Source organism: Streptomyces sp. NPDC039424 (assembly GCF_055639495.1).
Genome location: NZ_JBVKAI010000001.1, coordinates 757,201 through 984,395, shown reverse-complemented (window position 1 = coordinate 984,395; position 227,195 = coordinate 757,201). Strand labels below are relative to the sequence as shown.

198 protein-coding genes, 2 pseudogenes and 1 riboswitch (2 of these 201 only partly in view) are annotated in these 227,195 nt (G+C 71.8%); of the genes and pseudogenes, 120 read left to right on the top strand and 80 right to left on the bottom strand.

Features of this window, described 5'->3' with window-relative positions; translation table 11 throughout:
* Window positions 1–335 carry the 5' portion of a TerD family protein gene (locus tag ACZ7L0_RS04485; RefSeq protein ID WP_471240901.1) on the bottom strand. Its footprint begins 199 nt before the window's first position, so only the first 335 of its 534 coding nucleotides appear in the window; its start codon is at window positions 333–335; its stop codon lies off the left edge, out of view.
* Window positions 332–469: a hypothetical protein gene (locus ACZ7L0_RS04480; RefSeq protein ID WP_471240900.1), complete on the bottom strand. Its 138-nt coding sequence runs from the start codon at window positions 467–469 to the stop codon at window positions 332–334. The genes ACZ7L0_RS04485 and ACZ7L0_RS04480 overlap by 4 nt, the downstream gene beginning before the upstream one ends.
* A 17-nt stretch (window positions 470–486) precedes the next feature.
* Here ACZ7L0_RS04480 and ACZ7L0_RS04475 point away from each other — a divergent pair, with 17 nt between their 5' ends.
* From ACZ7L0_RS04475 to ACZ7L0_RS04465, 3 genes are all read left to right on the top strand, one after another.
* Window positions 487–1,092, top strand: coding sequence for a YdbC family protein (locus ACZ7L0_RS04475; protein ID WP_471240899.1), 606 nt, complete (start codon window positions 487–489; stop codon window positions 1,090–1,092).
* A 119-nt stretch (window positions 1,093–1,211) separates the two neighbouring features.
* Window positions 1,212–1,871, top strand: a complete 660-nt coding sequence (locus ACZ7L0_RS04470; RefSeq protein WP_471240898.1) for a histidine phosphatase family protein — start codon at window positions 1,212–1,214, stop codon at window positions 1,869–1,871.
* 12 nt (window positions 1,872–1,883) lie between these two features.
* Entirely contained in the window at window positions 1,884–2,789 is a 906-nt protein-coding gene (locus ACZ7L0_RS04465; protein WP_471240897.1) for an ADP-ribosylglycohydrolase family protein, read from the top strand.
* 316 nt (window positions 2,790–3,105) lie between these two features.
* On the opposite strand, the gene ACZ7L0_RS04460 is transcribed toward ACZ7L0_RS04465, so the two are convergent.
* The gene (locus tag ACZ7L0_RS04460; protein WP_471240896.1) at window positions 3,106–4,653 is read right to left on the bottom strand and encodes an MFS transporter; all 1,548 of its coding nucleotides are present in this window, start codon (window positions 4,651–4,653) and stop codon (window positions 3,106–3,108) included.
* Window positions 4,654–4,841: 188 nt separating this feature from the next.
* On the opposite strand from ACZ7L0_RS04460, the gene ACZ7L0_RS04455 reads away from it, so the two are divergent.
* From ACZ7L0_RS04455 to ACZ7L0_RS04445, 3 genes are all read left to right on the top strand, one after another.
* A complete protein-coding gene (locus ACZ7L0_RS04455) occupies window positions 4,842–5,465 on the top strand; it encodes a TetR/AcrR family transcriptional regulator (RefSeq protein ID WP_471240895.1) in 624 nt (207 codons plus the stop codon).
* Window positions 5,466–5,546: 81 nt separating this feature from the next.
* Window positions 5,547–6,248, top strand: coding sequence for a ribonuclease HII (locus tag ACZ7L0_RS04450; RefSeq protein WP_471240894.1), 702 nt, complete (start codon window positions 5,547–5,549; stop codon window positions 6,246–6,248).
* Between the two features lie 68 nt (window positions 6,249–6,316).
* Window positions 6,317–6,949 (top strand): hypothetical protein, encoded by a 633-nt coding sequence (locus ACZ7L0_RS04445; RefSeq protein WP_471240893.1) that lies wholly within the window; start codon window positions 6,317–6,319, stop codon window positions 6,947–6,949.
* A gap of 263 nt (window positions 6,950–7,212) precedes the next feature.
* Here the strand turns inward: ACZ7L0_RS04445 and ACZ7L0_RS04440 are convergent, their stop codons facing one another.
* Both ACZ7L0_RS04440 and ACZ7L0_RS04435 read right to left on the bottom strand, forming a co-directional pair.
* Window positions 7,213–7,833 carry a hypothetical protein gene (locus ACZ7L0_RS04440; protein WP_471240892.1) on the bottom strand — a complete coding sequence of 207 codons (621 nt, stop codon included), beginning with the start codon at window positions 7,831–7,833 and terminating at the stop codon, window positions 7,213–7,215.
* Window positions 7,834–8,067: 234 nt separating this feature from the next.
* Window positions 8,068–10,233 (bottom strand): RecQ family ATP-dependent DNA helicase, encoded by a 2,166-nt coding sequence (locus ACZ7L0_RS04435; protein ID WP_471240891.1) that lies wholly within the window; start codon window positions 10,231–10,233, stop codon window positions 8,068–8,070.
* 153 nt (window positions 10,234–10,386) lie between these two features.
* Here ACZ7L0_RS04435 and ACZ7L0_RS04430 point away from each other — a divergent pair, with 153 nt between their 5' ends.
* From ACZ7L0_RS04430 to ACZ7L0_RS04405, 6 genes are all read left to right on the top strand, one after another.
* The gene (locus ACZ7L0_RS04430; RefSeq protein ID WP_471240890.1) at window positions 10,387–11,880 is read left to right on the top strand and encodes a DUF4192 domain-containing protein; all 1,494 of its coding nucleotides are present in this window, start codon (window positions 10,387–10,389) and stop codon (window positions 11,878–11,880) included.
* A 275-nt stretch (window positions 11,881–12,155) separates the two neighbouring features.
* Window positions 12,156–12,914, top strand: coding sequence for an NUDIX hydrolase (locus ACZ7L0_RS04425; protein ID WP_471240889.1), 759 nt, complete (start codon window positions 12,156–12,158; stop codon window positions 12,912–12,914).
* 71 nt (window positions 12,915–12,985) lie between these two features.
* A complete protein-coding gene (locus ACZ7L0_RS04420; RefSeq protein WP_471240888.1) occupies window positions 12,986–15,241 on the top strand; it encodes an ABC transporter ATP-binding protein in 2,256 nt (751 codons plus the stop codon).
* Between the two features lie 162 nt (window positions 15,242–15,403).
* Window positions 15,404–16,291 carry a FadR/GntR family transcriptional regulator gene (locus ACZ7L0_RS04415; RefSeq protein WP_471240887.1) on the top strand — a complete coding sequence of 296 codons (888 nt, stop codon included), beginning with the start codon at window positions 15,404–15,406 and terminating at the stop codon, window positions 16,289–16,291.
* A gap of 389 nt (window positions 16,292–16,680) precedes the next feature.
* Window positions 16,681–18,222: an RNA polymerase sigma factor gene (locus tag ACZ7L0_RS04410; RefSeq protein WP_471240886.1), complete on the top strand. Its 1,542-nt coding sequence runs from the start codon at window positions 16,681–16,683 to the stop codon at window positions 18,220–18,222.
* A 139-nt stretch (window positions 18,223–18,361) separates the two neighbouring features.
* On the top strand, window positions 18,362–19,222 hold the full coding sequence (locus tag ACZ7L0_RS04405; protein WP_471240885.1) for a S1 family peptidase: 861 nt from the start codon (window positions 18,362–18,364) through the stop codon (window positions 19,220–19,222).
* Between the two features lie 134 nt (window positions 19,223–19,356).
* Here ACZ7L0_RS04405 and ACZ7L0_RS04400 read toward each other — a convergent pair whose 3' ends face one another.
* The gene (locus tag ACZ7L0_RS04400; protein WP_471240884.1) at window positions 19,357–19,587 is read right to left on the bottom strand and encodes a DUF7455 domain-containing protein; all 231 of its coding nucleotides are present in this window, start codon (window positions 19,585–19,587) and stop codon (window positions 19,357–19,359) included.
* A gap of 449 nt (window positions 19,588–20,036) precedes the next feature.
* On the opposite strand from ACZ7L0_RS04400, the gene ACZ7L0_RS04395 reads away from it, so the two are divergent.
* The 6 genes from ACZ7L0_RS04395 to ACZ7L0_RS04370 all read left to right on the top strand — a co-directional run bounded on the left by ACZ7L0_RS04395 (window position 20,037) and on the right by ACZ7L0_RS04370 (window position 27,154).
* Window positions 20,037–22,160, top strand: coding sequence for a DNA gyrase/topoisomerase IV subunit B (locus tag ACZ7L0_RS04395; RefSeq protein WP_471240883.1), 2,124 nt, complete (start codon window positions 20,037–20,039; stop codon window positions 22,158–22,160).
* A gap of 428 nt (window positions 22,161–22,588) precedes the next feature.
* Complete coding sequence (locus tag ACZ7L0_RS04390) at window positions 22,589–23,116, top strand: DUF1453 domain-containing protein (protein ID WP_471240882.1); 528 nt, start codon at window positions 22,589–22,591, stop codon at window positions 23,114–23,116.
* Window positions 23,113–24,264 carry a sensor histidine kinase gene (locus ACZ7L0_RS04385; RefSeq protein ID WP_471240881.1) on the top strand — a complete coding sequence of 384 codons (1,152 nt, stop codon included), beginning with the start codon at window positions 23,113–23,115 and terminating at the stop codon, window positions 24,262–24,264. Before ACZ7L0_RS04390 ends, ACZ7L0_RS04385 begins: the two co-directional genes overlap by 4 nt.
* A complete protein-coding gene (locus tag ACZ7L0_RS04380) occupies window positions 24,261–24,941 on the top strand; it encodes a response regulator transcription factor (RefSeq protein ID WP_471240880.1) in 681 nt (226 codons plus the stop codon). The genes ACZ7L0_RS04385 and ACZ7L0_RS04380 overlap by 4 nt, the downstream gene beginning before the upstream one ends.
* Window positions 24,942–25,010: 69 nt before the next feature.
* Window positions 25,011–25,565 carry a DUF485 domain-containing protein gene (locus ACZ7L0_RS04375; protein WP_471240879.1) on the top strand — a complete coding sequence of 185 codons (555 nt, stop codon included), beginning with the start codon at window positions 25,011–25,013 and terminating at the stop codon, window positions 25,563–25,565.
* Window positions 25,562–27,154, top strand: a complete 1,593-nt coding sequence (locus ACZ7L0_RS04370) for a solute symporter family protein (RefSeq protein WP_471240878.1) — start codon at window positions 25,562–25,564, stop codon at window positions 27,152–27,154. The genes ACZ7L0_RS04375 and ACZ7L0_RS04370 overlap by 4 nt, the downstream gene beginning before the upstream one ends.
* A gap of 42 nt (window positions 27,155–27,196) precedes the next feature.
* On the opposite strand, the gene ACZ7L0_RS04365 is transcribed toward ACZ7L0_RS04370, so the two are convergent.
* Window positions 27,197–27,889 (bottom strand): response regulator, encoded by a 693-nt coding sequence (locus ACZ7L0_RS04365; protein WP_471240877.1) that lies wholly within the window; start codon window positions 27,887–27,889, stop codon window positions 27,197–27,199.
* A gap of 158 nt (window positions 27,890–28,047) precedes the next feature.
* On the opposite strand from ACZ7L0_RS04365, the gene ACZ7L0_RS04360 reads away from it, so the two are divergent.
* From ACZ7L0_RS04360 to ACZ7L0_RS04350, 3 genes are all read left to right on the top strand, one after another.
* Window positions 28,048–28,863 carry an ABC transporter ATP-binding protein gene (locus ACZ7L0_RS04360; protein ID WP_471240876.1) on the top strand — a complete coding sequence of 272 codons (816 nt, stop codon included), beginning with the start codon at window positions 28,048–28,050 and terminating at the stop codon, window positions 28,861–28,863.
* Window positions 28,853–29,716, top strand: coding sequence for an ABC transporter permease (locus ACZ7L0_RS04355; RefSeq protein ID WP_471240875.1), 864 nt, complete (start codon window positions 28,853–28,855; stop codon window positions 29,714–29,716). Before ACZ7L0_RS04360 ends, ACZ7L0_RS04355 begins: the two co-directional genes overlap by 11 nt.
* Window positions 29,717–29,805: 89 nt before the next feature.
* Window positions 29,806–30,876 (top strand): ABC transporter substrate-binding protein, encoded by a 1,071-nt coding sequence (locus tag ACZ7L0_RS04350; protein ID WP_471240874.1) that lies wholly within the window; start codon window positions 29,806–29,808, stop codon window positions 30,874–30,876.
* An 18-nt stretch (window positions 30,877–30,894) separates the two neighbouring features.
* On the opposite strand, the gene ACZ7L0_RS04345 is transcribed toward ACZ7L0_RS04350, so the two are convergent.
* The 4 genes from ACZ7L0_RS04345 to ACZ7L0_RS04330 form a co-directional block, all read right to left on the bottom strand.
* Window positions 30,895–31,575: a response regulator gene (locus ACZ7L0_RS04345; RefSeq protein WP_471240873.1), complete on the bottom strand. Its 681-nt coding sequence runs from the start codon at window positions 31,573–31,575 to the stop codon at window positions 30,895–30,897.
* Entirely contained in the window at window positions 31,572–33,254 is a 1,683-nt protein-coding gene (locus ACZ7L0_RS04340; protein ID WP_471240872.1) for a sensor histidine kinase, read from the bottom strand. Before ACZ7L0_RS04340 ends, ACZ7L0_RS04345 begins: the two co-directional genes overlap by 4 nt.
* A gap of 109 nt (window positions 33,255–33,363) precedes the next feature.
* Window positions 33,364–34,305 (bottom strand): sucrase ferredoxin, encoded by a 942-nt coding sequence (locus ACZ7L0_RS04335; protein WP_471240871.1) that lies wholly within the window; start codon window positions 34,303–34,305, stop codon window positions 33,364–33,366.
* A gap of 54 nt (window positions 34,306–34,359) precedes the next feature.
* Window positions 34,360–35,607, bottom strand: coding sequence for a citrate synthase (locus ACZ7L0_RS04330; RefSeq protein ID WP_471240870.1), 1,248 nt, complete (start codon window positions 35,605–35,607; stop codon window positions 34,360–34,362).
* Between the two features lie 100 nt (window positions 35,608–35,707).
* Between ACZ7L0_RS04330 and ACZ7L0_RS04325 the strand changes: the two genes are divergently transcribed.
* Window positions 35,708–36,874 (top strand): citrate synthase/methylcitrate synthase, encoded by a 1,167-nt coding sequence (locus tag ACZ7L0_RS04325; RefSeq protein ID WP_471240869.1) that lies wholly within the window; start codon window positions 35,708–35,710, stop codon window positions 36,872–36,874.
* A gap of 42 nt (window positions 36,875–36,916) precedes the next feature.
* On the opposite strand, the gene ACZ7L0_RS04320 is transcribed toward ACZ7L0_RS04325, so the two are convergent.
* Window positions 36,917–37,153, bottom strand: a complete 237-nt coding sequence (locus ACZ7L0_RS04320) for a hypothetical protein (RefSeq protein ID WP_471240868.1) — start codon at window positions 37,151–37,153, stop codon at window positions 36,917–36,919.
* Between the two features lie 129 nt (window positions 37,154–37,282).
* The gene (locus tag ACZ7L0_RS04315; protein WP_471240867.1) at window positions 37,283–37,819 is read right to left on the bottom strand and encodes a DUF6082 family protein; all 537 of its coding nucleotides are present in this window, start codon (window positions 37,817–37,819) and stop codon (window positions 37,283–37,285) included.
* A gap of 321 nt (window positions 37,820–38,140) precedes the next feature.
* Between ACZ7L0_RS04315 and ACZ7L0_RS04310 the strand changes: the two genes are divergently transcribed.
* Complete coding sequence (locus ACZ7L0_RS04310; protein WP_471240866.1) at window positions 38,141–39,202, top strand: CobW family GTP-binding protein; 1,062 nt, start codon at window positions 38,141–38,143, stop codon at window positions 39,200–39,202.
* On the opposite strand, the gene ACZ7L0_RS04305 is transcribed toward ACZ7L0_RS04310, so the two are convergent.
* Complete coding sequence (locus ACZ7L0_RS04305) at window positions 39,199–41,658, bottom strand: DNA gyrase/topoisomerase IV subunit A (protein WP_471240865.1); 2,460 nt, start codon at window positions 41,656–41,658, stop codon at window positions 39,199–39,201. The genes ACZ7L0_RS04310 and ACZ7L0_RS04305 overlap by 4 nt on opposite strands.
* Window positions 41,659–42,061: 403 nt before the next feature.
* On the opposite strand from ACZ7L0_RS04305, the gene ACZ7L0_RS04300 reads away from it, so the two are divergent.
* The 4 genes from ACZ7L0_RS04300 (at window position 42,062) to ACZ7L0_RS04285 (ending at window position 46,891) form a co-directional block, all read left to right on the top strand.
* The gene (locus tag ACZ7L0_RS04300; protein WP_471240864.1) at window positions 42,062–43,465 is read left to right on the top strand and encodes a M16 family metallopeptidase; all 1,404 of its coding nucleotides are present in this window, start codon (window positions 42,062–42,064) and stop codon (window positions 43,463–43,465) included.
* A complete protein-coding gene (locus tag ACZ7L0_RS04295; RefSeq protein WP_471240863.1) occupies window positions 43,462–44,850 on the top strand; it encodes a M16 family metallopeptidase in 1,389 nt (462 codons plus the stop codon). The genes ACZ7L0_RS04300 and ACZ7L0_RS04295 overlap by 4 nt, the downstream gene beginning before the upstream one ends.
* Before the next feature lie 214 nt (window positions 44,851–45,064).
* A riboswitch (cyclic di-AMP (ydaO/yuaA leader) is annotated at window positions 45,065–45,225 on the top strand.
* A gap of 13 nt (window positions 45,226–45,238) precedes the next feature.
* Window positions 45,239–46,009: a M23 family metallopeptidase gene (locus ACZ7L0_RS04290; protein ID WP_471240862.1), complete on the top strand. Its 771-nt coding sequence runs from the start codon at window positions 45,239–45,241 to the stop codon at window positions 46,007–46,009.
* A gap of 186 nt (window positions 46,010–46,195) precedes the next feature.
* A complete protein-coding gene (locus ACZ7L0_RS04285; protein ID WP_471240861.1) occupies window positions 46,196–46,891 on the top strand; it encodes a GntR family transcriptional regulator in 696 nt (231 codons plus the stop codon).
* A gap of 146 nt (window positions 46,892–47,037) precedes the next feature.
* On the opposite strand, the gene ACZ7L0_RS04280 is transcribed toward ACZ7L0_RS04285, so the two are convergent.
* On the bottom strand, window positions 47,038–47,319 hold the full coding sequence (locus ACZ7L0_RS04280; RefSeq protein ID WP_030235221.1) for an HPr family phosphocarrier protein: 282 nt from the start codon (window positions 47,317–47,319) through the stop codon (window positions 47,038–47,040).
* A gap of 175 nt (window positions 47,320–47,494) precedes the next feature.
* Between ACZ7L0_RS04280 and ACZ7L0_RS04275 the strand changes: the two genes are divergently transcribed.
* The 4 genes from ACZ7L0_RS04275 (at window position 47,495) to ACZ7L0_RS04260 (ending at window position 53,144) form a co-directional block, all read left to right on the top strand.
* Window positions 47,495–50,317, top strand: coding sequence for a bifunctional acetate--CoA ligase family protein/GNAT family N-acetyltransferase (locus tag ACZ7L0_RS04275; protein ID WP_471240860.1), 2,823 nt, complete (start codon window positions 47,495–47,497; stop codon window positions 50,315–50,317).
* 337 nt (window positions 50,318–50,654) lie between these two features.
* Window positions 50,655–51,242: a DUF5998 family protein gene (locus ACZ7L0_RS04270; RefSeq protein ID WP_471240859.1), complete on the top strand. Its 588-nt coding sequence runs from the start codon at window positions 50,655–50,657 to the stop codon at window positions 51,240–51,242.
* Window positions 51,242–52,435 (top strand): alkaline phosphatase family protein, encoded by a 1,194-nt coding sequence (locus tag ACZ7L0_RS04265; RefSeq protein WP_471240858.1) that lies wholly within the window; start codon window positions 51,242–51,244, stop codon window positions 52,433–52,435. The genes ACZ7L0_RS04270 and ACZ7L0_RS04265 overlap by 1 nt, the downstream gene beginning before the upstream one ends.
* A 58-nt stretch (window positions 52,436–52,493) precedes the next feature.
* Window positions 52,494–53,144 carry a thymidine kinase gene (locus tag ACZ7L0_RS04260; protein ID WP_471240857.1) on the top strand — a complete coding sequence of 217 codons (651 nt, stop codon included), beginning with the start codon at window positions 52,494–52,496 and terminating at the stop codon, window positions 53,142–53,144.
* 17 nt (window positions 53,145–53,161) lie between these two features.
* Here ACZ7L0_RS04260 and ACZ7L0_RS04255 read toward each other — a convergent pair whose 3' ends face one another.
* Window positions 53,162–53,965 carry a VOC family protein gene (locus tag ACZ7L0_RS04255; protein ID WP_471240856.1) on the bottom strand — a complete coding sequence of 268 codons (804 nt, stop codon included), beginning with the start codon at window positions 53,963–53,965 and terminating at the stop codon, window positions 53,162–53,164.
* A gap of 257 nt (window positions 53,966–54,222) precedes the next feature.
* On the opposite strand from ACZ7L0_RS04255, the gene ACZ7L0_RS04250 reads away from it, so the two are divergent.
* Window positions 54,223–55,074 (top strand): sulfurtransferase, encoded by an 852-nt coding sequence (locus ACZ7L0_RS04250; protein WP_471240855.1) that lies wholly within the window; start codon window positions 54,223–54,225, stop codon window positions 55,072–55,074.
* 63 nt (window positions 55,075–55,137) lie between these two features.
* On the opposite strand, the gene sepH is transcribed toward ACZ7L0_RS04250, so the two are convergent.
* The 3 genes from sepH to ACZ7L0_RS04235 form a co-directional block, all read right to left on the bottom strand.
* Complete coding sequence (gene sepH, locus ACZ7L0_RS04245) at window positions 55,138–56,172, bottom strand: septation protein SepH (RefSeq protein WP_471240854.1); 1,035 nt, start codon at window positions 56,170–56,172, stop codon at window positions 55,138–55,140.
* A gap of 414 nt (window positions 56,173–56,586) precedes the next feature.
* A complete protein-coding gene (locus ACZ7L0_RS04240; RefSeq protein WP_471240853.1) occupies window positions 56,587–57,906 on the bottom strand; it encodes a D-arabinono-1,4-lactone oxidase in 1,320 nt (439 codons plus the stop codon).
* Window positions 57,866–59,104 carry an MFS transporter gene (locus ACZ7L0_RS04235; protein ID WP_471240852.1) on the bottom strand — a complete coding sequence of 413 codons (1,239 nt, stop codon included), beginning with the start codon at window positions 59,102–59,104 and terminating at the stop codon, window positions 57,866–57,868. Before ACZ7L0_RS04235 ends, ACZ7L0_RS04240 begins: the two co-directional genes overlap by 41 nt.
* Before the next feature lie 184 nt (window positions 59,105–59,288).
* On the opposite strand from ACZ7L0_RS04235, the gene ACZ7L0_RS04230 reads away from it, so the two are divergent.
* Both ACZ7L0_RS04230 and ACZ7L0_RS04225 read left to right on the top strand, forming a co-directional pair.
* Window positions 59,289–60,416, top strand: coding sequence for a ferrochelatase (locus ACZ7L0_RS04230; protein WP_471240851.1), 1,128 nt, complete (start codon window positions 59,289–59,291; stop codon window positions 60,414–60,416).
* An 8-nt stretch (window positions 60,417–60,424) separates the two neighbouring features.
* Window positions 60,425–61,240: an inositol monophosphatase family protein gene (locus tag ACZ7L0_RS04225; protein WP_471240850.1), complete on the top strand. Its 816-nt coding sequence runs from the start codon at window positions 60,425–60,427 to the stop codon at window positions 61,238–61,240.
* Between the two features lie 77 nt (window positions 61,241–61,317).
* On the opposite strand, the gene ACZ7L0_RS04220 is transcribed toward ACZ7L0_RS04225, so the two are convergent.
* Window positions 61,318–61,491: a hypothetical protein gene (locus tag ACZ7L0_RS04220; RefSeq protein ID WP_471240849.1), complete on the bottom strand. Its 174-nt coding sequence runs from the start codon at window positions 61,489–61,491 to the stop codon at window positions 61,318–61,320.
* Between the two features lie 415 nt (window positions 61,492–61,906).
* Between ACZ7L0_RS04220 and ACZ7L0_RS04215 the strand changes: the two genes are divergently transcribed.
* The 4 genes from ACZ7L0_RS04215 to ACZ7L0_RS04200 all read left to right on the top strand — a co-directional run bounded on the left by ACZ7L0_RS04215 (window position 61,907) and on the right by ACZ7L0_RS04200 (window position 65,427).
* Complete coding sequence (locus ACZ7L0_RS04215) at window positions 61,907–62,560, top strand: response regulator transcription factor (RefSeq protein WP_016432179.1); 654 nt, start codon at window positions 61,907–61,909, stop codon at window positions 62,558–62,560.
* Window positions 62,561–62,565: 5 nt separating this feature from the next.
* The gene (locus ACZ7L0_RS04210; protein ID WP_471240848.1) at window positions 62,566–63,813 is read left to right on the top strand and encodes a sensor histidine kinase; all 1,248 of its coding nucleotides are present in this window, start codon (window positions 62,566–62,568) and stop codon (window positions 63,811–63,813) included.
* Between the two features lie 392 nt (window positions 63,814–64,205).
* Window positions 64,206–64,502, top strand: a complete 297-nt coding sequence (locus ACZ7L0_RS04205; protein ID WP_003993510.1) for a DUF4193 domain-containing protein — start codon at window positions 64,206–64,208, stop codon at window positions 64,500–64,502.
* A 13-nt stretch (window positions 64,503–64,515) separates the two neighbouring features.
* Entirely contained in the window at window positions 64,516–65,427 is a 912-nt protein-coding gene (locus ACZ7L0_RS04200; protein WP_471240847.1) for a hypothetical protein, read from the top strand.
* Window positions 65,428–65,464: 37 nt separating this feature from the next.
* On the opposite strand, the gene ACZ7L0_RS04195 is transcribed toward ACZ7L0_RS04200, so the two are convergent.
* Complete coding sequence (locus ACZ7L0_RS04195; protein ID WP_471240846.1) at window positions 65,465–65,944, bottom strand: DUF3093 domain-containing protein; 480 nt, start codon at window positions 65,942–65,944, stop codon at window positions 65,465–65,467.
* Between the two features lie 58 nt (window positions 65,945–66,002).
* Here ACZ7L0_RS04195 and ACZ7L0_RS04190 point away from each other — a divergent pair, with 58 nt between their 5' ends.
* The 8 genes from ACZ7L0_RS04190 (at window position 66,003) to ACZ7L0_RS04155 (ending at window position 73,977) form a co-directional block, all read left to right on the top strand.
* Window positions 66,003–66,587 carry a PaaI family thioesterase gene (locus ACZ7L0_RS04190; RefSeq protein WP_471240845.1) on the top strand — a complete coding sequence of 195 codons (585 nt, stop codon included), beginning with the start codon at window positions 66,003–66,005 and terminating at the stop codon, window positions 66,585–66,587.
* Window positions 66,584–67,144, top strand: a complete 561-nt coding sequence (dut, locus tag ACZ7L0_RS04185; protein WP_471240844.1) for a dUTP diphosphatase — start codon at window positions 66,584–66,586, stop codon at window positions 67,142–67,144. Before ACZ7L0_RS04190 ends, dut begins: the two co-directional genes overlap by 4 nt.
* Before the next feature lies 1 nt (window position 67,145).
* Window positions 67,146–67,913, top strand: a complete 768-nt coding sequence (locus tag ACZ7L0_RS04180; RefSeq protein WP_471240843.1) for a DUF3710 domain-containing protein — start codon at window positions 67,146–67,148, stop codon at window positions 67,911–67,913.
* Window positions 67,914–68,040: 127 nt separating this feature from the next.
* Complete coding sequence (locus ACZ7L0_RS04175; protein ID WP_471240842.1) at window positions 68,041–68,733, top strand: ABC transporter ATP-binding protein; 693 nt, start codon at window positions 68,041–68,043, stop codon at window positions 68,731–68,733.
* Between the two features lie 783 nt (window positions 68,734–69,516).
* Window positions 69,517–72,072 carry an ATP-binding protein gene (locus ACZ7L0_RS04170; RefSeq protein ID WP_471240841.1) on the top strand — a complete coding sequence of 852 codons (2,556 nt, stop codon included), beginning with the start codon at window positions 69,517–69,519 and terminating at the stop codon, window positions 72,070–72,072.
* On the top strand, window positions 72,069–72,755 hold the full coding sequence (locus tag ACZ7L0_RS04165) for a response regulator (RefSeq protein ID WP_471240840.1): 687 nt from the start codon (window positions 72,069–72,071) through the stop codon (window positions 72,753–72,755). The genes ACZ7L0_RS04170 and ACZ7L0_RS04165 overlap by 4 nt, the downstream gene beginning before the upstream one ends.
* 46 nt (window positions 72,756–72,801) lie before the next feature.
* Complete coding sequence (locus ACZ7L0_RS04160) at window positions 72,802–73,200, top strand: OB-fold nucleic acid binding domain-containing protein (protein WP_471240839.1); 399 nt, start codon at window positions 72,802–72,804, stop codon at window positions 73,198–73,200.
* Between the two features lie 3 nt (window positions 73,201–73,203).
* Window positions 73,204–73,977, top strand: a complete 774-nt coding sequence (locus ACZ7L0_RS04155; protein ID WP_471240838.1) for a DUF3159 domain-containing protein — start codon at window positions 73,204–73,206, stop codon at window positions 73,975–73,977.
* A gap of 69 nt (window positions 73,978–74,046) precedes the next feature.
* Here ACZ7L0_RS04155 and ACZ7L0_RS04150 read toward each other — a convergent pair whose 3' ends face one another.
* Both ACZ7L0_RS04150 and ACZ7L0_RS04145 read right to left on the bottom strand, forming a co-directional pair.
* Window positions 74,047–74,718, bottom strand: a complete 672-nt coding sequence (locus ACZ7L0_RS04150; RefSeq protein WP_471240837.1) for a potassium channel family protein — start codon at window positions 74,716–74,718, stop codon at window positions 74,047–74,049.
* Complete coding sequence (locus ACZ7L0_RS04145; RefSeq protein ID WP_471240836.1) at window positions 74,718–75,389, bottom strand: potassium channel family protein; 672 nt, start codon at window positions 75,387–75,389, stop codon at window positions 74,718–74,720. Before ACZ7L0_RS04145 ends, ACZ7L0_RS04150 begins: the two co-directional genes overlap by 1 nt.
* Before the next feature lie 510 nt (window positions 75,390–75,899).
* Here ACZ7L0_RS04145 and ACZ7L0_RS04140 point away from each other — a divergent pair.
* The 3 genes from ACZ7L0_RS04140 to ACZ7L0_RS04130 all read left to right on the top strand — a co-directional run bounded on the left by ACZ7L0_RS04140 (window position 75,900) and on the right by ACZ7L0_RS04130 (window position 80,621).
* The gene (locus tag ACZ7L0_RS04140) at window positions 75,900–77,948 is read left to right on the top strand and encodes an APC family permease (RefSeq protein WP_471240835.1); all 2,049 of its coding nucleotides are present in this window, start codon (window positions 75,900–75,902) and stop codon (window positions 77,946–77,948) included.
* A gap of 123 nt (window positions 77,949–78,071) precedes the next feature.
* A complete protein-coding gene (locus ACZ7L0_RS04135) occupies window positions 78,072–79,400 on the top strand; it encodes a class I SAM-dependent RNA methyltransferase (protein WP_471240834.1) in 1,329 nt (442 codons plus the stop codon).
* A gap of 261 nt (window positions 79,401–79,661) precedes the next feature.
* Window positions 79,662–80,621: a toll/interleukin-1 receptor domain-containing protein gene (locus ACZ7L0_RS04130; RefSeq protein ID WP_471240833.1), complete on the top strand. Its 960-nt coding sequence runs from the start codon at window positions 79,662–79,664 to the stop codon at window positions 80,619–80,621.
* Here ACZ7L0_RS04130 and ACZ7L0_RS04125 read toward each other — a convergent pair.
* The 7 genes and pseudogenes from ACZ7L0_RS04125 to ACZ7L0_RS04095 form a co-directional block, all read right to left on the bottom strand.
* Window positions 80,540–81,127: pseudogene (locus ACZ7L0_RS04125) on the bottom strand (GAF domain-containing protein); the annotation flags it as partial. The gene ACZ7L0_RS04130 and the pseudogene ACZ7L0_RS04125 overlap by 82 nt on opposite strands.
* 123 nt (window positions 81,128–81,250) lie before the next feature.
* Entirely contained in the window at window positions 81,251–82,246 is a 996-nt protein-coding gene (gene meaB / locus ACZ7L0_RS04120; RefSeq protein ID WP_471240832.1) for a methylmalonyl Co-A mutase-associated GTPase MeaB, read from the bottom strand.
* Window positions 82,247–82,252: 6 nt separating this feature from the next.
* Window positions 82,253–84,427 carry a methylmalonyl-CoA mutase gene (scpA, locus tag ACZ7L0_RS04115; RefSeq protein ID WP_471240831.1) on the bottom strand — a complete coding sequence of 725 codons (2,175 nt, stop codon included), beginning with the start codon at window positions 84,425–84,427 and terminating at the stop codon, window positions 82,253–82,255.
* Complete coding sequence (locus tag ACZ7L0_RS04110) at window positions 84,427–86,235, bottom strand: methylmalonyl-CoA mutase family protein (protein WP_471240830.1); 1,809 nt, start codon at window positions 86,233–86,235, stop codon at window positions 84,427–84,429. Before ACZ7L0_RS04110 ends, scpA begins: the two co-directional genes overlap by 1 nt.
* A 103-nt stretch (window positions 86,236–86,338) precedes the next feature.
* Window positions 86,339–89,092 (bottom strand): hypothetical protein, encoded by a 2,754-nt coding sequence (locus ACZ7L0_RS04105; RefSeq protein ID WP_471240829.1) that lies wholly within the window; start codon window positions 89,090–89,092, stop codon window positions 86,339–86,341.
* A 32-nt stretch (window positions 89,093–89,124) separates the two neighbouring features.
* Window positions 89,125–90,648 carry a hypothetical protein gene (locus ACZ7L0_RS04100; RefSeq protein ID WP_471240828.1) on the bottom strand — a complete coding sequence of 508 codons (1,524 nt, stop codon included), beginning with the start codon at window positions 90,646–90,648 and terminating at the stop codon, window positions 89,125–89,127.
* 90 nt (window positions 90,649–90,738) lie between these two features.
* Window positions 90,739–91,227, bottom strand: coding sequence for a MarR family winged helix-turn-helix transcriptional regulator (locus ACZ7L0_RS04095; RefSeq protein ID WP_471240827.1), 489 nt, complete (start codon window positions 91,225–91,227; stop codon window positions 90,739–90,741).
* A gap of 120 nt (window positions 91,228–91,347) precedes the next feature.
* Between ACZ7L0_RS04095 and ACZ7L0_RS04090 the strand changes: the two genes are divergently transcribed.
* Complete coding sequence (locus tag ACZ7L0_RS04090; RefSeq protein WP_471240826.1) at window positions 91,348–91,863, top strand: YceI family protein; 516 nt, start codon at window positions 91,348–91,350, stop codon at window positions 91,861–91,863.
* Here the strand turns inward: ACZ7L0_RS04090 and ACZ7L0_RS04085 are convergent.
* Complete coding sequence (locus ACZ7L0_RS04085; RefSeq protein ID WP_471240825.1) at window positions 91,844–93,622, bottom strand: hypothetical protein; 1,779 nt, start codon at window positions 93,620–93,622, stop codon at window positions 91,844–91,846. The genes ACZ7L0_RS04090 and ACZ7L0_RS04085 overlap by 20 nt on opposite strands.
* A 211-nt stretch (window positions 93,623–93,833) precedes the next feature.
* Between ACZ7L0_RS04085 and ACZ7L0_RS04080 the strand changes: the two genes are divergently transcribed.
* The 9 genes from ACZ7L0_RS04080 to ACZ7L0_RS04040 all read left to right on the top strand — a co-directional run bounded on the left by ACZ7L0_RS04080 (window position 93,834) and on the right by ACZ7L0_RS04040 (window position 104,377).
* Entirely contained in the window at window positions 93,834–94,223 is a 390-nt protein-coding gene (locus tag ACZ7L0_RS04080; protein WP_471240824.1) for a cell division protein SepF, read from the top strand.
* A gap of 75 nt (window positions 94,224–94,298) precedes the next feature.
* Window positions 94,299–95,690 (top strand): AAA family ATPase, encoded by a 1,392-nt coding sequence (locus ACZ7L0_RS04075; RefSeq protein ID WP_471240823.1) that lies wholly within the window; start codon window positions 94,299–94,301, stop codon window positions 95,688–95,690.
* Window positions 95,687–96,028, top strand: coding sequence for a nucleotide pyrophosphohydrolase (locus tag ACZ7L0_RS04070; RefSeq protein WP_471240822.1), 342 nt, complete (start codon window positions 95,687–95,689; stop codon window positions 96,026–96,028). The genes ACZ7L0_RS04075 and ACZ7L0_RS04070 overlap by 4 nt, the downstream gene beginning before the upstream one ends.
* 207 nt (window positions 96,029–96,235) lie before the next feature.
* Window positions 96,236–96,709: a DUF6099 family protein gene (locus ACZ7L0_RS04065; protein ID WP_471240821.1), complete on the top strand. Its 474-nt coding sequence runs from the start codon at window positions 96,236–96,238 to the stop codon at window positions 96,707–96,709.
* Between the two features lie 59 nt (window positions 96,710–96,768).
* The gene (locus tag ACZ7L0_RS04060; protein ID WP_471240820.1) at window positions 96,769–97,692 is read left to right on the top strand and encodes an LLM class F420-dependent oxidoreductase; all 924 of its coding nucleotides are present in this window, start codon (window positions 96,769–96,771) and stop codon (window positions 97,690–97,692) included.
* A gap of 71 nt (window positions 97,693–97,763) precedes the next feature.
* On the top strand, window positions 97,764–99,236 hold the full coding sequence (locus ACZ7L0_RS04055; RefSeq protein WP_471240819.1) for a 3' terminal RNA ribose 2'-O-methyltransferase Hen1: 1,473 nt from the start codon (window positions 97,764–97,766) through the stop codon (window positions 99,234–99,236).
* Window positions 99,233–101,779 (top strand): polynucleotide kinase-phosphatase, encoded by a 2,547-nt coding sequence (locus tag ACZ7L0_RS04050; RefSeq protein WP_471240818.1) that lies wholly within the window; start codon window positions 99,233–99,235, stop codon window positions 101,777–101,779. Before ACZ7L0_RS04055 ends, ACZ7L0_RS04050 begins: the two co-directional genes overlap by 4 nt.
* Window positions 101,780–101,981: 202 nt before the next feature.
* Window positions 101,982–103,838, top strand: a complete 1,857-nt coding sequence (locus ACZ7L0_RS04045; RefSeq protein ID WP_471240817.1) for a RiPP maturation radical SAM C-methyltransferase — start codon at window positions 101,982–101,984, stop codon at window positions 103,836–103,838.
* Window positions 103,835–104,377 (top strand): DUF5825 family protein, encoded by a 543-nt coding sequence (locus ACZ7L0_RS04040; protein ID WP_471240816.1) that lies wholly within the window; start codon window positions 103,835–103,837, stop codon window positions 104,375–104,377. The genes ACZ7L0_RS04045 and ACZ7L0_RS04040 overlap by 4 nt, the downstream gene beginning before the upstream one ends.
* Before the next feature lie 9 nt (window positions 104,378–104,386).
* Here ACZ7L0_RS04040 and ACZ7L0_RS04035 read toward each other — a convergent pair whose 3' ends face one another.
* Both ACZ7L0_RS04035 and ACZ7L0_RS04030 read right to left on the bottom strand, forming a co-directional pair.
* The gene (locus ACZ7L0_RS04035) at window positions 104,387–105,286 is read right to left on the bottom strand and encodes a hypothetical protein (protein ID WP_471240815.1); all 900 of its coding nucleotides are present in this window, start codon (window positions 105,284–105,286) and stop codon (window positions 104,387–104,389) included.
* A complete protein-coding gene (locus ACZ7L0_RS04030) occupies window positions 105,283–106,320 on the bottom strand; it encodes an SPFH domain-containing protein (RefSeq protein ID WP_471240814.1) in 1,038 nt (345 codons plus the stop codon). The genes ACZ7L0_RS04035 and ACZ7L0_RS04030 overlap by 4 nt, the downstream gene beginning before the upstream one ends.
* A 134-nt stretch (window positions 106,321–106,454) precedes the next feature.
* Between ACZ7L0_RS04030 and ACZ7L0_RS04025 the strand changes: the two genes are divergently transcribed.
* From ACZ7L0_RS04025 to ACZ7L0_RS04015, 3 genes are all read left to right on the top strand, one after another.
* Entirely contained in the window at window positions 106,455–107,678 is a 1,224-nt protein-coding gene (locus tag ACZ7L0_RS04025) for an arginine deiminase (RefSeq protein ID WP_471240813.1), read from the top strand.
* A 116-nt stretch (window positions 107,679–107,794) separates the two neighbouring features.
* Window positions 107,795–108,802 carry an ornithine carbamoyltransferase gene (argF, locus tag ACZ7L0_RS04020; RefSeq protein WP_471240812.1) on the top strand — a complete coding sequence of 336 codons (1,008 nt, stop codon included), beginning with the start codon at window positions 107,795–107,797 and terminating at the stop codon, window positions 108,800–108,802.
* Between the two features lie 99 nt (window positions 108,803–108,901).
* On the top strand, window positions 108,902–110,356 hold the full coding sequence (locus ACZ7L0_RS04015) for an amino acid permease (RefSeq protein ID WP_471240811.1): 1,455 nt from the start codon (window positions 108,902–108,904) through the stop codon (window positions 110,354–110,356).
* Here the strand turns inward: ACZ7L0_RS04015 and ACZ7L0_RS04010 are convergent.
* Window positions 110,316–110,768: an ATP-binding protein gene (locus ACZ7L0_RS04010; RefSeq protein WP_471240810.1), complete on the bottom strand. Its 453-nt coding sequence runs from the start codon at window positions 110,766–110,768 to the stop codon at window positions 110,316–110,318. The two genes, ACZ7L0_RS04015 and ACZ7L0_RS04010, sit on opposite strands and share 41 nt — an antisense overlap.
* A 319-nt stretch (window positions 110,769–111,087) precedes the next feature.
* Here ACZ7L0_RS04010 and ACZ7L0_RS04005 point away from each other — a divergent pair, with 319 nt between their 5' ends.
* Together ACZ7L0_RS04005 and ACZ7L0_RS04000 are read left to right on the top strand one after the other, a co-directional pair.
* Window positions 111,088–111,915, top strand: a complete 828-nt coding sequence (locus ACZ7L0_RS04005) for an enoyl-CoA hydratase family protein (RefSeq protein WP_471240809.1) — start codon at window positions 111,088–111,090, stop codon at window positions 111,913–111,915.
* 7 nt (window positions 111,916–111,922) lie between these two features.
* Window positions 111,923–114,190, top strand: a complete 2,268-nt coding sequence (locus ACZ7L0_RS04000) for a bifunctional salicylyl-CoA 5-hydroxylase/oxidoreductase (protein WP_471240808.1) — start codon at window positions 111,923–111,925, stop codon at window positions 114,188–114,190.
* Window positions 114,191–114,203: 13 nt separating this feature from the next.
* Here ACZ7L0_RS04000 and ACZ7L0_RS03995 read toward each other — a convergent pair whose 3' ends face one another.
* Window positions 114,204–115,016: a PaaX family transcriptional regulator gene (locus ACZ7L0_RS03995; protein ID WP_471240807.1), complete on the bottom strand. Its 813-nt coding sequence runs from the start codon at window positions 115,014–115,016 to the stop codon at window positions 114,204–114,206.
* A gap of 15 nt (window positions 115,017–115,031) precedes the next feature.
* On the bottom strand, window positions 115,032–116,624 hold the full coding sequence (locus ACZ7L0_RS03990; protein ID WP_471240806.1) for an AMP-binding protein: 1,593 nt from the start codon (window positions 116,622–116,624) through the stop codon (window positions 115,032–115,034).
* Window positions 116,625–116,747: 123 nt separating this feature from the next.
* On the opposite strand from ACZ7L0_RS03990, the gene ACZ7L0_RS03985 reads away from it, so the two are divergent.
* Together ACZ7L0_RS03985 and ACZ7L0_RS03980 are read left to right on the top strand one after the other, a co-directional pair.
* Complete coding sequence (locus ACZ7L0_RS03985) at window positions 116,748–117,875, top strand: acyl-CoA dehydrogenase family protein (RefSeq protein ID WP_471240805.1); 1,128 nt, start codon at window positions 116,748–116,750, stop codon at window positions 117,873–117,875.
* A complete protein-coding gene (locus ACZ7L0_RS03980; RefSeq protein ID WP_471240804.1) occupies window positions 117,872–118,270 on the top strand; it encodes a RidA family protein in 399 nt (132 codons plus the stop codon). Before ACZ7L0_RS03985 ends, ACZ7L0_RS03980 begins: the two co-directional genes overlap by 4 nt.
* Window positions 118,271–118,277: 7 nt before the next feature.
* Here ACZ7L0_RS03980 and ACZ7L0_RS03975 read toward each other — a convergent pair whose 3' ends face one another.
* Window positions 118,278–118,475, bottom strand: a complete 198-nt coding sequence (locus tag ACZ7L0_RS03975) for a hypothetical protein (protein ID WP_471240803.1) — start codon at window positions 118,473–118,475, stop codon at window positions 118,278–118,280.
* Window positions 118,476–118,698: 223 nt separating this feature from the next.
* Between ACZ7L0_RS03975 and ACZ7L0_RS03970 the strand changes: the two genes are divergently transcribed.
* Together ACZ7L0_RS03970 and ACZ7L0_RS03965 are read left to right on the top strand one after the other, a co-directional pair.
* Window positions 118,699–119,838, top strand: coding sequence for a glutathione-independent formaldehyde dehydrogenase (locus ACZ7L0_RS03970; RefSeq protein ID WP_471240802.1), 1,140 nt, complete (start codon window positions 118,699–118,701; stop codon window positions 119,836–119,838).
* 106 nt (window positions 119,839–119,944) lie between these two features.
* On the top strand, window positions 119,945–121,285 hold the full coding sequence (locus ACZ7L0_RS03965; protein ID WP_471240801.1) for a diacylglycerol/lipid kinase family protein: 1,341 nt from the start codon (window positions 119,945–119,947) through the stop codon (window positions 121,283–121,285).
* A 43-nt stretch (window positions 121,286–121,328) separates the two neighbouring features.
* Here the strand turns inward: ACZ7L0_RS03965 and ACZ7L0_RS03960 are convergent, their stop codons facing one another.
* From ACZ7L0_RS03960 to ACZ7L0_RS03950, 3 genes are all read right to left on the bottom strand, one after another.
* Window positions 121,329–122,321 carry a polyphosphate kinase 2 family protein gene (locus ACZ7L0_RS03960; RefSeq protein WP_471240800.1) on the bottom strand — a complete coding sequence of 331 codons (993 nt, stop codon included), beginning with the start codon at window positions 122,319–122,321 and terminating at the stop codon, window positions 121,329–121,331.
* 214 nt (window positions 122,322–122,535) lie between these two features.
* Window positions 122,536–124,065 carry a helix-turn-helix domain-containing protein gene (locus ACZ7L0_RS03955; protein ID WP_471240799.1) on the bottom strand — a complete coding sequence of 510 codons (1,530 nt, stop codon included), beginning with the start codon at window positions 124,063–124,065 and terminating at the stop codon, window positions 122,536–122,538.
* Between the two features lie 64 nt (window positions 124,066–124,129).
* Window positions 124,130–124,327 (bottom strand): DUF4236 domain-containing protein, encoded by a 198-nt coding sequence (locus ACZ7L0_RS03950; RefSeq protein ID WP_471240798.1) that lies wholly within the window; start codon window positions 124,325–124,327, stop codon window positions 124,130–124,132.
* A 308-nt stretch (window positions 124,328–124,635) separates the two neighbouring features.
* Between ACZ7L0_RS03950 and acnA the strand changes: the two genes are divergently transcribed.
* Complete coding sequence (gene acnA, locus ACZ7L0_RS03945; RefSeq protein WP_471240797.1) at window positions 124,636–127,353, top strand: aconitate hydratase AcnA; 2,718 nt, start codon at window positions 124,636–124,638, stop codon at window positions 127,351–127,353.
* A 143-nt stretch (window positions 127,354–127,496) separates the two neighbouring features.
* Window positions 127,497–129,006 (top strand): annotated as a pseudogene (locus ACZ7L0_RS03940) (sensor histidine kinase).
* A gap of 47 nt (window positions 129,007–129,053) precedes the next feature.
* On the opposite strand, the gene ACZ7L0_RS03935 reads toward ACZ7L0_RS03940, so the two are convergent.
* The 5 genes from ACZ7L0_RS03935 to ACZ7L0_RS03915 form a co-directional block, all read right to left on the bottom strand.
* Window positions 129,054–129,497, bottom strand: coding sequence for a PIN domain-containing protein (locus ACZ7L0_RS03935; RefSeq protein ID WP_471240796.1), 444 nt, complete (start codon window positions 129,495–129,497; stop codon window positions 129,054–129,056).
* Window positions 129,494–129,760 carry a ribbon-helix-helix domain-containing protein gene (locus tag ACZ7L0_RS03930; protein WP_471240795.1) on the bottom strand — a complete coding sequence of 89 codons (267 nt, stop codon included), beginning with the start codon at window positions 129,758–129,760 and terminating at the stop codon, window positions 129,494–129,496. Before ACZ7L0_RS03930 ends, ACZ7L0_RS03935 begins: the two co-directional genes overlap by 4 nt.
* Before the next feature lie 83 nt (window positions 129,761–129,843).
* Window positions 129,844–130,227 carry a hypothetical protein gene (locus tag ACZ7L0_RS03925; protein ID WP_471240794.1) on the bottom strand — a complete coding sequence of 128 codons (384 nt, stop codon included), beginning with the start codon at window positions 130,225–130,227 and terminating at the stop codon, window positions 129,844–129,846.
* The gene (locus ACZ7L0_RS03920; protein WP_471240793.1) at window positions 130,227–130,859 is read right to left on the bottom strand and encodes a hypothetical protein; all 633 of its coding nucleotides are present in this window, start codon (window positions 130,857–130,859) and stop codon (window positions 130,227–130,229) included. Before ACZ7L0_RS03920 ends, ACZ7L0_RS03925 begins: the two co-directional genes overlap by 1 nt.
* On the bottom strand, window positions 130,850–131,425 hold the full coding sequence (locus ACZ7L0_RS03915; protein WP_471240792.1) for an RNA polymerase sigma factor: 576 nt from the start codon (window positions 131,423–131,425) through the stop codon (window positions 130,850–130,852). Before ACZ7L0_RS03915 ends, ACZ7L0_RS03920 begins: the two co-directional genes overlap by 10 nt.
* A 167-nt stretch (window positions 131,426–131,592) precedes the next feature.
* Here ACZ7L0_RS03915 and ACZ7L0_RS03910 point away from each other — a divergent pair, with 167 nt between their 5' ends.
* The 6 genes from ACZ7L0_RS03910 (at window position 131,593) to ACZ7L0_RS03885 (ending at window position 134,359) form a co-directional block, all read left to right on the top strand.
* Window positions 131,593–132,075 (top strand): Asp23/Gls24 family envelope stress response protein, encoded by a 483-nt coding sequence (locus tag ACZ7L0_RS03910; protein WP_471240791.1) that lies wholly within the window; start codon window positions 131,593–131,595, stop codon window positions 132,073–132,075.
* 73 nt (window positions 132,076–132,148) lie between these two features.
* The gene (locus ACZ7L0_RS03905; RefSeq protein WP_471240790.1) at window positions 132,149–132,316 is read left to right on the top strand and encodes a hypothetical protein; all 168 of its coding nucleotides are present in this window, start codon (window positions 132,149–132,151) and stop codon (window positions 132,314–132,316) included.
* The gene (locus ACZ7L0_RS03900; RefSeq protein ID WP_471240789.1) at window positions 132,313–132,729 is read left to right on the top strand and encodes an Asp23/Gls24 family envelope stress response protein; all 417 of its coding nucleotides are present in this window, start codon (window positions 132,313–132,315) and stop codon (window positions 132,727–132,729) included. Before ACZ7L0_RS03905 ends, ACZ7L0_RS03900 begins: the two co-directional genes overlap by 4 nt.
* A 52-nt stretch (window positions 132,730–132,781) precedes the next feature.
* The gene (locus tag ACZ7L0_RS03895) at window positions 132,782–133,486 is read left to right on the top strand and encodes a DUF6286 domain-containing protein (RefSeq protein ID WP_471240788.1); all 705 of its coding nucleotides are present in this window, start codon (window positions 132,782–132,784) and stop codon (window positions 133,484–133,486) included.
* A 27-nt stretch (window positions 133,487–133,513) separates the two neighbouring features.
* Window positions 133,514–134,122 (top strand): alkaline shock response membrane anchor protein AmaP, encoded by a 609-nt coding sequence (locus tag ACZ7L0_RS03890; protein WP_471240787.1) that lies wholly within the window; start codon window positions 133,514–133,516, stop codon window positions 134,120–134,122.
* 81 nt (window positions 134,123–134,203) lie between these two features.
* Window positions 134,204–134,359: a DUF6131 family protein gene (locus ACZ7L0_RS03885; protein ID WP_471240786.1), complete on the top strand. Its 156-nt coding sequence runs from the start codon at window positions 134,204–134,206 to the stop codon at window positions 134,357–134,359.
* 25 nt (window positions 134,360–134,384) lie between these two features.
* On the opposite strand, the gene ACZ7L0_RS03880 is transcribed toward ACZ7L0_RS03885, so the two are convergent.
* Window positions 134,385–134,870 carry a DUF5994 family protein gene (locus ACZ7L0_RS03880; RefSeq protein ID WP_471240785.1) on the bottom strand — a complete coding sequence of 162 codons (486 nt, stop codon included), beginning with the start codon at window positions 134,868–134,870 and terminating at the stop codon, window positions 134,385–134,387.
* Between the two features lie 245 nt (window positions 134,871–135,115).
* Here ACZ7L0_RS03880 and ACZ7L0_RS03875 point away from each other — a divergent pair, with 245 nt between their 5' ends.
* Entirely contained in the window at window positions 135,116–135,376 is a 261-nt protein-coding gene (locus tag ACZ7L0_RS03875; protein ID WP_471240784.1) for a hypothetical protein, read from the top strand.
* A 49-nt stretch (window positions 135,377–135,425) separates the two neighbouring features.
* On the top strand, window positions 135,426–135,716 hold the full coding sequence (locus ACZ7L0_RS03870; RefSeq protein ID WP_471240783.1) for a hypothetical protein: 291 nt from the start codon (window positions 135,426–135,428) through the stop codon (window positions 135,714–135,716).
* A 50-nt stretch (window positions 135,717–135,766) separates the two neighbouring features.
* Here ACZ7L0_RS03870 and ACZ7L0_RS03865 read toward each other — a convergent pair whose 3' ends face one another.
* On the bottom strand, window positions 135,767–136,246 hold the full coding sequence (locus ACZ7L0_RS03865) for a hypothetical protein (RefSeq protein WP_471240782.1): 480 nt from the start codon (window positions 136,244–136,246) through the stop codon (window positions 135,767–135,769).
* 214 nt (window positions 136,247–136,460) lie between these two features.
* On the opposite strand from ACZ7L0_RS03865, the gene ACZ7L0_RS03860 reads away from it, so the two are divergent.
* The 4 genes from ACZ7L0_RS03860 (at window position 136,461) to ACZ7L0_RS03845 (ending at window position 144,303) form a co-directional block, all read left to right on the top strand.
* A complete protein-coding gene (locus tag ACZ7L0_RS03860) occupies window positions 136,461–137,549 on the top strand; it encodes a lytic polysaccharide monooxygenase auxiliary activity family 9 protein (RefSeq protein ID WP_471240781.1) in 1,089 nt (362 codons plus the stop codon).
* A gap of 298 nt (window positions 137,550–137,847) precedes the next feature.
* A complete protein-coding gene (locus tag ACZ7L0_RS03855) occupies window positions 137,848–141,129 on the top strand; it encodes a GH92 family glycosyl hydrolase (protein WP_471240780.1) in 3,282 nt (1,093 codons plus the stop codon).
* Window positions 141,130–141,293: 164 nt separating this feature from the next.
* On the top strand, window positions 141,294–141,596 hold the full coding sequence (locus tag ACZ7L0_RS03850; protein ID WP_471240779.1) for a trypco2 family protein: 303 nt from the start codon (window positions 141,294–141,296) through the stop codon (window positions 141,594–141,596).
* A gap of 25 nt (window positions 141,597–141,621) precedes the next feature.
* A complete protein-coding gene (locus ACZ7L0_RS03845) occupies window positions 141,622–144,303 on the top strand; it encodes a trypsin-like peptidase domain-containing protein (RefSeq protein ID WP_471240778.1) in 2,682 nt (893 codons plus the stop codon).
* A gap of 12 nt (window positions 144,304–144,315) precedes the next feature.
* Here ACZ7L0_RS03845 and ACZ7L0_RS03840 read toward each other — a convergent pair whose 3' ends face one another.
* On the bottom strand, window positions 144,316–148,119 hold the full coding sequence (locus ACZ7L0_RS03840; RefSeq protein WP_471240777.1) for a GH92 family glycosyl hydrolase: 3,804 nt from the start codon (window positions 148,117–148,119) through the stop codon (window positions 144,316–144,318).
* 367 nt (window positions 148,120–148,486) lie between these two features.
* Between ACZ7L0_RS03840 and ngcE the strand changes: the two genes are divergently transcribed.
* From ngcE to ACZ7L0_RS03790, 10 genes are all read left to right on the top strand, one after another.
* Entirely contained in the window at window positions 148,487–149,935 is a 1,449-nt protein-coding gene (gene ngcE / locus ACZ7L0_RS03835; RefSeq protein WP_471240776.1) for an N-acetylglucosamine/diacetylchitobiose ABC transporter substrate-binding protein, read from the top strand.
* Window positions 149,936–149,964: 29 nt separating this feature from the next.
* Window positions 149,965–150,891 carry a carbohydrate ABC transporter permease gene (locus tag ACZ7L0_RS03830; protein ID WP_471240775.1) on the top strand — a complete coding sequence of 309 codons (927 nt, stop codon included), beginning with the start codon at window positions 149,965–149,967 and terminating at the stop codon, window positions 150,889–150,891.
* Window positions 150,892–150,895: 4 nt separating this feature from the next.
* Entirely contained in the window at window positions 150,896–151,819 is a 924-nt protein-coding gene (locus ACZ7L0_RS03825) for a carbohydrate ABC transporter permease (protein ID WP_471240774.1), read from the top strand.
* 555 nt (window positions 151,820–152,374) lie between these two features.
* Entirely contained in the window at window positions 152,375–153,574 is a 1,200-nt protein-coding gene (locus tag ACZ7L0_RS03820) for an ROK family transcriptional regulator (RefSeq protein WP_471240773.1), read from the top strand.
* 122 nt (window positions 153,575–153,696) lie between these two features.
* Window positions 153,697–154,800 (top strand): sugar ABC transporter substrate-binding protein, encoded by a 1,104-nt coding sequence (locus tag ACZ7L0_RS03815; protein ID WP_471240772.1) that lies wholly within the window; start codon window positions 153,697–153,699, stop codon window positions 154,798–154,800.
* Window positions 154,801–155,054: 254 nt separating this feature from the next.
* The gene (locus tag ACZ7L0_RS03810) at window positions 155,055–155,846 is read left to right on the top strand and encodes an ATP-binding cassette domain-containing protein (protein ID WP_471240771.1); all 792 of its coding nucleotides are present in this window, start codon (window positions 155,055–155,057) and stop codon (window positions 155,844–155,846) included.
* On the top strand, window positions 155,843–157,171 hold the full coding sequence (locus tag ACZ7L0_RS03805; protein WP_471240770.1) for a sugar ABC transporter permease: 1,329 nt from the start codon (window positions 155,843–155,845) through the stop codon (window positions 157,169–157,171). The genes ACZ7L0_RS03810 and ACZ7L0_RS03805 overlap by 4 nt, the downstream gene beginning before the upstream one ends.
* A 186-nt stretch (window positions 157,172–157,357) precedes the next feature.
* Window positions 157,358–159,277, top strand: coding sequence for a 1-deoxy-D-xylulose-5-phosphate synthase (dxs, locus tag ACZ7L0_RS03800; protein ID WP_471240977.1), 1,920 nt, complete (start codon window positions 157,358–157,360; stop codon window positions 159,275–159,277).
* A gap of 150 nt (window positions 159,278–159,427) precedes the next feature.
* On the top strand, window positions 159,428–160,954 hold the full coding sequence (locus tag ACZ7L0_RS03795; RefSeq protein WP_471240769.1) for an amino acid permease: 1,527 nt from the start codon (window positions 159,428–159,430) through the stop codon (window positions 160,952–160,954).
* An 84-nt stretch (window positions 160,955–161,038) separates the two neighbouring features.
* Window positions 161,039–162,487, top strand: coding sequence for an ArnT family glycosyltransferase (locus ACZ7L0_RS03790; RefSeq protein ID WP_471240768.1), 1,449 nt, complete (start codon window positions 161,039–161,041; stop codon window positions 162,485–162,487).
* A 13-nt stretch (window positions 162,488–162,500) separates the two neighbouring features.
* Here ACZ7L0_RS03790 and ACZ7L0_RS03785 read toward each other — a convergent pair whose 3' ends face one another.
* The gene (locus tag ACZ7L0_RS03785) at window positions 162,501–162,872 is read right to left on the bottom strand and encodes a PIN domain-containing protein (RefSeq protein ID WP_471240767.1); all 372 of its coding nucleotides are present in this window, start codon (window positions 162,870–162,872) and stop codon (window positions 162,501–162,503) included.
* A gap of 77 nt (window positions 162,873–162,949) precedes the next feature.
* On the opposite strand from ACZ7L0_RS03785, the gene ACZ7L0_RS03780 reads away from it, so the two are divergent.
* Window positions 162,950–163,966 (top strand): DUF8189 domain-containing protein, encoded by a 1,017-nt coding sequence (locus ACZ7L0_RS03780; RefSeq protein ID WP_471240766.1) that lies wholly within the window; start codon window positions 162,950–162,952, stop codon window positions 163,964–163,966.
* Between the two features lie 134 nt (window positions 163,967–164,100).
* Here the strand turns inward: ACZ7L0_RS03780 and ACZ7L0_RS03775 are convergent, their stop codons facing one another.
* The 4 genes from ACZ7L0_RS03775 to ACZ7L0_RS03760 form a co-directional block, all read right to left on the bottom strand.
* Window positions 164,101–166,230 carry a 3-hydroxyacyl-CoA dehydrogenase NAD-binding domain-containing protein gene (locus ACZ7L0_RS03775; RefSeq protein WP_471240765.1) on the bottom strand — a complete coding sequence of 710 codons (2,130 nt, stop codon included), beginning with the start codon at window positions 166,228–166,230 and terminating at the stop codon, window positions 164,101–164,103.
* A complete protein-coding gene (locus tag ACZ7L0_RS03770; RefSeq protein ID WP_471240764.1) occupies window positions 166,227–167,444 on the bottom strand; it encodes a thiolase family protein in 1,218 nt (405 codons plus the stop codon). Before ACZ7L0_RS03770 ends, ACZ7L0_RS03775 begins: the two co-directional genes overlap by 4 nt.
* Before the next feature lie 117 nt (window positions 167,445–167,561).
* Window positions 167,562–168,599: a LacI family DNA-binding transcriptional regulator gene (locus tag ACZ7L0_RS03765; protein WP_471240763.1), complete on the bottom strand. Its 1,038-nt coding sequence runs from the start codon at window positions 168,597–168,599 to the stop codon at window positions 167,562–167,564.
* Window positions 168,596–170,965, bottom strand: coding sequence for a glycoside hydrolase family 2 protein (locus ACZ7L0_RS03760; RefSeq protein WP_471240762.1), 2,370 nt, complete (start codon window positions 170,963–170,965; stop codon window positions 168,596–168,598). The genes ACZ7L0_RS03765 and ACZ7L0_RS03760 overlap by 4 nt, the downstream gene beginning before the upstream one ends.
* A 156-nt stretch (window positions 170,966–171,121) precedes the next feature.
* Here ACZ7L0_RS03760 and ACZ7L0_RS03755 point away from each other — a divergent pair, with 156 nt between their 5' ends.
* From ACZ7L0_RS03755 to ACZ7L0_RS03745, 3 genes are read left to right on the top strand one after another with little or no spacing between them, the layout of a single operon-like run.
* Complete coding sequence (locus ACZ7L0_RS03755; protein WP_471240761.1) at window positions 171,122–172,444, top strand: ABC transporter substrate-binding protein; 1,323 nt, start codon at window positions 171,122–171,124, stop codon at window positions 172,442–172,444.
* The gene (locus tag ACZ7L0_RS03750) at window positions 172,444–173,340 is read left to right on the top strand and encodes a carbohydrate ABC transporter permease (protein WP_471240760.1); all 897 of its coding nucleotides are present in this window, start codon (window positions 172,444–172,446) and stop codon (window positions 173,338–173,340) included. The genes ACZ7L0_RS03755 and ACZ7L0_RS03750 overlap by 1 nt, the downstream gene beginning before the upstream one ends.
* Window positions 173,337–174,167, top strand: coding sequence for a carbohydrate ABC transporter permease (locus ACZ7L0_RS03745; protein WP_471240759.1), 831 nt, complete (start codon window positions 173,337–173,339; stop codon window positions 174,165–174,167). Before ACZ7L0_RS03750 ends, ACZ7L0_RS03745 begins: the two co-directional genes overlap by 4 nt.
* Before the next feature lie 12 nt (window positions 174,168–174,179).
* On the opposite strand, the gene ACZ7L0_RS03740 is transcribed toward ACZ7L0_RS03745, so the two are convergent.
* The 3 genes from ACZ7L0_RS03740 to ACZ7L0_RS03730 form a co-directional block, all read right to left on the bottom strand.
* On the bottom strand, window positions 174,180–175,469 hold the full coding sequence (locus tag ACZ7L0_RS03740) for an HRDC domain-containing protein (protein WP_471240758.1): 1,290 nt from the start codon (window positions 175,467–175,469) through the stop codon (window positions 174,180–174,182).
* A gap of 136 nt (window positions 175,470–175,605) precedes the next feature.
* On the bottom strand, window positions 175,606–176,268 hold the full coding sequence (locus ACZ7L0_RS03735) for a LuxR C-terminal-related transcriptional regulator (RefSeq protein ID WP_471240757.1): 663 nt from the start codon (window positions 176,266–176,268) through the stop codon (window positions 175,606–175,608).
* Window positions 176,269–176,518: 250 nt separating this feature from the next.
* Window positions 176,519–177,196, bottom strand: a complete 678-nt coding sequence (locus tag ACZ7L0_RS03730; RefSeq protein WP_471240756.1) for a DUF3000 domain-containing protein — start codon at window positions 177,194–177,196, stop codon at window positions 176,519–176,521.
* 106 nt (window positions 177,197–177,302) lie between these two features.
* Here ACZ7L0_RS03730 and hemE point away from each other — a divergent pair, with 106 nt between their 5' ends.
* The gene (hemE, locus tag ACZ7L0_RS03725; protein WP_471240755.1) at window positions 177,303–178,379 is read left to right on the top strand and encodes a uroporphyrinogen decarboxylase; all 1,077 of its coding nucleotides are present in this window, start codon (window positions 177,303–177,305) and stop codon (window positions 178,377–178,379) included.
* Between the two features lies 1 nt (window position 178,380).
* Here hemE and ACZ7L0_RS03720 read toward each other — a convergent pair whose 3' ends face one another.
* Entirely contained in the window at window positions 178,381–179,205 is an 825-nt protein-coding gene (locus tag ACZ7L0_RS03720) for a rhomboid family intramembrane serine protease (RefSeq protein WP_471240754.1), read from the bottom strand.
* A 92-nt stretch (window positions 179,206–179,297) separates the two neighbouring features.
* On the opposite strand from ACZ7L0_RS03720, the gene ACZ7L0_RS03715 reads away from it, so the two are divergent.
* Window positions 179,298–179,600, top strand: a complete 303-nt coding sequence (locus ACZ7L0_RS03715) for a hypothetical protein (RefSeq protein WP_471240753.1) — start codon at window positions 179,298–179,300, stop codon at window positions 179,598–179,600.
* Here the strand turns inward: ACZ7L0_RS03715 and ACZ7L0_RS03710 are convergent.
* Both ACZ7L0_RS03710 and ACZ7L0_RS03705 read right to left on the bottom strand, forming a co-directional pair.
* Window positions 179,597–180,997 (bottom strand): FAD-dependent oxidoreductase, encoded by a 1,401-nt coding sequence (locus tag ACZ7L0_RS03710; RefSeq protein ID WP_471240752.1) that lies wholly within the window; start codon window positions 180,995–180,997, stop codon window positions 179,597–179,599. The two genes, ACZ7L0_RS03715 and ACZ7L0_RS03710, sit on opposite strands and share 4 nt — an antisense overlap.
* Window positions 180,998–181,034: 37 nt before the next feature.
* Window positions 181,035–182,021, bottom strand: coding sequence for a DUF4349 domain-containing protein (locus tag ACZ7L0_RS03705; RefSeq protein WP_471240751.1), 987 nt, complete (start codon window positions 182,019–182,021; stop codon window positions 181,035–181,037).
* 160 nt (window positions 182,022–182,181) lie between these two features.
* Between ACZ7L0_RS03705 and hemG the strand changes: the two genes are divergently transcribed.
* Together hemG and hemQ are read left to right on the top strand one after the other, a co-directional pair.
* Entirely contained in the window at window positions 182,182–183,639 is a 1,458-nt protein-coding gene (hemG, locus tag ACZ7L0_RS03700; RefSeq protein WP_471240750.1) for a protoporphyrinogen oxidase, read from the top strand.
* A gap of 5 nt (window positions 183,640–183,644) precedes the next feature.
* The gene (hemQ, locus tag ACZ7L0_RS03695; protein WP_471240749.1) at window positions 183,645–184,376 is read left to right on the top strand and encodes a hydrogen peroxide-dependent heme synthase; all 732 of its coding nucleotides are present in this window, start codon (window positions 183,645–183,647) and stop codon (window positions 184,374–184,376) included.
* Here hemQ and ACZ7L0_RS03690 read toward each other — a convergent pair whose 3' ends face one another.
* The 5 genes from ACZ7L0_RS03690 to ACZ7L0_RS03670 all read right to left on the bottom strand — a co-directional run bounded on the left by ACZ7L0_RS03690 (window position 184,377) and on the right by ACZ7L0_RS03670 (window position 190,113).
* Window positions 184,377–186,032, bottom strand: coding sequence for an alpha/beta hydrolase (locus tag ACZ7L0_RS03690; protein ID WP_471240748.1), 1,656 nt, complete (start codon window positions 186,030–186,032; stop codon window positions 184,377–184,379). It abuts the gene before it with no gap.
* 132 nt (window positions 186,033–186,164) lie between these two features.
* The gene (locus ACZ7L0_RS03685) at window positions 186,165–186,950 is read right to left on the bottom strand and encodes a TIGR04222 domain-containing membrane protein (protein ID WP_471240747.1); all 786 of its coding nucleotides are present in this window, start codon (window positions 186,948–186,950) and stop codon (window positions 186,165–186,167) included.
* A 96-nt stretch (window positions 186,951–187,046) separates the two neighbouring features.
* A complete protein-coding gene (locus tag ACZ7L0_RS03680) occupies window positions 187,047–187,817 on the bottom strand; it encodes a DUF4142 domain-containing protein (protein ID WP_471240746.1) in 771 nt (256 codons plus the stop codon).
* Between the two features lie 137 nt (window positions 187,818–187,954).
* Window positions 187,955–189,265 (bottom strand): MbnB/TglH/ChrH family RiPP precursor modification enzyme, encoded by a 1,311-nt coding sequence (locus tag ACZ7L0_RS03675; RefSeq protein ID WP_471240745.1) that lies wholly within the window; start codon window positions 189,263–189,265, stop codon window positions 187,955–187,957.
* A gap of 131 nt (window positions 189,266–189,396) precedes the next feature.
* Window positions 189,397–190,113 carry an aminoacyl-tRNA hydrolase gene (locus ACZ7L0_RS03670; protein WP_471240744.1) on the bottom strand — a complete coding sequence of 239 codons (717 nt, stop codon included), beginning with the start codon at window positions 190,111–190,113 and terminating at the stop codon, window positions 189,397–189,399.
* Between the two features lie 71 nt (window positions 190,114–190,184).
* Between ACZ7L0_RS03670 and ACZ7L0_RS03665 the strand changes: the two genes are divergently transcribed.
* Window positions 190,185–191,057 carry an ABC transporter ATP-binding protein gene (locus tag ACZ7L0_RS03665; RefSeq protein WP_471240743.1) on the top strand — a complete coding sequence of 291 codons (873 nt, stop codon included), beginning with the start codon at window positions 190,185–190,187 and terminating at the stop codon, window positions 191,055–191,057.
* Complete coding sequence (locus ACZ7L0_RS03660) at window positions 191,054–191,725, top strand: ABC transporter (protein ID WP_471240742.1); 672 nt, start codon at window positions 191,054–191,056, stop codon at window positions 191,723–191,725. The genes ACZ7L0_RS03665 and ACZ7L0_RS03660 overlap by 4 nt, the downstream gene beginning before the upstream one ends.
* Before the next feature lie 43 nt (window positions 191,726–191,768).
* On the opposite strand, the gene ACZ7L0_RS03655 is transcribed toward ACZ7L0_RS03660, so the two are convergent.
* From ACZ7L0_RS03655 to zapE, 6 genes are all read right to left on the bottom strand, one after another.
* Entirely contained in the window at window positions 191,769–192,611 is an 843-nt protein-coding gene (locus ACZ7L0_RS03655; protein WP_471240741.1) for a polysaccharide deacetylase family protein, read from the bottom strand.
* Between the two features lie 86 nt (window positions 192,612–192,697).
* The gene (locus tag ACZ7L0_RS03650; protein WP_471240740.1) at window positions 192,698–194,218 is read right to left on the bottom strand and encodes an FAD-dependent oxidoreductase; all 1,521 of its coding nucleotides are present in this window, start codon (window positions 194,216–194,218) and stop codon (window positions 192,698–192,700) included.
* Window positions 194,219–194,273: 55 nt separating this feature from the next.
* A complete protein-coding gene (locus ACZ7L0_RS03645) occupies window positions 194,274–195,071 on the bottom strand; it encodes a slipin family protein (RefSeq protein ID WP_471240739.1) in 798 nt (265 codons plus the stop codon).
* Between the two features lie 101 nt (window positions 195,072–195,172).
* Complete coding sequence (locus ACZ7L0_RS03640; protein ID WP_471240738.1) at window positions 195,173–196,654, bottom strand: SulP family inorganic anion transporter; 1,482 nt, start codon at window positions 196,652–196,654, stop codon at window positions 195,173–195,175.
* 17 nt (window positions 196,655–196,671) lie between these two features.
* On the bottom strand, window positions 196,672–197,250 hold the full coding sequence (locus ACZ7L0_RS03635; RefSeq protein ID WP_471240737.1) for a carbonic anhydrase: 579 nt from the start codon (window positions 197,248–197,250) through the stop codon (window positions 196,672–196,674).
* 669 nt (window positions 197,251–197,919) lie between these two features.
* A complete protein-coding gene (zapE, locus tag ACZ7L0_RS03630) occupies window positions 197,920–199,032 on the bottom strand; it encodes a cell division protein ZapE (protein ID WP_471240736.1) in 1,113 nt (370 codons plus the stop codon).
* Between the two features lie 36 nt (window positions 199,033–199,068).
* Between zapE and ACZ7L0_RS03625 the strand changes: the two genes are divergently transcribed.
* From ACZ7L0_RS03625 to ACZ7L0_RS03605, 5 genes are all read left to right on the top strand, one after another.
* Window positions 199,069–199,893 (top strand): pyrimidine reductase family protein, encoded by an 825-nt coding sequence (locus tag ACZ7L0_RS03625; protein ID WP_471240735.1) that lies wholly within the window; start codon window positions 199,069–199,071, stop codon window positions 199,891–199,893.
* 110 nt (window positions 199,894–200,003) lie between these two features.
* Entirely contained in the window at window positions 200,004–200,477 is a 474-nt protein-coding gene (locus ACZ7L0_RS03620) for an indole-3-glycerol phosphate synthase (RefSeq protein WP_471240734.1), read from the top strand.
* 66 nt (window positions 200,478–200,543) lie between these two features.
* The gene (murC, locus tag ACZ7L0_RS03615) at window positions 200,544–201,932 is read left to right on the top strand and encodes a UDP-N-acetylmuramate--L-alanine ligase (protein ID WP_471240733.1); all 1,389 of its coding nucleotides are present in this window, start codon (window positions 200,544–200,546) and stop codon (window positions 201,930–201,932) included.
* Window positions 201,933–201,945: 13 nt separating this feature from the next.
* A complete protein-coding gene (msrB, locus tag ACZ7L0_RS03610; protein WP_471240732.1) occupies window positions 201,946–202,353 on the top strand; it encodes a peptide-methionine (R)-S-oxide reductase MsrB in 408 nt (135 codons plus the stop codon).
* 13 nt (window positions 202,354–202,366) lie between these two features.
* The gene (locus ACZ7L0_RS03605; RefSeq protein WP_471240731.1) at window positions 202,367–202,807 is read left to right on the top strand and encodes a DUF6210 family protein; all 441 of its coding nucleotides are present in this window, start codon (window positions 202,367–202,369) and stop codon (window positions 202,805–202,807) included.
* A 21-nt stretch (window positions 202,808–202,828) separates the two neighbouring features.
* Here ACZ7L0_RS03605 and ACZ7L0_RS03600 read toward each other — a convergent pair whose 3' ends face one another.
* Both ACZ7L0_RS03600 and ACZ7L0_RS03595 read right to left on the bottom strand, forming a co-directional pair.
* Window positions 202,829–204,265, bottom strand: coding sequence for a sensor histidine kinase (locus ACZ7L0_RS03600; RefSeq protein WP_471240730.1), 1,437 nt, complete (start codon window positions 204,263–204,265; stop codon window positions 202,829–202,831).
* Window positions 204,262–205,014 (bottom strand): response regulator transcription factor, encoded by a 753-nt coding sequence (locus ACZ7L0_RS03595; RefSeq protein ID WP_471240729.1) that lies wholly within the window; start codon window positions 205,012–205,014, stop codon window positions 204,262–204,264. Before ACZ7L0_RS03595 ends, ACZ7L0_RS03600 begins: the two co-directional genes overlap by 4 nt.
* A gap of 90 nt (window positions 205,015–205,104) precedes the next feature.
* Here ACZ7L0_RS03595 and ACZ7L0_RS03590 point away from each other — a divergent pair, with 90 nt between their 5' ends.
* The 3 genes from ACZ7L0_RS03590 to ACZ7L0_RS03580 are packed head-to-tail and all read left to right on the top strand — an operon-like array spanning window position 205,105 to window position 207,597.
* Window positions 205,105–206,442, top strand: a complete 1,338-nt coding sequence (locus ACZ7L0_RS03590) for a ferredoxin reductase family protein (RefSeq protein ID WP_471240728.1) — start codon at window positions 205,105–205,107, stop codon at window positions 206,440–206,442.
* A 21-nt stretch (window positions 206,443–206,463) separates the two neighbouring features.
* The gene (locus ACZ7L0_RS03585) at window positions 206,464–206,874 is read left to right on the top strand and encodes an FMN-binding protein (protein ID WP_471240727.1); all 411 of its coding nucleotides are present in this window, start codon (window positions 206,464–206,466) and stop codon (window positions 206,872–206,874) included.
* Window positions 206,875–207,597, top strand: a complete 723-nt coding sequence (locus ACZ7L0_RS03580; RefSeq protein WP_471240726.1) for an FAD:protein FMN transferase — start codon at window positions 206,875–206,877, stop codon at window positions 207,595–207,597.
* 12 nt (window positions 207,598–207,609) lie between these two features.
* On the opposite strand, the gene ACZ7L0_RS03575 is transcribed toward ACZ7L0_RS03580, so the two are convergent.
* Window positions 207,610–209,667, bottom strand: coding sequence for an ArnT family glycosyltransferase (locus ACZ7L0_RS03575; RefSeq protein ID WP_471240725.1), 2,058 nt, complete (start codon window positions 209,665–209,667; stop codon window positions 207,610–207,612).
* Between the two features lie 231 nt (window positions 209,668–209,898).
* On the opposite strand from ACZ7L0_RS03575, the gene ACZ7L0_RS03570 reads away from it, so the two are divergent.
* From ACZ7L0_RS03570 to ACZ7L0_RS03560, 3 genes are read left to right on the top strand one after another with little or no spacing between them, the layout of a single operon-like run.
* Window positions 209,899–211,038: an ABC transporter ATP-binding protein gene (locus tag ACZ7L0_RS03570; RefSeq protein ID WP_471240724.1), complete on the top strand. Its 1,140-nt coding sequence runs from the start codon at window positions 209,899–209,901 to the stop codon at window positions 211,036–211,038.
* Window positions 211,035–211,754: an ABC transporter permease gene (locus tag ACZ7L0_RS03565; RefSeq protein WP_471240723.1), complete on the top strand. Its 720-nt coding sequence runs from the start codon at window positions 211,035–211,037 to the stop codon at window positions 211,752–211,754. Before ACZ7L0_RS03570 ends, ACZ7L0_RS03565 begins: the two co-directional genes overlap by 4 nt.
* Window positions 211,751–212,419: an ABC transporter permease gene (locus ACZ7L0_RS03560; protein ID WP_471240722.1), complete on the top strand. Its 669-nt coding sequence runs from the start codon at window positions 211,751–211,753 to the stop codon at window positions 212,417–212,419. Before ACZ7L0_RS03565 ends, ACZ7L0_RS03560 begins: the two co-directional genes overlap by 4 nt.
* Before the next feature lie 2 nt (window positions 212,420–212,421).
* Here the strand turns inward: ACZ7L0_RS03560 and ACZ7L0_RS03555 are convergent, their stop codons facing one another.
* The 4 genes from ACZ7L0_RS03555 to ACZ7L0_RS03540 are packed head-to-tail and all read right to left on the bottom strand — an operon-like array spanning window position 212,422 to window position 216,584.
* Window positions 212,422–213,024 (bottom strand): GTP-binding protein, encoded by a 603-nt coding sequence (locus ACZ7L0_RS03555; protein WP_471240721.1) that lies wholly within the window; start codon window positions 213,022–213,024, stop codon window positions 212,422–212,424.
* The gene (locus ACZ7L0_RS03550) at window positions 213,011–213,427 is read right to left on the bottom strand and encodes a DUF742 domain-containing protein (RefSeq protein ID WP_471240720.1); all 417 of its coding nucleotides are present in this window, start codon (window positions 213,425–213,427) and stop codon (window positions 213,011–213,013) included. The genes ACZ7L0_RS03555 and ACZ7L0_RS03550 overlap by 14 nt, the downstream gene beginning before the upstream one ends.
* Before the next feature lie 47 nt (window positions 213,428–213,474).
* Entirely contained in the window at window positions 213,475–213,951 is a 477-nt protein-coding gene (locus tag ACZ7L0_RS03545; RefSeq protein ID WP_471240719.1) for a roadblock/LC7 domain-containing protein, read from the bottom strand.
* On the bottom strand, window positions 213,948–216,584 hold the full coding sequence (locus ACZ7L0_RS03540; protein WP_471240718.1) for a sensor histidine kinase: 2,637 nt from the start codon (window positions 216,582–216,584) through the stop codon (window positions 213,948–213,950). The genes ACZ7L0_RS03545 and ACZ7L0_RS03540 overlap by 4 nt, the downstream gene beginning before the upstream one ends.
* A gap of 310 nt (window positions 216,585–216,894) precedes the next feature.
* Here ACZ7L0_RS03540 and ACZ7L0_RS03535 point away from each other — a divergent pair, with 310 nt between their 5' ends.
* From ACZ7L0_RS03535 to ACZ7L0_RS03525, 3 genes are read left to right on the top strand one after another with little or no spacing between them, the layout of a single operon-like run.
* Window positions 216,895–217,854, top strand: coding sequence for an ABC transporter substrate-binding protein (locus ACZ7L0_RS03535; protein ID WP_471240717.1), 960 nt, complete (start codon window positions 216,895–216,897; stop codon window positions 217,852–217,854).
* 10 nt (window positions 217,855–217,864) lie between these two features.
* Complete coding sequence (locus ACZ7L0_RS03530; RefSeq protein ID WP_471240716.1) at window positions 217,865–219,736, top strand: aromatic amino acid ammonia-lyase; 1,872 nt, start codon at window positions 217,865–217,867, stop codon at window positions 219,734–219,736.
* A 27-nt stretch (window positions 219,737–219,763) separates the two neighbouring features.
* Window positions 219,764–220,498, top strand: a complete 735-nt coding sequence (locus tag ACZ7L0_RS03525; RefSeq protein ID WP_471240715.1) for a Type 1 glutamine amidotransferase-like domain-containing protein — start codon at window positions 219,764–219,766, stop codon at window positions 220,496–220,498.
* 24 nt (window positions 220,499–220,522) lie between these two features.
* Here the strand turns inward: ACZ7L0_RS03525 and ACZ7L0_RS03520 are convergent, their stop codons facing one another.
* Both ACZ7L0_RS03520 and ACZ7L0_RS03515 read right to left on the bottom strand, forming a co-directional pair.
* Window positions 220,523–220,924, bottom strand: coding sequence for a DUF6114 domain-containing protein (locus ACZ7L0_RS03520; RefSeq protein WP_471240714.1), 402 nt, complete (start codon window positions 220,922–220,924; stop codon window positions 220,523–220,525).
* On the bottom strand, window positions 220,921–221,607 hold the full coding sequence (locus ACZ7L0_RS03515) for a DUF6230 family protein (RefSeq protein ID WP_471240713.1): 687 nt from the start codon (window positions 221,605–221,607) through the stop codon (window positions 220,921–220,923). The genes ACZ7L0_RS03520 and ACZ7L0_RS03515 overlap by 4 nt, the downstream gene beginning before the upstream one ends.
* A gap of 602 nt (window positions 221,608–222,209) precedes the next feature.
* On the opposite strand from ACZ7L0_RS03515, the gene ACZ7L0_RS03510 reads away from it, so the two are divergent.
* A complete protein-coding gene (locus ACZ7L0_RS03510) occupies window positions 222,210–222,866 on the top strand; it encodes a Tat pathway signal sequence domain protein (RefSeq protein WP_471240712.1) in 657 nt (218 codons plus the stop codon).
* An 18-nt stretch (window positions 222,867–222,884) separates the two neighbouring features.
* Here the strand turns inward: ACZ7L0_RS03510 and ACZ7L0_RS03505 are convergent, their stop codons facing one another.
* Window positions 222,885–223,829 (bottom strand): lytic polysaccharide monooxygenase, encoded by a 945-nt coding sequence (locus tag ACZ7L0_RS03505; RefSeq protein WP_471240711.1) that lies wholly within the window; start codon window positions 223,827–223,829, stop codon window positions 222,885–222,887.
* 457 nt (window positions 223,830–224,286) lie between these two features.
* Here ACZ7L0_RS03505 and ACZ7L0_RS03500 point away from each other — a divergent pair, with 457 nt between their 5' ends.
* From ACZ7L0_RS03500 to cyc2, 3 genes are all read left to right on the top strand, one after another.
* Complete coding sequence (locus ACZ7L0_RS03500; RefSeq protein WP_471240710.1) at window positions 224,287–224,934, top strand: ScbR family autoregulator-binding transcription factor; 648 nt, start codon at window positions 224,287–224,289, stop codon at window positions 224,932–224,934.
* A 22-nt stretch (window positions 224,935–224,956) separates the two neighbouring features.
* On the top strand, window positions 224,957–226,135 hold the full coding sequence (locus ACZ7L0_RS03495; protein WP_471240709.1) for a damage-control phosphatase ARMT1 family protein: 1,179 nt from the start codon (window positions 224,957–224,959) through the stop codon (window positions 226,133–226,135).
* Window positions 226,136–226,289: 154 nt separating this feature from the next.
* Window positions 226,290–227,195: the beginning of a germacradienol/geosmin synthase Cyc2 gene (cyc2, locus tag ACZ7L0_RS03490; protein WP_471240708.1), read on the top strand. It continues 1,269 nt past the right edge of the window; 906 of the gene's 2,175 nt are visible here — the first part of the coding sequence; the start codon lies at window positions 226,290–226,292; its stop codon lies beyond the right edge, outside the window.

The following is a 227,195-nucleotide window of genomic DNA, read 5'->3' as shown; positions in this document are numbered from 1 at the left end:
TTCAGGACGCCGACGAAGGTCCGGTCCACCGGGTGCTGCTGGATGACCACGCCGACCACCACGCGCGCGTACCGGCTGTCGAGCCGGTCGAGTTCGAGGGTCATCACCTCGTCCCAGCCGAAGCCCTTGCCGTCCTTGCTGTCCCGGTTGAGGAAGATGGTGCCGTCGGGAGACCGGCTGTCGAAGTGCACCACATAGGCCGGAGCACCGTACGGGTCACCGGCGACGAACGGCGCGGCGACGATGTCGAGATCGGTGGGCGGCTGTCCCGCCGGACTCGGGTCCCACTTCAGCGCGACCTCGACCTTGCGGATCCCCTTGCTGATGCCGTTCACCAGGCGTCCCCTTCCCCCTTGATGCCGTCCGCGACCCAACTACCGCGCAGTGACGGTTCGTTCCATCGTGCCATGCGCGCGGGGGCGCGTGCGCGGGCGATCTCCGCCGGAGCGTGACCGACGCCACGTCCCATGGCCTTACGATGGCGCGGTGCTGGTCAAGTGGATTCGCTGCACCGTGGTGGACCGCCGCGGCTTCGAGCGGGGGCAGCGAAAGTGGGCGGGGCTTCTGGGGGAGCCGGGGTTTCGGGGACAGGGCGGAGGATGGAGCCGGCACCGGCCGGGAGTGGCGCACATCTTCGCCTTCTGGGAGAGCCGTGCCTTCTACGACTCCTTCATGGCCCGCTCGCACGACCGGCTGGCGGCGTCCCAGTCCGGCACGTTCAAGGACGCCCAGGTCAAGCTGTTCGAGTACCGCTTCGACGTGAAGACCGGCTTCGAGCCGCGGTTCACGGACACCGACCTGATCCGCGTGGCCCTCTGCCGTGTCCACGAGGAGCGCGTCGAGCACTTCACGCTGATGCAGGAGAAGGTCTGGAACCCCGCGATGGCCGGCTCGCCCGGCATGATCCGCGGCATGTTCGGCGAGGCCCCGGGGCATGAGTTCCTGGTGTTGTCCATGTGGCGGTCGGCCGCCGAGCACGGCAAGTACCGCACCGAGCGGGTGGAGCGTCTCGCCCTGCGCGCGCAGACCGAGGCGGATGTCGCCGCCCTCACCGGCGACATCGTGGAGCTGGAGCCGAGCTGGACGGTTTGACCTTCAGGCCCGCGATTCCCGTGTCCTTGTGTGGCGCATGGTGCAGGATTCGTGTGACCTACGCCGTATGGAGCCCGTTCCGGTGCTCGACCGGCCCTCACAAGATCTAGGGTTTCGGCATGGCACGACCACGGCGCATCGTCCTTGTCCGGCACGGCGAGTCAAGGGGCAATGTTGATGACTCCGTGTACGAGCGGGAGCCCGACCATGCTCTCGCGCTGACCGAGCGGGGCAGGCTGCAGGCGGAGGAGACCGGCGAGAAGCTCCGCGAGCTGTTCGGACGCGAACGCGTGAGCGTGTACGTGTCCCCCTATCGGCGTACGCACGAGACGCTCCGCGCCTTCCAACTCGACCCCGACCTCATACGCGTGCGCGAGGAGCCCCGGCTGCGCGAGCAGGACTGGGGAAACTGGCAGGACCGTGATGACGTACGCCTCCAGAAGGCGTACCGGGACGCCTACGGGCACTTCTTCTTCCGTTTCCCCCAGGGGGAGTCCGGTGCCGATGTGTACGACCGGGTCGGCGGCTTCCTGGAGAGCCTCTTCCGCAGCTTCGAGGCCCCCGACCACCCGCCGAACGTGCTCCTGGTGACCCATGGCCTCGCCATGCGGCTGTTCTGCATGCGCTGGTTCCACTGGACGGTCGCGGAGTTCGAGTCGCTGTCCAACCCGGGGAACGCCGAGATGCGGATGCTCGTTCTCGGGGACGACGGCAGGTACACCCTCGACCGGCCCTTCGAACGCTGGCGGGAACCGGTGCCGCACTGGATCACCGGATAGAGTGGCAGGGCGATGACCGCTGACTCCTCTCCTCTCGGGCGCTTGGACCGCGCCCTGACCAGCCTGCGCGGACTCGCGGTGGGGGACGCGCTGGGTTCGCAGTTCTTCGTCCCGGCGAACTACCCGTTGCTGAAGCGCCGCGAGCTTCCCGCCGGTCCGTGGCAGTGGACCGACGACACGGAGATGGCCTGCTCGGTGGTCGCCGTGCTCGCCGCCCACCACCGCATCGACCAGGACGCACTGGCCCACTCCTTCGCCCACCACCACGACTTCGACCGGGGCTACGGCCCGGCGGTCAACCGTTTGCTGCGTCTCGTCCGGGAGGGTGAGGACTGGCGCGAGCTGGCCGCCGGGCTCTTCAAGGGGCAGGGCTCCTGGGGCAACGGGGCGGCGATGCGGATCGCGCCGCTGGGCGCCTGGTACGCGGACGACCCGGAGCAGGCCACGCATCAGGCCGAGGTCTCGGCGTACCCCACACACCAGCATCGCGAGGCCGTCGTCGGCGCCATGGCCGTGGCCGCGGCCGCCGCACTGGCCGCGGCTCCCGGCGGCGCGCCGACCCCCGAGGCACTCCTCGACGGGGTCGTCGCCCTCGTCCCGAAGAGCGCCGTCGGCGCGGGCCTGCGGCGCGCCCGGGACATGCTGGACTACGACGACGCGTCCACCGTCGCCGCCGTCCTGGGCTGCGGACGGCGCACGAGCGCCCATGACACCGTCCCCTTCGCCCTCTGGTCCGCCGCGCGGGCCCTGGGCGACTACACGACGGCGTTCTGGACCACCGCCCAGGTCGGCGGTGACGTGGACACGACCTGCGCTATCGTCGGCGGTGTGCTCGCGGCCGGAAAGGCGGGGGCTCCGCCCGCCGAGTGGCTGGAGCGGACGGAGACGCTGCCGGAATGGGTGCCCGCGAGCGCGTGACGGCCGCGGGTGCCGTGCGCCCGCTTGACCGGTGACGCTCGGGAACTCTGTGTGCCCGACGGGAACTCTGCGTGACCGCTGCGCGTTGTCCGGACAGTCGCCGTGCGGCGAAGGTGTGCGCACGGCAGTCGGGTCCAGTCCGGTCGCGGGGGGTGTCGGCATGTCGTACGTACGTGGCCTGGCCCTGCTCATGGTCCTTCTGCGGACCCTTCTTCCGGCCTTGGTGACCGGTGTGCGGATGGCCGGCCCGGCGCCCTTGCCGTTGGTGCCCCGGGCTCGGTCCGGCCCTCCGCGGCCTTGCGTGGACCCCTTCGGGTCAGCCGATACCCGGCCCTGCCGTACCGGCCAGGGCTTCGAGGTCGGTCTTGCGGACCTTGATCACCAGTGTGGCGGTGGCCAGGGCGAGCAGGGCCATCGCGGCAGCGGGGACGAAGGCGGTCGAGATGCCGTGGGCCAGCACCTCGTGCCCCCAAGGCGCGGGCAGCTGGTGCGTCTTGGCGAACTCCGCCTTCTGCTCGGGCGTGCCGTCGGCGAGGAACTTCGGCAGCTGCTTGTTCGCCTCGTCCTTGCCGGCCGAACCGAACACCGTGGTCAGGATCGACAGCCCCAGCGAACCACCCACCTGCTGCGTGGCGTTGAGCAGACCGGACGCCGCGCCCGCCTCGTGCGGGGCGACACCGGAGACCGCCGTGACCGTCACCGTCACGAAGTTCAGACCCATGCCGAAGCCGAACACCAGCATCGGGCCCAGTACTCCGCCGAGGTAGGAGCTGTCGGGGCTGATGAAGGTCTGCCAGACGAGCCCGGTCACCACGAGCGCCGAGCCCGCCGTCATGAACGGCTTGGGGCCGAGGGAGGGCAGGAACCGCTGCGACAGCCCCGCGCCCACGGCGATCGCGGCCGTCACGGGGAGGAAGGCCAGACCGGCCTTGATCGGGCTGTAGCCGAGGACGTTCTGTACGAACAGGACGATGTAGAAGAACATGCCGAACATCGCCGCGGCCAGACTCAGCATGATCACGTAGGTGCCCGAGCGGTTGCGGTCGGCGAACATCTTCAGCGGGGTGATCGGCTCTTTGGCCCGCATCTCGGTGAAGACGAACGCCAGCAGCAGGACCACCGCGGCGCCGAAGGAACCGAGGGTCAGCCTGTCGCGCCACCCCTCCTCCGCGGCCCGGATGAAGCCGTACACGAGCGATGCCATACCGGCCGTGGAGGTCAGTGCGCCGGCGATGTCGAAGCGCCCCGGATGCCGCTCGGACTCGTTGATGTAGAGCGGTGCGAGCGTGGCGATCAGCACGCCGATCGGCACGTTGACGAAGAGCACCCAGCGCCAGTCGAGCCACTCGGTGAGCATGCCGCCCGTGAGCAGGCCGATGGCGCCGCCCCCCGCGGACACCGCGGCGAAGACACCGAACGCCCGGTTCCGCTCGGGTCCTTCGGGGAACGTGGTGGTGATCAGCGCCAGCGAGGTGGGCGACGCGATGGCGCCGCCCATGCCCTGCAAGGCCCGCGCGGCCAGCAGTTGCCAGGGTTCCTGTGCGAGGCCGCCGAGCAGCGACGCGAAGGTGAACAGCAGGATGCCGGTCATGAACACCCGGCGCCTGCCGAGGATGTCACCGGCTCGCGCGCCGAGCAGCAGCAGGCCGCCGAAGGTGAGCGTGTAGGCACTGACCACCCAGGTGAGGTCCGTGGTGCTGAACTTGAGCGCGTCTTGAATGTGCGGAAGAGCGATGTTCACAATCGTCGCGTCGAGTACCACCATGAGTTGGCAGGCCGCGATGACGGTGAGCGCGATGCCGGGATGCCCCTCCCGGCGGGCCGCTTTGGGTTTGTCGTCCTGAATCAGTTGAGAGGTTGTCACCTTGGGTCCCCCACAGAGCTGTTAGTGAACGGTCGCGTTCACTGTCGCTTCAACCGTAGTGAGTCCCCAATAGAGAACGCAAGCGTTCACTTAAGTTCGTCGCCGTGCGTCACGTCCCCCGTTGCCGCCGTACGGCGAGTGGCTCTTCGTTCGCATCCCCGCTCCCCTTGCCCGCTGGAGAAACTCAGATGGTTACCTCGCGCTGGACGGCCGCTTCCGATCGGGCGGCCTCCCCCCGCCGGCGCGGCGCCGTGCTCGAACGCGCGATCCTGAACGCCGCGCTGGAGCAGCTCAGTACGGTCGGCTGGAACGGCCTCACGATGGAGGGCGTCGCCGCCGGCGCGCAGACCGGCAAGGCGGCGGTCTACCGCCGCTGGCCGTCCAAGGAGGACCTCGTCATGGACGCGCTGCGAGCCGGACTGCCGTGCCTCGAAGGGGTCCCGGACCTGGGGAGCGTGCGCGAGGACCTGCTCGCGCTGTGCCTTCAGGCCCGCCGGGCGATGTTCTCCCGCCCCGGTTTCGCACTGCGTGCGGTGATTCACGAATGCGATCCCATGCAAGCTGAGCGCTTTCATGGCGTGATCTTCGACGGTGTCGTGGAGCCGACCGTCAGGTTGCTGCGTGAGGTCATCACTCGCGGAATAGGGCGAGGTGAGGTGCGATCCGACGCGGCGAACGGCTATGTCTTCGACGCCATTCCGGCGATGATGATGTATCGCTCGAAGGTTGGCGGTAGCGAATGGAGCGACAAAGATCTGGAGGAGATGATCGACCAGCTGATGCTGCCGCTGCTGCGGCCGAGCGGCAGCTGATCCCGTACCGCGGCGGCCTCTTGGCCGCTTGGGAGACCGGGGTGTCGCGCGGGGATCCGGGCGGCGTACGCTAAGGGCGCCATGCCGTACGAACCACCTACTCACACCGTCGAGCGCTCCCTCCGAGCCACGACCGGAGCGAAGGTCATTGCCGGTGTCGACGAGGTGGGGCGCGGCGCGTGGGCCGGGCCCGTCACCGTCTGCGCGGCGATCACCGGTCTTCGCCGCCCACCCCTGGGCCTCACCGACTCCAAGCTGCTCAGCGTGAAGCGGCGCACGGAGCTGGCCGAGGCGCTGCGGACGTGGGTGACGGCCTACTCCCTGGGGCATGCCTCACCGGAGGAGATCGACGATCTGGGGATGACGGCCGCGTTGCGGCTCGCCGCGGTCCGCGCCCTGGATGCCCTGCCCGTCCGTCCCGAGGCCGTCATCCTCGACGGGAAGCACGACTATCTCGGCGCTCCCTGGCGGGTGCGCACGGTGATCAAGGGTGACCGGTCGTGCGTGGCCGTCGCGGCGGCGTCGGTGATCGCCAAGGTTCAGCGCGACAAAATGATGGCCGAACTGGGTATCGACCATGCAGACTTCGGTTTTGCGGACAACGCCGGGTATCCGTCACCCGTGCACAAGGCCGCACTGGAGGAGCGGGGCCCCACCCCGTACCACCGGTTGTCGTGGGCGTATCTTGATGCGCTGCCCCAGTGGCGGCACCTCAAGAAGGTCCGCAGCTGGGCGGACGGAAGCGTTCCGGCGATCGAAGGTCAGCTCGGCTTCGATTTCTGACCGTTCCGCTCGCACTGATGTGCCACCCGGTCGTGCGAGCCGTACCAACGTTTGATAAATAACAGCTCATGCCTCTCATTCCCGAGGAGCCTCAGATTCACGAGAGTGCCCAGGGTCCCCGCGCCACTCCGGCCAATGGCCGCATCGCGCCGACCCCCCGCCCCGTACCCGGCCCCCGCCCCGCGGCTCCGTCGCGTCCCGGTCGTCCCGGTCCTCTCCGGCCCGCACCACCGGTGCAACGCACGCCGCGTGACACGGCCAACGTGAAGCCGGGCCCGTCGGGCCCGGCCGCTCCCGCCGCCACCGCGGCGGCGACCCCGCAGATCCAGATGATCCCGGCCTCCGCCGAGGGCGCGCTCGACGCAGCAGAGGAAGCAGTGGACCTGCTCCTGGAGTCGGGTCGTGCCCCCGGTGACGTGCTGGTGATCACCACCGGCGAACAGCACCCGTGGGCCGCCCATGAGTTGTCCTTCGGTGAAGCCTCCTACTGGGCACAGCACGACGCGGGCGACGACGTCTTCTACGCCGACGCCGCCGTGGCCTCCCGCGCCGCGTCCCGCCCCGTGGTCGTCGTCGCCGTCAACGGTGGTTCCGCCGCTGCCGCCACCGCCCTTCCGGCGGCCCACGCCCGGGCCGGCGCCCTGCTGATCGTCTGCGGCGACCCGCAGCAGATCAACTCGGTGCTGGGCGCGGGCGTCTGATCCGCGTCCGGCCCGTCCGGAGGCACCGGAGGTGACGGTGGTGCCGCTGCGGCGGCACCTGCACGGTGCGGCATTCGGCGTGCCCGTGTGACCGGCGGGATGTGCGTCGCGAGAGCGGCGTCGCCTGCCGGCCCGTGGGCTGTGCGACCTCACCGTGGCCGTCACGTCACCCCCTGGCGCCGTACGAGAGACGGCCCGTCACCAGGCGCTCTCTTGCGTCACGCGGGGGTGCCGCAAAGGCTTGCCGTGCCCGTGCGGCCCTCTCAGCGGGCCGCCGCGCGGCGCAGGACCTCCGAGACCGCGCCGCCGGTGCGCGGCGGCGGGGGCGGGGCGTCGGAGGTGGCGAAGGGTTCCGGTGCCGAGTCCGTGCTCGGACGGCGTCCGCCGCGGCCTTCGCCGAGGACCTGCCAGCCGTCCCGGGTCAGAGTGATGTACGCCCCGCACCGCAGCCCGTGCAGGGTGCAGGCGTCCCGCAGCCCCCACATCCACGCGCCGTCCTCCTCCGTCCAACGCGCGTCCCCCTCACGGCAGTAGAGCAGCACGGCGGTGCGCACCGGGGTGCGGCGCCGCAGGTCGTGCGGAATGACCCGGCGGAGCTGTGCCAGCAGCGCGTTGCGGAACATCCAGCCGTCGGCCGGGGCCGGGCGGCGGATGAACGACGCGCTGGCGCACAGCCGTTCGTCCGGATCCAGGACGGCCACGATCGCGGTGGCCGGCTTGGGCCGGTGCCGGGCGTGCAGTCCGCTGACGACGTCACGGGGGTTGCGCAGCAGCGGGATTCCGGCGGCAGCCCATTCCGCGGGTTCGAGCAGGCGGCTGGCGGAGGCGGCGGACGCGGAGGTGGACAGCGAGTCCGCCGAGGACGGAGCGAATCCGAAGGTCACGTTCCTCCCTTCGGCTACGCGCCCACACTGCGGGCGGGGGTCGGACTTCGGGGGAGTGCGCACCGCAGCAAAACGCAGCCGGATCACCGACAAGCCGTGCGGGGAGCGGACTTCAATTCTTCCTGTCGAACTTGGATGCGGCAACGAGCAATTGGGTTCACCGACTGTTATCTGGCGGTGCGTGGCTTATATCCCTACCCTGTGGGCCCTCCGGTGACGCCGGGGGGCGGCCGGTCAGCCCTGGACGGCCAGGACCAGCGGCAACACCCCCTGCGCTCCGGACTTTCTGAGCAGACGGGCCGCGACCGCCAGGGTCCAGCCGGTCTCGGTGTAGTCGTCCACGAGGAGCACGGGACCCGAGGCCTCGGCGAGGGCCGCGGCGAGCTCCGGCGGCACGGTCAGCGCGCCGTCCAGGGCCTTCAGACGTTGTGCGCTGTTGCTGCGGGAGGCGCGCGGCACCTCACCCGCGTACTCGACGCTGCCCAGCAAGGGCAGCCGGCCGATCTCCGCGATGCGGGCGCCCAGGGAGTGGATCAGCCGCGGCCTGGTCCGCGAGGCCACGGTGACGACACCCGACGGCCGGGGCTGCGCGTCGGGCGCGCCGGTGGCCCAGCCGCTTGGCCCCTTCGCCCAGTCGGCCAGCACACCGACCACGGCTCGTGCCACGTCGTCCGGCACGGGTGCGTCGGCCTCCCCGGGCGCGAGCATCGGCCGCAGACGGTTGCCCCAGCCGATGTCCGACAGCCGCCCCAGCGCCCGGCCCGGCGAGGCCTGCTCGCCGGCGGGGATACGTCCCTTGAGACCGATACCGATCGCGGGAAGTCCCGTCGGCCACATGCGGCGCGGCTCCACCTCGACGCCCGCACGGCCCAGATCGACCCGCGCGGCGTCCAGCGCGGCGGTGGAGGTGTCCACGGTGAAACGCGCGCCCGCGCAGTTGTCGCAGCGGCCGCAGGGCTTCGCGCCCTCGTCGTCCAGCTGGCGCTGCAGGAACTCCATGCGGCAGCCCGTGGTGGACGCGTACTCGCGCATCGCCTGCTGCTCGGCCTTCCGCTGGCGGGCCACCCAGTCGTACCGCTCGGAGTCGTACGTCCACGGCCGGCCGGTGGCGATCCAGCCGCCTTTGACGCGCTTGACCGCGCCGTCCACGTCGAGGACCTTCAGCATCGTCTCCAGCCGGGAGCGGCGCAGTTCCACCCGGGGTTCCAGCGCGGGCAGCGACAGCGGGCCGTCCGCGCGGGCGAGCACGTCGAGGGTGCGGCGCACCAGGTCCTCGGAAGGGAAGGCGAGCGACGCGAAGTACTCCCAGATCGCCTCGTCCTCCTTGCCCGGCAGGAGGAGCACCTCGGCATGCTCGACGCCGCGTCCGGCGCGGCCGACCTGCTGGTAGTAGGCGATGGGGGAGGAGGGCGAGCCCAGATGGACGACGAACCCGAGGTCGGGCTTGTCGAAGCCCATGCCGAGCGCCGAGGTCGCGACGAGTGCCTTGACCCGGTTGGCGAGCAGGTCGTCCTCGGCCTGCTGCCGGTCGGCGTTCTCCGTCCTGCCGGTGTACGAGGCGACGGCGTGTCCGCGCTGCCGCAGGAAGGCGGCGACCTCCTCGGCGGCGGCCACGGTGAGCGTGTAGATGATCCCGGAGCCCGGCAGATCGTCGAGATGTTCGGCGAGCCAGGCCATGCGGTGCGCGGCGTCCGGCAGTCGGAGCACGCCCAGGGTCAGGCTCTCCCGGTCCAGCGGTCCGCGCAGCACCAGCGCGTCCGACGTGCCCCCGGTGCCGAGCTGCTCCGCGACGTCCGCGGTCACACGCGCGTTGGCCGTGGCGGTGGTGGCCAGGACGGGCACGCCCGGCGGGAGGTCGGCGAGCATGGTGCGCAGCCGGCGGTAGTCCGGGCGGAAATCGTGGCCCCAGTCGGAGATGCAGTGGGCCTCGTCGACGACGAGGAGCCCGGTCGCTGCGGCGAGCTTGGGCAGGACCTGATCGCGGAAGTCGGGGTTGTTGAGCCGCTCCGGGCTGACCAGCAGGACGTCGACCTCGCCTGCGGCGATCTCGGCCTGGACGGCGTCCCAGTCCTCGGTGTTCGCGGAGTTGATCGTGCGGGCGTGGATGCCGGCACGGGCCGCGGCCTCGACCTGGTTGCGCATCAGCGCCAGCAGCGGGGAGACGATCACGGTGGGACCGCTGCCGCGGGCCCGCAGCAGCGAGGTCGCCACGAAATAGACCGCGGACTTGCCCCAGCCCGTGCGCTGGACGACGAGGGCCCGGCGGCGGTCGGCGACCAGCGCCTCGATCGCCCGCCACTGGTCCTCGCGCAGCCGGACCGCGCCGGTGGCGTCTGCGACGAGGCGGGCGAGGACGGTGTCTGCCTGCGCCCTGAGGTCCGCGGTGCTCGTGTGCTCCATGCGTTCCATACAACAGGACGGCTCTGACAATCGGGCGGCCCCCGGGGCGGGAAGCGGAATTCCTGGCAGGTTCGCCGCCGCGTTTGTTGTGTCCCTGCTCGGACTTATCCACAGGCCCAAGCGGAATCCCATGATTCGCGAGATCGTCTGCGCATGACGAATCACAGCGAAACGAGCGGACCCTCCGAAAACGGTGACATCACCGCAAGCGGGGCAATGAACGGGCGTGCGACACACGACGGCCAGGTCACCCTGCGCACCCCGGCCGAATTGGCCGACGCCCTGCCGTATCTGCTCGGGTACCGCCCGGAGGACAGCCTCGTCCTGGTCGCCCTCCACGACCGCGACGGCCGCGGCCGGTTCGGCGGCCGGGCCCGGCTCGGCATCCCCGCGAGCGAGGACGACTGGGCCGCGGCTGCCCGGCAGCTGGCCCACGGCCTGGTGACCGGCAGCGAGCGCAGGGGCGTCCGCCCGGAGCAGATGGTGGCCTACGTCTGCCAGGAACCCGCGAAGGGCGAGAGGGGAAGCGATGTCATGCGGCGCCTGCGTCCGCTGGCCCAGATGCTGCGCACCGAGTGCGGCCGCCTCGACGTACCGGTGATCGAGGCGCTGTGCCTCTCCGACGGCCGCTTCTGGTCGTACTGCTGCCCGAACGAGGGGTGCTGCCCGGCCGAGGGGACGCCGATGGGCCTGCCCGGCACCTCCGTGCTGGCGGCCGCCGCCACCTACGCCGGGATCCAGGTCCGCGGCACACTGCGCGAGCTGCATGCCAGGCTGCAGCCCTGGGAGAACTCCGACGCGCTGGAGCAGGAGATCGTCCTGGACGCCGCGGGCATGGACCTGGTGCCCCGGATCCTCGACGACGCGAACCGCGCGGACGTGGCGGAGGAAACCCTCGCCCTCGCCGAGCGGATCATGGGCCGGTTCGCCGCGGCACCCTCAGTCTCCGGCACGCTCCAAGCGGACCGCCGCGACGACGAACTGCTCGGGCACGACGAAGCCGCGGCGCTCATCCTCGGCCTGCAGGACCGCACGACCCGCGACCGGGCCGCCGCGTGGATGGAAGGGGAGGAGGCCGGTCCGGCGCTGCGCCTCTGGCGCGCCCTGGCCCGCCGCTGCGTCGGACCCTACGGTGAACACGCCGCCGCACCTCTCACCCTGGCCGGCTGGGTCGCCTGGTCCAGCGGCGACGATCTCGAGGCCCGTGAGGCCCTCGCCATGGCCCTGGGCGCGGATCCCGACTACCTCTTCGCCCGCCTCCTGCACCAGGCGTGCAATGAGGGCCTGGACCCGGAGTCGATCCGCCGCTGCCTGCGCGCGGACCGCACGGGAAGCGCACGCCCGGACGGCGAAGCGGGGGACGCGACGGAGGTGAACGCCGCCACGCCCGATCAGGACCCGCCGGAGACCGGCGGCCACCGACGGCGCCGTACCCGCTCCGGTGAGGGCCCCGACCCCCGCCCGCGCCCGGCGCGAGCCGCGGAGAGCAGGCGGCCCCGCCCCTCGGCCCCGGGCCGCTCCCGGTCCGCCGCGTCGAAGCCGGGGAGCACGCGCACGCGTACGCCGGGGAAAAGCGGAACCCGGCGCGGTGGCACCGCACCGGAAAGCACCCGATCCCTGGGCAACGGCACCGAGAGGGACGGGTGAGCAACGCCCGGCCCACTGAGGTCCGCCTGACGCCGGCGCCGCCCGGGGCTGCCGGGCGCGCCCGCACTCTCACGGTGCGGCTCGGAACAGACTCGGCCGTGCCGTGGTCGAGAAGGCGGCGGATGGTCTGCGACCGGGCCTGTGACCTCGTACGACGCGAAGGACAGGACCAGTGGGAGCCGAGGGGATGCCGCACAAGGGGCCGAAGTGGATCAGCCGTCGATGCAACCGGTGAAGGACGTGTTTATCGTCAGGAAGACGACTATGATCGCCGCATGCCCTACGACCCGTCAGCGTTCCCGCCCTTCGCCGTCACCGTGGACCTGGTCGTGCTGACCGTGCGCCGCCACGCCCTGTGCGCGCTGGCGGTGCGCAGGGGTGAGCCGCCGTTCCAGGGACGCTGGGCGCTGCCCGGCGGCTTCGTACGGGCCGACGAGGATCTGGCGCAGGCCGCGGCGCGCGAACTCGCCGAGGAGACCGGGCTGCACGCTCACGACGCCGCCGTGCCCGCTCCGGACCACGGTGCCCACCTGGAACAGCTGGCGACCTACGGTGACCCCAAGCGCGACCCGCGCATGCGTGTGGTCAGCGTCGCGCACCTCGCGCTCGCCCCCGACCTGCCCGCTCCCCGGGCGGGCGGCGACGCCAGCAACGCCCGCTGGGCGCCCGTCGAGGAGCTGCTGCAGCAGGGCGGGTACGGCCGCGACGGCGAGCCGGTGGCACCGCTGGCCTTCGACCACGCCCAGATCCTGGCCGACGGAGTGGAACGGGCCAGATCCAAGATCGAGTACTCTTCGCTGGCCACCGCGTTCTGCCCGCCCGAGTTCACCGTCGGGGAATTGCGCCGGGTCTACGAGGCGGTGTGGGGTGTGGCCCTTGACCCCCGCAACTTCCATCGCAAAGTGACCGGCACCCCCGGTTTCCTCGTCCCCACCGGCGGTACCACCACCCGCCAGGGCGGCCGCCCGGCCCAGCTCTTCCGCGCCGGCGGCGCCACCCTGCTCAACCCCCCGATGCTGCGCCCCGAGGTCTGATATTCCGGCACCGAACGGCGGAACCGTAGCGATACCTAAAAATCTGGACATATCGCGCTATCTTGCTGCGGGTGATCCAGGCCTTCGGACTGACCAGCATCGCCCGCAAGGGATACCCGCCCGCCGTCGACGACGTCTCCTTCGAAGCGCCGTCGGGTCATGTCACCGCGCTCCTGGGGGCGCCGGGCGCGGGGAAGACGACGGCGCTCAGACTCATGCTCGAACTGCAACAGGGGCGCGGGATCACCTACTTCAGAGGACGCCCCCTGCACCGCATCGCCCACCCGGCGCGTGAGGTCGGCGTGCTCCTGGGCGACGTACCGGGACACCCGGCACGCTCGGTCCGCGGCCACCTGCGCATGCTGTGCGCGGCCTCGGGCGTGCCCGTCCGGCGTGCCGACGAGGTGCTCGAAGCGGTCGGTCTCGTCAGCCTGCGCGAGGAGCGCCTGGGCACGCTCTCGCGCGGCATGGACCGCCGACTGGGCCTGGCGTGCGCCCTGCTGCCCGACCCCCACACGCTCGTGCTGGACCAGCCCGCGGACGGCCTGTCCACCCGGGAAGGCCGCTGGCTGCACGGCATGCTGCGCGCGCACGCGGCGCAGGGCGGCACGGTCCTGTTCACCACGGCCGACACCAAGGAGGCCGCTCGCGCCGCCGACCGGGTCGTCACCCTGGAGCGGGGCCGGCTCGTCGCCGACCAGGAGGCCGCCGCGTTCGCCCGCACCCGGCTGCGCCCCCGCGTCGCCGTGCGCAGCCCGCACGCCGCCCGCCTCGCCGCCCTGCTCACCAGGGAGGCCCGCACCACCCGGCGCTCCGTCGAGGTCGTGCCGGAGGGCGGCAACCGCCTCTCCGTGTACGGCAGTACGACCGCCGAGGTCGGCGAGACCGCGTTCCGCCACGGAATTCTCGTCCACCAACTCGCGGACGAGGTGGGCGACATGGGGTCCGACGTCGGAGGGCCTTCGTCGGACGGGCAGGAGAACGCCGCCGACCGGCCGTCGGCACAGGACGTTTCCCGTGAGGCGGATGAGCCGCCGGCGGCGAGCCGACGGCAGTCCGCCGACGGGCAGCCCGTGGTCGGGCAGCCGCGCAAGGGCCGGGACCCCGATGGGGAAGAGGCGTCCGGCGCCGGGCGAGCGCAGGTCGCTCATGAGGTGTCGGCAGCGGATCGAGCACAGTCCGACCACGAACTGCCGACGGTGGACCGGCCGCGGAGCACGGGCGGACTGCGGGTGCGAAGCAGGCCACAGCCCGACGGGGACGCGTCCGCCGCCGACGTGTCGCCCTCCATCCCCGCGCCGTCGACCGCGTCGGCTCCCTCGACAGCCGCCACGCCCGCCTCCCAGGCCTCGGAGGCACCGCCGGTCACCGAGGCACCGACCAGCCCCGCAGGCGCGGCGTCGTCCCTTCGCGTGCACCTCGCCGACGTGGACGCCTCCGCCGAGCGGCAGGCCCCGGCCGGGGAGCGGTCCGTCCCGATGAGCACCGCGGCCTCCTCCGCGCCCCGCGCCCTGAACGCCGTCTCCTCCCTCCCGCCCCCCATCTCCGTCCGCTCCGCGCCCAGCCCCCTGCGTCCCCTCCGTTACGAGCTCCGCCGTGCCGCCGGTATCGGCACGGGTTTCCTCACGTGCGGTGCCGTCCTCGCGGTGTCGGCGCTCACGGCCGTACTGCTCGCCCGGCTCGGGCACACCCCGCAGGCACGCCTGTTCGCGGCGTGGCCCCTGGAGCTTCCGCTGCCGCCCGCGGCGCTCGGCGCGGGGCTGCTCGGCGCCCTGTCCTTCGGCGACGAGTTCCGCCACCCCGCCCTGGCGGCGGACCGCGGCACCGTGCCCCGCAGGCTGGGGCTGCTCACCGCGAAACTTCTCGTCTCCGGGGCCACCGCTCTGTTGCTGGCCTTCCTCACCATGGGCTGCGACGCCGAAGCGCTCTATGTCGTCTACGGAGGGGAGCTCGTGCAGGTTCCCTCCGACTGGCTCTCGCTCGGCGCGAGTTGGTTCGGCCTCGTGGTCGGATGCGCCTGGGCCGGTGTGCTCGCCGCGGGGGTCTTCCGGTCCACCACGGCCGGGCTCGCCGCGGTGGTCGCCGTGCCCGTCGTGGTCGTACCCCTCGTGCAGAAGGCGCTGGGAGGGCCGGCCGTGCGGATGGCGACCGGTTTTCCGGCCCGGATGCGTGAGGTCTTCCTGCTGCAGTGGCCCTTCGGGGGCGAGGCCTACCTGGCCGGCGCCGCCCGGCTGATCGCCCAACCCGTGGGCGGCGCACTGATGTTGTCGCTGACCGTGCTGCTCTGCGCGTACCTGTGCACGACCCTGCGGAGCGGGCTCCGGTGACTACTGTCCGTACGCTTCCGAACCGGCCGTGCGCACAACTCCCCGCAGAAAGCCCATTTCTTTCCGATAAGGCGTCAATTGCGATGGGGTGAGCGATCACCCTTTCGTGTGCTTTTCACCAAAGACCTCAAGGGAGTTGGAGACGGCGCCGACAAAGGATCCGTGAGTACCCTTGCGCACACCATGATGACCGCCGCCCGCTCCGCCGACTCCGGTCTGGCCGGCCCGGGCGAATTCGACCGCTACCCCTACGCCGAGGCCCCCGCCGCCGACCGCGTGGGAGCGCCCGTCTGGGAGGGCGCGGACCCCGAGCTGGGCCGTGTGGGCCGACGTGCCGCGGGCAGCCGCGGCCGCGGACTGCACGGCCAGCTCGTCCAGCAGCTGGGTCAGATGATCGTCTCGGGCGACCTGGGCGCGGACCGCCCGCTGGTGCCCGAGGAGATCGGCCAGCGCTTCGAGGTCTCCCGCACCGTCGTCCGCGAGTCCCTCCGTGTCCTGGAGGCCAAGGGCCTGGTCAGCGCCCGCCCGAACGTCGGCACGCGGGTGCGTCCCGTCAGCGACTGGAATCTCCTCGACCCGGACATCATCGAGTGGCGCGCCTTCGGGCCGCAGCGGGACGACCAGCGGCGCGAGCTGAGCGAGCTGCGCTGGACGATCGAGCCGCTCGCCGCCCGCCTCGCCGCCGGACACGGTCGCGAGGACGTCCAGCAGCGCCTCTCCGACATGGTGGAGATCATGAGCCGCGCCCTGACGCAGGGCGACGCGCTCACCTTCTCCCGCGCCGACGCCGAGTTCCACACGCTGCTCATCCAGATCGCGGGCAACCGCATGCTGGAGCACCTCTCGGGCATCGTCTCGGCGGCCCTCCAGGTCTCCGGCGGCCCGGTCACGGGCTGTGAGCGGCCGAACGACGCGGCCCTGGCCCAGCACGCGCGGATCGTCGACGCGCTCGGCACCGGGGACGGCGCGGCGGCCGAGGCGGCCATGCGCCAGCTGCTCACCGTCCATCCCGAGGTCGAGCGCGTGGTGCCCGCCCCGCGCGAGCACTGACCCGCCTCTCGGGCGATGGGGTCGGAGTGTGCCGCGTTCTCGTGGCGTCGCCGGGTCCGTGTGCCGTCTGCCGTCGGACCGTGCCGGGTCCTCCGCGAACCCGGCGCGGTCCGACGGTGTGACCACTAGTGACCTTGTCTGTCGGCATCTGACCGGTTTAGAACGCTTACGGGGTGTGACTCGGGCCACGCGAATTGGGCGTAACGCTCTTGGGAGCAACGCGATGACCTAAGAGGTGACAGCCGCGGAGGGAATACGGACGCCATGCCAGGCGCTGTGCATCTTCCCGGCCCCCGCCCGCGCCGTCGGCCCATTCCAAGCCGGCGGTCGGCTCCTGTCCGTCGTGGATGGGGCCGGAAGCCGTTTTCCAACGTTCCGAGAGGTTGTTCGTGTCGGCCAGCACATCCCGTACGCTCCCGCCGGAGATCGCCGAGTCCGTCTCTGTCATGGCTCTCATTGAGCGGGGAAAGGCTGAGGGGCAGATCGCCGGCGACGATGTGCGTCGGGCCTTCGAAGCTGACCAGATCCCGGCCACTCAGTGGAAGAACGTACTGCGCAGCCTCAACCAGATCCTCGAGGAAGAGGGTGTGACGCTGATGGTCAGTGCCGCGGAACCCAAGCGGACCCGGAAGAGCGTCGCAGCGAAGAGTCCGGCCAAGCGCACCGCCACCAAGACGGTCGCGGCGAAGACGGTGACCACGAGGAAGGCCACCGCCACCACGGCCGCTCCGGCCTCGCCCGCCGACCCCGCCGTCGTCGATCCCGCCGAGGAAGCCACCCCCGCCAGGAAGGCCGCAGCCAAGAAGACGGCCGCCAAGAAGGCGGTCGCGAAGAAGACCGTCGCCAAGAAGACGGCGGCCAAGAAGACCACCGCCAAGAAGGACGACGCCGAGATCCTCGAGGAAGAGGTTCTCGAGGACACCAAGGTCGCCGAGGAGCCCGAGGGCACCGAGAGCGCGGGCTTCGTACTGTCCGACGAGGACGAGGACGACGCCCCCGCGCAGCAGGTCGCCGCGGCCGGCGCCACCGCCGACCCCGTCAAGGACTACCTCAAGCAGATCGGCAAGGTCCCCCTGCTCAACGCCGAGCAGGAGGTCGAGCTGGCCAAGCGCATCGAGGCGGGCCTGTTCGCCGAGGACAAGCTGGCCAACTCCGACAAGCTGGCGCCGAAGCTGAAGCGCGAGCTGGAGATCATCGCCGAGGACGGCCGCCGCGCCAAGAACCACCTCCTGGAGGCCAACCTCCGTCTGGTGGTCTCCCTGGCCAAGCGCTACACGGGCCGCGGCATGCTCTTCCTGGACCTCATCCAGGAGGGCAACCTCGGTCTGATCCGCGCGGTCGAGAAGTTCGACTACACCAAGGGCTACAAGTTCTCCACGTACGCCACCTGGTGGATCCGTCAGGCGATCACCCGCGCGATGGCCGACCAGGCCCGCACCATCCGTATCCCGGTGCACATGGTCGAGGTCATCAACAAGCTCGCGCGCGTGCAGCGCCAGATGCTCCAGGACCTGGGCCGCGAGCCCACCCCGGAGGAGCTGGCCAAGGAGCTCGACATGACCCCGGAGAAGGTCATCGAGGTCCAGAAGTACGGCCGCGAGCCCATCTCGCTGCACACCCCGCTGGGCGAGGACGGCGACAGCGAGTTCGGTGACCTCATCGAGGACTCCGAGGCCGTCGTCCCGGCCGACGCGGTCAGCTTCACGCTTCTGCAGGAGCAGCTGCACTCGGTCCTCGACACCCTGTCCGAGCGCGAGGCCGGCGTCGTGTCCATGCGCTTCGGTCTCACCGACGGTCAGCCGAAGACCCTCGACGAGATCGGCAAGGTCTACGGCGTGACGCGTGAGCGCATCCGTCAGATCGAGTCCAAGACCATGTCGAAGCTGCGTCACCCGTCGCGTTCGCAGGTGCTGCGCGACTACCTCGACTAGTCCACCGCTTCGACCGGAGCACGGTCGTACGACGTCGAAGGCCCGGTCTCCCCGCGCGGGAGCCGGGCCTTCGTGCTGCGGGCGGTGGCGCTCTGGATGACCCTGGGTGTCCCAACACCACTCAGAGTGAGGAGCGTGCATGCGACGACCCTGTGTGCGGTCGGTGATCCGGCCGCTGTTCCTGGCGACCGTCACGGCCGCCATACCGTTGGCCGGCGCGGTGCCCGTGGCCGCTGACAGCGTTGTCGTAGGGGGCTTTCCCGTCGATGTGTCCAAGAGCCCGTGGACCGTGGCCCTGGCGAGCCGTGACCGGTTCGGGGGTACGCGGGCGGGCCAGTTCTGCGGAGGGGTGGCGGTCGGCCGGACGACGGTGCTGACCGCGGCCCACTGCATGGCCGAGGAGGTGCTGGGCGTAGCGCCCGACAAGATGCGCGACCTCAAGGTCATCGCCGGTCGTACGGATCTGCTGTCGAGCGGCGGCGAGGAGATCGCCGTACGCGACACATGGGTCAACCCCGGCTATGACGGCGTCAGCAACGCCGGCGACTTCGCCGTGCTGACCCTCGCCAAGCCGCTGTCCCGCAGTGTGCTCGTCACCATGGCGGCCAAGGGCGACCCGGCGTACGCGCCGGGAACGGACGCCGTGGTCTCCGGGTGGGGTGACACGACGGGCGCCGGCGACTACAGCCGGCGGCTGTACGCCGCGCATGTGCGGGTGCTGCCCGACATCCTCTGCACGCGGGCGTATCCCGGAGGGCCGGACGGTGCGTACCGGCCGGACTCCATGCTGTGCGCCGGAGAGGTCGTGGGCGGCCCGGACGCCTGTCAGGGGGACAGTGGAGGCCCGCTGGTCGCCAAGGGGCGGCTGATCGGGCTGGTGTCCTGGGGGAGCGGCTGCGGGCGGGCGGGCAGCCCCGGCGTCTACACGCGGGTGTCCGACATCGTACGGACACTGGGCTGGGGCGGCAGCGCCCCGCGGAGGCCGCGCGACGGCGCCTGAAGGGCCCTGTGGGGCCGCGCCGGTGCGGACGGCGGGTTCCGGGGTGAACCAGTACGGGCGGCCGTTCCTGGGAGCAGGAGCGGCCGCCCGTTCACCGGCCTGTGCCGGGGCTGGCTCGTCGTGTGTGCGAGATGTCAGCGCTCATCTTCGGACGTAGATGCGGGAACGGCCGTCAGCCGCTCCGTCTCGTCCTGTATCTCAGCGGCGATCTTCTTGAGTTCCGGCTCGAACTTGCGGCCGTGGTGGGCGCAGAAGAGCAGTTCTCCGCCGCTGAGCAGCACGACGCGCAGGTATGCCTGGGCGCCGCAGCGGTCGCAGCGATCGGCGGCCGTCAGGTGGCTCGCGGGGGTCAGAACAGTAGTCACGTCGCCTCTTCTCTAGCTCGACGAGCTGTCGTACCAGGGTCAACATCCAACCAGCCCGAAAACGTTCCCGCTCGTGGCTTTTCCTGGAAAAAATCTTTCCCGGGGCGGCTGTCTGCTGCCGGTTGGCGGCGAATGTGCCGTAGTGCGTGTCTAGTGTGTCGTACGGGTTCGCGCGGTCAGTGTCAGGGGGGTTTTCGTCCGCCGGCTGGCTTGCCGGTTGTTCATGAGGACGTGCCCGGAGCCTAAATGGTTCATGCCTCGAAGGGAACGTGATATGTACTTCACTCCAACGAGGGATCGAACAGGCATACGAGTCTGGACTAGTGTGAGTTGATGCCGAGGGTGGCGTTACAACGGCTCTACCAGGCCTCGGTACCCTCAGTGCGGCGACCGAAGCCGGCCCCTTACCCAAATGGGGTCCACCTGAAATTCAGCGAGGAGCGAACCGCGTGACCGCCGAGACGTCCGTGCCGTCCACAGCTCTGCTGGCAGGAGCAGACCGGGACGGTTCCAACTACACCGCGCGGCACCTGCTCGTCCTCGAGGGCCTCGAAGCCGTGCGCAAGCGCCCTGGCATGTACATCGGCTCGACCGACAGCCGCGGCCTGATGCACTGCCTGTGGGAGATCATCGACAACTCCGTCGACGAGGCCCTCGGTGGCTACTGCGACCACATCGAGGTGATCCTGCACGACGACGGATCGGTGGAGGTCCGGGACAACGGCCGCGGCATCCCCGTGGACGTCGAGCCCAAGACCGGCCTCTCCGGTGTCGAGGTCGTCATGACCAAGCTGCACGCCGGCGGCAAGTTCGGCGGCGGCTCCTACGCGGCCTCCGGCGGTCTGCACGGCGTCGGCGCCTCCGTGGTGAACGCGCTGTCCGCCCGCCTGGACGTCGAGGTCGACCGCGGCGGCCACACCCACGCCATCAGTTTCCGGCGCGGTGTTCCGGGGGCCTTCGCGGTGAACGGCCCGGACGCCAAGTTCGAGGCCAAGGGCGGCCTGCGCAAGGCCAAGAAGATTCCCCGGACCCGTACCGGCACGCGCGTGCGGTACTGGGCCGACCGGCAGATCTTCCTCAAGGACGCGAAGCTCTCCCTGGAGAACTTGCACCAGCGTGCCCGCCAGACCGCGTTCCTGGTGCCCGGCCTCACCATCGTCGTCCGCGACGAGTACGGCCTGGGCGAGGGCGGCAGCAAGGGCGAGGAGTCCTTCCGCTTCGACGGCGGCATCAGTGAGTTCTGCGAGTACCTGGCCACCGACAAGCCGGTCTGCGACGTCCTCCGCCTCACCGGTCAGGGCACCTTCAAGGAGACCGTCCCGGTCCTCGACGACCACGGCCAGATGACCCCCACCGAGGTCACCCGCGAACTCGGCGTCGACGTCGCGCTGCGCTGGGGCACCGGTTACGACACGACCCTCAGGTCGTTCGTCAACATCATCGCCACCCCCAAGGGCGGCACCCATGTCGCCGGCTTCGAGCAGGCCGTCACCAAGACGATGAACGAGGTGCTGCGCGCCAAGAAGCTGCTGCGCGTCGCCGAGGACGACATCGTCAAGGACGACGCCCTGGAGGGCCTCACCGCGGTCGTCACCGTGCGCCTGGCCGAGCCGCAGTTCGAGGGCCAGACCAAGGAGGTCCTCGGCACCTCGGCGGCCCGCCGCATCGTGTACAACGTCATCTCCAAGGAACTCAAGGCGTTCCTGACCTCCACCAAGCGCGACGCGGCCGCCCAGGCCCGGGTGGTCATGGAGAAGGCGGTCGCCGCCGCCCGTACGCGTATCGCGGCGCGCCAGCACAAGGACGCGCAGCGCCGGAAGACGGCCCTGGAATCCTCCTCGCTGCCCGCCAAACTCGCCGACTGCCGCAGCGACGACGTGGACCGCAGCGAGCTGTTCATCGTCGAGGGCGACTCCGCGCTCGGTACGGCGAAGCTCGCCCGGAACTCCGAGTTCCAGGCGCTGCTGCCGATCCGCGGCAAGATCCTCAACGTCCAGAAGTCGTCCGTGACCGACATGCTGAAGAACGCCGAGTGCGGCGCGATCATCCAGGTCATAGGGGCGGGATCCGGCCGGACCTTCGACATCGACGCGGCTCGCTACGGCAAGATCATCATGATGACCGACGCCGACGTGGACGGCTCCCACATCCGCTGTCTGCTGCTGACGCTGTTCCAGCGCTACATGCGGCCCATGGTCGAGGCCGGCCGGGTCTTCGCCGCGGTGCCGCCGCTGCACCGCATCGAGCTGGTGCAGCCGAAGAAGGGCCAGGACAAGTACGTCTACACGTACTCGGACCGCGAGCTGCGCGACACCCTCATGGAGTTCCAGAGCAAGGGCGTCCGGTACAAGGACTCCATCCAGCGCTACAAGGGTCTGGGTGAGATGGACGCCGACCAGCTGGCCGAGACGACGATGGACCCGCGCCACCGCACCCTGCGCCGGATCAACCTCTCCGACCTCGAAGCCGCCGAACAGGTCTTCGACCTGCTGATGGGCAACGAGGTGGCACCCCGCAAGGAGTTCATCTCGAGCTCGGCGGCGACGCTGGACCGGTCGCGGATCGACGCGTAGACGCCGCGCCCGGGCCTCGGCCGGGTGGGGTGGCGAACGGGCGTCGGTGTGGGGGCTGCGGGCGACTGAGCTGACGGTGGGCTGGGCCGCGCCACTCGGCGGCTCGGGCGCGGGCCGCCGGTTGCCCGGGCCGGAGGCTGGGGTGCCGGGGTCGGTTCGGGTCCGGCTGCGGGCCGGGCGGCGGTACCCGGGCGGTACTCGGGACGGAGTGGGGTGCGGTCGGCCGGGATGTGCCCGCGGCCGGGTCCTTCTCGCGGCCCTGGTCTGCGCCGCGCGGCGGGTTCTCCACCCGCGGGTGGAGAACGAGGCGGTAGCGGGATCCACCCAGGATCCACCCCGGCTCCGATCTGCTGACCTGCGAATCTCCGTAGCTTCGAAGGCGTCGGCAGCGCTCGCTGTCGGCGCTCCTTCCGCTCACGGAGGCTTCGATGTCCGGGCTCGTCAACGCGTTGGTGATCGTGGCCGTTGTCGTGCTGGTGATCGTGCGCCAGTTCCGCGCCCAGGCGATCAGCACCGACCGGCGGTGGTGGCTGGCGCCAGTCGTCCTGGCCGTCGTCGCGCTGCGCGAACCCGGTACGGTCGACGCCCACCACCCCGTCGAATCCGTCCTGCTGCTCTCCACCGAGCTGCTCATAGGCCTGGCCACCGGAGCCGGCTGGGCGTGGACCACCCGTATGTGGCGGGAGCCTGACGGCGCCGTGTGGAGCAAGAGCAGCAAGGCGAGCGGCGCCGTCTGGATCGTCGGCATCGCCCTGCGCGCCGGACTCTTCGGCCTCGGTGTGCTGCTCGGCGTCCACCAGGACAGCTCCGCCCTGCTCCTCGCCCTCGCCGGTACCCTGCTGGTCCGCTCCGGGATCCTGGTCTGGCGCGCTCAGTCCCTCTCGGCGGCGGAGGCCGGCCCGGCCGCGGCCTACGGTGACGCCATGCCCCGGTCCGCGTGGAAGGAGCGCGTGTGACGGACAACGCCTGGACACGCTGGCCCTCCCGGGAGGCGCTCGGCCGGGAGGGCGTCTCCCGACCGAGACGCGTGATCGCCTGGAGCGTGCGCCTGTTCGCCCTAGGGCTGCTGCTGTGGGGTGCCTTCGAGGACCATCACGTGCACGGATGGGGCACGGTCGCGGCGGTGGGCGGCATCCTCCTGGCCGGAGCGCTCTCCTGGGCCTTCTTCCGGACCACCTACCAGCACCGGTTGTGGACGACGCTGGCGGTCGTCACGCTGCTGCTGGGCCTGGCGGTCGTGGCTCAGTCGACCGGGTTCCGCGGGCCGGCCCTCGTCATCTGGTGCGGCTGTGCCATCTCCGCGCTGGAGCGGATGCCGCTCGGGGCGGCCCTCCCCGTCGCCTGCCTCGCCTTCACCGCCTTCTCCGTGGTCAACAACGACGTCTGGCTGACCACCGCCGTCACCGTCACGGGCATGGCCCTCGCCGGTTACGTCCTCCGGCTCGACGCCGAGGCCCGGGGCAGCGCCCAGCGGCTGCTCGCCCAGGAACGGGCCGCACGGTCCGCCGAGGCCGAGTCCGCGGCGCTGGCCGAGCGGGCCAGGATCGCGCGGGAGATCCACGACGTCCTGGCCCACAGCCTCTCGGCCCAGCTCGTGCACCTGGAGGCGGCCCGGCTGCTGATCGAGCGCGGCGCGGACCGGGAGCAGATCCTCGACAGGGTGGTGGCGGCGCGGGGAATGGCTCGCGACGGTCTCGCCGAGACCCGGCAGGCACTCTCCGCGCTGCGCGGTGAACTCACCCCGCTGGAGGACTTCCTGGCCGAGCTGGTTGACGCGGCCGACGGCGCCGAGGTCACCGTCACGGGTGAGCGCAGACCGTTGCCCGCCGAGGCGTCGCAGGCCGTGCGCAGGGTCGCCCAGGAGGCGCTGACGAACGTGCGCAAGCACGCCCACGGCGCCAAGGTGCGGGTACGGCTGGACTACAGCGAGCACGAAGTGACGCTGAACGTCAGGGACTCGGGCGGAACAGCGGGCGAACTGACCGGAGCGGGGGCGGGGTACGGTCTGCTGGGCATGCGGGAGCGTGCCGAGTTGCTGGGCGGATCGCTCGAGGCCGGGCCGGAGGAAAAGGGGTTCGTGGTGACGCTGAAGGTGCCCGCATGACGGAGGAGGCCGGGAAGCGGCCCGCGCGGGTGATCGTCGTCGACGACCAGACCGTGGTCCGGGAGGGCATCGTGATGCTGCTCGGACTGCTGCCCGGCGTCGAGGTCGTCGGGGCCGCGGGCGACGGGGAGGAGGCGGTGCGGCTGGTCGCCGAACTCGCCCCGGACGTGGCCCTGATGGATCTGCGGATGCCCCGCTGCGACGGGGTGGAGGCGACCCGGCGGATCCGGGCGGAGTACCCGGGGACCCAGGTCGTGGTGCTCACGACCTTCGCGGACGACGATTCGCTGTTCCCGGCGCTGAGGGCGGGCGCGCGCGGCTACCTCACCAAGGACGCGGGCGGCGACGAGATCGTGCGGGCCGTGGAGAGTGTGCTGTCCGGGGATGCGGGGCTGTCGCCGAGCGTCCAACGGCGTTTGCTGGAGCGACTGTCGGAACCCGACCCGCAGCCGGCGACGGCGGAGACACCGGACGGACTGACCACTCGGGAGACCGAGGTGCTGGTGCTGATCGCCGAGGGGCTCAGCAACCAGGAGATCGCCCGGAAGCTGCATGTCTCCACCGCGACCGTGAAGACCCACATCAACAACCTCTTCGCGAAGACGGGACTCAAGGACCGCGCCCAAGCCGTGCGTTACGCGTACGGGAAGGGACTGGCCCGGCCACCAGCGAATTGAGTCACCTGATGGGGTGAAGAGCCCGGGGAAGAAGAGCCGCGGATCCTCTCGATCTGTCCATCCTTGGGCATGCAGTCAAGCAACGGTCGTTATCGCCCAGATGAGGGCGGTACGGACAGTGTGGCCGAGAACCACGACGGCCACGGTCCGGCTCTCCACGACGTGAGGTACGAGGACCCCTGGTACGACGCGCTGGCTTCCGGCTGGGGCGAGCTGGACGGCACGGGCGTGCCCGCTCCGGCCGCCGTGCCGGCCGCCCGCGCCGCCGAGCAGGAGGACGGGGGAGTTCGCGCTCGTGACGTCTATCTCGAGGTGCAGCGCAGTGCCGCCTTCCAGGATGTGCGGAGCCGGTACCGGAGGTTCGTGGTCCCCGGGGTCGTCGTCTTCTTCAGCTGGTACGTGGGTTACGTGGTGACTGCGACGACCGCGCCCGGCTTCATGGCCAGGCCCGTGGCGGGCGCGGTGAACGTGGCGATGCTCGCGGGACTCGGCCAGTTCCTCACCACCTTCCTTCTCACCTGGGCCTACTCCCGGCACGCACGTCTGCGCAGGGACCGTGCCGCGCTCGACCTGCGTTGGGACACCCAGGAGCTGACACGCGGAACCAGGAGCAGTGCACTGTGACGGGTCATCATCAGACGCTTGCCTTCGGGCTGTTCAGCCTGTTCGTGGCCGCCACCCTGGCGATCACGGCGCGGGTGAGCCGGCACCGGCGCGGCTCATCGGAGGAGTTCTACGCGGGCGGGCGGCTCTTCTCCCCGATGGAGAATGGTTTTGCCATCGCGGGTGACTACATGTCGGCCGCCTCCTTCCTCGGCGTGAGCGGGCTCATCGCACTCTTCGGTTACGACGGCCTGCTGTATGCGGTGGGCTTCCTCGTCGCCTGGCTGGTGGTGCTGTTCCTGGTCGCCGAACTGGTGCGCAACTGCGGACGGTTCACCCTCGCCGACGTGATCGCCGCGCGGATGAACGAGCGGCCGGTGCGGATCGCCGCGGGAACTTCCTCGGTCACCGTGTCCGTTCTGTATTTGGTGGCGCAAATGGTGGGCGCGGGCAGCCTGGTGGCGCTGCTGCTCGGGCGGACCAGCGAGGCCGCGCAGGCGTGGACCGTCATCGGTGTCGGTGCGCTCATGGTGATCTATGTGTCGTTGGGAGGGATGCGGGCCACCACGTGGATCCAGATCGTGAAAGCCGTCCTGCTGCTCATCGGCACCATCGTGCTGACCGTGCTCGTCCTGGTGCGCTTCCACGGTGACATCGACCGGCTGCTGCTCACGGCCGCCGAGCGCAGTGGCCACGGGCTCGCCTTCCTGGCACCGGGGCTCAAGTACGGCGGGGACTGGACCGCGCGCCTGGACTTCATCAGTCTGGGGCTGGCGCTGGTGCTGGGCACGGCGGGCCTGCCCCACATCCTGTCCCGCTTCTACACGGTGCCGACCGCGCGGGCCGCGCGTCGTTCGACGGTCTGGGCGATCGGGCTGATCGGCAGCTTCTACCTGATGACGATCGTGCTCGGCTTCGGAGCCGCGGCGATCGTCGGGACGGAGGAGGTACGCAGCTCGAACGCGGCGGGGAACACGGCGGTTCCGCTGCTCGCGCTCGACCTGGGAGGCGGCGCGGAATCCACCGGGGGCACGGTCCTCTTCGCGGTCGTGGCGGCCGTGGCCTTCGCCACGATCCTCGCGGTGGTCGCCGGGATCACGCTCGCCTCGTCGGCGTCCGTGGCACACGATCTGTACGCGACGCTGCGGCGCGGGCGTGGCGAACCGCGCAGCGAGGTGGCCGTGGCGCGGGTCGCGGCGGTCGGCATCGGCGTGGTCGCCATCGCGCTCGGCCTGCTGGCCCGCGATCTCAACGTCGCCTTCCTGGTGGGACTCGCCTTCGCGGTGGCCGCGTCGGCGAACCTGCCGGTGCTGCTCTACTCGCTGTTCTGGCGCGGCTTCACGACACGCGGCGCGGTGTGGTCCGTATACGGCGGGCTGGTTCCGGCGCTGGTGCTCGTGGTGTTGTCCCCGGTGGTGTCGGGCAGCCCGGGCTCGCTGTTCCCGGACGTCGACTTCCAGTACTTCCCGCTGCAGAACCCGGGCCTCGTCTCCATTCCGCTGGGCTTCCTGGCGGGCTGGCTCGGCACGGTCACCTCGGCCGACGCCCCGGACGAGGGCGGGTACGCGGAGACGGAGGTGCGGTCGCTGACCGGAGCGGGTGCCGTGTAGCGGGACGTAGGAGGCTTGAGCACGGGTGCGGGCGGTGCGCCGTTACGGTGCCACCCACGCGTACCGGTGCTCCGGCCGCCCCGTGTCGCCGTACTTCAGTGAGAGGCGGAGCCGGCCGGCCTGTTCCAGGTGGCGCAGATAGCGCTGCGCGGTGGAGCGGCTCAGGCCGGTCTCCTCGGCGACCTCGTGGGCCGACAGCGGATGGTCGGCGCGGTGCAGGACCCCGCAGATGAGGTCCGTGGTGGGCTCCGAGTGGCCGCTGGGCAGCCCCGGGGCGGACGGCGCGGGCGCGGTCCGCAGGGCGCCGAAGATCCGGTCCACCTGTTCCTGGCCCGTCAAACCCCGGCCGCCGACCCGGTCGACCGTGCGGCGCAGCGCGGCGTAGGAGTCCAGACGGCTGCGCAGCGCGGCGAAGGTGAACGGCTTGACCAGGTAGTGCAGGGCGCCCAGACGCATCGCCCGCTGCACCGTCGTCACATCGCTGGCCGCCGTGATCATGATGACGTCGGTGCCGTGACCCTGTTCCCGCATGCGGTGCACCAGTTCGAGGCCCGTCCGGTCCGGCAGGTAGTGGTCGAGCAGGACCAGGTCGATGCCTCCGCGTTCCACCGCGGCCAGAGCCTGGGCGGCGCTGTGCGCGCGGGCGGCCACCCGGAAGCCGGGAACCTTTCCCACGTACTTGGCGTTGATCTCGGCGACACGGAAGTCGTCGTCCACGACCAGGACGTCAATCATCAGGCCTCTCCTTCAAGGCCGACGAGCGTTAAGCCCGTGTTTCGGCTCCGCAGTTGTAACGCGAGCAAAACGAGCACAACAGGCTCTTGCGAGCAAAAGAATGGCTTGCGCTCAGAAGACTGATGCTGTGGCCCGGGCCACACCTACCGTCCCGGGCCATGAGCGCAGACACCAGCCCCGCCATCGAGCTAAGGGGCGCGAGCAAGACCTTCAGAACCCCGTCAGGGGGTCTGCACACGGCCGTCCGGGACCTGGACCTGACCGTCGGCCGCGGTGAGTTCGTGGCCGTCGTCGGCCCCACCGGCTGCGGCAAGTCCACCACACTGACCCTGGTCAGCGGCCTGGAGGAGCCCACCGAAGGCGATGTGCGGGTTGCCGGCGAGCCGGTGTCCGGCGTCGGCGACAAGGTCGGCTTCGTCTTCCAGCAGGACGCCACCTTCCCCTGGCGGACGGTGCTGTCCAACGTCATGGCGGGCCCGCGCTTCCGCGGCGTACCGAAGGCCGAGGCCAAGCAGAAGGCCCGCGAGTGGCTGGCCCGGGTCGGCCTCGCCGCCTTCGAGGACCGCTACCCCCACCAGCTCTCCGGCGGTCAGCGCAAGCGCGTCGCCCTCGCCGCCACCTTCGTCAACGACCCCGAGATCCTGCTGATGGACGAGCCCTTCTCGGCCCTGGACGTGCAGACCCGGGCGCTGATGTCGGACGAACTCCTGGAGCTGTGGGAGGGCACCGGCGCCTCCGTCGTCTTCGTCACCCACGACCTGGAGGAGTCCATCGCGCTGGCCGACAAGGTCGTCGTGATGACCGCCGGGCCCGCGACCGTCAAGCAGGTGTTCGACATCGACCTGCCCCGGCCGCGCAAGGTCGAGCAGGTCCGCCTGGAGCCGCGGTTCATCGAGATCTACCGCGAGATCTGGGAGTCCCTCGGCGAAGAGGTCCGCATCACCCGTCAGAGGGGTGCCGCTCATGTCGCCTGAGGTCCTCAGCACGCCGGTCGTCGACACGGCCAAGATCCCGGGCCGCGCGCAGTCGCGGGCCCAGGCCGCCCGCAGACGCAAGGTGGTCGTCAACGCCGCGCGGGTGCTGGTCCTGGTGGCCGTGCTCGGCCTGTGGGAAGGGCTGTCCCGGACCAAGGTCATCGATCCGTTCAACTTCTCGATGCCCTCGAAGATCTGGGACCAGATCTACACCTGGGTGATGCACGGAACGGCCCAGGGCTCGCTGGGCGAGCAGATCTGGGCCACGCTGCACGAGGCGCTGCTCGGCTGGGTCATCGGTGTCGTCGCCGGTGTGGTCTTCGGCATCGCCCTGGGGCGGATCGCGTTCCTCGCCGATGTCCTCGGTCCCTACATCAAGGTGCTCAACTCCATCCCCAGGATCGTCCTGGCCCCGATCTTCGTGATCTGGTTCGGCCTGGGCCCCGCCTCCAAGGTCGCCTCGGCCGTGGTGCTGGTGTTCTTCCCGGTGTTCTTCAACGCCTTCCAGGGCGCCCGGGAGGTCGACCGCAACCTGGTCGCCAACGCCCGGATCCTCGGCGCGAACGACCGCAGGGTGACGCTTCAGGTGGTCATTCCGTCGGCGACCTCCTGGATCTTCACCAGCCTCCACGTCAGCTTCGGCTTCGCCCTCATCGGCGCCATCGTCGGCGAGTACATCGGCGCGACCAAGGGCATCGGCCTGCTCGTCGCCCAGTCGCAGGGCACCTTCAACGCCGCCGGCGTCTATGCCGCGATGGTCATCCTCGCGGTGGTCGCACTCGTCGCCGAGGGTCTGCTGACCTTCGCCGAGAGCCGCATCTTCCGGTGGAAGCCTGCGAACTCCGACCACTGAGTCCGGCCCACCGCGCGCCGCCCCGGGGCCGAGCGCGCCAAGACACCCCCCTTCTCCCGCACCGCCCTCTCACAAGGACGTGAACCGCCATGCGCAAGACCGCCAGATACGCCTCGCTCGCCGTCTCCGGCCTGCTCGCCCTCTCCTCGCTCACCGCCTGCGCCAATGACGCGGCGAGCAGCACCTCCGCCGACGCCGGAAGCAAGGGCGACGGCAAGGGCACGAAGGTCAAGATCATGGTCGGTGGCCTGGACAAGGTCATCTATCTGCCGGCGATGCTCACCCAGCGGCTCGGCTACTTCGACTCCGAGGGCCTCGACGTGGAGATGCTCAGCGAGCCCGCCGGCGTCCAGGCGGAGACCGCGCTCGTCTCCGGCCAGGTCCAGGGCGCCGTCGGCTTCTACGACCACACCCTCGACCTCCAGGTGAAGGGCAAGGCCGTGGAGTCCGTCGTGCAGTTCTCGCACGCCCCCGGCGAGGTGGAGGTCGTCTCGGCGAAGAAGGCGGGGGACATCAGCTCGCCGAAGGACTTCAAGGGCAAGAAGCTCGGCGTCACCGGCCTGGGCGCCTCGACCGACTTCCTCACGAAGTACCTCGCGGTCAAGAACGGCGTGAAGGTCAGCGACTTCACCCCGGTCGCCGTGGGCGCGGGCCCGACGTTCATCTCGGCGCTGCAGCAGGGCTCGATCGACGCCGGTATGACGACCGACCCGACCGTCGCCACGATCCTGGACAAGAAGGCCGGGAAGGTCCTCCTCGACATGCGGACGCCCGAGGGCTCGCAGGAGGCGCTGGGCGGCCCGTACCCGTCGTCCAGCCTGTACATGCAGACGGACTGGGTGAACAGCCACAAGGACACCGTCCAGAAGCTGGCCAACGCGTTCGTCAAGACGCTCAAGTGGATGTCGACGCACGACGCGGCCGAGATCGCGGCCAAGATGCCCGCCGACTACTCCCAGGGCGACAAGACGCTGTACGCCGAGGCCATCAAGAGCACCCTGCCGATGTTCACCGACGACGGGGTGATGCCCACGAACGGCCCCGAGACCGTGGAGAAGGTCCTCAAGGCGTTCAACCCCAACATCAAGAACGCCAAGGTGGACCTGAGCAAGACGTACACGACCGAGTTCGTCGAGCAGGCCGCCAAGTCGGCGGGGTGACGCCCCTGCCGAACGCGCTCAGGCGCGGGTCGCCCACACGTAACGGTGTTCGGGGCGGCCCGCGTCGCCGTACTTCAGGGTCAGCCGAGCCCGTCCGGTGCGCTCCAGGAGCTTCAGATAGCGCTGCGCGGTCTGCCGGCTCACCCCGGTCCGCTCGGCGATCTCCTGGGCCGACAGCGGCCCCTCGGCGCTCATCAGGGCCTGCCGCACCAGCTCCGCAGTGGTGGGGGAGTGCCCCTTGGGCAGCCCGGGCTCCGAGGGCGCGGACAGCGCGCCGAAGATCCGGTCCACCTCCGCCTGCTCGGCCTCGCCGCCGCCGTCGAGAGTGCGGCGCAGGTGCGCGTACGCCTCCAGCTTGGCCCGCAGGCCGGCGAAGGCGAACGGCTTCACCAGGTACTGCAGCGCGCCCTGCCGCATCGCCGCCTGTACGGTCGACACGTCCCGCGCGGCCGTCACCATGATCACGTCGGTCTGGTGGCCGCGGCGGCGCATCTCCCGCACGACCGCCAGGCCCGTCTCGTCGGGCAGATAGTGGTCCATCAGGACCAGGTCGAGCCGCGGCAGCGTCTCCAGCCGGTGCAGCGCCTCCGCCGCGCTGTGCGCCTCGCCGGCCACGTGGAAGCCCGGCACCTTCTCGACGTAGGCGGCGTTGACCCGGGCGACCCGCACATCGTCGTCCACGACCAGGACCTCGATCATCGCGCCTCCTCCTCGGCAGCGGTCGGGGCGGACGCGGTGAGGGCAGGCTCCACGCCGGGTTCCAGGGCCGCCTCGGTCAGTGCCTCCGGCAGCACGACCGTGAACTGGGCACCGCCGCCCTCCGCCTCGCTCGCCGTCGCGCTCCCGCCCTGCCGCTCGGCGAACCGGCGCACCAGGGACAGCCCCAGGCCGCGCTTGCCGTGCGCCGGCGGCTTCTTGGTGGACCACCCCTCGGTGAAGATCAACTCCCGTTGTTCCGCCGGGATCCCGGGCCCCGTGTCGCGCACCTTGAGGACGGCCGTACGCCCTTCGGTGCGCAACTCGACCTCCACGCGCGCGTGCGGGGTGCCCGCGACCGCGTCCACCGCGTTGTCCACCAGGTTGCCCACGACCGTGACCAGCCCCCTGGGGTCGATCAGCCGGTCGGGCAGCCGGGTCCGGTCGGAGACCCACAGGGCCACCCCGCGCTCGGCCGCGACGGTCGCCTTGCCGACCAGCAGGGCGGCCAGCAGCGGGTCCTGGACCTTCTCGGTGACCTGCTCCGCGGTGACCCGGTGGTCGCCGACCACCTCTCCGACGAACTCCACGGCGTCGTCGTACATCTCCAGCTCGAGCAGGCCCAGCAGCGTGTGCATCCGGTTGGCGTGCTCGTGGTCCTGGGCGCGCAGGGCGTCGATCAGGCCGCGCGTGGAGTCCAGTTCGCGGCCCAGCTGCTCGAGCTCCGTGCGGTCGCGCAGGGTGGCCACGGCTCCGCCGTCGTCGGTGGGCATGCGGTTGGTGACCAGCACCCGCTGGCCGCGCACGGTGAGCAGGTCGGTGCCGGTCACCCGGCCGGCCAGGACGTCGGTCGTGCGGCCCGCGCCGAGCGCCTCGTCCAGGGACCGGCCGACGGCCTCGTCGCCGAGGCCCAGCAGGCGCCGCGCCTCGTCGTTGAGCAGGCGGACGCGGCCCGCGCGGTCGAGGGCGACGACGCCCTCCCGGATGCCGTGGAGCATCGCCTCGCGCTCCGCGAGCAGCGCCGATATGTCGGAGAAGGCCAGGTCCCGGGTCTGCCGCTGCACCCTGCGGGAGATCAGCCAGGCGGCCAGCGCGCCGACCGCGAGGGCGCCGCCCGCATAGGCGAACAGCCCCGGGATCGCGCTGATCAGCCGCGCCCGCACGCTGTCGTACGCGATGCCGACCGAGACCGCGCCGACGATCCGGTGGCCGGAGTCGTACAGCGGCACCTTGCCGCGGGCGGAGCGGCCGAGTGTTCCGCTGTCGATCTCCATGACCTCCTCGCCGGCCAGCGCCTTGCTGGGTGAGGTCGAGACGTGTCCGCCTATCTGCTTCGGGTCGGTGTGCGACCAGCGCACCCCCCGCCGGTCCATCACCACGACGTACTCGGCGTGGGTGGCCAGGCGGATCCGCTCCGCCTCCTGCTGCACGGGGCCGTCGACGCTGGGCGGAGTGGTCCGGATCTGCTCGGCGATCTCCGGGTTCTGCGCGGTGGTCTGCGCGATCGCGAGCGCGCGGCGCATCGCCTCCTCGTCGAGCTGCTTGCTGAGCGGCGCCAGGAACAGGCCGGTGGCGAGCACCGCGACCCCCGCGGCGATCGCCACCTGCATCAGCAGCACCTGCGAGAACACTCGCCGAGGCATACCGAGGCGCCGACGGCGTGCGGGGGGAGTGGGGCTCATACCCACGAAGGTACGTGGGCGGGCGGGCACTGCCGAAGGGGTGTGGCGTGGATCTCTCGGCCGGTTCCTGGAGGGATTCGGAGGGACGGCGATCCCGCGCGCGGTGCGCTCAGCTCGCCAGCCTCGCCGCCGTCAGCTCACGCAGCGCCACCACGTCCATCCGGGCCGGTGAGCCGAGCACCGAGGCCCCGCAGCTCTCCGGGCGCGGCGGCAGCGAGGCGCCCTGGGCCACGACCACCCGCCAGTGGCGGCCGTCGGCATGGGCGACGGTCACCTCCCAGCGCGGCGCCGCGCCGTCCGTCCGTACGACGCTGAGCGCCTCGGCCGCGTACTCGTCCGCCGCCGCGCGCACGGCCAGCTCGGCCGCCTGGCCGGGCCGCTCCCAGGCGGACCGCCCACGGCACCCCTCGACGGCGATCCGGCCCTCCCGGACGCCGTGCAGGGCCTCCCTGACGGTATGCGCGTCGGCCCGGCCGTACGCGTATCCGTACGGCAGCACGAGCACCGTCGGCGAGAAGCGGTGTCCACCCAGATGAGTGACCTCCCACGCGCCCCGCACACCGGACATGGCGAGCTCGGCCGCGAGGGGACGGCCCAGGAGGGCGCAGCAGCGATCGCGCTTGCCGTTGGTGCAGACGAGCGCGAGCGGACCGCCCGTGTACGGCCGGCCCCCGAGCGCCGAGCCGAAGCTCCGGTGGTCACCGGCGCCCAGGGCGGCGAAGTCCAGGCCGAGCAGCCGGCGCGGGTCATGGGTGGTGGTGTGGTGCAGCCATGCGTTGCCGGGGACGGTGTGGGCCACGTACACCTGGCGCTCGGCGGGTGTACGGGGGTCGGCGTGCCGGCCGGGGCGCCGGATGAGCGCGATCCGGACGCCCGTGCCCTCGGCCGCGGCCTCCAGGGCACGGCCCAGCGCGGGGTCCAGATGGCTGGAAGTGAGCGCTTTGGCACCCCACGGGCCGGACTGTTCCAGCAGCAGCCACGTCGTCGCGGTGGCCGCGGTGCCGGAAACGGGCTCGTCGAGGCTCCGGGAGACGGTCGCACACCTACTCACAGAGGTGAGCCTAACCTGACTTTCCTCGGGGTGACTTCCAGCCCGGCTCGTGTCCTACTCAGGCAGGGGTCGAGGCGGCTGCGGACCGACGTAGTGGCCGCTGGGGCGCATGCGCAGCGGGCGTTCCCCGTACTCCTCCAGGGCGTGGGCGATCCAGCCCGCGGTCCGGGCGACCGCGAAGATCGTCTCGCCCGCGCTGGCGGGCATGCCGGTGGCGACGGTGAGGACGGCGAGAGCCAGGTCCACGTTGGCGTGCAGCGGGGTGTGACGGGCGGTGGTGGCGACGATGTCCCGGGCCGCCAGGAGGGCGGGTTCGGCGTGCGGGACCTGCTCCAGGAGGCCGAACAGGACCCGCGCGCGCGGGTCCTCGCCCGTGTAGAGCCGGTGGCCGAGTCCGGGGATGCGGCGGCCGGCGCGGAGCTCGTCCGCGATCACCGGCACGGCGGTGCCCTGGTCCAGTACGTCGAGCAGCAGCCGGTGGGCGAGGCCGCTGGCCGCGCCGTGCAGCGGGCCCTCGATCACCCCGAGCCCGGCGGAGACGGCCGCGTAGGCGTGCGCACGGGCCGAGGCGGCCACCCGTACGGCGAGCGTCGAGGCGGCCAGGTCGTGGTCGGCGAGCAGGGCGAGTGCCGTGTCCAGGACGCGCAGTGACGCCTCGTCGGCCCTCTGGGCGGTCAGCCGGCCCCACAGCCGCTGGGCCAGCGGGCCCTCGTCCACGGGGGCGTACGGCAGCGGCGGCAGGGCGGCGACGAGGGTGGGGATGAGGACGCGCGCGGTGTTGAGCACGGCCTCCTCCGACAGGTCGAAGCGCAGCGGATCCTCGGCGGCGGCGGCGATGGCCGCGACCCGCAGCCGGTCGGTGGGGGAGGTGTGCTCGGGCAGCGCCTTCACCGCGCGGCGCACCACCGTGACGGCCGGCTCGGGCGCGGTGAACGTGACGCCGTGACGCATCCGTCCGGTCCAGAGCCACTCGGCGACCTCCTCGTAGGAGTGGCGCGCGGCGAGCTCGGTGGCGTCGACGCCCCGGAAGAAGTACCGGTCCTTGTCGATGAGCGTGATGCGGGTCCGTACCGACAGCTCACCGCCGGTCCCCGGGCTCCCGCCGCCCTCCCGCCGGTTGCGCCGGGCGAGGGCCGCCACCTCCTCGGCGTCGAAGGTGCTGCCGCGGCCGCCGGCCTCCCGCCTGCTGCTGAGCTGACCGCGGCTGACGTACGCGTACACGGTCTCGGGCTTCACGCCGAGCAGCTCGGCGGTCTCCTTGGTGCTCAGCCGGCGCCCCGGACGGGGGTCTTGATCGCGCATGGAGGTCACGGTATCCGCCTCCCTATGTATTGATTCAATCAATATTGACAGGTTATGAGTCAATCATGGACAGTCAAATCAAGTCCAGGGAGGAAGAAACATGTCCATCAACAGGGCTGCGGCCACCCTCGTCGACGTGCCGCGCGGGCTCGCGGGCGTCGTCGTCACGGACACCGAGATCGGTGATGTCCGGGGGTTCGAGGGCTTCTACCACTACCGCCAGTACTCCGCCGTCGACCTCGCGCGAAGCCGCGGCTTCGAGGACGTCTGGCATCTCCTGGTGCACGGTGAGCTGCCGGACGGCGGGCAGCGCGCCGCGTTCGCCGCCGAGGCCGCGGCGCTGCGGCGGCTGCCCGACGAGGTGCGGGCCGCCCTGCCCGTGCTCGCGGCGGCGAGCCGCGCCTCCGGTCCGCTGGCCGGGATGCGCACGGCGCTGTCGTTGCTGGGCGCGGCCAAGGGGTTCCGGCCGGTGTACGACATCGACGCCGACCGGCGCCGCGCGGACACCCTCGCCGCCTGTGCGGCCGTACCCACCCTGCTCACCGCCCTCCACCGGCTCGGGCGGGGGCTGGATCCGGTGGAGCCGCGCGAGGACCTCTCGTACGCGGCCAACTACCTCTACATGCTGACCGGTTCGGAGCCGGACGCGCGGCGGGCCCGGGCGATCGAGCAGTACTTGATCTCAACCATTGATCACGGCTTCAACGCGTCAACGTTCACGGCCAGGGTCATCGCGTCGACCGGCGCGGATGTGGCCGCCTGCCTCGTGGGAGCCGTCGGCGCGCTCTCCGGTCCGCTGCACGGGGGTGCGCCCAGCCGCGCCCTGGACACCCTGGACGCGATCGGCACACCGGAGCGGATCGACTCCTGGATCAGGGAACGCGTCCTCGCCGGAGAGCGCGTCATGGGCTTCGGCCACGCGATCTACCGTACGGAGGACCCCCGCTCACGGATGCTCCGTGACATCGCCCGGGGCTTCGGCGGCCCCCGGGTGGACTTCGCCGTCGAGGTCGAGCGCCGGGTGGAGGAGATCCTCGCCGAGCTGAAGCCCGGGCGTGAACTCCACACAAATGTCGAGTTCTACGCGGGCCTGGTCATGGAGCTGTGCGGCCTGCCCCGCGAGATGTTCACGCCCACCTTCGCGGCGGCCCGCGTGGTGGGCTGGAGTGCCAACGTCCTGGAACAGGCGCAGGACTCGAAGATCATCCGTCCGGTGGCGCGGTATGTGGGTCCCGAGCCGCCGGTGGAGGTGCCGGCGGCGGCCTGAGCGGTAGGGGAGCCCTTGGGGAGGGGCTCCCCGGTCGCCGCCCTACGCGTCTGGAATATCCGCTTTCGCGCGCAGGAGGGTGTCGCGGCTGATCACCACGATCCGCTCGTGGTCCGCGCGCGCCGCGTCGGACGGAAGGTGGGGGTCGAGCGACTCGGTGGCGTCCGTGCCGATGACCGCGAACCTGCCGTCGGACAACTCGAAGATGTCGGGGCAGGTGTCGCCGGTCATGCTGCCGCGTTCCCGGGGGGAGGCACCGATGCGACGCACGATTCTCAAGGGGGATCCTCATTCTCACGGTGTGGGTGTGGAAGCGGGACAGGTTCTACCACGCCATTTGTCCACATAATGAGATGCTCTACGCCAAACGGCCCGGTCCCGGCGCGCCTCCCCTTGGCTCAACTGCGTCTACTGCGCAGGAGGTTCACCCACGACCCACCATTCCTCCGTGTCGGACTCGTCCAGATCGCGAATGAGGGTGTCCACCATCCGGCCGATGCGACCTTCCTCCGAGTCCTCCCTGAGGCTCGCGCGGTGGGGGCGCGTGGACTCCCAGTACCCGCGGAAGAGGGCGCTCTGGCACAGCACGCGCAGATGGCCGTGCAGCTCCTCCAGGGTCGCCACACCCATGCGGTAGCCGAACAGCGCGTTGGCGTAGAGGGCGTTGGCGAACAGATGCTGCCGCAGCCGGGTCGGCGACTCCACCTCGAAGGTGCTCAGTACGGCGGCCAGGTCGGGGTCGTCGATGGCCCGCTCCAGCAGACCGAGCTGCAACCGCTGGTAGTCCACCAGGGCGGCCCGCCGGTTCTCCGCCCGCTCGGCCCGCAGCTCCTCGTACCGCCGCTGTCGTGCGGCCCACGCGGCGCAGGCCCCCGCCGTGAAGGCGAGTCCCGCGGCGGCGGCAGAGCCCAGCCCCCGCTTCCTCCCGGTGTTCTGTGTGTTCATGTCAACCCCCGAATCAGGCGGCCGTCCGCCGGTCGTCGGGATACGGGTCGACTGGAGGGGACCGGCGAGCGGTGGGCGGCGCTTGCCGTCTCCCAGGGTGCCGAGCGGCTCTGATCGGCGGGGAGGCGGAGAGGCGGCGCACGGAGGGAAGCAAGGGTCGCACGCCCCCGGCGCCTGCCCAACGTCTGCCCCGCAAGGCCTGCTAACAATCGTTCACTTCGCGGAGTTTCTTCCCGCTCGTATCCTGGGTCGGCATTCCATTCCTCGTGCGTGCGCCGGACCGCGAGCCGGTGCGCGCGTCCGCGTGAGAGAGGTCGCACGTTGGGGCACAACCGCAGTCCGCAGCAGATTCCGGTCGTCGTACTCGCCGGCTTCCTCGGCTCCGGGAAGACCACGCTCCTCAACCACCTCCTCCACCACGGCGGAGGCAGCCGCATCGGGGCCATCGTCAACGACTTCGGGGCCATCGAGATCGACGCCATGGCGGTCGCGGGGGCGCTCGGCGACTCCACCGTCTCCCTCGGCAACGGCTGTCTGTGCTGCGCCGTCGACGCGAGCGAACTCGACGACTACCTGGAGCGGCTCGCCGACCCCGCCACCGGCATCGACGTCATCGTCATCGAGGCCAGCGGTCTCGCCGAACCCGGGGAACTCGTCCGGATGGTGCTCGCCAGCGAGCACCCCCGCATCGTGTACGGCGGGCTGGTCGAGGTCGTCGACGCCGCCGAGTTCGACGACACGCGCGCGAAGCACCCCGAGATCGACCGGCACCTCGGCCTCGCCGACCTGGTCGTGGTCAACAAGCTCGACCGGGCCGCGGACGCTGAGCGCGTCCTGGGCCTGGTCCGGTCCCTCACCGACCGCGCCGCCGTGGTGCCCGCCACCTACGGCCGCATCGACCCCGAGTTCCTCTTCGACCGCCGGCCGAGCGAGGAGCGCCTGGGGCAGTTGTCCTTCGACGACCTGCACGACCACGAGGACGGCGACCACACCGGTCACCTGCACACCGCCTACGACAGCCTGTCCTTCGTCTCCGAGACCCCGCTCGAACCGCGCCGGCTGATGGCCTTCCTCGACAGCCGCCCCGAGGGGCTCTACCGGGTCAAGGGGTATGTCGACTTCGGCCCGTACGACACTGCGAACAGGTACGCCGTGCACGCCGTCGGGCGGTTCCTGCGCTTCCGCCCGGAGCTCTGGGGGCCCGCCGACGCACGCCTCACCCAGCTCGTCCTCATCGGGTCCGGCATCGACGCGCCCACCCTCGGCAAGGAGCTGGAGGCGTGCCGCAACGACGCCCCGCACGCCGACGAGCACGGCATGTGGGGCGTCCTGCGCTACGTAGCGGCCTCCGAGGAGGACGACTTCGAGGAGCCGCCGGTCTAGGACACCGGTCCCGCCACCACCCACACGGTCTTCGGCAGCGACGTACCCGAACCGTCCCGGCGCGGGTCCGTCTCCGGGAGCTCGACCGGAGTGCCGTCCTTCTGCGACGCGCGCGCGGGAGCCGGGCCCGCCCACGCGAAGGACAGGCAGTCCTCGCCCTTCAGGAACCGCTGGCAGCGCACACCGCCGGTGGCCCGGCCCTTGCGCGGGTACTGGTCGAACGGGGTCAGCTTGGCGGTCGTCTGCACCGAGTCGTCCAGCGTGCCGCGCGAGCCCGCCACCGTGAAGACCACCGCGTCAGCCGCCGGATCGACGGCGGTGAAGGAGATCACCTTCGCGCCCTCGGCGAGCTTGACGCCCGTCATACCGCCGGCCGGGCGGCCCTGCGGGCGGACGATGGACGCCTGGAAGCGCAGCAGCTGCGCGTCGTCCGTGACGAACACCAGGTCCTCCTCGCCGGTGCGCAGTTCCGCCGCGCCGACGATCCGGTCACCCTCCTTGAGCGTGATGACCTCCAACTCGTCCTTGTTGGACGGATAGTCGGGCACCACACGCTTGACCACGCCCTGCTCCGTGCCGAGCGCCAGGCCCGGGGACGACTCGTCCAGCGTCGTCAGGCACACCACCGTCTCGTCGTCCTCCAGGGAGACGAACTCCGCCAGCGGCGCGCCCCCGGCCAGGTTCGGCGCCGTCGCCGTGTCGGGCAGCTGCGGCAGGTCGACGACATTGATCCGCAGCAGCCGGCCGGCCGAGGTCACCGCGCCCACCTCCCCGCGCGCGGTCGCCGGGACCGCCGAGACGATCACGTCGTGCTTGGTGCGGCGGGCGTCGGCGTCCTCGGCGAAGGGCTCGCCGTTCGCCGTACGGGCCAGCAGCCCCGTCGACGACAGCAGCACCCGGCACGGGTCGTCCGCCACCTGGAGCGGGACGGTGGCGACCGCGGTGCCCGCGGACTCCAGCAGGACGGTACGCCGGTCCGTGCCGAACTTCTTGGCCACCGCGGCCAGTTCGGCCGAGACCAGCTTGCGCAGCTCGGCGTCCGAGTCCAGGATCCGGGTCAGCTCCTCGATCTCCGCGTTGAGCCGGTCCTTCTCCGCCTCCAGCTCGATGCGGTCGAACTTGGTCAGGCGCCGCAACGGCGTGTCGAGGATGTACTGCGTCTGGATGTCGCTCAGCGAGAAGCGCTCCATCAGGAGCTGCTTCGCCTGCGCGGAGTTCTCGCTGGAGCGGATCAGCCGGATGACCTCGTCGATGTCCACCAGCGCCGTGAGCAGGCCCTCGACCAGGTGCAGGCGGTCGCGGCGCTTGCCGCGGCGGAACTCGCTGCGCCGCCGCACCACGTCGAAGCGGTGGTCGAGGTAGACCTCCAGCAGCTCCTTCAGGCCCAGGGTGAGCGGCTGGCCGTCGACCAGGGCGACGTTGTTGATCCCGAAGGACTCCTCCATCGGCGTCAGCTTGTACAGCTGCTCCAGGACCGCCTCCGGCACGAAGCCGTTCTTGATCTCGATGACCAGGCGCAGGCCGTGCGCGCGGTCGGTGAGGTCCTTGACGTCGGCGATGCCCTGCAGCTTCTTCGAGCCGACCAGGTCCTTGATCTTGGCGATCACCTTCTCCGGCCCGACGGCGAAGGGCAGCTCCGTGACGACCAGGCCCTTGCGGCGGGCCGTGACGGTCTCCACCGCCACCGTGGCGCGGATCTTGAAGGTGCCGCGGCCCGTCTCGTACGCGTCCCGGATGCCGGCGAGGCCGACGATCCGCCCGCCGGTCGGCAGGTCGGGGCCCGGGACGTGCCGCATCAGGGCGTCGAGGTCGGCGTTCGGGTGCCGGATCAGGTGGCGGGCGGCAGCGACGACCTCGCGCAGGTTGTGCGGCGCCATGTTCGTGGCCATGCCGACCGCGATCCCCGAGGCGCCGTTGACCAGCAGGTTCGGGAAGGCCGCGGGCAGGGCCATCGGCTCCCGCTCCTGGCCGTCGTAGTTGGGGGCGAAGTCGACCGTGTCCTCGTCGATCGACTCGGTCATCAGGCCGGCCGCCTCGGCCATCCGGCACTCGGTGTACCGCATGGCGGCCGGCGGGTCGTCGTTGCCCAGCGAGCCGAAGTTGCCGTGGCCGTCCACCAGGGGCACACGCATCGAGAAGGACTGCGCCATGCGCACCAGCGCGTCGTAGATCGATGCGTCGCCGTGCGGGTGGAGCTTGCCCATGACGTCGCCGACGACACGGGCGCACTTCACATACCCCCGCTCGGGGCGCAGGCCCATCTCGTTCATCTGGTAGACGATGCGGCGGTGCACGGGCTTGAGGCCGTCGCGGGCGTCCGGCAGGGCACGCGAGTAGATGACCGAGTACGCGTACTCGAGGTAGGAGCCACGCATCTCGTCCACGACGTCGATGTCGAGGATCCTCTCCTCGTACGAGTCGTCGGGCGGCGGGGTCTTCGTGCTGCGGCGGGCCATCGCTGCCGGCTCCTTTTTTCTGATCGCTCGCCTACGGGTGGCTGACGTCGGTGTCGGGAGGCCGAGCGTGCTCAACCCTTCGGGCCTCCGCGCGCTCGCCCTCCCGACACCGACGCGTCCCTTCGGCTCGCTCTTGCTGAAGCGATTGACGGGATCTGACGCGGACCATTGTGGACCGCGGCACTGACAGCGCGGGCCAGGACCCGGCGCAGGCGGCCCGGCCGGGCACCGGGAGGCGCCGAGGTGCGGCGTCCGCGGCGGCGCTGCCCGCAGGCTACGCGATCCGCTGTGGGCGTACGTCCCGCGGGAACTTCGCCCGGGATCGGCAGGCTTGCATACAGTGGCAGGACCGGCAGGAAAACCGCGGTTTCTCACGACCGCCTCCGCGATCGAAGGGACGTACATGCCCATGGGTCACACGACCACGGCCGAGGCAGGCTCCGGGGGCCTGAAAGCGACCGAGCACCGGCTGGCCAACGGTCTGCGCGTGGTGCTCTCCGAGGACCACCTGACCCCCGTCGCGGCGGTCTGCCTCTGGTACGACGTCGGCTCCCGCCACGAAGTCAAGGGGCGTACCGGTCTGGCTCACCTCTTCGAGCACCTGATGTTCCAGGGCTCCGGGCAGGTGAAGGGCAACGGCCACTTCGAGCTGGTGCAGGGCGCCGGCGGCTCGCTCAACGGCACCACCAGCTTCGAGCGCACCAACTACTTCGAGACCATGCCCACCCACCAGCTGGAGCTCGCCCTCTGGCTGGAGGCCGACCGCATGGGCTCGCTGCTCGCCGCCCTGGACGACGAGTCCATGGAGAACCAGCGGGACGTCGTCAAGAACGAGCGCCGCCAGCGCTACGACAACGTCCCGTACGGCACCGCCTTCGAGCGGCTGACCGCCCTCGCCTACCCGGAGGGCCACCCCTACCACCACACGCCGATCGGCTCCATGGCGGACCTGGACGCGGCCACGCTGGAGGACGCGCGCGCGTTCTTCCGCACCTACTACGCGCCGAACAACGCCGTCCTGTCCGTGGTCGGCGACATCGACCCCGAGCAGACCCTCGCCTGGATCGAGAAGTACTTCGGCTCGATCCCGGCGCACGACGGCAAGCCCGCGCCGCGCGACGGTTCGCTGCCCGAGGTGATCGGCGAGCAGCTGCGCGAGGTCGTCGTCGAGGAGGTCCCGGCGCGTGCCCTGATGGCCGCCTACCGGCTCCCCCACGACGGCACGCGCGCGTGCGACGCCGCCGACCTGGCGCTGACCGTCCTCGGCGGCGGTGAGTCCTCCCGCCTGTACAACCGGCTGGTGCGACGCGACCGTACGGCGGTGGCGGCCGGGTTCGGGCTGCTGCGGCTGGCCGGGGCGCCCTCCCTGGGGTGGCTGGACGTGAAGACCTCCGGCGACGTCGAGGTGCCGGTCATCGAGACCGCGATCGACGAGGAGCTCGCCCGGTTCGCCGCGGAGGGCCCCACGGCCGAGGAAATGGAGCGCGCCCAGGCCCAGTTGGAGCGCGAGTGGCTGGACCGGCTCGGCACGGTCTCCGGCCGCGCCGACGAACTGTGCCGGTACGCGGTCCTGTTCGGCGACCCGCAGCTCGCCCTCACCGCCGTCCAGCGCGTCCTGGCGGTGACCCCCGAGGAGGTCCAGGAGGTCGCCAAGGCCCGCCTGCGCCCCGACAACCGCGCGGTGCTCGTCTACGAGCCGGTGTCCGCCGAGTCCGCCGAGCACACCGAGGACGCCGATCCCCCCGAAGACCCGGAGGCCGAGGCCACCGTGGAAGCCGGCGACGAGAACGAGGAGGCGGCCAAGTGAGCGAGCTCACCGCGATGGAGTTCCACCCGCAGCCCCGGGCGGGCGAGGCCAGGCCCTGGGCGTTCCCGGCCCCGGAGCGCGGCGCGCTCGACAACGGCCTGACCCTGCTGCGCTGCCACCGCCCCGGCCAGCAGGTCGTCGCCGTCGAGGTGCTCCTGGACGCCCCCCTGGACGCCGAACCGGCCGGTTTCGACGGCGTCGCCACGATCATGGCGCGCGCCTTCTCCGAGGGCACCGACAAGCACTCCGCCGAGGAGTTCGCCGCCGAACTGGAGCGCTGCGGCGCCACCCTCGACGCGCACGCCGACCACCCCGGGGTGCGCATCAGCCTGGAGGTCCCGGCCTCCCGGCTCGGCAAGGCCCTCGGCCTGCTCGCCGACGCCCTCAGGGCGCCGGCGTTCGCCGACAGCGAGGTCGAGCGGCTGGTGCGCAACCGCCTCGACGAGATCCCGCACGAGCTGGCCAACCCCTCCCGCCGCGCCGCCAAGGAGCTGTCCAGGCAGCTCTTCCCGGCGACCTCGCGGATGTCCCGGCCGCGCCAGGGCACCGAGGACACGGTCGCCAAGATCGACTCGGCGGCCGTACGCGCCTTCTACGAGCGGCACGTGCGGCCCGCCACCGCCACCGCCGTGGTGGTCGGCGACCTCACCGGCATCGACCTGGACGCGCTGCTCGGTGACACCCTGGGCGCCTGGAAGGGCTCCGCGGCCCAGCCCCGGCCGGTGCCGCCGGTGACCGCCGACGACACCGGACGCGTCGTCATCGTCGACCGCCCGGGCGCCGTCCAGACGCAGCTGCTCATCGGCCGGGTCGGCTCCGACCGGCACGACCGGGTGTGGCCCGCCCAGGTGCTCGGCACCTACTGCCTCGGCGGCACCCTCACCTCCCGCCTGGACCGCGTCCTGCGCGAGGAGAAGGGCTACACCTACGGCGTGCGCTCGTTCGGGCAGGTCCTCCGGTCCGGCCCCGAGGGCAACGGCGCCTCGATGCTCGCCATCAGCGGCTCCGTGGACACCCCGAACACCGGCCCGGCGCTGGGCGACCTGTGGGCGGTGCTGCGCACGCTGGCCGCGCAGGGCCTCACCGACGCCGAGCGCGACGTGGCCGTGCAGAACCTCGTCGGGGTGGCGCCGCTGAAGTACGAGACGGCGGCGGCCGTGGCGAGCACGCTGGCCGACCAGGTCGAGCAGTACCTGCCCGACGACTACCAGGCGACGCTGTACCAGCAGCTCGCCGCGACCGGCACGGTGGAGGCCACCGCGGCGGTCGTGAACGCCTTCCCGGTCGACCGTCTGGTGACGATCCTGGTCGGGGACGCGGCCCAGATCAAGGAGCCGGTCGAGGCCCTCGGCATCGGTGAAGTGTCCGTGGTGTCCGCCGAGTAGCGGCACGCGCGCGTGGGGCCCTGGTGACCGACGGGATCACCAGGGCCCCTCTGGTTTCCCATGTCCCCCTGCGGGATGTCCGAATTGGGGCAGAGGTTGCCCGTCTGCCCTGTGGGATGCACTACAAAAGCCGTGATCCGTTTGAGGATTGAAAGCCGTCCCGCTTAGCGTCATGCGGGCTGTCCGTCAGGCACCGCGCCGCATCCGCGGCACCGGGCAGTCATCGCCGAGTCCCCGTACGGCGCGAGCCAGGGGAGCCGGGGACCCACCGTCCCTGGGGTGAATCGGACGCCCGCGCGCCCAGCGAGGGGGTCCGTAGGAGACCTTCCTGCTCCGAACCCGTCAGCTAACCCGGTAGGCGAGAAGGAAGGAAAGGATCAGCCACTTCATGGCGTTCACCCGCGCCACCGGGAAGCACCGTCGTCCCAGCCGGATGCACCGCACCACCGCCCGTGCGGCGGGCGTCGCCGCCCTCGCCACCACCGGCGCCATCGGCACCCTCGCCGCCCCGGCGCTCGCCGCGGAGCCCGAGCCCGCGCCCGAGCAGACCGCCCTCACCCCGGTCATCACCATCAGCGAGTCGATCCCCGAGCACATCGACGCCCAGGCCGCCGCCCAGAAGGAGGCCGCCGAGCTGAAGGCGGCCGAGGAGGCCGCGCGCAAGAAGGCCGCCGAGCAGGCGAAGAAGGCGCGCGAGGCGGCGGTGGAGGCCAAGGCGCGGGCGGCCCGCGCGGCCGAGCGCGAGCGGCTGAACGCCTTCACGGCGCCGATCGCCGGCTCCTACGTCTCCACCGGCTACGAGGCCAGCAGTTCCCTGTGGTCCTCCGGCTCCCACACCGGTATCGACTTCCACGCCGCGAGCGGCACCACCGTGCACGCGGTCGGCTCCGGCACCGTGGTGTCCACCGGCTGGGGCGGGGCGTACGGCAACCAGATCGTGATCAAGATGGCCGACGGCATGTACACCCAGTACGGCCACCTGTCGTCGATCGGCGTCTCGGTGGGCCAGAAGGTCACCCCGGGCCAGCAGATCGGCCTGTCCGGCGCCACCGGCAACGTCACCGGGCCGCACCTGCACTTCGAGGCCCGCACCACCCCGGAGTACGGCTCCGACGTCGACCCCGTCTCCTACCTCCGCAAGCACGGCGTGAACGTCTGACGAAGCACCGCGCACCCGTAGGAAGCCCCGGCCGCGCGCCGGGGCTTTCGCGGTTTCGGATGTCCCGCTGTCCAAAAAATATCCATGGATTCCGGCCCGCCATCGGAAATTCCCGCTCATTGCAATAGAGTCACGGAACACACGTCCATCGTCGACGTTTCACGGGGATTAAGGCGGAGGTCGGTCATGCGTATTCCGGCGCACTCGGTTTGCACGGCGATCCGGGACGACATCGTCGCCGGTGTCTACGAGCGCGGCAGCCGCCTCACCGAGGAGCTTCTCGCGCGCCGCTACGGCGTCTCGCGCGTCCCCGTCCGCGAGGCCCTGCGCACCCTGGAGGCCGAGGGCTTCGTGGTGACCCGGCGGCACGCGGGCGCGTGCGTCGCCGAACCGACCGAGCAGGAGGCCGCCGACCTGCTGGAGATGCGCATGCTGATGGAGCCGCTCGGCGCCGCCCGGGCCGCCCAGCGGCGTACCGAGGCGCATCTCAAGGTGCTGCGGGGCCTGGTCAGGCTGGGCCAGGAGCGGGCCCGCCGGGGCAACAGCGAGGACCTGCGCTCCCTGGGCGGCTGGTTCCACGAGACGCTCGCGCAGGCCTCCGGCAGCCAGGCCCTGACCTCCGTGCTCACCCAGTTGCGGCACAAGATCGCTTGGATGTACGCGGTGGAGGCCCCCGCCAGCCCGGTGGAGTCCTGGGCCGAGCACGGCGCCATCGTGGACGCGGTGGCGCGCGGCGACGGCGAGCGCGCGCGGACGATCACGGCGCTGCACACGGAGCGCGCCACGGCCGCGCACCGGCTGCGCTTCACCGGCGGCGCGGACCGCCCGGAACGTGTGAGGACTTCGCAACACCCCGTAAACATGTCGGGCGTGCGGCATTAACACGGGCGCCGTATACAAAGAGGAGTAATTCGGCGGCGGTGTATTTCTGCTGCCCGAATTTCCGCGCCCCCAGAATTTCCCGAAAAACGGCGGAGCCGCGCCGCCCGAAAGGGCAGGCGCGGCTCCGCTGTTCGGCGCGCTGACGCTCAGACGGTCTCGGGCAGTTCCTCGAGCCCCTCGGAGACCAGCTTCGCCAGACGGTCCAGGGCGGCGTCCGCACCCTCGGCGTCGGAGGCGAGGACGATCTCCTCGCCGCCCTGGGCGCCGAGGCCGAGGACGGCCAGCATGGAGGCCGCGTTGACCGGAGTGCCGCCGGCCTTGGCGATCGTCACCGGCACGCCTGCGGCCGTGGCGGCTCGGACGAAGATGGAGGCGGGGCGGGCGTGGAGGCCCTCGGCCCAGCCGACGTTGACGCGGCGCTCAGCCATGTGTTGCTGCCCTTCAGTTCTCAAAGTTGTCTAGACCAGTTTCCCATATCGTGAAGCATCCCCGGAAGGTCCTTCGTCCCGTCCGGGTGTGTCGTCGGATCGCGGCCTCGACCCGACGTCGTCCTCCACAGACTGCCTCGCGCCGTTGTCGGACGCGAGCCGTACTCTGGGGCCCATGCAGACCCCGGCGGACCGGCAGGACCGGCACAAGTACCCCGCCCACTGGGAGGCGGACGTGGTGCTGCGCGACGGCGGCACCGCGCGCATCCGGCCCATCACCGTTGATGACGCCGACCGGCTGGTCAGCTTCTACGAACAGGTCTCGGACGAGTCGAAGTACTACCGCTTCTTCGCGCCCTACCCGCGCCTGTCCGCCAAGGACGTCCACCGCTTCACGCACCACGACTTTGTGGACCGGGTGGGACTCGCGGCCACCATCGGCGGCGAGTTCATCGCCACCGTACGCTATGACCGCATCGGCACCGACGGCATGCCCGCCTCCGCACCCGCCGACGAGGCCGAGGTCGCCTTCCTCGTGCAGGACGCCCACCAGGGCCGCGGGGTCGCCTCCGCCCTCCTCGAACACGTCGCGGCCGTCGCCCGCGAGCGCGGCATCCGCCGCTTCGCCGCCGAGGTGCTCCCCGCCAACAGCAAGATGATCAAGGTGTTCACCGACGCCGGGTACACCCAGCAGCGCAGCTTCGAGGACGGCGTCGTACGCCTGGAGTTCGACCTCGAACCCACCGACCGCTCGCTCGCCGTGCAGCGCGCGCGGGAACAGCGCGCCGAGGCCCGGTCGGTACGGCGGCTGCTGGTCCCGGGCTCGGTCGCCGTGGTCGGCGTCGGCCGCACGCCCGGGGGCGTGGGACGCGGCATCCTCGGCAACATCAGGGACGCCGGCTTCACCGGCACCCTCCACGCCGTGAACAAGGCCTTCCCCGAGGACCTGAAGGAGATCGACCAGGTGCCCGCGCACCGCTCGGTGCGGGACATCGACGGCCCCGTGGACCTGGCCGTCGTCGCCCTGCCCGCCGAGCGCGTGCCCGAGGCGGTCGCCGAGTGCGGCGAGCACGGGGTGCAGGGGCTCGTGGTGGTCTCCGCCGGGTACGCGGAGGCCGGGCCCGAGGGGCGCGAGCGGCAGCGCGCACTCGTGCGGCAGGCGCGCACCTACGGCATGCGGATCATCGGGCCGAACGCCTTCGGGATCATCAACACCTCCGAGGACGTGCGGCTCAACGCCTCCCTGGCCCCCGAGATGCCGCGCCCCGGCCGCATCGGGCTGTTCGCCCAGTCCGGTGCCATCGGCATCGCGCTGCTGTCCCGGCTGCACCGCCGCGGGGGAGGGGTCACCGGGGTCACGGGCGTCTCCACCTTCGTGTCGTCCGGCAACCGGGCGGACGTCTCCGGCAACGACGTCCTGCAGTACTGGTACGACGACCCCGACACCGATGTCGCCCTCATGTACCTGGAGTCCATCGGCAACCCCCGCAAGTTCACCCGGCTCGCCCGGCGCACCGCCGCCGCCAAGCCGCTGGTCGTGGTGCAGGGCGCCGGATCCGCGCCGCAGGGGCACGCGGTACGGGCCACGCGGTTGCCGCACGCGACGGTGTCCGCGCTGCTGCGGCAGGCCGGGGTGATCCGGGTGGACACGATCACCGAGCTCGTCGACGCGGGGCTGCTGCTCGCCCGGCAGCCGTTGCCCTCCGGGCCGCGGGTGGCGATTCTGGGGAACTCCGAGTCGTTGGGGCTCCTCACGTACGACCAGTGTCTCGCGGAGGGGCTGCGGCCGGCGCGTCCCCTGGACCTCACGACGGGGGCCTCGGCGGAGGACTTCCGGCGGGCGCTGTCGGAGACGCTGGCCGACGACACGTGCGACGCGGTGGTGGTCACCGCCATACCGGCGATCGGCGAGACGTCTCCCGGGGACGCGGAGTTGGCGGAGGCCCTGCGGTCGGCTGCCGCCGGAGTGCCCGGGAAGCCGGTGCTCGTGGTGCACGTGGAGCTCGGGGGGCTCGCGGAGGCGCTGTCGGCCGCGGCCAGTACGGCACCGCAGGCCCGCTCCGCGGAACGACCGCCCGCCACGGGCGCGGAAGTCCGGCAGCCCACCCCGGCCACAGCCACCGGTCAGACCTGCTCCCGTCTCATCCCCGCCTACCCCGCCGCCGAGCGCGCCGTCCGCGCCCTCGCCGAAGCCGTGAAGTACGCGCAGTGGCGGCGGGAGGCCACCGACCCCGGGAAGGTGCCGGAGTTCGAGGACATCGACGAGAAGGGCGCCGCCCGGCTGATCCACGGGCTGCTCGCGCGCGGCCAGGGACTGACGCTCGGCACGGAGGAGACCTGCGAACTGCTCGGGAAGTACGGCATCCAGGTCCACCGCGCGCTTCCCGCCCCCACCCCGGACGCCGCCGCCGAAGCCGCCCGCACCCTCGGTTACCCGGTGGCCCTCAAGGCCACCGCTCCGCATCTGCGGCACCGCGCCGACCTGGGCGGCGTACGCCTCGACCTGGCCGACGAGGAGCAACTGCGCCGGGCATACGCGGAGTTGACCGAGCTGTTCGGGAGGCCCGAGGACCTGCGGCCGGTGGTGCAGGGGATGGCACCGAGAGGCGTCGACACCGTCGTACGGGCCGTGATCGACCCGGCGGCCGGAGCGGTCCTCTCCTTCGGGCTCGCCGGAGCCGCCTCGCAACTGCTCGGCGACATGGCGCACCGGCTGGTCCCGGTGACCGACCGCGAGGCGACCTCGCTGGTGCGGTCGATCCGGACGGCGCCGCTGCTGTTCGGCTGGCGCGGCTCGACCCCCGTGGACACCCCGGCCCTGGAGGAGCTGCTGCTGCGCGTGTCCCGGCTGGTCGACGACCACCCCGAGGTAGTCGCCGTCACCCTGGAGCCGGTCGTCGTCGCCCCGCAGGGCCTGAGCGTCCTGAGCGCCTCCGTACGCCTCGCGCCCCCGCCGGCCCGCGACGACCTCGGCCCGCGCACGCTGCCGGTCTACTGAGCCGGGGGAGGGGAGGGGCATGGAGATCGTCGCCGGGCGGGCGTCGCCAGAGGGGAGCCGGTGGGACCGGGAGGGCCTCGCCCGGGACCCCGCCTTGCGCACGCCCACGGCAGAACAGACGGAAGGCCTCGCGCGCTGCCTCGGCGAAACACCACCCGTCGTGGTCGCGTTCGAGGCGGAGGCCGACGGCCGGGAGGCTGCCTGCTGCCTGATCGCCGCCGAGTGGCTGGACATCCCGCCGGGGCTCGCTCGAAGACACCCGGGCCGGGCGCGGAGGCGGCCCCCGGTGCCCGCGACTGGCCCGGACCCCCCTTGCCCACGGATTAGGATGGACGCCATGGCCAAGACCAGTACGACGACCCAGGGGCTGCGCGCGGCGATCGAGCGCAGCGGCTACTACCCGGCCCTCGTGGCCGAGGCGGTGGAGGCCGCCGTGGGCGGCGAGCCCATCCGGTCGTACCTGGTCCACCAGGAGACCACGTTCGACCAGAACGAAGTGCGGCGGCACGTGACCGTGCTGGTCCTCACCGGCAACCGGTTCATCGTCAGCCACACCGACGAGCAGGCCGCCGACAGCACCTCCCCGACGCCGTACGCCACGACGTCCACCGAGTCGGTGAAACTCGGCCGGATCTCGTCGGTCGTCGTCAGCCGCGTGGTCGCCAACCCGGAGCAGTACGCCCCGGGTACCCTGCCCCGCGAGGTGGTGCTGACCATCGGCTGGGGCGCCGTCTCCCGCATCGACCTGGAGCCCGCCGCCTGCGGCGACCCCAACTGCGAGGCGGACCACGGCTACACGGGCAACTCGACGGCGGACGACCTCAGCCTGCGCGTGAGCGAGGCCGGGGACGGCCCCGAGACGGTGCGCCAGGCGCTCGTCTTCGCGCAGGCCATCTCCGAGGCGACCGCGGACGTCGCGCACTGATGGCGCAGCCCACCGCCTGGGACTCCCACCCGGAACCGCTCGCTCTCGACTCCGCCCCGCTGCCCGAGTACGGCACCGGGTCGCTCGCCGACCTGCTGCCCACCCTGGCCGCCGGGATGGCCGTACCCGGCATGACCGCCTCGATCACGGAACTGACCCCGGCCGACCGCAACTGCGTCTTCCTGATCGACGGCCTCGGCTGGGAGCAGATCAAGGCGCATCCGGACGAGGCCCCCTTCCTGACCTCGCTGCTCGCCGGCTCGCGCGGCGGCACGGGCCGGCCGATCACCGCCGGCTATCCGGCGACCACCGCGACCTCCCTCGCCTCCGTCGGCACCGGCCTGCCGCCGGGCGCCCACGGCCTGCCCGGCTACACGGTCCGCAATCCGGCGACCGGCGAGCTGATGAACCAGCTCCGCTGGAACCCGTGGACACCGCCCGCTCCCTGGCAGCCGTACCCCACCGTCTTCCAGCTGGCCCACCAGGCGGGCGTGCACGCCGCCCAAGTGTCCTCCCCGACCTTCGCGAACACCCCGCTGACCAAGGTCGCGCTCAGCGGCGGAACGTTCCTCGGGCGGCTGACCGGCGAGGAGCGCATGGACCTCGCGGCCGGGCAACTGGCCGCCGCCGACCGCTCCCTGGTGTACACGTACTACGCCGAGCTGGACGGCGCCGGGCACCGCTACGGCGTCGCCTCCGACACCTGGCGCGGCCAGCTCATGTACGTCGACCGGCTGGCCCAGCGCCTGGCCGACCAGCTGCCCCCGCGCAGCGCGCTGTACATCACCGCCGACCACGGCATGGTCGACATCCCGTTCGACGAGCAGCACCGCATCGACTTCGACGAGGACTGGGAGCTGCGCGCCGGGGTCGCCCTGCTGGGCGGTGAGGGCCGCGCCCGCCACGTGTACGCAGTGCCGGGCGCCGAGAACGACGTCCTGACCTGCTGGCGCGAGGTGCTCGGCGAGCAGTTCTGGGTGGCCTCGCGGGACGAGGCGGTCGCGGCGGGCTGGTTCGGGCCGCATGTCGACGAACGCGTGTACCCGCGCATCGGCGACGTGGTCGCCGCCGCACACGACGACGTACTGCTCATCGCCTCCGAGCGGGAGCCGAAGGAGTCGGCGATGGTCGGTAACCACGGTTCGATGACCCCTGCCGAGCAGCTGGTGCCGCTGCTCGAAGTACGCTCCTGAAGAACCCTCCGCCGACCCGCAGTCCCCGCCGTCCTCACCGAAAGGCGCTCATCTCCCCATGCCCGAGCTGGTGTTCTTCTCCGGAACGATGGACTGCGGGAAGTCGACCCTGGCTCTCCAGATCGAGCACAACCGCTCCGCGCGCGGTCTCGCGGGCATGATCTTCACCCGCGACGACCGGGCCGGCGAGGGCAAGCTGTCCTCCCGTCTGGGCCTGGTCACGGACGCGGTGGAGGTCGAGGACGGCCAGGACCTGTACGCGTACCTGGTCGAGCACCTCTCGCAGGGCGGCCGCGCGGACTATGTGATCGCGGACGAGGCGCAGTTCCTGGCCCCGGAGCAGATCGACCAGCTCGCGCGCGTGGTCGACGACCTCGGCCTCGACGTGTACGCCTTCGGCATCACCACCGACTTCCGCTCCAAGCTGTTCCCCGGCTCCCAGCGGCTGGTGGAGCTCGCCGACCGGGTGGAGGTGCTCCAGGTCGAGGCGCTGTGCTGGTGCGGCGCCCGGGCCACCCACAACGCCCGCACCGTGGGCGGTGTCATGGTGGTCGAGGGCGCTCAGGTGGTCGTCGGCGACGTCACCCGGTCAGCGGACGAGATCGGTTACGAGGTGCTGTGCCGTCGGCACCACCGCCGCCGTATGACGTCGGCGACGGCACACGCGGCGGCCCTGTCCCCGGACGTCCTGCCCGTCTCCTCCCCCTGAACGGTGGCCGTACGGGCTCAGCTCGGATCCTGGACCACCGCGAACAGCCCGCCCTCGGGATCCGTCACCGTCGCGACCCGGCCGTGCGCGCTGTCGCGGGCCGGTCTCAGCACCTGGCCGCCCAGCTCGGCGACGCGCCGCAGGGTCTGGTCCGCGTCGTCGACCTGGAAGTGCGTCAGCCAGTGCGAGCCCCGGTCCCGGGGCAGTGAGTGGCCGACGCCGTGGACACCGGCGACCGGGCGGCCCTCCAGACGCAGGGTCACGTAGTCGAAGTCGGCGGAGACCACCGGCTCCTCCTCGTAACCGAACAGCGTCTTGTAGAACTTGGTGACACTGACGGTCTCGAAGGTCAGCAGTTCGTTCCAGGCGGGCGTGCCGTGGACGCCGCCGACGGACGTGCCGGAATGCGGGACACCCTGGAAGACGCCGAACACGGCCCCCGAGGTGTCGGAGCCGATCACGAGTCGTCCGGTGTCGGGCGCCTCCAGGGGGCCCACGCCCACGGTGCCGCCGCACAGCCGTGCCATCTCGGCCGTCTGGTCCACGTCGTCCGAGGCGAAGTACGGCGTCCAGGCGATGGGCAGGTCGAGGTCCGGCGCCAGTTGGCCGATGCCGCCCACGCGGTGCCCGCCGAGCAGCGCCCGGACGTACGGTCCGAGCTGCTGGGGGCCCTGCTCGAACTCCCAGCCGAACAGCTCTCCGTAGAACTCCTGTGCCACGGCCAGTTCGTGCACCAGAAGACTCACCCAGCAGGGCGTGCCGGGCGCGCGTCGACGGTCCGTGCCGCCGTCCGTGCCGGCCGACCCCCGTGCCTCGGTCATCGTCACTCTCTCCCCGGCCCCTCGCGGTGGCCGTGTCGCTTCCGCTTACCGCACCCGCGTCCCGCGGGCGCGTGCACGCCCCGTGCCGATGCCGGCACCCTGGAGGCCCCCCGTGGCCCGGCCGCGCCGCCGTCGGGCGTGACCGTTGGATGTACAGCATGTGCCCGATCCCGTACGCCTGGTGATCGAGCCTGTCCGGCGGAGCAGAGTAGTCGGACCTGGACGACGCGGCCACCCCTGACGTATGGATGGACGCCATGAAAGCCATCATCACCGCAACGGAACTCGCGCACGACTTGACCGGGGAGAACCCGCCCGTGCTGCTCGACATCCGCTGGCAGCTCAGCATGGCCCGGGCGGCCGGCGCCCCGGCCTTCGACGGACGGGCCGAGTACGCGGCCGGGCACATCCCCGGCGCCGTCTTCGTCGACCTGGACGAGGAACTGGCCTCGGCACCCGGGGAACGCGGCCGGCATCCGCTGCCGGACACGGCGGAGTTCGGCGCCGCGATGCGCCGGGCGGGCGTGTCGTCGGGCCGGCCGGTGGTCGTCTACGACGGCGGGCAGGGCTGGGCCGCCGCCCGCGCGTGGTGGCTGCTGCGCTGGACGGGTCACCCGGACGTGCGAGTCCTCGACGGCGGGTTGCCGGCCTGGGAGGGCCCCCTGTCGAGGGACGTACCCGCCCCGGCCCAGGGTGACTTCGAGCCGGCGCCCGGCGCCGTGGGCCTCCTCGACGCGGACGCCGCCGCCGCGCTGGCCGGCTCCGGGGTGCTGCTCGACGCGCGCGCGGCGGAGCGCTACCGGGGCGATGTGGAGCCCATCGACCGGGTCGGCGGTCACATCCCGGGCGCGGTGTCCGCGCCGACGACCGAGAACGTGACGGCGGACGGTACGTTCCTGGCCGCCGGCGAACTGCGGGCCCGTTTCGAGAAACTCGGCGCGTCCGAGGACGCCGAGGTCGGCGTCTACTGCGGCTCGGGTGTCTCCGCGGCCCACGAGGTGCTGGCCCTCGCGGTCGCGGGCATCCCGGCGGCGCTGTACGTGGGGTCCTGGTCGGAGTGGTCCGCGGATCCGTCCCGGCCGGTGGCGACGGGGCCGGACCCCCGCTGACGGCAGGCGGAGGGGGCTCCCTGCTCGGGAACCCCCTCCGCTCACGGTCGTCCTACGGGCCCGCTACTCCTGCTTCTTGCGCCGCGTGCCGAACACGATCTCGTCCCAGCTGGGCACGGCGGCCCGGCGGCCGGGGCGGACCCCGTCGGCCTCGGCCTGGCGGTCCGTGGCCCCGATCAGGCGGTCGCGGTGGCTGGCGACCGAACGCGGCATGAGGACGTCGGCGTAGGCGGAACCGGCCGAGGCCGCCGGGGCAGGGGGTTCCTCCTCCTCCGGTTCGGTGGCCGGAGGCTCCTCGGGAGTCTCCGACGGCCGCTCCGGGACCACCAGATCGCCACGGAAGCTGGGCACCGCCTCCAGCAGGCTGGTCAGCGAGTCACGCTCGCCCGTGCTCTCCTCGGCCGGTTCGGACGCCTGCGACGGCAGGCTCGGCCGCTCCCGGTCCAGGGTGCGGTCGAGTGGGCGGTCGCGCGGCAGCCGGGCGATGCGCGGGACGAACGGGAAGCTCGGCTCGGGTGCGCCGAGGTCGTCGGACTCCCCGATCAGGGAGCGCGCCTCGTCGTCGACGGCCTGGACGAGCCGCCGGGGCGGGTCGTACGTCCAGCTCGCCGAGTGCGGCTCGCCCGCGACCCGGTAGACCAGCAGGACTTCCCAGGTGCCGTCGTCGCGGCGCCAGGAGTCCCACTGGACGGTGTCCTTCTCGGCGCCGCGCAGCAGCAGTCGCTCCTGGACGGTTTCACCGAGCAGCGGGCCGGAGTTCTCGCCGGGCCGGCGGACCGGGGTCTTGCGGGCCCGCTCGGCCATGAAGGCGCGTTCGGCCAGTACCGGACCCTCGAAGCGCCGCACCCGGTCGACGGGGATGCCGGCGAGCTGCGCGACCTCTTCCGCGGTCGCGCCCGCACGTATCCGCGCCTGGATGTCTCGGGGGCGGAGATGGCTCTCCACCTCGATCTCGATCTGACCGAGACGGGGCCGGTCGCCGCGTACGGCGGCGCGTAGCCGTTCGTCGATCGGAAGGGTGTACTCCGTTGAGTCGGCAGCCTTCAGCACCAGCCGTGTGCCGTCATTCGAGACGGCCACGACACGCAGTTCGGGCATGGGGACCTCCCGGGTGGTGCCTGCCGACGTCACGTGCGTCGCTGCTTCCGCTAGTCGAGTGTGGCCTGCCCGGGTGCAGCCTGCCACAACCTTGCCGAGTTGCCCGGCGTGTCGGGCACGGGCCCTGGATCGCCGTTATGGCACGGTTACCTATTCGCAACGCTAAGTGACCAACTCCGTCACCCTGTGCAACTAGCCCCCCTCCCGGCGGTCCTGCCAGGCCCCGGACATCCTGGCGGGAGACCGGTACCCAGGGCTCGCAACAGTACTCCATTTGGACCATGTGCGTGGATGGGCGCGCCGTCCAACTTCTGGCAAGGGCCGCCGCTCAGCCGTCCGCAAGCGGTTTTCGCGATCTTGTTCGTGGCGTACTTCACGCGATCCCCGGAAGCGGAACCAAGGGTTTCGCCTCGGCTACGCCCCCAACACCCTCCGCAGGTAGTCGTTCTGGAAGCGGCGGTCCGGGTCCAGCCGGTCCCGCAGCGCCGTGAACTCGCCGAAGCGCGGGTAGACCTCGGCGAAGTACGCGGCGTCCCGGGTGTGCACCTTGCCCCAGTGCGGCCGTCCCTCGTGCGCGGTGAAGATGCGCTCGGCGGCGGTGAAGTACGCCTGATAGGGGGTGCCCTTGAACATATGGACGGCGACGTAGGCGCTGTCCCTGCCGGAGGCGGTGGACAGGGTGATGTCGTCGGCCGGGGCGGTGCGCACCTCGACCGGGAAGCTGATCCGGAGGTTCGAACGGTCGACCATCGACTTGAGTTCGCGCAGCGTGTCCGCCAGCGCCTCGCGCGGGACGGCGTACTCCATCTCCACGAACCGCACCCGGCGTGGCGAGGTGAAGACCTTGTACGGGATGTCGGTGTACGTCCGCGCGGACAGCGCCCGGCTGGAGATCTGCGCGATGGCCGGGATGGTCGCGGGCACCGCCCGGCCCACCCAGTTGGCCACCTGGAACACGCCGTTGGAGAGGAACTCGTCCTCGAACCAGCCGGCCGGCTGCCCGATCGGCTTCTCCGGTCCGGCGCTGCGGTTGTTCCGCTTGGTGTTGGTGTTGCCGGTGTGCGGGAACCAGTAGAACTCGAAGTGCTCGTTCTCCGCCCACAGTTGGTCGAACTCGGCCAGGACCCGGTCGAAGGCCATCGGTTCCTCGCGGGCCGAGAGCAGGAAGACGGGCTCCACGGCGAAGGTGATCGCGGTGACGACACCCAGGGCGCCCAGGCCGATCCGGGCCGCCGCGAAGACCTCGGGATTCTCCTTCTCCGAGCAGGTGAGCACCGAACCGTCGGCCGTGACCAGCTCAAGGCCCTTGATCTGGGCGGCGATCGAGGCCGACTCGCGGCCGGTGCCGTGGGTGCCGGTGCTGGTGGCCCCGGAGACCGTCTGCTCCATGATGTCGCCCATGTTGGTCAGCGACAGGCCCTCGCGGGCCAGGGCCACGTTGAGTCTCTTGAGCGGGGTCCCCGCCTCCACCGTGACGGTCATGGCCTCGCGGTCGATGCCGCGTATGCCGGTCAACAGTTGAGGGCGTATCAACACACCGTCGGTGGCCGCGATGGCGGTGAAGGAGTGCCCGGATCCGACCGCCTTCACCTTCAGGCCGTCCTCGGCGGCCCGCCGCACGGCCGCGGCCAGCTCCTCCACGGAGGCCGGTGTCACCTCCCGCGCGGGACGGGCGGCGACGTTGCCTCCCCAGTTACGCCAGGTGCCGTTCTTCCCGCTCGCTGTGGTGCTCAAGGGTGCCTCCCCGACCCGGAGCCGGCCTGCTGAGCCGGCGGTACCCGAGGAAACCGACCGCGACCGCGACGGCCCCGGACACGGCCGGAACCCCGTACCCGGCGTGCGCGCCGGCTGCGTCGATCACCCAGCCGGCCGCGGAGGAGCCGAGCGCGACGCCGACCGCCAGGCCGGTGCTCACCCAGGTCATTCCCTCGGTGAGCTGCGCGCGAGGTACGTGCTCTTCGATGAGGGACATCGTCGTGATCATCGTCGGCGCGATGGACAGTCCCGCAACGAACAGCGCCACGGCCAGAAGCGACAAGTTTCCGACCAGTAGGAGGGGGATCATACTCACGGCCATCGCGCATATGCCCAGCAGCCACCGGCGTTCCGGCGGTCCCGGGAAGCGCAGCAGCCCGAACACCACCCCGGCCGCGCAGGAGCCCGCCGCGTACAGCGCCAGGACCACGCTCGCGGCGCCCTTGTGGCCGCGCTCGTCGGCGAAGGCGACGGTGACCACGTCGACCGCGCCGAAGATCGCCCCGGTGGCGACGAAGGTGGCCACCAGTACCCGCAGGCCCGGGGAGCGCAGGGCCGAACCGCCGGCGTTGTGCTCGCGCGGGTGCGGCTCGGGCTCGGTGGCGCGCTGGGCGGTCAGCCAGAAGACGCCGACGGCCAGGAAGCAGGCGGCCAGCAGCGGGCCCGCCTCCGGGAACCAGGCCGTGGACAGGCCGATGGAGATGATCGGCCCGAAGATGAAGCAGACCTCGTCCACCACGGACTCGAACGAGTAGGCGGTGTGCAGCTGCGGAGTGCCCCGGTACAGCGCCGCCCAGCGGGCCCGGATCATCGCGCCCAGGCTCGGTACGGAGCCGATCCCGGCGGCGCAGACGAACAGCACCCAGTCCGGCCACTCCAGGTGCGCGGCGAGCAGCAGCCCGGCCGCCGCGGCCAGCGCCACCAGGGTCGCCGGGCGCAGCACCCGGCGCTGGCCGTGCCGGTCGACCAGCCGGGATATCTGCGGCCCGATCGCGGCGGCGGACAGGGCGATGGTGGCCGACAGCGCGCCCGCGAGCCCGTACCGCCCGTTGAGCTGGGAGACCATCGTGACCACGCCGATGCCCATCATCGACAGCGGCATCCGGCCGAGGAAGCCCGCGGCGGAGAAGCCCTTGGTGCCGGGGGCGGCGAACAGGGCGCGGTAGGGGCTGGGCACGGGGGTCTCCGGTCTTCGGGCGTAAGGCGCGAACGCAGCCGATACAGCTTACGAGTTAGGTGACCCTAATGCACCTGGGAATCCGGCTGGGAAAGGCCGCCGAAAACCGGCTGAAAACCGGCCCGAGCCAGACTCTTCACCCCACTGTTTCCGGGCGGTCAGTGCCGGGTGGCAGGATCGAGCCATGCCAGACGCGCTCGATGCCACCCCCTACGACGCCCTGCTCCTGCTCTCGTTCGGCGGCCCGGAGGGCCCGGACGACGTGGTCCCCTTCCTGGAGAACGTGACCCGCGGGCGAGGCATCCCCAAGGAACGCCTCAAGGAAGTCGGGCAGCACTACTTCCTGTTCGGCGGGGTCAGCCCCATCAACGACCAGAATCGCGCCCTGCTGGACGCCCTGCGCAAGGACTTCGCCGGGCACGGCCTGGACCTGCCGATCTACTGGGGCAACCGCAACTGGGCCCCGTACCTGACGGACACCCTGCGCGAGATGGTCGCCGACGGCCGCCGCCGCGTCCTGGTGCTCGCCACCAGCGCCTACGCCTCCTACTCGGGCTGCCGCCAGTACCGCGAGAACCTCGCCGACTCGCTGGCGGCCCTGGAGGCCGAGGGCCTGGACCTGCCGAGGGTCGACAAGCTGCGGCACTACTTCAACCACCCCGGCTTCCTCCAGCCCATGATCGACGGGGTGCTCGAATCGCTCGCCGACCTCCCCGCGGACGTCCGGGCCGGCGCCCACCTCGCCTTCACCACCCACTCCATCCCGACCGCCGCCGCCGACACCTCCGGCCCGGTCGAGGCCCACGGCGAGGGCGGCGCCTACGTCGAGCAGCACCTGGACGTCGCCCAGCTGATCGCCGACGCCGTCCGCGAGCGCACCGGCGTGGACCACCCCTGGCGGCTCGTCTACCAGTCCCGCTCCGGCGCCCCGCACATCCCGTGGCTGGAGCCCGACATCTGCGACCACCTCCAGGAGCTGCACGGCCCCGGGGTCCCGGCCGTCGTCATGGTCCCCATCGGCTTCGTCTCCGACCACATGGAGGTCCTCTACGACCTCGACACGGAGGCCACGGCCAAGGCCGAGGAACTGGGCCTGCCGGTGCGCCGCTCGGCCACCGTCGGCGCCGACCCGCGGTTCGCCGCCGCCGTGCGCGAACTGATCCTGGAGCGTGCCGTAGTCGAGCGCGGCCAGGACGTCGTGCCGTGCGCCCTCGGCGCCCTCGGGGCGAGCCACGACGTCTGCCCGGTCGGCTGCTGCCCCGCCCGCGCCCCCCGTCCCGCCGCCGCGGGCGCCGACAGCCCCTACGCGTGAGGAGCCCCGTGACCGACACCCTGCACACGGACCTGCTCAAACTGGCCCAGGAGGCCGCCCGCCGGGCCGGGGAGCTGCTGCGGGACGGCCGCCCGGCCGATCTCGCGGTCGCCGCGACCAAGTCCAGCCCGATCGACGTCGTCACCGAGATGGACATCGCGGCCGAGAAGCTGATCACCGACCTGATCTCGGCCCACCGCCCCGACGACGGCTTCCTCGGCGAGGAGGGCGCCGCCACCGAGGGCACGAGCGGCGTCCGCTGGGTGATCGACCCGCTCGACGGCACGGTCAACTACCTCTACGGGCTGCCCACCTGGGCGGTCTCCATCGCCGCCGAGCAGGACGGCGAGACCGTGGCCGGGGTCGTCGCCGCACCGATGCGCGGCGAGACGTACCACGCGGTACGCGGCGCGGGCGCCTGGGTCACCGGAGCGCGGAACGGAGAGCGTCCGCTGGCCTGCCGCCCCGCGCCGCCCCTGGACCAGGCGCTGGTCTCCACCGGCTTCAACTACGTCTCCGAGGTCCGCGCCCACCAGGCCGAGGTCGCCGCGCAGCTGATCCCGCTGCTGCGGGACATCCGGCGCAGCGGCTCGGCCGCGGTCGACCTGTGCGACGTGGCCGGCGGCCGGCTGGACGGGTACTACGAGCGCGGACTCAACGCCTGGGACGTGGCCGCGGGTGACCTGATCGCCCGGGAGGCGGGCGCCCTGACCGGCGGACGGCCCGGAGAGCGTCCGTCACGCGACCTGACGGTCGCGGGGACCCCGGGGGTCTTCGAGCCCCTCCAGCGGCTGCTGGAGGACTTCGGGGCCTGGCACGACTGACCCGACCCCGCGGGCAGCGAACACACGGGACCCCCGGCGCTGGATTCGCCGGGGGTCCCGCTGTGTGCTTCAGGCCCTCAGACGCTGGGCGCGCCGACCTCCACACCGTGTTCGGCGGCGAGGCGGCGCAGGTCGTCGAGCTCTGCCTGCTCCACCTCGGCGAGGAAGTCGTCGCCCTCGTCACGAGCCCGCGTCAGGTCGGACTCGGTCGCCCTTATGCGCTGCAGAAGTCCTGCGGTGAAAGCGTCCATGCTGCGCCCCCTCGTCCTGGGTCGTGGGTCGGTGGCACGGGGGTGTGCCGATTGGGAAGGGGCGATCACGTCTCCTGTAGGTGCCCAGCGCTACCCAGGCTGGGCGGCGACGGTGCCGGACACCCACGCCCGCTCTGCGATAAGCGGATCGCGGAGTACCGCATGGTGCTGCGGCACATGCAGAGCGTGATCGCGGGGTGTAAAGCCGTCTTCCCCCCGCTCCCCTCCGCGGAAACCTCAACCGGATGAGAAAATCTCGCATTCCCCTCCCGGGTACGCGGCCCTCCCGTTCCACCGCTGTCTTACAGCCGACTTATGGCGGAAAAGGGCAGGATGGAGGTCTCACACCCCACGAAGACCCTGCCCGCGCGCGCTTCGGCGCGCTACGCGGGTGGACAGAGGAAGGACAAGCGACGTGCGCGTACTCGTCGTCGAGGACGAGCAACTGCTCGCCGATGCGGTGGCCACCGGACTGCGCCGGGAGGCCATGGCCGTCGACGTCGTGTACGACGGTGCGGCCGCCCTGGAACGCATCGGCGTCAACGACTACGACGTGGTCGTCCTCGACCGCGACCTCCCGCTGGTGCACGGCGACGACGTCTGCCGCAAGATCGTCGAACTCGGCATGCCCACGCGCGTGCTGATGCTCACCGCCTCCGGCGACGTCAGCGACCGCGTCGAGGGGCTGGAGATCGGCGCCGACGACTACCTGCCCAAGCCGTTCGCGTTCAGCGAGCTCATCGCGCGCGTGCGGGCCCTCGGCCGGCGCACCAGCGTGCCGCTGCCGCCGGTCCTGGAGCGGTCCGGCATCAAACTCGACCCCAACCGCCGCGAGGTCTTCCGCGACGGCAAGGAGGTGCAGCTCGCGCCGAAGGAGTTCGCCGTCCTGGAGGTCCTGATGCGCAGCGAGGGCGCGGTCGTCTCCGCCGAGCAGCTGCTGGAGAAGGCCTGGGACGAGAACACGGACCCGTTCACCAACGTGGTGCGCGTGACCGTGATGACGCTGCGCCGCAAGCTCGGAGAGCCGCCCGTCATCGTCACCGTCCCCGGCTCCGGCTACCGGATCTGACGGCCGTGGCCGCCACCCCCGCGCCTCCCCAGGCGCCACCGAAGCCCACCTGGGACCCCAGAAGGCCCGAGCCGCCGTTCCCCTGGCTGCGCCCGACCATCCGGATACGCCTGACGCTGCTCTACGGCGGCATGTTCCTGATCGCGGGCATCCTGCTGCTGTCGATCATCTATCTGCTGGCCGCGCAGGCGATCAACACCGGCAACCAGCCGCTGTTCAAGATCGTGAGCGGTACGGCGATCAAGGTCTCCAGCGAGGACTGCCCGGCGATCAACACGCAGACCCTGCCGCTGTCGGAGTTCAACGACGCGATCAGCCACTGCGTCGACCAGCAGCGCCAGGTCGCCCTAGACAACCTGCTCAGCCGTTCGCTGCTGGCCCTGCTGGGCCTCGCCGTGATCGCCTTCGCGTTCGGCTACGCGATGGCCGGCCGGGTGCTTTCGCCGCTCGGCCGGATCACCCGCACCGCGCGCGCGGTGGCCGGCTCGGACCTCTCCCGCCGGATCGAGCTGGACGGCCCGGACGACGAGCTGAAGGAGCTCGCGGACACCTTCGACGACATGCTGGAGCGGCTGCAGCGGGCGTTCACGGCCCAGCAGCGGTTCGTCGGCAACGCCTCGCACGAGCTGCGCACGCCCCTGGCGATCAACCGCACGCTCCTGGAGGTCCATCTGTCGGACCCGAACGCGCCCGTGGAGCTGCAGCAGCTCGGCAAGACGCTGCTGGCCACCAACGAGCGCAGCGAGCAGCTCGTGGAGGGCCTGCTGCTGCTCGCCCGCAGCGACAACCAGATCATCGAGCGCAAGCCGGTCGACCTGGCCGAGGTCGCCTCGCAGGCCGTCGACCAGGTGCACGCCGAGGCGGAGGCCAAGGGCGTCGAGATCCGGGGCGAGCGCAAACCGGCGGTCGTCCAGGGCAACGGCGTCCTGCTGGAGCGGATCGCGCTGAACCTGGTGCAGAACGCGGTGCGGTACAACGTCGCCGAGGACGGCTGGGTCGAGGTGACGACCGAGGTCCAGCACGGACAGGCGGTGCTGGTCGTCTCCAACACCGGTCCGGTGGTCCCGGCGTACGAGATCGACAACCTTTTCGAGCCCTTCAGACGGCTGCGTACGGAGCGCACGGGCAGCGACAAGGGTGTGGGCCTCGGCCTGTCGATCGCCCGGTCCGTGGCTCGCGCCCACGGCGGCCACATCTCGGCCCGGCCGAGGGAGGGAGGCGGTCTCGTGATGCGGGTCTCGCTGCCGATCTGACCGTGCCGTGACACACGCGGTGATGTTCGCTTTGCGCGGAATTTTCCGACGGTCCGACAAGGTTCATCGTGTGTGATCGATCACATGGGCGCTTTTCCGGCCATCTACTCTCCGTGATCATGATCCTTGGTGGAAAGCCGGGAAAATCCGGGTTTTCAGGTGTCGTGATCACGGGAAGTACACGGTGAGACGCCTTTGAGGTGCGGCATCCGGACCGTGTACGGTCCCCATCGCCATCCCAGCCGATCACTCTTGAGGGGTCCGGTTGGGTGTCGATTGAGTAACAGACCTTGATGTGAGGCAAAATCTCCGCCTCGGGTCGGGCACAAGTCCGGCCTCTCACGCGTTACGTGCGCTGGAGACACCGCAGACACCCAGAGGGGGAGAGCGACATGGCAACCGACTACGACACCCCACGCAAGACCGACGACGACGTCGATTCGGACAGCCTTGAAGAGCTGAAGGCCCGGCGCAACGACAAGTCCGCTTCGGCCGTCGACGTCGACGAGTTCGAGGCCGCGGAGGGCCTGGAGCTGCCCGGCGCCGACCTCTCGAACGAGGAGTTGGCCGTCCGGGTCCTGCCCAAGCAGCAGGACGAGTTCACATGCATGAGCTGCTTCCTGGTGCACCACCGCAGCCAGCTGGCCCGCGAGAAGAACGGTCAGCCGATCTGCCGCGACTGCGACTGAGGGCGGGTCGGCCGTGACTGGCTCGACCCCTCCTCGGAAGCGCCGCTTCCGCATGCCGGGAGCGGACCAGGGGCCGTCCGACGACGGCCCGTACGGCGCGCGTGACGACGAGCGGGGCTCACCCGGGACGGGAGCCTCGCTCGAACCGGCGGCCGCCCGGGGTGACCTCCCGGCGTCGGCCGGGCGGCCCGTGCCCGTCGCCGGGAGGCGGGCCATGGTGATCCGGGAGAGGGCCCGGGAAGGCCTCCGCAAGGGCCGCAGCCGCGCCAGGGCGGGTCTCTCGCACCTGGTCGACCGGATCATCGAGATCGCCCCGCGTATCCCCGTACGGGACCTTCCGACGCTGCGCAGGCAGTTCCCGGGCCTCGGGCCCGAACAGCTCGCCGACAAGCTCGTGGCGGGCGCGGCGAACGGCACCTCCACGGTCGGGGCCGGGATCGGCGCGGCGGCGATGCTGCCGGTGCCGCCCGCGATGCCCACCGAACTGGCCGCGGAGATCACCGGGGTCGCGGCGATCGAGCTGAAGCTCATCGCCGAACTCCACGAGGTCTACGGCGTACGTCCGCCGGGCAACCTCAGAGAGCGCAGCACCGCGTATCTGTCCTCCTGGTCGGAGGAGCGCGGGATCGACGTGACGAAGCCGTCGACGATCGACACGGCCCTCGGCGGCCAGATGAAGCGCAGACTGCGCCAGCAGATCATGAAGCGGATGGTCCGCGACCTGCCCAACCTGATGCCCTTCATGGTCGGCGCCGCCGTCGGCGCGGTCATGAACCGCCGTGACACCAGGAAGCTGGCCGAACGGATCCGGGCCGACCTGCGCAAGACACAGGTGCCGTGGGAGGCGCTGGACGAACTGCCACCGCTGGAGCCTCCGGCGCATCCGCTGCCGATGGGGGACATCACCGAGGAACCGAGCGGCTGACGGGAGCGCCCGCCGGCCACCCAGGGCCGCGGGGGCGCTACGCCGCGTCGCCCCGGGCGGCCTCGGTGCGGGCCGTCTCGATCGCGGCGGCCAGCTGTTCCGGGGTGCGGGTCGAGAGGTACAGGTAGGGCGTCGGGTCCTCGGGGTCGGTGACCTCGACGCGCAGGGCCGTGGGGATGTAGGCGCGCAGCAGGAGGAAGGCGCGGGTGTCGGCCTTGTAGGTGCGCCAGGCGCGGGCCTCCTCGGGGTCCAGCACCTCGCACTCGCCCAGGGCCGACACCGGGATCTTCGCCTCGCCCGCGATCAGCGAGTCACCCACGACGCGGATCCGGATCGAGCCGTACGAACTCGCCACGACCGCCGCCGCCGCCGTACCGCCGACCAGGCCGCCGAGCAGCGGAAGGGGGCCGAAGGGCAGCAGGATCAGCGCGAACGAGACCCCGACCAGGAAGCTGATCAGCCACCAGGAGCGGGGGGCGGTGAGGCGTTCGTCGTACGGGGTGGCGGAGAGCTGCATGGAGCCAAGCTTGGCACGGTGAACGGACACCCCCGACGCGCGGGTAAGGTCTGCGGCTGTGAGTGGTAGTTCCGCAGCTCTTCAGCCCCCGGCCGGCGCCGTGAAACCGGTTCGGCACCCCGACGCTCCCGCACCCGGCGAGCTCCTCGGTGCGCATTACGACCAGTGTTTCGGCTGTGGCGGCGAGCAGCCGCACGGACTGCGTCTGGCGGCCCGCGCGGGCGAGGGCGTCTCCCTCACCGCCGAGTTCGCCGTGCGGCCCGCCCACCAGGGCGCCCCCGGCCTCGCGCACGGCGGAGTGCTCGCCACCGCCCTGGACGAGACGCTCGGCTCCCTGAACTGGCTGCTGCGGACCATCGCCGTGACCGGGCGGCTGGAGACGGACTTCGTACGCCCCGTGCCGGTGGGGACCACGCTCCATCTGGAGGCCGAGGTCACCGCCGTCGCCGGGCGGAAGATCTACTCCACCGCCACCGGGCGCATCGGCGCCCCGGACGGCCCCGTCGCCGTCCGCGCCGACGCGCTCTTCATCGAGGTCGAGGTCGCGCACTTCGTCGACAACGGCCGTCAGGAAGAGATCCGGGCCGCCATGGGCGACCCCGACCAGATCCGGCGCGCCCGCGCCTTCGAGGTGAACCCGTGAGCCCCGCCGACCGCGACCCCGTACAGGTGCTGATCCGGCGCGTCGACCCCGACGTACCGCTGCCGTCGTACGCGCACCCCGGTGACGCGGGCGCCGACCTCCGCACCACCGAGAGCCGCGAACTCGCGCCCGGTGAGCGCGCCGTTCTGCCCACGGGAGTGTCCATCGCCCTCCCGGAGGGGTACGCGGCCTTCGTACACCCGCGATCCGGTCTCGCCGCCCGCTGCGGTGTCGCCCTCGTGAATGCCCCGGGGACGGTGGATGCCGGGTACCGTGGGGAGATCAAGGTGATCGTGGTGAATCTCGACCCGTACGAGACAGTGCGGTTCGAGCGCTTCGACCGGATTGCCCAACTGGTCGTCCAGCAGGTGGAGAAGGTCCGTTTCCAGGAGGTGGCGGAGCTTCCCGACTCGGCGCGGGCCGAAGGGGGCTTCGGATCCACCGGTGGCCATGCCGCTGTGGACGGCGAGAGCGGCACAAGCGGTCGGGCCGCCGAGGGCGGCCGGACGGGTGGGTATAGATACGCTTCGGTCGTATCCGACCGGGAAGGACAGTGACGTGTTCGGACGTCGCAAGAAGAAGGGTGCCGCCGAGGACGCGGCCGGCGAGGCCGAGCAGGTCGTCGACAGCGTCGACACCGAGGCGGACGAGGAAGAAGAGGTCGAGCGCGAGCGCGTCCGGCTGGAGCCGGAGCCGCGGCCCGACGGGCCCTGGGACAGCTCCGAGGTGCGTGACCCGGGGGAGGGCCGCGTGGACCTCGGCGGCCTGTTCGTGCCGGGCGTCGACGGCATGGAGCTCAGGGTCGAGGTCGCGGGCGACGCGATCGTCGCCGCGACGGTCGTGCTGCGCGACAGCGCCATCCAGCTCCAGGCCTTCGCCGCGCCCAAGCGCGAGGGCATCTGGGGCGAGGTACGCGAGGAGATCGGTACCGGCATCACCCAGCAGGGTGGCATCGTCGACGAGGTCGAGGGTCCGCTCGGCTGGGAGCTGCGCGCCCAGGTGCCGGTGCAGCTGCCGGACGGCACGGGCGGCTTCCAGGTCGTGCGGTTCGTGGGCGTGGACGGGCCCCGCTGGTTCCTGCGCGGTGTGATCTCGGGCCAGGGCGCGGTGCAGCCGCAGGCGGCCGGGCTGCTCGAGCAGATCTTCCGGGACACGGTCGTGGTCCGCGGGGAGGGCCCGATGGCGCCCCGTGACCCGATCGTCCTGAAGCTGCCGAACGACGCCCAGATGGTTCCCGAGGGCCTCCAGCAGGACGAGGCCGGCTCCCGCTTCGCCGGCGGCATGGGGCAGTTGCAGCGCGGACCGGAGATCACCGAGGTCCGCTAGACACACGCGTGGACACGTGAACAGACGCGGAGGGCCGCACCCGGCTTCGGGTGCGGCCCTCCGCGTGAGCTGTTGAACCACCGGGGGCCGGGCGGCGATACTGGCGGCCGTCCACGGGGGAGGCGACATGAGCCGAGTGGCCACCGAGACCATGGTGCGCGTCGAGAACGTCCACAAGTCCTACGGCCACGGAGCCGCCGCCGTGCACGCGCTGCGCGGTGTCTCCTTCGAGGTCCCGCGCGGTGAACTCGTCGCCCTCGAGGGGCGCTCGGGATCCGGCAAGACCACGCTTCTGAACATCGTCGGCGGGCTCGACACACCCGACCGGGGCGGGGTCGCCGTCGACGGGCAGGACCTGGCGGAGCTCGGCGAGAGCGGCCTCCTCGCCCTGCGCCGGGACCGGATCGGCTTCGTCTTCCAGTCCTTCGGGCTGATCCCGATCCTCACGGCCGCCGAGAACGTCGGCGTCCCGCTGCGGCTGCGCCGGGCCGACCCCCGCGAGCGCGAGGACCGCGTCGAACTCCTCCTGTCCCTGGTCGGCCTCGCCGGCCACGCGGCCCAGCGGCCCGGCGAGCTCTCCGGCGGCCAGCAGCAACGCGTCGCCATCGCCCGCGCCCTCGCCAACCGCCCCGCCCTCCTCATCGCCGACGAGCCCACCGGCCAGCTCGACGCCGAGACCGGTCACGCCGTGATGGAGCTGCTCAGGGCCGTCGTCCACAGCGAGCACGTCACGGCAATCGTCGCCACCCACGACGCGACCCTCCTCGACCTCGCCGACCGGGTCCTGGAACTGAACGACGGCCAGATCACCGAACACTGACGGGCTCGCCGGGGTGCGGTTCGGTCCGTCGGGGTGTCGGGGCTGACGCGGCCGAGACAGGGCGGCCTGGGACGGCGGGGGCTGCTGGGCCCGCCCTGCGGTGCTGGCCTGCCGGAGGGGGCGCGGCTGGGGCGGTGGGGGTCTGCCGAGTCTGCCGGGATGGTGCGGCCGTCCCGTCGCGGGGTGCGGTGCGGTCCGCCGGGGGTGCCTGCTGGGTTCATCGGAGGGCACACCGGCCTGACTGCGTAGTGCCGCGCAGACCATCGGACAGCGCCGTTGGGGACGCCGGAGTGGGGCTGCCCCGTCGGTGGGGTTTGCCGGGGGCGTCGGGTCGCGGGACGTCGTGGCCCGTGCCATGGGACGGCGCCGTCGGGCACGCCGGAGTGGGGCTGCCCCGTCACCGTGCCCGGCGCAGTTCGCCCGCCGGAGGGGGCGCGGTGGGGCCCGCCGGGTGCCCGCCAGGCTGGCTGCCGGAAGGGGTGCGGCCACCCTGGCGGGGGACCTGCCGAGTCCCGGGGGGCATGGCAGGGGACGTGGTGCGGGCCGTCCGAAGTGCCTGCCGGGCGGGTGTCGGCGTGCGGGACGTCGTGGTGTGTGGGGCATCGGGTGGCGCCGCGAGGCACCCCGGAGGGGGTTCGGCCGACCACGGGGGCACGGTGTCGGTCCGGCCATCAGGGTTGTGTCAAAGATGTCTCCTGCGCCGTTCCTCGCCCCGTTCGCCGGGTTCGGTGGTCGTAGGGTCGTCGCTGCGTAGGCGGCAGTCACCGGGAAGACAATGGGGCCATGGCACGCGGCAAGCTTCGGATCTACCTCGGCGCGGCGCCGGGCGTGGGCAAGACGTACGCCATGCTGTCCGAGGCGCACCGCCGGATCGAGCGGGGTACCGACTGCGTGGTGGGCTATGTCGAGCACCACGACCGGCCGCGCACCGAGGTGATGCTGCACGGGCTCGAACAGGTGCCGCGCAGGGAGCTGGCGTACCGGGGCGGGCGCTTCACCGAGATGGACGTCGACGCGGTCCTCGCGCGCCGCCCCCAGGTCGCCCTGGTGGACGAACTGGCCCACAGCAACGTCCCCGGCTCCCGCAACGCCAAGCGCTGGCAGGACGTGGAGGAGCTGCTGGCCGCCGGGATCGACGTGGTCTCGACGGTCAACATCCAGCACCTGGAGTCGCTCGGCGACGTCGTGGAGTCCATCACGGGCGTACGGCAGCAGGAGACCGTGCCGGACGAGGTGGTCCGCCGGGCGCCCCAGATCGAGCTGGTCGACATGTCGCCCGAGGCGCTGCGCCGGCGCATGGCCCACGGCAACATCTACCAGCCGGACAAGGTCGACGCGGCCCTGTCCAACTACTTCCGCCCCGGCAACCTCACGGCCCTGCGCGAGCTGGCGCTGCTGTGGGTGGCCGACCGGGTCGACGAGTACCTGAAGCAGTACCGCAGCGAGCACCACGTATCGACGATCTGGGGCTCGCGGGAGCGGATCGTGGTCGGCCTGACCGGTGGCCCGGAGGGGCGGACGCTGATCCGGCGCGCCGCGCGGCTGGCCGAGAAGGGCGCCGGCGGCGAGGTACTCGCCGTCTACATAGCCCGCAGCGACGGACTGACCTCCGCCTCCCCCAAGGAGCTGGCCGTCCAGCGGGCCCTCGTCGAGGACCTCGGCGGCACCTTCCACCACGTCGTCGGCGACGACATACCCGCCGCCCTGCTGGACTTCGCGCGCGGCGTCAACGCCACCCAGATAGTGCTGGGCTCCTCGCGCCGCAAGGCCTGGCAGTACGTCTTCGGGCCCGGCGTCGGTGCCACGGTCGCCCGGGACTCCGGTCCCGACCTGGACGTGCACATCGTCACCCACGACGAGGTCGCCAAGGGCCGCGGACTCCCCGTCGCCCGCGGCGCCCGGCTCGGCCGGTCGCGGCTGGTGTCGGGCTGGCTGGCCGGCGTGGTCGGCCCGCCGGTCCTGGCGGTGCTGCTCAGCACCGTCCACCTGGGCCTCGCCAACGACATGCTGCTGTTCCTGACGGTGACGGTGGCCGCGGCCCTGCTCGGCGGCCTCCTGCCCGCCCTGGCCTCGGCCGCGGTGGGGTCCCTGCTGCTGAACTACTTCTACACACCGCCCCTGCACCGCTGGACGATCGCCGACCCGAAGAACATCGTCGCCATCGTGATCTTCGTAGCCGTGGGCGTGTCGGTGGCCTCCGTGGTCGACCTTGCGGCCCGGCGCACCCACCAGGCGGCCCGGCTGCGCGCCGAGTCGGAGATCCTGTCCTTCCTCGCGGGCAACGTGCTGCGCGGCGAGACCGGCCTGGAGGAGCTGCTGGAGCGGGTCCGGGAGACCTTCGCGATGGAGTCGGCGGCCCTGCTGGAGCGGGCGAGCGACGTCGACCCCTGGACATGTGCCGGCCGGGTCGGCGCCGGCCGGCCCGTGGAGCGGCCGGACGAGGCGGACGTGGACATGCCGGTCGGGGACCACATGGCACTCGCGCTGACCGGCCGCGTACTGCCCGCAGCGGACCGCCGGGTGCTGGCCGCCTTCGCCGCCCAGGCCGCCGTCGTACTGGACCGCAGACGTCTCAGGGAGCAGGCCGGCCAGGCCCGCGCGCTGGCCGAGGGCAACCGCATCCGTACGGCGCTGCTGGCCGCCGTCAGCCACGACCTGCGCACCCCGCTGGCCGGGATCAAGGCGGCCGTCTCCTCGCTGCGGTCCGACGACGTGGCGTGGTCCGAGGAGGACCGGGCGGAGCTCCTGGAGGGCATCGAGGAGGGCGCCGACCGGCTCGACCACCTGGTGGGCAACCTGCTCGACATGTCCCGTCTGCAGACCGGCACGGTCACCCCGCTCATCCGCGAGATCGACCTCGACGAGGTGGTCCCGATGGCGCTGGGCGGCGTGCCCGAGGGCAGCGCCGAGCTGGACGTCCCCGAGACCCTGCCCATGGTCGCCGTGGACCCCGGGCTGCTGGAGCGGGCGGTGGCCAACCTGGTGGAGAACGCCGCCAAGTACAGCCCGCCGGACCGGCCCGTCCTGGTCGCCGCCAGCGCCATCGCCGACCGGGTCGAGGTACGGGTGGTGGACCGCGGTCCGGGCGTCCCCGACGAGGCCAAGGACCGTATCTTCGAGCCCTTCCAGCGCTACGGCGACGCCCCGCGCGGCGCCGGGGTCGGCCTCGGCCTCGCGGTCGCGCGCGGCTTCGCCGAAGCCATGGGCGGCACCCTGAACGCCGAGGACACGCCCGGCGGCGGCCTCACCATGGTCCTCAGCCTCCGCGCGGCGGGATCGCTCACCGGCCTTCTCCCGGCAGGGGAAGGCACCGCAGAACCGGAAAGGCAGGCTTCATGACCCGGGTGCTTGTCGTCGACGACGAGCCGCAGATCACCCGCGCCCTCGTGATCAATCTCAGGGCGCGCAAGTACGAGGTCGACGCCGCCCCCGACGGCCGGACCGCCCTCGACCTCGCGGCCTCCCGCCACCCCGACGTGGTCGTCCTCGACCTGGGCCTGCCCGACATGGACGGCGTCGAGGTCATCAGGGGCCTGCGCGGCTGGACCCGGGTGCCGATCCTGGTGCTGTCCGCCCGGCACTCCTCCGACGAGAAGGTCGAGGCACTGGACGCGGGCGCCGACGACTACGTCACCAAGCCCTTCGGCATGGACGAGCTGCTCGCCCGGCTGCGGGCCGCCGTCCGCCGGGCCGAGCCGGTCGGGGCCGGTGAGGACGACGTGACCACGGTGGAGACCGCGCAGTTCACCGTCGACCTGGCCGCGAAGAAGGTCAACCGGGGCGGGAGGGACGTCCGCCTCACCCCCACCGAGTGGCACCTGCTGGAGGTGCTGGTCCGCAACACCGGCCGGCTGGTCGGGCAGAAGCAGCTGCTGCAGGAGGTGTGGGGGCCGTCGTACGGCACGGAGACCAACTACCTGCGCGTGTACATGGCCCAGCTGCGCAGAAAGCTGGAGGCGGACCCCTCGCACCCCAAGCACTTCATCACGGAGCCGGGAATGGGCTATCGGTTCGAGCTGTAGGGCCGGGGCTACGTCGGTGTCCGCGCGCCCCGGTACGCTTTCGGATATGACTGCTGTTCCTCGATCCGAAAAGCCGGCCGGCCGGTTCCGGCGCATGCTCGACCGGCTGTCCTCGTCCCAGGAGGACCTGGAGTCCGAGGAGCTCAGGGAGGATGCCGAGACCGCGGGGTGCATCCGGATCGGTGACTGCCACGACCGGCAGATCGTCACCGTAACTGGTACCTTGCGCACGGTCACCCTGCGGCCACGCGCCGGAGTCCCGGCCCTGGAGGCCGAACTGTTCGACGGCTCCGCCGCGCTGGACGTGGTGTGGCTGGGCAGGCGCTCCATCGTGGGGATAGAACCGGGGCGCAAGCTCATCGCATCGGGCCGGATCTCGATGAGCCGGGGCCGCCGGGTGCTGTTCAACCCGAAGTACGAACTGCGACCCCTCGGACGGGAGTAGCCGGTGACGTCACTCGACAAGCCGACCCATGACACTCAGGCGGACGACGCTCGGACGGATGAGGCGCGGGCGCATGACGCGCGGGCGGTGACCGAGGCCGCGCTGTTCGAGGCGTTCGGCGGTGTCCGGGGCATGGTCGAGACGGTCCTGCCCGGCCTCCTCTTCGTCACCATCTTCACGATCAACAAGGATCTGCACTGGTCGGCGATCGCCGCGCTGGCCGTGTCCCTGATCCTGGTCGTGGTCCGGCTGGCGATGAAGGACACCGTCAAGCACGCCTTCAGCGGCGTCTTCGGCGTCGCCTTCGGTGTGGTCTTCGCGATGTTCACCGGCAACGCCAAGGACTTCTACCTCCCCGGCATGCTGTACACGCTGGGCCTGGCCCTGGCGTACATCATCACGACCCTCGCCGGCGTGCCCCTGATCGGCCTGATCCTCGGCCCGGTCTTCAAGGAGAACCTCTCCTGGCGCACCCGCAACCCCGGCCGCAAGAAGGCCTATGCGAAGGCCAGCTGGGCCTGGGGCCTGATCCTGCTCGCCAAGTGCGCGATCCTCTTCCCGCTGTACTGGTGGGCCGACACGGCGCAGCTCGGCTGGGTGCTGGTGGCCCTGAAGATCCCGCCGTTCCTGCTGGCCGTGTGGCTCACATGGGTGTTCCTCGCGAAGGCCCCCGCGCCGATCGACGTGTTCGCGGAGATGGAGGCCGAGGAGAAGGCCGAGCAGGAGCGGAAGGCCGCCGCCGAGGCAGCGGGCGGCCGCCACCGCCGGGAGGCGTAGACAGCCGCTGTACGAGGATGGGGGCGCCCGGGATTTCCCGGGCGCCCCCATCCTCGTCACCCTCGAAGGTCAGCCGTCGTCCCGCCGCACCGACAGCAGGTCCTCCAACTGCTCCTCCCGGGCCTGCGCGGCCACGAACAGCAGCTCGTCGCCCGGCTCCAGGGAGTCCTCCTTGGAGGGGGTGAGGACCCGGGTGCCGCGGATGATGGTGACCAGGGAGGTGTCCTCGGGCCACTCCACGTCGCCGACCTGGGTGCCGGCCAGGGCAGACTCCTCCGGCAGGGTCAGCTCGACGAGGTTGGCGTCACCGTGGCTGAAGCGCAGCAGCCGGACCAGGTCGCCGACGCTCACCGCCTCCTCGACCAGGGCGGACATCAGACGCGGGGTGGAGACGGCCACGTCGACGCCCCAGGCCTCGTTGAACAGCCACTCGTTCTTGGGGTTGTTCACACGGGCCACGACGCGCGGAACGCCGTACTCCGTCTTCGCGAGCAGGGAGACGACCAGGTTGACCTTGTCGTCACCGGTCGCGGCGATGACCACGTTGCAGCGCTGCAGCGCCGCCTCGTCCAGGGACGTGATCTCGCAGGCGTCGGCCAGCAGCCACTCCGCCTGCGGCACCCGCTCCACCGAGATGGCGGTCGGGGCCTTGTCGATCAGCAGCACCTCGTGGCCGTTCTCCAGCAGTTCGCCCGCGATCGAGCGGCCGACCGCGCCGGCACCGGCAATGGCGACCCTCATCAGTGACCGCCCTCCTCTTCCGGGCCCCCGGCGAACGCCGCCTCGACCTTCTCGACGTCGTCCGTCCGCATCATCACGTGTACGAGGTCACCCTCCTGCAGCACCGCCTGGGAGGTGGGCAGGATGGCCTCGCCCAGGCGGGTCAGGAACGCCACCCGGACGCCCGTCTCCTCCTGCAGCTTGCTGATCTTGTGTCCGACCCACTTCGGCGAGGCGTGCACCTCGGCGAGCTGGACGCCCCCGGTGGGGTCGCGCCACAGCGGCTCCGCCCCGGAGGGCAGCAGGCGGCGCAGCATCTGGTCGGCCGTCCAGCGGACCGTGGCCACGGTGGGGATGCCCAGGCGCTGGTAGACCTCGGCACGGCGGGGGTCGTAGATACGGGCCGCCACGTTCTCCACGCCGAACATCTCGCGGGCCACCCGCGCGGAGATGATGTTGGAGTTGTCACCGCTGGAGACGGCGGCGAACGCGCCGGCCTCCTCGATGCCCGCCTCGCGCAGCGTGTCCTGGTCGAATCCGACGCCGGTGACCCGACGCCCCCCGAACCCCGGGCCGAGCCGGCGGAAGGCGGTGGGGTCCTGGTCGATCACGGCGACCGTGTGGCCCTGTTGCTCCAGGGTCTGGGCAAGAGCGGAGCCCACTCTCCCGCAGCCCATGATGACGATGTGCACGGTGCTACTCCGCACTCCTCGCTAGGCCGCTGACTTGCGTGAACGTCGTGCTCATATCCTTCTCTCGGGCTCGCCGGGCAACGGGTGGGGGACCGGCTGGGGTCCACCGGGCAACATCATGCCGGGGAATCGGGTGAGTGATCCCCCGCGGGTACCGATCGCGGCCCTCGGATGCCCGACTCAACGGTAACGTCAGGGACCGACAGTCGGCCGCTCGGCAAAAGACGCCCAAAGGAATGGCCAAGGTTGCGCTCAACGGCGCGTGATGCTGCGGACGCTCCACAGCGTCAGGATTCCGAGGCCGACAAGAGCGGCCACACCGCCGATCAGCTCTGCGGTCGCGGGCATTGAGCCTCCGGAGGGTCGGCGACAGACGGGGTTTGTCATATAGGCATGGTGGGCACCCGGACCACGGAATCCGCAGTTCCAACCGTCTGCGAGTTCACCCGTGAGGCATAAGCGGCACCGCGGGTGGGCGGCAGCCAGTTCGAAGGCCTACCATCCTCTGTCGTGTCCAAACTGACCGACGTGCCCAAACGGATCCTGATCGGGCGCGCACTGCGCAGTGACCGGCTGGGCGAGACGCTCCTGCCGAAGCGCATCGCACTTCCCGTCTTCGCCTCCGACCCGCTGTCCTCCGTGGCCTACGCCCCCGGTGAGGTGCTGCTGGTCCTGTCCATCGCGGGCGTGTCGGCGTACCACTTCAGCCCCTGGATCGCCGTCGCGGTCGTCGTGCTGATGTTCACCGTGGTCGCCTCCTACCGCCAGAATGTGCACGCCTACCCCAGCGGCGGCGGTGACTACGAGGTCGCGACCACCAACCTCGGCCCCAAGGCCGGCCTCACCGTCGCCAGCGCGCTGCTCGTCGACTACGTCCTCACCGTCGCCGTCTCCATCGCCTCCGGCATCGAGAACCTCGGCTCCGCCGTCCCCTTCGTCGTCGAGCACAAGGTGCTCTGCGCGGTCGCCGTGATCGTCCTGCTGACGCTGATGAACCTGCGCGGCGTGAAGGAGTCCGGCTCGCTCTTCGCGATTCCGACGTACGTCTTCGTCGCGGGCGTCTTCATCATGGTCGCCTGGGGCGCGTTCCGCGGCCTGGTCCTCGACGACACCATGCGGGCGCCCACCGCCGACTACCACATCAAGGCCGAGCACCAAGGACTGGCGGGCTTCGCCCTCGTCTTCCTGCTGCTGCGCGCCTTCTCCTCCGGCTGTGCCGCGCTCACCGGCGTCGAGGCCATCTCCAACGGCGTCCCCGCCTTCCGCAAGCCCAAGTCGAAGAACGCGGCCACCACGCTGGCGATGATGGGCCTGCTGGCGGTCACCATGTTCTGCGGCATCATCGCCCTGGCCATGGTCACCAAGGTCCGCATGGCCGAGAACCCGGCCACCGACCTCATCCACAACGGTGTCGCGCTCGGCTCCGACTATGTGCAGAACCCGGTGATCTCCCAGGTCGCCGAGGCCGTGTTCGGCAAGGGCAGCTTCCCGTTCATCGTGCTCGCGGCCGCCACCGCCCTGGTGCTGTTCCTGGCCGCCAACACCGCGTACAACGGCTTCCCCCTGCTCGGCTCGATCCTCGCCCAGGACCGCTACCTCCCGCGCCAGCTGCACACCCGAGGCGACCGCCTCGCCTTCTCCAACGGCATCGTGCTGCTCGCGGGCGCGGCGGCCCTGCTGGTCTTCATCTACGGCGCCGACTCCACCCGGCTGATCCAGCTGTACATCGTGGGCGTGTTCGTGTCCTTCACGCTCAGCCAGACCGGCATGGTCAAGCACTGGAACCGCCACCTGGCGGTCGAGAAGGACCAGGCCAAGCGCCGCCACATGGTGCGCTCCCGCGCGATCAACGCCTTCGGCGCCTTCTTCACCGGCCTGGTGCTGGTCGTCGTCCTCGTCACCAAGTTCACGCACGGCGCCTGGGTGGCGCTGCTGGGCATGTGCATCTTCTACGCCACGATGACCGCGATCCGTAAGCACTACGACCGCGTCGCCGAGGAGATCGCGGCCCCCGAGGGCCCGAGCGACGACAGCGTGCGGCCCTCCCGCGTCCACTCGGTCGTCCTGATCTCCAAGATCCACCGCCCCACCCTGCGCGCCCTGGCCTACGCCAAGCTGATGCGCTCGGACACCCTGGAGGCACTCACCGTCAACGTCGACCCGGCGGAGACGAAGCTGCTGCGGGAGGAGTGGGAGCGGCGCGGCATCGACGTACCGCTGAAGGTGCTCGACTCGCCCTACCGCGAGATCACGCGGCCGATCATCGAGTACGTGAAGGGCCTGCGCAAGGAGTCCCCGCGCGACGCGGTCTCGGTGATCATCCCGGAGTACGTGGTCGGCCACTGGTACGAGCACCTGCTGCACAACCAGAGCGCGCTGCGCCTGAAGGGCCGGCTGCTGTTCACACCGGGCGTGATGGTGACCTCGGTGCCCTACCAGCTCATCTCCTCCGAGGCGGCGCGCAACCGCGCCCGCAGGCGGCAGGAGTGGAACGCGCCGGGTGCGGTGCGCCGCGGTCCGGCCGAGCAGCGGGCGAAGGAGCCCACCGGCAAGAACTGAGCGGTCCCGGTGGCAGGGCCGGGGGGTGCGGGCGAGCACGTAGACTGGTGGGCTGTTGTCGGGCCCCGAGCGGCCCGCACCCCGCAGCCCGCCTCACCCTCTCGATCTGGAGTCACCCCCACCATGCAGGCAGAACCGAAGAAGTCGCTGGTGGGGGAGGAGTACGAGGTCGAGATCGGCCCCGTCGCCCACGGCGGCCACTGCATCGCCCGTACGTCCGAGGGCCAGGTCCTGTTCGTCCGGCACGCGCTGCCCGGCGAGCGGGTGCTGGCCCGGGTGACGGAGGGCGAGGAGGGTGCCCGCTTCCTCCGCGCGGACGCGGTCGAGATCCTCGACGCCTCCAAGGACCGCATCGAGGCCCCCTGCCCCTACGCCGGGCCCGGCCGCTGCGGCGGCTGCGACTGGCAGCACGCCAAGCCGGGCGCCCAGCGCCGCCTCAAGGGCGAGGTGATCGCCGAGCAGCTGAAGCGGCTCGCCGGCCTCACGCCGGAGGAGGCCGGCTGGGACGGCACGGTGGTGCCGGCCGAGGGCGACAAGCTGCCCGCGGGCGAGGTGCCGCAGTGGCGGACTCGGGTGCAGTACGCGGTCGACGTGGACGGCAACGCCGGACTGCGCCGCCACCGCTCGCACGAGGTGGAGCCGATCGAGCACTGCATGATCGCCGCGCCCGGCGTCAGCGAACTCGGCATCGAGGACCGGGACTGGTCCGGCATGGCCTCCGTCGAGGCGATCGCGGCGACCGGATCCCAGGACCGCATGGTCATCCTGGAGCCGCGGCCCGGCGCCCGCCTGCCCCTCGTGGAGCTCGACCGGCCCGTCTCCGTCCTGCGCGTCGAGGAGAAGGACGGCGGCATCCACCGCGTCCACGGCCGCGCCTTCGTACGTGAGCGTGCCGACGACCGCACCTACCGCGTCGGCAGCGGCGGCTTCTGGCAGGTCCACCCGAAGGCCGCCGACACCCTGGTCAAGGCCGTCATGCAGGGCCTGCTGCCGCGCAAGGGCGAGATGGCCCTCGACCTCTACTGCGGCGTCGGCCTCTTCGCGGGCGCCCTCGCCGACCGCCTCGGCGAGCAGGGCGCGGTCCTCGGCATCGAGTCCGGCAAGCGCGCCGTCGAGGACGCCCGCCACAACCTCGCCGGCTTCCCCCGCGTCCGCATCGAACAGGGCAAGGTCGAGTCCGTCCTCCCGCGCACCGGCATCACCGAGGCCGACCTCGTCGTCCTCGACCCCCCGCGCGCCGGAGCCGGCCGCAAGACCGTGGCCCACCTGGCCTCACTGGGCCCCCGCCGAATCGCCTACGTGGCCTGCGACCCGGCCGCACTGGCACGGGACCTGGCGTACTTCCGGGAGGGCGGGTACCGGGTGCGGACGTTGCGGGCGTTCGATCTGTTTCCGATGACGCATCATGTGGAGTGCGTGGCGATTCTGGAGCCGGTCGGTAAGGGCGCCTGACCTGCGGTTTTATGCGCGCGGATTATGTGCGGTGTGGGCGTTACGGGCGATTTCCTGACGCGGAAATGGCGCTGGTGACGCCCGTTTGACCTGCGATTGGCGGGGCTGAGGTGTCGGTTCCTCGCGACTTGTCACGCGTCTCCAGCAGAGGTCGAACCGCCACGACATCGGCGAGACCGACCGGTGTACGCAGATCGTAGTGTTGGACAGTTGTGAGCCTCGGCGGACACCTGGCGTGGTGGGACGGCATACGGGGGTGCGGTGGTCGAAGACGAGGGTGCACGTCGGTTCTTCGTCAGTTATGCGGGAGCCGACCGGGCATGGGCCGAGTGGGTGGCGGGAGAACTGGAGGCCGCCGGCTACACCGTGGAGCTCGATTGCTGGGACTGGGGTGCGGGGGACAACTTCATCCTGAAGATGAACGCCGCCCTGGCGGAAGGACAGATGCTCGCTCTGTTCTCCACCGCCTACTTCGATCCCCTTCGTTACACGTTCGAGGAGTGGTCGGCTGTCCTGGCGGCCAGGGAGAAGCTGATCCCGCTACGGCTCGACCAAGCTGAGGCTCCGCCGCTGTTGCGCGCCTTGCTCGCCCCGTCCTTGGTCGGCCTGAACGAGGAAGAGGCACGGCGGGTTCTGCTCGACGCGGTGGCCGGGCCACGGCGCCCTGACGGCAAGCCCGCCTTCCCGGCCCTCGACGGCGATGTCCGGTCGTCGGCCACGAACGGCATGGGCCGACGGTTTCCCGCAAGCCTGCCCCATGTGTGGAACCTCCCCGGCCGGAACCCCGGCTTCACCGGGAGGGAAGAATTGTTGACGCATCTGCGTCAGGAGCTCACCACGGGTCCACCGGTGGCGGTGCGGGCCCTGCGCGGGCGCGGAGGCGTCGGCAAGACCCAGCTGACGATCGAGTACGCCCACCGCTTTGCCTCGGACTACGAGTTGGGCTGGTGGATCTCCGCCGAGGAAACCGCCCTCATTCCCGACCAGGTGGCCGCTCTCGCCGTGAGGACCGGTGTGGCCGGGCCGGACACGCCGGTGAGTGATGCATGCGAGGCGCTGGCGGCGGAGCTGCGCACCCGGGGGCACTGGCTGTTGGTCCTCGACAACGCCGAGGACCCCACCGCTCTCTCCCCGTACCTGCCGGCGGCGCTGGCCAGGGCGACGACGACGTTCTCGTCGTGGACGTCGAAGGGCTGTCCGTCGCGCCGCTCGGAGAGGTAGAGGTCGCCGTAGATCTTGCCGCGGACGCTGATGGCGACCCCGAGCAGACTGTGCAGGCGCGGGTGGCCGGGCGGGAACCCGGCGGAGGACGGATGGGCGGGGATGTCGTGGATCCGCAGGGGCTCGGGGTGGCGGATCAGGTGCCCCAGGACCCCCAGGCCCAGAGGCAGGCCGGTCTCGCCCAGATCGGCGCGTTCCTGTTCGGACAGCCCGGCGGCGATGAACTGCTCCAGGCGCTCTCCGGACTCGTCGAGTACGCCCAGTGCCCCGTAGCGGGCGCCGACCAGGTCCATGGCGGTGGTCACGATGCGGCGCAGTACCGCCGGCAGCTCCACCTCCCGGCTGATGGCCACCACGGCCCCCAGCAGGCCCCGCAGCCGGCCCATGGCGGCCAGCAGCGCGTGCAACTGCTCATCGATCCGGCCCACCTCGGCCCGCAGGCGCAGGTGCAGGTCGGGCACGTACGGCGGCTGCCTCGGCGGTGTACCGTCCTCCCTTCCTGCCATCACGAGCGCCTCCTGACACCCCCCTGGTCCATCGCGACCATCGCGGGTACAGCAGAACAGGCGAAACAGTCATAACGTCAAAAATCATCATGGCATACCAGGATGATCCGGGCGGCTGCCCGGTCAAGGCGAGCCGGTCGCCCCCCGGAACGCCCCCAGGATCCGCTCGGCCGCCAGCGTCGCCGTCAGTGAGCCGTCCCTGACCGCCCGTTCCAGTCCGGGCGCGACCTCGCGCACCGCCGAATCGGCGTGCAGCCGGCCCAGGAGTTCGTCGCGGACCATCGCCCAGGTCCAGTCGACCTGCTGGTCGCGGCGCTTGGCGGTGAGCCGCCCGGTGGAGTCCAGCAGGGTGCGGTGCTGTTCGAGCCGCTCCCAGACCACGTCCAGGCCGGTGGACTCACGCGCGCTGCAGCTCAGCACGGGCGGCGTCCAGAAGGCGTCCTTGCCGTGCATCAGGCGCAGCGCGCCCGCCAGTTCACGGGCGGCGGCGCGGGCGTCGCGCTCGTGCGGGCCGTCCGCCTTGTTGACGGCGATCACGTCGGCCAGCTCCAGGACGCCCTTCTTGATGCCCTGGAGCTGATCGCCGGTGCGGGCCAGGGTCAGCAGGAGGAAGGAGTCGACCATGTTCGCGACGGCCGTCTCCGACTGGCCGACGCCGACGGTCTCCACCAGGATCACGTCGTAGCCCGCGGCCTCCATGACCACCATGGACTCACGGGTCGCCTTCGCCACGCCGCCCAGGGTGCCCGCGCTGGGGGAGGGGCGCACGAACGCCGCCGGGTCCACCGCCAGGCGCTCCATCCTGGTCTTGTCGCCCAGGATCGAGCCGCCGGTGCGCGTGGAGGACGGATCGACCGCGAGCACCGCGACCCGGTGGCCCAGGGAGGTCAGCAGCGTGCCGAAGGCGTCGATGAACGTCGACTTGCCCACGCCCGGCACCCCGCTGATGCCGATCCGCCGCGCCCGGCCGCCGTGCGGGAGCAGCTCGGTGAGCAACTCCTGCGCCAGCGTCCGGTGCTGCGGCCGGGTGGACTCGACGAGAGTGATCGCGCGGGCCACGATCGCCCGCTTCCCGTCGAGCACACCCTTCACATACGTGTCGAGATCGATCGCTGCCATGGGGCTCTACAGGTCGTGGCCGAGGTCGGCCGACAGCCGCTTCACCAGGTCGTACGCCGCGTCCGGGATCACCGTCCCGGGCGGGAACACGGCCGTGGCGCCCATCTCCAGCAGGGTCGGCACATCCTGCGGCGGGATCACCCCGCCGACCACGATCATGATGTCCTCCCGGCCCTCCTCGGCGAGCTGCTCGCGCAGCGCCGGTACGAGGGTGAGGTGACCGGCGGCCAGCGAGGACACCCCGACCACGTGCACGTCCGCCTCGACCGCCTGCCGGGCGACCTCGCCCGGGGTCTGGAACAGCGGGCCGACGTCCACGTCGAAGCCGAGGTCGGCGAAGGCGGTGGCGATCACCTTCTGGCCGCGGTCGTGACCGTCCTGGCCCATCTTGGCGACCAGGATGCGCGGCCGGCGTCCCTCGGCCTCGTCGAAGGCGTCCACCAGGGCACGGGTGCGGTCCACGTTCGGGGACTCCCCTGCTTCGTTGCGGTACACCCCGGAGATCGTACGGATCTGGCTCGCGTGCCGCCCGTACACCTTCTCCAGGGCGTCGGAGATCTCGCCGACGGTGGCCTTCGCGCGGGCCGCGTGCACCGCCAGCTCCAGCAGGTTGCCGTCGCCGTCGGCGGCCCGGGTCAGCGCGTCCAGCGCGTCCCGGCACACGGTCTCGTCCCGCTCCGCACGCAGCCGCCGCAGCTTCTCGATCTGCTGGGCGCGCACGGAGGAGTTGTCGACCTTGAGGACCTCGATCTGCTCGTCGCTGTCCACCCGGTACTTGTTGACGCCGATCATCGGCTGCCGGCCGGAGTCGATCCGGGCCTGCGTGCGGGCCGCCGCCTCCTCCACGCGCAGTTTCGGGATACCGGCGTCGATGGCCTGCGCCATACCGCCCGCCTGCTCGACCTCCTGGATGTGCTGCCAGGCCTTGCGGGCGAGGTCGTAGGTCAGCCTCTCCACGTACGCGCTGCCGCCCCACGGGTCGATGACCCGGGTGGTGCCGGACTCCTGCTGGATGAGCAGCTGGGTGTTGCGGGCGATGCGCGCCGAGAAGTCGGTGGGCAGCGCGAGGGCCTCGTCGAGGGCATTGGTGTGCAGCGACTGGGTGTGGCCCTGGGTCGCCGCCATCGCCTCCACGCAGGTGCGCGTGACGTTGTTGAACACGTCCTGCGCGGTCAGCGACCAGCCCGAGGTCTGCGAATGCGTGCGCAGGGACAGCGACTTGCTGTTCTTCGGCTCGAACTGGCTGACCAGCTTGGCCCACAGCAGGCGGGCCGCCCGCAGCTTGGCGATCTCCATGAAGAAGTTCATGCCGATCGCCCAGAAGAACGACAGCCGGGGCGCGAACGCGTCCACGTCCAGGCCCGCCTCCCGCCCGGCCCGGATGTACTCCACGCCGTCGGCGAGGGTGTACGCCAGCTCCAGGTCGGCCGTGGCACCGGCCTCCTGGATGTGGTAGCCGGAGATGGAGATGGAGTTGTAGCGGGGCATCCGCTGCGAGGTGTAGGCGAAGATGTCGGAGATGATCCGCATCGACGGCTTCGGCGGATAGATGTAGGTGTTGCGGACCATGAACTCCTTGAGGATGTCGTTCTGAATGGTCCCGGCCAGCTTCTCGGGCGGTACGCCCTGTTCCTCCGCGGCCACGATGTACAGCGCCAGGATCGGCAGCACCGCGCCGTTCATCGTCATCGACACGGTCATCTTGTCCAGCGGGATGCCGTCGAAGAGCTGCCGCATGTCGTAGATCGAGTCGATGGCCACGCCCGCCATGCCGACGTCGCCGGTCACGCGCGGGTGGTCGCTGTCGTACCCCCGGTGCGTGGGCAGGTCGAAGGCGACCGACAGGCCCTTCTGCCCGGCCGCCAGGTTGCGCCGGTAGAAGGCGTTGGACTCCTCCGCGGTGGAGAAGCCCGCGTACTGGCGGATCGTCCAGGGCTGGTTGACGTACATCGTCGGGTACGGGCCGCGCAGGTACGGCGCCATGCCCGGGAAGGTGCCGAGGAAGTCCAGGCCCTCAAGGTCACGTCCGGTGTACAGCGGCTTGACGCCGATGCCCTCCGGGGTCTCCCACAGCGGCTCTTCGCTCCCGGTCGCCCGCTTGACGGCCGTCCGCCATTCCTCGGCACCGCCGTCGACGGCCGGCGTCCCCAGCTCGATGCCGGAGAAGTCGGGGATTCCCATCAGGACACTCCCATGCGGTCGAGGGTCGCGGACAGCACGGCGACGGCGTCGCAGCCCGCGAAGACGTAACTGTCGACGCCCGCGTACTCGGCGGGGCGGCCCGCCAGGAACACGTGCCGGGCGCCGGATGCCTTCAGGAACTCGGCGGTCTGCTCGGCCTGCTCCTCGTACAGCGCGTCGCTGGAGCACAGCACGGCCTCGGTGGCACCGCTGTCCTCGAAGCGGCCCTCGGTGACCGGCTCGATGCCGCCCGCCTGGAAGAGGTTGGCGGCGAACGTCGAGCGCGCGGTGTACGCGGCGGCGGGTCCGAGCGTGGCGAGGAAGACCCGGGGGCGGGCGCCGGTCGCCGCGAGGTGGGCGTCGGAGCGGGCGCGCAGGGTCTCGTACGCCTCGTCGCGGCGCACGCGCGGCAGCCCGCCGGACGGCGGCTCGGGGGCGGGCTCGCGCACCACGGGCTTCTCGGCCAGCAGCGGGAACTCGCTGACCCCGGTGATGGGTTCGCGCCGCTTGGCGAGCTTCTTGGAGCGCTCCGCCCACGTCGTCGCCAGGTCCGTGCGGATACGGCCGGAGCGCAGGGCGGCCGCCGGGCCGCCGTCGCCCTCGATCGAGCGGAAGTACCGCCAGCTCGCCTCGGCGAGCTCGTCGGTGAGCCTCTCCACGTACCAGGAACCGCCCGCCGGGTCGGTCACCCGGGCCAGATGCGACTCCTCGACCAGGATCGTGGAGGTGTTGCGCGCGATACGGCGGGCGAAGGCGTCCGGCAGGCCCAGCGCGTGGTCGAACGGCAGCACGGTGACCGAGTCGGCGCCGCCCACCCCGGCGGCCAGCGTGGCCACCGTCGTGCGCAGCATGTTCACCCACGGGTCGCGGCGGGTCATCATCACCGGCGAGGTCACCGCGTGCTGCGCCTGCGCGCCCGCGCCCGGCGCCCCGCACACCTCGGCCACCCGCGCCCACAGCCGGCGCGCCGCGCGCAGCTTGGCGATGGTCAGGAACTGGTCGGCGGTGGCCGCGTACCGGAACTCCAGCTGGCCGCAGGCCTGCTCGACCGACAGCCCCGCCTCGGTCAGTTCCCGCAGGTAGGCCACGCCGGTCGCCAGGGACAGGCCCAGCTCCTGCGCGGCCGAACCGCCGGCCTCGTGGTAGGGCAGCGCGTCCACGGTCAGCGCGCGCAGCCCCGGGTAGCCCTCGGCGCACCGCCGGGCGAGCGCGGCGGCCGGCGCGAGTTCCAGGGCGGTGCCGGTGCGGGCCTCGTACCCCAGCGGGTCGGCGCCCAGACCGCCGCGCACCGCCTTCGGGTCGACGCCCCGCTCCTCGTACAGCCGCAGCAGCGCCTCGGCCGCGGCCTCGGTGTCCCGGCCCGCGTCGAGCACGACCGGCGCCAGGTCGAGGTAGACGCCGTCGAGCACCCGGCCGAGCGACTCCACCGGGATGCCGCCCTCGCCCGCCACCAGCCACAGCGAGGTGACGCCGTTCTCCAGGTCGGCCAGGACCGAGCCGTCCTCGGCCGCCGCGTGCCGCTGCCGTACGTCCCAGCCGCCCGCGGTGTTGCCCTCGGGGCGGCCACCGCGGACGAACGGCGCGAATCCGGGCAGGCCGGGGTCGGGCGCGGCATCGCGCGCCGTGTACAGGGGCCGGGTGCGCAGCCCGTCCTCCAGCGTCGTGGACAGGGCGTCCTCAGCTGCCTCGCCCGAGACTTCCTTGCCCGACTTGCGCAGCACACCCTCGACCAGGGCTTGCCACTGCTCGTGTGTCGCGTCAGGGAACTCGGCGGCCAGTGAGAGCCCGTCGTCAGGCAGGACCGTCATGGCTCGGATGCTAGGGCAGGGTGCTCAAGTGAGAGCAGCGCGGGGGTTGTGACGTTGCCCTCTTGGTGGCTGTGACCTGGCTCTCCCCATGGTCCGGACCTGGTCATGACGGCGGGGTGGAGCGCTGGGAACGGGGCGGGACGCGGGGCCGGGGCATCGCCGGGACGACCCGTCCGGAGGGGAAGGGGACCTGCCAGGCCGCTCTGATCGACATGATCAGGGAGCGCGCGCTGTACGGCGATGTCTCCAGCTCGTGGCGGGCCTGCGCGAGGAGATCCGGGTCGCCGTCGGTGCCGTGTGCCGCCGCCGCGGCCGTGCGGGCATCCAGGTCGGGTGTGCGGAAGACGTCGAGCAGGGTGAGCGACAACAGTACGTAGGCCGACGCCTCGTCGATCAGCCGGCGCGCGGTGTCGGGAACGTCCGCGGCCGCGTTCCCCAGGTGCCGCTCCAGGTCGTAGAAGGCGACGTGGTGCAGCGCTCGCTCCAGCTCGGGAGGCGACGAATGCCGCAGATGGCCCATGAGGTCGCGGAAGGTCAGCAGCACGGCGCTGGTCTCTCGTGTCCACTGCTGCCGGCCGAGCAGCGTGCGGAACCCGGCCAGGGTCTCGGCCAGCTCCTCCAGGATCATCTGCCGGGAGAGGGCCATGAACTCCGAGGAGTCCGTCTTGTCCTTCGTCTCCATCAGGCGCAGACCGTAGCGCATGAGGTCCCGCGGTAGCCCTCCCGACAGGGCGTGGGCCAGCAGGGCGTACTGCTCGGGCAGACCGTCCGCGCCGCCCAGGCGGCGTGCCCTGGGACGGAGGATCTCCACGGACTCCTCCAGCGTGGAGGGCTGCACATGGACGATGTCGTCCAGGGAGCTGTCGGTCACTCCGCGGTGCGGCAGGCCGCGCCGGAGGAAGGAGGCGCCGACGTCCTCCGCCACCGAGATGAGGTAGTGGACGTGCGGCACGCCGAGGATGGCCTTGATCTCCCCCAGGAACGCCAGGGCCTGTGTGTCCGAGCCCAGCCGGTCCACCTCGTCGATGGCGACGACGACGCGGCCCTTCTTGGCGAACTGCTCCAGTGCGATGGCTTTCAGGAGGTCCCGGAAGTCGGAGACCAGGGCGGGCATGGCCGGCGGCACGGTGGACAGCGAGGTCGTGTGCGCGGGCGCCAGCGAGGGCGCCCCGGTGGTGACGGCGAAGGACGAGGTCTGCACCGTCTGGAGCCGGTAGAGCTGGTCGCGGCACCTCTTGACCAGGGGTGGCTCGGGCACGGGGAGAGTCCATGTACGCGCCCTGAGGAGCAGCAGACCGAGCAGCACACAGGCCACACGCAGCGGGTTGCCGGTGTCCGTCGCCATCGCGTGCAGGGACGGCGTCCTGTAGCCCAGGACCAGGGCGAGGACGAAGAGGCCACCGATCAGGGTCCGTTCGAAGCGAGCGAACGCATGGGGCGTCCCGTCGAGCATCCGGCCCATGAACACGAGGGAGAGAACCCCGAACAGCACGACCAGTGGCGCGGGCCCCTCCGGCCGATCGGCGAGCATGGCCCGGGTGTTGCGCCGGATGTCCGGGTCGGCGACCAGCGACAGGACGGGAACCACGGCGATCAGCAGCAGGCCGCCGACGACACTGAGGACGGTGCGCGACGTCCCGAGCAGCGAACTCCATCGCCTCCACCGGCGCAGCCGCCACCACAGCACCGCGAGGAGGGTGACCACCAGGGCCGCCCCCGCCCGCTCACCATGCCAGACGGCCCGTGTCGTGGTGGTCAGGGTCGACCACAGCCGCTCCGCGTGCGGCCGTACGGCGTCGTCGTACCCCAGTCCCGGCGAGTGCGCCGCGGCTGCCAGTCCCAGCAGGAGGAGCCCGGCCGCGGGCAGGCCGAACGCCAGGATCCGCAGGCCGCGCCGGACGGTCGGAGCGACCTGCCGGGCCACCCTGCGGACCGTCGAGAGCCGTGCGAACTCGGGGACCGGGTGACCCGCCTCGATGAGGTACGCCTCGCAGACCCTGACGTACAGCGACACGAGGAACTCGTACGGGGAGTAGCTCGCCGGTGCCTGCACGACGACCGCGAAGTCGGCCTCGTCCGCGCAGTTCTCCAGCAGCGTCGACTTGCCGACGCCGCGCGGCCCGCTGACGGCGATGGTGCCGCCGTAGAGTTGGTCCATCTTGCGGGACAGACTCCGGGACGCCTTGTTGTCGATCACGTACTGCCGGTCGCGCGGGGAGCGCAGCCCTTCGTAACTGTCCAGCAGGAGGAGGGAGTCGTGGTCGTCGCCCAGCAGTGCCTCGACCACCCGTGCCATCAGCGGGCCGACGCCGTTGGCCCGCAGTTCACGCTGCCACGCCTGTTCGCTGGACTCGGCCAGTGACTCGCGCACGCGGAGGACCGGCCTCAGGGCGATTTCCTCCGCGTTGAGGCGCACGTGCATCCGCCATACGGGGTGGCGCCAGACGGCGGTACCCGCCGCGGCCGACACGACGGCCGTGAGGGCGACCCAGGCCCACGGGGCGACGGCGAGGGTGAACAGGAGCCCCAGAAGAAGCAGCGAGAGGAAGGACGTCGCCGGGGCGAGCGGCTCGTCGAGGTAGTCGAGGCGTGTCCGAGTCGCCTCGCACTGGCGCAGTGACTCCTGCAAGCGCCGCTGGTGCTCCCGGCACGGCTCGAGTGCGCTGTGCACGTTGTCGTGCGTCAGCATGGTCGCGCGGACGTTCTCCGCGGTGGCCTGCGGCCGTATGCCCAGCCGTCGCGTGACCTCGGGCTCGGTCAGGCAGATGTCCAGCACCTCTTCGTAGGCCGCGGCCTCCCGTTCGTACTCGAACAGGTCCGCGACCTGCCAGGGGGCGTTCCGGTGGCGTCCCGGCATGGGTGTGGCGACCTTTCAGGGGCGGTAGGGCGTCAGGACGGTCGGGTGGCGGCGCGTACGCGCTCCAGTTCGCGCCTCGGTATCCGCTTGCCGCGCTTGTGCTTGATCCGGAAGAACGCCTCCAGCGCGCCTTCGCGGTCCCGGTCCGTGCCGTAGGTGACCGCGTGGGCCGCCCCGTCGTCGAGCAGCCTGCCCACGCACTGGGCGAGCGTCGCGGGGCCTGATCCGCGGTAGCCCCAGGAGAGGCCGGGTGCGTCCATGCTCGGCGCCGGATAGAGAACACCCTTGGTGGTGCGTACCCAGACGGGTTTGTCGAGGACGACTTCCTTGAGGACGGATCCCGCGGGCAGCCGTTTGGGCGCGCTCGCGAGGTAGCTGATCTCACGGCGGTCGCCGGAGTCGAAGCGGCCCTTGAACGCGACGACGGGACTACCGGTGACCGGGTCGACGAACGTCCCCACCGGGGTGTCGCCGCCGCGCATCCACAGGCGATGGATGGCCGTCGGCCCGACCCGGCGCAACCGGTTGATCCACTCCGCGCCCTCGCGGGAGACACCGGACCGGGTGATGCTGAAGACGCCGCCGAACGGCAGGTGTTCCCCGCTCCACATGCTGATCTGTTCGAGGCATTCCACCGCACGGTCGTCCGCGCGCCGGCACAGCTCCGCCAGGCCCAGGGCGACGACGTCGGAGGAGACGATCTCGGACCTGCCGGGGTCCTCGGTCGCCGGGACGGCCGGGAGGACCATCGCCGCCCGCTCGGCCTTCGCCCGGGGAGCCTTGGTCCCGCCCCACTCACCCCTCCGGTCGAGGATCTCCGTCACCTCGTCCTCGGCGAACTCGGCGGCCCGCGCCCGCATCTCGTGCCCGATGGTGAAGCACGCGCCCCGCACCGGTGAGCCCTCCGGTTCCGCCCGGGCCAGCTCGTACAGGGGCTCCCAGGAAGGCCACGTGACCACGTCCACGCCCGTGGGCTCGTCGCCCGGACGCCAGGCGGTCAGGTGCTCGGGCCTGCGCAACTGGGCCGGCCACCAGGGGACCTGGGTGCCGATGTGGGCCGCGACGTCCGACCACAGGGGCTCGTACGGCAGGCCCGGGCGGGCGCGGTCGACCGCCTCCAGCGCCGGGCCGTAGAGGTCGTAGTCGGGCTGGACGACCACAACGGTCGCGGCGTCCTCGTGGAACGCGAGGAGATCGCCGGGCGCGCGGATGCGGGAGCGCGGGTAGACGACCACCACGACGCCGGAGTCGGTCTTCCAGAGGCCGGCGAAGTGCTCGCGGTCGTGGTCGATCTCGTCCGGTGCGGCCCAGCGGCCGCCGAGGTAGTCGAACTTCGTGGCGGGCGCCGGGCGCAGCAGCGACGGCACGCCGTCGGCCACCTCGCGGTGGGTACGGGCCAGCCAGCGGGCGAACTCCTCTCCGTGCCACTTGGTCAGCCCGTCCGTGTACTGCGCGTCGATCGGAGTGATCATGTCCGGGGCGGAGCTGATCCGTTCCCATGTGCTCACCGACAACCCGAACGCGTCCTGCAGTTCGGCCGCCGTCATGGCATCCACCGCGTCCCCCTCCGCTTCCCGGCATCGCGCGACCGTCTCCCATCATGCGGGACCCCACTGACAACGGGGAGGTCGCACGGAAGCGCGAGGTCAGGACTCCGCGAGCCCCGGCAGCAGCCCGTACACCGCGGCCAGTTGCCGTGGACCGACGAAGTCGGCGAGCGCCTCCTTGACCGTGCCGGCGAGCAGGGCGGAGACCTCCCGCAGGCGGTCCCGGGCCTTCTCGGTGAGGGCGACCTCGACGCCCCGCTTGTCGCCGCACACGGACTTGCGGGTCACCAGGCCGGCGTGCTGGAGACAGGCGATCTGGTAGGTGAGCCGGGTCTTGGGGCGGCCCAGGAGGTCGGCGACACGGGTCATGCGCAGGCCCCCCGGCTGCTCGGCGAGCAGGCACAGGATCAGGAACTCGTCGTGCGAGACGTCGAGGGCCTCCTTCACCACCGCGCGCAGCCGCTGCTCCACCGCCCCCGTCGCCGCCAGCAGGACCATCCAGGCCCGCAGCTCGTCCGGGAGCAGCCCGTCTCCGTCCATCGAGGGACATTCGGGCTGGTCGGCGAGGTGCTCGTCACGGGCGGCCATGCATTCGAGTCTACCTGTTGTTCAAATTTGGATGATGAGCTAGCGTGAGCTCATCCAAATTTGAACCATTGCGCTCGCCCGAAAACCCCGCTGAAGCCCCCGTTGAACTGGAGTACGACCATGACCGTCGCCGTGGAAACAGGCCTCTGGCAGCTCGATCCGACCGCCTCCGCCGTCGCCGTGCGGCACAAGACCTTCTGGGGCCTGGTCACCGTCAAGGGCACCTTCGCCGCCGTCGGCGGCCGGGGCGAGGTCGCGGCCGACGGCTCGGCCACCGGCACCGTGACCCTGGACGTCGCCTCCCTGGACACCGGGAACGCCAAGCGCGACACGCATCTGCGCTCGGCCGACTTCTTCGACGCCGACCGCCACCCGGAGATCACCTTCGCGGTCCGCGGCGCCGAACTCCGCGCCGGCGACACCGCGCACATCACCGGTCAGCTGACCGTCCGGGGCATCAGCCGGCCCCAGACCCTCACCGCGCGCCTGACGGGCGTGGCCGCCGACGCGCTCACGCTGGAGGCGGAGTTCACCGTGGAACGCGGCGAGTTCGGCATGGACTGGAACCAGCTCGGCATGATGCGCGGCCTGACGACGGTGGCCGCCACGCTCCGCTTCACCCGCGCGGCGGCCTGACGCCCTCAGCGCCCGCCCCGGAGGTCCGGCTGCCCCGCTCCGCGAGCCGCACGTCATGGCTGGACAGCGTCTGCGGGGTCGCCGTGAAGGCGCGCAGCCGGATGCGGACGCCCGGCCGGGGGAGGGCGAACCGCCCGCCGGACGGCCGGATTTCCACGGTCGCCGTGGCGTGCGCGGGGATCGTGGCCGGGCCCCGCGCGAGCGACCAGTACTTCTGCATCCCCTGGCCCGTGGTGAGCATGAAGTGCGGGCTGAGGGCGGCGTCGCCCACGTTGGTCACCCGCAGGGTCAGCGCCGACACCGCGCGCGCCGAGGCCCGGCGCACGGAGGTCACCTCCATCCGCAGCGGCGGTGTGCCCGTCGCCGCCGCCGCGGCGCTCGCCAGGGCCGGGGCGAGCAACAGCGCGACCGCGGCGGCCTGTGCCGTACGCCGGCGCGGGCCGGACAGCCGCCGGGGCCACGGCTGCCAGGCGCCCTCGAAGTCCGACAGGGGGACCGTGACCGCCGCCGCCAGCCACAGCGGGGTCATCATCAGGTAGTAGCCGTCCTGCGAGCGGGTCGCCAGGTAGAAGGCGCACCAGGGCAGGACCGTCGCCGTCGGGCCCAGCCGTCGTACGAACAGCACGAACAGCGCGAGCAGGGCCGCCGCCAGCAGCACGCTCGCGTGGCCGTACCAGTCCAGCCGGTCGCTGCCGTCGGTGAAGTACAGCGAGATGCCCACCAGGCCCTGCCCGTGCAGCACCGCGCCCTGGGTCAGCGGCAGCGCGATCCCCTTCAGCCAGGTGCCCGGTTCGTGCGCGATGAAGTACGTGTTGATCAGCAGCCACACGGTGGCGGCCACCCCGGCGAGGCGCAGCAGCACCAGCGCCGCCGCCCGGCCGCCCAGTTCGCCCCGGCGCACCGCGTAGATCCCGGCCAGCAGGAACGGCGCGACGAACCACGGCAGTTGCTGCGCCGCGCAGGCGGCCCCCAGACACGCGGCCCGCGCGATCCCCGCCGCGCCGAGTTGCCCGCCCCGCCCGGTCCGCGGCCAGCGCACCACCACCGGAACGAGCAGGGCCAGGGCGATGATCGCCGGGTAGCCGAGGCGGGCGTACGTCGGCAGGAAGCCGAAGCCCAGGCAGGCCATCGTCGCCGCCGACCGCCAGGGCACCGGCAGCATGCGCCACAGCACGACCGTGCCGGCCACCAGCGCGCCGGTGCTCGCCGCCGTCGCGGCGGAACCGGCGTGGCCCAGCCACAGCAGCGGCGCGGTCAGCAGCGGGGCGAGTGGGGGATAGCCGTACGTGAAGTCGTAGCCCCCGGATGTCGTCGGGGTGAGGGCGACACCGTGGCCGGTGAAGAGCCAGGGCCAGGGCTGCCCGTAGATCGCGTGCCCGTCGACCAGTTCCCTGGCCGCCTGAGTGGTCAGGACCGCCTCGTCGCCGCCGTTGTGGTTCAGCGCCCAGGTGCACAGGGTGAGCGTCACCGCCGTCACCAGCACCAGCAGGTCGAGGCGGGCCAGCGAGCGGGACCGGCGGACCGTCAGTGCCAGCACGCCGGTCGCCAGGATCGACGCGTAGCAGACGGAGATGACGGCCGCGAGGACCAGCCGGTGCGTGGCCGCCTGCGTCCACACCGCCCGGGTGCCGATGAAGAGGCTCACGTCGGCGAGGACGGTCAGCACGCGGTGCCACTGCGCGGGTGGATCCGGGGCGGCGGACCCCGCCGGCCGGGTCCGCCCGCCGGGTGTCACTCGTTGCGTCTCTGCCACATACACGGCACAGGAAGCTAATCGCGGGCGGTGAGCGAGGTGCCGATGGAGATGAAGAGTCCGGTGTGAGGGCGGTAAGAAGCCTCATGCCCCGTTTTGCGTCGCCGCGGGACGGACGAGCCGGTCGCGCTTCGTGTCGTTGTTGGGCCGAACGGGTGACTTGGCGTAAGAATTGGCTGGTGCAGGAAATGAATGCGAGTCAGTTCGGGGGCAGCCGGTGAACCGTTACGACGTCACCGATGAACAGTGGGAGGGGCTCGCCCAGGTCGTGCCGCTGCGGGGCCGCGACGCCTGGCCGTCGGCGGTGAACCACCGCTCGCTGCCGGACGCGGAGACCGAGACCCGGCGCCGGTTCGTCGTCCTGCGGGTCAACGTGTTCGCGGACGCCCGGGAGGTGGCCGAGACGCTCATGGCCGGAGTCCCGGTCCTCCTCGACCTGTCCAGCGCCGAGACCGAGGTCGCCAAGCGCGTGCTGGACTTCAGTACCGGAGTCGTCTTCGGGCTGGGCAGCGGGATGCACCGTGTCGACCGGAACGTGTTCCTGCTCACCCCGCCGGGCACCGAGGTCAGCGGGCTGATGGAGAGCGCCGGGGTGTCAGGCACCTGACCCCGGTCCCCCGATCGTAGGAAGGTCCCGGGGACGGAACGGTTCGCCTGAACGGCGGAGCCCTACGGTCCGGACATGGCCGTGCCCTCCCCGCCCCCCGCGTCCGTCCCGCCCACCGGCCCCGCCGCCCCCACCCCGCGAACCACGGCGCCCCCGGCCGCCGGATCCTCACCGCCGGTACCACCCGAGTGGCCTGCCGAACCCGGTCCGCCGGACCGCGCTGCCAGGGGCGGCGGGTCGGGACGGCCACCGGCGGGCTCGGTCCAGGCTGCCGAGCCGGAATCGTCGGCGCCGCGGCAGTCGGCCGGGGCGGTCCCGCGCGCGGGGCTGCCGGGACAGGCGCGTGTCGGTTTCCCGGGGCGGCCGTGCCTCACCGAGCTGCGGCTCTCCGCGTTCGCCGGGCACCGGGGGGCTGGGTTTCCGCTCGGGCCGCTCACCCTCTTCGCCGGGCCCAGCGGCAGTGGCAAGTCGACCGCGCTGAGGGCGTACGAGGCGCTGGCCCGGCTCGGGGGCGGGGCCGCGCTCGCGGAGGTGTTCCCGGACCCGGTCGCCTGTGTGCCGGAGCGGGCGCGGCCCGACGCACAGCGGCGCCGTGGCTTCCGCATCGGCTGTACGGCCGACGGCGCCGAGGGCCCGGTGCGGCTTGACGTCGCCGTCCAGGCGGAACCGGACCTGCGCATCGTGGGGGAGCGGCTGACGGCGGGCGGACAGGTCCTGCTCGAGACGGCCCTGCGCGATCCGGCGCGCAGCACGGTGCAGGCGGCCTGGCACACGGCGGGCGCGTCGCCGGTGACCCGCGCCCCGCTCCCCGACGACCGGCTCGGCACGCCGCTCCTTCCGCTGCGGGTGGCCGGCAAGACGGACGGACAGCGCCAGGTGATCGCCGCCGCCGAACAGATGGTCGTCGCCCTGCGCTCCGTCTTCCCCTGCGACCCCCGGCCCGACGTGATGCGCACCCCGGTCCCACTGGGCTCCGGACGGCTCCTGTCCGGCTGCGACAACCTCGCCGACGTCCTGTGGCGCACCCGCTCGGAGTGCGCCCGCCGGCACGCGCACCTGGTCGCGGCGGTGCGCGCCGGATGCGCGGGCCCCGTGGCCGACCTGCTCGCCGTACCGCTGGGCGACGGCACCGTCCGCGCGGTGCTCGACCGGGGCGACGGCGTCCGTACGGCGCTGGGGCGGCTCGGCGACGGCGAGCTCAGGTTCCTGGCGCTGGCCCTGGTCCTGCTCACCGGCCCGGGCGTGCTGGACGTCGACCCGCCGGGCGAGGTGCCCCCGGCCATGCGGGCGCTCACCGTCCTCGCCGACGGCCTGGACCGGGCGCTGGACGGCCGGCAGCGGGCGGAGCTGCTGCGGCTCGCCGCGCGGACGTGCGGGGCCGGGCACATCCGGTTCCTCGGTGCGGTCGCCGACGCGTCCTGGGCCGCCGGGGCGGACGGCGTCACGGTGGTACACCTGGAGCCGTGACGGAACCCCTCGACGTGGCGGGACTGCAGCGCCGGCTGGCCGAGTTCGCGGCCGCCCGGAACTGGCAGCCCTACCACACCCCCAAGAACCTCGTGGCCGCCCTCAGTGTGGAGGCCTCCGAACTGGTCGAGATCTTCCAGTGGTTGACGCCCGAGGAGTCGGCCCGCGTGATGGACGACCCCGGGACCGCGCACCGCGTCACGGACGAGGTCGCCGACGTACTCGCCTATCTGCTCCAGCTGTGCGAGGTGCTCGGCATCGACCCGCTGGCCGCCCTGGACGCCAAGATCGACCGGAACGAGCGGAGGTTCCCGGTGCCGGGGGAGGAGGGCGCGTAGCCACGCGCGTAGTGCCACGCGCGTAGCGTCGTCACTGAGCGTCACATGCTGGAGTGATGCACTCCGATATCACTCTCCGGAGTCAAAAGGCCTCTCGAATCCGAATTGTTGTCCGCAGATTTCCGTCTTCCTCTGGCTTTACGTCTCGCGGCCACTCACTCTGGGTAGTGAACAAGATGAGTTCGGGCGGACGAACGGGGGCAACGCATGGACGCGGTGCGACTCATCGTGACGAGCAGGCGGGCCCTGGCGGCGAGCGCCGAGGCGCCACAGACCCTCACGGAGGTGTGGCAGGCACAGGCCCTGGCCCAGGCGATCGGCAGCCGCCTGGCGGTCTCCGGCCCGCCGGAACTGCGGGGCGAGGCCCTGGGCCTGACCGAGCTGGCGGGCCGGGGCTGCGGAGTCCTGGACACGCCGGCCCTCGACCCCGGCGACCTCCGCGCCGCCCAGCTCACCGGTCTCGACGACGCCCGCCAGGCCCTGCTCTGCCTCGGCGGACTGCTCGGCGAGGTCGGCATCGCCCTGGTCGGCGTCGCCAGCGCCGCGGCCGACGAGGCGACGTACTGGCAGTGCATGGAGGCGATCGACGCCGCGGACGAGTCCCGCGACCGCGTCCGGGAGATGCTGCGCAAGCTGGCGGCGAGGGAGGCGGCGGCGTTACCGGAGCGGGAGGCGGGCTAGCCGCAGGGCGGGCGGGTGCCGGTGGGATTGACGAGGCCGTCGCCGTGCAGGATGGACGTATGGACCTTCGAATCTTCACCGAGCCCCAGCAAGGGGCCACCTACGACACCTTGCTCGCCGTGGCGAAGGCCACCGAGGACCTCGGGTTCGATGCCTTCTTCCGCTCGGACCACTATCTCCACATGGGCGACGTGGACGGCCTCCCCGGACCCACCGACGCCTGGATCACCCTCGCCGGCCTCGCCCGCGAGACCAGGCGCATACGCCTCGGCACGCTGATGACCGCCGGCACCTTCCGGCTGCCCGGGGTGCTCGCCATCCAGGTCGCCCAGGTCGACCAGATGTCCGGCGGCCGGGTCGAACTGGGCCTGGGCGCGGGCTGGTTCGAGGAGGAGCACAAGGCGTACGGCATCCCGTTCCCGAAGGAGAAGTTCGCCCGACTGGAGGAGCAGCTGGCGATCGTCACCGGGCTGTGGGAGACCAAGGCCGGCGAGACCTTCGACTTCCACGGCACGTACTACGACCTCACCGACTCGCCCGCGCTGCCCAAGCCCGCCCAGGAGAAGATCCCGGTCCTGATCGGCGGCCACGGCGCGACCCGCACCCCTCGGCTGGCCGCCCGGTACGCCGACGAGTTCAACATCCCGTTCGGCTCGGTCGAGGACAGCGAGCGGCAGTTCGGCCGGGTGCGCGCCGCCGCCGAGGCGGCCGGCCGCGAGGCCGACGAACTGACCTACTCCACCGCCCTCGTCGCCTGCGTCGGCAAGGACGACCAGGAGGTCGCCCGCCGCGCCGCCGCGATCGGCCGCGAGGCCGAGGAGCTGAAGGCCAACGGCATCGCGGGCACCCCGGCCGAGGTCGTCGACAAGATCGGCCGGTACGCCGAGATCGGCTGCGGGCGCATCTACCTCCAGATCCTCGACCTCGACGACCTCGACCACCTGGAGCTGATCTCCGCGCAGGTCCAGTCCCAGCTTTCCTGACGGAGGCCCGCGCCGTCCCGAGTCCCTGAAAACCCCTGGTCGCCCCGGCCCCGGGCAGTCAGACTCGGGGCATGTTCCTGACCATCGCCACCACCGGCACTGCCGAACGCCCGGCCACCGACCTCGGTTTCCTGCTGCACAAGCATCCCGAGAAAACGCAGGCGTTCTCCACCTCCTACGGCAAGGCGCACGTCCTCTACCCCGAGGCGGACGCCGAGCGGTGCACCGCGGCGCTGCTGCTGGAGGTGGACGCGGTGGCGCTGGTGCGGCGCGGGAAGGGCAAGGGGCGCGGCGGCGCCCCCGACGCGGCGCTCGCACAGTACGTCAACGACCGGCCGTACGCCGCCTCGTCGCTGCTCGCCGTGGCGCTGAGCGCCGTCTTCTCCAGCGCGATGCGCGGGGTGTGCCACGCCCGTCCCGAGCGGGCCGCCGAGCCGCTGCCGCTCAGGATCGAGGTGCCCGCGCTGCCCGCCCGGGGCGGCCCCGGCCTCGTACGCAGTCTCTTCGAGCCGCTCGGCTGGGCGGTGACCGCCGAGCCGGTCGCGCTGGACGCCGAGTTCCCGCAGTGGGGCGACTCGCGGTACGTGCGGCTCCTGCTGGAGAGCTCCGGGCTCACCCTCGCCGAGGCGCTGCGGCACCTGTACGTGCTGCTGCCCGTCCTCGACGACGCCAAGCACTACTGGGTGTCGTCCGACGAGGTCGACAAGCTGCTGCGGGCCGGAGAGGGCTGGCTGTCCGGCCACCCGGAGCAGAAGCTGATCACCAGCCGGTACCTGTCCCGCCGGTGGTCGCTGACCCGGCAGGCGATGGAACGCCTCGAACTGGTGCGGCTCGCCGAGACGGACGACAGCGAGGTCGAGGAGATCGACAACGCCGTCGAGGCGGAGAGCGAGACGGAGGAGCGTCCGACGCCCCTCGCGGTGCAGCGGCGGGACGCGATCATCGACGCGCTCGCGGAGTCCGGCGCCGCCCGGGTGCTCGATCTCGGGTGCGGGCAGGGCCAGTTGGTGCAGGCGCTGCTGAAGGACGTACGGTTCACCGAGATCGTCGGCGTGGACGTGTCGATGCGAGCGCTCACCATCGCCTCCCGGCGGCTGAAACTGGACCGCATGGGCGAGCGGCAGGCCTCGCGGGTCAAGCTGTTCCAGGGCTCGCTGTCCTACACCGACAACCGGCTCAAGGGCTACGACGCCGCCGTGCTCAGCGAGGTGATCGAGCACCTCGACCTGCCCCGGCTGCCCGCCCTGGAGTACGCGGTGTTCGGCTCCGCACGGCCCCGGACGGTCCTCGTGACCACGCCGAACGTCGAGTACAACGTCCGCTGGGAGACCCTTCCGGCCGGGCACGTCCGGCACGGCGACCACCGGTTCGAGTGGACCCGGAAGGAGTTCCGGACCTGGGCGCACGCGGTGGCCGAACGGCACGGATACGGGGTCGCGTTCGCGCCCGTCGGGCCCGACGACCCCGAGGTGGGGCCGCCCACGCAAATGGCCGTGTTCACCCTGAACGACGAGAAGAAGGAGAAGGAGGCGAAGGCCGCATGACCGAGAACCTGATCGCGAAGGAGCGGGTACTGCCCGTCACCGACCTCTCCCTCGTCGTGCTCATCGGCGCCTCCGGGTCCGGCAAGTCGACCTTCGCCCGCAAGCACTTCAAGCCCACCGAGGTCATCTCCTCCGACTTCTGCCGCGGCCTGGTCTCCGACGACGAGAACGACCAGAGCGCGAGCCGGGACGCCTTCGACGTCCTGCACTACATCGCGGGCAAGCGCCTCGCCGCCGGCCGCCGCACCGTCGTCGACGCCACCAATGTGCAGCAGGACGCCCGTCGGCAGCTGATCGACCTGGCCAAGCGGTACGACGTACTGCCCATAGCCATCGTGCTCGACATCCCCGAGGAGGTGTGCGCCGAGCGCAACGCGGCCCGCACCGACCGGGCCGACATGCCGCGCCGGGTCATCCAGCGGCACATCCGCGAACTCCGCCGGTCCCTGCGCCACCTGGAGCGGGAGGGCTTCCGGAAGGTGCACGTGCTGCGCGGGGTGGAGGACGCCGAGCGCGCGCGGGTCGTCACCGAGAAGCGGTTCAACGACCTCACCCACCTCACCGGCCCCTTCGACATCATCGGCGACATCCACGGCTGTGCCTCCGAACTGGAGACCCTGCTCGCCAGGCTGGGCTACACCGACGGCGTGCACCCGCAGGGCCGTACCGCCGTCTTCGTCGGTGACCTGGTGGACCGCGGCCCGGACAGCCCGGGCGTGCTGCGCCGCGTGATGTCGATGGTGAAGTCGGGCAACGCCCTGTGCGTGCCGGGCAACCACGAGAACAAGTACGGGCGCCACCTCAAGGGCCGCAAGGTCCAGCACACCCACGGGCTGGCCGAGACCATCGAGCAGATGGAGGGTCAGAGCGAGGAGTTCCGCGCCGAGGTGCGGGAGTTCATCGACGGACTCGTCAGCCACTACGTCCTGGACGGCGGCAAGCTCGTCGTCTGCCACGCCGGTCTGCCGGAGAGGTACCACGGCCGGACCTCCGGGCGGGTGCGCTCGCACGCGCTGTACGGCGACACCACCGGGGAGACGGACGAGTTCGGTCTGCCGGTGCGCTACCCGTGGGCGGAGGACTACCGGGGCCGCGCGGCCGTGGTCTACGGCCACACCCCGGTCCCCGAGGCCACCTGGCTGAACAACACCATCTGCCTGGACACCGGCGCCGTCTTCGGCGGCAAGCTGACCGCGCTGCGCTGGCCGGAGCGGGAACTGGTCGACGTACCGGCCGAGCGGGTCTGGTACGAGCCGGCCAAGCCGCTGCGCAGCGAGGCGCCCGGCGGGCACGACGGGCGTCCGCTGGACCTGGCGGACGTGCACGGCCGCCGGATCGTGGAGACCCGGCACGCGGGCCGGATCTCGGTCCGCGAGGAGAACGGGGCGGCGGCCCTGGAGGTCATGTCCCGGTTCGCGGTGGACCCGCGGCTGCTGCCGTACCTGCCCCCGACCATGGCCCCGACCGCGACCTCACGGGTGGACGGCTACCTGGAACACCCGGCCGAGGCCTTCGCCCAGTACCGGGAGGACGGTGTCGCGCGGGTCGTGTGCGAGGAGAAGCACATGGGCTCGCGGGCGGTGGCGCTGGTGTGCCGGGACGCGGACGTGGCGCGCAAGAGGTTCGGCGTCGACGGCCCCAGCGGGTCGCTGTACACCCGTACCGGGCGTCCGTTCTTCGACGACGAGTCGGTGACCGAGGAGATCCTCGGACGCCTGCGGTCGGCGGCCGACGCGGCCGGTCTGTGGGAGGAACTCGCCACCGACTGGCTGCTGCTGGACGCCGAGCTGATGCCGTGGTCGCTGAAGGCCTCCGGGCTGCTGCGGTCGCAGTACGCGGCCGTGGGCGCCGCCGCCGGGGCGGTGTTCCCGCCGGCCCTGGTCGCCCTGGAGGGTGCGGCGGCACGGGGTGTCGACGTGACCGGCCTGCTCGCCCGGCAGCGCGAACGGGCCGCCGACGCGAGCGCGTTCACCGACGCCTACCGGCGCTACTGCTGGACCACCGACGGCCTGGACGGGGTACGGCTGGCCCCCTTCCAGCTGCTGGCCGTGCAGGGCCGCAGCCTGGCCGCCCTGCCGCACGACGAGCAGCTCGCGCTGATCGACCGGCTCGTCGAGCACGACGGCACCGGCCTGCTGCAGACCACGCGGCGGCTGTACGTCGACACCGCCGACCCGGAGTCGGTGCGGGGCGGGGTCGACTGGTGGCTGGAGATGACCGGCCGGGGCGGTGAGGGCATGGTCGTCAAGCCGGTCGGCGCGGTGGTGCGCGGGGAGAACGGCCACCTGGTCCAGCCCGGGATCAAGTGCCGGGGCCGCGAGTACCTGCGGATCATCTACGGTCCCGAGTACACCCGGCCGGACCACCTCGACCGGCTGCGGCAGCGGTTCCTGGGACACAAGCGGTCCCTCGCCGTCCGCGAGTACGCGCTGGGCCTGGAGGCCCTGGACCGGCTCGCGGACGGTGAGCCGCTGTGGCGGGTGCACGAGGCGGTCTTCGGGGTGCTCGCGCTGGAGTCGGAGCCGGTGGACCCCCGGTTGTGAGGTGTCCCGGAACACCCTTGTGTCACACAGGTAACCGTCCATATGGTGGACTCCCGTATGGCGCAAGGGTGTTCGAAGTGACGCGTCCCTGGGGAGTGGTGGACATGGAGATCAAGAAGGTCGTCGTACGCGAGGACCGGAGCACCGGTCGCCGGCCGGCGATCCTGGAGAAACGGCCGACCCGCTGAGGCGAAGAACCGGCATGCGTGTTCACCTGGTGACGATGCCCTGGCATCCGATCGACCTTCCCTCGCTGCAACTGGGCCTGCTGCACCGGCTGGTGCGGCAGGCCCGTCCGTGTGACGAGGTGACCGAGTTCCACGGCTCCCTGCGCTGGGCGGAGTTCCTGCTGGAGCGCTCCGGCGGGCGGCTGCGGCCCGGGGACTACGTGGAGGTCGGCAGCGACTCGATCTTCCACGGCCTCGGCGACTGGGTCTTCTCCGGCGTCCTGTACGACGACCCCGAGTGGGGGACGGCGCGGCTGCGGGACTACGCGGCGGAGCGGGGCGTCCACATCGACACCGCCCTCGCGATGCGCCCGTACGCGGCGGAGTTCATCGCCGGGTGCGCGACGGAGGTGCTGGCGACGGAGCCCGATGTCGTCGGGTTCACCACCACCTTCATGCAGAACGTCGCCTCGCTGGCCCTCGCGCGGGAGCTCAAGCGGCGCCGGCCCGGGCTCGCCGTGGTCTTCGGCGGCAGCAACTGCGACGGGCCCATGGGGCATGCCCTGCACCGCAACCACCCGTTCGTGGACCATGTGGTGCGCGGCGAGGGGGAGTACGCCTTCCCCGCCCTGCTGCGCCACCTGGACGACGGCACACCTCCCGTGGACGTACCCGGCCTGTGCTGGTGGGACGGGGAAGTGTCCCGGGCCAACACGGAGACCCGGCGGACGGTGGCGCCCGCCGATATACCCTCGCCGGACTACGACCAGTGGCAGGCCGCCCTGGAGACTTCCCCGGTGGTGGAGTACGTCCATCCGAAGCTGGTCGTCGAGGGGGCGCGGGGCTGCTGGTGGGGCGAGAAGCACCACTGCACCTTCTGCGGGCTCAACGGCTCGTCCATGGCCTTCCGCGCCAAGCCGGGGGAGCGGCTGTGGGAGGAGATCGAGCACCTGGTCCGGCGCCACCGCATCCTCGACGTCGTCACCGTGGACAACATCATCGACATGGCCTACTTCCGCGACTTCCTGCCCCGTGTCGTCGACAGCGGCTGGGACCTGCGGCTGCACTACGAGGTCAAGTCCAACCTCACCCGCGACCAGCTCGGCCTCCTCGGCCGCTCCGGCACGGTGCACATCCAGCCCGGTATCGAGAGCCTGGGCAGCCGGGTCCTCGACCTCATGGACAAGGGGGTCACCGGCGCCCGCAACGTCCGCACGCTCAGGGAGTGCGAGAACCACTCGCTCACCTGCTCCTGGAACCTCCTCTACGGATTCCCCGGCGAGACGGCCGAGGACTACGACCCGGTGATCGACCAGTTCCCGGCGCTCGTCCACCTCCAGCCGCCCAGCGGCGCCCACCGCATCCAGCTGGAGCGGTTCAGCCCGCACTTCACCGATCCGGACCTCGGCTTCGGCAAGCGCCGCCCGGCCGAGATGTACCAGCATGTCTACGACCTGCCCGAGGCCGAACTCGCCGACCTGGTCTACCTGTTCGACAGTGAGGACGCGGGGATCGGCGGCCAGGTGGAGCGGCGCCTGAAGGAGGCGGTCGCAACATGGCGGGCCGGGCATCCGCACTCCCGCCTGGAGTACGAGGAGGACGGGGACGACCTCGTGGTGCACGACCGCCGGCACGGCCGGCCGCACACCACCCACCGCTTCACCGGCTGGACCGCGACCGCCCTGCGCCGCCTGGAGGACGGCCGCACCGAGCCCGCCCTGCACCGGCTGCTGACCGCCGACGGCCACGACGTCCCCGCCGACGCGCTCGCCGCCTGGCTCCAACAGGCCCTCGCCCTGGGGCTGTTGTTCCGCGACGGCCGGACCTATGTCGCCCTGCCCACCTGGGACACACCGGTCCGCCTGCCCGACGGCGCGGCGGTGACCGGATGAGCGCGCTGCCCGCCACGGTCGCGCACCGTGTCACCGGCCGCCGCGTCGCGGTGACCGAGCCGCTGCGGCTGGGCGCGGGAGGCCGGGAGGCGACGGAAGGGGTGCGCTTCCTGCGGGAGTGCCAGGGGCTGGGGCTCACCGTCGACTGGGAGACGGCCGGTGCGGAGATCCCGTACGACGTCCGGCACCTGCGCCACCTCCCGCCTCCGGCCGAACGCCCGCATGAGCGACGCGAGGTGACCGACTGGCGGGCAGGTCACTCCCACGGTCTGCTCTACCACCGTCGCGGCCCGGACTTCATCACCGTCCTCGACCGCAGGGAGCCCGGCGGCACGGCCCGGCTCACCCTCGACCACCCCGACCTGGTCGCCGCCTTCCACACGCTGCTCGATCCCACGCCCCTCGACGAACTGCCCCCGGGGCAGCGCACGGCCACCGACCTCCTGGCGGCCGAGCGGCTGGCCCTGCTCACCGACGGCTGGGCGGTGGCCCTGCCCCCGCGCATCCGGCGCTGGCCCGTACCCTGCACCGCCATCTGATCACCGGCCTCACCCGACCAGCCGCAACCGCCGCTCGCACACCCCCACCCGGATCGTCTGCCCCCACGTCAGCTCCAGCGCGTCGCTCTCGATGCCGTCGCCGAAGGCGATGAGCCGGTCGGACTCGACGGTGACCGACAGGGCGGCGCGGGCCTGGAGCTCGCCCGCGACCAGGGACGTGCCGGTGGCCGGTGACGGCCAGGCCTCGCGCACGAACCAGAGCAGACGGTCCTCCGTCGGCGCGGGCAGTGCGAGGCGGGCGCCGCGCTCCTGCCACACCGAGCGCAGCCAGCCGGTCGCCCCCGTCCCCGTCCCCACCAGCACCCCCGAGGAGGCCTGGGCCTCGACGGCACCCCCGTCGCCGTCGAGGCCCAGGCGGTAGCGGGCCGTCTGGTGGCCGGCCGCGCCCAGATAGATCTCGTTGAGCGCGACCAGCCGCTGCGTGTCGTCCGCGACGGCCTCGACCATGGTGAGCTCCTCGGCGCCGGTGCCCCGGGCCGGGACGGCCGGCAGCAGGGCCGCCGCCCGCTCGGGCCGGTGCCGCACCAGCACTCCGGGATTGCGGCCCGGGTCGGTGTCGATGCCCACCACCGGCTGCCCCGCGAGGTACTTGGCCACGTTCGCCACCAGCCCGTCCTGGCCGACCACCACGACCACGTCCTCGGGGCCGAAGAGGAAGCGGTCCAGGTCGGCCCGCTCCACGGTCGTCTGCCGCCAGGTCAGCGGCACGGCCGAGGCGACCTCGGCCAGCGCCCGCCGGGTGCGGTGGTGGCGCTCGGCCACCTCCTCGATCGCCCGGGCCCGGGAGGCGAGGAAGAAGGCGGCCTGCCCATGGGTGCCGTGCCGGGCCACCAACTCCTCGTACTCCGTGGTGCGGTGGACCAGCACGGCGCGCGGGGCGAGGCTCACTCCGGCTCACCGGATCCGAGCTTGGCGAGCAGCCCGGTCAGCACGTCCGGCGACACCGTCACGCTGTCGATCCGGGGCAGGTTCTCGGCCAGGCGGGTCCCGGTGAGCGCGTGCAGCGTCGCCACCTCCACGTCCCCGTGCACCCGCAGCCACGCCGCCTGCGCCTCGGCCCGCGCCGCACCGACCTCCCGCGCCCCCTCGGCCTCGGCGCGCGCCAGCCGTACCGAACGCGCCGCCTCCGCCTCCGCCAGCCTCACCGTCCGGGCCGCCTCCGCCTCGGCCCGGACCCCGTCCGCCGCCGCGCGCTCCTCGGCCTCGCGGCGGGCGTTGGTGCCGCGCTGCTCGACCAACCGCTCCTCACGGCGGGCGAGTTCGATCTGGCTGGCCAGTTCGTTCTCGGCGATCGCCCGCTCCCGCTCGACGGCCACCGCCCGCCGCTCGTAGGTCGCCCGGTCGGCCTCCTGCTGGATCTGCTCGCGCGCCGGTGTGCGCAGCGCCCGCTCCACCTCCGGCTCGGGCCGCAGCGCCACGACCCGGACGGCCACCACCTCGATGCCGGTGGCCGGCAGCCGCGGCTCCGCGTCCAGGCCCGCCGCGATCCGCTCCCGCACCGCCGCCACCCCGTCCACCAGCGCCGCCGCGAGCGGAGTGCGGGCCAGCACGTCCAGCGCGTGCTGCTGGGCCGTCTCGGTCAGCAGGGTGCCCAGCTGCTCCAGCGGGGCGCCCCGCCACACGCCTGTGTCCGGGTCGATGGAGAAGTCCAGCCGGGCGGCGGCTACGGCCGGGTCGCTGATCCGGTAGGTGACCGTCGCCTGCACCGCCACGTCCTGGAAGTCGGCCGTCCGGGCGTGGAAGGTCATCGCCAGCTCGCGGTCGTCCACCGGCACCTCGGAGAGCGCGGCGGTCAGCGAGCGGAACCAGAAGCTGAGCCCCGGCCCGTCGTGCACCAGCTTCCCCGCGCGGTGGTGCCGGACGTGCGCCGTCGGCGCGCCCCGCAGATGGCGCCAACCCAGGCGCCGGGTGATGTCGGCCATCGGACCCCCTCGTTCCTTTTCGTCATGCAGACGATAATCGAGGGGCCTGCTTCTCGTCAATAGGACGAAAACAACCGCGTGCGGAAACGGCCGAGCGGCGGGTGAAGGCGGTCCGCGATGGTCAGGATGGAGGCATGGGATTCCAAGTCGACTCCGAGGCCGGGCGGCTGCGCCGCGTCATCCTGCACCGGCCGGATCTGGAGCTCAAAAGGCTCACCCCCAGCAACAAGGACGCCCTCCTCTTCGACGACGTGCTGTGGGTGCGCCGGGCGCGCGCCGAGCACGACGGGTTCGCCGACGTGCTGCGCGACCGCGGGGTCACCGTCCATCTCTTCGGTGACCTGCTCGCCGAGACCCTGGACATCCCCGAGGCCAGATCACTCGTCCTGGACCGGGTCTTCGACGAGAAGGAGTACGGCCCCCTCGCCACCGACCACCTGCGGGCCGCCTTCGAGACCCTCACCGGGCCCGAGCTGGCCGAGGTCCTGGTCGGCGGCATGACCAAGCGCGAGTTCCTGGAGGCGCACGCGGAGCCGACCTCCGTCCGCTTCCATGTGATGGACCTCGACGACTTCCTCCTCGGCCCGCTCCCCAACCACCTCTTCACCCGCGACACCTCCGCCTGGATCTACGACGGGGTCGCCATCAACGCCATGCGCCTGCCCGCCCGGCAGCGCGAGACCGTGCACTTCGAGGCGATCTACCGGCACCACCCGCTGTTCCGTGAGGAAACGTTCCGCGTCTGGTCCCGGGGGCAGGCCGACTACCCGTCCACCATCGAGGGCGGCGACGTCCTGGTGATCGGCAACGGCGCCGTCCTCATCGGCATGAGCGAGCGCACCACCCCGCAGGCCGTGGAGATGCTCGCGCACAAGCTCTTCGCGGCCGGCTCCGCGACCACCATCGTGGCCCTCGACATGCCCAAGCGGCGCGCCTTCATGCACCTCGACACCGTGATGACCATGGTCGACGGCGACACCTTCACCCAGTACGCCGGGCTCGGCATGCTCCGCTCGTACACCATCGAACCGGGCGCCGGGGACAAGGAGCTCAAGGTCACCGACCACCCGGCCGAGCACATGCACCGGGCGATCGCCGCCGCGCTGGGCCTGAGCGAGATCCGGGTGCTCACCGCCACCCAGGACGTGCACGCCGCCGAGCGCGAGCAGTGGGACGACGGCTGCAACGTGCTCGCCGTCGAACCGGGTGTCGTCGTCGCCTACGAGCGCAACTCCACCACCAACACGCATCTGCGCAAGCAGGGCATCGAGGTGATCGAGATCCCGGGCAGCGAACTGGGGCGGGGGAGGGGCGGGCCGCGCTGCATGAGCTGTCCCGTCGAGCGGGCGGCCGTATAGAAGCGGGCGGCCGTACAGAAGCGATCGGCCGAATGGGGGCGGGCGACCGTATAGAAATGTGAGGCGTCGTATAGACTTCCAGGGTTCGTTTGTTCCTATCCCACCGGAGCGCCCCCATGGCGACAGTCCCGACCCCCCTCGCCGGCCGCCACTTCCTCAAGGAGCTGGACTTCACCGAGCAGGAGTTCCTCGGGCTGGTCGAGCTGGCCGCCGAGCTGAAGGCCGCCAAGAAGGCCGGGACCGAGACCCAGTACCTGCGCGGGAAGAACATCGCCCTGATCTTCGAGAAGACCTCGACGCGCACCCGCTGCGCGTTCGAGGTCGCCGCCGCCGACCAGGGCGCGTCCACGACGTACCTCGACCCCGCCGGCTCGCAGATCGGGCACAAGGAGTCCGTGAAGGACACCGCGCGCGTGCTGGGCCGGATGTTCGACGCCATCGAGTACCGGGGCGACAGCCAGGCCAACGTGGAGGAGCTGGCCGCCTACGCCGGCGTCCCCGTCTACAACGGCCTCACCGACGACTGGCACCCCACCCAGATGCTCGCCGACGTGCTGACCATGACGGAGCACTGCGCCAAGCCGCTCGACGGGATCACCTTCGCCTACCTCGGCGACGCCCGCTTCAACATGGGCAACTCCTACCTGATCACCGGCGCCCTGCTCGGCATGGACGTGCGTATCGTCGCCCCGAAGTCCTACTGGCCCGTCCAGGAGATCGTCGACCGCGCCCACGAGCTCGCCGAGTCCAGTGGCGCCCGGATCACGCTCACCGAGGACACCGCCGAGGGCGTGGCGGGCGCCGACTTCGTCGCCACCGACGTCTGGGTGTCCATGGGCGAGCCGAAGGCGGTCTGGGACGAGCGCATCGCGGCCCTCGCGCCGTACGCCGTGACCATGGACGTCCTGCGCGCCACCGGCAATCCGGACGTGCGGTTCCTGCACTGCCTGCCGGCCTTCCACGATCTCGGTACCAAGGTCGGGCGGGACCTCTACGAGACCCACGGCCTGCGGTCCCTCGAAGTGACCGACGAGGTCTTCGAGTCACCCCACTCGGTCGTCTTCGACGAGGCCGAGAACCGGCTCCACACGATCAAGGCCGTCCTCGTGGCCACACTCGCCTGACCGGCCTTATCCTGACCGGCGGCCCGGCGCCACCCCTGCCCGGCCGCCGCCGCGACCGACTCCGGTCGCCCCGCACCACCAGAAACGAGCACCACCCGCATGCCCGCTCCCCGTATCAAGCCCCCCGCGCTCCTCGTCGCCGAATCCGGTGCCGACCGCGAAGGCCACGGCCTCAAGCGCACCATGGGCCTCTTCCAGCTGATCTGCTTCGGCGTCGGCGCGATCGTCGGCACCGGCATCTTCGTCGGCCTCTCCGACTCGGTCGCCCAAGCCGGCCCGGCCGTCGTCGTCTCCTTCGTCCTCGCCGCGATCACCTGCGTCTTCACCGCGCTCTCCTTCGCCGAGCTGGGCGGCGCGATCCCGGTCTCCGGATCGTCGTACTCCTTCGCCTACGCGGGCCTCGGCGAGTCCACCGCCTTCCTGGTCGGCTGGTGCCTGCTGTTGGAGTACGGCATCTCCATCTCGGCCGTCGCCGTCGGCTGGAGCCAGTACGTCAACGAACTGCTGCACAGCCTCACCGGCCTGCAGCTGCCCGCGGCGCTGAGCGCCGGGCCGGGCGAGGGCGGGGTGGTCAATCTGCCCGCCGTGCTCGTCATCGCCATGGGCTGCGTGCTGCTGGTGCGCGGGGTGCGGGAGAGCGCCGGGGCCACCGCCGCCATGGCGGCCGTCAAGCTCGTCATCCTGGTCGCCTTCTGCGCGGTCGGCTTCAGCGCCTTCAAGGACGGCAACCTCACCCCCTTCGCGCCCGCCGGCCTCGGCGGCATCGGCGCGGGCACCACGGCCGCGTTCTTCTCGTACATCGGCTTCGACGCGATCACCACCGCCGGCGAGGAGGCCAAGAACCCCCGCCGGGACATCCCGGTCGCGATCCTGGTCTGCATGGGCGTGGTCACCCTGCTGTACTGCGCGGTCGCCCTCGCCGCGACCGGCGCCATCGGCGGCGACCAGGTCGCCGGCCGGCCCGCCGCGCTGTCGTACGTGGTCAACGAGGTCACCGGGTCGACGATCGGCGGCGGGGTGATCGCCTTCGGCGCGGTCGTCGCCATCGCCTCCGTGGTGCTCGCGGTGATGTACGGCCAGACCCGCATCCTGATGTCGATGTCCCGGGACGGGCTGATCCCGGGCGTCTTCGAGAAGGTCTCACCGAAGACCTCGACGCCGGTCGCCGGCACCCTCATCGTCGCGGTGGTCTTCGCGGTCCCGGCGGCCTTCGCCTCGCTGGACGCCGTGATGAACCTGTGCACCATCGGCACGCTCGCCGTCATGGCCGTCGTCAACGTCGCGGTGATCGCGCTGCGCCGCCGCGAGCCGGGCCTGGCCCGCACCTTCCGGGTGCCGCTGTACCCGGTCGTCCCGCTGCTCGGCGTCGGCTTCTGCCTGTACCTGATGTACGAGACGGGCTGGACGACCTGGATCCAGTTCGCGGTGTTCCTGGCGGTGGGCTTCGGGGTGTACGCCGGCTACGGGCGCCGGAACTCCCGGCTGGCCGCCGTCCCCGCGGAGGGGGCCGAGGTCACGCGTGACGCCGCTGAGCCGGCACCACAGGCAGTCTGAACCACACCGCCTTGCCCGCCGCGGTGGGCCGGTGACCGCAGGACGAGCTGAGGGCCTGGATCAGCAGCAGGCCGCGCCCACCCTCCTGCCAGGGATCGGGCTCCTCGATGACGGCACGGGTGAGGCGGCCGGGCGGCGCCGGGTCCGGGTCGTGCACCTCGACCCGGCAGCCGGTCGGCGCCACCTCCACCACCAGCTCTATCGGGCCGATGCCCGCGGTGTGCTCCACCGCGTTGGCCACCAGCTCCGCCGTGAGCAGCTCCGCGGTGTCGCAGTCGGCCGCGTGCTCCTGCTCGGCCAGCGCCGAGCGGACCAGCGCACGGGCCACGGGGACCGCGGCGGCGGTGTGCGGCAGCGCGACGCGCCAGGAGGCGGGGGCTGAGGGGCGTTCGTACAAGGCGGTTCCGTTCATGGAGCAGGCTGTCCTGCTTTCAACCTCAGAAATGGTACGGGGCCCGGCTACAGAGTCCCTCGACGGGCACCGTATGGGGCCGTCGGCCCCGGTACCGGGCGGCTTACCCGGGCCAACGCCCCGCCTCCCACGCCCGCTCCCGCTGTTACCGGAGTGTCGACGTCCCGTGACGGACGTGACCGGAACGGGTCGGCCACCCCATCCTGTCGCGCACTCGTGACGACAGTCACAAATGAGTGATAGCGTCGTGGGGTAGAGCCAGCAGAGCCAGGCCCAGCAGAGCAACGTGAGGCATCGCCGCCCTAGGAGGCCGCACGTCATGAGTCCCTTCACCGGCTCCGCCACCCGCACCTCCCACTGGGAGCACCTGCGCGTCGCGCTCGCCGACGGGGTCGCCACCGTGACCCTGGCCCGCCCGGACAAGCTCAACGCCCTCACCTTCGGCGCCTACGCCGACCTGCGCGACCTGCTCGCCGAGCTGTCCCGCGAGCGGTCGGTGCGTGCCCTGGTGCTGGCCGGCGAGGGGCGCGGTTTCTGCTCCGGCGGAGACGTCGACGAGATCATCGGCGCGACCCTCGCCATGGACACCGCCCAGCTGCTCGACTTCAACCGGATGACGGGGCAGGTCGTCCGGGCCGTACGGGAGTGCCCGTTCCCGGTGATCGCGGCCGTGCACGGGGTGGCGGCCGGGGCCGGAGCCGTGCTGGCGCTGGCGGCCGACTTCCGCGTCGCGGACCCAGGCGCCCGGTTCGCCTTCCTCTTCACCAAGGTCGGCCTCTCCGGCGGCGACATGGGCGCGGCCTATCTGCTGCCGAGGGTCGTCGGCCTCGGACACGCCACCCGGCTGCTGATGCTCGGCGAGCCGGTGCGGGCGCCGGAGGCCGAGCGGATCGGCCTGATCAGCCTGCTCACCGAGGAGGGCCACGCGGACGAGGCCGCTTCCGAGCTGGCCCGCCGCCTGGCCGACGGCCCGGCGCTCGCCCACGCCCAGACCAAGGCGCTGCTCACCGCCGAGCTGGACATGCCGCTGGCCGCGGCCGTCGAGCTGGACGCCGCCACCCAGGCGCTGCTGATGAACGGCGAGGACTACGCGGAGTTCCACGCGGCGTTCACCGAGAAGCGCCCGCCGAAGTGGCGGGGGAGGTGACCCGGCCGTGAGGGTCGCGGTCATCGGTGGCGGCCCCGGCGGCCTGTACGCGGCGGCGCTGCTCAAGCGCCTCGACCCCGCCCGCGAGATCACCCTCTGGGAGCGCAACGCCCCCGACGACACCTTCGGGTTCGGGGTGGTGCTGTCCGACGAGACGCTCGGCGGGATCGAACACGCCGACCCCGTGGTCCACCAGGCACTCCGGCAGGAGTTCGTGCGCTGGGACGACATCGACATCGTGCACCGGGGCGTACGGCACCGCTCCGGCGGGCACGGGTTCGCCGCGCTCGGCCGGCGACGGCTGCTGGAGATCCTGCACGAACGCTGCCGCTCCCTCGGCGTGGAGCTGCGCTTCCACAGCGAGGCGCCCTACCCGGCCTGGCTGTCGGAGGCGTACGACCTCGTCATCGCCGCCGACGGTGTGCACAGCACCACCCGCGAGGCCTACGCCCATGTGTTCCGGCCCCATGTGGCCGCCCACCACTGCCGCTATATCTGGCTCGCCGCCGACTTCGCCTTCGACTCGTTCCGCTTCGAGATCGCCGAGACCGAGCACGGTGTGATGCAACTGCACGGCTACCCGTATGCGGCCGGCGCCTCCACCGTCATCGTGGAGATGCGCGAGGAGGTGTGGCGGGCCGCCGGATTCGACGAACTCGGCGAGGAGGAGTCCGTCGCCCGCTGTGCCAAGCTCTTCGCCGACGCGCTCGGCGGGCGCCCGCTGCGCTCCAACAACTCCGCCTGGACCACCTTCCGCACGGTCGTCAACGACCGCTGGTCGTACGGCAACGTCGTCCTGCTCGGCGACGCCGCCCACACCGCGCACTTCTCCATCGGCTCGGGCACCAAGCTCGCCGTCGAGGACGCGCTCGCCCTCGCCGCCTGCCTGGACGAACGGCCCACCCTGCCCGAGGCGCTGACCGCCTACGAGGAGGAGCGCAAGCCCGTCGTCGCCTCCACCCAGCGCGCCGCCCGCGCCAGCCTGGAGTGGTTCGAGAACCTCCGGCTGTACCTCGGCCAGCCGCCCCGCCAGTTCGCCTTCAACCTGCTCACCCGCAGCCGCCGCGTCACCCACGACAACCTCCGGCTGCGCGACGCCCGCTTCACCGGGGCCGTGGAGCGCGAGTTCGGCTGCCCGCCCGGCACACCCCCGATGTTCACCCCGTTCCGGCTGCGCGGCCTGACCCTGCGCAACCGGGTCGTCGTCTCGCCCATGGACATGTACTCCGCCAAGGACGGCGTCCCCGGCGACTTCCACCTCGTCCACCTCGGCGGCCGGGCCCTCGGCGGCGCCGGGCTGGTGATGACCGAGATGGTGTGCGTGAGCGAGGAGGGCCGGATCACCCCCGGCTGCACCGGCCTCTACACCGGCAGGCAGACCGAGGCCTGGCGGCGGATCACCGAGTTCGCGCACACCCAGGCGCCCGGCACGGCGGTCGGCGTACAACTCGGCCACTCCGGCCGCAAGGGCTCCACCAGGCTCATGTGGGAGGGCATCGACGAGCCGCTGCCCGACGGCAACTGGCCGGTCGTGGCCGCCTCCCCGCTCCCGTACAAGCCGGGCGGCCAGACCCCGCGCCAGCTCTCCCGGGCCCAGCTGACCGACATCCGCGAACAGTTCGCGGCAGCCGCCTGGCGGGCCGCCCGCGCCGGTTTCGACCTGCTCGAACTGCATTGCGCGCACGGCTATCTGCTCTCCGGCTTCCTCTCCCCGCTGACCAACCTCCGCACGGACGCCTACGGCGGTTCGCTCGCCAAGCGGCTCCGCTTCCCGCTGGAGGTCTTCGACGCCGTACGCGGGGTGTGGCCGGAGGAGAAGCCCATGACCGTGCGGATCTCCGCCACCGACTGGGCCCGGGGCGGCACCACCGCCGAGGACGCCGTGGAGATCGCCCGCGCCTTCGCCGCGCACGGCGCCGACGCCATCGACGTCTCGACCGGCCAGGTCGTCGCCGAGGAGCGGCCGGAGTACGGCCGGTCGTACCAGACGCCGTTCGCGGACCGCATCCGGAACTCGGCGGGCATCCCGGTGATCGCGGTCGGCGCGATCTCCTCCTGGGACGACGTCAACTCGCTGATCCTGGCGGGCCGCACGGACCTGTGCGCGCTGGGCCGCCCGCACCTGTACGACCCCCACTGGACGCTGCACGCGGCGGCCGAACAGGGGTACGGGGGTCCGGGCGTCGTCTGGCCGGTCCCGTACCGCGCGGGCAGCCGCCGCCCGCAGACCGGCCGCACGGACGCCCCCAAGCCCCGGCTGTCGCTGGGGACATGACGTGGCAGGGGGTTCACACCCCCACGAAGGCCGCCCCGGCGTCCCGGAGCCGCTCGTGCAGCCCCCGGAACACCGCCGCCGAACGCGCCCCCGGCCAGCCCGCGGGCAGCAGCCGGGCGGGCAGCCCGGGGTCGGTGTAGGGCAGGTGGCGCCAGGAGTCCAGGGCGAGGAGGTAGTCGCGGTACGCCTCCTCCGGCGGGGTGTCCGCGCGCCGCTCCCAGGCGTGCAGCACCGGGGCGTGCGCGTCGAGGAACGCCTCGTGCGCCTTGGCGATCGCCGCCAGGTCCCACCAGCGGGCGGCCGCCTCGACGGTGGGCGCGAAGCCGAGGTGCGCGCCGCGGAAGAAGTCCACGTACGGATCGAGCCCGAGGCGCTCGAGGGTGTGCCGGGTCTCCTCGTACAGCCGGGCCGGGGCGATCCACACCCCGGGGGCCGCCGTGCCGAAGCCCAGGCCGGCCAGCCGGGAGCGCAGCACGTGCCGCTTCTGCCGCTCCGACTCCGGCACCGAGAACACGGCGAGCACCCAGCCCTCGTCCTCCGGGGCCGCCGTGGCGTAGATGCGCCGGTCGCCGTCGTCGAGCAACTGGCGGGCCTCCGCCGACAGTTCGTACCCGGCCGCGCCCTGGACGGTACGGGCCGGCGCCAGCAGGCCGCGCCGTTTCAGGCGCGACACCGACGAGCGCACGGAGGGCGCGTCCACGCCGACCGCGGCCAGCAGCCGGATCAGCTCGGCGACGGGCATCGGGCCGGGCAGGAAGCGGCCGTACGCGCCGTAGAGCGTGACGATGAGGGAGCGGGGGGCGTGCTGGTCGGACACGTTGATCATTTTAGGTCTTCGGTATCACTGCTGGTCACCATCGGTGCGCAGACGGAACCGCTGGAGCTTGCCGGTCGCGGTGCGCGGCAGCGCGTCCAGCAGGACGATCTCGCGCGGGCACTTGTACGGCGCCAGCTCGGACCTGACGAAGGCGCGCAACGCCTCGGTGTCCCGCGGCGCGCCCTCCTTCAGCACGGCGTACGCCACCACGACCTGCCCGCGCGCCTCGTCCGGCCGCCCGACGACCGCCGCCTCGACCACGTCCGGGTGACGCAGCAGGGCGTCCTCCACCTCCGGGCCGGCGATGTTGTACCCGGCGGAGATGATCATGTCGTCGGCGCGGGCCACATAGCGGAAGTACCCGTCGCTCTCGCGGACATACGTGTCACCGGTGAGGTTCCAGCCGTCCTGTACGTACTCCCGTTGCCGCGGGTCGGCGAGGTAGCGGCAGCCGACGGGTCCGCGCACCGCCAGCAGCCCCGGCTCGCCGTCCGGCACGGGGTCGCCGTGCCCGTCCTGCACGCGCGCCTGCCACCCCGGCACCGGGACACCGGTCGTCCCGGGCCTGATGTGCTCGTCGGCGGCGGAGACGAAGATGTGCAGCAGCTCGGTGGCGCCGATGCCGTTGATCAGCCGCAGGCCGGTGCGCTCGTGCCAGGCCCGCCAGGTGGCGGCGGGCAGGTTCTCGCCGGCGGAGACACAGCGCCGCAGCGACGAAAGGTCGTGCCCGTCCAGCTCCTGGAGCATCGCGCGGTACGCGGTCGGCGCGGTGAACAGCACCGACACACGGTGCTCGGCGACGGCGGGCAGCAACTGCTTGGGGCCGGCCTGTTCGAGGAGCAGGGAACTGGCCCCGGCCCGCATCGGGAAGACCAGCAGCCCGCCGAGCCCGAAGGTGAAGCCCAGCGGGGGACTGCCCGCGAAGACATCGTCCCTGTGGGGTCTGAGCACATGTCTGGAGAAGGTGTCCGCTATGGCGAGCACATCCCGGTGGAAGTGCATACACCCTTTCGGGCGGCCGGTGGTGCCGGAGGTGAACGCGATCAGCGCCACGTCGTCGGACGCCGTGTCCACGGCCCGGTACGGCGCGCCGGGCGCCGTGCGGTGCAGGAGGTCGTCCGGCGCGTCACCGCCGTACGTCGTGATCCGCAGCCCGGGGATCTCGGCCTTCGCGAGATCGTCCACCGCCCGGATGTCGCACAGGGCGTGCTCCACCCGGGCGATGCCGCACATCGCGGCCAGTTCGTGCGGGCGCTGCTGGGCCAGCGCCGTGACGGCGACCGCGCCCGCCTTCAGCACCGCCAGCCAGCAGGCCGCGAGCCACGGTGTGGTCGGGCCGCGCAGCAGGACCCGGTTGCCGGGGACCACACCGAGGTCGCGGGTGAGGACGTGGGCGATGTGGTCGACGCGGGCCCGCAGGTCGCCGTACGTCCACGGCGGGCCGGTGGGCGTGCGGAACACCGGACGGCCGGGGTCGGTGTGGTCCAGGAGCTCGGCGGCGCAGTTCAGCCGGCCGGGATAACGCAGCTCCGGCAGGTCGAAGCGCAGCTCGGGCCACTCGCCGGGCGGCGGGAGGTGGTCGCGCGCGAAGGTGTCGACGTGGGCCGAGACGTTCATGGCGGTTCGCCCCCTTGCCGGACAGGCTCTGTGGTGGGCTCGCACATGGAGCGTATCGTGTTGGTGACGACAGTCAATGCAGCGCGATACCTTCGGGGGAGTGCCTGGGAGAGGGGACCGGCGATGCCCGCATTCTCGCTCGAACCGGAACAGACCGCCTGGTGCGCCGAGCTGCGCACGCTCGCCGCCGAAGGGCTGCGCCCGCTCGCGGAGAAGGGCGAGCCGGGGCACGTCAACCGGCCGCTCGTCGCCGAACTCGGCCGACTCGGCCTGCTCGCCCGGCTGTTCACCTCCGGCGCCCTCGACCTGTGCCTGATGCGGGAGTCGCTCGCCTACGCCTGCACCGAGGCCGAGACCGCCCTCGCCCTCCAGGGCCTCGGCGCCCACCCCGTCCACGCCCACGGCACCCCGGCCCAGCGGGAGCGCTGGCTGCCCCCGGTGGCCGGCGGCAGCACGGTGGCCGCGTTCGCGCTGAGCGAGCCGGGCGCGGGGTCGGACGCGGCGGTGCTGTCCCTGGCCGCGGAACCCGACGGCCCCGGCCGCTGGCGGCTCACCGGGGAGAAGTGCTGGATCTCCAACGCCCCCGAGGCCGACCTCTACACCGTGTTCGCGCGCACCACCCCCGGCGCCGGCGCCCGCGGGGTGACCGCCTTCCTGGTCCCCGCCGACCGCCCCGGACTCACCGGCTCCGCCCTCGACATGCTCTCCCCGCACCCCGTCGGCGGCCTCGTCCTCGACGCCGTACCCGTCACCGCGGACGACGTCCTCGGCGAGGTGGACCGCGGCTTCCGGGTGGCCATGGGCACCCTCAACCTCTTCCGCCCCAGCGTCGGCGCCTTCGCGGTCGGCATGGCGCAGGCGGCTCTGGACGCCACCCTCGCCCACACCGCCCGGCGCGACGCCTTCGGCGGCAAGCTGAGAGATCTGCAGGCCGTCGCCCACCAGGTCGCGGAGATGGCGCTGCGCACGGACGCGGCGCGCCTGATGGTGTACGCGGCGGCGACGGCGTACGACGAGGGCGCACCGGACGTGCCCAAGCGGTCCGCGATGGCGAAGCTGCTCGCCACCGAGACCGCGCAGTACGTCGTCGACGCGGCCGTCCAGCTGCACGGCGCCCGCGCCCTGTGCCGCGGCCACCTTCTCGAACACCTCTACCGCGAGGTGCGTGCCCCGCGCGTCTACGAGGGTGCGAGCGAGGTCCAGCGCGGCATCATCGCCAAGGAGCTGTACGCCCCCGTGGAGGCCCGATGACCGTCGAGCGCGTCAACCCGCCCGAGCTCTCCCCGCCGACCGGCTTCTCCCACGCGGTCGTCGCCACCGGCGGCCGGATCGTCTTGCTGGCCGGTCAGACCGCGCTCGACGCGGACGGCAAGATCCGCGGCGACACCCTCCCCGAGCAGTTCGAGCAGGCCCTCGGCAACCTGCTCGCCGCCCTGCGCGCGGCCGGAGGCAGCCCCGCCGACCTCGCCCGCGTCACCGTCTACGCCACCGACATCGCCGCGTACCGCGACCACGCCACCGAACTCGGCCGCGTCTGGCGCAGGCTGGCCGGCCGCGACTACCCGGCGATGGCGGTCGTGGAGATCGTACGGCTGTGGGACGACCGGGCCATGGTGGAACTCGACGGGTTCGCCGTGTTGCCGTAGCCCTCGGTCATCCGGGCCAGGTGTCGGTGGCCTCGTCCGGCGGGGTGTCCGCGAACTCCCACCAGGCGAGCGGCAGCCAGTCTCCGCCGACGAAGCCGTCGACGGAACCGCCGGTGCCCCGTATGACCACCTTGGTCCCTTCCGGGTAGGTCGTGCCGGACAGGCCGGACACCGGTACGAGGAGTGTTCCGAGACGTCGCGACAAGGTTCTGGATCCTTCCGGAAAGGTGCTGAACAGGAATTTGCAGGCTCTAGATGCAAATCATCTCATCCTGCACCAGTCTGGAATATGAGCCAAGACACAGAAGGCCGGTGAGCCGCAGGGTTGGGGCCCTTATTCCGATGGATTCCGATGGATGCAGCGGCTCCCTTGCTGCTGCCGTTCCCCTCTGTGAACGAACAACCACATGCAGTGGAGGTGTTCGAGGATGAGGGCCGTCGTATACAAGGGACCGTTCGAAGTGGCGGTCGAGCAAGTGGAGGATCCACGGATCCAGCACCCGAACGACGTGATCGTCCGTGTCACGTCCACCGCCATCTGCGGGTCTGACCTGCACATGTATGAGGGCCGCACGGCCGCCGAGCCGGGGATCGTCTTCGGGCACGAGAACCTCGGTGTGGTCGAGGAGGCCGGTGACGGTGTGACGTCGCTCAGCCGTGGAGACCGGGTCGTCATGCCCTTCAACGTGGCCTGCGGCTTCTGCAAGAACTGCACGGCGGGGTTCACGGGCTTCTGCCTGACCGTGAACCCGGGGTTCGCCGGCGGTGCCTACGGCTACGTCGCCATGGGTCCCTATGTCGGAGGCCAGGCCGAGTACATACGGGTGCCGTACGCCGACTTCAACTGCCTGAAGCTCCCGGAGGGCACCGAGAAGGAAACCGACTTCGTGCTCCTCGCGGACATCTTCCCGACCGGCTACCACGGCAACGAGCTGGCCGACGTACGCCCCGGTGAGAGCGTCGCCGTGTACGGCGGTGGCCCGGTCGGACTGATGGCCGCCTATTCCGCCATGCTGCGCGGGGCGAGCAAGGTGTTCGTGGTCGACCGCGTGGCGGAGCGGTTGCAGAAGGCCGAGGAGATCGGCGCCGTTCCGATCGACTTCACCAAGGGCAACCCGGTGGAGCAGATCAAGGAGCAGACCGACGGCCAGGGCACGGACAAGGGCATCGACGCCGTCGGCTACCAGGCCCAGGCGCGCGGCGAGGATCGCGAGGAGCCGGCGACCGTACTGAACTCGCTCGTCGAGACGGTACGGCCGACGGGCGCGCTGGGCATACCGGGCCTGTACGTCCCGCGCGACCCCGGCGGACCGGACGAGCAGGCCAAGCAGGGCATGCTGGTGGTCGCCATCGGGCGTCTCTTCGAGAAGGGACTGCGCGCGGGCACCGGTCAGTGCAACGTCAAGCGGTACAACCGTCAGCTGCGTGACCTGATCATCGAGGGTCGTGCGCAGCCCAGCTTCGTCGTCTCCCACGAGCTGCCCCTCGACCAGGCTCCGTCCGCGTACGAGAAGTTCGACAAGCGGACCGAGGGCTACACCAAGGTCGTCCTCCACCCGCAGACGTGAGGACGCCACTCCCCTGAGAAATCCCACGAATGCCGCCGCGTCCCCCGGGCGCGACGGCATTCCGGGCAGGGGGCCCAGATGTCCGTGGAGCGGTGGGAGGTTGCCCATGAGCAGGCGCTGGACCGCGCGTCTGGCCTTGGCGGCGGGCGCGGCGGCGCTCCTCGTGCTGGTGGTGTTCGCCGGGCTCGGGAGCCTCGTGCTCATGGGGGTGGGATGGGCGGGGCTGGCGCTCACCGCGGGCGGCGTGTGGTGGATGCTCACCCACACCGGCTGGGTCAGGGTGCTGGCCGCGCTGCTGGTGGTCGCCGCACCGCTCGGTGTCCTGATTCTGTACGCGGCCGCCGGGCTGCTGTGGGTCGTACTGCTCTCGCTCGGCCTCTGGGGGCTGGCCGTTCTCGCGGGCAGGTCCGCACTGGTCGAGGAGACCTCGCCGGGCATGCCGGAGCGCGCCGTCGGCCGGGCCGAGCGACCGTTCCTGATCATGAATCCGCTCTCCGGCGGCGGAAAGGTCGAGAAGTTCCACCTGGTGGAGCGATCCAGAGCCCTCGGTGCCGAGGTCGTCGTGCTGGATCCGGCCCGGCGGCAGGATGTGGCCGAGCTGGCCCGGCTGGCCGTCCGGAGCGGAGCCGACCTGCTCGGCGTCGCGGGTGGTGACGGTACGCAGGCCTCGGTCGCCCGGGTGGCCGCGGAGCACGACATTCCGTTCATGGTGATCAGCGCCGGCACCCGCAACCACTTCGCCATGGATCTGGGCCTGGACCGGCAGGATCCCTCCCGATGTCTGGAGGCACTGACCGACGGCGTCGAACTGCGCGTCGACCTCGGCTACCTCCATGCGGGAGAGCCCGCGGACGGGAACCCGGGGCAGGTCTTCATCAACAACGCCTCGTTCGGCGTGTACGCGGAGATCGTGCAGAGTCCCGCCTATCGCGACGACAAGGCCCGCACGGTCCTGGAGATGCTGCCGGATCTGCTGACTCACCACAGCGGCGCGCGGCTGGGTGTCCGTGCCGGTCCGCTGACCATGGACGGTCCCCAGGCCGTACTGGTGAGCAACAACCCCTACGAGAGGGGCGACCCGGCGGGAGTGGGGCGGCGAGAGCGGCTGGACTCCGGGGAGCTGGGCGTGCTGTGTGTCGGCGTGGGCAACGCCGCCGAAGCGACGGAGCTCCTGCTGCGCGGCGGGCAGGGCCGCGGGCTGACCGTGGCCACCGTCCGGGAGGCCGTCGTCGACGCCGACGCTCCCCTCGTCCCGGTCGGTGTCGACGGCGAGGCCCTGATGCTGCCCACCCCGGTGCGCTGTCGCCTCGCGCCCGGCGCTCTGCGCGTGCGCGTACCCCGGCACCGCCCCGGCGTGCCGCACAGCGCCCCGCCGATGGACTGGCGCCGGGTGGGGCGTCTGGCGCTGACGATGGGGCGGGTCGCGGCAGGACGCGATGCCGCCTGAGCGACCGGCGGCCGTTCGATCTCGCGCCGCACGGGGTCCTCTCCTAGCCGCGCTTCTTCTTCGTCGGCCTGTCTCCGCGCCCGGTGGCCCGCGCGGCCGACGGATGCCGGTCGGCGTACGGATCGGCCGGGGCTCCGGCCGGGGCTTCCCGCTCCAGCTCCCGTCTGGTGGCGAGCAGGTCCTGGCGCGCCGCTTCCCCCACGTCGGGGTACTGCGGATCGATGTCCATCAGGGTGTGCGCGAGGATCGCCGCCGCGCAGATCCGCGCGAACCACTTCCGGTCCGCCGGGACGACGTACCACGGCGCCCACTCCGTGCTCGTGGCCGACAGCATTTCGGAGAACGCGTGCTGGTAGTCGTCCCAGTGGCGCCGCTCCCGGACGTCGGCCGCGGAGAACTTCCAGTTCTTCTCCGGCAGGTCGATCTGCTTCAGGAAGCGGGTGCGCTGCTCCTCCTTGGACAGGTTCAGGAAGATCTTCACCACCTTGAACCCGTTGTCCGTGAGGTAGCGCTCCCAGTGGTTGATCTCCCGGTAGCGCCGGTCCCACAGGTCCGGCCCACGCGCGTTCTCCGGCAGCCTCTGCCGGTCAAGGTTCTCGGGGTGGACTCGCACGACGAGAACCTCCTCGTAGTGCGAGCGGTTGAAGATGGCGATCTCGCCGCGTGTGGGCAGCCGCTGGGCGTAGCGCCACAGATAGTCGTGGTCGAGTTCCTCGGCGGAGGGCACCTTGAAGCTGCTGACCCGTACGCCCTGGGGATTGACGCCGCTCATCACGTGGCGGATCGTCCCGTCCTTGCCTCCGGCGTCGAGTGCCTGGAGACAGAGCAGCACGCCGTACGTGTCCTGGGCGGCCAGCCGCTCCTGGTACTCGGCCAGCAACGACACCCCGTACCGCAGCAGCTCGACCCCGTCCTGCTTCTTCAGACCGGCCTTGAAGCGAGGATCGAAGTCCCGGTCCAGACGCACCTTCGACCCCGGTGCCACCCGTAGCGGCCCGACGAAATCCGCGAGGCGTTCGGCTCTCTCGTCCGGCATCACCTATCAGTCCTTCGCTGGTCCGGGGTGAGGCGGGACCTGCGTTCGGCCCTGACCGTCCCGCTCATTGTCCGCTCGCCCGGACAAGATCGCCCTCCGAGGCGGGAGCGGCTCGCTCCGGGCCCAAGTCCCGGAGAAGTCCCAAGGATGCCGCCGGGTCTGTGCCGGGCCCGCGTCAGTGCGGGCCGGAAGCAGGCCCGGCGGCAGCCGTCGGTCAGATGTCCCGGAAGATCTCGATCTGCGCCCCGATCGAGTTGAGGCGCTCGGCGAGGTCCTCGTAACCCCGGTTGATGACGTACACGTTGCGCAGGACCGACGTGCCCTCGGCCGCCATCATCGCCAGCAGGACGACCACGGCGGGGCGCAGAGCGGGCGGGCACATCATCTCGGCGGCGCGCCAGCGGGTCGGGCCCTCGACCAGGACGCGGTGCGGGTCGAGGAGTTGGAGCCGGCCGCCGAGGCGGTTGAGGTCGGTCAGGTAGATCGCGCGGTTGTCGTAGACCCAGTCGTGGATCAGGGTCTGGCCCTGCGCGACCGCCGCGATGGCCGCGAAGAACGGGACGTTGTCGATGTTGAGGCCGGGGAACGGCATCGGGTGGATCTTGTCGATCGGCGCCTCCAGCTTGGAGGGCCGGACGGTGAGGTCCACCAGGCGGGTACGGCCGTTGTCGGCGACGTACTCCGGGCTGCGGTCGTGGTCGAGGCCCATCTCCTCCAGGACCGCCAGCTCGATCTCCAGGAACTCGATGGGCACCCGGCGCACCGTCAGTTCCGACTCGGTGACCACGGCGGCGGCCACCAGGCTCATCGCCTCGACCGGGTCCTCGGAGGGGGAGTAGTCCACGTCGACGTCGATGTCCGGCACGCCGTGCACGGTGAGCGTGGTGGTGCCGATGCCCTCGACCTTGACGCCCAGGGCCTCCAGGAAGAAGCAGAGGTCCTGGACCATGTAGTTGGAGGACGCGTTGCGGATGACCGTGACGCCGTCGTGCCGGGCGGCGGCCAGCAGCGCGTTCTCGGTGACGGTGTCGCCGCGCTCGGTCAGCACGATCGGCCGGTCCGGGCGGGCCGAGCGGTCCACCACCGCGTGGTACTGGCCCTCGGTCGCCGCGATGTCCAGCCCGAACCGGCGCAGCGCGATCATGTGCGGCTCGATGGTCCGCGTGCCCAGGTCGCAGCCGCCGGCGTAGGGCAGCTTGAAGCGGTCCATGCGGTGCAGCAGCGGGCCGAGGAACATGATGATGGAGCGGGTCCGGACCGCGGCCTCGGCGTCGATGGCGGCGATGTCCAGCTCGGCCGGCGGCACCAGCTCCAGGTCGACGCCGTCGTTGACCCAGCGGGTGCGCACGCCGATGGAGTTGAGCACCTCCAGAAGGCGGTACACCTCCTCGATCCGCGCCACCCGGCGCAGCACCGTGCGCCCCTTGTTCAGCAGCGAGGCGCACAGCAGGGCCACGCAGGCGTTCTTGCTGGTCTTGACGTCGATGGCGCCGGAGAGCCGGCGACCGCCGACCACTCGCAGATGCATCGGGCCCGCGTAGCCCAGCGACACGATCTCGCTGTCCAGGGCTTCACCGATTCGGGCGATCATCTCAAGGCTGATGTTCTGGTTGCCGCGCTCGATGCGATTGACGGCGCTCTGACTGGTGCCGAGCGCCTCCGCGAGCTGTGCCTGTGTCCAGCCTCGGTGTTGCCGGGCGTCACGGATGAGCTTGCCGATGCGTACGAGGTAATCGTCTGCCATGGGGTTGAGGCTATCTCAGATATGAGATGGCGCCTCTCAGGGGGGCTGTTCGGGTGACGGCCCGTCAACCCTTCCTGGCGTTATGGGTCCTCCGCCATCCGAAAGGTCCGGGCAAATCCATAGATGTCGTACGACGTCCGGTGCTGCTGTGAGTGTGGTGCGGGCCGTTCTTCCCGCCCGTCGTGATGGACCAGGAGTGCCGGTTGATGTTCAGTCGTACGCCGGGCAGGATCCGGAAGCTCTTGCGGAACGTGAGCGGCATGTGGGCTACCTCCGTTGGGGGTCGACCAGGTTCACGTCCCCTTCGGATACCCCGACTTCGCGCACTGATGGGCGATGGGGTCGATATGTCCCCGGTGCCGTGTCCGCATAGTGGCCCCCGGAGGTCCGGGCATGACCATCCCGCCCCCATGTACTAGAGTTATCTCGACATCGAGATATCTGCCGAGGCGCACCGTAGCCGCCACTCCGGTAAGGGATGCCTAACTTAGCCTTACCTTACTGGATCGGCCAAGCCGGCGTGGCGGCAGGATTGACGGTGGTACGCGCACATCAATGAAGGAGACTGTCGTGTCGGCGAACAGCTTCGACGCCCGCAGCACGCTGCAGGTGGGCGACGAGTCGTACGAGATCTTCCGGCTGGACAAGGTGGAGGGCTCGGCCCGGCTGCCGTACAGCCTCAAGGTCCTGCTGGAGAACCTGCTCCGCACGGAGGACGGCGCGAACATCACCGCCGACCACATCCGCGCCCTCGGCAACTGGGACTCCCAGGCGCAGCCCAGCCAGGAGATCCAGTTCACGCCGGCCCGCGTGATCATGCAGGACTTCACCGGCGTGCCCTGTGTCGTGGACCTCGCCACCATGCGCGAGGCCGTCAAGGAGCTCGGCGGCGACCCGGCGAAGATCAACCCGCTGGCCCCGGCCGAGCTGGTCATCGACCACTCCGTGATCGCCGACAAGTTCGGCACCAACGACGCCTTCAAGCAGAACGTCGAGCTGGAGTACGGCCGCAACAAGGAGCGCTACCAGTTCCTGCGCTGGGGCCAGACCGCCTTCGACGAGTTCAAGGTCGTCCCGCCCGGCACCGGCATCGTCCACCAGGTGAACATCGAGCACCTGGCCCGCACGGTCATGGTCCGTAACGGCCAGGCCTACCCCGACACCCTCGTCGGCACCGACTCGCACACCACCATGGTCAACGGCCTCGGCGTCCTCGGCTGGGGCGTCGGCGGCATCGAGGCCGAGGCCGCCATGCTCGGCCAGCCGGTCTCCATGCTCATCCCGCGCGTCGTCGGCTTCAAGCTGACCGGTGAGCTGAAGCCCGGCACCACCGCCACGGACCTCGTGCTCACCATCACCGAGATGCTCCGCAAGCACGGTGTGGTCGGCAAGTTCGTCGAGTTCTACGGTGAGGGCGTCGCCGCCACCTCGCTGGCCAACCGCGCCACCATCGGCAACATGTCGCCGGAGTTCGGCTCCACCGCCGCGATCTTCCCGATCGACGACGAGACCATCAAGTACCTGAAGCTGACCGGCCGCTCCGAGCAGCAGCTCGCGCTCGTCGAGGCCTACGCCAAGGAGCAGGGCCTCTGGCTGGACCCGAAGGCCGAGCCGGACTTCTCCGAGAAGCTGGAGCTCGACCTGTCGACGGTCGTCCCCTCCATCGCCGGCCCGAAGCGCCCGCAGGACCGTATCGTCCTGGCCAACGCCGCCGAGCAGTTCAAGACGGACGTACGCGCCTACGTCAACGACGAGTACGAGGCGAGCAAGGAGTCCTTCCCGAGCTCCGACGCCCCCTCGTCGATCCCGAACGGCGCCCCGTCCAAGCCGGTGCGCGTCACCGCCCCCGACGGCACCTCCTACGAGCTGGACCACGGTGCGGTGACGGTCGCGGCCATCACCTCCTGCACCAACACCTCCAACCCGTACGTCATGGTCGCCGCCGCGCTGGTGGCCAAGAAGGCGGTCGAGAAGGGCCTGACCCGCAAGCCGTGGGTCAAGACCACCCTCGCCCCGGGTTCCAAGGTCGTCACCGACTACTTCGACAAGGCGGGCCTGACCCCGTACCTCGACAAGGTCGGCTTCAACCTCGTCGGCTACGGCTGCACCACCTGCATCGGCAACTCCGGCCCGCTGCCGGAGGAGGTCTCCAAGGCCGTCAACGACCACGACCTCGCCGTCACCTCGGTCCTCTCCGGCAACCGGAACTTCGAGGGCCGCATCAACCCCGACGTCAAGATGAACTACCTGGCGTCCCCGCCGCTGGTCGTCGCGTACGCCATCGCGGGCTCCATGAAGGTGGACATCACCCGTGACGCCCTGGGCACCGACCAGGACGGCAACCCGGTCTTCCTGAAGGACATCTGGCCCTCCGAGGCCGAGGTCAACGACGTCGTGGCCAACGCCATCGGCGAGGACATGTTCAACAAGTCCTACCAGGACGTCTTCGCGGGCGACGCCCAGTGGCAGGCGCTGCCGATCCCGACCGGCAACACCTTCGAGTGGGACCCGCAGTCCACCTACGTCCGCAAGCCCCCGTACTTCGAGGGCATGGCCCACGAGCCGGCTCCGGTCACCGACATCGCCGGCGCCCGCGTCCTGGCCAAGCTGGGCGACTCGGTCACCACCGACCACATCTCCCCGGCCGGCGCGATCAAGGCCGACACCCCGGCGGGCAAGTACCTCACCGAGCACGGTGTGGAGCGCCGCGACTTCAACTCCTACGGTTCCCGCCGCGGCAACCACGAGGTCATGATCCGCGGCACGTTCGCCAACATCCGCCTGCGCAACCAGATCGCGCCGGGCACCGAGGGCGGCTACACGCGTGACTTCACGCAGGACGGCGCTCCGGTCTCCTTCATCTACGACGCCTCGCAGAACTACCAGGCCGCCGGCATCCCGCTGGTCGTCCTGGCCGGCAAGGAGTACGGCTCCGGCTCGTCCCGCGACTGGGCGGCCAAGGGCACGGCCCTCCTCGGCGTCAAGGCCGTCATCGCCGAGTCCTACGAGCGCATCCACCGCTCGAACCTCATCGGCATGGGCGTCCTCCCGCTGCAGTTCCCGGAGGGCCAGTCCGCCGAGACCCTCGGCCTGACCGGCGAGGAGACCTTCTCCTTCACCGGCGTCGAGGAGCTGAACAACGGCACCACCCCGCGCACGGTCAAGGTCACCACCGACACCGGTGTCGAGTTCGACGCGGTCGTCCGCATCGACACCCCCGGTGAGGCCGACTACTACCGCAACGGCGGCATCATGCAGTACGTGCTGCGCTCGCTGATCCGCAAGTAAGCGGTACGGCAGGGCAGTCGAGGGCCGCATCCCCGGTGACGGGGGTGCGGCCCGCGTCGTGTCCGGTGGCCCGCGCCGGATCACACGGCTGCGGCTCAGCCGGAACACAGGGTTCCCTCAGCGGACCGGGACACGATCGGTACATGACTGGCACCCCTTGGTTTCGCGGCGGCTCCGTCCCGAGGGGCCGCTCACTGCGCACACTTCTTCTGGTCTTCGTCACCGCCACCCTGCTCGTCGTCTGCACCGCGATCGCCCTCACCACCGTCTTCGCCCAACGCGCCTATGTGCTGGGCGGCCTGGACGACCGGGTGACGGACGCCGCCGAGCACAGCGTGGGCGGCGCGACGCTCCACCCGGAGCGCACCGACGACCTGGTCTTCCTCGACGAGCGCGGCCTTCCGGCCGGCCTGCTCGCCGCCCGGCTCGACGCGCACGGCGGGATCCTCTCCGCCGCGGTGGTCGGCCGGGGCACGGCTCCGCGCGGCCTCGGCGCCGCCCAGCGCGCCGCCCTCGCGGGCGTCCCGGCCGACGGCTCGACGCACACCCGTACCCTCCCCGGCCTCGGCACCTATCGGGTCACCGCCCTGGACGCGAGCGGGATCCGGTTCCTCACCGGCCTGCCCATGAACGAAGCGCTGGACACCATCGGCGGGCTGGTGGAGGTCGAGGCGGTGGCCGCCGGGGCCGGGCTCGCGGTCGCCGGCTGCGTCTGCGCGGTGGTCATCCGGCGCCAGATGCGCCCGCTCGGCCGGGTCGCCGCCACCGCCGTGGAGGTCTCGCGCGCGCCGCTCGGCCGCGGTGAGGTCGCCGGCCTGACCCGGGTGCCCGAACGGGACACCGACCCCGGCACCGAGGCCGGTCAGGTCGGCGCCGCCCTCAACCTCATGATCGACCACGTCGAGGCCTCGTTCGCCGAACGCCGGCATGCGGCGCTTCCTGGCCGACGCCAGCCATGAACTCCGTACCCCGCTGGCGTCCATCGCCGGATACGCGGAACTGATGAACCGCGGCACGGACCGGATCGAGCCGGTCCTCGCCTGGCGCCGCGTGTCGGCCGAGTCGGCCCGGATGACGGGCCTGGTCGAGGACCTCCTCCTGCTCGCCCGCCTGGACGAGGGGCGCCCCCTGCACTCCGCCGAGGTGGACCTGGCCGCGCTGGTCGCCGAGGCGCTGTGGGAGGCGCGGGCCGCGGGCGGCGACCACGTCTGGCAGCTCGAACTTTGCCTGGACGCCCCCGCCCCGGCCGTCGGCGACCAGACCCGCCTGCACCAGCTGGTCGCCAACCTGCTGGCCAACGCCCGCGCCCACACGCCCGTGGGCACCACGGTGGTGGCCTCCGTCGAGTCCACGGACACCCACCACGTCATCCGCGTCCGCGACAACGGCCCCGGCATCCCGCCGGACCTCCTCCCCACCGTCTTCGAACGCTTCACCCGCGCGGACACGTCCCGCGCCAGGGCGGCGGGAGCGGGAGGCGGTTGCGGACTCGGCCTGGCCGTGGTGGCGGCGATCACCGCGGCCCACGGCGGCCGGATCCACGCCACCAGCGTCCCCGGCCGCACCGAGTTCACCCTCGAACTCCCGGCGGCGAAGAACGCCCCGGACGACCTCCCGTCATCCCTGGCCACCCGGGACGCGGCGTCGGCCTGAGGGCGACGGGGCCGTGCTCCGCCGGGTCGGGGCGAGGCGGTGCCAGGTCACAGGGGCAGATCGTCGGGCAGCACCCGAAACGCCTTGTGGCGGCCCAGTGGGCGTACGGCCCGGAAGTCGCGCCGGTCAAGCGTGAGAATCGCATCCGTGTCGTAGTCGGCGGCCAGCGCCACGTTCACGGCGTCGGCGAGGGCGAGATCGAGAGCTCCGTACCGGACGCGGACGGACTGGGCGGCACCCAGGTGATCTTCCGTGATCTCCGGCATGACGACGCGGCCCCGGCTCATCCAGCGCCGGAGGTCGTCCACCGCGCTGAGCGCGGCTTCTCGCCCGAGCTCACGTGTGGCCGCGTGATCGAGTTCGGCCAGCAGGAGCGGGGACATGACCAGGAGCCCCGCGGCCATGATCGCTTCGTTCGCCGCCCTGTGCTCCGGGTGAGCCGAGTCGAGAGCGGCCAGCAGCCCGGACGTGCCGGCGATGACAATGATCACGCGGCGGTTCCCGGTCCCGGGGCGGTGTCGCGCAGGACCGCGTCCGCCACCATGTCACGGACCTCGGCCTTGGACGGCGTATGTCCCGGACCCTCGAAGGTGCGGGAGAAGAGCGGCTCGTCCCAGACGCGGTTCGCCATGGCCGCGAGGTGAATCCCCTGGCGGATGATCTCAGCCTCGCTTATCCCCCGGCGCTTGGCCGCCTCCTTGATGATCGCCAGGTCCTCGGGGTCGGCGTAGACGTTCGTGCGCTTCATGGACATGTACCAACCGTAGTCCATGTACCGAATCGGTGTATGTACCGAAGGGGCGTATGCCTCGAATCACCCTGGGGATGCCCTGGTGCTCACTTCCCCGTGACCGGCGGCGGTCCCGCGACGATCCGGGTCACCGTGACCGCGACGGTGACGGGCTCCGGGGCGGCGTGGGTGGTGAGGTGGGAGATGACGGCGGCCCGTACCCGGTCGTGGACGTTGCGGGCGGTGTCCAGCGCGCGGCGGTCCTCCGTCAGGACGCAGCGCACCTCGATGTGCCACCCCGAGTCGCCCGGGGCCCGGTCGGCCCGGACGCCTGTCTCGGGGGGCGCGGGTTCGGCCGTTGTCATGGCAGCGGGCGTGGCCGCTGCCGCGAGGCGGTGGGCGAGGCGGGGTTGCAGGCCGGCCACGCCGGGAACCGCGAGGGCCGCGTCGGCCGCGACGCCGAGGAGTGTGGTCGAGCCGGGGGCGCCCATCACATACCACCCGCCGGGGGCGGCCCGGTGCCCGCGGGGGCCAGGGGCGGGTGCGGGTCCAGTACGTCGACCACGATGATGTCGACGGCCGTCACGATCAGTCCCAGGGCTCGTCCGGCGGCGTCGACGACCGAGCGGCGTACCTGACGGACGCGGTCGGGCAGCGGGCGGTCGAGGGCGGCGGCCAGCGTCATGGTCACCTGGACGCCGGTGCCCTGGCCCGGGGCGTGGAGCCGGCAGGTCGCGGCCCTCGCGCCGGGGACCGTGTCCGCGGCCTGCCGCAGCACCTTCGCCGCGGCGTTCTCGGCGATCCGCAGCTCGCGGACCGTGTCGGCCAGCGGCAGCAGGCGCCCGAGCCGGAACTCGGCCCGCACGACGCTCATGACGCGCTCGGCGAGTGCCTGAAGACCGGGGAGATCCCTGGCGCGCAGTGTCCGCGTGGCCGCGTTCACGGTGGCCAGCCCCTCGACGGCCTCGCCGCAGTGGGGGCATGACACGGTGTGCGGGTCTGCGGCCGACGTCGTGTCCTGTGCCTGTTCCCAGACCTGGCTGAGCAGCCGGCCGCAGGGCAGTATCTCGTCCCCCGCGAACGGGGCCCCGGAGGGTCGTGGGTGCGGGTCGTCTAGCGCCATGGGGCCATCGCCTCCTGGAGGGACCGGCGCGCCCTGAACAGTCTGCCGCGCACCGTCTGCTCGCTGGTCTGTGTCACGTGGGCGATCTCCTTGTAGGGCAGGCCCTGCAGCTCCCGCAGGACCCAGCAGACCCGCTGTCCGGCGTCCAGCTCACCGAGCGCGCAGACCAGGGCGGCCGTGGCGGCGTCCTGCTCGGCGGTCCGGTCGGGTGAACTCCACGCACAGTGCGTCGCGGGTTCGGCGACGGTGTCCAGGGGGAGGGGCGGCAGCCGGCGGCGGCGCATGGTCAGGCACCGGTTGACGGTGATCCGGTACATCCAGGTACGGAACTCCGCATGGTGGCGGTATTCCGGCAGCCGCCGCCAGGCGCTGACGAAGGCGTCCTGAACGGCCTCCTCGGCGTCCTGGGCGTTTCCGAGCATGCAACGGGCCAGGGCCAGGAGGGGCCGGCTGTGCCGCTGGACGAGGAGAGCGAAGGAGTCGTCGTCTCCCTCGGCTGCCCGTACGGCCAGCAGTGCGTCCGGCAGGTCCCGTCCCGGCGGTGGGTAACACGTCCGTTCGGTCATGCCGCTCCTGCTCACGGCTCGGGACAACCGAGTACCCACCCAGGAGTATGTGATGCACATCACATTCGATGGCCGTGAGGAGTCGGCCGCCCCGGGTGTCCAACCTTGCGACGGGCATCACGCCGGTGTCCGCCCGACCGACCAACCGACCGATCGAGGCGACCGCCATGACGGACAACATCACCAGTGTCGGCGGGGGCAGCCGGCCCGATGCGGGCGCGAGCGCGCTGAAGGGCCGCACCGGGGCAGGGGCTCCGGCGGAGACACGGGGGAAGACCACCATCGCCGACGGAGTGGTGGCCAAGATCGCGGGCATGGCCGCCCGCGAGGTACCGGGCATCCACAACCTCGGCGCGGGGATGGCGCGCGCCCTCGGCGCCATGCGGGAACGCGTCCCCGGCGGAGGCACCGGCATCACGCGCGGGGTGAAGGTCGAGGTGGGGGAGCGCCAGGCCGCCGTGGACCTGGACGTCGTCGTCGAGTACGGCGTCTCCATCGTCGACGTCGCCGGCGAGGCGCGCACCAACGTGATCAGTGCCGTGGAGCGGATGACGGGACTGGAGGTCGTCGAGGTGAACATCGCCGTCGACGACGTGCACCTCCCCGACGAGGAGGAAGAGACCGAACCGGACGAGGGCCGCGTGCGGTGATCCGCCGCCGCTTCCTGACACGGGCGGGCGATCACCGGACGGCGACCGTTCGCGCGAGACGGGTGAGTGAACGATGAACACAGCGACGACGGGCCTCGTGGCCGGCATGGCCCTGGGCTTCGCCGGTTACTTCGGCGGCTTCTGGGCGTTCCTGTTGGTTCTGGTCCTGGGCGCGGTGGGCCTGGTCCTCGGCCTCGTCCTGCAAGGTGACATCGACCTCCGCTCACGGAGGCAGCGATGAGCGCCCGCCCCGGCCCGGGCGAACCCCCCGGCGCCGGGTCCGGCCCACCGGCACACGGCGTCGGCCTGCCACCCCCGGCCGAACGGGGCGCCACCGTCATCCCCGACAGGGTGGTCGCCCGTATCGCCGCGCACGCCGCACGCGCGGCCCAGTCCCGGCGTGCCGCACTGCCGGTCGACCGGGGCGGATCGGCGGCGCCGAGCGCCTCCGCGGCCACCCGCACCGGATCGGTGCGCCTGCACCTCGCCCTGGACCTGCCCTACCCCACCGACATCCCCCACGTCTGCGAGCGGATACAGCACGACGTCGCCGAACGGGTGACGCAGCTGACCGGCCTGCGCGTGGGAGAGGTGACCCTGACCATACGCCGACTGGTGACCGCCGCCGACACGAGCCGGGGGCGGGTCCGGTGAGCCGCCACGCAGCCCCGGGCCGACCGGCACGGCGCACATGAAGGAGGACCGGATGACATCCGACCCGGGCCCTCCCGCCCGCGGCCCCACACCCTCGGCCGACCGGGACACGGTGCCGCTGACGAAGGAAGAACCGACAGAGCCCCTTCCGCCCGTACGCGACGCGCCCCCGCCGGACCCGGGAGCGGTCGAACAGGACGGACGGCACGCGGCCCACCGCCCCTGGTCGGAGCGCCGCGTTCCGGCCGCGCTGGTCGCCGCGGTGATCGTCGTGGTGGCGGGCGCGGCACTGGTCGACGTCGTCGCCGTACGGGCCGGACGCCCGGCGGCGGCCTGGCGAAGGCATCTGGCCGGCGAACTGGCCACCCGCCCGGTGGACGACGTGTGGATGCTCACGGGAGCCGCCGTGGCCGCCGCCGTCGGCGTCTGGCTGATCGTCCTGGCACTCAGCCCCGGCCTGCGTCACCAACTGCCCCTGCGCTCGCCGGCCGGCTGCCCCCCGCCCCGGCTGCGGGCCGCACTGGACCGCGACGGCGCCGCCGATCTGCTGCGCGACGCCGCCCTGCGGGTGCCAGGCGTCAGCGCGGCCCGTGTCCGGGTACGCCGCCACCGCATCAAAGCCCGCGCGGACGTGCGCTTCCGCGACCCCCAGCAGGTGAAGGACGACCTCACCGCCGTCCTCAACGACGAGCGCGACCAGCTCGCCCTGTCCCGTCCGCCCCGAATCGTCGTGCGTGTGCGGCAACGCACCGCGTGACCGCCACCCAGCACCGGAGCCCGCACCATGACGCCGCGACCCGTACTCAACCGCATACTGCTGGCCCTCACCGGACTGGTACTGGTCGGCGGTGGCCTGCTGATCGTCTTCGCCGGGCTCGACCTCTACCGGAGGCGAGACCTGGCACCCCCGGCGGGCTGGCCCCTGACCCGTCCCGCCGACATCCTGCTCAGCTCCGCCGACCGGGTCCGCTGGAGCGACCAGGGCTGGTGGTGGTGGCCCGCGGTGATCGCGGCCCTCGCCCTCATCACCCTGCTCGCCCTGTGGTGGCTGCTCGCCCAACTGCGCCGGCGTCACCCCGGCACGATGCCCGTCGGCGGCACCTCCCCGCAGGAAGGAGTCGAACTGCGCGACAGCGCGCTCAGCGACGCGATCGCCACCGAAACCAGTGCCCTGCCGGGCGTCCAGCAGGCGGACGCCCGCATCACGGGCCGGCCTGCCCACCCCCTCACCCGCATCGACCTCACCCTCACCCCTCAAGGGTCACCCGGAGCCGCCCTCAAGGCCCTCTGCGAGGGCCCGCTGCACACCGCCCACCAGTCCACCGGCTCCCCCGACCTGCCCACCGAGGCCCGCCTGCGCGTCGCGCGCCACAAAGCCCACCGCGCGCAGTAGAGCCGAGGCACCGCTCGCCGGACCACCGGAGCCCTCACGACTCACAGTGAGACAGAACCACCCACCACGACGGGAGACATCATGATCATCCTGGGCATCATCCTGCTCGTCATCGGCTTCGTCACCGGCATATCGATCCTGTGGACCATCGGGATCATCCTGGCGGTGATCGGAGCGATCCTGTGGATCCTCGGCGCGATGGGACACGCCGTCGCCGGACGACGCCACTACTGGTGAGCGCACGTCCTGACCAACGGGTGCGTCAGCCGGACGGATGATCCCGTTCGGCGCCGGTGGTGACGAGAAGCTGCCGCGCCCCGGTGATGTTGTCGGCGCGGACGGCCTGGGCCATCGCGGCGCGCGCGGCCTCGGGTGTCGCGTGCGGCGGCACCACCAGCAGCGAGAACAGGTCCCCGTCCCCTCGCGTGACCAGAACGGTGTCGTCACCGGTCGGGAAGGAGTCGATGTGCACCACGCGCTCGTCCACGACGATCCGGGTCGGAAGCGCGTCCCAGGACGCCGCGTCCAGTCCGACGCGCGTGACGGGGCCGAGGTGCTCGGTGAGCGCCCTCAGCAGGCCGGGCAGCTCGGCCCCGACGTCGCGCGACCGCGGCCACCACGCGCCGTCGAGGACGCCTTCGCGCGACTGTGTCGTCTCCAGTCTGAGCAGGGCGCACCCCGGCCGCACGGCACGGTGAACGCCGCTCGGCAGCCGGCCGGGACCGGGGGAGGTGTCGGAGTCGGCCATGGGGGCACCGCCCGTCTTCGAGGTCGGTGGGTACGCGAACACGATGTCCGCAGGTCTCACGTTACTCCGCGCGCCTTGGTCCCCGCCCTCCGTGATCGTGAACCGTGACGTCGGGCCGGGGCGCGGACCGCGGGGGCGGGCATACGCTTCACTAAGGAGGCCGTTCGCGGAGACGCGCGCCTGCACTCGTGCGCGTATGCGGCGACCCCCTGCGGTCCCGTCGCCGTCACGCTCAGGAGGTACGCATGGATGATGAGCCCTTGCCCTCCACGGGCCACGCCGAGGTCCGCATCGTCGCGGCGACGCCGGAGGTCGCCCGTCGCGTCGCCGAAGTGCTCCGCCGCTGCTTCGCCTCGACGGAGCAGCGCAGTTACCCCGCCGGCCAGGAGGGAGCGACCCGGCTCCATCTCACCATCGACACCGCGCGTGCCGCCGGGCCCGCCCAGTCCTGGCTGGCGACCAGCGAATCGGCCCCCGAGGACCACGCGCACGCCGACGAGGTGTGACCGGACCCGGACTCCCTCACCGTCGCCCACGACCCGGAGAACGAAAGCCATGGCGACACTCCGTGAACGCAAGACCTACCGGCAAGCGGTCCTGAGATTTCTGTACGGGGGCGTCGAACGCAATCGTTGCGAGGTCAGCGGCGCGACACTCCGCGACGAGCTCGGCCTGCCCGACCCGGACCTCTCCGCGGCCTGTGTCTACCTGACCGGCGAAGGCCTGATCACCGTCGAGTGGACATCACACAAGACCCCGGCCACCGTCTCACTGACCCACGAGGGCATCCGGCTCATGGAGGGCGAGGAAGAGGAACAGTGGCATGCGCCCGGCCGGGGTGGCTAGGACCTGTCCGGCGGAACCCGCCCTGGCAACCGCCCCCACCGGCGCCGGGATCACCGCGGCTTTCCCATCGCCAGATCCGAACGGGCCGCCCGGTGCAGCCCGTTCAGCGCCTCGATGACCGAAGGACCCAGCTCCTGCCGCCCCTCAGCGGTACCGGCCTGCGGATTCCGTGCGCTTTGCAGCAGCGCCCACAGCCGCTCGTTGACGCGCGCCGCCGCCTCGGAGACCGCGTCGTCTCCCAGCAGGACGAGCCCTTCGAACAGGAGGGAGCGCCGGGCCTCCGCGGCCTCCATCGCCGCCAGCGCCCCGGCGCCGTCCTCGCCGCGTTCCCGCGCTTCGAGCGCCTCCCGGGCACTTCGCACCGCTTCCTTCACGCAGGAGATGTACTCGACGTAGGTGTCGAGCTTGCGCTCGTCCCACCGGATGGCCAGGGTCTGCCGGAACTTGGCGCGCTCCGCCAGGTGCGTGGCGAAGAACGAGGTGACGGCGCCCAGCAGGACACCGACCACGGTGATGATCTGACTTGCCATGAGGCTCAAACTAGCGACCCGGCACCCGGCCCGACGCAGACTCCACCCTTCACCCCCGTTTACATCTCGTCCCCCGCGAGCTAGCTTCCGGGGTAAGTGAGGTGGGAGCGCTCCCATCGGTGGACCGGAACCCGCCGCCGGGTTCGCTCCCGCCTCACCCCACCCCTCACCCGCGCAAGTCCCGCACGACCGTCAACCCAGAGGTAGATGTGTCATGCCTACGACAATCTTGCTTCGCGCGAAACACCCGCGCTTACCGCACCCCAGCCCCCGCAACGCCTTCTTCCTGGTCCTGCTCGCATTCCTCACCACCGTCCCCGCCCTGGGCCTCATCCTCACCGCGGGCACCCCCGCGCAGGCCCACGGCACCCCCATGAAGCCGGGCAGCCGTACCTTCCTGTGCTGGCAGGACGCGCTGACCGACACCGGTGAGATCAAACCGGTCAACCCCGCCTGCAAGGGGGCCCAGCAGATCAGCGGCACCACGCCGTTCTACAACTGGTTCTCCGTGCTCCGCTCGGATGGCGCCGGCCGCACCCGCGGCTTCGTGCCGGACGGTGAGCTGTGCAGTGGCGGCAACCCGAACTTCACCGGGTTCAACCTCGCCCGCGCCGACTGGCCGGTCACCCACCTCACCTCCGGCGCGACGGTGGACTTCTCGTACAACGCCTGGGCGGCGCACCCGGGTTGGTTCTACGTCTATGTCACCAAGGACGGCTTCGACCCGACCAAGCCGCTGACCTGGGACGCGATGGAGGCCCAGCCCTTCCTCAGCGTCGAGCACCCGCCGCTCAACGGCTCCCCGGGCACGGTCGAGGCCAACTACTCCTGGACCGGCAAACTCCCGGCGGGCAAGTCGGGGCGGCACATCATCTACATGGTGTGGCAGCGCTCGGACAGCGCGGAGACCTTCTACTCCTGCTCCGACGTCGTCTTCGACGGCGGCAACGGCGAGGTGACGGGCATCCACGACCCGGGCAATCCCACCGAGCCCCCGCCCGGCACCTGCACGGCCACCCGGAGGACCACCAACAGCTGGCCCGGCGGCTACCAGTCCGAGGTGACGGTCACCAACAGCGGTGACGTGCCGATGCTCGGCTGGATGGTCGACTGGACGCTGCCGAGCGGGCAGTCGGTGGCGAGTCTGTGGAGCGGCAACGCGACCTACAGCGGGCAGGACGTGATGGTCCACAACGTCGACTGGAACGGTTCGCTGAGTCCCGGGCAGAGTACGACGTTCGGATACGTCGTCCAGGGCTCGGGCGGCGACAGTACGACGACGCTTCCCTGCCAGGTCGGTTGAGCGACGACCGGCCGCTCCGGGTGGGCCCCGACGGGGGCGGGGCCCACCCGGCGATCGCGGAAGTGCGTGGCTTGTGGCGGCACGGTGGTGCGACAACGTTGTCTTATGGTCCGTACATGACTCTACCGCGCCAACCGACAACGATGTCAACCCACTTGGGGTGGCCCGGCTGAGTGATCCCGGCGCGTGCCCGCGCGGGCGCAGGCGGTCTTCCGTGGTACCGCTGGCGCACGTTACTGTCCCTGCGGCTTGTGCGACCTGTGGTGCGCGACCCGTCCGGAGGAGGAAGGGCCGCGTCATGCGTTTCCGTCCCATGTCCCTGCTGCTGGCCGCGCTGCTCGCGACCGGCGGCGCCACCCCCGCCCTCGCGGCGACCGCCCCACCGCCGCCCGACCTGGTCGAGGACCCCACCGCGTACGTCGATCCGCTGATCGGCACCAAGAACGGCGGCAACGTCTTCCCGGGCGCCGTCCTGCCGTTCGGCATGCTCTCCTGGAGCCCGGAGAACACCAGAGGCGACGCCACCCGCACCGCCGCGCCCGGCGGCTACCACTACGACGCCACCCGTGTCCGAGGCTTCAGCCTCACCCACATGTCCGGTACGGGCTGCGCGGGCGGCAGCGGCGACATCCCGTTCTTCCCGTACGCCGGTGAGGTCACCTCCTCCCCGGCGAGCGACACCAAGGACGCCGTCTACGCCTCCGGCTTCACTCACGCCGACGAGAGGGCCGACGAGAGGGCCGAACCCGGTCACTACAAGGTGAGCCTCGCCTCCGGCGTCACGGCCGACCTCACCGCGACCGCCCGCACCGGCTCGGCCCGCTTCACCTTCCCGACCGACAAGCCCGCCTCGTTACTCGTCCGCACCGCCAACTCCGAGGTGGGGTCGGCCGATTCGACGGTCACGATCGACCCGGAGACCCGCACGATCTCCGGCTCCGTCACCTCCGGCGACTTCTGCGGCTACCTCGACACCGAGGGGCAACGCGCCTACTACACGCTCTACTTCACCGCCCACTTCGACCGCGCCTTCAAGGCCACCGGCACCTGGCAGGACGACACCCTGAACCCCGGCTCGACCACCGCCTCCGGCGGCACCGGCGGCTTCTCCCACGGTGGACGGCCCGTCGCGGGCAAGGGCGCGGGCGGATACGTCGAGTTCGCCCCCGGCGCCGGCCCGGTGAACGCCAAGGTCGGCATCTCGTACGTCAGCCGGGCGGGCGCCGAGGCCAACCTCGCGGCCGAGAACCCGCCGCGCCGCTCCTTCGAGGCGGTACGGGACGCCGCTCGCGCGGCCTGGCGCGACCGGCTCGACGCGATCCGGACCGGCGGCGGCACGGACACCGACCGCACCACCTTCTACACCGCCCTCTACCACTCCCTCCTCCACCCGAACGTCATCAGCGACGCCGACCGCCGCTACCGGGGCGGCGACGGCAAGGTGCACGAGGTCGGCCACGGCCACCGGGCCCAGTACGGCACCTTCTCCGGCTGGGACGTCTACCGCGACCAGGTGCAGCTGCTCACCCTCCTCGACCCGCGCATCGGCTCGGACATCGCCCAGTCGCTGTACCAACTGGCCCGGCAGAACGGCGGCATCTGGGACCGCTGGCTGCACGGTGCGAGCGGCACGCACGTCATGAACGGGGACCCCTCGCCCACCGCGCTGGCCGGCATCCGCGCCTTCGGCGGCACCGGGTTCGACCTGCGCGGGGCGCTGCGCTCCCTGGTGCGGGCGGCGACGGTCCCGACGGAGCGGGACCTGTCGGCGGCCGGGAAGCCCGTGCTGTCGGTCGGCCAACGCCCCTCGCTGGACAAGTACCTCCAGCTGCACTACATGCCCAGCGTCTCCAACGCCTGGGGCGGGGCCGCCGAGACCCTGGAGATGTCCACCGCCGACTTCTCGCTCTCCCAACTGGCGACGGCGGCGGGGGAGAAGGACACGGCGGCCGTCTTCGCGCGCCGCGCCCAGTGGTGGCAGAACGACTTCAACATCGCCGCCCACCCCACCGGCGGCTACATCGCGGGCCGCAAGGCCGACGGCAGCTGGGTCACCGGCTTCACCCCGGACACCGGCAACGGCTTCGTGGAGGGCACGGCGGCCCAGTACACCTGGATGGTCCAGCACAACCCGGCGGGCCTGTTCGCGGCGATGGGCGGCACCGACGCGGCCCTGGCCAGGCTCGACGACTTCTTCCACGACGCCGACGGCGGCTGGGCCTTCACCGGCAGCGGCGGCACCAAGTCCGAGCTGGACAACGAGCCGTCAATGAACGTCCCTTACCTGTACGACTACGCGGGCGCCCCGTACAAGACGCAGGAGACCGTCCGCGCGGCGATGCGGCAGCTGTGGTCCACCGAGCCCGGAGGCATCCCCGGCAACGACGACCTCGGCGCCATGTCGTCCTGGTACGTCTTCTCGGCGCTCGGCATGTACCCCCAGGTCCCCTCCCGTGCCGAACTCGTCCTCGCGGCACCGCTGTTCGAGCGGGTGGAGATCGACCGCCCGTACGGCAACGACATCTCCGTCCGGGCCCCGGGCGCGGCGGCGGACGCCCCGTACATCCGGTCGCTGAAGGTCGACGGCCGCAGCAGTGACCGGCCTTGGCTGCCCGCCTCCTTCGTCCGGGACGGCGGCCGGCTGGACTACACCCTCTCCGGCACCCCGGACCGCGCCTGGGGCGCGACCGAGGCGCCACCGTCCTTCCGGGCGGGCGAGCAGCCGTACCAGATCGGCGTCGGCCCGACCGCGGCCACCCTCGCGCTGGGCGGCAGCACGAAGGCCGGTATCCGCGCGCTGTCCCTGAACGGCGGCACCGGCCCCGAGGTCCGCTTCCGCGTCCAGACCCCGGACGGCATCGAGGCCACGCCCGCCGAGGGCACGGTGAGCGACGGCTCCCAGGAGATCAGCCTCACCGCCGCCGACGGCATCCGGCAGGGCTTCTACGACGTGAAGATCACGGTGACCTCCGGCGACACCTCGTACACACAACCGATCGCCCTCACCGTGGCCGCCCCCGGCACCCTCCTCGCCGCCTACGGCAACACCGGCGTCTCGGACGACAACGGCGACCACGACGAGGCCGACTACGACGGCGGCGGCTGGAGCTACTCCCGCCAGGCCCTCGCCGCCGCGGGCCTCACCCCGGGCAAACAGGGCACCGTCGACGGCCTCACCTTCACCTGGCCCGACTCACCGCCCGGCCGCCCGGACAACGCCGCCTCCGCCGGCCAGACGATCGAACTGCCCACCCCGGCCGCCGGGTTGTCCTTCATCGGCAGCGCCGTCAACGGCAACCAGCAGACCAGGGCCACCGTCACCTACACCGACGGCACCACCGACACCATCGACCTCTCCTTCACCGACTGGACCGTCGGCGGCGGCTCCGGCACCGTCCAGTACGGCAACGAGGTCGTCGCCAAGACCGCCTACCGCAACGTCGCCGGCGCGGACCGGGATCTCGTCGCCACGTACGTCTTCGCCACCAAGCCGTTCGAGGCCCCGGCGGGCCGGACCATCCGCAGCGTGAAGCTGCCGGACGACGCGGATCTGCACGTCTTCACCCTCGCCACCGGCTGACGGACGACACCCCCTGGCCCCGGCCCGAACCCGCCAGAATGCCATGGCGGTTCGCCCGCCGGGGCGTTCCCCCGATTCCCGCGTGGCCGTCCGTGCGGCCGGGAATAATCGTCCCGCACGTCGGAGCGCGGCTCCGACGGACACGGGGGGATCGGGGGATCACTGTGGGAAGCCTGGGACTGGCCGAGACCATCGCCGCGTTGCGGCAGGAACTCGCCGAGGCGGTCGCCGCCGGCTCGGACGCGGACTTCCGCTTCGGGGTGGGCCAGGTGCAGCTGGAGTTCAGCGTCGGCATCACGCGCGAGGCGGCCGGCACGGGGCGCGCCAAGTTCTGGGTGCTGGAGCTGGGCGGCGACGCCGCCTACCGCAGGGAGGAGATCCAGCGGATCACGGTCACCCTGGAGACGCCGACCGACCGCCTGGGACGGCCCGTCCAGGTGACGCGTGACTCGCTCGCCAGGCCCTGACCCGGCCACCCGGGAAGCCGCACCGGTGATCAGCCCCGTGGACCGCGCGGTCGAAGTGCTGCGCAGACGCGCCGGTGGCGCCTGGAGCGTCGGCTCCGGCTATCTAGTGGGCGGCCGGCTGGTGCTCACCGCCGCCCACAACGTCCTCACGGACGGCATCGCCGACGACCCGGTCGACGTACGCCGCGGGGACGGATCCCAGCTGGCCGCGCAGGTGCTGGCCGCGCAGAGGGACCAGGACATCGCCCTGCTGCGGGTGTCCGCCGACCCGGACCTGGACGACATGCCCGCCGTCCGGTTCGCCCGCGTCGACCGCCGGCAGACCAGACTGGTGGAGAACTGCTGGGCGATCGGCTACCCGGGGTGGAACGAACACACGAGGGAGCGTGCCGACGTCCCCCTTCGGGACAGCGTGCAGATCCAGGGCGTCATCCCACCCGGTTCCCATGTGCGACGCGGACTGCTGGAACTGCGGACCACCTCCACGCCGGAGCCGCTGGGACCGCGCGCGGGCCACGCCTCGCAGTGGCGCGGCATGTCCGGGGCGGTGGTGTTCAGCGACGACCCGGAACTCGGCGCGCTGGCCGTGGGAGTCATCACCGAGCACCATCTGCCCGAGGGCGCCTCGACCCTCACCGTGGCCCCGATGACGGGACTGACCGCGCTGGGCGAGGGAGCGCCGTGGTGGCGTGAGCTCGGCCTGGACAACTGGGTCGCTCTGCCACGCGCCGGTACCGGCATCGCACGCCGGGCCACCCAGTACACGCGTCTGGGCCGTGCGGTGGCGGACTTCACCGACCGGGAGCGGACGATCGCGAAGGCGACCGCCCTGCTCACCGACCGCCTGGCGGACAGCGCCCCGGTGCTGGTCCTGCACGGCATGGCCGGCGTCGGCAAGACACAGCTGGCCACGCAGATCGCCCACCGGATGGCACCCACCTTCCCCCACGCCCGCATCCAGGTGGACCTCGGCGGCGGCCACTTCGACGTGTCCACCGACGCGGCCATGATCCAGGTGCTGCAGGCGTTCGGGCTCACCGGCGACAGGCTGCCGCCCGACGCGCCCGCACGGCGTGCCGAACTGCAGAAGCGGCTCGAAGCCGGCCCCAGCCTCCTCGTGCTGGACAACGTGGCCGAAGTCGCCCGGATCATTCCGCTGCTGCCCGCCTCGCCGGGCAGCGCCGCGCTCCTCACCAGCCGCTCCGCACTGCCCTCGGTCACCGGAGCGGAGCGGCTGCCGGTCGAGCCGCTGCCCGCCGTGGAGGCGCTGCGGCTCTTCGAGCGGATCATCGGCGCCGAACGCATCGCCCGCGAGCCGAGCGCGGCGGCCGACATCGTCGCCCTTCTGGCAGGCCTGCCTCTTGCCATCCGCATCACCGGAGGGAATCTTCTGGCCCTGAGGAGGCCGCTGAGCGCGCACGCCAGGTTGCTGGCCGACGAGCGGCAGCGCATCTCGCAGCTGGAGGGCCAACTGGACGGCGAGGACATCGGGGTACGCAGCAGCTTCGAGATCAGCTACCGGGCACTGCGCGAGGACACCCGCCGGCTGTTCCGGCACCTCGGCCTGCTCCCCGGAGCCGAGTTCGTGCCCGAACTGTCCGCGAGATGCGCGGACATCGGCCCGGAGGAGGCCGAACGCCTGCTCGGTGAACTCGCCGACCGGCAGCTCGTCGAGGTCGTGGACATCACCGGCGGGCGCTACCGGCTGCACGACCTGCTGCGCCTGTACGCGAGGGAGCACGCCGAGAGCACCGAACCGGAGGCCGGGCGACGGGCCGCCGCCCGGCGCTGCCTTCAGTGGTACGCCGACCGGCTGGACCACTGGATGAGCAGGCCGGGCGCGCACGAGCTGCCGCCCGAGGAAGCGATCGGCTGGTTCGCCGAGGAACACCTCAACGTCCAGGCGGCCGTGCGCCAGGCGTACGAGAGCCAGGAGTGGGAGCTGCTCCTGGCGCTTGCGACCTCGCTCTACGGTCTGCTCTTCCACCGCAGCCACTGGGAGGAGATGGAGGCGGTCAAGACCATGGCGGTGCGGGCGGCACGCCGGCTGGGCGACGAGCCCTCCGAGCTGGGCTCACTCATCCACCTCGCCGAGGCCCGCCGCATCCTGGGACGCCGCGAGGAGACCACCGGACTGTACGAGCGGGCACTGGAGATCGCGCGCGGCGCGGGCGACGAGGACAAGGAGGGCTGGATCCTGACCCACTTCGGCGACCTCCAGTGCGACCTGGACCGCCCCGCGGAGGGTCTGCGCCGCTACGCCGACGCCCGGGCCCTCTACCGGCAACGCGGCGACCAGGGCGCCGAGATCTGGCTCGCCGCGCACATGGGGGACGCGTACCGGCAGCTGGACCGCCCGCAGGACGCGGCACGCGTGCTGACGGACGCCCTGGCGGAGAGCCGGCGCCGCGGGAACGCCGCCGAGATCGTCTGGTGCCAGTGGCATCTCGCCCTGGCGTACGACCAGATGGGCCACTACGCCGACGCGGAGGAGGTCCTGGAGCCCGCGATCGGGTTCCATCGCGACCGGGGCGACCGGGCGGGGCTGGCGACCATGCTCACCATCCTCGGCGACATCCACCTGCACGCCGAGCGCCCCGCCGCCGCCCGTGAGGCGTACGGCGAGGCGCTGGAACTGGTCCGCTCCCTCGACGCCCCGCGCCGGGTGGCGGAGCTGGAGGCGGCGCTTGAGCGGACGACCGGCTGAGCCGGACGCGGGTCAGGCCAGCAGCTCCACCTCCGCCAGCGTCGACGCCCCGTCCAGCACCAGGCGGTACCTCGCGTACGCGCCCGGCGAAGCGATCGTGAACGCGCGTGTCTGGCGGTCCCAGCGGAAGGGTTCGCCCGAGCGGTGGTCCAGGGTCTGCCAGGTCTCGCCGTCCACGGAGCCCTGGAGGGTCCAGCCGGCCGGCGCCGCGGTGTGATCGGCGGACGACGTCAGCGTGTACTGCACGGCCCTGGTGGCGGCGCCGACCGGCAGGTCCACGGAAGTGAACGCCGCGTCCGTCGCCGAGGTGTCGTCGAACAGGGCGCCGTCCCCCTTCAGCACGTCCGCGCGCGGTGTCGGGACCTTGTCGTCCTGGGTGATGGAGACCGGGGCGGCGTGCTCGCCCGTACCCCACGCGGAGGGCCTTGAGCCCATGCGGAAGTCCAGGACCGCGCCCTTGGCGAGCAGGGAGTGGGGCAGGGAGGTCGACGTCCAGGGGCGGCCGTTGACCGTCAGGCCCTGCACGTAGACGTTCCTCGTACTGTTCCGGGGCGCCCGCACCACCAGGTCCCGGCCGTTCTCCAGGTGGACGGTGGCCTTCTTGAACAGCGGGGAGCCGATGGCGTACTCGCCGCTGCCCATGACCAGCGGGTAGAAGCCGAGCGCGGAGAAGAGGTACCAGGCCGACTGCTCGCCGTTGTCCTCGTCGCCGTGGTAGCCCTGCCCGATCCCGCTGCCCGTGTAGAGGCGGGACAGCGCCTCGCGGACCCGCTGCTGCGCCTTCCAGGGCCGGCCGGCCGCGTCGTACATGTAGATGACGTGGTGCGCGACCTGGTTGGAGTGGCCGTACATGCCCATCCTGACGTCCCGCGCCTCGGTCATCTCGTGGATGACACCGCCGTAGGAGCCCACGAAGTCGGGGGAGGCCGTCTCCGGGGTGGCGAAGTACTGGTCGAGCTTGTCGGCGAGGGCGTCCCGGCCGCCGTACAGGTTGGCCAGGCCCCGGCTGTCCTGCGGGGCGGTGAAGGCGTAGCCCCAGCCGTTGGTCTCGGTGTAGTCGTAGCCCCACACGCGCGGGTCGTACTTCGACGACTCCACCCGCCAGTCGCCCTTCTCGTCCCGGCCCTGGAAGAAGCCCGCCCCGGTGTCGAAGAGGCTGACGTAGTCCCGGGCGCGGTCGAGGAAGTACTCCGACTCCTCCTTGTAGTGCTTCTCGCCGGTCTTCCGGTAGAGGGCCTCGCCCATTCTCGCGATGCCGTAGTCGTTGACGTAGCCCTCCATCGCCCACGACAGGCCCTCGTGGGTGTCGGTGCTGGTGTAGCCGAGGAAGGGTGAGGTGCTCATGCCCTTGCGGCCCACGCCCGACGCCGGCGGTACGACGGTGGCGTTCTTCAGGGCAGCGTCGTACGCCGCCTTCGCGTCGAAGCCGACCCCCTTGACGTACGCGTCGGCGAAGGCCACGTCCGAGGAGGTGCCGGTCATCAGGTCGGCGTACCCGGGGGAGGACCAGCGCGAGGTCCAGCCACCGTCCTTGTACTGCTGGACGAAGCCGTCCACCATCTCGCCCGCCTGACCGGGGGTCAGGAGCGAGTACGCCGGCCAGGTGGTCCGGTAGGTGTCCCAGAAGCCGTTGTTGACGTACACCTCGCCGTCCACGATCTTCGCGCCGGTGTGCGTCGGGGTGTCCGGCCCGGGCATGGGGGAGAAGGGGGAGGCGTACCGGTGGGTGCCGTCCACCGTCTCGAAGCCGGAGTTCGGGTACAGGTACAGCCGGTACAGGCCCGAGTAGAGGGTGGTCAGCTGGTCGGGCGTCGCGCCCTCGACCTCGACCCGGCCCAGCAGCCCGTCCCAGGCCCGCTGGGCCCGCGCCTTCACCGTGCCGAAGGAGGTGGTGTCCGGGATCTCCTGGCGCAGGTTGTCCTTCGCCTGGTCGACGCTGATCAGCGAGGTCGCCAGGCGCAGGGTGACGGTGCGGTCGGCCCCCGCGTCGAAGCGCAGATAGCCCTTGACCCCGGTGGCGGAGCCGTCGGTGACCGGCTTGTCGAACACCCCGTACACGAAGAGCCGGGTCGCGCCCGTCGACAGGCCCGACTTCACGTCCGAGTAGCCGGTGACGGTCCCGGTCTCCTTGTCGAGGGTGAGGCCCGCCTGCTCGGTGACGTTGTCGAAGAGCACGCTGGCGTCCTCGCCCGGATAGGTGAAGCGCAGCATCGCCGCGTGGTCGGTCGGCGTCATCTCCGCCGTGAGACCGTTCTCGAACCGCACCCCGTAGTAGTACGGCCGCGCGGTCTCGTTCTCGTGCCGGAAGGCCAGCTCCCGTGCCTCGCGCCCGGTGTCCGGGGTGCCGGCGGCGGTGGACGGCATCAGCTGGAAGGTCTGCCGGTCACCCATCCAGGGGCTGGGCTCATGGCTCGCGCTGAACGCCTGGACGGTCGGCAGGTTGTCCTCGTTGTTGGCCCGCGCGTACTCGTACAGCCAGCTCAGCGAGGACGCGTTGGTCACCGGCGTCCAGAAGTTGAAGCCGTGCGGCAGCGCGGTCGCCGGGAAGTCGTTGCCGCGCGAGAAGCTGCCGCTGGAGTTGGTGCCGCGCGTGGTCAGCGCGTAGTCGGACAGGTGCGCCCTGGGCCTCTCGGGCGCCACCGGCCTGATCGCCACGTCGTCCAGCCAGCCGCGGAACTTCGCCGGACCGGCCGGGGAGTCGTATGCCAGCAGGATCCTGTCGACCGTCTTCCCGGCCGCGACCGACCCGATCCGGGAGGCCACGTCGTTCCACTGGTTGACGTAGAGCACCTTGGCCGCGCCCTGCCCCCGCGGCGACAGCGGGAAGCCGTGCTCGTCGACCGCGCCCAGACCGCTCAGGTAGGTGCCGTCGGTGAAGGCCAGGTCGACGGAGACGTTGGCGGCGTCGTAGTCGCGGTCGCCGTCGGCCATGGACGGGAAGAGGCGGTACGAGAGCCGGGTGTCGCGGCCGACCCTCACGTTCACGTCGAAGACCTTGTTGTACGAGTACGCCCGCCCGCCCGCCGTGTGGCGTCCGGCGTAGCGCAGCGCGCGCTGTCCGGTGAACCCGGCCCGGGCCTTCGCGGTCGGCGAGCCGCTGGGACCGCGGTCGACCAGCGAGAGCATGTCCTGCGGGACCGGGCCGCCCCCGCCGCCGGTGGAGAACTGCACATCGGCGAGCTGCACGATGTCCCGGGCGCCGTTGTTGCCCGTGATCTCCAGCCGGAAGTGCCGGTACTCGGCCGGTTCGGCGAGGTCGTACGACCTGGTCTGGAACCGTTCGGAGAAGGACTCGCCCGAGCGGGTGTCGACGGTTTTCCAGTCCTTGCCGTCGGTGGAACCCTTCAGCGTCCAGTCCCGTGGGTCGCGTTCGGCGAAGTCATTGGCGGAGGTGAGGGCGTACGTCACTATTTTCAGCGGTTTGTCCAGGTCGAACTCGACCCAGCCGGTGGCCGCGAAGGTCAGCCACTTGGTGCCGGGCTCGCCGTCGACGAGGTTCTCCTTGACCTCCCCGGCGCCCGCGTTCTCGCCGTCGGCCCGCACGTCGGTGACATGGTCGGTCACATTGCCCGGGATGCCGGTGCTGTACCCGCCGTCGACACCGGAGGCGCGCTTGCCGCCGTCCGGCCCGGTGTCGACGGTGTTCAGCCAGTCGGGCGCCGGATCGTCCGGTTCGAACGAGGAGGCGAACTCCCGGTCGGCGGCCGGCGCCTCGGCGGGCAGGGCGACCGCGGCCCCCTGCGAGCCGGCCGCCATGACGAAGGCGGCCGTGAGAACGACCCCCGGACCCCATCTGTGCCGAGTTCTCCGCTGCATGATGCGGACACCCTCCCTGTCTTCCGGCTCAGGGCTGGACAACGTTGTCAACTACGCGGCGCAGGAACCAGTAGGGAGTCAAGTGCCCCATGATGTCAAGGGTGTTGGGCGTGGCATTCAGGCCTAATGGCGGGGATTTTCCCGGCGCGGAACCCACAGGGGGCTCATATGTCCGCGAGGTCTCAACTCGGATAAGACCCATGGCCAACTCTGTACTCGATCTTGCTCAGCTGGCAAGAAGTGGACTATACCTGTCGGCGTTTCCTGCACTACTCGGCGTTTCCTGCACGACCCAGCGATACCCGACCGCGGTGCCGGGGAGGATCCGGTTCACCGCCTGAGTCCTGGAGAAGGCGAGGACTTGAGCATGGGATCTTCCGCAGCGAACCACGGTACCGACGGTGTCGGCCGCCGGGATCTGATCAAGCGTTCCGCCGCACTCGGCCTGATGAGCGTCCCCGCGGCGGGTTTCCTGTCCGCGTGCGCCAGCAGCGGGGGCGACGGCCAGGACAAGGCCAAGACGGGCAAGAAGACCGCGAAGAACCCACTGGGCGTCAATGACACCGCGCAGATGGAATTCGTCCTGTTCGACGGCGGTTTCGGCAAGGAATACGCGCAGGACGCCGTGAAGATCTACGAGAAGGACTTCCCGAAGGCGAAGGTCAAGTTCTCCGCCACCCAGAAGATCCAGTCCACCCTCCAGCCCCGCTTCAACCAGGGCAACCCGCCCGACCTCATCGACAACTCCGGCGCCGAGCAGATGGACATGGGCGTCCTGGTCGGCAAGAACCAGCTCGCCGACCTCACCCCGCTGCTGGACGCGCCGTCGTACGACGACCCGAACAAGAAGGTCCGCGACACGCTGCGTCCCGGCATCGTGGAGATGGGCCAGTTCGACGGCAAGCCGGTCTGGATCATGTACTACGCCTACACCGTCTACGGCGTCTGGTACTCGCAGAAGGCCCTGGACTCGCTGGACGAGAAGTACCCCGAGACCTGGGACGAGATGCTCGCGGTGTGCGCCAAGGCCAAGAAGAAGGGCATGGCGGGCTGGACGTACGCGGGCAAGTACCCGTACTACATCCCCTTCTCGCTCTACCCGATGATCGCCAAGGTCGGCGGCCGGGAGGTCCTCGACGCCATCGACAACCTGGAGCCGAACGCCTGGAAGCACCCCGCGGTCAAGGCGTGTTTCGAGGCCTACTACGAGCTCTACAAGAAGGGCTACATCCTCCAGGGCACCCCGGGCCTGGACCACATCCAGTCGCAGACCGCGTGGGCCAAGGGCAAGGCGCTGTTCATCCCGAACGGCTCCTGGGTGGAGAACGAGTCGGCGAACGTCATCCCCAAGGACTTCGACCTCGCCGTCTCCGCGCCCACCGGCATCGACTCCTCCGACAAGCTGCCCTTCGGCACCATCTGGGCCTCCGGCGGCGAGCCCTTCGTCGTCCCGGCCAAGGCCGGGAACCCCGAGGGCGGCATGGAGCAGCTGCGCATCATGCTCAGCGAGGCGTCCTCGAAGAACTTCACGGCCAAGGTGAAGTCGCTGACCGCGTACAACGGCGGGACCAGCGGGATCACCCTCACGCCCGGTCTGAAATCGGGTGTCGCCGCGCTGGAGAAGGCGGGCGACAATGTGGTGAATCCGCGAATCCAGGACTGGTACGTGCAGTTGCAGAAGGAGCAGATCGGCGTGGCCGGTCTCGGCGAGATGATGGCCGGCCGGTCCACCCCGGCGGAGGCCATCAAGAAGATCCAGGGCTTCGCCGACAAGGCCGCCAAGGACACGACGATCAAGCACTACAAGCACCAGTAGCCCGTATTCATATCGGCACCGGAGTGGCGATGCAGCACGGCAAGTACCGGTTCATCGTGGGGTTCCTGGCGCTGCCCCTGGGACTGTACGCGCTCTTCGTGGTCTGGCCCTTCATCCAGTCCATCTACTACTCGTTCACGGACTGGACCGGCCTGAGCCCCGAATTCAAGATGGTCGGCCTGGACAACTACCGGAGGATGCTGGACGACGACATCTTCTGGAAGTCCTTGCAGCACAGCTTGATGTTCGCGCTCGTGCTGCCGCTGGTGACGATCAGTCTGGCGCTGTTCCTCGCCTTCATGATCAATGTGGGTGGGCGGAGAAGGAAGGGCGGCCCGGTGGTCTCCGGTGTCCGGGGCTCTTCCTTCTACAAGATCGTCTATTTCTTCCCGCAGGTGCTGTCGATCGCGATCGTCTCCCTCCTCTTCGCCTTCGCGTACAACCCGGACAGCGGCGCGATCAACTCGGTGCTGCGCGGGATCGGCCTCGACCACGTCCAGCCGCTGTGGCTGGGCGACCCCGACCTGGCCCTGTGGTGCGTGCTGGCGGTGCTCGTCTGGTCCACGGTCGGCTTCTTCGTGGTCCTGTTCTCGGCGGGCATGGCCTCCATCCCGGCGGACCTGTACGAGGCGGCGCTGCTGGACGGCGCCGGGCGGGCCACCACCTTCTTCCGCATCACCCTGCCGCTCCTGTGGGACACCGTGCAGTCCGGCTGGGTCTACATGGGCATCCTCGCCCTGGGCGCCGAGTCCTTCGCGGTCGTGCAGATCATGACGACCGGGCCGGGCGGCCCCGACTACTCGACCACCGTGATGGTCCTGTACGTGTACCAGAAGGCGTTCCGGGACGGTCAGGCCGCCTACGCCACCACCATCGGCGTCGCCCTGCTCGTCGTCACGCTGGCCTTCGCCGCGGTCGTGATGCGGCTGGGCCGTCGCGAGCGGCTGGAGTTCTGATCCCATGAAGACGACCCAGACCCCCGCCCCGGTGCCGGCCGAGTCCGGCGCGCCCGTGGAGAAGGTGGACGCGCCGGCCGGGGCGCGGCCCGAGCCGAAGAAGGACGGCAACGTCCTCAACGTCTTCTCGCACGGCATCCTGGTCATCTGGGCGATCATGGTCGTGATGCCGCTGGTGTGGGCGGTGATGACGTCCTTCAAGGACGACAGCTCCATCTTCGGCTCGCCCTGGTCGCTCCCGGACACGCTGCACCTCGACAACTGGGCGCGGGCCTGGACCGACGCCAACATGAGCGACTACTTCCTCAACACCGTGCTGGTGGTGGGCGGTTCGCTGATCGGCACGCTGGTGCTCGGCTCCATGGCGGCGTATGTCCTGGCCCGCTTCGACTTCCCGGGCAACCGCTTCATCTACTACCTGTTCATCGGCGGCATGAGCTTCCCGATCATGCTGGCGCTGGTCCCGCTGTTCTACGTCGTGAACAACATGGGCCTGCTGAACACCATCCACGGCCTGATCCTGGTCTACATCGCGTACTCGCTGCCGTTCACGGTCTTCTTCCTCACGGCGTTCTTCCGCACGCTCCCCACGTCCGTGGCGGAGGCGGCCTTCGTCGACGGCGCCTCCCACTCCCGGACGTTCTTCCAGATCATGCTGCCCATGGCCAAGCCCGGCCTGATCAGCGTCGGCATCTTCAACTTCCTGGGCCAGTGGAACCAGTACATGCTCCCCACGGTCCTCAACACCGACCCCGACAAGCGCGTCCTCACCCAGGGCCTGGTCCAGCTCGCCGCCAGCCAGGGCTACAAGGGCGACTGGTCGGGCCTCTTCGCGGGCCTGGTCATGGCCATGCTCCCGGTGCTCGCCGCGTACATCGTCTTCCAGCGGCAGGTGGTGCAGGGGCTTACGGCGGGGGCGCTGAAGTAGGGCGGAGACGGGGGGCTTCGCGGAACCGCCGCCGGGTGACCCGGCGGCGCCGGTGCCGTACGGCGAGGAGCGCCGTCCCTCTTTGGGCGGGGCGGGACGAGCGGCGCCTGTGCAGCCACGGGTGGGACGCGCGTACCGGGTGGTGACGAGCTCCGCCGACGGGTTCCTCACCCGCGTGGACGAAACCCCGCTCACGTGTTTCTTCGCACTCGCGATTCGCGCGGTGGCGGCCGCTCACCCGGGGCGGGCCCCCGCCGCATTCCGCACCTGAACGCTCCCGTCCGGCCGCCGGGGCCCGCCCGGGGCCCGCGGATCGCCTGTCGGGACCCCGCCGCCGAGCAGCCTCACCCTGCTCCGAGGTGGCCTCCACGTGGCCGGCGGGTGTCGGGGGCGGGGCAGGAGAAGCGAGAGCGATTTCCCTCAAGGACTTGACTGCGGTAACCCGTTCAGCAGAGCTTGGAGTTCATAACTTGTAAGTGGCCCAGTTCCGCGGATGTGACCTGGGCCACGGGCGGCGCAGGGGCCGCCCGCTTGATGGCGGGAGTGGATGGGTCGATGGAGACTCCGGGGTCGCAGTCGTCGCTGCACCGAGCCAACCTGGAACGGGTCGTACGGGCGGTGCGGCTGGCCGGGTCGCTCACGCAGGCCGAGATCGCGCGGACGACCGGCCTGTCCGCCGCCACGGTCTCCAACATCGTGCGGGAGTTGAAGGACGGCGGAACGGTCGAGGTCACGCCCACCTCGGCGGGCGGAAGGCGGGCCCGCAGCGTCTCCCTGAGCGGTGACGCCGGCATCGTGATCGGCATCGACTTCGGCCACACCCACCTGCGCGTCGCGATCGGGAACCTCGCGCACCAGGTGCTGGCCGAGGAGTCCGAGCCGCTGGACGTGGACGCCTCCTCCACGCAGGGCTTCGACCGGGCGGAACACTTGGTCAACCGCCTGGTCGAGGCGACCGGCGTCGACCGTTCCAAGATCGCCGGAGTCGGCGTCGGCGTGCCCGGCCCGATCGACGTCGAGTCCGGGACGCTGGGCTCGACCGCCATCCTGCCGGGCTGGACCGGCGCCCGCCCGGCCGAGGAGCTCCGGGCCCGGCTCGGCGTCCCCGTGCACGTGGACAACGACGCCAACCTCGGCGCCCTGGGCGAACTGGTCTGGGGCAGCGGACGGGGCGTACGTGATCTCGCTTACATCAAGGTCGCCAGCGGTGTCGGCGCCGGCCTGGTGATCAACGGGAAGATCTACCGCGGCCCCGGCGGCACGGCCGGTGAGATCGGGCACATCACGCTCGACGAAGCCGGCCCGGTCTGCCGTTGCGGGAACCGCGGCTGCCTGGAGACCTTCACGGCGGCGCGCTACGTGCTCCCGCTCCTGCAGTCCAGCCACGGCACCGATCTGACCATGGAGGGCGTCGTACGGCTGGCGCGGGACGGCGACCCGGGCTGCCGCCGCGTCATCGCCGACGTCGGCCGCCACATCGGCAGCGGAGTGGCCAATCTCTGCAATCTGCTGAACCCCAGCCGGGTGGTCCTCGGCGGCGATCTCGCCGAGGCCGGAGAGCTCGTCCTGGGGCCCATCAGGGAGTCCGTCGGGCGATACGCGATCCCCAGCGCCGCACGCCAGCTGTCCGTGCTCCCTGGGGCCCTCGGGGGCCGTGCGGAGGTGCTCGGGGCGCTCGCCCTCGCCCTCAGCGAGATGGGCGATTCAACCCTTTTGGACGGCACCATGGCCGTCGCCACGCCCGCCTTCACTTAGAGAACGAATGACGCCGTTGCCATCTCGTTAAGTATTTACTTCTTGACGCCGAACGTGTGGCCGAGTTGACTTCCAGCCACCTCGGCCGCAGCGTTGCGGCCCTGTCAGGGAGGCACCCCCAAATGAACGCAACGATGCGTAGAGTCGTCATCGGTACCGCCGCGGTCTCGATGGCTCTGTCGATGGCCGCCTGTGGCAAGGCCGGCGACGACAAGAAGGACGACTCCGGCAGCAGCTCCTCCGGTGGTAGCAAGACCATCGGCCTGCTGCTTCCCGACAGCGTGACCGCGCGCTACGAGAAGTTTGACAAGCCGTACTTCCAGGACAAGGTCAGCGCGCTCTGCTCCGACTGCAAGGTCGAGTACGCGAACGCGGCGGGCGACGCGGCCAAGCAGGCGCAGCAGGTCAGCAGCATGATCACCAAGGGCGTCAAGGTGATCGTGGTCAGCGCCCAGGACTCCGCCGCCATCAAGTCCTCCATCCAGACCGCCGTCGACAAGGGCATCAAGGTCGTCGCGTACGACCGCCTCGCCCAGGGCCCGGTCTCCGCGTACGTCTCCTTCGACAACGTCAAGGTCGGCGAACTCCAGGGCCAGGCGCTGCTCGACTCGCTCGGCTCCAAGGCCACAAAGAAGTCGAAGGTCGTCATGATCAACGGTGACGACGCCGACCCGAACGCCGGCCAGTTCAAGAAGGGTGCCCACCAGGCCCTCGACGGCAAGGTCGACATCGCCTACGAGCAGTCCGGCCTGTGGAAGGACTCCGTCGCCGCGCAGAAGATGAAGGCGGCCATCACCCAGCTGGGCGCCAAGAAGATCGCGGGCGTCTACGCCGCCAACGACGGCATGGCCGGCGGTATCGCCACCACCCTCAAGGGCGCCGGCATCAGCGGCATCCCGCTGACCGGTCAGGACGCGGAGCTCGCGGGCATCCAGCGCATCGTCGCCGGCACCCAGTCCTCCACCGTCTACAAGGCCTTCAAGCCCGAGGCCGAGGCCGCCGCCCAGCTCGCGGTCAACCTGCTCGAGGGCAAGGACATCAAGTCCCTCGCCACCGAGACGCTGACCAGCGGCTCCGGCGACAAGGTACCCTCGCAGCTGCTGACGCCGGTGTCGGTCACCAAGGCCAACATCAAGGACACGGTGATCAAGGACAAGCTCTACACCGTCCAGGACATCTGCACCGCCGAGTTCGCGAAGGCCTGCAAGGCCGCCGGTCTCGAGTAGTCACCCGCTCGCAGGAGCGAAACGATCCGCCGGTACCCGGCCGCTCTCAGCGGCAGTGACCACCGGCGGCCCCGCGAAGCCCCTCCGACGCCCGCCCCGGCTTTCACACCCCGCTGCCGGGCGGGCGTCGGACGGAACCGTTGCCAAGGGCAGCGGCTTCGCGCATGTTCATCTTGTTAACCACGTGCATTCGCACGTCCCTCCGCGCCTGTTCCCCCAAGCGCGGCATCCCCGCCGGTCAGGCGGCGAAGGAGATGGTTCACGTGTCCGCTACGCCCGTGCTGGCGTTGCGCGGAGTCTCCAAGCGGTTCGGTGCGGTCCAGGCCCTCACCGACGTCGAGCTGGAGGTCCACGCCGGTGAAGTGGTCGCCCTGGTGGGCGACAACGGCGCAGGAAAGTCCACCCTGGTCAAGACGATCGCGGGTGTCCACCCCATCGATGAGGGCGTCATCGAGTGGGAGGGCAAGCCGGTCAGCATCACCAAGCCGCACGACGCCCAGGGTCTCGGCGTCGCGACGGTCTACCAGGACCTCGCGCTGTGCGACAACCTCGACGTGGTCGGCAACCTCTTTCTGGGGCGCGAGCTGCTGCACCGGGGCGTCATCGACGAGGTGTCGATGGAGAAGCAGGCCCGAGAGCTGCTGAGCACGCTCTCGATCCGCATCCCGAGCGTGCGCATCCCGATCGCCAGCCTCTCCGGCGGTCAGCGCCAGGTCGTGGCGATCGCCCGCGCCCTGATCGGCGACCCCAAGGTCGTCATCCTCGACGAGCCCACCGCCGCGCTCGGCGTCGAGCAGACCGCGCAGGTCCTCGACCTGGTCGAGCGGCTGCGCGAGCGCAACCTCGGCGTCATCCTCATCAGCCACAACATGGCGGACGTGAAGGCTGTCGCGGACACCGTCGCCGTCCTGCGCCTGGGCAAGAACAACGGCTCCTTCCCCGTGAAGGACACCAGCCACGAAGAGATCATCGCCGCGATCACCGGTGCCACGGACAACGCCGTGACCCGTCGTGCGGGGCGTCGCACCGCGGAGGCGGCCAAGTGAGCGAGACGTCGAACACCGTGAAGAAGGACCCGGAGCCCGTGGCCGTGGCCAAGGACACCGTCGCCCCGGCCGACGACCCCACGGCCGCGCCCGTACCCGTGGTCGACCCGCGCCTGCTGGTCCGGGAAGAGGGCCTCAAGGGGTACTGGACCGAGTTCAAGCGCAAGGTGAAGGGCGGCGAGCTCGGTTCGCTGCCGGTCTTCATCGGCCTGATCATCATCTGGACGATCTTCCAGCTGCAGAACGACCGGTTCCTGAGCGCGGACAACCTGTCCAACGTCAGCTACTTCATGTCGGCCACCGGCATGCTCGCCATCGGCCTGGTGTTCGTGCTGCTGCTCGGCGAGATCGACCTCTCGGTCGGCTCGGTCAGCGGCCTCGCGTCCACCGTGTTCGCCGTCTTCGTGGTCAACCACGGCATGAACGGCTGGCTGGCGCTGGTACTGACCGTCCTGACCGGTGTCGGCATCGGCGCGCTGCACGGCTGGTTCTTCGCCAAGATCGGCGTACCCGCCTTCGTGGTGACGCTGGCCGGCTTCCTCGGCTGGAACGGTCTGATGCTGTGGCTGCTGGGCGACAGCGGCACGATCAACATCCCGGCCGACTCCGGCCCCGTACACCTGTTCGGCCAGAACTCCTTCTTCATGGACCAGGCCATCATCGGCGCCTACCTGCTGGCGGGTCTCGGTGTCGTGCTGACGCTCGTGGGCTCGTTCAACGAGCAGCGCCGCCGCAGGGCGGCCGGGGTGCCCTTCCGGCCCACCAGCGAGATCCTGGTCCGGGTGGGCCTGCTCGCCGTGGTGTCCTTCGCCGCCGCGGCCGTGCTGAACAACGCCGCCGGTGTCTCCAACGCCCTGGTGATCTTCCTCGCGGCGCTGGTCGTCGTGGACTTCGTCCTGCGCCGTACGACGTACGGCCGCAAGGTCTTCGCGGTCGGCGGCGGCATCGAGGCGGCCCGCCGGGCCGGTATCAGCGTGCCGATGGTGCGGATCACCGTGTTCGCCATCTCCGGCGGCTTCGCGGCGATCGGCGGTATGTTCTTCGCCGGTCAGACCGCGAGCGCGACGCTGAACGCCGGTGGCGGCAACACGCTGATGCTGGCGATCGCCGCCGCGGTCATCGGTGGCACCAGCCTCTTCGGTGGACGTGGTTCGGTGTGGTCGGCGCTGCTGGGCATGCTGGTGATCCAGTCGATCCAGACGGGTCTGGACCTGCTGAACATGAACACGTCGATCCAGTACATGATCACCGGCGCGGTGCTGCTCGGCGCGGTGGTCATCGACTCGGTGTCGCGTCGTAGCCAGAAGGCCGCGGGGCGCGCGTAACGGGTTGCTGCGGGTGCCCGGTGCCGTCAAGGTGCCGGGCACAGCTGTGTCTTGGGAAGCTCTCAGCCGGGTACCGCCGTCCGCGTGACCCATCACGCACAGCCCGGACGCCGTCCGCCGCGGCGGAACATTAGACTCGACGAGCCCGGCAACAGCTCGATCAGCTTTTACTGCAAGGAGGCACGGGTGCCGCTGCTGACCCGCATCAGGGGACCGCGCGATCTGGACCGGCTCAGCCTGGAGGAGCTGGACCAGCTGGCAGGGGAGATCCGGACCTTCCTCGTCGACGCCGTGTCCAAGACCGGCGGCCACCTCGGCCCCAACCTGGGCGTGGTCGAGCTCACCATCGCCCTGCACCGCGTCTTCGAGTCGCCGAAGGACAAGGTGCTGTGGGACACCGGACACCAGTCCTACGTCCACAAGCTGCTGACCGGCCGACAGGACTTCTCCAGGCTGAAGATGAAGGGCGGCCTGTCGGGCTACCCCGCGCAGGCCGAGTCCGAGCACGACGTCATCGAGAACAGCCACGCCTCGACCGTCCTCGGCTGGGCCGACGGCATCGCCAAGGCCAACCAGCTGCTCGAACGCGACAGCCACGTCGTGGCGGTCATCGGTGACGGCGCGCTGACCGGCGGCATGGCCTGGGAGGCGCTCAACAACATCGCCGAGGCCAAGGACCGCCCGCTCGTCATCGTCGTCAACGACAACGAGCGGTCGTACGCCCCGACCATCGGCGGTCTCGCCAACCACCTGGCCACGCTGCGCACGACCGACGGGTACGAGCGCTTCCTCGCCCGGACGAAGGACATCCTCGACCGAACCCCGGTCGTCGGAAAGCCGCTGTACGAGACGCTGCACGGCGCCAAGAAGGGCCTGAAGGACTTCATCGCCCCGCAGGGCATGTTCGAGGACCTCGGCCTGAAGTACGTCGGCCCGATCGACGGCCACGACATCGAGGCGCTGGAGTCGGCGCTGGCGCGGGCCAAGCGCTTCGGCGGGCCCGTCATCGTGCACTGCCTCACCGAGAAGGGCCGCGGTTACCAGCCCGCCCTCCAGGACGAGGCCGACCGCTTCCACGCCGTCGGCAAGATCCACCCCGACACGGGCCTGCCGATCGCCAGCTCCGGCGCCGACTGGACCTCCGTCTTCGGCGACGAGATGGTCCGGCTGGGCGAGGAGCGCGGGGACATCGTCGCCATCACGGCCGCGATGCTCCAGCCGGTCGGCCTCGACAAGTTCGCCAAGGCCTTCCCGGAGCGGGTGTACGACGTCGGCATCGCCGAGCAGCACGCCGCCGTCTCCGCCGCGGGCCTCGCCACGGGCGGCCTGCACCCGGTCTTCGCGGTGTACGCCACCTTCCTCAACCGCGCCTTCGACCAGGTGCTGATGGACGTCGCCCTGCACAAGTGCGGTGTGACGTTCGTACTGGACCGGGCGGGAGTCACCGGCACCGACGGCGCCTCGCACAACGGCATGTGGGACATGTCGATCCTGCAGGTCGTGCCGGGACTCAGGCTGGCCGCGCCGCGTGACGCCGAGCAGGTGCGCGCGCAGCTGCGCGAGGCCGTCCAGGTCACGGACGCGCCGACGGTGGTGCGCTTCTCCAAGGGCGCCGTCGGCCCCGCCGTACCCGCCGTGGGCCGGGTCGGCGGGATGGACGTCCTGCGCGAGCCCGGCACCGACCGGCCCGACGTCCTGCTGGTCTCCGTCGGCGCCCTGGCCCCCATGTGCCTGGAGATCGCCGCCCTGCTCGACAAGCAGGGCATCTCCACCACCGTCGTCGACCCCCGCTGGGTCAAGCCCGTCGACGAGGCCATGGCCCCGCTCGCGGAGCGGCACCGCGTGGTCGTCACCGTCGAGGACAACAGCCGGGTCGGCGGCGTCGGCTCGGCCGTCGCCCAGGCCCTGCGGGACGCGGGCGTCGACGTGCCGCTGCGCGACTTCGGCATCCCGCCGCGCTTCCTCGACCACGCCTCCCGCGCCGAGGTCATGGCCGAGATCGGGCTGACCGCGCCCGACATCGCCCGCCAGGTCACCGGCCTGGTCTCCAAGCTCGACGGCCGGTTCGACCGCCCGACGGCGGAGGTCGAGCCGGCGCGCGACTGACGCGACCCCAAGGACGCCCGAAGGGCCGGTCCCGCCCACTCTCCAGGTGGCGGATCCGGCCCTTTTGCGTGAACCTGCCTGTGCCGGGGCATACGCATCCCCAGCCCTCTCGATCACGTCGAGGACGACCAGCGCGTGGGAGGTAGGCCCGTGAGCAGCACCCTCTTCAGGACGAAGAAGGTCGAGCAGTCCATCCTCGATACCGAGGAACCCGAGCACGCGCTCAAGAAATCCCTCTCCGCGCTGGATCTGACCGTCTTCGGCGTCGGCGTCATCATCGGCACCGGCATCTTCGTCTACACCGGATCGGTCGCGAAGCTGAGCGCGGGCCCCGCGATCTCCCTGTCCTTCATCGCGGCGGGTGTCGTCTGCGCCCTCGCCGCGCTCTGCTACGCGGAGTTCGCCTCCACGGTCCCGGTGGCGGGGTCCGCGTACACGTTCTCCTACGCCTCGATCGGCGAGCTGCCCGCCTGGATCATCGGCTGGGACCTGGTCCTGGAGTTCGCGCTGGGCACGGCGGTGGTCGCCGTCGGCTGGTCCGGCTACTTCCGGTCGTTCCTGGCCAACAACCTCGGCTGGCACGTTCCCGAGGTGCTGGGCGGGCGGGACGGCGCCTCGGGCTTCGGGTTCGACCTCTTCGCGGCCCTGCTGGTGCTGGCGCTCACGGGCGTGCTCGTCCTCGGTATGAAGCTGTCCGCACGGGTCACCCAGGTGGTCGTGGCGGTCAAGCTGACTGTCGTGTTCATCGTGATCATCGCCGGCGCGTTCATCGTCAAGACCGCCAACTACAGCCCCTTCATCCCGCCGGCCGAACCCGCGGCGGCCGGCGGGAATCTCAAGGCTCCGCTGATTCAGCTGATGTTCGGCTGGGCACCGTCCAACTTCGGCGTGATGGGCATCTTCACCGGTGCCTCGATCGTGTTCTTCGCCTTCATCGGCTTCGACGTGGTGGCCACGGCCGCCGAGGAGACCCGCAACCCCCAGCGCGACATGCCGCGTGGCATTCTCGGCTCGCTGCTCATCTGCACGTTGCTGTACGTGGCGGTCTCGATCGTCGTCACCGGCATGCTGAAATACACGCAGCTGTCCGTGCAGGCCCCGCTCGCCGAAGCCTTCAAGGCCACCGGCCACCCCTGGTACGCGGGCGTGATCAGCTTCGGCGCCACCATCGGCCTGATCACCGTCTGCATGATCCTGCTCCTCGGCCAGACCCGCGTGTTCTTCGCGATGAGCCGCGACGGGCTCCTGCCGCGATTCTTCTCGCGCACCCACCCGCGCTTCAGGACGCCGTACCGGCCGACCATCCTGCTCGGTGTGATCATCGCGATCGTCGCGGGCTTCACCAGCCTGCAGACCCTCGGCGAACTGGTGAACATCGGCACGCTCTTCGCGTTCGTCGTCGTCGCGATCAGCGTCATCGTCCTCCGCAGGACCCGCCCCGACCTGCCCCGCGCCTTCCGCACCCCGTGGGTCCCGGTGATCCCGATCCTGTCGGTGTGCGCCTCGCTGTGGCTGATGCTCAACCTGCCCGCCGAGACCTGGCTACGGTTCGCCATCTGGATGGTCATCGGCTTCCTCGTGTACTTCCTCTACGGCCGCTCGCACAGCCGCCTCGGACGGCACGAGGAGACCACCGTCGAGGAAGTCACACATCCGCCGAAGGGGAACGCCCCGTAACCGGCCCCCGGCCGGCCTCTCCGCCACTCCGGCCCCGTATGTCCTGTTCAGTCGGAGACCGCGGGGCCGGATAGCGTGCTGCCCATGCTCGTCACGCCGCTCGCCCCGCCACGTTCCGTAGTCGGCCGCGCGGGCTACTGGACGCGACTGCTGCCCCTGCTGGCGGGGCTGGCCTGCCTCACGCGCGTGCCGTCCTTCGTCCGGCCGCTGTGGAATCCGGACGAGGGCTACCTCGCCGTACAGGCCCGGATACTGGCACACGGCGGACGGCTGTACGAGACGGTCGTGGACCGCAAGCCGCCGCTCGTGCCGTGGCTGTACGAGGCGGCGTTCGCCGTCCACGGCTCCGCGACCCTCACCCCGGTCCGGGTGCTCGCGGTCCTCGCCCAACTGCTCACCGCGGTGCTGCTCGCCTCACTGGCCCGGCGGCGCTGGGACGACCGGGCGGGCCGCACGGCCGGGGCGCTGTACCTGCTGGTCTCCATCGGGCTCAACCCCGAGGACGCGCAGGCCGCCGGCTTCGAGGTGTTCATGCTGCCCTGCACGGCCGCCGCGATGTGGTGCGCGGACCGCCGCCGCTGGGGCGCCGCCGGGGCGGCCGTCGCCTGCGCCTTCCTCGCCAAGCAGACCGGCGGGGTGGTACTGGTGCCGGTGGCCTGGATGCTGTACCGGAACGGCGCCCCGTGCGCGGGCGTCCTGCGCCTCACCGCCGGCCTCACGCTGCCGGTGCTGGCCGCCGCCCTGGCCACCGACCCGGCGGGCTTCGTGTTCTGGACGGTCACCGGATCGGGGGCGTACGCCTCCTTCACCGGCTCCGAACTCCACGTCCTCGTCCGGGGACTGACCAACACCGCGATCCTGGGCGTGGCCTGCGCGGGCCTGATCCCGCCGGTGGTACGGGTGCTGCGCATCGCCCGCACGGGCGCGGCGGACCTGTGGCTGTGGCAGACCTCCTCCGCCCTGGCGGTGGTGCTGGGCTTCCACTTCTTCGGCCACTACTACCTGCAACTCATCCCGCCCCTGGCCCTGTTGGCGACCGCCGCGCTGCAGATCCTGCCCCGCGTACGGCTGACCGCCGCCGTCCTCACCTCGGCCTGCTGCTGCGCCCTGTTCCTGGCCTGGGGCCTCCTCGCACCCCGCCCCGAACTGGCCCACGCCCAGCGCCTCGCGTCCGCCGTGGCCCACCGCACCGACCCCGCCGACCGCGTGCTGCTGTGGGGCATACACCCGGAGACGTACTGGCTCGCCGACCGCACCCCCGCCAGCCGCTACCTCACCGCCGGGCTGCTCACCAACTACAGCGGCGGCCGTGACGGCCCCCAGGTCGGCGAGAAGTACGCCGTCGAGGGTGCCTGGCCGGTCTTCCGCGAGGAACTGGCCGCACACGCCCCCGCCCTGGTGGTCGACGACTCGCGCGGCAAGCCGTACGCCGCCGACCGCGTGCCCAGCCTGCGACGGCTGCTGGCGGCGCGCTACGAGCCGGTGGCAACGGTGGACGGGGCCGTGCTGTACGCCCGGGTGCCACAGGAGTAGCGCGAGGCGCGGCTCAGCCGAGGATCGTCCGGGGCCCGGTCACCTCGGCGCCCAACTCCGTAACCCGGCGCCTGAGTTCCCGGTCCGCCGTGACGGCCAGCCGGGGGCGGTGGGACTCCTCGGCGACCAGCTCCACGATGCGGTCGTCGCCACTGCCGGACGCGCCCTCCACCCGTACGCCGGGCACGGACTCCACGTCACGGGCCGCGCCCTCGACCACCAGCACGATCTCCACCGGGCCGGGGTGCCCGGGCAGCCCTTGCGCGGCCAGCCGGTCGCGCAGCCGCTCGGCCGCCCCCTTCCGGTCCCGCCACCAGCCGTCGGGCACCGACCCGACGACGTTCGCGGCGTCGACGATCACGAGCAGCGGGGCTTCCTGGTCCATGTGACCAGGGTCGCACGGCCGCCACCACGGGCGGGGCCGGGCCTCGACGGCGTACCGCCCCGGCTTAAAGTGAACCGGTGAACGGCGACTGGCTCCTACGCGGCCGCGACGGCCGCCTCAGCGTCTACCTTCCCTCGGGCGACGCCGTCCTGTGCCGGGCGGAGCGCGCACCGGGCGGCTCCTGGAGCGCACCGCGCAAGGTGGGCGGCGACCAGAAACTGCACCCCGTCCTGGCGATCGGTCAGGGCACCGACGGCTACGCCCATCTGGTCTCCTGGCGGCCCACCACCAAGGGCGAGTCGGGCCTGGTGCACTCCACGCACTTCCGGCCGCTGCTTGCCGCCCTGGACTGGAACCCGGTCGGCCACCCCGACAAGAAGGGCGAGCGCACCGGCACGCCCGCCGTCGCGGTCGACGGGCAGGGCCGTGCCCATGTCTTCGTACGCAACAAGGGCGGCGGGGTGAGCCTGCTCGCCCAGAAGGAGAAGGGCGGCTGGGAGGCCTGGCGCGACCTGAAGGGCCGGGACGTCCAGGAGGAACCGGTCGCGGTGACGGGGGAGTCCGGCCGGGTGGAGGCGTACGCCGCCGTACCGGGCGGCATCCTGCACTGGCGTCAGGAGAAGCCGGGCGCCCAGCCGGTCCTGGAGGAGTCGATGGAGGCCCCGGTCCGCCCCGGCACCCTGTACGCGCTGGCCACCTCCCCCGACAGCACCACCCTCTTCTACACCGACGGCGCGGGCGACCTGTGCGCCTGGCGCCCCGGCGGCAAACCGGTCACGGTGCTCCCGTCGGTCGGCCCCGGGCCGGTCTCCGCCGTGCGCTGCGAACTCGACGGCCATGACTGCACCCTGCTGGCGCAGCGTTCGGCGAGCGGTCGGGTGGCCTTCGCCGCGTATCCCACCCAGGAGGAGTCGGCGGGCGCGTGGTGGACGGAATCGGGCCCCCAACTGCCCTCCGACGCGCTGGTCTCCCTCACCCTCGACGCCGACGGCCGGGTCGTGGCGGCAACGTTGTCCCCGTCCACCGGCCAACTCCACCTCACCCGCCGCAAGGACGAGCCGGGGCTGGCACTGGAGGCGTGGCGTCCGGGCTGAAAGACAGCCCCTCCGGCGTTTGAGGAGCGGGGTCAGGGGCGGAGCCCCAGGCGGGGGCGAACAAACCTCGCCCCCGGCACGCCGCTGCCCGGCACCCCCTCGGGAGTGCCGGGCAGCATGCGCATCGCGGTCGGCTACGCCGGGACGCTGGCCACGCCCGGTGCCAGGAACTTCTTGCCGTTCACGCGCTCCGAGACGCCCTCGCGGTCCAGGTACGGCGTGATGCCGCCCAGGTGGAAGGGCCAGCCGGCGCCGGTGATGAGGCAGAGGTCGATGTCCTGGGCCTCGGCGACGACGCCCTCGTCGAGCATGAGGCCGATCTCCTGGGCCACCGCGTCGAGGACGCGCTCGCGGACCTGCTCCTCGGTCAGGACGGTGTCGCCCTGCTTCAGCAGCGCGGCGACCTCCGGGTCCAGCTCGGGCTTGCCGCTGTCGTAGACGTAGAAGCCGCGCTTGCCCGCCTTGACGACGGCGGCGAGGTTCTGGGAGACCGTGAAGCGGTCCGGGAAGGCCCGGTTGAGGGTCTCCGAGACGTGCAGGCCGATCGCCGGGCCGACCAGTTCCAGAAGGACGAGCGGGGACATCGGCAGGCCCAGCGGCTCCACCGCCTTCTCCGCGACCTCGACCGGCGTGCCCTCGTCGATGACGTTCTGGATCTCGCCCATGAAGCGGGTCAGGATCCGGTTCACGACGAACGCCGGGGCGTCCTTGACCAGGACCGCCGTCTTCTTCAGCTTCTTGGCCACCGCGAAGGCGGTCGCGAGCGACGCGTCGTCCGTCTTCTCGCCGCGGACGATCTCCAGGAGGGGGAGGATCGCGACCGGGTTGAAGAAGTGGAAGCCGACGACCCGCTCGGGGTTCTTCAGCTTCGACGCCATCTCCGACACCGACAGCGAGGAGGTGTTGGTGGCGAGGATCGCGTGCGCCGGGGCGACCGCCTCGACCTCCGCGAACACCTGCTGCTTGACGCCGATCTCCTCGAACACGGCCTCGATAATGAAGTCCGCGTCCGCGAAGCCCTCCGCCTTGTCCAGGACACCGGTGACCAGGGCCTTGAGGCGGTTGGCCTTGTCCTGGTTGACGCGGCCCTTGGCGAGCAGCTTGTCGATCTCGGCGTGGACGTAGCCCACACCCTTGTCGACGCGCTCCTGGTCGATGTCCGTGAGGACGACCGGGACCTCCAGGCGGCGCAGGAAGAGCAGCGCGAGCTGGGAGGCCATCAGACCGGCGCCGACGACGCCGACCTTGGTGACCGGACGGGCCAGGGACTTGTCCGGGGCGCCCGCGGGACGCTTGCCGCGCTTCTGGACCAGGTTGAAGGCGTAGATGCCCGCGCGCAGCTCGCCGCCCATGATGAGGTCGGCCAGCGCCTTGTCCTCGGCGTCGTAGCCCTGCTGCAGGTCGCCGTTCTTGGCGTCGGCGATGATGTCGAGGGCGCGGTAGGCGGCCGGGGCCGCGCCGTGCACCTTGGAGTCGGCGATGAAGCGGCCCTTGGCGACGGCCTGGTCCCAGGCCTCGCCGCGGTCGATCGCCGGGCGCTCGACGACGATCTCGCCCTTGAGGACGGCCGCCGTCCAGATCAGCGACTGCTCCAGGAAGTCGGCACCCTCGAAGAGGGCGTCGGCGATGCCCAGTTCGTAGACCTGCTTGCCCTTGAGCTGCTTGTTCTGGTTGAGGCTGTTCTCGATGATGACCGAGACGGCCTTGTCGGCGCCGATCAGGTTCGGCAGCAGCGTGCAGCCGCCCCAGCCCGGGACCAGGCCCAGGAAGACCTCGGGGAGGGAGAACGCCGGGAGGGCCGCGGACACCGTGCGGTAGGTGCAGTGCAGGCCGACCTCGACGCCGCCGCCCATCGCCGCGCCGTTGTAGTACGCGAAGGTGGGCACGGCCAGCTTCGACAGCCGCTTGAAGACCTCGTGGCCGCCCTTGCCGATGGCGAGCGCGTCCTTGTGCTCCTTCAGCAGCTCGACGCCCTTGAGGTCGGCGCCGACCGCGAAGATGAACGGCTTGCCGGTGATGCCGACGCCGACGATATCGCCGTCCGCGGCCTCCTTCTCCACCTGGTCGATCGCGGTGTCGAGGTTCGCGAGCGAGGCGGGGCCGAAGGTGGTCGGCTTGGTGTGGTCGAAGCCGTTGTCCAGCGTGATCAGGGCGAACTTGCCGGCACCCAGGGGGAGGTCGAAGTGGCGTACGTGCGCCTGCGTGACGACCTCGTCCGGGAACAGCTCGGCCGCACCCTTCAGCAGCTCGGTGGTGGTGCTCACTTGTCCCCCTCGAAGTGCGGGTTCTCCCAGATGACCGTCGCGCCCATGCCGAAGCCGACGCACATGGTGGTCAGGCCGTAGCGGACGTGCGGCTGCTCCTCGAACTGGCGGGCCAGCTGCGTCATCAGACGGACGCCGGAGGAGGCCAGCGGGTGGCCGAAGGCGATGGCGCCGCCGTACTGGTTGACGCGCTCGTCGTCGTCGGCGATGCCGTAGTGGTCGAGGAAGGCCAGGACCTGGACGGCGAAGGCCTCGTTGACCTCGAAGAGGTTGATGTCCTCGATCGACAGGCCCGCCTTGGCGAGGGCCTTCTCCGTGGCCGGGATCGGGCCGTAGCCCATGACCTCCGGCTCCACGCCCGCGAAGGCGTAGGAGACCAGGCGCATCTTGACCGGCAGGCCGTTCTCGCGGGCGAAGTCCTGGCTGGCGATGATCGAGGCGGTGGCGCCGTCGTTCAGACCGGCCGCGTTACCGGCGGTGACCCGGCCGTGCACGCGGAACGGGGTCTTCAGACCGGAGAGGTTCTCCAGGGTCGTGCCCGGGCGCATCGGCTCGTCGGCGGTGACCAGGCCCCAGCCCGTCTCACCGGCCTCCGGGCTCGTGCGGCGCACGGAGATCGGGACCAGGTCGGCCTGGATCTTGCCGTTGGCGTACGCCTTGGCGGCCTTCTCCTGCGAGCGCACGGCGTACTCGTCGGCGCGCAGCTTGGTGATGTGCGGGTAGCGGTCGTGCAGGTTCTCCGCGGTCATGCCCATGAACAGGGCGGACTCGTCGACCAGCTTCTCCGACACGAAGCGCGGGTTCGGGTCCACGCCCTCGCCCATCGGGTGGCGGCCCATGTGCTCGACACCACCGGCGATGACGGCGTCGTACGCGCCGAACGCGATCGAACCGGCCGTGGTCGTCACGGCGGTCAGCGCGCCCGCGCACATGCGGTCGATGGAGTAGCCGGGGACCGACTGGGGCAGACCGGCGAGGATGCCGGCCGTGCGGCCCAGCGTCAGGCCCTGGTCGCCGATCTGCGTGGTCGCGGCGATGGCGACCTCGTCGATCTTCGCCGGGTCCAGGCCGGGGTTGCGGCGCAGCAGCTCCCGGATCGCCTTCACGACGAGGTCGTCGGCGCGGGTCTCGTGGTAGATACCCTTCGGGCCCGCCTTGCCGAACGGGGTGCGGACGCCGTCTACGAAGACGACGTCCCTGACGGTACGAGGCACGATGGCTCTCCTCCAGGTGCGGGATGGCACTGCTGCGATGCGCTGAGCGCGCGCTCAGCACCCATGCTACTTATGGGTAACGTAGCTGCCCAGTCCCGTATGCCCAAGCGGCGAAGGTCACACCGCCGGCGGTGCCGTCGAGCCCCGCGGGGTCAGCACCGGCGTCGGCACCGGATGCGAGCCCGGCCCCTCGCCGGTGATCACCCCGAACAGCGTGCGGGCCGCGTCCGCGCCGAATCCGTGCACGTCATGGCTCATCGCCGACAGGGTGGGGTGGGTCAGCCGGCACAGCTGGGAGTCGTCCCAGGCCAGCAGGGACACATCGGCGGGGACCTTCAGGCCCATCTCGGCGGCCACCGACAGTCCGGCCACCGCCATGATGTCGTTGTCGTAGACGATCGCGGTCGGCCGGTCCGGCGGCGCGGCGGTGAGCAGCGACCTCGTCGCCCGCGCCCCCGCCTCCCCGGAGTAGTCGGTGGTGACCTGCCAGGCCCGGGCCAGCTCCAGGGACCGGGCCGCCTCGTCGAAGGCGGCCGTGCGCATCGCGGTGTGTCCGAGGGCCGCCGCGCCGCCGACCCGGGCGATCCGCCGGTGCCCGAGCGCGGCGAGGTAGCGCACGGCCTCCGTGACGGCGGTGGCGTCGTCGGTCCACACGGAGGTGAGCCCGCCGGTCAGCGACGGGTGCCCGACCGCCACCACCGGCAGACCCAGCCGCTCGGCCGCCGCCACCCTGGGGTCGTCCGGCCCGAAGTCGACCAGGATCGAGCCGCCGATCTGCCGCCCCTTCCACCAGGACTCCAGCAGACCGGCCTCCTCCCGCACATTCCGCACCAGCCTCAGCAGCAGCGAGCAGGACCGCTCGGTCAGCACGCTCTCCACGCCGGAGATGAACTCCATGTAGAACGGCTCCAGCCCGAGCATCTGCGCCGGCCGGCAGATCGCCAGCCCCACCACGTCCACCCGGGCCCCGGCCAGCGACCGGGCGGTGAGATGCGGCGCCCAGCCCAGCTCCCGCGCGGCGGCGAAGATCCGGTCCCGGGTCGTCTCCGACAGCCCCGGCTTGTGGTTGAAGGCCAGCGACACCGCGCCCTTGGACACGCCGGCGCGCGCGGCGACGTCCTTGATGGTGACGCGGGGGGTCGGCGTCGCTGTCATCGGGCGGGCTCCACGCAGTACAGGGCTGCCCGGGCGGCGGCCGGGTCAGGGGTCTTCCAGCCCCGCACGCCGATCGTGACCCGTTCCCCGGGAAGCAGCGTGACCAGCCCGCGGTCCGCCCGCGCCCCCGGATCCAGCCGGTCGGCCTGCAGCAGCAGGTCCCGTACCAGGGTACGCGCCGTCACCGTCACCGCGCCCGGCGCCACGGACACCTCGAACTCCGGCCGAGGGTACGGGATTTCACGGTCGGGGGCCGGGAAGTACAGGGCGCGCAGCCCGCCCGCGTCGGCGACCAGGAACTCCTTGGGGCCCACGGGCCGCAGCTCGCGCGGGACGACGAGGTCCGCGACCGTCCGCCCCTGAGCCGCGAGACCCAGGCTCGCCCTGCCGGTCACCTCGCCCTCGACGCTCATCCGGCGCAGGACCAGGTGCCCCGTCCACTCCTCGGCGGCCTGGTTGACGGCCGCCAGCACGAGCCCGCCCTCCCGCTCTCGCAGCGTCAGCAACCGGTCCGCGTACAGCCGCCGCAGCTCGTGGTAGAGCGGCTTCTCCCGCCCGTCGCCGTCGATCGCCGCCCAGGAGGTCACCGGCCAGCAGTCGTTGAGCTGCCAGACCACCGTGCCCGCGCACACCGGCCAGTTCGACCGCCAGTGCTCGATCCCGGCGGCCACCGCGCGCGCCTGGTTGACCTGCGTGAGGTAGTGCCAGCGGTCGAAGTCCCCTCCGGGCGGGACGAAGTGCCGGGCGAGGCCGCGCTCCAGCTTGCCGTTGCCGTCGTCCGCCTTCTGGTGGTGCAGCACACCGGGGGAGTCCGGCGCGAGCTCCTCACCGGGCAGCGCGCGCCGCAGCGTGGCGTACGCTGGCGGCGCCTGCCAGCCGAACTCGGCCACGAAACGCGGCACGTTCAGCCGGTAGTCCGCGTAGTCCTCCCGGTTCCACACCTCCCACGAGTGGTACGTGCCGTGCGCCGGGTCGTTCGGGTGGTGCGCCCAGGACCCGGACCAGGGGCTGCCCGCCGTGTACGGCCGCGTGGGATCCAACTCGGTCACCACACGCGGCAGTACGCCCAGGTAGTATCCCTCGCCCCAGGACTCCCCGGCCAGCTCCCGCTCCCAGCCCCAGTCCCGGAAACCCCACAGGTTCTCGTTGTTGCCGTTCCACAGCACCAGCGACGGGTGTGGCATCAGCCGTACGACGTTCTCCCGGGCCTCCGCCTCCACCTCGGCGCGCAGCGGCTGTTCCTCCGGGTAGGCCGCGCAGGCGAACGGGAAGTCCTGCCAGACCAGCAGGCCCAACTCGTCGCAGGCGTCGTAGAAGTCATCGCTCTCGTAGATCCCGCCGCCCCACACCCGCACCAGGTCCACGTTCGCCCCGGCCGCCTGCTCCAGCCGCTCCCGGTAGCGCTCGCGGGTCACACGGGAGGGGAAGACGTCGTCCGGGATCCAGTTGACCCCCCGGGCGAACAGCCGCTCCCCGTTGACGACCAGGGTGAATCCGGTGCCGTGCGCGTCGGGCCGCCGGTCCAGTCCGACCGTGCGGAAGCCGATCCGGCGGTGCCAGGCGTCGATCACCTCTTCACCGTGCGCCAGCGTCAACTCGACGTCGTACAAGTGTTGTTCGCCGTACTCGCGTGGCCACCACAGCCGTGCCCCGGGTACCCGGAGCCGGACGACCCCGCTCGTCCCCGCCACATCGGCGCGCGCCGTCCGCCCGCCCACGCTGACCGCGAGGGTGAGCCCTGCCTCCACCCGGGACCGCTCGACGTCGACATGCAACTCGACGACGCCCGTGCCCTGTTCGACGGTGACCAGGGGCCGCACCCGGCTGATCCGGGCCGTCGACCAGTGCTCCAGCCGCACCGGCCGCCAGATGCCCGCCGTGACCAGGGTGGGCCCCCAGTCCCAGCCGAAGGAGCAGGCCATCTTGCGGATGTACTGGTACGGCTCGGCGTAGGCGGCGGGCCGCTCGCCCAGCCGCTCGCGCACGGTCTCGGCCTCGGTGTAGGCGGAGGTGAAGCGCACCGCCAGCCGTCCTCGCCGTCCCGTGACGTCGAAGCGGTGGGAGCGGTGCATGTTCCGTACCCGGCCCAGGAGCCGCCCGTCGAGCGTGATCCCGGCCGCGGTGTCGAGACCGTCGAAGACGAGATCGGTCCGCTCGTGCGCGGACGCCGCCCGCAGCTCCCTCTCGTACGTCCACCCGCGCCGCCCGACCCAGGCCACCTCCGCCTCGTTCCGCCCGAGGAACGGGTCCGGGATCTCCCCGGCCGCGAGCAGATCGGTGTGCACGCAACCCGGCACCCGGGCGGGGAGCGCCCGCCCCTCGTGCCGCAGGGTCCAGCCCTCGGTGAGTGGTGTGGCCTCCAGCATGCGGCACTCCCTAAACCGGTCTATGCACGGGATTGGACGTACTTCTGCAGCCTTGGCGCGATTGGGACTTTACCGGTTGAGGAAAGCGCTGTCAGAGTGCCGAATCAGCCAACCCCCGCACGTGCTCTTCCGTCACCATGAACGGAGTTGACGCACATGAACCACCGCCGCACGATCCTGGCCACGGCCGCGGGAGCCGCCCTGCTGCTCGCGGGCTGCACCGGTACGGGAGGCTCGACGAAGGGCGCCGACGCCAAGGCGCCCGACGACCCGTCGAAGGTGAGCGGGACCATCACGGTCCTCACCCAGCGGACCGACCTGGTGCAGGACGGCACGATGAAGAAGTACGCCGCCGAGTTCAACCGGACGTATCCGAAGGTGAAGGTCAAGTTCCAGGCGCTCACCAACTACGAGTCCGAAGTCAAGATCCGTATGAACACGGAGAACTACGGCGACGTCCTGATGATCCCCGCGGTCATCAAGAAGAGCGACTACCCGAAGTTCTTCGCCTCGCTCGGCACCCGGGCAGAGCGGGCCGGGAAGTACCGGTTCACCGACTTCACCACGGTCGACGGAAAGGTCTACGGCCAGAGCCCGATCGGCGTGACCCCCGGCTTCGTCTACAACAAGCGGATCTGGAAGCGGGCCGGGATCACCGAGTGGCCCACCACGCCGGCCCGGTTCCTCGACGACCTGAAGGCGATCAAAGCGAAGACCGGCGCCACCCCGTACTACACCAACTTCGCCGCCCAGTGGCCGCTGACCTCCTGGACGTTCGTGAACGGCTCGGTGCACTGCGACACCGATGCCACCACCGAGCTCGCCGACGGCAACCCCTGGGCCGAGGGGGCCGACCTGCGCGTCGGCGACACCCTGCTGTACGACGTCGTGCACGGCGGGCTCGCCGAGAAGGACCCGACGACCACCAACTGGGAGGCCTCCAAGCCCGATCTGGCGAAGGGCGAGATCGCCACGGAGTGGCTCGGCACCTGGGCGGTCATCCAGTTCCAGGACGCCGCCCGCAAGGCCGGGGTGAACCCCGACGACATCGGCTTCATGCCCTTCCCGGCCCAGGTGGACGGCACGTTCTGCGCGGTGGTCGGCCCGGACTACAACCAGGCCGTCAACATCCACTCCGCGCACAAGGAGGCGGCCCGCGCCTGGATCGACTGGTTCACCGACAAGTCCGGCTACGACAAGGACAACCTGGCCGTCTCCCCGCTGAAGGACGCGCCCCTGCCCGCCGTCCTCGAGCCGTACGAGGACGCCGGTGTGAAGCTGATCGAGCTGAACGACTCGGCGGGCGCCAAGGTCAAGGCGATCGACGACCAGTCCGAGGTCGGCATCTACAAGCCCGACTACCGCCAGGACCTGGTCGACCTCGCGCGCGGCGCCAGGAAGGGCAGCCTGGACGACTTCCTGAACGGACTCGCGAAGAAGTGGACCGAGGCCCGCGCGACCGTGGAGTCGGGGTCCTGATGGCGGACGCCACCCGGAAGGCGGCCGTCTGGCGGGTCCTGACGCCCTGGCTCTTCCTGCTCGCCCCGCTCGCCCTCCTGATCACGTTCACCTACGCGCCGATCGCCAACATGGTCGCGTACAGCTTCACGGACTGGGACGGCGTCAGCCCGGAACTGCACTACACGGGTGCCGGGAACTACACCGAACTCTTCACCCGCCGCGATCTCTTCGAGGTCTTCTTCGTCAGCGGCTACTACCTGGCCGCCTCCGCCGTCCAGATCGTGGCCGCGCTCTACTTCGCGACCGTCCTGAGCTTCAACGTCCGCTTCCGCAACTTCTTCAAGGGCGTGCTCTTCTTCCCGTACCTGATCAACGGGGTGGCGATCGGCTTCGTCTTCCTCTACTTCTTCCAGGACGGCGGCACCCTGGACTCGGTGCTGAGCCTGTTCGGCGCGCACTCCCACCACGCCTGGCTGGGCACCGAGGTGTCGGCGAACCTCTCCCTGGCGGGCGTCTCGGTGTGGCGCTACATGGGCCTGAACTTCGTGCTCTTCCTCGGCGCGATCCAGTCCATCCCGGGGGAGCTTTACGAGGCGGCGGAACTGGACGGGGCGAACCGATGGCAGCAGTTCCGGCACATCATCGCGCCCGGCATCAAGCCGGTGGTGGCCCTGACCGTGATCCTGTCGGTCTCCGGCTCGCTGTCCGCCTTCGAGATCCCCTACATCATGACCGGCGGCGCGACCGGCACCGAGACCTTCGTGATCCAGACCGTGAAGCTGGCCTTCCAGTTCAACAAGACGGGGCTCGCCTCGGCGGCGGCGGTCGTCCTGCTGCTGATCCTGCTGGCGGTGACCTGGCTGCAGCGGCGCCTCGTACCCGACTCCGCCGACAACAGGATGGACCTCGTATGACGCGCCGGATCGTCGCCCGCGCCCTGGTGTACCTGTCGCTGATCGCCGCCACGGTGGTCGTGCTGCTCCCCCTGGGAGCCGTCCTGCTGACCTCCCTGAAGTCCCCGGAGGAGATGGCGGACGACAGCGGTGCCCTCACCGCCCCGCACGACCCGCTCGACTTCCACAACTACGTGACGGCGTTCCAGGACGGCCGGATGCTCCAAGCCTTCGGCAACACCGCCTTCATCCTGCTCTTCGCCATCGGCGGCACCGTGCTCATCGGCTCGATGACGGCCTACGCCATCGACCGCTTCACCTTCCGCTTCAAGAAGCTGGTGGTGGCCCTGTTCCTGCTGGCCGCGCTGGTCCCCGGGGTGACCACCCAGGTGGCCACCTTCCAGATCGTCAACAGCTTCGGCCTCTTCGACACCCGCTGGGCGCCGATCGTGCTCTACATGGGCACGGACATCGTCTCGATCTACATCTTCCTGCAGTTCGTACGGTCGATCCCGATCTCGCTGGACGAGGCCGCCCGCCTGGACGGCGCCAACGCCTTCACGATCTACCGCCGGATCATCTTCCCGCTCCTGAAACCCGCGACGGCGACCGTGGTGATCGTGAAGGGGATCACCGTCTACAACGACTTCTACATCCCCTTCCTCTATATGCCGTCCCAGGATCTTGGCGTGATCTCGACGTCCCTGTTCCGCTTCCGCGGCCCGTTCGGCGCCCACTGGGAGACGATCTCGGCCGGGGCGGTCCTGGTGATCGTCCCGACCCTGATCGTCTTCCTCGCCCTGCAGCGCTTCATCTACAACGGCTTCACGAGAGGAGCGACGCGGTAGCGCGCCCTGTGACTAGGCCTCCTGCGCGGCCAGCGCGGCGACCAGCACCGGTGTCACCAGCTCGACCTGCCAGGGCCGTGCCCCGTAGCCCGCGAGTGCGGCGGTCACGGACTCCTCGTCCACGAGCTTCGGCGGCTCCCAGCAGATGCGCCGCACGGTGTCGGGGGTGATCAGGTTCTCCTGAGGCATGTTGAGCCGCTCGGCCAGCGAGGACACCCCCGCCCGAGCCGCCGAGAGGCGAGCCGCGGCGGCGGGGTCCTTGTCGGCCCAGGCCCGGGGAGGCGGCGGACCGACGACCGGCTGCCCCGGCTGCGGCAACTGCGCCTCGGACAGCGCCTTCGCGCGATCGACCGCCGCCTGCCACTGCTCCAGCTGCCGCCGCCCCATCCGGTGCCCGAACCCGTTCAGCGCGGCGAGGGCGTGCACATTGGCGGGCGAGGAGAGCGCCGCCTCCACGATGGCGGCGTCGCTGAGCACCTTGCCCGGCGACACGTCCCGCCGCTGGGCGATACGGTCCCGCGTCTCCCACAGCTCGCGCACCACGGCGAGCTGCCGGCGCCGGCGCACCTTGTGCATACCGGAGGTCCGGCGCCAGGGATCCTTGCGCGGCTCGGCGGGCGGCGCGGAGGCGATGGCGTCGAACTCCTGCCGGGCCCACTCCAGCTTGCCCTGCCGGTCCAGCTCCTTCTCCAGCGCGTCCCGCAGGTCGACCAGCAGCTCGACGTCCAGCGCGGCGTACCTCAGCCACGGCTCGGGCAGCGGCCGGGTCGACCAGTCGACGGCGGAGTGGCCCTTCTCCAGGACGAAGCCCAGGACGCCCTCGACCATCGCGCCCAGGCCGACCCTCGGGAACCCGGCCAGCCGACCGGCCAGTTCGGTGTCGAACAGGCGGCTGGGAATCATGCCTATCTCGCGCAGACAGGGCAGGTCCTGGGTGGCCGCGTGCAGCACCCACTCGGCGCCGGACAGCGCCTCGCCGAGGCCGGACAGGTCGGGGCAGGCGACGGGGTCGATCAGCGCCGATCCGGCACCCTCGCGGCGCAGCTGCACCAGATAGGCGCGCTGGCCGTAGCGGTAGCCGGAGGCACGCTCGGCGTCGACGGCGACGGGGCCGGAGCCCGCGGCGAAGGCGGCGACCACCTCGGCCAGCGCGGCCTCGTCGGCGATCACCGGCGGGATGCCCTCGCGGGGCTCGAGCAAGGGGATCGGCGCCGCCGTCGCAGAAGATCCGCCGTCGTCCGGAGGGGTTCCTCCGGTGGTGCGCAGTGGCATGTCTGCTGCGGTCTCTTGGGCGTCGGTCACATGTCAAGGGTATCTGTGTGTGGACAGCGCCCGTCGACGGAACGTTCCGTCGACGGGCGTCGGAGGGTCGTAAACCAGTCAGGATCCGGTCAGGCGGGTGAAGCGTTCTGGTTCACATGGGTGAATGATCGAGAGGTCAGTGGATGATCCCGGTGCGCAGGGCCACCGCGACCATTCCGGCCCGGTCGCCCGTGCCGAGCTTGCGGGCGATTCGGGCGAGGTGGCTCTTGACGGTCAGGGCGGACAGGCCCATCGAGACGCCGATCGCCTTGTTCGACTGGCCCTCCGCGACCAGCCGCAGCACCTCGACCTCGCGGCCGGACAGTTCGCGGTAGCCGCCCGGGTGGCTCGGGGCACCCGGGGGGCGGCGGTGCATACGGGCGGCGGCGGCGCCGATGGGGGCGGCGCCCGGTCGGGTGGGGAGCCCGATGTTGGTGCGGGTGCCGGTGACGACGTAACCCTTGACGCCGCCGGCCAGGGCGTTGCGCACGGCGCCGATGTCGTCGGCGGCGGAGAGGGCGAGGCCGTTGGGCCAGCCCGCGGCGCGGGTCTCGGACAGCAGGGTCAGGCCGGAGCCGTCGGGGAGGTGGACGTCGGCGACGCAGATGTCGCGGGGGTTGCCGATGCGGGGACGAGCCTCCGCGATGGACGAGGCCTCGATGACATCGCGCACACCGAGCGCCCACAGATGGCGGGTGACGGTGGAGCGGACGCGCGGGTCGGCCACGACCACCATGGCGGTCGGCTTGTTCGGGCGGTAGGCGACCAGGCTTGCGGGCTGCTCGAGGAGAACGGACACCAGGCCTCCTGGGGTGCGGGGACGGGGCCGGCTCGTGGGGATGAAGCCGGGACGAACCGTGATTTCAAGGTCACAGTCGTCTTCGGCAGCAAACGCGTCCGCCTTTAGGGAATGATCACGATCCAGTGAGTAACAATCCGTGCAATTCGGACACGCGATCGATCATGCGAAGATCGAGTCGGTTCGAGCGGATGCGATTCGGGATCGCAATGTGGCCGTATCGACAAAGAGATGGTCAACCGCGGGTGAGTCAGCGGGACTGCGGTCCCCTGCGCTGCGGGAGGGTCACCACCGACGCGTCACCGGGGGCGGCCGGCGGCAGACCCGCCACCTGGGCCAGCAGGTCGCACCAGGCGGTGAGATGGGCGGCGGTGTCCGGGGCGCCGCCCAGGCCCTCGCGGGGCGTCCACGAGGCGCGGATCTCGATCTGCGAGGCGGCGGGGCGCTCCGACAGCCCGCCGAAGTAGTGCGAACTCGCGCGCGTGACGGTCCCGCTCGGCTCGCCGCACGCGAGGCCGCGCGCCTGCAGGGCGCCGGTCAGCCACGACCAGCACACCTCGGGCAGCAGCGGATCCGCGGCCATCTCCGGCTCCAGCTCGGCCCGCACCAGCGTCACCAGCCGGAACGTGCCGCGCCAGGCCTCGTGCCCGTCCGGGTCGTGCAGCAGCACCAGGCGGCCGTCGGCGAGGTCCTGGTCGCCGTCGACGACCGCTGCCTCCAGCGCGTACGCGAAGGGCGCGAGCCGCTGCGGGGCGGGTGTCGGCTCCACCTCGATCTGCGGGCGCAGCCGGGCGGCCCGGAGCGCCTCGACCGCCGCCCGGAAGGCCGGTGGCGCCGCACTGCCCGTATGCCCGTCCGCCTCCCCGGTGTCCTTCGCGTCGTCCATTCCGCCAGCGCCGTCCGACAGTCGTCCCTGAGCCGCAGCCATGCGGGGAAGAGTAAGGGGAACCGGGGCATCGTGCAGGGCAGACACCCCGCGCCGCCGGTCGCCGACCCCGGCCGGGGCCCCTGCGCCGCCGTGCGAGACTTGCCCCGTGAGTGCCAACGAGACTTCCACGGGCCGGCAGCCGACCCGGCCGTCCGCGACGTACGACTCCGCCTTCCTCAAGGCGTGCAGGCGCGAGCCCGTGCCGCACACGCCGGTGTGGTTCATGCGGCAGGCCGGGCGCTCCCTGCCGGAGTACCGCAAGGTGCGCGAGGGCATCCCGATGCTGGAGTCCTGCATGCGGCCGGAACTGGTCACCGAGATCACGCTCCAGCCGGTGCGCCGGCACGGCGTGGACGCGGCGATCTACTTCAGCGACATCGTCGTACCGCTGAAGGCCATCGGCCTCGACCTCGACATCAAGCCCGGTGTCGGCCCGGTCGTCGAGCAGCCGATCCGCACCCGCGCCGACCTCGCCCGGCTGCGTGACCTCACCCCCGAGGACGTCTCCTACGTCACCGAGGCGATCGGCCTGCTCACCCGCGAACTGGGCGGCACACCGCTGATCGGCTTCGCGGGCGCGCCGTTCACCCTCGCGAGCTATCTCGTCGAGGGCGGCCCGTCCCGCACGTACGAGAACGCCAAGGCGATGATGTACGGCGACCCCGAACTCTGGGCCGACCTGCTCGACCGCCTCGCGGACATCACCGCCGCCTTCCTGAAGGTGCAGATCGAGGCGGGCGCCTCGGCGGTCCAGCTCTTCGACTCCTGGGTCGGCGCGCTGGCCCCCGCCGACTACCGCCGCTCGGTGATGCCCGCGTCGGCGAAGGTGTTCCGGGCGGTCGAGGGATACGGCGTCCCCCGCATCCACTTCGGCGTCGGCACCGGCGAGCTGCTGAACCTGATGGGCGAGGCCGGCGCGGACGTCGTCGGCGTCGACTGGCGCGTCCCGCTGGACGAGGCCGCCCGCCGCGTCGGCCCCGGCAAGGCGCTCCAGGGCAACCTCGACCCGACGGTCCTGTTCGCCACCACGGAGGCCGTCGAGACCAAGACCCGCGAGGTCCTGGACGCCGCCGCCTCCCTGGAGGGCCATGTCTTCAACCTCGGCCACGGCGTCATGCCCACCACGGACCCGGACGCGCTGACCCGCCTGGTGGAGTACGTGCACACGCACACCGCCCGCTGACCTACCAGGTCTGCCGGGGCCGGGCCTGCCTGCCGAACAGCAGGCCGCGCGGCTCCGGCGGGGGCGGGGTGCCCGGGCGCAGCGGCAGCGCGAGCAGCATGCCCGCGACGAAGCCGACGACGTGCGCCGAGTACGCCACCGTGCCCGCGCCGGACACGCCGTGCCCGGACGAGTACACCGCCTGGAGCCCGAACCAGAACCCCAGCACCAGCCAGGCGGGCAGCCGCAGCGGCAGGAAGATCAGGAACGGCACCAGCACCCACACCCTGGCCTTCGGGAACAGCACCAGATAGGCGCCCAGGACCCCGGCGATCGCCCCGGAGGCGCCGATCAGCGGGTCACCGGAGGAAGCGTTGAGCAGCGCGAAGCCGTACCCGGCCGCGTAGCCGCAGACGACGTAGAAGAGGAAGTAGCGGATGTGGCCCATCCGGTCCTCGACGTTGTTGCCGAAGATCAGCAGGAACAGCATGTTGCCCAGCAGGTGCAGCCAGCTGCCGTGCAGGAACATCGCGGTGAAGACCGACAGGGGCGGCGACTTGTCGTAGCCCGGCGGGCCCACCACGCAGCCCGGGCCGTGCGGGCCCACGCCCACGTCCCCCGTCGGGACCGTCCGCGGCAGCTGATGGTGGATCAGCTCTCTGGGGACGGCCGCGTAGTGGTCCATGAAGGCCTGGAGGTGGCACAGCCGCATCAGGTCGCTGCCCCCGGCCACGGATCCCGCGATGCCGGGTGTGGACAGGAACACGAGGACGTTCGCGGCGATGAGCGCGTATGTCACCCAGGGGGTGCGGCGCACGGGATTCACGTCATGGACGGGGATGACCACACAGAAGTACTGCCCCCGATGCGGCCCGCGAACCGGTGAACAGGGGCGGGCGGCCGTGCGTATCTCTCCTCAACCGACGTGAGGATCAGGCGATGAACGACCGAGTTACTCCTCCCATGCACGCCACGCCCGACGGCGAGGCGGAGCTCTCCCTTGTCGTGCGGCTCCCCTGGGAGGACGTCGCCCGGCTCGGCCAGGAGGCGGGACGGCTCGCCGCGCAGATGCAGCGGCCGGTGACCCTGGACGAGGCGGTGAGCCACCGGCTGCGCTCGACCCGGCCGTCCGCCGCGCACGCCAAGCCGGCCGGCGAGCAGCCCGCGGCCATGACGTCCGGCTCGGGCATGACGTCCAGCGCGGGCGTGACCTCCCTGCCGAGGATCAGCGGAACCGCCTAGGCGGCCCCCGCGCGTACCTTCGCCGCCGCCTTTCTCGCAGCCACCAGTACCGGGTCCCACACCGGTGAGAACGGCGGGGCGTACCCCAGGTCCAGGGACGTCATCTGTTCCACCGTCATGCCCGCCGTGAGGGCCACCGCGGCGATGTCGACCCGCTTGCCCGCGCCCTCCCTGCCGACGATCTGCATGCCGAGCAGCCGTCCCGTGCGGTGCTCGGCCAGCATCTTGACCGTCATCGGGGAGGCGCCGGGGTAGTACCCGGCCCGGCTGGTCGACTCGATGATGACCGTCTCGAACCTCAGACCGACCCGGCGGGCGTCCTTCTCGCGCAGGCCGGTGCGGGCGATCTCCAGGTCGCAGACCTTGCTGACCGCCGTGCCGACCACGCCCGGGAAGGTGGCGTAACCGCCGCCGACGTTGGTGCCGATCACCTGGCCGTGCTTGTTGGCGTGGGTGCCGAGCGGGATGTGCCGCTCCTGGCCGGAGACCAGGTCCAGGACCTCCACGCAGTCGCCGCCGGCCCAGATGTCCTCGTGGCCGCGCACCCGCATGGCCCGGTCGGTGAGCAGCCCGCCGTGGTCGCCGAGGGGGAGGCCCGCCGCGCGCGCGAGGGCCGTCTCCGGGCGCACCCCGATGCCGAGCACGACCACGTCCGCCGGGTACTCGGCGTCCTCGGTGACCACCGCCCGCACCCAGCCGTCCGGCCCGGTGAGCACCTTGGTGACCTCGGCGTCGTCGACCATGGTGATGCCCAGGCCCTCCATGGCCCGGTGCACCAGGCGGCCCATGTCCGGATCGAGCGTCGACATGGGCTCCTTGCCGCGGTTGACGACCGTCACCCGGAAACCGCGGTTGATGAGCGCCTCGGCCATCTCCACGCCGATGTAGCCCGCGCCGACGACGACCGCGCGCCGGCCACGCGCGGGCGACAGCGAGTCGAGCAGGGCCTGACCGTCGTCCAGGGTCTGCACGCCGTGCACCCCGGGGGCGTCCGCGCCCGGCATGTCCGGGCGGATCGGACGGGCACCGGTGGCGATCACGAGCTTGTCGTACGACGTCCAGGACTCGGCGCCGGAATCGACGTCACGCGCCCGTACCCCGCGCCGGTCCAGGTCGATCTCCGTGACCTCGGTGCGCAGCCGCACGTCGATCCCGCGCGCGCGGTGCTCCTCGGGCGTCCGCGCGATCAGCCGGTCGCGCTCGGGGACGTCGCCGCCCACCCAGTACGGGATGCCGCACGCCGAGTAGGAGGTGAAGTGACCGCGTTCGAACGCCACGATCTCCAGCTCGTCGGGTCCGCGCAGCCGGCGCGCCTGCGACGCCGCGGACATCCCCGCGGCGTCGCCGCCGATCACGACCAGTCGTTCCGTCCCGCCCCGCCCGCCGCTCATGCTCATGCGAACACGCTAAGGGCACCGGGCACTTCGGTCGCGCTCAGCCCTCCTCTTCCCGGTCACCGGGCGCCTGCGGGGCCGCGGGTCCCGGCGCCGGGCGGGCCGTCGGCAGCGGGGCCCACTGCGCGGGCGCCGCGGGCGCGGCGGGGGCACGGCGCGGCAGCCGGGGCCGTACGACCCGCAGCCACAGCAGCACCAGCAGCGCGGCGAGCACCGCGAACGGCAGCACCGCGCCGAGGACCAGGGCGATCCAGCGCAGCATCGTGACGAACGCGTGCCAGCCGCCCGCCAGGGCGTCCACGAAGCCGGGCGAGTCGTCCTTCTTCGCGGCCTTCTTCGCCGGGGTCTGCGACAGCGACAGGGTGATGGTGGCCAGGCTCGTGCGGTCCTTCAGGGACGCCTGCCGCGCCAGCAGCGCCTCCAGGTCGGCCTCGCGGCTGCTCAACTCCCCTTCCAGGCTGACCACGTCACTGAGCTTGGTGGCCCGGTCCATCAGCTCCCGGACCCGGGCCACGCTGGCCCGCTGCGACCGGATGCGGCTGTCGACGTCCACGACCTGGTCGGTGACGTCCTGCGCCTTGGAGTCGCGGTGGACCAGCTTGCCCGCGCCCTCCAGGTCGGTGAGGACCTCGTCGTACTTGTCGGTGGGCACCCGCAGCACGACCCGGGTGCGCTCGTGGCCCGCGGAGTCCCGGCTGGTGGTCTCGTTGCCGACGTAGCCGCCCGCGTTCTCGGCGGTGGCGCGGGCCTCGTCCAGCGCCTTGGGCACGTCCGCGACCCACACGGTGAGGGACGCGGTGCGGATGATGTGCGTCGCGGTGAGAGCGGGCGCCTTGGAGGCCTGCGCGCCGCGCGCCTTGCCACCGGAGGCGCCCTCGGGCGCGGCGGCGCTCCCCGCGTCGGCCTTGCCGTCGGAGGTGCCGCCGCTCATGTCGTCCGCGCCGCTGCACCCGGCGAGGGCGAGGGACGCGGCGAGCAGGACGGCGGCCAGGGCCTGAACGGGTCGTACGGATCGTGGTGCGCGCATGTGGCGGTACCCCCCGAGGGTCGTCGACGACTGACGCTTCTTCGACGTGGGAGCCCGCCCAAACGTTGGCCGGATACGGTCCCGATGCGGTCACGGTCCGGACTCGTCGGGGCCACATGGCCCTGGCGGGACCGGCGGTGGCGTCTGAGAGGGTGGAGCCATGAGCGGATCAGGTACGGCCCCGGGCCATGTCGTCGTCGTCGGAGCCGGCATCGCCGGGCTCGCCGCCGCCCACCGGCTGCTGCGGCGCGGGGCACGGGTGACCGTGCTGGAGGCGTCGGACCGGGTCGGCGGCAAGCTGCTGCCCGGCGAGATCGCGGGCGTCCGCGTCGACCTGGGCGCCGAGTCGATGCTCGCGCGCCGCCCCGAGGCGGTGGCCCTCGCGGGCGAGGTGGGCCTGACCGACCGGCTCCGGCCGCCGGCCACCGCGACGGCCTCGATCTGGACCCGCGGCGCCCTGCGCCCCATGCCCAAGGGACACGTGATGGGTGTCCCCGGCACCGCCGCCGCCCTGGCCGGCGTGCTGTCCGACGAGGGTCTCGCCCGCATCGAACGCGACGCCGACCTGCCTCGCACCGAGGTCGGCGAGGACGTGGCGGTGGGGGAGTACGTGGCGGCCCGGCTCGGCCGCGAGGTCGTCGACCGCCTGGTCGAGCCCCTCCTGGGCGGGGTCTACGCGGGCGACGCCTACCGCCTCTCGATGCGCTCGGCGGTGCCTCAGCTGTTCCAGGCCGCGCGCACCCACACCTCCCTGACGGAGGCGGTCCGCGAGATCCAGGCGAAGGCCGCCGCCCAGCCGCAGGCCGGCGGGCCGGTGTTCATGGGCATCGAGGGCGGCGTGGGCCGGCTGCCGCTCGCGGTCGCGGAGTCGGTGCGCGGCCGGGGCGGCGAGATCGTCACGGGCGCGCCGGTGGGCGGACTGCGCCGGGAACCCGGCGGCGGCTGGCGGGTGGCGGCCGGTGACCGCGTCCTGCACGCCGACGCCGTGATCGTCGCCGTGCCCGCCCCGGCCGCCGCCGGGCTGCTGGCGGCCGAGTCCCCGGAGGCCGCCGCCGAACTGCGGGCCGTCGAGTACGCCTCCATGGCCCTGGTCACCCTCGCCTACCGCCGCGCCGAGGTCACCCTGCCGGACGGCAGCGGCTTCCTCGTACCCCCCGTCGACGGGCGCACCATCAAGGCCTCCACCTTCGCCTCCCAGAAGTGGGGCTGGATCGCCGAGCAGGACCCGGACGTGGTCGTGCTGCGCACCTCCGTCGGACGGTACGGCGAGACGGAGATCCTCGGGCACGAGGACGCCGACCTGGTCGACGTCTCCCGGCGGGACCTGCGTGCCGCCACCGGCCTGGCCGCCACGCCCCTGGAAACCCGCGTCACCCGCTGGAGCGACGGCCTGCCCCAGTACCCCGTCGGCCACCACGCGCGCGTGGCCCGCATCCGCGAGCACATCGGCAAGCTGCCGGGCCTCGCGGTGTGCGGGGCGCAGTACGACGGCGTGGGCATCCCGGCGTGCGTAGCGAGCGCGTACGCCGCCGTGGACCAGCTGGGCGGCGATCTCAGCGGTGTGCAGGAGCTCACCGCCAACCCGGTGCAGAGTCTGCACGGCGGAGCAGGAGAATGAGGGACATGAGTGACGACGCCCCCACCACCGAGTCCGGCAGGATCCCGAACAAGGGCAAGCTGGCCAAGGACCTCAACGAGGTCATCCGCTACACGCTCTGGTCGGTCTTCAAGCTGAAGGACGTGCTCCCCGAGGACCGCGCGGGCTACGCCGACGAGGTCCAGGAGCTGTTCGACCAGCTCGCCGCGAAGGACGTGACGATCCGCGGCACGTACGACGTCTCCGGCCTGCGTGCCGACGCCGACCTCATGATCTGGTGGCACGCCGAGACCAGCGACCAGCTCCAGGAGGCGTACAACCTCTTCCGCCGCACCAGGCTGGGCCGCGCCCTCACGCCGGTCTGGTCGAACATGGCGCTGCACCGCCCGGCCGAGTTCAACCGCTCGCACATCCCGGCGTTCCTCGCCGACGAGACGCCGCGCAACTACGTCAGCGTCTACCCCTTCGTGCGCTCCTACGACTGGTACCTGCTGCCGGACGAGGACCGCCGCCGCATGCTCGCCGACCACGGCAAGATGGCCCGCGGCTACCCGGACGTGCGCGCCAACACGGTCGCCTCGTTCTCCCTCGGCGACTACGAGTGGCTCCTCGCCTTCGAGGCCGACGAGCTGTACCGCATCGTCGACCTCATGCGCCATCTGCGCGCCTCCGAGGCCCGCATGCACGTCCGCGAGGAGGTCCCCTTCTTCACGGGCCGCCGCAAGGACATCGGCGAGCTGGTGGCGGGTCTGGCCTGATCACAGCCGGCCGGCCCGGCCCTCCGGCCGGTCCCTCGGGGACTGCTCGTGGGACGGGGCGTCCGCAAGGGGCTCCGGCCGTGGTTCCGGGTGCGGTGCGCAGGCCGCGTGCCGCACCGGGAGGCGGCCCTCCAGCAGATACGCGTCGAGGTAGGCGTTGACGCACGGGTTCGGGCCGCCCGCGATGCCGTGCGCGCCGGAGTCCCGCTCGGTCACCAGCACCGAGTCCGCCAGCCGCCGGTGCAGCTCCAGCGCCCCCTCGTACGGTGTGGCCGCGTCCCGTTCGGCGGCCAGGATCAGCGTCGGCGGCAGCTCACCCGGCCCGGTGCGCACGTCGACGGGCCGCTGCCGGGGCGCCGGCCAGTAGGCGCACGGCAGGTTCATCCACACGTTTTCCCAGGTCTCGAAGGGCGCCACGCGCGCGAGCCGGGTGTTGTCGCGGTCCCACACCGCCCAGTTGGTCGGCCAGGGGGCGTCGTTGCACTCGACGGCCGTGTAGACCGCGTTGGTGTTCTCCGCCTCCGCGGCCGTCTCCGGACTCGGCGCGGCCACCTCGATCAGCGGCTCCGGGTGGTCCTTCAGATACGCCGACAGCGCCGCGGCACGGCTCGGCCAGTAGTCGTCGTAGTACGCGGCCGACAGCAGCGCGCTCTGCAACTGCCCGGGCCCGACCCGCCCGCCCGCCGGTTCGACGGCCAGCCGCGCCCGTGCCGTCTCGTAGCCGCGCCGCACCTCCTCGGCCGTGCCGCCGAGCCCGTACACGTCGTCGTGCCGGGCGATCCACTCCCGGAAGTCCGCCCAGCGGCTCTCGAACGCGGCCGACTGGGCCAGGTTGTCGCGGTACCAGATCCGCCCGGGGTCCGGGTTCACCGCCGAGTCCAGCACCATCCGCCGTACGTGCGAGGGGAACAGCGTCGCGTACACCGACCCGAAGTACGTGCCGTACGACGCGCCGAGGAAGGTCAGCCTCTCCTCGCCCAGCGCGGCGCGCAGGACGTCCAGGTCGCGGGCGTTGTTGAGGGTGTTGTAGTGCCGCAGCGCGTCTCCGGCCCGCCGGCCGCAGTCGCGCGCGTACGCCTTCGCGCGGGCGATGCCCTGCCGCTTGAACGCCGCCGAGGGGTGCGTCGGCGACTGCTCGGGGCCGCCGAGGAAGCGCTCGGGGTCCTGGCAGGACAGCGGCGCCGATCCGCCCACCCCGCGCGGGGCGTACCCGACGAGGTCGTAGGCCGCCGCGATGCGCCGCCACTCGGGCAGTCGGCCGAGCAGCGGGAAGTCCATGCCGGAGGCGCCCGGACCGCCGGGGTTGTAGACGAGGGCGCCCTGGCGGGGCACCTCGCGCTTGCTGCCCCGCGGGTCCGTGCGGGTCGCCCGCACCCGGCTGACGGTCAGTTCGATCTGCTCGCCGTCGGGGTCCGCGTAGTCCAGCGGGACGGTCACCGTGCCGCACTCCGGGCCGTCCTGTGCTTCCTGGTCCTGGTCCTGGCCGGTGGCGCACGCGCCGAAGTCGATGCCGGCGTCGAGGGCGCGCGCGGCGGCCACCGCGGTGCCGCGCAGTTCCGCCGCCTCCTCGACCCCGGGCGCCCCGTCGGCGGGGCCGGCGCCGAGGGCGGTCAGGAGCAGGGCCCCGGCGGCCGAGTAGAGGGCGGCAGCTCGCATCGCGTATCCCTTCGGTGGAGGCGGTGGTGGACCGCCACGCAGAAGGGATGTTTCGGTCGGCCGTCGGCGAAGGCAAGCACCGTCCGGCCGGTGTCGGAGCCAATGCCCCCCGCGCGCCCCCGGGTGGCGCGCTCACTCCCGCCAGGGCTGGTCGCGGTGTGCGAAGGCCGCGCGCAGTTCCGGTTCACCGATCGCGCGGACGCCGCGTACGGCGACGGAGGTGAGGTAGCCGCGGTCGTCGCCGCAGCCGCCGGTGCGCCGGGTCAGCGCGTCGAGCAGCCGCTGTCCGGCCGGGGAGGCCCAGCGCGAGTACGGGTGCACCTCGACCCGGGCTATGGCCAGACAGCTCAGGGCCAGGGTGAGGGGGAGCGCGAACCACAGGGCGACCAGGTCGCGCGGCATGTCCGTCTCGGCGGGTGTCAGCAGCGCGGTCGCGCCCAGCGCGAGGACGGCCAGGGCGGCGGCGCGCACCTGTCGGACGCCCGCCGCGACGGTCGTACGCGCCCCGTCGGGCACCGCGAGCCCCGCGCGCACCAGGCCGTCGGCGAGGCTCCGGACGGCGTCCGCGCCCGCCGCGGCGGACCGCACCGGCTCGATCCGGCACTGCCCCTCCGGTCCTATGGCGCCTATCACCGACCGCTCCATCTCGTCGCGTCCGCGCGGGTCGACGACGGTCGCCCAGCCGGTGTGCGCGAGCAGCAGCCGCCGCTGCCGGGCCATCGAGACGAGGGTCAGATCGGCGACCCGGGCGGGTCCGCCGGACAGGAACGCCGCCTCGTACAGCGTCAGATCGTGTCCCCGGCCCGCGCTCGTGTCCGCCGTGTCCACGGCCGCCGCGCGTACGGCGGCCAGGCACAGCCGCGTGCACGCCGTGCCGGTGACGGCCCAGGCGAGCAGCAGGAGAAGGACCCAGAACATGACAAGTTTCTATGCCAGTGGTCTGCGAATTTCCATGCCCTGTTCACGATTCGGACGCAGTGTTGCCGGTCCGTGACGTTCCGCTTGACCCGCAGGTCAGGAGCCGCTCGGTGGCGGGCTGGAGGCGGCGGGCGGAAGGGAGTAGCTCGGGAACGGCGAGGGGGTGACCGGGACCGGGGAGCCGGGGCCGACGCCCGGCACGCCGGAGCCGGGGGAGGGGGTGCCGCTCGCGGCGAGGTCCCGGGCCAGCGCGGCGAAGTCCACGTACCCCGTGGCCTCCAGGACCTTGATGTGGTCCAGGACGGTCGTGTTGGCGTCGTCGGCGAGGAGGCGCACCTGTGAGTTCTGCGTGCCGGCGCGCACTTGGGCGACCACCGAGAACACCCTGCCGTGCGCGAGCCGCAGGATGTTGGCGAACTTCCGGTCGAAGTCCTCCCCCTGCGCCGCCTTCAGGGTGGCGAGCCACTGCTTCTGCTGCTCGTTGGGCTCGTTGGGCAGTGCCAGGCCCAGCTGGGCGGCGACGTCACGGACGCGCTCGTCCAGGAAGGTGTGGCCGTCGACCAGATGCCGCCCGGCCGTCCGCACGGCCGGCGTGGTGCCCTTCTCCTGTGCCATCCGGCCGGCGGGCAGTTCCCACAGCCCGGCCAGCCGGACCTTGGTGACGAAGTCCCGGTCCTGTGCGGACAGCGGGCCGTACCGCGTCAGGACCGTGTCCGCGCTCAGCACGTCCGCGCCGGCCGTCTCCGGCCGGTCGGTGTACGACCACAGCGGGAAGGCCAGCGCCACGACGGTCGCCGCCAGGCCCGAGATGATGATCCCGGTGCCGCTGAATATGCCTCGGCCCTTGATGGGGGGTCGCGGTCGCATGGTGCCTCCTGTCGCGGCACCGCACGCCAGTACTCCTACGGGTGCGGGACTGGCATATTACTTCGCCTCCACTCCAACTGCCGTACGGCATATGGCGGCAAACATCGCTATATCGGACGTGAACTGGGCAACACCGTTCACCCGCGCCGCAGCAGCACCCTCCGCGCCGCGCGGGCGGCCCGCACCACCGGCCGCCGGGAGCGCGGCACCGGCCCGGACCGCTCCAGCCACCACTCCCGCAGCTCCCGCCGCGTTCCGGCGTCCGCGAACTCCCCCGTGAACAGCAGGTGTCCCGCGAAGTCCAGCGCGTCCTGCCGGTACCCCCCGGTCATCGGCCGCGCCTGGGCATAGCCGAGGAACGCGGCCCGGTACCCCTCCCCGAGGATCTCCGGCAGTTCGGGCGCGACCTTCGCCACCACGTCGGCCCGCTTGGCCGCGAGCGCCCGCGCCTGCACCCGCATCCGCGTCCGGTCGAACCCCTCCGGCACCGGAGTCCCGGCCACCAGCGCGGACAGCATCGAGGCCTGCGCGAGCCCGAGCCGCTGGCGGGCCGCGTCGGTACCGGCCGGACGAGGCGCCTCACCCGCGGCGGCCACCGGCGCGACGGTGCCCGCCACGGTCACCCGCCCCTTCGCCACGGCTCCCCGGATCGCCCTCAACTCCCGCTCCAGTTCGGCTGGTTCGGGGAAGTTCTCGTCCCGCTCCAGCAGCACACCGGGCGGGTCGACGCGGGAGGCGAGGTCGGTGAGGATGTCGAGGACCGGCCGCGGCACGGGGTGGGCGTGGCTGTCGTGCCAGACGCCGTCCCGCTCGAAGCCGCCCGCGACATGCACGTACGCGATGGCCTCCAGGGGCAGTTCGGCCAGCGCCTTGGCCGGATCCTCGGCCCGGTTGACGTGGTTGGTGTGCAGGTTCGCCACGTCGATGAGCAGCCGCACCCCGGTGCGGTCGGCCAGTTCGTACAGGAACTGCCCCTCGGTCATCTCCTCGCCGGGCCAGGCGATCAGCGCGGCGATGTTCTCCACGGCGAGCGGCACGGGCAGGGCGTCCTGGGCGATGCGCACGTTCTCGCACAGCACGTCGAGGGCGTCCCGGGTGCGGGGCACGGGCAGCAGGTGACCCGCCTCCAGGTACGGGGAGGCGGTCAGCGGGCCGCCCGCCCGGACGAACGCGATGTGCTCGGTGACCAACGGCGAGCCCAGCGCCGCCACCCGCTCGGCCAGCGCGGCCAGCCGCCCCTCGTCCGGCCGGTCGGCGCCCCCGAGACCGAGCGAGACGCCGTGCGGCACCACGGTCACCCCACGCTCGCGCAACCGCCGCAGCGACTCGGGGAGGTGCCCCGGGCACACGTTCTCCGCCACCACCTCGACCCAGTCGATGCCCGGCATGCGCTCCACGGCGTCCGCGATCTCCGGCCGCCAGCCGATCCCCGTCCCCAGTCGCTGCATCGCCCGCCCCCTCTCACCCGTGTTCCGGCGTGAGGGGGGTATGGCCCCGGCACCGCGGCCCGAACCGCGCGACCCGTACCTTCAGAGCAACATTTGAGGTTCGCGCCCCCGGCGCCCGGCGCGACCGTCGGTCACCGCAGCGCCGGATGGTCGGCGACCACCGTGCAGGAGCCGGGGGCGATCTCCGTGAAGCCCGCGTCGCGGACCAACGGCAGGCCGGAGCGGGTCAGTCCGGGCCAGTGCGCCGGCCCGGCGGTGCGAACCGAGAGGGGGAAGCCCGCGTCGCGCCAGGCGATACGGTCCTCGTCGGGCAGTGCCCACCAGGCGAGTTGGGCCCCGTGGCCGGCCTGGGCCATCGCCTTGCCCGCCGACATCTCCAGGTCCGGGTTCAGCCACAGCACGGGCGCCATGGGGTCGGCGTCCGCGGGCGGTTCGGGGTCGTCCAGTTCGGTGCCGGACACCTGCAGCTTGGCCAGATCCTTGGGCCAGCCGTCCAGCGGAACGGGCGGGAAGACCCGAACCTCCGCCGACTTGCCCGTGACCGTGATTCCGGGCAGCGCCTCGGCCCGGCGCCACTCGGCTCCCCGGGCCCGCCTGACCACCTTCCGGATCCGGGCGTCCTCCCAGTCCCGCATGGCCCGCGCCCACTCCCCGTCGCCCGCCGACCGCTCGTCGCCGAGGATCGTCAGCACGGCACGGGCGGCGGTCTCCAGCGCGTCGGTGCGCGCGGGCGGCGCCGCCTTCTCGATCCGCGCCACGAGGGGCAGCACGAACTGCGGAGCCTCGTCGCGCGCGGTGCGCTCGGAGCGGAAGGGACTGTCGCCGGGAACGGTGGGGTCGCTGGTCACGTCCTCCAGTCTGCCAGGCGGAAGATCGGTTCTTCCGTGCGCGTACGGACGGGGGAGCGGGGATCGCCGCCATGGAACACGAGCTGAGACTGGAGGGCGTGGGCCGCCGCTACGGCCTGCGCGGTCCCTGGGTGCTGAGAGACGTCCATCTGACCCTCGCCGCCGGAACCCTCACCCGCGTCGAAGGCGCCAACGGCACCGGCAAGTCCACACTCCTGCGCCTGCTCGCCGGAATCGACGCCCCCACCGAGGGCCGCGTCACCGGCCGCCCCCGCACCGCCTACGTCCCGGAGCGGTTCCCCTCGGCCCTCCCCTTCACCGCCGTCGACTACCTGACCCACCTGGGCCGCGTGCACGGCCTGTCCCGTACGGCGGCACCCCGGGCGGCGGCCGAATGGCTGGACCGCTTCGGCGCGGGAGCGTACGCCGGCAGCCCGATGGCCGAGCTCTCCAAGGGCAGCAGCCAGAAGGTGGCGGTCGCGCAGGCCCTGCTCGCCGGCCCGGAGCTGCTGGTCCTCGACGAGGCCTGGACGGGACTGGACGCGGCGGCCCGGGCCGAGCTGGAACGGGCCGTCGCCGAGCGCACCGCCGCCGGGGGTGCCGTGGTCTTCGTCGACCACGACCCGCGCCGTCTGGAGGGGGCGGCCCACGCGACGTACACGGTCGTCGACGGCACCCTCGACCGCCGCAGCGCGCGCCCCGCTTCACCCACCGGCCCGCACACGCTCGTCACCGTGCAGGGCCCGCCGGGCGGCCGGCTTCCGGACGCGGCCGCGCGGGCGGTCACCTCGGCCGAGGAGGAGACGCCCGGCACCCACCGGCTCACCGTCCCCGCCTCCCACTCGGACGTCGTCCTGCGCGCCCTGCTGACGGCCCGCCCGCCCTGGCACGTGGTCAGCGTGCGCCCCGGCGACACCCCCCTCGACCCCGAAGGCCGCCCATGACGCCTCTGCTGCACTACCACGCCGCCCTGCTGATGCGCTCCCAGCGCTGGCTGCCGCCGGTCATCCTGTACGCGGCCTTCCTGGCCGTCGGCGTGCAGTCCGGGCAGCCGGTGCTCGACTCGCTCGGCTACACCGCCGCCGCCCTGCTGCCGGTCGCCGCCTGGCTGGTGCGGATCTGCGTCACGGGCGAGCCGCCCGCGGCCCGCACCTGCGTCGCCGCGGCGACCGGGCCCGCCCGGGCCCACCTCGCCTGTCTGCTCGTGGCCCTGTCCGCGTCGGCGGCGCTCGGCGCGGCGGCCACCGTGGTCGTGACGCTGATCAGCGATCCCGTGAGCTCCGGTCACCGCGTCCACGTCCCGCGCGTCGAGGCGGGCGCGGCCGGGATCCTGGCCGCGCTGGCCTGCACCCTGCTGGGCACGGCCGTCGGCGCCCTCACCAACTGGCCGCTGCTGCGCTCGCCCGGCCGGGCGGTGCCCACCATGCTGCTGGCCGCGCTGCTGTCGCTGGTGATGGCGGGCTCCCCGGCACAGGCGGCGGTGGGCGGCCTGGTCACCGGCTCGCAGTCCGGGCAGGTCCCGGTGCCGCTGCTCCCCCTGGCCGGGGCCGCCCTGTTCGCCGCCGCGGCCACGGCCGTGGCCTGCGCGCTCACCGCCCGCCGGTCACCCTGAGCAGGCGCTGCGCTGCGCCTCGGGCCTCCCCCGCCTAGGCCGGTCAGTGGCGTGCGCCCGTGGCCGCGATCAGCTCGGAGACCTTCACGAATCTGAAGCCCCGCTTGCGCAGTTCCGGCACGATCGCGCGCACGGCCCGCTCGGTCGTGGGGGCGGCGCTGCGGGTGCAGTGCATGACCACGACCGAGCCCGGCTTCACCCCGTCCAGCACCTGCCGGGCCACCGCGTCCGTGTCCGTGGCGAACGCGTCGCCGCTGACCACGTCCCACTGCACGGCCGTGACCCCGAGGCCGCTGAGCGCGTGCAGCGCCTGCCGGTCGTAACAGCCGCCGGGGAACCGGAAGTACGGCATCGGGTGCGGCACGCCCGCCTTGCGGATGGCGGTGTACGCCCGCTCCACGTCCGAGCGCATCCGGTCCGCGGAGACGGTCGGCAGTCCGTAGCAGTCACCGGTGAACGCGTAGTGGCTGTAGGAGTGGTTGGCGACCTCGAACCGCGGGTCACGGCCGAGGTCGCGGGCCTGGTCCGGGTACTGGTCCGCCCACCGGCCGGTCATGAAGACGGTGGCCGGCACCTTCAGCGCGCGCAGGGTGGCGATCAGCGCCGGGTTGTCGAAGTGCTCGCCCGCCGCCGCGCGCGGCCCCTGGTCGGCGGTCATGTCGGCGTCGAAGGTCAGCGCGACCGTCCTGTCCTTCGTACGGGGCCCGTTCTCGAAGACCGGGGTCAGACCGCCCGGGCCGGGGGCGAGGGTGGGCGGCCGGGCGGCGGCCGGGGCGGGCTCGGCGGGAGCGGGACGGCCGGCGGGGGGTGCCCCGGCGGTGCCGCAGGCGGCGAGGGCGGCGCTCAGGGCGCAGACCGCGGTGATGCGTCGTACCAGTGGGATCATCGTACGAACGTAGGACTGGATCTCCCGATGTATGACGATATGCGGTACGGCCCGGCCGCACGGTCACCCGCCCGGCGGCAGCCCGGTCACACGTCCCGCTGCTCCAGCGGCTTGGTCGCCGGTCCCTGGATCACCTTGCCGTCGACGTCGAAGCGGGAGCCGTGGCAAGGGCACTCCCAGGCGCGTTCGGCCGCGTTGAAGGCGACCAGGCAGCCCAGGTGGGTGCACCGGGCGGACAGGGCGTGCAGATGGCCGCCCTCGTCACGGTGGACGGCCAGCCGCTCATGGCCCGCGTGGACCACCGCGCCCTCGCCCCGGCCGACCTCCTCCACGGACGGCGCCGGCCGCAGCCGGTCGCCGACGAAGTGCCGGGCCACCTGTGCCTGGTGTTTGAGGAACGACGGCGCCTCGCGCACGGCCGACTTCAGCCGGCGCGGGTCGTACAGCTCCCGCCACGGGCACTCCCGGCCGGTGATCAGCGAGGTCAGCAGCAGGCCGGCCATCATGCCGCCGCTCAGCCCCCAGCCGCCGAAGCCCGTGGCGACGTAGGTGTGCCGGGCGCCCGGGTGCAGCGGGCCGACCAGCGGCACGGTGTCGGTCGGGTCGTTGTCCTGGGTGGCCCAGGCGTGGCTGAGCTCCACCCCGGGGAAGTGCTCGCCCGCCCAGGCCTCCAGGCGCTCGAACCGGGCCGGGGTGTCGCCGGTGCCCGGCGTGAAGTGCTCCCCGGTGACGACGAGCAGCCGCTGCCCGTCCTGCCCGTACGGCGCGGTGCGCACCGAGCGGGTGTTCTCCTCGGGCGTGATGTACATGCCGTCCGGGTCCCGGTTCGCGTCGAGGCTTGCGGCGACGACCAGTTCGCGGCGCGGGGAGAGGCGGGTGAAGAGCAGAGCGCGGTCGAAGACGGGGTAGTGGGTGGCGACCACGACGTGCCGGGCGGTCACCGTGGCGCCCGAGGCGGTCGTCAGCCGGCACGGCTCGCCCTCCTCCAGGCCGGTGACCGTGGTGTCCTCGTACACCTGCCCGCCGCGGGCGAGCAGGTCGTCCACGAGGGCCAGCAGGTACTTGCGCGGATGGAACTGGGCCTGCCCGGTCACCCGGACCGCGCCCGCCACCGGGAACGGCAGACCCGTCTCCGTCACGAACGAGGCGGGCAGCCCGGCCTCGCGCGCGGCCTCCGCCTCGGCCCGCACCTCGTCCACCCGGCCCTCGTCACGGACGTACGTGTAGGCGCTCCGGGTCTCCCAGTCGCAGTCGATGCCGAGCTCCTCCACCAGCGCGGCGGCGTGCTCGATCGCCTCGGACTGGGAGCGGGCGTACAGCCGCGCGCCCTCCGGTCCCCGGGTGCGGCGCAGCTTGTCGTAGATCAGTGTGTGCAGCGCGGTCAGCTTGGCCGTGGTGTGCCCGGTGACGCCGGCCGCCGTCCGCCGCGCCTCCAGCACCGCCACGCCGAGCCCGGCCCGCGTCAGCTCGTACGCCGTGCTCAACCCGGCCACGCCCGCGCCGATCACGGCCACGTCGACGTCCAGGTCCTCGGTCAGGGCGGGCCGGGACGGCCCCGGTGCCGTCTCCAGCCAGTAGGAACCACTGAGGTGCCGGTGCTCGCTCATGCCCGCCGGGTACCCCGTCCCGGCGAAAGCCGACTCGTCCCGCCCTCACCCCGGACTATTCGCGACGCGGCCCCGCGTCGCCGATCGCGGTCTGTTGCTGGCCCTTCTCCAGGAACCGCAGCAGCTCCACCGGGATGGGCAGCACCAGGGTGGAGTTCTTCTCGGCCGCCACCGCCATGACTGTCTGCAGCAGCCGCAGCTGCAGGGCGGAGGGGGTGTCGGCCATCTGCTGTGCCGCCTCGGCCAGCTTTCTGGAGGCCTGCAGTTCGGCGTCGGCGTTGATGATCCTGGCCCGGCGTTCGCGGTCGGCCTCGGCCTGGCGGGCCATGGAGCGCTTCATCGTGTCGGGCAGGGACACGTCCTTGATCTCGACCCGGTCGATGGTGACGCCCCACTCCACGGCCGGGCTGTCGATCATCAACTCAAGGCCCTGGTTGAGCTTCTCGCGGTTGGACAGCAGGTCGTCGAGGTCGCTCTTGCCGATGATGGACCGGAGAGAGGTCTGGGCCATCTGCGAGACCGCGAACCGGTAGTCCTCGACCCGGACGATCGCGCTGACGGGGTCGACGACCTTGAAGTAGACGACCGCGTCCACCCGCACGGTGACGTTGTCGCGGGTGATGCCCTCCTGCGCGGGCACCGGCATCGTGACGATCTGCATGTTGACCTTGCGCAGCCGGTCGACCCAGGGGACCACCATGGTGAAGCCGGGCTGCCGCTGGGTGTCGATGACCCGGCCGAGCCGGAAGACCACCCCGCGCTCGTACTGCTTGACGACCCGCGCCGCCGCGGCCAGGTACACCAGGCCCGCGGCACCGGCTGCGGCGAGCGCCCCCACCAGTTCCTGGATCATGACGACCTCCTCCACCCTCAGAGGCATCGTCTTGTAACGATATGCCCGCGTCCGGTCCGAGGCCATGTTCAGAGGACCCGGACCGGACGGGCGCCGTCCCGCTAGGCGGCCATCAGCCGTACCGGCTCCGTGCCCGCCGCGCTGTGGCGTTCGGCCCAGTTCTCCAGGGCGGTGCGGCAGGCGTGGTCGAGATGGTGGAGCCCGGAGAGGTCCAGCTGGATGGGGCGGTCCTGGGGCAGCGCCTCCAGGCTGTCGAGGATCTTCGGCAGCCGCAGGAAGGTCGCGTTGCCCGACAGGTACGCCTCGACCGGACCGGCGCCCTTGTCGACGACCTCCAGCTTGACGTGCGAGGCCTCCCAGGCGGTCTTCACGATCGCCAGCGCGAGACCGATGAGCACGCCCTCGAACATGCTGACCGCGACGATCGACACGGCCGTGACCGTGAGGATCACCGCCTCGCCGCGGTGCTCGCGCCACAGGGCGGCGAGCGCGCGGACGGGGACGAGCTTGGCGCCCGAGTAGATCAGGATGCCGGCGAGGGCCGGGATCGGGATGTAGCCGAGCACGTCCGGCAGCAGCGCCGCGAACAGCAGCAGCCAGACGCCGTGCATCACCCGCGACGCCTTGGTCCGCGCGCCCGCCTGCACGTTGGCCGCGCTGCGCACGATCACCGCGGTCATCGGCAGCGCGCCGAGGAGTCCGCAGAGCGTGTTGCCCGCACCCTGGGCGATGAGCTCCTTGTCGTACTGGGTGCGCGGCCCGTCGTGCAGCCGGTCCACGGCCGCCGCGCTGAACAGCGACTCGGCGGACGCGATCAGCGTGAACGCGACGATGGTGCCGATCACCCCGGCGCCCGCCAGCTCACCGAAGGAGCTCAGCGGCGGCGGCTGGATCGAGTCGAGCAGCCCCTGCACCTCGACGGTGGCCACGGGCAGCGAGAGGACCACGGCGGCGAGCGTGGCGAGGCCGACCGCGGCGAGCGGACCCGGCACCGTACGCACCTTCGCCGGCATGTACTTCCACAGCAGCAGGACGGCTATGGTGCCGGCGCCGAGCGCGAAGGAGGCCAGCGCCGCGGTGTCGCCGAGGGCGTCCGCGAACGCCCCGGGCAGCCCGGCTATCTTGCCCAGGCCCGAGTCGGGCGCCTTGGCGGCCAGCGCCGGGTAGAGCTGTCCGGCGATGAGCACCAGGCCGATACCGGCCAGCATGCCCTCGACGACCGAGACGGAGATGGCCCGGAAGTAGCGGCCCAGCTTCAGCGCGCCCATGAGGACCTGGAGCAGGCCGGTGGCGAGCACGATGGCGCCGAGCACGGGCAGCCCGAACTCCTCCACCGCCTCGAAGACCAGCACGGTCAGCCCGGCGGCCGGCCCCGACACCTGCAGGCTGCTGCCGCGCATCAGCCCGGTGACGATGCCGCCCACGATGCCGGTGACGAGTCCCAGCTCCGCGGGGACACCGGAGGCGACGGCCACGCCCACGCACAGCGGGAGCGCGACCAGGAAGACGACGAGGGACGCGGCGAAGTCCTGCTTGAGGTACGGGAACCGGGACTTCGGGGGCGTCGGGGATATGGGGGTCACGTTGGTCATCGGCGCGCTCACAGGGACTCGAAGGTGTCGGTCTGCGGGCGGTGCGTCCGTACGGCGCCGGTGTGCACCTCGTAGTACCAGGCGTGCAGGGCGAGTCGGCCCTGCGCCAGCTTCTCGGCGACGCACGGGTACGAGCGCAGCCGCAGCAGCTGGGTCAGGATGTGGCTCTGTACGCCCTCGGCGACCGCCGGGTCCTCCACGGCCCCCTTGGGGCGGGGAGTGGCGTGCGACAGCCAGTCGCGCACGGCGGGTACCGCGTCGAGGTCGTCGCCGCGCACCAGCGCGCCGACGGCACCGCAGTGGGAGTGGCCGCAGACGACCACGTCCTGGACGCCGAGCACTTCGATCGCGTACTCGATGGTGGCCGCCTCGCTGGTGGGGTGCTCGGAGGCGTACGGCGGGACGATGTTGCCCGCGGTGCGCAGCTCGAAGAGCTCGCCGGGGCGGGCGCCCGTGATCAGGGCCGGGACGACCCGGGAATCGGAGCAGGTGATGAACAGCACCTGCGGGGACTGGCCTTCGGCGAGTTTGGCGAACTCCTCAGGGCGCTGTCCGAACGTACGGGCGTTGTCGATGAGGGGCTGCATGTGTGGACTCCTCCTGGCGCGCCGCGGTGGCGCGTCGGGCTTGGACGACGGATGTGGGGGGACCGGCGCCCGCTCTCAGCAGCGGAAGACCTGGAGTGCGGCCGGCGAGAGGGCTCTCGCGGATCTTGCTGTGCGGTGGTGTGCGACGTGGGGTGCGTCCGCCGGGTGCGCGGCCGCCGGGACCCGGGTGGCCGGCGGGCGTTCGTGTGCCCACCCGAAGGCGGCGGTGCGGTGGCGGTCGCGGGTGTGCGGGGGCCCGGCTGGGTCCCCGGTCGAGCTGAGATCGCGGAACGTATGGGAACCGTCGCCCACCGGCTTCGAGGAGCACTTGATTCCGGGCTGAGCCTTGGCCTCGGTCTGACGGAAAGTGTGCGCGGATGCGAAGGTTCCGCTGGGTGCGAAGAACTGCGCCGCGAGCAGGACGGCGGCGAGGAGGGCGATCATGTTTCGGGCCGTCGCACCTCGGAACATGAGCCCCCCTCCCCTTTTTTCGCGCGTTTGGTCCATGCCAAGGGTTGGTCAATGGATGGTCAAGAAACACGTTAACCCTGCAAAGTTGTTTGCAGGGTTAACTCAGTGTTTCGCGCAGAAGAGAGCGTGAAAAGTGCTGGTTGTATGGCGTGAACCGGCCCTTGACCGGCGCGTCCGCCTAAGGTAATGGCCGCGCGCTTAGGCGTCCGGTACGAGGCCCTTGGCGTCCCGGGCGAGTGCGGTGAGCCGGGATATCGCGCGGAAGTACTTCTTGCGGTACCCGCCGTTCAGCATCTCCTCGCTGAACAGCTGGTCGAACGGCAGCCCCGAGGCCAGCACCGGTACCTCGCGGTCGTAGAGCCGGTCCGCGAGGACGACGAGCCGCAGGGCCGTCGACTGGTCGGGCACCGGGCGGACACCGGTGAGGCACACGGCCTTCAGGCCGTCGGTCAGCGCGCCGTACCGGCTCGGGTGCACCTTGGCGAGGTGGTCGAGCAGGTGCGGGAAGTCGTCGAGCGAGGCGCCTTCGGCGGCGTGCGCGGCCCGGGTCACCTGCTCGTCGGAGAACGGCGCCGGCGCCTCGGGCAGACCGCGGTGGCGGTAGTCCTCGCCGTCGATGCGCAGGGCGCGGAAGTGGGCGGACAGGCCCTGGATCTCGCGCAGGAAGTCGGCCGCCGCGAACCGGCCCTCGCCGAGCTTGCCGGGCAGGGTGTTGGAGGTGGCGGCGAGCGCGACGCCCGCGTCCACCAGCTTGCCGAGCAGGGTGGACACCAGCACGGTGTCACCCGGGTCGTCGAGCTCGAACTCGTCGATGCACAGCAGGCTGTGCCCGGACAGCGTCTGCACCGTCTTCTGGAAGCCGAGCGCTCCGACCAGGTTGGTCAGCTCCACGAACGTGCCGAACGCCTTGCGGGAGGGCTCCGCCGGGGTGGCGTGCCAGAGGGAGGCGAGGAGGTGGGTCTTGCCGACGCCGTACCCGCCGTCCAGGTAGACGCCGCGCGGGCCGGCCGAGGCCTTGGCGGCCTTCGCCCGTGCCTTGCCGAAGCCGAACAGACCCCGCTTGCCGGCGTTGCCGGCGCTCGCGCCGCCGATCCCGGCCGCGAAGCCCTCGAGCACCCGCACGGCCTCGGTCTGGCTCGGCTGGTTCGGGTCCGGGATGTACGTGGCGAAGCGCACCGAGTCGAAGCGCGGCGGCGGCACCATCTCGGCGACCAGCCGGTCCGCGGGGACATGCGGCTCGCGGGTGCACAGCGACAGCGGGGCCGCGTCGGTCAGGTGGCTGAGCCCGGAGGCGGCGGGAGAGGACGACACGGTTCCCCATGCTAAGCCGCGTGCCACACTGCACGGATGCGACGCCTGTTCCCTGTGACCGACGAAACAGCAGACCAGACCTTCGACGGGGGTCCTGAGGGAGATTTCGCGGAGGGGGATCGCGCCGACCGCGAGTGGAGCCTCGCCGAGCTCGCCGCCGCCTACGCGTACCCCGAGCCCGCGTCGACCGGCGGCCGGGTGCCCTGGCTGCGGGCCAACATGGTGTCCACGCTCGACGGCGCGGCCCAGCACGAGGGCCGCTCGAACCCCATCTCCAGCGCGGCCGACATGCGGATCTTCGGCACGCTGCGGGCGCTGGCGGACGTGGTCGTCGTGGGCGCGCAGACGGTACGTCAGGAGGGGTACCGCCCGGCCCGGGAGCGCGCGGAGTTCGCGGGGCTGCGGGCCGCGGCGGGGCAGGGCCCGGCCCCGGCGATCGCGGTCGTCACCGCCGGTCTGGAGCTCGACTTCTCCCTTCCCCTGTTCACCTCGCCCCTGGTGCCCACCCTCCTCCTGACCGGCGCCGCGGCGGCCCCCGACCGGGTCGCCACCGCCGAGAAGGCGGGCGCCCGGGTGGTGATCGCGGGCGACGGCGTCGGCGTGGACCCGGCCCGCGCCGTACAGGCCCTCGCCGGCCTCGGCCACACCCGGCTGCTCACCGAGGGCGGCCCCCGGCTGCTCGGCCAGCTGGTCGCCGCGGGGGTGCTCGACGAGCTCTGCCTGACCGTCTCGCCGATGCTCACGGCCGGGGACGCGCAGCGCATCGCGGGCGGCCCGTCGGTCGCCGTACCCAAGCGGTTCGAGCTCGTGTCGCTGCTGGAAGAGGCCGGATTCCTGTTCAGTCGCTACCGTCGGTCCTGACGGCAGTACCCGTGCGATTGCGGGGCAGACGGTCTCAGCGGGGCCGGGTGCGGCCCCGGGAGAGAAGAGGCCCGCGGGTGCTCGAAGGAGTCGAAGGAGAAGGGGCGCTGGTGTTCACAAGCGTATTGATGATCGAGAAGGCCCTGACGTCCGCCGACGTGGAGTTCGTCACCACCTTGCACGGGGACGAGCCGGTCTTCTTCCACGTGCTGCTCCAGCCGCGCGGCGACCAGGCGGACCGCCTGCTCAGGGCCATCGACGACATCGCGCTCGGCGAGCTCGACGACGCCGCCCGCGAGGGGCGGACACCGGAGGGCGAGGCCGCGAAGGCGCCCGCCGAGCGGGCGCTGGAGGTGTCCCTCACCGCCCTGCGGGTGGCCGGCGGCGAGGCGGAGGGTCGCCTCATCGAGGACCACCCGCTGGACGCCCTGAAGACCCTCGTCGACGAGGTGAACGCGGACGAGGTGATCGTGCTGACCGATCCCCACTACGTGGAGGAGTTCTTCCACCGCGACTGGGCCTCGCGGGCCCGGCACAAGGTGGGGGTGCCGGTGCTGAAGCTCTTCTCGCACAGCAAGGCGTAGTGCCGGGGTGCCCCCGCTATAGGGTGGGGGCGCTCACCGTAGTACCGGATCTTGGGAGACACGCACATGGCACCCGGCCTTCCCCCCGCCATGGACCGACCGCACTTCATCGGCATCGGCGGCGCCGGGATGTCGGGTATCGCGAAGATCCTCGCGCAGCGCGGGGCCGCGGTGGCGGGCAGCGACGCGAAGGAGTCGGCGACGGCCGAGGCGCTGCGGGCGCTGGGCGTGAGCGTGCACATCGGGCACGCGGCCGGGCACCTCGCCGACGACGCCAGCTGTGTGGTCGTGTCGTCGGCGATCCGGCAGGACAACCCCGAGCTGGCCCGCGCCGCCGAGCTGGGCATCCCGGTGGTGCACCGCTCCGACGCCCTCGCCGCGCTGATGGACGGCCTGCGCCCGATCGCGGTCGCGGGCACCCACGGCAAGACGACCACGACGTCGATGCTGGCGGTGTCGCTGACCGAGCTGGGCCTGCGCCCGTCGTACGCCATCGGCGGCGACCTGGACGCGCCCGGCTCCAACGCGCTGCACGGCGAGGGGGACATCTTCGTCGCCGAGGCGGACGAATCGGACCGCAGTTTCCACAAGTACGCGCCCGAGGTCGCGATCGTCCTCAACGTGGAGCTCGACCACCACGCCAACTACGCCTCGATGGACGAGATCTACGAGTCCTTCGAGACCTTCGCGGGCCGGATCGTGCCCGGCGGCACGCTGGTGATCTCCGCCGACCACGAGGGCGCCCGGGAGCTGACCCGGCGCCTGGCCGGATCGGTGCGGACCGTGACGTACGGAGAGGCGGCGGACGCCGACGTACGGGTCCTGTCGATCGTCCCGCAGGGCCTGAAGAGCGAGGTCACCGCCGTCCTGGCGGGGGAGGAGCTCACCTTCACGGTCTCCGTCCCCGGCCGCCACTACGCGCTCAACGCGGTGGCCGCGCTCGCGGCGGGCGCGGCGCTGGGCGTCCCGGCCGCCGAACTGGCCCCCGCCCTGGCCGCGTACACCGGCGTCAAGCGGCGCCTGCAGCTCAAGGGCGAGGCGGCCGGCGTCCAGGTGATCGACTCCTACGCCCACCACCCCACGGAGATGACCGCCGACCTGGAGGCGATGCGCTCGGCGGCGGGTGACGCCCGGATCCTGGTCCTCTTCCAGCCGCACCTGTTCTCCCGCACCCAGGAACTGGGCAAGGAGATGGGCGATTCCCTGGCCCTCGCCGACGCCTCGGTCGTCCTCGACATCTACCCGGCCCGTGAGGACCCGATCCCCGGCGTCACCAGCGAGCTGATCATCGAGGCGGCGCGGGCCGCCGGCGCGGACGTGACGGCGGTCCACGACAAGACGGAGGCCCCGGCGGTGATCGCGGGAATGGCGAAGGCCGGTGATCTCGTTCTCACCATGGGCGCGGGCGACGTCACCGACCTCGGCCCGCGGATCCTGGACCAGCTGTCGAAGTGAGGGGCTGAGGCTCATGTCGTACGACGTCGAGAAGCCGGACGAGCAGTGGCGCGCGGAGCTGAACCCGGCCGAGTACGCGGTCCTGCGGCAGGCCGCCACGGAGCCCGCCTTCACCGGCGAGTACACCGACACCAAGACCAAGGGCGTGTACTCCTGTCGCGCCTGCGGTGCCGAACTGTTCACCTCCGACACCAAGTTCGAGTCCCACTGCGGCTGGCCGTCCTTCTACGACCCGAAGGACACCGACGCCGTCGAGCTCATCGAGGACCGCTCCCACGGCATGCTCCGCACCGAGGTCCGCTGCGCCCGCTGCGGCTCCCACCTCGGACACGTCTTCGAGGGCGAGGGCTACCCGACCCCGACGGACCAGCGCTACTGCATCAACAGCATCTCCCTGCGGCTGGCCGCGGACGAGGGCTGAACCGGGGGCCCGCGTGGACGGACCCGGGGACAAGCGGTACATCTTCCTGGACCCGGACGGTACGGGCTCCGGCCAGGGCTGGGTGTTCGTCATCGTGGCGGCACCCAGCGGCGTGGTCTACCAGGTGCAGGGCGGCGGGCTGAGCTGCGCGCGGTACGCGCAGGAGGGCTATCTGATCCCCGTCCTCGGCCGGGGCCTGGACGAGGACCTGAAGCAGATCTTCGTCGGCGAACTGCAGGGGCAGGGCGCGCGGGGCCTGGACTGGCCGGAGGAACTGCTCGGGCGGCTGCGCAGCGCGGTGGCCTTCCACGTGTACGGCTCGGCCAACCGCGACGACCTCTTCCCCGCCCCCCTCGTCCTCGACGAGTCCCGGCTGACCGAGGCCGACGAGGCCTGGGTGCCGGTCCTGACACCCGACGGGCCCGGGGTGCTGGTGTGGGAGAACTCGGACTAGAACGCGTTCGCGCGCCTGCGGTCAGGCCGGGGCGGCCCGGGGGAGTGTGACCGTGAACGCCGTTGTGCCGTCGGTACCGTTCAGGGTGATCGTCCCGCCGTGTGCCCGCACCAGTGCCCGGGCCACGGAGAGGCCGAGTCCGCTTCCGCCGCGGTCCCGGCTGCGTGCCTTGTCGACGCGGTAGAAGCGGTCGAAGACGCGGTGCCGGTCGGCCGCCGGGATGCCGGGGCCCGTGTCGGTGACGCGGATGGACGCCGTGGCGTCGCCGGTCAGGACCGCCACGGAGACCGCCGTGCCGGTGGGCGTGTGCACGGCCGCGTTGGTGAGGAGGTTGTCCAGGACCTGGCGGATGCGTACCGGATCCAGGCGCAGGCGCACCGGGGCAGGGCCGGTGGTCACGGTCAGCGGGTGTCCGGGGTGGCCCGCCCGGAACGCGTCCGCCGCCTCACGCACGAGTGCGGTCAGGTCGGTGTCCTCCGGGCGCAGGGGCGTCTCCACCTCCGCCGCGTCCAGCCGGGCGAGCAGGAGCAGATCGTCCAGGAGCACGCCCATCCGGGCGGCCTCGGCGCGCAGCCGGGCCAGGTGGCGGTCGCGTTCGGCGGGCTCGTTGGCGGCCGCGTACTGGAAGAGGTCCGCGTAGCCCCGTACCGACATCAACGGGGTGCGCAGCTCGTGCGAGGCGTCCGCGACGAAGCGGCGCAGCCGCTGCTCGGCCTCCGCGCGCACGGCGAGGGAGGCGTCGATGTGCTCCAGCATGGTGTTGAAGGCGGTGCGCAGCTCCTCCACCTCCGGGCCGCCGCCCGGTCCGTCCGCGCGCAGCGGCAGCCGGGCCGCCGACTCCGTCAGGTCGTGCGAGGCGATGCCGTGGGCGGTGGTCGCCATGTCGCTCAGGGGTTGCAGACCGCGCCGCAGCATCTTGCGCCCGAAGACGACGAGGGCCAGCAGGGCGAGGGCGAACGCCACCACCTGCACCACGACCAACTGCCGTACCGTCTTCTCGACATCGGCCAGGGGAGCCGCGCTGACCAGCACCACCCCCGGCTCCACCTCGCACGCCCGCAGCCGGTAGGTGCCCTCGCCCGCGATGCGCGCGGTACGGAAGACCTCCGTGGTCATCCGGGCCCGCGTCTCGGCCAGCGCGGTGAGGGCGCGGGTGTCGTCCGGCACGTCGGCCGGCCTGCGCAGCACCGCCGAGCCGCCCGAGACGTCGTACACCGCCGTGTACCAGCCGTAGTACGGCTTGCGCCGGACCGTGCCATGGGTGAAGGCGTCCTTGGACTGCACCGTCTGCACGAGCTTGAGCTGCTGGGTCAGCTGCTGCTGGAGGTAGTCGCGCATATACGTCGTCAGGGCCGTGCCGACCACCGCGAACACCACCAGCGACAGCGCGCCCAGGCCCAGCGCCAGCCGGGTGCCCAGGCGCAGTCTGCGGTACGACCGCAGCAGCCGGCGGATCACTCGGCCGCCCGCCGGACCACGTACCCGAAGCCCCGCACGGTGTGGATCAGCGGCTCCCCGCCGGTCTCGTCGAGCTTGCGGCGCAGCCGGCTGACGACCAGCTCGACGACGTTCGAGCGGCCCCCGAAGCCGTACTCCCAGACATGGTCGAGGATCTGCGCCTTGGTGAGCACGGCCGGGGACTTGCGCATCAGATAGCGCAGCACCTCGAACTCGGTCGGGGTCAGCGACAGCCGCCGCCCGCCGCGCCGCACCTCCCGGGTGTCCTCGTCCATCGTCAGGTCCGCCACCCGCAGGACCGACCGCTGGAAACCGGGCCCGGCGCTGCGCCGCAGCACCGTGCGCAGCCGGGCCATCAGCTCCTCCACCGCGAACGGCTTGACCAGGTAGTCGTCCCCGCCCCGGGTCAGCCCCGCGACCCGGTCGGCGACGCCGTCGCGCGCGGTGAGGAACACCACCGGCACCATCGTCCCCGAGCGGCGCAGCCGGTCGAGCACGCCGAAGCCGTCGACGTCCGGCAGCATCAGGTCGAGGACGACGATGTCCGGGCGGAACTCGGCCGCCCGGGCCAGCGCCGCCTCACCCGAGTACGCGGTGGCCGCCTCCCAGCCCTCGTACCGGGCCACCGTCGCGACCAGGTCGGCGATGGGCGGGTCGTCGTCCACGACGAGGAGTCGTACTTTTTCCACCCGCTCATACTGCTTCACCCGCCGTACGGCGCCAGACCCGTCCCTCACCACCGGGCACATCGATATCCAGTTGAAAGTCGTCCGACAGGAAAACGACAGCAGTCGCGGGCGAAGCTCGTCTCCCAGGAACCGATCAAGGAGCTCCCGTCCGTGACGACCCTCCACTCGCCCCCCGTGCCCGCCACGGCGATACGCCCCCGGGTGGTAGCCCGCGCCGGCCTCTACGCCCTGCTGGCGGCGAACGCGCTCGCGGTGGCCGTCCTCTTCGTCCAGGCCGGCTTCGGCTCCAACGCCCTGATCGTGCTCGGGCGCCTGGCGGGCCTGTACGGGGCGCTCCTCATGGCCTTCCAGCTGCTGCTGGTCGCCCGGCTGCCCTGGCTGGACCGCCGGATCGGCATGGACCGGCTCACCTCCTGGCACCGCTGGACCGGCTTCGGCCTGCTGTGGACCCTGGTCGGCCACCTGGTCTTCATCACCTTCGGCTACGCCCGGCTGTCCTCCATGGATCCGGTGGACCAGCTGGTCGACCTCGCCGAGACCACCGAAGGCGTACTGCGCGCGATCGTCGCCCTGGTCCTGATCATGGTGGTCGGCGCGGTCTCCGCCCGCTGGGCCCGGCGCCGCCTGGCCTACGAGACCTGGCACTTCATCCACCTGTACACCTACGTGGCCGTCGCCTTGGCCTTCACCCACCAGGTCGCGGTCGGTACGACCTTCACCGCGTCCTCGGTCGCGAAGACGTACTGGTACGTGGTGTGGGGCGCGGCCCTCGGGGCGGTCCTCGCCGGACGCCTGGTGCTGCCGCTGTGGCGGAACCTGCGCCACCGGCTGCGGGTGTCGGCCGTCGTGCCCGAGTCCGACGACGTGGTGTCGGTGTACGTCACCGGCCGCGACCTCGACAAGCTGCCCGCCGTGGCCGGACAGTTCTTCCTGTGGCGGTTCCTGACCAGGGACCGCTGGTGGCAGGCCAACCCGTTCTCGCTGTCGGCCGCCCCCGACGGCCGCGGTCTGCGGCTCACCGTGAAGACGGCCGGCGACGGAAGCGCCGCCCTGCGCCACCTCAAGCCGGGCACCCGCGTCTTCGCCGAGGGCCCCTACGGCGCCTTCACCGCCCTGCACCGCACCCGCCCCGACACCCTGCTCGTCGCCGGGGGCGTGGGCATCACCCCGATCCGCGCCCTGCTGGAGGACCTGGACGGGCATGTGGTCCTGCTCTACCGGGTGGCCACCGACCGGGACGCGGTCCTCTACGCCGAGTTGTCCGAACTGGCCGCCGCCAAGGGCGCCGAGCTGCACCTGATCACCGGGCCGGCCGTGCCGGACCTGCTGGCACCCCGGGAACTGGCCCGGCTGGTGCCCGACGTCGGCGAGCGCGACATCTTCGTGTGCGGGCCGCCCGGGATGACGGCCGCGGTGCTGCGCAGCCTTGCCGACATGGGCGTGCCCAAGCACCAGATCCACTTCGAGCGCTTCAGCCTGGCCGGATGAGCGGGAGCTGAGAGGAACACCGTGAAACGAGCACTGCCCGTCCTGGCCCTGACCATCGCCGGTCTCGTCCCGCTGTGGCGCTACGAGCCGTCGCACGACACCGCGTCGTCGCCCACCGAGGCCGCCGCACCGGCGCCCACGGCGTCCTCCACCGGCTCCTCCGGCTCCTCGGCACAGGTCGTCGCCGGACCCACCGTCACCACCGAGAAGGGTGACGTGCAGGTGGAGGTGACCTTCGCCGGGGACAGGATCAGCTCCGTCCGGATGCTCAAGCAGCCGAACAGCCCGCAGACCCAGGGCGCCGTACCCAAGCTGATCAGCGAGACCCTCGACGCCCAGAGCGCCGACGTCGACACCGTGTCCGGCGCCACCATCACCAGCGAGGGCTACAAGAAGTCGCTGCAGGCCGCCCTCGACGAGGCGGCCGCGTAGATGCGCCGCGTCGAGCACGTCATGGGGTTCCCGGTGTCGCTGCGGATCGACGACGAGGGCGTCGGCGAGGAGACGGCGGACGCCGTGTTCGCCTGGCTGCGCGAGGCCGACGCCCGGTTCAGCCCCTTCAAGCCGGACAGCGAGGTGTCCCGGCTGGACCGGGGTGAGCTGGAGCCCGGTGCGGTGAGCGCGGACCTGGCCGAGGTCCTCGGCCTGTGCGAGGAGTACCGGTCCGCCACCGGCGGCGCCTTCGACGCCCGCCTGCCCGGCCGCGGCCTGGACCCCTGCGCGGTGGTGAAGGGCTGGTCGGTGCAGCGGGCGGCGGACCTGCTCACCGCGGCCGGGGTACGTCGGTTCTGCCTGAACGCCGGGGGCGATGTGGTGGCCGCCGCAGGCCCCTGGCGGGTGGGGATCCGGCACCCCGAACACGCCGACCGGCTGTGCACGGTCCTCGAGGTCACCGACGGGGCGGTGGCGACCTCCGGGCGCTACGAGCGCGGCGACCACATCATCGACGGGCGCACCGGGCGTCCGGCGACCGGCCTGCTCAGCCTGACCGTTGTCGCGCCGACCCTGACCGAGGCGGACGCCACCGCGACGGCGGCCTTCGCGCTGGGCGAGGAGGGCGTGGCCTGGGCCGCCGCCCGGGCCGGCTGCGAGGTGTTCGCGGTCGACGCCGGGCGGCGGGTGGTACGGACGGCGGGAGTGCCGGTGGCCGCCTAGAGCGGCCCCGCGTCAGCCGACGTCGGAGGCGTCCAGGCGGTAGAGGCCGCCGCTGGTGGTCGAGGTTGTCGAGGTGGCCGAACCCGAGGCGTACGCCGAGGACTTGACCGCCGTGCCGTGCTTCTCGACCCAGGTGGCGATGGCGGAGTCGGTGCCCTGGCCGCCGTCGCTGCTGACGATGACGTAGTGCAGCTTGCCCGACTTCACCAGGCTCTTGAGCTTGGCGAGGGTCATGGCATTGTCGGTGCCGGACCAGCCGCCCATGGAGATCACCGGCTCGCCGGACTCCAGGATGATCGAGGAGGCGGTCTGGTCGGTGGCCACCGCCACCAGCCAGGTGGCGCCGTCCTGGTGCTTCTTCAGGTACGAGATCATCCCGGAGCCGACCTGGGTGCCGCCGCCCGTCCGGCCGCCCTGGGTCCGGCCGCCGGCAGCGGAGTTCGTGCCCGAGGGGGCCTGCCCCGACTCCGGGCCGGCACCGGAACCGCTCGGCGCCTGGCCGGTGGCGCCGGTCCGCGGAGCGCCGCCGCCCGTGGTCCCGCTCGGCCGCTGACCGCCCCCGCCGGGGCCCCCGCCCGTGCCCCCGGTGCTCGGACCGGCGGTCGGGTTGGTGCCGTTGGTGCTGGAGGTGGCCGCCGAGACCGAGTACGCGGCGGGCCCGGCGAGCAGTGCCACGACCGCCGCCAGCGCCGCGAAGCCCATCAGGCGCCGCCGCCGCGTGAACCGTCCGGCGAGCAGACCGAGCACCGACACCGCGCCCGCGACACCGACCACGGCCTCGGCCACGGTGTACAGGGTCCCGGAGCCGGATACCCGCTGGAGCAGCACGACCGCCCAGACCGCGCTCACCGCGACCGCGCCCGGCAGCACCCACCCCCACGTCGCCGCCGCACCCTCGCGGAACGCGCGGTACAGCAGCACCCCGCCGGCACCGGCCAGGGCCGCGACGCCCGGCGCCATGGCGGTGACGTAGTACGGGTGGAAGGTGCCCTCGGCGAGGGAGAACGTCAGACAGTGCAGGACGAACCAGCCGCCCCACAGCATGAGCGCGGCCCGCTGGGCGTCCGTACGCGGCGCCCGGCCGCGCAGCACCAGACCGCCGGCCAGCGCGACCGCCGCGAACGGGATCAGCCAGGAGATCTGGCCGCCCATGATGTCGTTGAACATCCGGTACAGCCCCGCGCTGCCCCCGAAGCTCGCGCCGTTGCCCTGCGAGCCGACCGACGAACCGGCCCCGAAGATACGGCCGAAGCCGTTGTAGCCGATGACCAGGTCCCAGACCGTGTTGTCGGTCGAGCCGCCGATGTAGGGGCGGGACGAGGCCGGGATCAGGTCGACGACCACCATCCACCAGGCGCTGCTCACCACCAGGGCCACCGTGCCGACGGCCAGGTTGCGGATCCGCCTGCCCAGGGAAACGTTCGCGGCCCACAGGTAGACGAGGAAGAACGCGGGCAGGACGACGTACGCCTGCATCATCTTCGTGTTGAACGCGAAGCCGATCGCGACCGCGGACCACACCAGCGGCATCATCCGGCCGGTGCGCACCGCCTTCAGCAGGGCGGCGGCGCCCAGCAGCATGAGGAGGACGAGGACCGGATCCGGGTTGGTGTCCCGGTTGATGGCCACGGTGATGGGGGTGAGGGCCAGCGCGAGCGCGGCGATCGTGCCCGCCACCGGGCCGAAGTCCCGCTTGACCAGGCGGTGCAGCAGGGCCACCGAGCCCGTGCCCACCGCGACCATCGGCAGCGTCAACTGCCAGGTGCCGTAACCGAGGACCCGGGCCGACAGGCCCATCACCCACAGGGCGAACGGCGGCTTGTCGACGGTGATGAAGCTGCCGGAGTCCAGGGCGCCGAAGAAGAACGCCTTCCAGCTCCTGGTGCCGCTGTAGACGGCCGCGTCGTAGAAGGTGTTGCCGGTGATGGAGGACAGGTTCCAGGCGTACAGCGCCGTGGCCAGCACCAGGATCGCCCACAGGGCGGGGCGGGCCCAGCGCGGGTCCTCGGGCCGGGCCGCGCGGTGCCCGGCCTCCTCGGTGGGCGCGGGCGAAGGGGCGAGAGTCGTCATGGCAGTGACCATCGGGGCCGTGTCTGGGGGGCCGCTGAGGCTTCACTGAGCGAAGGATGAGAATCAGCGAACTCACAGCCTGCGCACAGTGCGCTGACGACCGGCTGCCAGGCGGCCGTCCGCCAAAGTACTGAAACACTCGCGGTCTAGACTCTGCCGCAACGGCCTGCGCACGGACGATCGTGGTCGAGAACAGGCACTATCTGCCACACCCGAAGGGTATTCGGCGCTTTGATACGGATAGATTCAGTCACCAAGCGGTACCCGGACGGCACGGTGGCGGTCGACCGGCTGTCGTTGGAGATACCGGACCGCTCGATCACCGTCCTGGTGGGACCGTCCGGCTGCGGCAAGACGACGACCCTGCGCATGATCAACCGGATGGTCGAACCGAGCGAGGGCACCATCCTCATCGACGGCGTCGACATCCAGAAGCAGCCGGTCAACACGCTGCGCCGGTCGATGGGTTACGTCATCCAGAACGCGGGTCTCTTCCAGCACCGCACGATCGCCGACAACATCGCCACCGTGCCCCGGCTGCTGGGCTGGAGCCGGGAGAAGGCCCGGAAGCGGGCGGCGGAGCTGATGGAGCGGGTGGGCCTGGACTCCTCGCTCGCGAAGCGCTACCCCTACCAGCTGTCCGGCGGGCAGCAGCAGCGCGTCGGTGTGGCCCGGGCGCTCGCCGCGGACCCGCCGGTGCTGCTGATGGACGAGCCGTTCTCGGCCGTCGACCCGGTGGTGCGCAAGGGCCTTCAGGACGAACTGCTGCGCTTGCAGGCGGAGTTGGGCAAGACCATCGTCTTCGTCACCCATGACATCGACGAGGCCATCAAGCTGGGCACGATGGTCGCCGTGCTGCGCACCGGCGGCAAGCTGGCCCAGTTCGCCCCGCCCGCCGAACTCCTCTCCGCCCCCGCCGACGCCTTCGTCGAGGACTTCCTGGGCGCCGACCGCGGTATCCGCCGGCTGTCCTTCTTCCCCTCCGCGGGGCTGGAGTTGCAGACCGCCCCCGTCGTCGCCGTCGACGTGAGCGCCGAGAAGGTCGCCGCGCGCGGCGCCGCCGACGTGCCCTACCTCCTCGTCACCGACCTCGACGGCAGACCGCTCGGCTGGAGCGCGCCCGGGGACCTCACCCCCGGCGAGATCGAGCCGGGGCGGCTGCTGCCGTACGGGCGGCCCTTCGTGCCCGGCACGGACTCGCTGCGCGCCGCGCTCGACGGCTCGGTGCTCTCCCCGACCGGCTGGGCGGTCGCCGTGGACGGCACCGGGCGGGTCGTCGGCGTCGTGTCGCAGCAGACCATCGGCGAGGCCATCCGCAACGCCCACGCGGCGGCGCCCACCGGTTCCACCGTCACCAAGGTGGCCGGATGAGCGGCGGCCTCTTCCACCTCCCGAGCGACCTCCAGAACAGCTACTCCGGCCTGGTCGGCCTGCATCTGCGCGAGGCCCTGCTGCCGGTCCTGGCCGGTCTGCTGATCGCCCTGCCGGTCGCCCAGCTGTGCGTGCGGCTGCGCTGGCTGTACGCGCCCGTGCTGTGGGTGACGACCGTGGTGTACGCCATCCCGTCGCTCGCCCTGTTCGTGGTCCTCATCGACTACACCGGCCAGACCGAGACCACGGTGATGATCCCGCTGGCCCTCTACAGCCTGGTCGTCCTCATCCCGGCGATCGTCGACGCGGTCCGCTCGGTGCCGCAGGAGACCCTCGCCGCCGCCACCGCCATGGGCTTCGGGCCGGTGCGCCGCTATGTCCAGGTGCAGTTGCCGATCGCCGTGCCCGCAATCATGGCCGGGCTGCGGGTGGCGACGGTGTCGAGCATCTCCCTCACCAGCGTCGGCGCGCTCATCGGCAACCAGGGCGCGCTGGGCAACCTGCTCCACGACGGCATGGTCTACCACCAGCCGCGTCTGGTGTGGCTCTCCGTGATCGGCACGGCCGTCCTGGCCGTTCTGGTGGACGCGGTACTGGTCCTCGTCCGCCTGCTCCTGACGCCCTGGATGCCGCGCGGCACCCGCAGGGCCCGCCCCGCCGACGCCGAGGCCCGGCCCGAACCGGCCACGGCCGTCCTGGAGGACGCCGCCCGATGAACGTACTCCACTTCGTCAACGCCTTCTTCAGCGACAGCGCCCACTGGCACGGCTACGACGGCATCCCCACCCGGCTGCGCGAGCACGTCCAGTACTCGCTGACGGCGCTCGCCATCGCCGCCGCCATCGGCCTGCCGGTGGGCCTGCTCACCGGGCACACCGGGCGCGGCGGCAACGTCCTCGCCCTCATCGCCACCGCCGCCCGCGCGCTGCCCAGCTTCGGCCTGCTGGTGCTGATGTTCGTCCTGCTCGGCTTCGGCCTGGTCCCCGTCATGATCCCGCTGGTGGCCCTCGCCGTCCCGCCTATCCTGGTGACCACCTACGAGGCGATGCGCTCCGTCGACCCGGCCCCGGTCGACGCCGCGCGGGGCATGGGCATGGCCGAGCCGCGGATCCTGTTCCAGGTCGAACTGCCGGTCGCGCTCCCGCTGATCCTCAGCGGCCTGCGCTCGGCGGCCATCCAGATCGTCTCGACGGCCACCATCGCCGCGTACGTCAGCCTCGGCGGGCTGGGCCGGTACGTCATCGACGGCCTCTACCAGCACGACTACGAGAAGGTGGTGGGCGGCGCCACGCTGGTGGCCGTGCTCGCCCTGGTCACCCTCACGGTGTTCTCGGCGGTGACCAGGATCGCGGTGTCGCCCGGGGTGCGCCGCGCCGACTGAGGTCAGCGCGCCTCGGTGCGGGCCAGCGCCAGCTCCAGCACGACGAGCAGCGCGTCCCGCACCGAGCCGCGTTCGCGGGCGTCGAAGACCAGCACCGGGACGCCGTCGGTGACGTCGAGCGCCCAGCGGACCTCGTCCAGGGTGTGCTCCACCGTCCCGTCGAAGGCGTTGACCGCCACCGCGAACGGGATGCCCTTGTGCTCGAAGTAGTCGACGGCGGCGTAGCAGTCGTCCAGGCGCCGGGTGTCGACGATGACCAGCCCGCCGATCGCGCCCTCCACGATGTCGTCCCACATGAACCCGAACCGCTCCTGCCCGGGCGTGCCGAACAGGTACAGCTTCAGCGTCGGGTCGATGGTGAGGCAGCCGAAATCCATCGCGACCGTGGTGGTGGTCTTGCGCGGGGTGTGCGTGAGGTCGTCCACGCCCGCCGCGACCTCCGTGATCGCGGCCTCGGTGGTCAGCGGCTCGATCTCCGAGATCGCGCCCACGGCGGTGGTCTTGCCCACGCCGAACCCGCCCGCGATCACCATCTTCACCGGCAGCGGCGGCCGTATGCGCGTCCGCGCGGCCGGGCCGCCGGTCGGAGCTTCAGTCGGTGTCACGGAGTACCCCCCGGGAGTCGGGGATGGCGCGGAGGCCATCGATAACCCTGCGCAGGACGGACGCGTCGTGGGTGGCGTCGAAGTCGGGCACGTACACCGTCAACTGCCCGGCCGCGCGCAGATCCTCGGCGAGCACGCGGACCACGTTGAGGTGCAGCCGCAGCCGGGCCGCGAGTTCCGCGATGGACTGCGGCAGCCGGCAGGCGGCGATGATGTCGTGCTGTTCGAAGGAGAGCCGGCCGAGCGCGTCGAGCCCTTCGGCGGTGGCCACCACCTGGGTCTCGACGGGCACCGTCCGGCCCGAGCCGCTGTCCGCGACCCGGCCGGCGGTGACCAGGAAGGGCCGTACGGCGGGGGCGGGGCCGACCGGGTCCGGGCCCGGGGGCGGGGAGCCGTCCGCCATGACTGCCTACGCTTCCTCTCTCGAATTCTCTCGACCGGCGGGGGCGGTCAGCGCGGCGAGGGGACGCCGACGGTGTTCTTCAGTTCGAGCACCAGCTGCGGGCTGAGCGCGGCACCGGCGCGGTTGGCGAACAGCGTCATCTCGTACGCGATGTTGCCCAGCTTGGCTTCCTTGTCGGCGACCACACCGAGGACGGCGCCGCTGCCGATCGCGGAGACGATGACGTGGCCGCCCTCCAGATCGATGATGACCTTGTTGAGGCCGCCGAGCCCGTAGTTGCCGGAGGCACCGGCGGCCAGGCTGGTGATACCGGAGACGATCGCGGCCAGCCGCTCGGAGTGGGCGCGCTCGCGCAGCTCCGACACGGCGATCAGCAGCCCGTCGGAGGACACGGCGATGGCGTCCACGACGCCGGCCGTCTCGGTCGCGAAACGGTTGAGCAGCCATGTGAAGTCGGCTGCGGCGGCCCGCAGGTCGGTCGGCGGGGTGCCGCCCGCCGGGGTGTCACCTGTCGACGTGCTCACTGCTCGGCTCCTTCCGGATGATGTCTCTGGTCGTGCGTGTCGTTCGTCGCCTCGGACCCGCCGACCACGTCCGGTCGCGGGAAGTCACCGGTGTCGCTGTCCCGCCGGGCGCGTTCCACCGCCGCCTCGAACTCCTCCAGCGCGTCCCGCACCGCGTCCGCGTCCGCGGTCTGCGCCGCCTGCGGCACGACCTGCGCGGCCCCGGCGGTCGTACGGAGGGTGGCTCCGCGGACACGGCGACGGAGGGGGCGGGACGCCGTGTCGCCGGGCGACGCCGGTTCCTCGCCCTCCGACTCGCGGCGCGGTACCCGGCGGGGGAGCGGGGCGGGGTGGTCCTGGCCGGAGGCCAGGTCCGGGGACCCGGGGCGGCTGTGGACGGCAGCCGACGCCGACGGTACGGGCCCAAGGGCCACGGCGTCGGCCGAGGCACGGGCGCTCGCGGACGGCGACGGCCCACCGGAGGACACGGGACCCGCGGAAGCGACGGCGGCCCCGTTCGACGCGGAGCCCCCGAGGGCCCCTGACACACCGGCAGGAGCGGCCACGGCGGAGCGCGCGGGGCCCGCGGAGGCGGCGGCCGTGCCGGACAGTATGGTGCCACCGGGGACCGGTGACGCATCGGAAGTGCCTCGGCCGTCAGCGGTCGCCGAAGCCTGGGACAGCGCCGGGGAACGGGTGGCCGTCACCCCCGCAGAACCGCCGGAGGCCCCCCGGAGCAGCCGCGCGGGCAGGGTCACCTCGGCCGTCACACCGCCGCCTGGTGTACGGGACAGTTCGACGCCGATCTCCCAGCGGCGCGCCAGCGTGCCGACCACGAACAGGCCCAGCACCTTGGTCGGCACCACGTCCAGGCGTTCACGGCGGATGAGGCGGGCGTTCTCCTCGGCGAGGCGTTCGGCGCTCATGCCGAGGCCGTGGTCGGTGATGACGACGTGCGTGCCGTCGGCGCCGGAGCGGACGGCCACCTCGACGGGGCTGCCCTCCGGCGAGAACGACACCGCGTTCTCCAGGAGTTCGGCCACCATCAGGGTGAGGTCGCCGATAATGTCCGGCTCGACCACCGCGTCCGCCGCGGCGTTCAGCCGTACCCGCTGGTAGCCCTCGATCTGCCCGAGCGCGGCCCGTACGACGTTGCTGAGCGCGGTGGGCCCGGCGTCCAGGACGGTCTCCCGGATGCCGGCGAGCAGCATCAGGCTGTCGGCGTTGCGGCGCAGGCGTACGGCGATGTGGTCGATGGAGTACAGCCGCTCCAGCAGCGCCGGGTCGGTCTCGCCCCGCTCCACCGCGTCGATCAGCGCCAGCTGACGGGTGGTCAGGTTGCTCACCCGGCGGCCCACGTTGCCGAACATCTCCGCGACGTTGCGCCGGCTGAGCACCTGCCGCTCCAGCAGCCCGGCCGCGGTGGTCTGCACGCGGTTGAAGGCGTCGGCGAGGTCGCCGATCTCGTCGCGCGCGGTGACGGGCATGTCGCGCAGCCGGGGCGGTCCCTCGTCCTCGGCGTCGTCGTCGGCGACCCGGGCGAGCTCCCGGCCGGCCACGTCGGCGACCTCCTGGGCCACCCCGGTGAGCGCCTGCACGGGCCGGATCACCGAGCGGCGGACCATCACGGCGAAGGTGAGCCACAGGGCGAAGCCGAGCAGCGCGGCGCTCAGCAGCAGGCCCGCCCGCCACTGGGCCGAGCTGGACGCCTGGTCGGCGCGGTCGGCGATCCGGTCGATCAGCGCGGTGGTGATCCGCAGCCGGGCCTTGGCCTGGGCGGGGTAGTCGGGGTAGTCGTTCAGGGCGTCCTTGACCGCCGCGCGGATCTCCGCCTGGCCGCCCGCCTCCAGCCTGCCGGGGTCGATCTGCAACTCGGCGTAGGACTCGGCGATGTTGCGCTGCGCGGGGGTGTGCTCGATCCCGGCCAGCGCCTCCGCCTGGGCCTCGGTGGCGAAGCGGGTGAAGCGGTCGGCCTGGTGGTCGTACAGGTCGTGGGAGCCGATCGCGTTGGTGAACTCGATCAGCGCGTTGGTGTCTCCGGTCGTCGCCGAGAACACGCTGGTCTCGAAGGCGCTGTGGGCGGCGTCCGCGCGCAGCAGCGAGTCCAGCAGGTTGCCGGTGAAGGTGGCGGCGAGGGACGCGTTGCGGTCCAGGTCGAGGCCGTCGATCAGGTCCTTGGAGGCATTGGTGTACGCCGGGTCGATGTTGTCGGCCGGGAGGTAGCCGCCCAGGACGGTCTGGCGCAGGCTGGTCAGGCCCTCGACCTGGCGCAGGGCCTGCGACTCGGTGTCCGGCAGCCGGTCGCCGAAGGTGTCGCGCACCTTCTCCACCTGGGCGTTCACGGCGCCCTGTGCCGCGCGGTAGCCGGCCGGCGAGGGTTTGCCGTGGCCCGCCTCGTAGCGGGCGGAGAGCAGGATGGCCTGCTGGTGTTCGGCCTCCACCAGGTTCACCAGCCGGGCGACCTGGGCGCTGTCGCGGACGAGCCGCGCCGCCGACCGGGCGCTGTTCGACTGCTGGACGAGGTCGGTGATGAGGTAGGACAGCAGTACGGCGATCACCGCGAGCGGCACGCCGACCAGGACGTTCAGCTTGCGCCGGAAGGGCCAGCGGTCGGCGAAGCCCCGGGCGGACGCGTCCACCGCGTTCGTGGACACCGGGCCTCCTTGGTAGGGGTGTCTCCACCCGAACTGATGTGTGACGACACCGAAGCGGGCCCCGTACTCCGCTGTGACCGACGTCAACTGCGGTGAGACTACAGCGTCCTTGATGCGTCGATCAGGACCATCTGTGTCAAGAATCCGTTACAAAACAACCGCTTGTGCTACACAACTAGCCACGAATTGAAGCCAATCAGTGACCAAGACGCTCTTGACTGGGCGAGAACCGGCTGGATTGGATCAGTTGCAGAGCTGTCCACTGTTGTGCAGCGCCGTCCGCCCCCCATCTGAGCCCGGAACGGGAACCGTGACTTCCAACACCCACACCAGCAGGTCAATCCGGAGACACCCCGGCGCGGTGATCGTCGCGCTGGCCGCGGCGACGGCCCTGCTGGCGGGCTGTTCCTCCTCTTCCGACGATTCCGACGACCCGCTCGCGGGCGAGAAGGCGAGCGGTGACACCGTCGTCGTCGGGTCCAACAACTTCCCCGAGAGCATCCTGATCGCCGACATCTACGGCGAGGCACTGAAGGCCAAGGGGATCAAGGTCGAGTACAAGCCGAACATCGGCAGCCGTGAGACCACCTACGGTCTGCTCAAGAACGGCACCATTTCGGTCCTGCCCGAGTACAACGGCGCCCTGCTGGCCTATCTCGACCCGAAGGCCGCCCCCAAGACCGTCGAGGCGACCACGGCCGCGATCGAGGCCAAGCTCGACTCCAAGCTGACGCTGCTGAAGCCGGCGTCGGCGCAGGACAAGGACTCCGTCACCGTCAACAAGGAGACGGCGGCGAAGTACAACCTCACCGGCAGCTCCACCATCGCCGACCTCAAGGCCGTCGCGAAGGACCTGGTCATCGGCGCCTCGCCGGAGTTCCAGACCCGGCAGCAGGGCCTGGTCGGCCTGAAGTCCGCGTACGGCCTGGAGTTCAAGTCCTTCAAGGCGCTCGACGCGGGCGGTCCGCTCACCCAGGCGGCGCTGAAGAAGAACACCGTGCAGGTCGCGGACATCTTCACCACGGACGCGAGCATCTCCAAGGAGAAGTTCGTCGTCCTCCAGGACCCGAAGAACCTCTTCGGGTTCGAGAACGTGCAGCCGCTGGCCTACAAGTCCGCGCTCGACCAGAAGGGCGTCGACACCCTGAACGCCGTCTCCGCCAAGCTGGACACGGCCGCGCTGCTGGACCTGGACACCCAGGTGCAGTCGCAGAGCAAGGACCCGCTGGACGTCGCCAAGGCCTGGCTGAAGTCGGCCGGCCTCGACTGACCCTCCGCCCTTGGACACGACCACCGACAGAGCGACGCGGGTGCCCCCGGACGCCGGGGACACCCGCGTCGTGCTCGACGGCCGCGGCCTCGGCCTGACCGGGATCGTCCGGCTCGCCGACGCCGCCGCCGAACCCGCCGTACCGCCCGAGGCGCTCGACCGGGTCCGCCGCTCCTGGGAGACCGCGGCACGGCTGGCCTCCGGCGGCCGGCTGTACGGGCGCGGCACCGGCGTCGGCGCCCACCGCTCGGTGACGGTCGACCCGGACGACGAGACCGGCCATGGCCTGCGACTGCTGCGCAGCCACGCGGGCGGCGCCGGCCCCCTGCTCCCCGCCCGCCAGGTCCGCGCCCTGCTCGCCGTCCGCGCCAACCAGCTCCTCGCCGGCGGCTCCGGCATCCACCCCGCCTTCGTGACCGCCCTCATCGAGGCCCTCCGCCTCGGCGTCCACCCCGCCGTCAACGAGTACGGCGGCCTCGGCACCGGCGACCTGACGGCCCTGGCCCAGACCGGCCTCACCCTGATCGGCGAACGCCCCTGGCTGACCTCGACGCCGAACACCGGACCCGTGGCGTCGGCGGACAGTGGTGGACGCCCGGAGGTCCCGCGGCCTGGGGCGCAGACGCTGCTGCCGGATGCCGGGCCCGGGGTGTCGCGCGGCGACGGTGAGATCTCCCGCTCGGGTGCGCTGCCCGACGGCGTGCCCGTGGCGTTGGCGGACAGCGCCCGGCGCCCGGAGGCTCCCTCGGCTGGGCTCCCCGCCCCGGCCGCACCGCCGGACGCCGCGCTCGCGGGGTGCGGGGCAGGGGCAGGGGTGGGGAGCTCCGGGTCGCAGGCGCTGCTGCCGGACTCTGGGCCCGGGGTGTTGCGCGGGGGCGGTGCCGACGGCGTGCCCGGGGTGTCGGTGGACGGTGGTGGGTGGGCGCAGGGCCCGGCGGCCGGGCTGCCCGCGCCGGTGGCTCTCGGGCCCGGTGACGCGCTCGCGCTGCTCAGCAGCAACGCGCTCGCGCTCGCCTGGGCCGCGCTCGCCGGGCACGAGGCGGAGACGCTGCTGCGCGCCACGCACGCGGTGGCCGCCCTCTCGCTCGCCGCCGTCTCCGGTTCGCCGGAGGCCTACGCCGCCGAGGTGCACGCCCTGCGCCCCTACCCGGGCCCGGCCCGCGCGGCCGGCGAGGTGCGGCGGCTGCTCGGCATGCCCGCACGGCCGCGCACCGGCGGGCGCCGGATCCAGGACCCGTACGGGTTCCGGGCCTTCCCGCAGGTGCACGGCGCCGCGCTCGACGCCTCCGACCGGCTGCGCCGGATCATCGAGGTCGAGGTCAACTGCCCTTCGGAGAATCCCGTGATCGCCCCGGACGGTCACGCCTACCACCACGGCGGTTTCTTCGCGGCCCCGCTGGGCCTGGCGCTGGACGGCCTGAACCTGGCCGTGCTGCAGACCGCCCAGCTCTCCGCCGCCCGCCTCGCCGCCCTCGGCCGCGGCGACCTCACCGGCCTGCCCCCGTTCCTCGCCTCCGGCCCCACGAGCAGCTCCGGCACGATGATCCTGGAGTACACCGCCAACTCCGCCCTCGCGGAACTGCGTTCGTGCGCCGCACCCGCGTCCGCCGGACACGCCGTCCTCTCGCACGGGCTGGAGGAGGCCGCCAGCTTCGCCGGTCAGGCCGCACGGCAGACGAGCCGGGCCACCGCCGCCTACACCACCGTCCTGGCATGCGAACTCGTCGTCGCCGTACGGGCGTTGCGCCTGCATCCGGTACCGCCGCCCGTCGCCGCCTTCACGGTGGCCGCCGCAGCGCTGCCGCCCGGCACGGAGGACCGCCCGCTGACCGGGGACGTGACGGCGGCGGCCGAACTGCTGCCGGTGCTCGCCCAGTTGTGAGTCCGGCCCGGCGCTGGTATCCGCACCATGGCCACCACGGAACCCACCATCCTCGCGACCTCCGGCGGACACCGCGTGGGCGCCCGGACGATGGTGGAGTTCGACGCGCTGGTCCACCACGCGGTCGACCTCTCGGGGGCGCACGGCCGCACGCCGCGTGTGATGTACGTCGGTACGGCCATCGGGGACGCGGAGCACTTCACGGCCCGGATGACCGAGGCGGCGCGGGTGGCGGGGTTCGAGCTCACGCCGCTCCACCTGTTCCCCCGGCCCAACGTGGAGGACGTGGAGGGCACCGTCCTCGAACAGGACGTCGTGTGGGTGATGGGCGGCTCGGTGGCGAACCTGCTGGCCGTGTGGCGGGTGCACGGACTGGACGCGGTCATGCGCCGGGCGTGGCAGGCGGGCGTCGTGCTCAGCGGGGTCAGCGCGGGGTCCATCTGCTGGTTCCGGGGCGGTACCACCGACTCCTTCGGCCCCCGGCTGCGCCCCGTCACCGACGCGCTCGGCTTCCTGCCGTACGGCAACGGGGTGCACTACGACACCGATCCGGGCCGCCGCCCCCTGACCCACCGCCTGGTCGCCGCCGGCACGCTGCCCACCACGCACTGCACGGACGACGGCGTCGGCCTGGTCTACCGCGGCACGGAACTCGTCGAGACGGTCACCGAGGCGCCCGGCAAGAGCGCGTACATCGTCACCCGCACCGGCGACGGCGCGGTGGAGGAGCGCATCGAACCGCGCCTGCTTCCGGCGGTGTGAGCGGCCCGGCCGACCGGCGCGGGCTCACGCGGCGCCGGCCCCCACCTCCTGCTTCCTTCGCTTGCGCTCCCGCCGGCCCACCCGGGGCTCCTGTTCCGGCAGCCAGCCGAAGGTGAGACAGCTGCCGATGCCGCCGAGGAGCAGGCCGACGAAGAAGCCGCCCAGGTTCGAGGTCATCCAGGTGCCCAGGGTGAGCAGCATGGCGATGATGGAGTAGAAGAGGCGCTGGGCCGGGTTGAACATGATCAGCAGTCCGCAGATCAGCATCATGGTGGGCAGGAGGTAGCCCGCCAGGCCCTGCATGCCGATGTGCAGGATGACCGGAAGCGGCGCCTTCATGGTCAGCAGGATCTCGGCGCCGCCCAGGACGAGAAGCAGACCGCCGACGAAGGGCCGACGGGCTGTCCACTGCCGGAAGCGGTTCATCGCGGGCAGCCGTCGCTGTCGAACCTCATGTGCAGGTTGGGGAGCTTGAACACGGCCGCGGTGGCGGCGTAGTTGTGCTGGTACAGGTTCTTGATGACGACGGCGTCCGCCTGCTGGCCGTAGACGCCCTCGGGGCCCTGGCGCCCGACCTTGTCGAAGGTGCTGGCGTCGCGGCCGATCTCGATGTTGTTGAACTCGGCGTCGCCCTTGATGTCGTCGGAGTCGATGGCCAGGTTCGACACCTTCACCGGCTTCGACCCGCCGCCGGCGGTGAGGACGAGCTGGATGCCGCCGAGGTCGACGCTCTGGCAGAGGTTGGTCAGTTCGCCGTCCTTCACCACCGAGGTGACGACCAGCACCTGGCCCCCGGTGTCGCCCTGGTTGGGGCTGTTCTCGATCATGCTGTCCAGGGCGCCGTACTGCGCGAAGCCCTTGCCGTCGAGCTTGTCGGCGGTGACCACGAACGGCATGCCGGAGATGGCGAACTGAACGCCCAGGGCGCCCTGGGCGGTGAGGATCGCGAGGCCCGCGGCGACGCAGGTGGCCGGTACGGCCATCACGGCGGCCCGGCGCAGCCGGACCCGGCCGCGTCTCCCGGTGCCTGCGGTGGTCTCCCCGGAACCGCTTTCCGGGTTCTCGGGCATGTTGTCGGCGGACGAGGCCATGTCTGCTCCCATGGGCATAAGTCACTGCGGGTTGGGCTTCAGCGGCGCGTTGTCCTGGCGCGGACAGCGGCTGCCGCGCACGCCTCCTCGCACTCCCGGCGGACGCAAGGGCTTTCTCGTTACGCAGCAGTAGCCGCCGAGGAAGTTACCGGGGGTTACATGGGGGGTCAAGAGAGTTGTGAAAAAACAGTGTCGATTATGCGTCCGGTGCGCTCAGGTGCAGCAACTCGCTTGATCGACCTTGACGTTGACTGACCATCAGGTCTACAACTGCCCCTGGCTCGTCCGGATCCGTGGCGCCGGATCGGCCGCGCGGCACCGTCGCTGTCCGACGGTGTTCCCGGCACGGCACCCACTTCTCAGCTCTTCTCAGCTCTTTCGGCTTCTTCGCAGGCAGTGCGGCACCGGCACGGTCCCTTCCCCCCTTCGGCCCGTGCCCGGCAGCCCCTTCACCGGCCCGGCCGGGGCCTCCATCGAGGCTTCCGTCCGGTGTCCGACCGCCGTTGCCGGTCCGTCACGTACGGAGAAGGCGTCACGGACCGGCAACGTCCGGCGCCCCCGCGCGCCCCCAACCCCCCACTCACCCTCACCAGCCCCCCACTCAGAAATGAGGCACCCGCATGCGCACCCGTACCCTCGTCACCCTCGCCGGAGCCGTCGCCGCCCTCGCCCTCCCGCTGGCGGCCGTCCCCGCCTCCGCGGCGGACACCCCGGTGCTCACCACCGGCAGCACCGGCGGCACGCCGGTCGCGGTCGGCGACGTCCTCACCGCGCCGCTGGCGAGCGGCACCACGGCCACGCTCTACTCCAGCGCGACCGGCACCAGCGGCGTCAAGTGCACGTCGTCGCAGTTCACCGCCACCGTCACCGACAACCCCGCCGCGCCCGGCACGGCCACCGAGTCGGTCGGCGCGCAGACCTTCGACTCCTCGACCTGCACCAGCAACGTCCTCGGGGTGACCGGCGTCACCAGCATCACGGTCGACAACCTGCCCTACACCACCACCGTCGCCTCCGACGGCACGCTGACCGTCCTCCCGGCGAGCGGCTCGACCATCCAGACCACCGTCAAGCTGAAGACGCTGCTGGGCTCCATCACCTGCGTCTACCAGGCGGCCAGCCTGACCGGCACGGCAGACAACAGCGACAACAGCATCAACTTCACCAACCAGCAGTTCACCAAGAGCTCCGGCTCCTCGCTCTGCTTCTCCAGCGGCTTCTTCACCGCGAAGTACGCCCCGGTGACCGACGCGGGCGCACCGGTCTTCGTCAACTGAGCGTCCTAGGCGCGGCGTTCACCGCCGACGCAGACGCAGCGCCAGGGCGGCGCCCCCGGTGAGCACCAGCACCGCGGCGGCGCCGCCCGCCATCAGCGGCGCGGACGGCCCCGAGTCGCCGGGGGCGGTGTCGGAGGCGACCGGTGTGCTGTCGGCGGTGGTGCTCTCGGTCCGCGGGGCCGGCGAAGCCGCCGCCGTCGGCGACGCGGTCGCCGTCCCGGCCGTCGCCGAGGGGGCTGCGGCGCTCTTCGACGGGCTCGGCCGCGCGGTCTTCGTCGCGCCGCCGCTCGCACGCTCCTTCGCCGCGCCCGGCTTCGTGCTCGACGCCCCCGAGAACACCACGTCGGAACACGAGTAATAGGTGTCCGGCGTGCTGCTGTTCTGCCAGATCGTGTACAGCACCTGGCGCCCCGTCCGGTCCGTCGGCAGCGTCGCGCCGATGTGGTACGCCCCGTTCGTCAGGGCCGGGTCCTTGACCTGCGCGAAGGGACGCTCGGGCAGGTCGGACCACTTCAGCGGCTTACCGGGGTCGTAACCGGGCTTGGTCAGGTACAGCTTGAACGTCCCCGTGTGCGCGATCGTCGAGGCGTAGGTCATCGTCAGCTTCCCGCCCGGCTTCAGCCGCGTCGACGGCCAGTCCGCCCGGGCCAGGTCGAGGCCCTTGTAGGCGGGCAGGCCTCCGCTGCACAGCTTGCCGTCCGGAATCACCTGCCGGTCCCGGCCGTCGACGCCGGCGACCCGCAGGTTGTCCCACGCCGTGAAGGACGTGCCGTTCGCCGCGATCGCCGCCCGGCAGGCCGCCGTACCGGCACTGCCGCCCGAGGGGGAGCAGGCGTACACCCGGCTGACCGGGTCCGTCGGCGCACCGTGTGCCCCGGCCGGTCCCGCCGCCCACAGCGACAACAGGGCCGAGGCGGCCACGGTGGCCCCCGCTGCCCTCAGGTGTGCGGTCATCCGAGTCATCCGGGACGCCTCCTCGGCCGCGCGGCGGCGGCGTGTGTGTTCCCGTGCAGTACGGACACCGGCCCGGAAGCGTTCAGATCGCCTCCTCGCCCACTTCGCCTCCTCGATGACCGCCGATGACTTCAGGGCCGGCCGGTGCACGTGTGCACCGACCGGCCCGTCCGTTTGAGGTCCCATTGAGAACGGCCCGACCTCCTCGTATCGTGGCGATCACCGGCGCGGGGACCCGGTGTTCGCCATCGGCCTCCGGAAAACAGCGAAAGCCGAGGGAGGGGCCCGTTTTCAGTTCATCCGCTTGTGGGTCCGAACCGGCCCCCGGATCGCCTCATGCACCACTTACACGTGTCGTACACCAGCTCCGCACAACCTCCCCTGGTAGTCGCAGGGTGAGTTATCGTGTGCGCGGGGTAAAAAACAAACGGCACGTCCCGTTGGTTTCTTAAGGAGTGTCTTCCACATGGCGAGGCAGTTACGCGCCGAACAGACCCGAGCGACGATCATCACCGCCGCGGCCGATCTGTTCGACCGGCACGGCTACGAATCCACCAGCCTGAGCGACATCGTCGAGCACGCCCGGGTCACCAAGGGCGCGCTCTACTTCCACTTCGCCGCCAAGGAGGACCTGGCGCGCGCCATCATGGAGCTGCAGGCCCAGGCCTCGCGGCAGCTGGCCAGGGAAGTGGAGCGCCGCGACTGCTCCTCGCTCGAGTTCCTGATCCGCACCACGTTCGGGCTCGCCCGGCTCGCGGTCGACGACCCGATCCCCCGCGCGGGACTGCGTCTGGCCACCGCGGACGTCGCCGTACGGCCGCCGCAGAAGCACCCCTTCTCGGAGTGGCTGGACATCTCCACCCGCAAACTCCTCGGCGCGGTCAAGGAGTCCGACGTCCATCCGGACATCGACGTCGACGCCGCCGCCCGCTCCCTCGTGTACTTCTTCGTCGGCACCCGTGTCGCGGGCCGCTCCCTCGACCCCGACGGACGGCTGCCCCGCCGGGTCGCCGAGATGTGGCACCTCATGATCCGGGGCATGGTGCCGGTGCCCCGCCGAGCCCGCTATCTGACCCTCACCACCCAGCTGGAGCGGGAAGCCAGGACCGTCTGAGGCGCGGGGTACGGTGACGCGTATGCCCGACACCCCCGCCGCGCCCGTGATCCTCGGCGACCGACCCGGTTCGTTCCCGCGCAGCGTGCTGGCCGAGCGGCACCCCGCCATCGTCCGGCAGGTCCGCGAGGCCTTCCCGTACGGCCCCGAGCAGCACCGCGCGCTCGACGCGCTGCTGACGAACTGCACCGAGGGCGTGATCGAGCCGCTGCCCGCCGACGCGCCGGACCGCGACCGGTGGCGGGCCTGGGGCATGGACGCCTACGCGGGCCGGTCCTGGTACGACGTGCCCTGGCTGTGGTCCGAGAGCTACTTCTACCGCCGACTGCTCGACGCCGTCGGGTACTTCGGCCCGGGACCCTGGACGGGCATCGACCCCTTCCGCCCCTTCAAACGCGCCGAACTCGACGCCGGGGAGACGGACGAGGAACTGGCCGCGCTCGACGCGCTGACGGACGTGCCGCCCGACGAACGGGCGCGCGCCCTGCTGCACGGCTCGCTCTGGGGCAACCGCGCCGACCTCGGCTTCCGCCTCTCCGCCGCCGGCGCCGAGACCCGGGAGGCCGTCCCCGCCCTGGTGGCCGACGACAGCGCGGCCCTGTGGTCCCTGCTCCCGCCCTCCGGCACGGGCACGCTGTGCCTGGTCGCGGACAACGCGGGCCGGGAACTCGTCCCCGACCTGCTGCTGATCGCCCACCTCCTCGCCGAGGGCCGTGCCGCCCGGGCCGTGCTGCACGTCAAGCCCCACCCGTACTACGTCTCCGACGCCACGACCGCCGACGTGGTCGACGCCCTGCGCAGGCTCACCTCGGCGCCGGGCGCGGCGGCCGGATACGGGCGGGACCTGTGGGCGGCCATGGCCGACGGCCGCCTCTCGGTGCGCGCCCATCCCTTCTCCTGCGCCCCGCTGCCGTACGCGGACATGCCGGACGACCTGCGCGCCGAGTTCGCCGCCGCCACCCTGACCGTCGTCAAGGGCGACCTCAACTACCGGCGCCTGGTGGGCGACCGGCTGTGGCCCCCGACCACGCCCTTCGCGGACGTCACCGCCCGGTTCCCGGGCCCGGTCGCCGCCCTGCGCACGCTGAAGTCCGACGTGATCACCGGCCTGGACGCCGCCACCGAGGCCGCCCTGGTCGCCGCCGAGGGACAGCGCTGGCGCACCGGCGGCACACACGCGCTGATCCAGGTCAGGACCTAGGCGCTGCCGGACGGGCCCTGACTCGACGCGGAGGTGCCGCGGCGGCATCCCAGGGCCTGACCAGCGGTCATCCGTTCTCCGTCGGTTCACGCGATGGTGTGATCATGTACCGCGCCCAGGATGCCCGTCGGGGGCCGCGGGTAGGGCCCCGGCCATGACGCAGCCGTTCACTCTCCCGCACTTCTACATGCCGTACCCCGCGCGGCTGAACCCGCATGTCGACCAGGCGCGCGCCCACTCGACGGCGTGGGCGCGCGACATGGGGATGCTGGAGGGGTCCGGGATCTGGGAGCAGGCCGACCTCGAGGCGCACGACTACGGGCTCCTGTGCGCCTACACCCACCCCGACTGCGACGGCCCCGCGCTCTCGCTGATCACCGACTGGTACGTGTGGGTGTTCTTCTTCGACGACCACTTCCTGGACATGTACAAGCGCACCCCGGACCGCGCCGCCGGCAAGGCCCACCTCGACCGGCTGCCGCTGTTCATGCCGCTCGACCTCGCCACCGCCGTACCGGAGCCGCGCAACCCGGTGGAGGCGGGCCTCGCCGACCTCTGGGCGCGCACGGTGCCGTCGATGTCGGCCGGCTGGCGCGGGCGGTTCGCCGTCGCCACCGAGCACCTGCTCAACGAGTCCCTGTGGGAGCTGTCCAACATCGACGAGGGACGGATCGCCAACCCCGTCGAGTACATCGAGATGCGCCGCAAGGTGGGCGGTGCCCCCTGGTCGGCGGGACTGGTCGAGTACGCGACCGCCGAGGTGCCCGCCTCCGTCGCCGGTTCGAGGCCGCTGAGGGTGCTCATGGAGACCTTCTCCGACGCCGTCCACCTGCGCAACGACCTCTTCTCCTACCAGCGGGAGGTGGAGGAGGAGGGCGAGAACAGCAACGGCGTGCTGGTCCTGGAGACCTTCTTCGGCTGCACCACCCAGGAGGCCGCGGACACCGTCAACGACATCCTCACCTCACGCCTCCACCAGTTCGAGCACACCGCCCTCACCGAAGTGCCCGCCCTCGCCCTGGACCAGGGCCTCGCCCCCGCCGAGGTCACCGCGGTGGCG

Excerpts from the sequence above, each read along its gene's own strand:
- ACZ7L0_RS03680 (WP_471240746.1), bottom strand. The coding sequence starts at position 187,817 with ATGCGACCGCGACCCCCCATCAAGGGCCGAGGCATATTCAGCGGCACC.
- ACZ7L0_RS04450 (WP_471240894.1), top strand. The coding sequence starts at position 5,547 with ATGCCGTACGAACCACCTACTCACACCGTCGAGCGCTCCCTCCGAGCC.
- ACZ7L0_RS04360 (WP_471240876.1), top strand. The coding sequence starts at position 28,048 with ATGAGCGCAGACACCAGCCCCGCCATCGAGCTAAGGGGCGCGAGCAAG.
- ACZ7L0_RS04325 (WP_471240869.1), top strand. The coding sequence starts at position 35,708 with ATGTCCATCAACAGGGCTGCGGCCACCCTCGTCGACGTGCCGCGCGGG.
- ACZ7L0_RS03830 (WP_471240775.1), top strand. The coding sequence starts at position 149,965 with ATGCAGCACGGCAAGTACCGGTTCATCGTGGGGTTCCTGGCGCTGCCC.
- ACZ7L0_RS04280 (WP_030235221.1), bottom strand. The coding sequence starts at position 47,319 with ATGGCTGAGCGCCGCGTCAACGTCGGCTGGGCCGAGGGCCTCCACGCC.
- ACZ7L0_RS04135 (WP_471240834.1), top strand. The coding sequence starts at position 78,072 with ATGCAGGCAGAACCGAAGAAGTCGCTGGTGGGGGAGGAGTACGAGGTC.
- ACZ7L0_RS04315 (WP_471240867.1), bottom strand. The coding sequence starts at position 37,819 with ATGAACACACAGAACACCGGGAGGAAGCGGGGGCTGGGCTCTGCCGCC.
- ACZ7L0_RS04160 (WP_471240839.1), top strand. The coding sequence starts at position 72,802 with ATGACTGCTGTTCCTCGATCCGAAAAGCCGGCCGGCCGGTTCCGGCGC.
- ACZ7L0_RS03920 (WP_471240793.1), bottom strand. The coding sequence starts at position 130,859 with ATGGCGCTAGACGACCCGCACCCACGACCCTCCGGGGCCCCGTTCGCG.
- ACZ7L0_RS03875 (WP_471240784.1), top strand. The coding sequence starts at position 135,116 with ATGGATGATGAGCCCTTGCCCTCCACGGGCCACGCCGAGGTCCGCATC.
- ACZ7L0_RS03645 (WP_471240739.1), bottom strand. The coding sequence starts at position 195,071 with ATGATCCAGGAACTGGTGGGGGCGCTCGCCGCAGCCGGTGCCGCGGGC.
- ACZ7L0_RS03650 (WP_471240740.1), bottom strand. The coding sequence starts at position 194,218 with ATGAGCGAGCACCGGCACCTCAGTGGTTCCTACTGGCTGGAGACGGCA.
- ACZ7L0_RS03905 (WP_471240790.1), top strand. The coding sequence starts at position 132,149 with ATGAACACAGCGACGACGGGCCTCGTGGCCGGCATGGCCCTGGGCTTC.
- ACZ7L0_RS03550 (WP_471240720.1), bottom strand. The coding sequence starts at position 213,427 with ATGGCGGACGGCTCCCCGCCCCCGGGCCCGGACCCGGTCGGCCCCGCC.
- ACZ7L0_RS03565 (WP_471240723.1), top strand. The coding sequence starts at position 211,035 with ATGAGCGGCGGCCTCTTCCACCTCCCGAGCGACCTCCAGAACAGCTAC.
- ACZ7L0_RS04265 (WP_471240858.1), top strand. The coding sequence starts at position 51,242 with ATGGCGCAGCCCACCGCCTGGGACTCCCACCCGGAACCGCTCGCTCTC.
- ACZ7L0_RS03755 (WP_471240761.1), top strand. The coding sequence starts at position 171,122 with ATGAACCACCGCCGCACGATCCTGGCCACGGCCGCGGGAGCCGCCCTG.
- ACZ7L0_RS03985 (WP_471240805.1), top strand. The coding sequence starts at position 116,748 with ATGCCCGCATTCTCGCTCGAACCGGAACAGACCGCCTGGTGCGCCGAG.
- ACZ7L0_RS04275 (WP_471240860.1), top strand. The coding sequence starts at position 47,495 with ATGCAGACCCCGGCGGACCGGCAGGACCGGCACAAGTACCCCGCCCAC.
- ACZ7L0_RS03815 (WP_471240772.1), top strand. The coding sequence starts at position 153,697 with ATGAACGCAACGATGCGTAGAGTCGTCATCGGTACCGCCGCGGTCTCG.
- ACZ7L0_RS03715 (WP_471240753.1), top strand. The coding sequence starts at position 179,298 with ATGAACGACCGAGTTACTCCTCCCATGCACGCCACGCCCGACGGCGAG.
- ACZ7L0_RS03690 (WP_471240748.1), bottom strand. The coding sequence starts at position 186,032 with ATGCGAGCTGCCGCCCTCTACTCGGCCGCCGGGGCCCTGCTCCTGACC.
- ACZ7L0_RS03990 (WP_471240806.1), bottom strand. The coding sequence starts at position 116,624 with ATGAACGTCTCGGCCCACGTCGACACCTTCGCGCGCGACCACCTCCCG.
- ACZ7L0_RS04285 (WP_471240861.1), top strand. The coding sequence starts at position 46,196 with ATGCGTATTCCGGCGCACTCGGTTTGCACGGCGATCCGGGACGACATC.
- hemG (WP_471240750.1), top strand. The coding sequence starts at position 182,182 with ATGAGCGGATCAGGTACGGCCCCGGGCCATGTCGTCGTCGTCGGAGCC.
- ACZ7L0_RS04220 (WP_471240849.1), bottom strand. The coding sequence starts at position 61,491 with ATGGACGCTTTCACCGCAGGACTTCTGCAGCGCATAAGGGCGACCGAG.
- ACZ7L0_RS03950 (WP_471240798.1), bottom strand. The coding sequence starts at position 124,327 with ATGCCGCTCACGTTCCGCAAGAGCTTCCGGATCCTGCCCGGCGTACGA.
- ACZ7L0_RS04480 (WP_471240900.1), bottom strand. The coding sequence starts at position 469 with ATGGGACGTGGCGTCGGTCACGCTCCGGCGGAGATCGCCCGCGCACGC.
- ACZ7L0_RS03810 (WP_471240771.1), top strand. The coding sequence starts at position 155,055 with ATGGTTCACGTGTCCGCTACGCCCGTGCTGGCGTTGCGCGGAGTCTCC.
- ACZ7L0_RS04455 (WP_471240895.1), top strand. The coding sequence starts at position 4,842 with ATGGTTACCTCGCGCTGGACGGCCGCTTCCGATCGGGCGGCCTCCCCC.
- ACZ7L0_RS03505 (WP_471240711.1), bottom strand. The coding sequence starts at position 223,829 with ATGACTCGGATGACCGCACACCTGAGGGCAGCGGGGGCCACCGTGGCC.
- ACZ7L0_RS04015 (WP_471240811.1), top strand. The coding sequence starts at position 108,902 with ATGCCCGCTCCCCGTATCAAGCCCCCCGCGCTCCTCGTCGCCGAATCC.
- ACZ7L0_RS03635 (WP_471240737.1), bottom strand. The coding sequence starts at position 197,250 with ATGCAGCCCCTCATCGACAACGCCCGTACGTTCGGACAGCGCCCTGAG.
- ACZ7L0_RS04105 (WP_471240829.1), bottom strand. The coding sequence starts at position 89,092 with ATGCCGGGACGCCACCGGAACGCCCCCTGGCAGGTCGCGGACCTGTTC.
- ACZ7L0_RS03685 (WP_471240747.1), bottom strand. The coding sequence starts at position 186,950 with ATGTTCTGGGTCCTTCTCCTGCTGCTCGCCTGGGCCGTCACCGGCACG.
- ACZ7L0_RS03710 (WP_471240752.1), bottom strand. The coding sequence starts at position 180,997 with ATGAGCATGAGCGGCGGGCGGGGCGGGACGGAACGACTGGTCGTGATC.
- ACZ7L0_RS03595 (WP_471240729.1), bottom strand. The coding sequence starts at position 205,014 with ATGTGCCCGGTGGTGAGGGACGGGTCTGGCGCCGTACGGCGGGTGAAG.
- ACZ7L0_RS03885 (WP_471240786.1), top strand. The coding sequence starts at position 134,204 with ATGATCATCCTGGGCATCATCCTGCTCGTCATCGGCTTCGTCACCGGC.
- ACZ7L0_RS04345 (WP_471240873.1), bottom strand. The coding sequence starts at position 31,575 with ATGATCGAGGTCCTGGTCGTGGACGACGATGTGCGGGTCGCCCGGGTC.
- ACZ7L0_RS04045 (WP_471240817.1), top strand. The coding sequence starts at position 101,982 with ATGCGTGTTCACCTGGTGACGATGCCCTGGCATCCGATCGACCTTCCC.
- ACZ7L0_RS04260 (WP_471240857.1), top strand. The coding sequence starts at position 52,494 with ATGCCCGAGCTGGTGTTCTTCTCCGGAACGATGGACTGCGGGAAGTCG.
- ACZ7L0_RS04340 (WP_471240872.1), bottom strand. The coding sequence starts at position 33,254 with ATGAGCCCCACTCCCCCCGCACGCCGTCGGCGCCTCGGTATGCCTCGG.
- ACZ7L0_RS03765 (WP_471240763.1), bottom strand. The coding sequence starts at position 168,599 with ATGACAGCGACGCCGACCCCCCGCGTCACCATCAAGGACGTCGCCGCG.
- ACZ7L0_RS03995 (WP_471240807.1), bottom strand. The coding sequence starts at position 115,016 with ATGATCAACGTGTCCGACCAGCACGCCCCCCGCTCCCTCATCGTCACG.
- ACZ7L0_RS04380 (WP_471240880.1), top strand. The coding sequence starts at position 24,261 with ATGACGGAGGAGGCCGGGAAGCGGCCCGCGCGGGTGATCGTCGTCGAC.
- argF (WP_471240812.1), top strand. The coding sequence starts at position 107,795 with ATGGCGACAGTCCCGACCCCCCTCGCCGGCCGCCACTTCCTCAAGGAG.
- ACZ7L0_RS03500 (WP_471240710.1), top strand. The coding sequence starts at position 224,287 with ATGGCGAGGCAGTTACGCGCCGAACAGACCCGAGCGACGATCATCACC.
- murC (WP_471240733.1), top strand. The coding sequence starts at position 200,544 with ATGGCACCCGGCCTTCCCCCCGCCATGGACCGACCGCACTTCATCGGC.
- ACZ7L0_RS04150 (WP_471240837.1), bottom strand. The coding sequence starts at position 74,718 with ATGAGGGTCGCCATTGCCGGTGCCGGCGCGGTCGGCCGCTCGATCGCG.
- ACZ7L0_RS04205 (WP_003993510.1), top strand. The coding sequence starts at position 64,206 with ATGGCAACCGACTACGACACCCCACGCAAGACCGACGACGACGTCGAT.
- ACZ7L0_RS04445 (WP_471240893.1), top strand. The coding sequence starts at position 6,317 with ATGCCTCTCATTCCCGAGGAGCCTCAGATTCACGAGAGTGCCCAGGGT.
- hemQ (WP_471240749.1), top strand. The coding sequence starts at position 183,645 with ATGAGTGACGACGCCCCCACCACCGAGTCCGGCAGGATCCCGAACAAG.
- ACZ7L0_RS04365 (WP_471240877.1), bottom strand. The coding sequence starts at position 27,889 with ATGATTGACGTCCTGGTCGTGGACGACGACTTCCGTGTCGCCGAGATC.
- ACZ7L0_RS04065 (WP_471240821.1), top strand. The coding sequence starts at position 96,236 with ATGGACGCGGTGCGACTCATCGTGACGAGCAGGCGGGCCCTGGCGGCG.
- ACZ7L0_RS03750 (WP_471240760.1), top strand. The coding sequence starts at position 172,444 with ATGGCGGACGCCACCCGGAAGGCGGCCGTCTGGCGGGTCCTGACGCCC.
- ACZ7L0_RS03790 (WP_471240768.1), top strand. The coding sequence starts at position 161,039 with ATGCTCGTCACGCCGCTCGCCCCGCCACGTTCCGTAGTCGGCCGCGCG.
- ACZ7L0_RS03960 (WP_471240800.1), bottom strand. The coding sequence starts at position 122,321 with ATGCCGGACGAGAGAGCCGAACGCCTCGCGGATTTCGTCGGGCCGCTA.
- ACZ7L0_RS04175 (WP_471240842.1), top strand. The coding sequence starts at position 68,041 with ATGAGCCGAGTGGCCACCGAGACCATGGTGCGCGTCGAGAACGTCCAC.
- ACZ7L0_RS04005 (WP_471240809.1), top strand. The coding sequence starts at position 111,088 with ATGAGTCCCTTCACCGGCTCCGCCACCCGCACCTCCCACTGGGAGCAC.
- ACZ7L0_RS04170 (WP_471240841.1), top strand. The coding sequence starts at position 69,517 with ATGGCACGCGGCAAGCTTCGGATCTACCTCGGCGCGGCGCCGGGCGTG.
- ACZ7L0_RS03705 (WP_471240751.1), bottom strand. The coding sequence starts at position 182,021 with ATGCGCGCACCACGATCCGTACGACCCGTTCAGGCCCTGGCCGCCGTC.
- ACZ7L0_RS04355 (WP_471240875.1), top strand. The coding sequence starts at position 28,853 with ATGTCGCCTGAGGTCCTCAGCACGCCGGTCGTCGACACGGCCAAGATC.
- ACZ7L0_RS03860 (WP_471240781.1), top strand. The coding sequence starts at position 136,461 with ATGCCTACGACAATCTTGCTTCGCGCGAAACACCCGCGCTTACCGCAC.
- ACZ7L0_RS04230 (WP_471240851.1), top strand. The coding sequence starts at position 59,289 with ATGCCAGACGCGCTCGATGCCACCCCCTACGACGCCCTGCTCCTGCTC.
- ACZ7L0_RS03980 (WP_471240804.1), top strand. The coding sequence starts at position 117,872 with ATGACCGTCGAGCGCGTCAACCCGCCCGAGCTCTCCCCGCCGACCGGC.
- ACZ7L0_RS03655 (WP_471240741.1), bottom strand. The coding sequence starts at position 192,611 with ATGATCCCACTGGTACGACGCATCACCGCGGTCTGCGCCCTGAGCGCC.
- ACZ7L0_RS04010 (WP_471240810.1), bottom strand. The coding sequence starts at position 110,768 with ATGAACGGAACCGCCTTGTACGAACGCCCCTCAGCCCCCGCCTCCTGG.
- ACZ7L0_RS04470 (WP_471240898.1), top strand. The coding sequence starts at position 1,212 with ATGGCACGACCACGGCGCATCGTCCTTGTCCGGCACGGCGAGTCAAGG.
- ACZ7L0_RS03580 (WP_471240726.1), top strand. The coding sequence starts at position 206,875 with ATGCGCCGCGTCGAGCACGTCATGGGGTTCCCGGTGTCGCTGCGGATC.
- ACZ7L0_RS04435 (WP_471240891.1), bottom strand. The coding sequence starts at position 10,233 with ATGGAGCACACGAGCACCGCGGACCTCAGGGCGCAGGCAGACACCGTC.
- ACZ7L0_RS04055 (WP_471240819.1), top strand. The coding sequence starts at position 97,764 with ATGTTCCTGACCATCGCCACCACCGGCACTGCCGAACGCCCGGCCACC.
- ACZ7L0_RS03515 (WP_471240713.1), bottom strand. The coding sequence starts at position 221,607 with ATGCCCATGGGAGCAGACATGGCCTCGTCCGCCGACAACATGCCCGAG.
- ACZ7L0_RS03925 (WP_471240794.1), bottom strand. The coding sequence starts at position 130,227 with ATGGGCGCCCCCGGCTCGACCACACTCCTCGGCGTCGCGGCCGACGCG.
- msrB (WP_471240732.1), top strand. The coding sequence starts at position 201,946 with ATGTCGTACGACGTCGAGAAGCCGGACGAGCAGTGGCGCGCGGAGCTG.
- ACZ7L0_RS04290 (WP_471240862.1), top strand. The coding sequence starts at position 45,239 with ATGGCGTTCACCCGCGCCACCGGGAAGCACCGTCGTCCCAGCCGGATG.
- ACZ7L0_RS03495 (WP_471240709.1), top strand. The coding sequence starts at position 224,957 with ATGCCCGACACCCCCGCCGCGCCCGTGATCCTCGGCGACCGACCCGGT.
- ACZ7L0_RS04095 (WP_471240827.1), bottom strand. The coding sequence starts at position 91,227 with ATGGCCGCCCGTGACGAGCACCTCGCCGACCAGCCCGAATGTCCCTCG.
- ACZ7L0_RS04255 (WP_471240856.1), bottom strand. The coding sequence starts at position 53,965 with ATGACCGAGGCACGGGGGTCGGCCGGCACGGACGGCGGCACGGACCGT.
- ACZ7L0_RS04330 (WP_471240870.1), bottom strand. The coding sequence starts at position 35,607 with ATGCGCGATCAAGACCCCCGTCCGGGGCGCCGGCTGAGCACCAAGGAG.
- ACZ7L0_RS04390 (WP_471240882.1), top strand. The coding sequence starts at position 22,589 with ATGTCCGGGCTCGTCAACGCGTTGGTGATCGTGGCCGTTGTCGTGCTG.
- ACZ7L0_RS03660 (WP_471240742.1), top strand. The coding sequence starts at position 191,054 with ATGACGCCTCTGCTGCACTACCACGCCGCCCTGCTGATGCGCTCCCAG.
- ACZ7L0_RS04250 (WP_471240855.1), top strand. The coding sequence starts at position 54,223 with ATGAAAGCCATCATCACCGCAACGGAACTCGCGCACGACTTGACCGGG.
- ACZ7L0_RS03625 (WP_471240735.1), top strand. The coding sequence starts at position 199,069 with ATGCGACGCCTGTTCCCTGTGACCGACGAAACAGCAGACCAGACCTTC.
- ACZ7L0_RS03785 (WP_471240767.1), bottom strand. The coding sequence starts at position 162,872 with ATGGACCAGGAAGCCCCGCTGCTCGTGATCGTCGACGCCGCGAACGTC.
- ACZ7L0_RS03965 (WP_471240801.1), top strand. The coding sequence starts at position 119,945 with ATGAGCAGGCGCTGGACCGCGCGTCTGGCCTTGGCGGCGGGCGCGGCG.
- ACZ7L0_RS04270 (WP_471240859.1), top strand. The coding sequence starts at position 50,655 with ATGGCCAAGACCAGTACGACGACCCAGGGGCTGCGCGCGGCGATCGAG.
- ACZ7L0_RS03880 (WP_471240785.1), bottom strand. The coding sequence starts at position 134,870 with ATGGCCGACTCCGACACCTCCCCCGGTCCCGGCCGGCTGCCGAGCGGC.
- ACZ7L0_RS04165 (WP_471240840.1), top strand. The coding sequence starts at position 72,069 with ATGACCCGGGTGCTTGTCGTCGACGACGAGCCGCAGATCACCCGCGCC.
- ACZ7L0_RS04305 (WP_471240865.1), bottom strand. The coding sequence starts at position 41,658 with ATGGCCCGCCGCAGCACGAAGACCCCGCCGCCCGACGACTCGTACGAG.
- ACZ7L0_RS03730 (WP_471240756.1), bottom strand. The coding sequence starts at position 177,196 with ATGGCTGCGGCTCAGGGACGACTGTCGGACGGCGCTGGCGGAATGGAC.
- ACZ7L0_RS03910 (WP_471240791.1), top strand. The coding sequence starts at position 131,593 with ATGACGGACAACATCACCAGTGTCGGCGGGGGCAGCCGGCCCGATGCG.
- ACZ7L0_RS03575 (WP_471240725.1), bottom strand. The coding sequence starts at position 209,667 with ATGACGACTCTCGCCCCTTCGCCCGCGCCCACCGAGGAGGCCGGGCAC.
- ACZ7L0_RS03745 (WP_471240759.1), top strand. The coding sequence starts at position 173,337 with ATGACGCGCCGGATCGTCGCCCGCGCCCTGGTGTACCTGTCGCTGATC.
- ACZ7L0_RS03820 (WP_471240773.1), top strand. The coding sequence starts at position 152,375 with ATGGAGACTCCGGGGTCGCAGTCGTCGCTGCACCGAGCCAACCTGGAA.
- ACZ7L0_RS04405 (WP_471240885.1), top strand. The coding sequence starts at position 18,362 with ATGCGACGACCCTGTGTGCGGTCGGTGATCCGGCCGCTGTTCCTGGCG.
- meaB (WP_471240832.1), bottom strand. The coding sequence starts at position 82,246 with ATGGCAGCGATCGATCTCGACACGTATGTGAAGGGTGTGCTCGACGGG.
- ACZ7L0_RS03955 (WP_471240799.1), bottom strand. The coding sequence starts at position 124,065 with ATGGCAGACGATTACCTCGTACGCATCGGCAAGCTCATCCGTGACGCC.
- ACZ7L0_RS04425 (WP_471240889.1), top strand. The coding sequence starts at position 12,156 with ATGCCCTACGACCCGTCAGCGTTCCCGCCCTTCGCCGTCACCGTGGAC.
- ACZ7L0_RS03970 (WP_471240802.1), top strand. The coding sequence starts at position 118,699 with ATGAGGGCCGTCGTATACAAGGGACCGTTCGAAGTGGCGGTCGAGCAA.
- ACZ7L0_RS03855 (WP_471240780.1), top strand. The coding sequence starts at position 137,848 with ATGCGTTTCCGTCCCATGTCCCTGCTGCTGGCCGCGCTGCTCGCGACC.
- ACZ7L0_RS03520 (WP_471240714.1), bottom strand. The coding sequence starts at position 220,924 with ATGAACCGCTTCCGGCAGTGGACAGCCCGTCGGCCCTTCGTCGGCGGT.
- ACZ7L0_RS03895 (WP_471240788.1), top strand. The coding sequence starts at position 132,782 with ATGACATCCGACCCGGGCCCTCCCGCCCGCGGCCCCACACCCTCGGCC.
- ngcE (WP_471240776.1), top strand. The coding sequence starts at position 148,487 with ATGGGATCTTCCGCAGCGAACCACGGTACCGACGGTGTCGGCCGCCGG.
- ACZ7L0_RS03675 (WP_471240745.1), bottom strand. The coding sequence starts at position 189,265 with ATGCAGCGACTGGGGACGGGGATCGGCTGGCGGCCGGAGATCGCGGAC.
- ACZ7L0_RS03510 (WP_471240712.1), top strand. The coding sequence starts at position 222,210 with ATGCGCACCCGTACCCTCGTCACCCTCGCCGGAGCCGTCGCCGCCCTC.
- ACZ7L0_RS03870 (WP_471240783.1), top strand. The coding sequence starts at position 135,426 with ATGGCGACACTCCGTGAACGCAAGACCTACCGGCAAGCGGTCCTGAGA.
- ACZ7L0_RS04050 (WP_471240818.1), top strand. The coding sequence starts at position 99,233 with ATGACCGAGAACCTGATCGCGAAGGAGCGGGTACTGCCCGTCACCGAC.
- ACZ7L0_RS04110 (WP_471240830.1), bottom strand. The coding sequence starts at position 86,235 with ATGACGGTCCTGCCTGACGACGGGCTCTCACTGGCCGCCGAGTTCCCT.
- ACZ7L0_RS04060 (WP_471240820.1), top strand. The coding sequence starts at position 96,769 with ATGGACCTTCGAATCTTCACCGAGCCCCAGCAAGGGGCCACCTACGAC.
- sepH (WP_471240854.1), bottom strand. The coding sequence starts at position 56,172 with ATGCCCGAACTGCGTGTCGTGGCCGTCTCGAATGACGGCACACGGCTG.
- ACZ7L0_RS03890 (WP_471240787.1), top strand. The coding sequence starts at position 133,514 with ATGACGCCGCGACCCGTACTCAACCGCATACTGCTGGCCCTCACCGGA.
- ACZ7L0_RS03760 (WP_471240762.1), bottom strand. The coding sequence starts at position 170,965 with ATGCTGGAGGCCACACCACTCACCGAGGGCTGGACCCTGCGGCACGAG.
- ACZ7L0_RS03865 (WP_471240782.1), bottom strand. The coding sequence starts at position 136,246 with ATGGCAAGTCAGATCATCACCGTGGTCGGTGTCCTGCTGGGCGCCGTC.
- ACZ7L0_RS04350 (WP_471240874.1), top strand. The coding sequence starts at position 29,806 with ATGCGCAAGACCGCCAGATACGCCTCGCTCGCCGTCTCCGGCCTGCTC.
- ACZ7L0_RS04300 (WP_471240864.1), top strand. The coding sequence starts at position 42,062 with ATGCCCATGGGTCACACGACCACGGCCGAGGCAGGCTCCGGGGGCCTG.
- ACZ7L0_RS03840 (WP_471240777.1), bottom strand. The coding sequence starts at position 148,119 with ATGCAGCGGAGAACTCGGCACAGATGGGGTCCGGGGGTCGTTCTCACG.
- ACZ7L0_RS04090 (WP_471240826.1), top strand. The coding sequence starts at position 91,348 with ATGACCGTCGCCGTGGAAACAGGCCTCTGGCAGCTCGATCCGACCGCC.
- ACZ7L0_RS03930 (WP_471240795.1), bottom strand. The coding sequence starts at position 129,760 with ATGTCCATGAAGCGCACGAACGTCTACGCCGACCCCGAGGACCTGGCG.
- ACZ7L0_RS04075 (WP_471240823.1), top strand. The coding sequence starts at position 94,299 with ATGGCCGTGCCCTCCCCGCCCCCCGCGTCCGTCCCGCCCACCGGCCCC.
- ACZ7L0_RS04430 (WP_471240890.1), top strand. The coding sequence starts at position 10,387 with ATGACGAATCACAGCGAAACGAGCGGACCCTCCGAAAACGGTGACATC.
- ACZ7L0_RS03665 (WP_471240743.1), top strand. The coding sequence starts at position 190,185 with ATGGAACACGAGCTGAGACTGGAGGGCGTGGGCCGCCGCTACGGCCTG.
- scpA (WP_471240831.1), bottom strand. The coding sequence starts at position 84,427 with ATGGGAATCCCCGACTTCTCCGGCATCGAGCTGGGGACGCCGGCCGTC.
- ACZ7L0_RS03915 (WP_471240792.1), bottom strand. The coding sequence starts at position 131,425 with ATGACCGAACGGACGTGTTACCCACCGCCGGGACGGGACCTGCCGGAC.
- ACZ7L0_RS03560 (WP_471240722.1), top strand. The coding sequence starts at position 211,751 with ATGAACGTACTCCACTTCGTCAACGCCTTCTTCAGCGACAGCGCCCAC.
- ACZ7L0_RS03525 (WP_471240715.1), top strand. The coding sequence starts at position 219,764 with ATGGCCACCACGGAACCCACCATCCTCGCGACCTCCGGCGGACACCGC.
- ACZ7L0_RS04195 (WP_471240846.1), bottom strand. The coding sequence starts at position 65,944 with ATGCAGCTCTCCGCCACCCCGTACGACGAACGCCTCACCGCCCCCCGC.
- ACZ7L0_RS04375 (WP_471240879.1), top strand. The coding sequence starts at position 25,011 with ATGCAGTCAAGCAACGGTCGTTATCGCCCAGATGAGGGCGGTACGGAC.
- ACZ7L0_RS04040 (WP_471240816.1), top strand. The coding sequence starts at position 103,835 with ATGAGCGCGCTGCCCGCCACGGTCGCGCACCGTGTCACCGGCCGCCGC.
- ACZ7L0_RS04030 (WP_471240814.1), bottom strand. The coding sequence starts at position 106,320 with ATGGCCGACATCACCCGGCGCCTGGGTTGGCGCCATCTGCGGGGCGCG.
- ACZ7L0_RS04025 (WP_471240813.1), top strand. The coding sequence starts at position 106,455 with ATGGGATTCCAAGTCGACTCCGAGGCCGGGCGGCTGCGCCGCGTCATC.
- ACZ7L0_RS03825 (WP_471240774.1), top strand. The coding sequence starts at position 150,896 with ATGAAGACGACCCAGACCCCCGCCCCGGTGCCGGCCGAGTCCGGCGCG.
- ACZ7L0_RS04465 (WP_471240897.1), top strand. The coding sequence starts at position 1,884 with ATGACCGCTGACTCCTCTCCTCTCGGGCGCTTGGACCGCGCCCTGACC.
- ACZ7L0_RS03900 (WP_471240789.1), top strand. The coding sequence starts at position 132,313 with ATGAGCGCCCGCCCCGGCCCGGGCGAACCCCCCGGCGCCGGGTCCGGC.